This is a genomic window from Opitutus sp. ER46 (assembly GCF_003054705.1).
Lineage (GTDB): Bacteria > Verrucomicrobiota > Verrucomicrobiia > Opitutales > Opitutaceae > ER46.
On record NZ_QAYX01000024.1, the window covers coordinates 403700 to 634385 of the forward strand.

The 230686-nt window shown below is 67.6% G+C and carries 195 protein-coding genes, 3 tRNA genes and 1 other RNA gene (2 of these 199 cut by a window edge); 125 read left to right on the forward strand and 74 right to left on the reverse strand.

Annotated features, from left to right (window positions below; translation table 11 throughout):
• The 3 genes from DB354_RS16990 to DB354_RS22730 all read right to left on the reverse strand — a co-directional run.
• Positions 1 to 287, reverse strand: the 5' portion of a protein-coding gene (locus DB354_RS16990; protein ID WP_233256672.1) for an ASKHA domain-containing protein. The gene continues 1372 nt to the left of window position 1, outside the view; the window shows 287 of its 1659 coding nt (coding positions 1-287); its start codon is at positions 285 to 287; its stop codon lies off the left edge, out of view.
• A 57-nt stretch (positions 288 to 344) separates the two neighbouring features.
• Positions 345 to 1415 carry a mannonate dehydratase gene (locus DB354_RS16995; RefSeq protein WP_107836830.1) on the reverse strand — a complete coding sequence of 357 codons (1071 nt, stop codon included), beginning with the start codon at positions 1413 to 1415 and terminating at the stop codon, positions 345 to 347.
• Positions 1416 to 1505: 90 nt separating this feature from the next.
• Positions 1506 to 1721, reverse strand: coding sequence for a hypothetical protein (locus tag DB354_RS22730; protein ID WP_233256673.1), 216 nt, complete (start codon positions 1719 to 1721; stop codon positions 1506 to 1508).
• Between the two features lie 103 nt (positions 1722 to 1824).
• Here DB354_RS22730 and DB354_RS17005 point away from each other — a divergent pair, with 103 nt between their 5' ends.
• Both DB354_RS17005 and DB354_RS17010 read left to right on the forward strand, forming a co-directional pair.
• Positions 1825 to 4731: a TIM-barrel domain-containing protein gene (locus DB354_RS17005; protein ID WP_107836831.1), complete on the forward strand. Its 2907-nt coding sequence runs from the start codon at positions 1825 to 1827 to the stop codon at positions 4729 to 4731.
• Between the two features lie 66 nt (positions 4732 to 4797).
• Entirely contained in the window at positions 4798 to 5397 is a 600-nt protein-coding gene (locus tag DB354_RS17010) for a class I SAM-dependent methyltransferase (protein WP_107836832.1), read from the forward strand.
• Between the two features lie 49 nt (positions 5398 to 5446).
• Here the strand turns inward: DB354_RS17010 and DB354_RS17015 are convergent, their stop codons facing one another.
• Together DB354_RS17015 and DB354_RS17020 are read right to left on the reverse strand one after the other, a co-directional pair.
• The gene (locus DB354_RS17015) at positions 5447 to 8521 is read right to left on the reverse strand and encodes a glycosyl hydrolase 115 family protein (RefSeq protein ID WP_107836833.1); all 3075 of its coding nucleotides are present in this window, start codon (positions 8519 to 8521) and stop codon (positions 5447 to 5449) included.
• A gap of 305 nt (positions 8522 to 8826) precedes the next feature.
• Positions 8827 to 10968, reverse strand: coding sequence for a glycoside hydrolase family 3 N-terminal domain-containing protein (locus tag DB354_RS17020; RefSeq protein WP_107836834.1), 2142 nt, complete (start codon positions 10966 to 10968; stop codon positions 8827 to 8829).
• Between the two features lie 356 nt (positions 10969 to 11324).
• On the opposite strand from DB354_RS17020, the gene DB354_RS17025 reads away from it, so the two are divergent.
• The 4 genes from DB354_RS17025 to DB354_RS17040 all read left to right on the forward strand — a co-directional run bounded on the left by DB354_RS17025 (position 11325) and on the right by DB354_RS17040 (position 18275).
• Entirely contained in the window at positions 11325 to 12503 is a 1179-nt protein-coding gene (locus DB354_RS17025; RefSeq protein ID WP_233256674.1) for a type II secretion system F family protein, read from the forward strand.
• A 67-nt stretch (positions 12504 to 12570) separates the two neighbouring features.
• Positions 12571 to 13827 carry a response regulator gene (locus DB354_RS17030; protein ID WP_107836836.1) on the forward strand — a complete coding sequence of 419 codons (1257 nt, stop codon included), beginning with the start codon at positions 12571 to 12573 and terminating at the stop codon, positions 13825 to 13827.
• Between the two features lie 151 nt (positions 13828 to 13978).
• Positions 13979 to 17221, forward strand: coding sequence for a carbamoyl-phosphate synthase large subunit (carB, locus tag DB354_RS17035; protein ID WP_107836837.1), 3243 nt, complete (start codon positions 13979 to 13981; stop codon positions 17219 to 17221).
• 85 nt (positions 17222 to 17306) lie between these two features.
• Positions 17307 to 18275, forward strand: a complete 969-nt coding sequence (locus DB354_RS17040; RefSeq protein WP_107836838.1) for a quinone oxidoreductase — start codon at positions 17307 to 17309, stop codon at positions 18273 to 18275.
• Between the two features lie 35 nt (positions 18276 to 18310).
• Here the strand turns inward: DB354_RS17040 and DB354_RS17045 are convergent, their stop codons facing one another.
• Positions 18311 to 18601 carry a YciI family protein gene (locus DB354_RS17045; protein WP_107836839.1) on the reverse strand — a complete coding sequence of 97 codons (291 nt, stop codon included), beginning with the start codon at positions 18599 to 18601 and terminating at the stop codon, positions 18311 to 18313.
• A 121-nt stretch (positions 18602 to 18722) separates the two neighbouring features.
• Here DB354_RS17045 and purU point away from each other — a divergent pair, with 121 nt between their 5' ends.
• Positions 18723 to 19586 carry a formyltetrahydrofolate deformylase gene (gene purU / locus DB354_RS17050; protein ID WP_107836840.1) on the forward strand — a complete coding sequence of 288 codons (864 nt, stop codon included), beginning with the start codon at positions 18723 to 18725 and terminating at the stop codon, positions 19584 to 19586.
• 118 nt (positions 19587 to 19704) lie between these two features.
• Here the strand turns inward: purU and DB354_RS22385 are convergent, their stop codons facing one another.
• Positions 19705 to 19845, reverse strand: a complete 141-nt coding sequence (locus DB354_RS22385; RefSeq protein WP_158277583.1) for a hypothetical protein — start codon at positions 19843 to 19845, stop codon at positions 19705 to 19707.
• 139 nt (positions 19846 to 19984) lie between these two features.
• On the opposite strand from DB354_RS22385, the gene DB354_RS17055 reads away from it, so the two are divergent.
• Entirely contained in the window at positions 19985 to 20722 is a 738-nt protein-coding gene (locus DB354_RS17055) for a tetratricopeptide repeat protein (RefSeq protein ID WP_107836841.1), read from the forward strand.
• A 106-nt stretch (positions 20723 to 20828) separates the two neighbouring features.
• Here DB354_RS17055 and DB354_RS17060 read toward each other — a convergent pair.
• Positions 20829 to 20905: transfer RNA gene (locus DB354_RS17060), tRNA-Pro, on the reverse strand.
• 291 nt (positions 20906 to 21196) lie between these two features.
• On the opposite strand from DB354_RS17060, the gene DB354_RS17065 reads away from it, so the two are divergent.
• The 6 genes from DB354_RS17065 to DB354_RS17090 all read left to right on the forward strand — a co-directional run bounded on the left by DB354_RS17065 (position 21197) and on the right by DB354_RS17090 (position 26595).
• Complete coding sequence (locus tag DB354_RS17065; protein ID WP_107836842.1) at positions 21197 to 21712, forward strand: LysM peptidoglycan-binding domain-containing protein; 516 nt, start codon at positions 21197 to 21199, stop codon at positions 21710 to 21712.
• A 63-nt stretch (positions 21713 to 21775) separates the two neighbouring features.
• Positions 21776 to 22357 (forward strand): NUDIX hydrolase, encoded by a 582-nt coding sequence (locus DB354_RS17070; RefSeq protein WP_107836843.1) that lies wholly within the window; start codon positions 21776 to 21778, stop codon positions 22355 to 22357.
• A gap of 380 nt (positions 22358 to 22737) precedes the next feature.
• Complete coding sequence (locus DB354_RS17075; protein ID WP_107836844.1) at positions 22738 to 23508, forward strand: succinate dehydrogenase cytochrome b subunit; 771 nt, start codon at positions 22738 to 22740, stop codon at positions 23506 to 23508.
• A gap of 30 nt (positions 23509 to 23538) precedes the next feature.
• Positions 23539 to 25461: a fumarate reductase/succinate dehydrogenase flavoprotein subunit gene (locus DB354_RS17080; protein ID WP_107836845.1), complete on the forward strand. Its 1923-nt coding sequence runs from the start codon at positions 23539 to 23541 to the stop codon at positions 25459 to 25461.
• A gap of 45 nt (positions 25462 to 25506) precedes the next feature.
• The gene (locus DB354_RS17085) at positions 25507 to 26292 is read left to right on the forward strand and encodes a succinate dehydrogenase/fumarate reductase iron-sulfur subunit (RefSeq protein WP_343205588.1); all 786 of its coding nucleotides are present in this window, start codon (positions 25507 to 25509) and stop codon (positions 26290 to 26292) included.
• 102 nt (positions 26293 to 26394) lie between these two features.
• Positions 26395 to 26595, forward strand: a complete 201-nt coding sequence (locus DB354_RS17090) for a hypothetical protein (protein ID WP_107836847.1) — start codon at positions 26395 to 26397, stop codon at positions 26593 to 26595.
• A gap of 139 nt (positions 26596 to 26734) precedes the next feature.
• Here the strand turns inward: DB354_RS17090 and DB354_RS22390 are convergent, their stop codons facing one another.
• Entirely contained in the window at positions 26735 to 26887 is a 153-nt protein-coding gene (locus tag DB354_RS22390) for a hypothetical protein (RefSeq protein ID WP_158277584.1), read from the reverse strand.
• A 187-nt stretch (positions 26888 to 27074) separates the two neighbouring features.
• Between DB354_RS22390 and lysA the strand changes: the two genes are divergently transcribed.
• The 6 genes from lysA (at position 27075) to DB354_RS17125 (ending at position 36424) form a co-directional block, all read left to right on the forward strand.
• On the forward strand, positions 27075 to 28379 hold the full coding sequence (lysA, locus tag DB354_RS17100; RefSeq protein WP_107836849.1) for a diaminopimelate decarboxylase: 1305 nt from the start codon (positions 27075 to 27077) through the stop codon (positions 28377 to 28379).
• Between the two features lie 43 nt (positions 28380 to 28422).
• Positions 28423 to 29433 (forward strand): NAD(P)H-dependent glycerol-3-phosphate dehydrogenase, encoded by a 1011-nt coding sequence (locus DB354_RS17105; RefSeq protein WP_107836850.1) that lies wholly within the window; start codon positions 28423 to 28425, stop codon positions 29431 to 29433.
• A gap of 533 nt (positions 29434 to 29966) precedes the next feature.
• Entirely contained in the window at positions 29967 to 30659 is a 693-nt protein-coding gene (locus DB354_RS17110; RefSeq protein ID WP_158277585.1) for a cytochrome c3 family protein, read from the forward strand.
• 18 nt (positions 30660 to 30677) lie between these two features.
• Entirely contained in the window at positions 30678 to 32900 is a 2223-nt protein-coding gene (locus DB354_RS17115) for a hypothetical protein (protein WP_107836852.1), read from the forward strand.
• 263 nt (positions 32901 to 33163) lie between these two features.
• Positions 33164 to 35404 carry a cytochrome c3 family protein gene (locus DB354_RS17120; RefSeq protein ID WP_107836853.1) on the forward strand — a complete coding sequence of 747 codons (2241 nt, stop codon included), beginning with the start codon at positions 33164 to 33166 and terminating at the stop codon, positions 35402 to 35404.
• A gap of 198 nt (positions 35405 to 35602) precedes the next feature.
• Positions 35603 to 36424 (forward strand): histidinol-phosphatase, encoded by an 822-nt coding sequence (locus DB354_RS17125; protein ID WP_107836854.1) that lies wholly within the window; start codon positions 35603 to 35605, stop codon positions 36422 to 36424.
• 296 nt (positions 36425 to 36720) lie between these two features.
• Here the strand turns inward: DB354_RS17125 and DB354_RS17130 are convergent, their stop codons facing one another.
• From DB354_RS17130 to DB354_RS17140, 3 genes are all read right to left on the reverse strand, one after another.
• Complete coding sequence (locus DB354_RS17130) at positions 36721 to 38217, reverse strand: NapC/NirT family cytochrome c (protein WP_107836855.1); 1497 nt, start codon at positions 38215 to 38217, stop codon at positions 36721 to 36723.
• An 89-nt stretch (positions 38218 to 38306) separates the two neighbouring features.
• Positions 38307 to 38642, reverse strand: coding sequence for a cytochrome c (locus DB354_RS17135; protein WP_107836856.1), 336 nt, complete (start codon positions 38640 to 38642; stop codon positions 38307 to 38309).
• Between the two features lie 211 nt (positions 38643 to 38853).
• Positions 38854 to 39444 (reverse strand): HupE/UreJ family protein, encoded by a 591-nt coding sequence (locus DB354_RS17140; protein WP_158277586.1) that lies wholly within the window; start codon positions 39442 to 39444, stop codon positions 38854 to 38856.
• A gap of 150 nt (positions 39445 to 39594) precedes the next feature.
• Here DB354_RS17140 and DB354_RS22395 point away from each other — a divergent pair, with 150 nt between their 5' ends.
• The 5 genes from DB354_RS22395 (at position 39595) to DB354_RS17165 (ending at position 44714) form a co-directional block, all read left to right on the forward strand.
• Positions 39595 to 39987, forward strand: coding sequence for an acylphosphatase (locus tag DB354_RS22395; RefSeq protein ID WP_158277587.1), 393 nt, complete (start codon positions 39595 to 39597; stop codon positions 39985 to 39987).
• A gap of 276 nt (positions 39988 to 40263) precedes the next feature.
• The gene (locus tag DB354_RS17150; protein WP_233256675.1) at positions 40264 to 40953 is read left to right on the forward strand and encodes a hypothetical protein; all 690 of its coding nucleotides are present in this window, start codon (positions 40264 to 40266) and stop codon (positions 40951 to 40953) included.
• Entirely contained in the window at positions 40950 to 42113 is a 1164-nt protein-coding gene (locus tag DB354_RS17155; protein ID WP_107836859.1) for a cytochrome c biogenesis protein ResB, read from the forward strand. The genes DB354_RS17150 and DB354_RS17155 overlap by 4 nt, the downstream gene beginning before the upstream one ends.
• A gap of 11 nt (positions 42114 to 42124) precedes the next feature.
• Positions 42125 to 43975 carry a cytochrome c biogenesis protein CcsA gene (gene ccsA, locus DB354_RS22930; protein ID WP_107836860.1) on the forward strand — a complete coding sequence of 617 codons (1851 nt, stop codon included), beginning with the start codon at positions 42125 to 42127 and terminating at the stop codon, positions 43973 to 43975.
• 100 nt (positions 43976 to 44075) lie between these two features.
• Positions 44076 to 44714: a sigma-70 family RNA polymerase sigma factor gene (locus DB354_RS17165; protein WP_146180301.1), complete on the forward strand. Its 639-nt coding sequence runs from the start codon at positions 44076 to 44078 to the stop codon at positions 44712 to 44714.
• A gap of 266 nt (positions 44715 to 44980) precedes the next feature.
• On the opposite strand, the gene DB354_RS22085 is transcribed toward DB354_RS17165, so the two are convergent.
• From DB354_RS22085 to DB354_RS17180, 4 genes are all read right to left on the reverse strand, one after another.
• The gene (locus DB354_RS22085) at positions 44981 to 45250 is read right to left on the reverse strand and encodes a hypothetical protein (RefSeq protein WP_146180302.1); all 270 of its coding nucleotides are present in this window, start codon (positions 45248 to 45250) and stop codon (positions 44981 to 44983) included.
• Positions 45251 to 45387: 137 nt separating this feature from the next.
• A complete protein-coding gene (locus tag DB354_RS17170; protein ID WP_107836862.1) occupies positions 45388 to 45762 on the reverse strand; it encodes a hypothetical protein in 375 nt (124 codons plus the stop codon).
• 13 nt (positions 45763 to 45775) lie between these two features.
• Positions 45776 to 46360, reverse strand: coding sequence for an RNA polymerase sigma factor (locus DB354_RS17175; protein ID WP_107836863.1), 585 nt, complete (start codon positions 46358 to 46360; stop codon positions 45776 to 45778).
• Positions 46361 to 46770: 410 nt separating this feature from the next.
• Positions 46771 to 48291, reverse strand: a complete 1521-nt coding sequence (locus DB354_RS17180) for a catalase (RefSeq protein ID WP_107836864.1) — start codon at positions 48289 to 48291, stop codon at positions 46771 to 46773.
• Between the two features lie 117 nt (positions 48292 to 48408).
• On the opposite strand from DB354_RS17180, the gene DB354_RS17185 reads away from it, so the two are divergent.
• Positions 48409 to 49359, forward strand: a complete 951-nt coding sequence (locus tag DB354_RS17185; RefSeq protein WP_107836865.1) for a LysR substrate-binding domain-containing protein — start codon at positions 48409 to 48411, stop codon at positions 49357 to 49359.
• Positions 49360 to 49467: 108 nt separating this feature from the next.
• Positions 49468 to 50946, forward strand: a complete 1479-nt coding sequence (locus DB354_RS17190) for a metallophosphoesterase (protein WP_107836866.1) — start codon at positions 49468 to 49470, stop codon at positions 50944 to 50946.
• A 137-nt stretch (positions 50947 to 51083) separates the two neighbouring features.
• On the opposite strand, the gene DB354_RS17195 is transcribed toward DB354_RS17190, so the two are convergent.
• The 6 genes from DB354_RS17195 to DB354_RS17220 form a co-directional block, all read right to left on the reverse strand.
• Positions 51084 to 51845, reverse strand: a complete 762-nt coding sequence (locus tag DB354_RS17195) for a LytTR family DNA-binding domain-containing protein (protein ID WP_107836867.1) — start codon at positions 51843 to 51845, stop codon at positions 51084 to 51086.
• Between the two features lie 30 nt (positions 51846 to 51875).
• The gene (locus tag DB354_RS17200; protein WP_146180303.1) at positions 51876 to 53345 is read right to left on the reverse strand and encodes a histidine kinase; all 1470 of its coding nucleotides are present in this window, start codon (positions 53343 to 53345) and stop codon (positions 51876 to 51878) included.
• Between the two features lie 562 nt (positions 53346 to 53907).
• On the reverse strand, positions 53908 to 55716 hold the full coding sequence (locus DB354_RS17205) for a PLP-dependent transferase (protein WP_107836869.1): 1809 nt from the start codon (positions 55714 to 55716) through the stop codon (positions 53908 to 53910).
• Between the two features lie 122 nt (positions 55717 to 55838).
• On the reverse strand, positions 55839 to 56276 hold the full coding sequence (locus DB354_RS17210; protein ID WP_107836870.1) for a hypothetical protein: 438 nt from the start codon (positions 56274 to 56276) through the stop codon (positions 55839 to 55841).
• Between the two features lie 89 nt (positions 56277 to 56365).
• On the reverse strand, positions 56366 to 57340 hold the full coding sequence (locus DB354_RS17215; RefSeq protein WP_107836871.1) for an EamA family transporter: 975 nt from the start codon (positions 57338 to 57340) through the stop codon (positions 56366 to 56368).
• Between the two features lie 119 nt (positions 57341 to 57459).
• A complete protein-coding gene (locus DB354_RS17220; RefSeq protein WP_199226880.1) occupies positions 57460 to 58929 on the reverse strand; it encodes a PLP-dependent aminotransferase family protein in 1470 nt (489 codons plus the stop codon).
• Positions 58930 to 59535: 606 nt separating this feature from the next.
• Here DB354_RS17220 and DB354_RS17225 point away from each other — a divergent pair.
• Positions 59536 to 60192 (forward strand): response regulator transcription factor, encoded by a 657-nt coding sequence (locus DB354_RS17225; RefSeq protein WP_107836872.1) that lies wholly within the window; start codon positions 59536 to 59538, stop codon positions 60190 to 60192.
• A gap of 39 nt (positions 60193 to 60231) precedes the next feature.
• Here DB354_RS17225 and DB354_RS17230 read toward each other — a convergent pair whose 3' ends face one another.
• Together DB354_RS17230 and DB354_RS17235 are read right to left on the reverse strand one after the other, a co-directional pair.
• Complete coding sequence (locus DB354_RS17230) at positions 60232 to 60600, reverse strand: Hpt domain-containing protein (RefSeq protein WP_107836873.1); 369 nt, start codon at positions 60598 to 60600, stop codon at positions 60232 to 60234.
• 116 nt (positions 60601 to 60716) lie between these two features.
• Positions 60717 to 61544, reverse strand: coding sequence for a PhzF family phenazine biosynthesis protein (locus DB354_RS17235; protein ID WP_107837093.1), 828 nt, complete (start codon positions 61542 to 61544; stop codon positions 60717 to 60719).
• 155 nt (positions 61545 to 61699) lie between these two features.
• Here DB354_RS17235 and DB354_RS17240 point away from each other — a divergent pair, with 155 nt between their 5' ends.
• The 12 genes from DB354_RS17240 (at position 61700) to DB354_RS17295 (ending at position 74452) form a co-directional block, all read left to right on the forward strand.
• Positions 61700 to 62098 carry a DUF3568 family protein gene (locus tag DB354_RS17240; RefSeq protein WP_107836874.1) on the forward strand — a complete coding sequence of 133 codons (399 nt, stop codon included), beginning with the start codon at positions 61700 to 61702 and terminating at the stop codon, positions 62096 to 62098.
• 618 nt (positions 62099 to 62716) lie between these two features.
• Entirely contained in the window at positions 62717 to 63958 is a 1242-nt protein-coding gene (locus DB354_RS17245; protein ID WP_233256676.1) for a DEAD/DEAH box helicase, read from the forward strand.
• Between the two features lie 60 nt (positions 63959 to 64018).
• On the forward strand, positions 64019 to 64819 hold the full coding sequence (locus DB354_RS17250) for an arsenite methyltransferase (RefSeq protein ID WP_107836876.1): 801 nt from the start codon (positions 64019 to 64021) through the stop codon (positions 64817 to 64819).
• A 76-nt stretch (positions 64820 to 64895) separates the two neighbouring features.
• A complete protein-coding gene (gene sigZ / locus DB354_RS17255; protein WP_158277588.1) occupies positions 64896 to 65924 on the forward strand; it encodes an RNA polymerase sigma factor SigZ in 1029 nt (342 codons plus the stop codon).
• 26 nt (positions 65925 to 65950) lie between these two features.
• Positions 65951 to 66448, forward strand: a complete 498-nt coding sequence (locus DB354_RS17260) for an arsenate reductase ArsC (RefSeq protein ID WP_107836878.1) — start codon at positions 65951 to 65953, stop codon at positions 66446 to 66448.
• Complete coding sequence (gene arsB / locus DB354_RS17265) at positions 66445 to 67536, forward strand: ACR3 family arsenite efflux transporter (protein WP_107836879.1); 1092 nt, start codon at positions 66445 to 66447, stop codon at positions 67534 to 67536. Before DB354_RS17260 ends, arsB begins: the two co-directional genes overlap by 4 nt.
• Positions 67537 to 67636: 100 nt before the next feature.
• Positions 67637 to 68155 (forward strand): GNAT family N-acetyltransferase, encoded by a 519-nt coding sequence (locus DB354_RS17270; RefSeq protein ID WP_107836880.1) that lies wholly within the window; start codon positions 67637 to 67639, stop codon positions 68153 to 68155.
• Positions 68156 to 68197: 42 nt separating this feature from the next.
• Complete coding sequence (locus DB354_RS17275; protein WP_107836881.1) at positions 68198 to 68812, forward strand: HAD family phosphatase; 615 nt, start codon at positions 68198 to 68200, stop codon at positions 68810 to 68812.
• Between the two features lie 209 nt (positions 68813 to 69021).
• A complete protein-coding gene (gene hisC, locus DB354_RS17280; protein WP_107836882.1) occupies positions 69022 to 70113 on the forward strand; it encodes a histidinol-phosphate transaminase in 1092 nt (363 codons plus the stop codon).
• 275 nt (positions 70114 to 70388) lie between these two features.
• Positions 70389 to 71513 (forward strand): outer membrane beta-barrel protein, encoded by a 1125-nt coding sequence (locus DB354_RS17285; protein WP_107836883.1) that lies wholly within the window; start codon positions 70389 to 70391, stop codon positions 71511 to 71513.
• A gap of 69 nt (positions 71514 to 71582) precedes the next feature.
• Positions 71583 to 72206, forward strand: coding sequence for a polysaccharide biosynthesis/export family protein (locus DB354_RS17290; protein WP_107836884.1), 624 nt, complete (start codon positions 71583 to 71585; stop codon positions 72204 to 72206).
• A gap of 17 nt (positions 72207 to 72223) precedes the next feature.
• Positions 72224 to 74452, forward strand: a complete 2229-nt coding sequence (locus tag DB354_RS17295) for a polysaccharide biosynthesis tyrosine autokinase (protein ID WP_107836885.1) — start codon at positions 72224 to 72226, stop codon at positions 74450 to 74452.
• 181 nt (positions 74453 to 74633) lie between these two features.
• On the opposite strand, the gene DB354_RS17300 is transcribed toward DB354_RS17295, so the two are convergent.
• Positions 74634 to 75635, reverse strand: coding sequence for an L-threonylcarbamoyladenylate synthase (locus DB354_RS17300; protein ID WP_107836886.1), 1002 nt, complete (start codon positions 75633 to 75635; stop codon positions 74634 to 74636).
• 57 nt (positions 75636 to 75692) lie between these two features.
• The gene (gene rpsR, locus DB354_RS17305) at positions 75693 to 75887 is read right to left on the reverse strand and encodes a 30S ribosomal protein S18 (protein ID WP_107836887.1); all 195 of its coding nucleotides are present in this window, start codon (positions 75885 to 75887) and stop codon (positions 75693 to 75695) included.
• Between the two features lie 608 nt (positions 75888 to 76495).
• Between rpsR and DB354_RS17310 the strand changes: the two genes are divergently transcribed.
• Both DB354_RS17310 and DB354_RS17315 read left to right on the forward strand, forming a co-directional pair.
• Positions 76496 to 78940, forward strand: a complete 2445-nt coding sequence (locus DB354_RS17310; RefSeq protein ID WP_107836888.1) for an ABC transporter permease — start codon at positions 76496 to 76498, stop codon at positions 78938 to 78940.
• Between the two features lie 27 nt (positions 78941 to 78967).
• Complete coding sequence (locus DB354_RS17315; RefSeq protein WP_107836889.1) at positions 78968 to 80923, forward strand: hypothetical protein; 1956 nt, start codon at positions 78968 to 78970, stop codon at positions 80921 to 80923.
• 715 nt (positions 80924 to 81638) lie between these two features.
• Here the strand turns inward: DB354_RS17315 and DB354_RS17320 are convergent.
• Positions 81639 to 82085, reverse strand: coding sequence for a carboxypeptidase-like regulatory domain-containing protein (locus DB354_RS17320; RefSeq protein ID WP_107836890.1), 447 nt, complete (start codon positions 82083 to 82085; stop codon positions 81639 to 81641).
• Between the two features lie 405 nt (positions 82086 to 82490).
• Here DB354_RS17320 and DB354_RS17325 point away from each other — a divergent pair, with 405 nt between their 5' ends.
• Positions 82491 to 82910: a UPF0158 family protein gene (locus DB354_RS17325; RefSeq protein ID WP_107836891.1), complete on the forward strand. Its 420-nt coding sequence runs from the start codon at positions 82491 to 82493 to the stop codon at positions 82908 to 82910.
• Entirely contained in the window at positions 82907 to 83071 is a 165-nt protein-coding gene (locus DB354_RS22400) for a hypothetical protein (RefSeq protein ID WP_158277589.1), read from the forward strand. Before DB354_RS17325 ends, DB354_RS22400 begins: the two co-directional genes overlap by 4 nt.
• Before the next feature lie 22 nt (positions 83072 to 83093).
• Here the strand turns inward: DB354_RS22400 and DB354_RS17330 are convergent, their stop codons facing one another.
• The 5 genes from DB354_RS17330 to DB354_RS22840 form a co-directional block, all read right to left on the reverse strand.
• Entirely contained in the window at positions 83094 to 84020 is a 927-nt protein-coding gene (locus DB354_RS17330; protein WP_107836892.1) for a HipA domain-containing protein, read from the reverse strand.
• Positions 84017 to 84325 (reverse strand): HipA N-terminal domain-containing protein, encoded by a 309-nt coding sequence (locus DB354_RS17335; protein ID WP_107836893.1) that lies wholly within the window; start codon positions 84323 to 84325, stop codon positions 84017 to 84019. The genes DB354_RS17330 and DB354_RS17335 overlap by 4 nt, the downstream gene beginning before the upstream one ends.
• Positions 84322 to 84654 (reverse strand): helix-turn-helix domain-containing protein, encoded by a 333-nt coding sequence (locus DB354_RS22090; protein WP_146180304.1) that lies wholly within the window; start codon positions 84652 to 84654, stop codon positions 84322 to 84324. Before DB354_RS22090 ends, DB354_RS17335 begins: the two co-directional genes overlap by 4 nt.
• Before the next feature lie 132 nt (positions 84655 to 84786).
• Positions 84787 to 85242, reverse strand: a complete 456-nt coding sequence (locus DB354_RS17345) for a hypothetical protein (protein WP_107836894.1) — start codon at positions 85240 to 85242, stop codon at positions 84787 to 84789.
• A 37-nt stretch (positions 85243 to 85279) separates the two neighbouring features.
• Positions 85280 to 85411 (reverse strand): hypothetical protein, encoded by a 132-nt coding sequence (locus tag DB354_RS22840; protein ID WP_255420821.1) that lies wholly within the window; start codon positions 85409 to 85411, stop codon positions 85280 to 85282.
• A gap of 282 nt (positions 85412 to 85693) precedes the next feature.
• Between DB354_RS22840 and DB354_RS17350 the strand changes: the two genes are divergently transcribed.
• The 14 genes from DB354_RS17350 to DB354_RS17415 all read left to right on the forward strand — a co-directional run bounded on the left by DB354_RS17350 (position 85694) and on the right by DB354_RS17415 (position 98715).
• Positions 85694 to 85769: transfer RNA gene (locus DB354_RS17350), tRNA-Arg, on the forward strand.
• Positions 85770 to 86063: 294 nt separating this feature from the next.
• The gene (locus DB354_RS22095) at positions 86064 to 87140 is read left to right on the forward strand and encodes a hypothetical protein (RefSeq protein WP_146180305.1); all 1077 of its coding nucleotides are present in this window, start codon (positions 86064 to 86066) and stop codon (positions 87138 to 87140) included.
• Positions 87141 to 87586: 446 nt separating this feature from the next.
• Positions 87587 to 87799 carry a hypothetical protein gene (locus tag DB354_RS17355; RefSeq protein WP_107836895.1) on the forward strand — a complete coding sequence of 71 codons (213 nt, stop codon included), beginning with the start codon at positions 87587 to 87589 and terminating at the stop codon, positions 87797 to 87799.
• 3 nt (positions 87800 to 87802) lie between these two features.
• Positions 87803 to 88222 (forward strand): PIN domain-containing protein, encoded by a 420-nt coding sequence (locus DB354_RS17360; RefSeq protein WP_107836896.1) that lies wholly within the window; start codon positions 87803 to 87805, stop codon positions 88220 to 88222.
• 207 nt (positions 88223 to 88429) lie between these two features.
• A complete protein-coding gene (locus tag DB354_RS17365; protein ID WP_107836897.1) occupies positions 88430 to 88723 on the forward strand; it encodes a hypothetical protein in 294 nt (97 codons plus the stop codon).
• Between the two features lie 506 nt (positions 88724 to 89229).
• Positions 89230 to 90456, forward strand: coding sequence for a pyrophosphate--fructose-6-phosphate 1-phosphotransferase (locus DB354_RS17370; protein ID WP_107836898.1), 1227 nt, complete (start codon positions 89230 to 89232; stop codon positions 90454 to 90456).
• Positions 90457 to 90814: 358 nt separating this feature from the next.
• Positions 90815 to 91267 (forward strand): type II secretion system major pseudopilin GspG, encoded by a 453-nt coding sequence (gene gspG / locus DB354_RS17375; RefSeq protein ID WP_107836899.1) that lies wholly within the window; start codon positions 90815 to 90817, stop codon positions 91265 to 91267.
• 162 nt (positions 91268 to 91429) lie between these two features.
• On the forward strand, positions 91430 to 92026 hold the full coding sequence (locus DB354_RS17380; protein WP_107836900.1) for a prepilin-type N-terminal cleavage/methylation domain-containing protein: 597 nt from the start codon (positions 91430 to 91432) through the stop codon (positions 92024 to 92026).
• A gap of 17 nt (positions 92027 to 92043) precedes the next feature.
• Positions 92044 to 92550, forward strand: coding sequence for a prepilin-type N-terminal cleavage/methylation domain-containing protein (locus tag DB354_RS17385; protein ID WP_107836901.1), 507 nt, complete (start codon positions 92044 to 92046; stop codon positions 92548 to 92550).
• Positions 92547 to 93221: a prepilin-type N-terminal cleavage/methylation domain-containing protein gene (locus DB354_RS17390; RefSeq protein ID WP_107836902.1), complete on the forward strand. Its 675-nt coding sequence runs from the start codon at positions 92547 to 92549 to the stop codon at positions 93219 to 93221. The genes DB354_RS17385 and DB354_RS17390 overlap by 4 nt, the downstream gene beginning before the upstream one ends.
• A gap of 482 nt (positions 93222 to 93703) precedes the next feature.
• The gene (locus tag DB354_RS17400) at positions 93704 to 94840 is read left to right on the forward strand and encodes a type II secretion system protein GspK (RefSeq protein WP_107836903.1); all 1137 of its coding nucleotides are present in this window, start codon (positions 93704 to 93706) and stop codon (positions 94838 to 94840) included.
• A gap of 24 nt (positions 94841 to 94864) precedes the next feature.
• A complete protein-coding gene (locus tag DB354_RS17405) occupies positions 94865 to 96031 on the forward strand; it encodes a hypothetical protein (RefSeq protein ID WP_146180307.1) in 1167 nt (388 codons plus the stop codon).
• Positions 96028 to 96561: a hypothetical protein gene (locus tag DB354_RS17410; RefSeq protein WP_107836905.1), complete on the forward strand. Its 534-nt coding sequence runs from the start codon at positions 96028 to 96030 to the stop codon at positions 96559 to 96561. Before DB354_RS17405 ends, DB354_RS17410 begins: the two co-directional genes overlap by 4 nt.
• A gap of 144 nt (positions 96562 to 96705) precedes the next feature.
• Positions 96706 to 98715 (forward strand): peptidylprolyl isomerase, encoded by a 2010-nt coding sequence (locus DB354_RS17415; RefSeq protein WP_107836906.1) that lies wholly within the window; start codon positions 96706 to 96708, stop codon positions 98713 to 98715.
• 84 nt (positions 98716 to 98799) lie between these two features.
• On the opposite strand, the gene DB354_RS17420 is transcribed toward DB354_RS17415, so the two are convergent.
• The 3 genes from DB354_RS17420 to DB354_RS17430 are packed head-to-tail and all read right to left on the reverse strand — an operon-like array spanning position 98800 to position 103988.
• A complete protein-coding gene (locus DB354_RS17420; protein ID WP_107836907.1) occupies positions 98800 to 100059 on the reverse strand; it encodes a type II secretion system F family protein in 1260 nt (419 codons plus the stop codon).
• Positions 100060 to 100106: 47 nt separating this feature from the next.
• A complete protein-coding gene (locus DB354_RS17425; RefSeq protein WP_107836908.1) occupies positions 100107 to 101852 on the reverse strand; it encodes a GspE/PulE family protein in 1746 nt (581 codons plus the stop codon).
• Between the two features lie 18 nt (positions 101853 to 101870).
• Complete coding sequence (locus tag DB354_RS17430) at positions 101871 to 103988, reverse strand: secretin N-terminal domain-containing protein (RefSeq protein WP_107836909.1); 2118 nt, start codon at positions 103986 to 103988, stop codon at positions 101871 to 101873.
• Positions 103989 to 104158: 170 nt separating this feature from the next.
• Here DB354_RS17430 and aroC point away from each other — a divergent pair, with 170 nt between their 5' ends.
• From aroC to DB354_RS17455, 5 genes are all read left to right on the forward strand, one after another.
• Complete coding sequence (aroC, locus tag DB354_RS17435) at positions 104159 to 105274, forward strand: chorismate synthase (protein WP_107836910.1); 1116 nt, start codon at positions 104159 to 104161, stop codon at positions 105272 to 105274.
• 89 nt (positions 105275 to 105363) lie between these two features.
• The gene (locus DB354_RS17440; RefSeq protein ID WP_107836911.1) at positions 105364 to 106125 is read left to right on the forward strand and encodes a hypothetical protein; all 762 of its coding nucleotides are present in this window, start codon (positions 105364 to 105366) and stop codon (positions 106123 to 106125) included.
• 58 nt (positions 106126 to 106183) lie between these two features.
• Positions 106184 to 107098: a hypothetical protein gene (locus DB354_RS17445; protein ID WP_146180308.1), complete on the forward strand. Its 915-nt coding sequence runs from the start codon at positions 106184 to 106186 to the stop codon at positions 107096 to 107098.
• Complete coding sequence (locus DB354_RS17450; RefSeq protein WP_107836913.1) at positions 107095 to 107778, forward strand: LicD family protein; 684 nt, start codon at positions 107095 to 107097, stop codon at positions 107776 to 107778. Before DB354_RS17445 ends, DB354_RS17450 begins: the two co-directional genes overlap by 4 nt.
• Position 107779: 1 nt before the next feature.
• Positions 107780 to 108688, forward strand: coding sequence for a glycosyltransferase (locus DB354_RS17455; RefSeq protein WP_107836914.1), 909 nt, complete (start codon positions 107780 to 107782; stop codon positions 108686 to 108688).
• Here the strand turns inward: DB354_RS17455 and DB354_RS17460 are convergent.
• A complete protein-coding gene (locus DB354_RS17460) occupies positions 108673 to 109710 on the reverse strand; it encodes a hypothetical protein (RefSeq protein WP_107836915.1) in 1038 nt (345 codons plus the stop codon). The two genes, DB354_RS17455 and DB354_RS17460, sit on opposite strands and share 16 nt — an antisense overlap.
• 203 nt (positions 109711 to 109913) lie before the next feature.
• On the opposite strand from DB354_RS17460, the gene DB354_RS17465 reads away from it, so the two are divergent.
• Together DB354_RS17465 and DB354_RS17470 are read left to right on the forward strand one after the other, a co-directional pair.
• Positions 109914 to 109998 (forward strand) — tRNA-Leu (locus tag DB354_RS17465).
• 278 nt (positions 109999 to 110276) lie between these two features.
• Entirely contained in the window at positions 110277 to 113519 is a 3243-nt protein-coding gene (locus DB354_RS17470; RefSeq protein ID WP_233256678.1) for a family 78 glycoside hydrolase catalytic domain, read from the forward strand.
• Positions 113520 to 113540: 21 nt separating this feature from the next.
• Here DB354_RS17470 and DB354_RS17475 read toward each other — a convergent pair whose 3' ends face one another.
• Complete coding sequence (locus DB354_RS17475) at positions 113541 to 113810, reverse strand: DNA-directed RNA polymerase subunit omega (protein ID WP_107836917.1); 270 nt, start codon at positions 113808 to 113810, stop codon at positions 113541 to 113543.
• A gap of 321 nt (positions 113811 to 114131) precedes the next feature.
• Here DB354_RS17475 and DB354_RS17480 point away from each other — a divergent pair, with 321 nt between their 5' ends.
• Positions 114132 to 115691, forward strand: coding sequence for a hemolysin III family protein (locus tag DB354_RS17480; protein WP_107836918.1), 1560 nt, complete (start codon positions 114132 to 114134; stop codon positions 115689 to 115691).
• Between the two features lie 276 nt (positions 115692 to 115967).
• Positions 115968 to 116252 (forward strand): RNA-binding protein, encoded by a 285-nt coding sequence (locus DB354_RS17485; protein WP_107836919.1) that lies wholly within the window; start codon positions 115968 to 115970, stop codon positions 116250 to 116252.
• Positions 116253 to 116392: 140 nt separating this feature from the next.
• Here DB354_RS17485 and infA read toward each other — a convergent pair whose 3' ends face one another.
• Both infA and DB354_RS17495 read right to left on the reverse strand, forming a co-directional pair.
• Complete coding sequence (gene infA / locus DB354_RS17490; RefSeq protein ID WP_304595632.1) at positions 116393 to 116695, reverse strand: translation initiation factor IF-1; 303 nt, start codon at positions 116693 to 116695, stop codon at positions 116393 to 116395.
• Positions 116696 to 116888: 193 nt separating this feature from the next.
• Positions 116889 to 119204 (reverse strand): glycoside hydrolase family 30 beta sandwich domain-containing protein, encoded by a 2316-nt coding sequence (locus DB354_RS17495; protein ID WP_107836920.1) that lies wholly within the window; start codon positions 119202 to 119204, stop codon positions 116889 to 116891.
• A 296-nt stretch (positions 119205 to 119500) separates the two neighbouring features.
• Between DB354_RS17495 and DB354_RS17500 the strand changes: the two genes are divergently transcribed.
• On the forward strand, positions 119501 to 123256 hold the full coding sequence (locus DB354_RS17500; RefSeq protein WP_107836921.1) for a TonB-dependent receptor plug domain-containing protein: 3756 nt from the start codon (positions 119501 to 119503) through the stop codon (positions 123254 to 123256).
• Positions 123257 to 123439: 183 nt separating this feature from the next.
• Here the strand turns inward: DB354_RS17500 and DB354_RS17505 are convergent, their stop codons facing one another.
• Positions 123440 to 124078: a response regulator transcription factor gene (locus DB354_RS17505; protein WP_107836922.1), complete on the reverse strand. Its 639-nt coding sequence runs from the start codon at positions 124076 to 124078 to the stop codon at positions 123440 to 123442.
• Positions 124056 to 127196: an ATP-binding protein gene (locus DB354_RS17510; protein ID WP_107836923.1), complete on the reverse strand. Its 3141-nt coding sequence runs from the start codon at positions 127194 to 127196 to the stop codon at positions 124056 to 124058. Before DB354_RS17510 ends, DB354_RS17505 begins: the two co-directional genes overlap by 23 nt.
• A gap of 211 nt (positions 127197 to 127407) precedes the next feature.
• On the opposite strand from DB354_RS17510, the gene DB354_RS17515 reads away from it, so the two are divergent.
• The 3 genes from DB354_RS17515 to DB354_RS17525 all read left to right on the forward strand — a co-directional run bounded on the left by DB354_RS17515 (position 127408) and on the right by DB354_RS17525 (position 131142).
• On the forward strand, positions 127408 to 129054 hold the full coding sequence (locus tag DB354_RS17515) for a DUF5597 domain-containing protein (RefSeq protein ID WP_107836924.1): 1647 nt from the start codon (positions 127408 to 127410) through the stop codon (positions 129052 to 129054).
• A gap of 98 nt (positions 129055 to 129152) precedes the next feature.
• Positions 129153 to 130292: a LacI family DNA-binding transcriptional regulator gene (locus DB354_RS17520; protein WP_107836925.1), complete on the forward strand. Its 1140-nt coding sequence runs from the start codon at positions 129153 to 129155 to the stop codon at positions 130290 to 130292.
• Positions 130293 to 130317: 25 nt separating this feature from the next.
• Complete coding sequence (locus tag DB354_RS17525; protein WP_146180309.1) at positions 130318 to 131142, forward strand: GDSL-type esterase/lipase family protein; 825 nt, start codon at positions 130318 to 130320, stop codon at positions 131140 to 131142.
• A 27-nt stretch (positions 131143 to 131169) separates the two neighbouring features.
• Here the strand turns inward: DB354_RS17525 and DB354_RS17530 are convergent, their stop codons facing one another.
• From DB354_RS17530 to DB354_RS17540, 3 genes are all read right to left on the reverse strand, one after another.
• A complete protein-coding gene (locus DB354_RS17530; RefSeq protein WP_107836927.1) occupies positions 131170 to 132651 on the reverse strand; it encodes a polysaccharide lyase in 1482 nt (493 codons plus the stop codon).
• A 134-nt stretch (positions 132652 to 132785) separates the two neighbouring features.
• Complete coding sequence (locus tag DB354_RS17535; protein ID WP_107836928.1) at positions 132786 to 133589, reverse strand: polyprenol monophosphomannose synthase; 804 nt, start codon at positions 133587 to 133589, stop codon at positions 132786 to 132788.
• Between the two features lie 64 nt (positions 133590 to 133653).
• Positions 133654 to 135312 (reverse strand): cyclic peptide export ABC transporter, encoded by a 1659-nt coding sequence (locus DB354_RS17540; protein ID WP_158277590.1) that lies wholly within the window; start codon positions 135310 to 135312, stop codon positions 133654 to 133656.
• Positions 135313 to 135491: 179 nt separating this feature from the next.
• On the opposite strand from DB354_RS17540, the gene DB354_RS17545 reads away from it, so the two are divergent.
• The 10 genes from DB354_RS17545 to DB354_RS22405 all read left to right on the forward strand — a co-directional run bounded on the left by DB354_RS17545 (position 135492) and on the right by DB354_RS22405 (position 146992).
• Positions 135492 to 136814 carry a thioester reductase domain-containing protein gene (locus tag DB354_RS17545; RefSeq protein ID WP_107836930.1) on the forward strand — a complete coding sequence of 441 codons (1323 nt, stop codon included), beginning with the start codon at positions 135492 to 135494 and terminating at the stop codon, positions 136812 to 136814.
• 97 nt (positions 136815 to 136911) lie between these two features.
• Positions 136912 to 137823, forward strand: coding sequence for a 1-acyl-sn-glycerol-3-phosphate acyltransferase (locus tag DB354_RS17550; protein WP_107836931.1), 912 nt, complete (start codon positions 136912 to 136914; stop codon positions 137821 to 137823).
• Positions 137820 to 138443 (forward strand): HAD-IB family hydrolase, encoded by a 624-nt coding sequence (locus DB354_RS17555; protein WP_107836932.1) that lies wholly within the window; start codon positions 137820 to 137822, stop codon positions 138441 to 138443. The genes DB354_RS17550 and DB354_RS17555 overlap by 4 nt, the downstream gene beginning before the upstream one ends.
• A 13-nt stretch (positions 138444 to 138456) precedes the next feature.
• The gene (locus DB354_RS17560; protein ID WP_158277592.1) at positions 138457 to 140169 is read left to right on the forward strand and encodes an FAD-binding oxidoreductase; all 1713 of its coding nucleotides are present in this window, start codon (positions 138457 to 138459) and stop codon (positions 140167 to 140169) included.
• A gap of 15 nt (positions 140170 to 140184) precedes the next feature.
• Positions 140185 to 140904 carry a polysaccharide deacetylase family protein gene (locus tag DB354_RS17565; RefSeq protein ID WP_107836934.1) on the forward strand — a complete coding sequence of 240 codons (720 nt, stop codon included), beginning with the start codon at positions 140185 to 140187 and terminating at the stop codon, positions 140902 to 140904.
• Positions 140905 to 141056: 152 nt separating this feature from the next.
• Positions 141057 to 142628: a TolC family protein gene (locus DB354_RS17570; protein ID WP_107836935.1), complete on the forward strand. Its 1572-nt coding sequence runs from the start codon at positions 141057 to 141059 to the stop codon at positions 142626 to 142628.
• 13 nt (positions 142629 to 142641) lie between these two features.
• A complete protein-coding gene (locus DB354_RS17575) occupies positions 142642 to 143523 on the forward strand; it encodes an efflux RND transporter periplasmic adaptor subunit (RefSeq protein WP_107836936.1) in 882 nt (293 codons plus the stop codon).
• 24 nt (positions 143524 to 143547) lie between these two features.
• Positions 143548 to 144675 (forward strand): FtsX-like permease family protein, encoded by a 1128-nt coding sequence (locus tag DB354_RS17580; RefSeq protein ID WP_107836937.1) that lies wholly within the window; start codon positions 143548 to 143550, stop codon positions 144673 to 144675.
• 2 nt (positions 144676 to 144677) lie between these two features.
• A complete protein-coding gene (locus DB354_RS17585; protein ID WP_107836938.1) occupies positions 144678 to 145814 on the forward strand; it encodes an FtsX-like permease family protein in 1137 nt (378 codons plus the stop codon).
• A 26-nt stretch (positions 145815 to 145840) separates the two neighbouring features.
• Positions 145841 to 146992, forward strand: a complete 1152-nt coding sequence (locus DB354_RS22405; protein WP_158277593.1) for an ATP-binding cassette domain-containing protein — start codon at positions 145841 to 145843, stop codon at positions 146990 to 146992.
• Positions 146993 to 147012: 20 nt separating this feature from the next.
• On the opposite strand, the gene DB354_RS17595 is transcribed toward DB354_RS22405, so the two are convergent.
• Genes DB354_RS17595 through DB354_RS17605 form a run of 3 tightly spaced genes read right to left on the reverse strand, consistent with a single transcriptional unit; the run spans position 147013 to position 151656 of the window.
• On the reverse strand, positions 147013 to 148143 hold the full coding sequence (locus DB354_RS17595; RefSeq protein ID WP_107836939.1) for a glycosyltransferase family 4 protein: 1131 nt from the start codon (positions 148141 to 148143) through the stop codon (positions 147013 to 147015).
• The gene (locus DB354_RS17600; protein WP_107836940.1) at positions 148140 to 150224 is read right to left on the reverse strand and encodes a sulfatase-like hydrolase/transferase; all 2085 of its coding nucleotides are present in this window, start codon (positions 150222 to 150224) and stop codon (positions 148140 to 148142) included. Before DB354_RS17600 ends, DB354_RS17595 begins: the two co-directional genes overlap by 4 nt.
• On the reverse strand, positions 150211 to 151656 hold the full coding sequence (locus tag DB354_RS17605; RefSeq protein ID WP_107836941.1) for a glycosyltransferase 87 family protein: 1446 nt from the start codon (positions 151654 to 151656) through the stop codon (positions 150211 to 150213). The genes DB354_RS17600 and DB354_RS17605 overlap by 14 nt, the downstream gene beginning before the upstream one ends.
• A gap of 172 nt (positions 151657 to 151828) precedes the next feature.
• Between DB354_RS17605 and DB354_RS17610 the strand changes: the two genes are divergently transcribed.
• The 3 genes from DB354_RS17610 (at position 151829) to DB354_RS17620 (ending at position 155379) form a co-directional block, all read left to right on the forward strand.
• Positions 151829 to 153109: a DUF2264 domain-containing protein gene (locus DB354_RS17610; RefSeq protein ID WP_233256679.1), complete on the forward strand. Its 1281-nt coding sequence runs from the start codon at positions 151829 to 151831 to the stop codon at positions 153107 to 153109.
• Between the two features lie 129 nt (positions 153110 to 153238).
• The gene (locus DB354_RS17615) at positions 153239 to 154699 is read left to right on the forward strand and encodes an alkaline phosphatase (protein WP_107836942.1); all 1461 of its coding nucleotides are present in this window, start codon (positions 153239 to 153241) and stop codon (positions 154697 to 154699) included.
• A 125-nt stretch (positions 154700 to 154824) separates the two neighbouring features.
• Positions 154825 to 155379, forward strand: coding sequence for an NUDIX hydrolase (locus tag DB354_RS17620; protein WP_107836943.1), 555 nt, complete (start codon positions 154825 to 154827; stop codon positions 155377 to 155379).
• 176 nt (positions 155380 to 155555) lie between these two features.
• Here DB354_RS17620 and DB354_RS17625 read toward each other — a convergent pair whose 3' ends face one another.
• The 7 genes from DB354_RS17625 to DB354_RS17655 all read right to left on the reverse strand — a co-directional run bounded on the left by DB354_RS17625 (position 155556) and on the right by DB354_RS17655 (position 165042).
• Positions 155556 to 156743 (reverse strand): ATP-binding protein, encoded by a 1188-nt coding sequence (locus tag DB354_RS17625; RefSeq protein ID WP_158277594.1) that lies wholly within the window; start codon positions 156741 to 156743, stop codon positions 155556 to 155558.
• Positions 156744 to 157185: 442 nt separating this feature from the next.
• Positions 157186 to 157530 (reverse strand): protein-tyrosine-phosphatase, encoded by a 345-nt coding sequence (locus tag DB354_RS17630; protein WP_107837096.1) that lies wholly within the window; start codon positions 157528 to 157530, stop codon positions 157186 to 157188.
• Positions 157527 to 160025, reverse strand: a complete 2499-nt coding sequence (locus DB354_RS17635; RefSeq protein WP_158277595.1) for a BatD family protein — start codon at positions 160023 to 160025, stop codon at positions 157527 to 157529. The genes DB354_RS17630 and DB354_RS17635 overlap by 4 nt, the downstream gene beginning before the upstream one ends.
• Positions 160026 to 160030: 5 nt before the next feature.
• On the reverse strand, positions 160031 to 161947 hold the full coding sequence (locus DB354_RS17640; protein ID WP_107836946.1) for a VWA domain-containing protein: 1917 nt from the start codon (positions 161945 to 161947) through the stop codon (positions 160031 to 160033).
• Between the two features lie 89 nt (positions 161948 to 162036).
• Positions 162037 to 163077: a VWA domain-containing protein gene (locus tag DB354_RS17645; protein WP_107836947.1), complete on the reverse strand. Its 1041-nt coding sequence runs from the start codon at positions 163075 to 163077 to the stop codon at positions 162037 to 162039.
• 23 nt (positions 163078 to 163100) lie between these two features.
• Positions 163101 to 164000, reverse strand: a complete 900-nt coding sequence (locus DB354_RS17650; RefSeq protein WP_107836948.1) for a DUF58 domain-containing protein — start codon at positions 163998 to 164000, stop codon at positions 163101 to 163103.
• Between the two features lie 70 nt (positions 164001 to 164070).
• Positions 164071 to 165042: a MoxR family ATPase gene (locus DB354_RS17655; protein ID WP_107836949.1), complete on the reverse strand. Its 972-nt coding sequence runs from the start codon at positions 165040 to 165042 to the stop codon at positions 164071 to 164073.
• A gap of 255 nt (positions 165043 to 165297) precedes the next feature.
• On the opposite strand from DB354_RS17655, the gene DB354_RS17660 reads away from it, so the two are divergent.
• The 3 genes from DB354_RS17660 to DB354_RS17670 all read left to right on the forward strand — a co-directional run bounded on the left by DB354_RS17660 (position 165298) and on the right by DB354_RS17670 (position 169521).
• Positions 165298 to 165687 (forward strand): peptide chain release factor-like protein, encoded by a 390-nt coding sequence (locus DB354_RS17660; RefSeq protein WP_107836950.1) that lies wholly within the window; start codon positions 165298 to 165300, stop codon positions 165685 to 165687.
• Positions 165688 to 165744: 57 nt separating this feature from the next.
• Positions 165745 to 166296 (forward strand): hypothetical protein, encoded by a 552-nt coding sequence (locus DB354_RS17665; RefSeq protein ID WP_107836951.1) that lies wholly within the window; start codon positions 165745 to 165747, stop codon positions 166294 to 166296.
• Between the two features lie 84 nt (positions 166297 to 166380).
• A complete protein-coding gene (locus tag DB354_RS17670; RefSeq protein WP_107836952.1) occupies positions 166381 to 169521 on the forward strand; it encodes a DUF748 domain-containing protein in 3141 nt (1046 codons plus the stop codon).
• Positions 169522 to 169543: 22 nt separating this feature from the next.
• Here DB354_RS17670 and DB354_RS17675 read toward each other — a convergent pair whose 3' ends face one another.
• From DB354_RS17675 to DB354_RS17685, 3 genes are all read right to left on the reverse strand, one after another.
• Positions 169544 to 170365, reverse strand: coding sequence for an MOSC N-terminal beta barrel domain-containing protein (locus tag DB354_RS17675; RefSeq protein WP_107836953.1), 822 nt, complete (start codon positions 170363 to 170365; stop codon positions 169544 to 169546).
• A 204-nt stretch (positions 170366 to 170569) separates the two neighbouring features.
• Positions 170570 to 171388, reverse strand: a complete 819-nt coding sequence (locus DB354_RS17680) for a LuxR C-terminal-related transcriptional regulator (RefSeq protein ID WP_107836954.1) — start codon at positions 171386 to 171388, stop codon at positions 170570 to 170572.
• A gap of 193 nt (positions 171389 to 171581) precedes the next feature.
• Positions 171582 to 172034 (reverse strand): hypothetical protein, encoded by a 453-nt coding sequence (locus tag DB354_RS17685; protein WP_107836955.1) that lies wholly within the window; start codon positions 172032 to 172034, stop codon positions 171582 to 171584.
• Positions 172035 to 172251: 217 nt separating this feature from the next.
• Between DB354_RS17685 and DB354_RS17690 the strand changes: the two genes are divergently transcribed.
• The 10 genes from DB354_RS17690 (at position 172252) to DB354_RS17735 (ending at position 182404) form a co-directional block, all read left to right on the forward strand.
• On the forward strand, positions 172252 to 172878 hold the full coding sequence (locus DB354_RS17690) for a sigma-70 family RNA polymerase sigma factor (protein WP_158277596.1): 627 nt from the start codon (positions 172252 to 172254) through the stop codon (positions 172876 to 172878).
• Between the two features lie 2 nt (positions 172879 to 172880).
• Positions 172881 to 173174, forward strand: a complete 294-nt coding sequence (locus DB354_RS17695; protein WP_107836957.1) for a hypothetical protein — start codon at positions 172881 to 172883, stop codon at positions 173172 to 173174.
• Positions 173171 to 173650, forward strand: a complete 480-nt coding sequence (locus tag DB354_RS17700; RefSeq protein ID WP_107836958.1) for a hypothetical protein — start codon at positions 173171 to 173173, stop codon at positions 173648 to 173650. Before DB354_RS17695 ends, DB354_RS17700 begins: the two co-directional genes overlap by 4 nt.
• Positions 173651 to 173747: 97 nt before the next feature.
• Positions 173748 to 174626, forward strand: coding sequence for an IclR family transcriptional regulator C-terminal domain-containing protein (locus DB354_RS17705; RefSeq protein WP_107836959.1), 879 nt, complete (start codon positions 173748 to 173750; stop codon positions 174624 to 174626).
• Between the two features lie 107 nt (positions 174627 to 174733).
• Positions 174734 to 177025, forward strand: coding sequence for a TonB-dependent receptor plug domain-containing protein (locus DB354_RS17710; RefSeq protein ID WP_158277597.1), 2292 nt, complete (start codon positions 174734 to 174736; stop codon positions 177023 to 177025).
• Positions 177026 to 177116: 91 nt separating this feature from the next.
• Complete coding sequence (locus tag DB354_RS17715; protein WP_107836961.1) at positions 177117 to 178373, forward strand: MFS transporter; 1257 nt, start codon at positions 177117 to 177119, stop codon at positions 178371 to 178373.
• Positions 178374 to 178375: 2 nt separating this feature from the next.
• Positions 178376 to 179752 (forward strand): ectonucleotide pyrophosphatase/phosphodiesterase, encoded by a 1377-nt coding sequence (locus DB354_RS17720; RefSeq protein WP_158277598.1) that lies wholly within the window; start codon positions 178376 to 178378, stop codon positions 179750 to 179752.
• A 5-nt stretch (positions 179753 to 179757) separates the two neighbouring features.
• Positions 179758 to 181140, forward strand: coding sequence for an FAD-dependent oxidoreductase (locus DB354_RS17725; protein ID WP_107837097.1), 1383 nt, complete (start codon positions 179758 to 179760; stop codon positions 181138 to 181140).
• Positions 181141 to 181326: 186 nt separating this feature from the next.
• Positions 181327 to 182082, forward strand: a complete 756-nt coding sequence (locus DB354_RS17730) for a phosphatase PAP2 family protein (protein ID WP_107836963.1) — start codon at positions 181327 to 181329, stop codon at positions 182080 to 182082.
• A gap of 19 nt (positions 182083 to 182101) precedes the next feature.
• Positions 182102 to 182404, forward strand: coding sequence for a hypothetical protein (locus DB354_RS17735; protein WP_146180311.1), 303 nt, complete (start codon positions 182102 to 182104; stop codon positions 182402 to 182404).
• 13 nt (positions 182405 to 182417) lie between these two features.
• On the opposite strand, the gene DB354_RS17740 is transcribed toward DB354_RS17735, so the two are convergent.
• Positions 182418 to 183059: a sulfite oxidase-like oxidoreductase gene (locus DB354_RS17740; RefSeq protein WP_107836965.1), complete on the reverse strand. Its 642-nt coding sequence runs from the start codon at positions 183057 to 183059 to the stop codon at positions 182418 to 182420.
• A gap of 446 nt (positions 183060 to 183505) precedes the next feature.
• Here DB354_RS17740 and DB354_RS17745 point away from each other — a divergent pair, with 446 nt between their 5' ends.
• The 3 genes from DB354_RS17745 (at position 183506) to DB354_RS17755 (ending at position 185395) form a co-directional block, all read left to right on the forward strand.
• Positions 183506 to 184291: a threonine/serine exporter family protein gene (locus DB354_RS17745; protein ID WP_107836966.1), complete on the forward strand. Its 786-nt coding sequence runs from the start codon at positions 183506 to 183508 to the stop codon at positions 184289 to 184291.
• Complete coding sequence (locus tag DB354_RS17750; protein WP_107837098.1) at positions 184288 to 184749, forward strand: threonine/serine exporter family protein; 462 nt, start codon at positions 184288 to 184290, stop codon at positions 184747 to 184749. Before DB354_RS17745 ends, DB354_RS17750 begins: the two co-directional genes overlap by 4 nt.
• A 76-nt stretch (positions 184750 to 184825) precedes the next feature.
• A complete protein-coding gene (locus DB354_RS17755; protein WP_199226881.1) occupies positions 184826 to 185395 on the forward strand; it encodes a superoxide dismutase family protein in 570 nt (189 codons plus the stop codon).
• A gap of 12 nt (positions 185396 to 185407) precedes the next feature.
• Here DB354_RS17755 and DB354_RS17760 read toward each other — a convergent pair whose 3' ends face one another.
• The 3 genes from DB354_RS17760 to DB354_RS17770 form a co-directional block, all read right to left on the reverse strand.
• Entirely contained in the window at positions 185408 to 186727 is a 1320-nt protein-coding gene (locus DB354_RS17760) for a dicarboxylate/amino acid:cation symporter (protein ID WP_107836967.1), read from the reverse strand.
• A gap of 90 nt (positions 186728 to 186817) precedes the next feature.
• Positions 186818 to 188077 (reverse strand): Gfo/Idh/MocA family oxidoreductase, encoded by a 1260-nt coding sequence (locus DB354_RS17765; RefSeq protein ID WP_233256680.1) that lies wholly within the window; start codon positions 188075 to 188077, stop codon positions 186818 to 186820.
• Positions 188074 to 189063 carry a KpsF/GutQ family sugar-phosphate isomerase gene (locus DB354_RS17770; protein ID WP_107836968.1) on the reverse strand — a complete coding sequence of 330 codons (990 nt, stop codon included), beginning with the start codon at positions 189061 to 189063 and terminating at the stop codon, positions 188074 to 188076. The genes DB354_RS17765 and DB354_RS17770 overlap by 4 nt, the downstream gene beginning before the upstream one ends.
• A gap of 75 nt (positions 189064 to 189138) precedes the next feature.
• Between DB354_RS17770 and DB354_RS17775 the strand changes: the two genes are divergently transcribed.
• The 3 genes from DB354_RS17775 (at position 189139) to DB354_RS17785 (ending at position 190646) form a co-directional block, all read left to right on the forward strand.
• Positions 189139 to 190107: a LysM peptidoglycan-binding domain-containing protein gene (locus DB354_RS17775; RefSeq protein WP_107836969.1), complete on the forward strand. Its 969-nt coding sequence runs from the start codon at positions 189139 to 189141 to the stop codon at positions 190105 to 190107.
• Between the two features lie 146 nt (positions 190108 to 190253).
• Positions 190254 to 190466 carry a DUF3185 family protein gene (locus DB354_RS17780; RefSeq protein ID WP_107836970.1) on the forward strand — a complete coding sequence of 71 codons (213 nt, stop codon included), beginning with the start codon at positions 190254 to 190256 and terminating at the stop codon, positions 190464 to 190466.
• Between the two features lie 12 nt (positions 190467 to 190478).
• Positions 190479 to 190646 (forward strand): DUF1328 family protein, encoded by a 168-nt coding sequence (locus DB354_RS17785; protein WP_107836971.1) that lies wholly within the window; start codon positions 190479 to 190481, stop codon positions 190644 to 190646.
• A 64-nt stretch (positions 190647 to 190710) separates the two neighbouring features.
• On the opposite strand, the gene DB354_RS17790 is transcribed toward DB354_RS17785, so the two are convergent.
• The gene (locus DB354_RS17790) at positions 190711 to 192054 is read right to left on the reverse strand and encodes an aminotransferase class III-fold pyridoxal phosphate-dependent enzyme (protein WP_107836972.1); all 1344 of its coding nucleotides are present in this window, start codon (positions 192052 to 192054) and stop codon (positions 190711 to 190713) included.
• A gap of 249 nt (positions 192055 to 192303) precedes the next feature.
• Here DB354_RS17790 and DB354_RS17795 point away from each other — a divergent pair, with 249 nt between their 5' ends.
• Positions 192304 to 192567, forward strand: a complete 264-nt coding sequence (locus DB354_RS17795; protein WP_146180312.1) for a hypothetical protein — start codon at positions 192304 to 192306, stop codon at positions 192565 to 192567.
• 230 nt (positions 192568 to 192797) lie between these two features.
• Here the strand turns inward: DB354_RS17795 and corA are convergent, their stop codons facing one another.
• Both corA and DB354_RS17805 read right to left on the reverse strand, forming a co-directional pair.
• A complete protein-coding gene (corA, locus tag DB354_RS17800; protein WP_107836974.1) occupies positions 192798 to 193772 on the reverse strand; it encodes a magnesium/cobalt transporter CorA in 975 nt (324 codons plus the stop codon).
• Positions 193773 to 193860: 88 nt separating this feature from the next.
• Complete coding sequence (locus DB354_RS17805) at positions 193861 to 194331, reverse strand: PTS sugar transporter subunit IIA (RefSeq protein ID WP_107836975.1); 471 nt, start codon at positions 194329 to 194331, stop codon at positions 193861 to 193863.
• A 110-nt stretch (positions 194332 to 194441) separates the two neighbouring features.
• Here DB354_RS17805 and DB354_RS17810 point away from each other — a divergent pair, with 110 nt between their 5' ends.
• The 3 genes from DB354_RS17810 to DB354_RS17820 all read left to right on the forward strand — a co-directional run bounded on the left by DB354_RS17810 (position 194442) and on the right by DB354_RS17820 (position 195637).
• The gene (locus DB354_RS17810) at positions 194442 to 195056 is read left to right on the forward strand and encodes a hypothetical protein (protein ID WP_107836976.1); all 615 of its coding nucleotides are present in this window, start codon (positions 194442 to 194444) and stop codon (positions 195054 to 195056) included.
• A gap of 87 nt (positions 195057 to 195143) precedes the next feature.
• Positions 195144 to 195350, forward strand: coding sequence for a hypothetical protein (locus tag DB354_RS17815; RefSeq protein WP_107836977.1), 207 nt, complete (start codon positions 195144 to 195146; stop codon positions 195348 to 195350).
• Entirely contained in the window at positions 195347 to 195637 is a 291-nt protein-coding gene (locus DB354_RS17820) for a hypothetical protein (RefSeq protein WP_107836978.1), read from the forward strand. Before DB354_RS17815 ends, DB354_RS17820 begins: the two co-directional genes overlap by 4 nt.
• A gap of 168 nt (positions 195638 to 195805) precedes the next feature.
• Here DB354_RS17820 and gyrA read toward each other — a convergent pair whose 3' ends face one another.
• Both gyrA and gyrB read right to left on the reverse strand, forming a co-directional pair.
• Positions 195806 to 198307 carry a DNA gyrase subunit A gene (gyrA, locus tag DB354_RS17825; RefSeq protein WP_107836979.1) on the reverse strand — a complete coding sequence of 834 codons (2502 nt, stop codon included), beginning with the start codon at positions 198305 to 198307 and terminating at the stop codon, positions 195806 to 195808.
• A 116-nt stretch (positions 198308 to 198423) separates the two neighbouring features.
• On the reverse strand, positions 198424 to 200961 hold the full coding sequence (gene gyrB / locus DB354_RS17830; protein WP_107836980.1) for a DNA topoisomerase (ATP-hydrolyzing) subunit B: 2538 nt from the start codon (positions 200959 to 200961) through the stop codon (positions 198424 to 198426).
• Positions 200962 to 201097: 136 nt separating this feature from the next.
• On the opposite strand from gyrB, the gene DB354_RS17835 reads away from it, so the two are divergent.
• Positions 201098 to 201859: a C4-type zinc ribbon domain-containing protein gene (locus DB354_RS17835; RefSeq protein ID WP_233256681.1), complete on the forward strand. Its 762-nt coding sequence runs from the start codon at positions 201098 to 201100 to the stop codon at positions 201857 to 201859.
• A gap of 39 nt (positions 201860 to 201898) precedes the next feature.
• Here the strand turns inward: DB354_RS17835 and DB354_RS17840 are convergent, their stop codons facing one another.
• Genes DB354_RS17840 through DB354_RS17850 form a run of 3 tightly spaced genes read right to left on the reverse strand, consistent with a single transcriptional unit; the run spans position 201899 to position 204007 of the window.
• On the reverse strand, positions 201899 to 202381 hold the full coding sequence (locus DB354_RS17840; protein WP_107836981.1) for a MauE/DoxX family redox-associated membrane protein: 483 nt from the start codon (positions 202379 to 202381) through the stop codon (positions 201899 to 201901).
• Positions 202378 to 202965 (reverse strand): rhodanese-like domain-containing protein, encoded by a 588-nt coding sequence (locus DB354_RS17845; protein WP_107836982.1) that lies wholly within the window; start codon positions 202963 to 202965, stop codon positions 202378 to 202380. Before DB354_RS17845 ends, DB354_RS17840 begins: the two co-directional genes overlap by 4 nt.
• A gap of 13 nt (positions 202966 to 202978) precedes the next feature.
• Positions 202979 to 204007, reverse strand: a complete 1029-nt coding sequence (locus DB354_RS17850; protein ID WP_107836983.1) for a DUF1573 domain-containing protein — start codon at positions 204005 to 204007, stop codon at positions 202979 to 202981.
• 191 nt (positions 204008 to 204198) lie between these two features.
• On the opposite strand from DB354_RS17850, the gene rnpB reads away from it, so the two are divergent.
• Positions 204199 to 204691: RNase P RNA component class A (gene rnpB, locus DB354_RS17855), an RNA gene on the forward strand.
• 185 nt (positions 204692 to 204876) lie between these two features.
• Here rnpB and DB354_RS17860 read toward each other — a convergent pair.
• From DB354_RS17860 to DB354_RS17870, 3 genes are read right to left on the reverse strand one after another with little or no spacing between them, the layout of a single operon-like run.
• Complete coding sequence (locus DB354_RS17860) at positions 204877 to 206370, reverse strand: hypothetical protein (RefSeq protein ID WP_146180313.1); 1494 nt, start codon at positions 206368 to 206370, stop codon at positions 204877 to 204879.
• A gap of 5 nt (positions 206371 to 206375) precedes the next feature.
• On the reverse strand, positions 206376 to 207008 hold the full coding sequence (locus DB354_RS22935) for a prepilin-type N-terminal cleavage/methylation domain-containing protein (RefSeq protein WP_158277599.1): 633 nt from the start codon (positions 207006 to 207008) through the stop codon (positions 206376 to 206378).
• On the reverse strand, positions 206974 to 207468 hold the full coding sequence (locus DB354_RS17870) for a hypothetical protein (RefSeq protein ID WP_107836986.1): 495 nt from the start codon (positions 207466 to 207468) through the stop codon (positions 206974 to 206976). The genes DB354_RS22935 and DB354_RS17870 overlap by 35 nt, the downstream gene beginning before the upstream one ends.
• A gap of 203 nt (positions 207469 to 207671) precedes the next feature.
• On the opposite strand from DB354_RS17870, the gene rpsT reads away from it, so the two are divergent.
• From rpsT to DB354_RS17945, 15 genes are all read left to right on the forward strand, one after another.
• Positions 207672 to 207932 carry a 30S ribosomal protein S20 gene (gene rpsT, locus DB354_RS17875; protein ID WP_107836987.1) on the forward strand — a complete coding sequence of 87 codons (261 nt, stop codon included), beginning with the start codon at positions 207672 to 207674 and terminating at the stop codon, positions 207930 to 207932.
• A gap of 370 nt (positions 207933 to 208302) precedes the next feature.
• Positions 208303 to 211125 (forward strand): PD-(D/E)XK nuclease family protein, encoded by a 2823-nt coding sequence (locus tag DB354_RS17880; RefSeq protein ID WP_107836988.1) that lies wholly within the window; start codon positions 208303 to 208305, stop codon positions 211123 to 211125.
• Complete coding sequence (locus tag DB354_RS17885; protein WP_107836989.1) at positions 211122 to 214409, forward strand: UvrD-helicase domain-containing protein; 3288 nt, start codon at positions 211122 to 211124, stop codon at positions 214407 to 214409. Before DB354_RS17880 ends, DB354_RS17885 begins: the two co-directional genes overlap by 4 nt.
• Positions 214410 to 214503: 94 nt before the next feature.
• The gene (locus DB354_RS17890) at positions 214504 to 214605 is read left to right on the forward strand and encodes an AURKAIP1/COX24 domain-containing protein (RefSeq protein ID WP_107836990.1); all 102 of its coding nucleotides are present in this window, start codon (positions 214504 to 214506) and stop codon (positions 214603 to 214605) included.
• A 336-nt stretch (positions 214606 to 214941) separates the two neighbouring features.
• On the forward strand, positions 214942 to 215994 hold the full coding sequence (locus tag DB354_RS17895) for a hypothetical protein (RefSeq protein ID WP_107836991.1): 1053 nt from the start codon (positions 214942 to 214944) through the stop codon (positions 215992 to 215994).
• A complete protein-coding gene (locus DB354_RS17900) occupies positions 215966 to 216601 on the forward strand; it encodes a hypothetical protein (protein WP_146180314.1) in 636 nt (211 codons plus the stop codon). The genes DB354_RS17895 and DB354_RS17900 overlap by 29 nt, the downstream gene beginning before the upstream one ends.
• A complete protein-coding gene (locus DB354_RS17905) occupies positions 216598 to 217137 on the forward strand; it encodes a hypothetical protein (protein WP_107836993.1) in 540 nt (179 codons plus the stop codon). The genes DB354_RS17900 and DB354_RS17905 overlap by 4 nt, the downstream gene beginning before the upstream one ends.
• Positions 217134 to 217685 (forward strand): hypothetical protein, encoded by a 552-nt coding sequence (locus tag DB354_RS17910; RefSeq protein WP_107836994.1) that lies wholly within the window; start codon positions 217134 to 217136, stop codon positions 217683 to 217685. Before DB354_RS17905 ends, DB354_RS17910 begins: the two co-directional genes overlap by 4 nt.
• Positions 217682 to 219427 (forward strand): secretin N-terminal domain-containing protein, encoded by a 1746-nt coding sequence (locus tag DB354_RS17915; protein ID WP_107836995.1) that lies wholly within the window; start codon positions 217682 to 217684, stop codon positions 219425 to 219427. The genes DB354_RS17910 and DB354_RS17915 overlap by 4 nt, the downstream gene beginning before the upstream one ends.
• A 24-nt stretch (positions 219428 to 219451) precedes the next feature.
• On the forward strand, positions 219452 to 222892 hold the full coding sequence (locus tag DB354_RS17920; protein WP_146180315.1) for an Ig-like domain-containing protein: 3441 nt from the start codon (positions 219452 to 219454) through the stop codon (positions 222890 to 222892).
• Positions 222893 to 222982: 90 nt separating this feature from the next.
• Positions 222983 to 224053 carry a polyprenyl synthetase family protein gene (locus DB354_RS17925; RefSeq protein WP_107836997.1) on the forward strand — a complete coding sequence of 357 codons (1071 nt, stop codon included), beginning with the start codon at positions 222983 to 222985 and terminating at the stop codon, positions 224051 to 224053.
• 116 nt (positions 224054 to 224169) lie between these two features.
• Positions 224170 to 224805: a sigma-70 family RNA polymerase sigma factor gene (locus tag DB354_RS17930; RefSeq protein WP_107836998.1), complete on the forward strand. Its 636-nt coding sequence runs from the start codon at positions 224170 to 224172 to the stop codon at positions 224803 to 224805.
• Positions 224802 to 225620, forward strand: a complete 819-nt coding sequence (locus DB354_RS17935) for a hypothetical protein (protein WP_146180316.1) — start codon at positions 224802 to 224804, stop codon at positions 225618 to 225620. The genes DB354_RS17930 and DB354_RS17935 overlap by 4 nt, the downstream gene beginning before the upstream one ends.
• 87 nt (positions 225621 to 225707) lie before the next feature.
• Positions 225708 to 227111 (forward strand): class II fumarate hydratase, encoded by a 1404-nt coding sequence (locus tag DB354_RS17940; protein WP_107837000.1) that lies wholly within the window; start codon positions 225708 to 225710, stop codon positions 227109 to 227111.
• A gap of 149 nt (positions 227112 to 227260) precedes the next feature.
• Positions 227261 to 227680: a secondary thiamine-phosphate synthase enzyme YjbQ gene (locus DB354_RS17945; RefSeq protein WP_107837102.1), complete on the forward strand. Its 420-nt coding sequence runs from the start codon at positions 227261 to 227263 to the stop codon at positions 227678 to 227680.
• 59 nt (positions 227681 to 227739) lie between these two features.
• Here DB354_RS17945 and DB354_RS17950 read toward each other — a convergent pair whose 3' ends face one another.
• Positions 227740 to 229383, reverse strand: a complete 1644-nt coding sequence (locus DB354_RS17950) for a fumarate hydratase (RefSeq protein ID WP_107837001.1) — start codon at positions 229381 to 229383, stop codon at positions 227740 to 227742.
• A gap of 313 nt (positions 229384 to 229696) precedes the next feature.
• The gene (locus DB354_RS17955) at positions 229697 to 230209 is read right to left on the reverse strand and encodes a hypothetical protein (RefSeq protein ID WP_146180317.1); all 513 of its coding nucleotides are present in this window, start codon (positions 230207 to 230209) and stop codon (positions 229697 to 229699) included.
• Between the two features lie 208 nt (positions 230210 to 230417).
• Between DB354_RS17955 and DB354_RS17960 the strand changes: the two genes are divergently transcribed.
• A protein-coding gene (locus DB354_RS17960; RefSeq protein ID WP_107837003.1) for a DUF3418 domain-containing protein crosses the window boundary here: on the forward strand, positions 230418 to 230686 show its 5' portion. The gene runs 4387 nt beyond the window's last position; 269 of the gene's 4656 nt are visible here — the first part of the coding sequence; the start codon lies at positions 230418 to 230420; its stop codon lies beyond the right edge, outside the window.

A 230686-nucleotide genomic window follows, 5' to 3' on the forward strand; every position in this document is an offset into this window, starting at 1 on the left:
ATCGTGTGGCAGTGGATCTCGCCTTCCTCGGCCGCGACGCGCGCGCAGCACGCGAGCCGGTAGGACTCGGCGAGATGGGCCTCGTCCGCGGTGGGCGGCGTGAGTCGCTCCATGCCCGCGGTGACTTCGACGACGCACTCCTTGCAGCGGCCCTGGCGGGCGCAGGAACTCGGCACGTGGACGCCGGCGCCCTCGGCGAGTTCGAACAGCGAGCGGCCGACCGGGGCGGGGCAGGACCGGTGGTCGATGTGCAGTTGGGCGCTCATGCGGGCCGCCGACACTGGCATGGCGGCGGGGTGGGTGTCCCGCGGATACTGCGCCGCGGGGCGCCGTTATCAGGCGGATTAATCCGCGCCCGTGAACTTCATCGCGGCCTTCATGTAGCCCATCGCGTAAGCCATGCCGGCGTGCCAGGGGGCGCCGCAGGACATCTGCGGGGTATGGTCGGGGATGAGGACGCCCTCGAAGCCGTTGCGCTTCAGGATGTGGAGCACGCGCAGCATATCGACGTCACCGTCGTCGATGAACGTCTCCTTGTAGGTGGGGACCTTGCCGCGGACGTTGCGGAAGTGGACGTAGCCGAGCCGGTGCTGGCGGCTGTACTGGTCGACGGCCTCGTAGACGTCGCCCTCGGTCATCTCGGCGAGGGAGCCGATGCAGAACTCGAGCTGGTTCGCGGGGCTGGGGTTGAGGTCGATGAGCTTTTGGTAATACCGCGGCTGGTACACGAGCCGCGGTTGCTGGCGGATGGTCGGCAGCGGCGGGTCGTCGGGGTGGGCGGCGAGTCGGACGCCGGCGGCTTCGGCGACGGGAAGGACCTCGTCGAGGAAACGCTGGAGCCGGTCCCAGAGCTGCTCGGGCGTGGCGGACGGGACGTTGCCGGCGGGGGCGTTGGGATCGACGACCATGTTCCACGCCATGCCGTTGGGCATGGGGGCGTCGTAGGGCCCCTCCATGCCGACGGAGGGCGCCTCGCCACGCGCGTAGTTGCCGCGGGTGCGGCCAGCGACGCCAGCGACGCTGAAATTGTAGCCCATGATCGGGATGCCGGCCTCGCCGAGCCGGCGGACGAGGGTCTTTACATTCTCGATGTGCTGCGGACGGCGGGGGCCGTCGAGGAGCACGTCGTGCCAGTGGGCGGGGTCGAAGTTCTCGATAGCCTCGAGCTTGAGCCCGGCGGCCTCGACCTCGCGGCGGAGGGCGAGGAGTTCGGCGGTGGTCCAGAGCTGGTGGGGGTCGCCGGCGAGGCCCCAGCCGAAGTCGGTGCCGGTGGGCTGGTCGTCGCGGGAGGCGTGGGCGCCGCCGCGGAAGTAGTCGACGAGGTGGGCAACGATGTGGGTCGCGCCGGCCTGCCGCGCGAAGAGGAAGTTCTCGCGCGTGAGCATGTGCCGGTAGAGGCCGAGTCCGAGTTTCATGGGCGGTGGAAAAGCCCCGGACGCTAGCCGCCCCCGCCCCTCCGCGCCACGCCTTTTCCCGCGCGAAGATTAGACCTCCTCGGCCCTGCACTACGCGGTGGCTGTGGCCAGCGGAGGGTGTTTCGACACTGTGTCGGGTTCCTGCGCTTGGGCGGAGGGCCGCGCGTGCGCGTCGGAGGGACGGGGCAGCAAGATGCGGATCCGGGTGCCAACGCCGCATTCCGAGGCGATGAAGAACCGGCCGCCAAACTGCTTCGTGATGTAGAACGCCTTCGTGAGGCCGAAGCCGCCGCCCATCGTGCGCACGGCGGCGACGTTGCTGGACGTCCAAGTGCTTCGGGCTGGCTGGGAGGACGGACTAACCTAAGTTGGGCGCGATTTCGCGCGGTGTGCTTCTGCGCTCAACCCCATGCAGACCTCATTCACCAAGGTGTTCCTGTTGCTGTCCGTCGGCCTCGCCCCGTTGGGCCTGCCTGGAGCGAGGGCGGCGGCGAGCGGACTCGACCCCGCCGGCCAGCCTGAGGCGGTGGTGCGCCCGGCGGCCGGCGCCTTTGCGTTCGTGCCGCTCGAGCACGGCGTGCAGTTCGCCGTCGGCGGGGTCGTGAAGAACGTCCTCTTCTATACGGATGGCGTGGTGCGCGTGACGGCGAACCTCGGCGCGACGTACACGACGCAGCCGAGCCTGGCGGTGATGGCGCGGCCGGAGCGGGTGGCGCTGACGGTGGAAGAAGCGCCGGCGGAGCTCTCGGTCCGGTCGTCCCGGCTGCGGGTGGTCGCGGACAAGACGACGGGCGCGCTCTCGTTTTTCGACGCGCGCGGGCAGCTGTTTACGCGTGAGCACCAGCGGCGGCCCGCGGCGATCAAACCCGTCACGATCTCTGGCGCGCCGACGTACGAGGTCAGCACGACGTTCACGCTGGCCCCGGACGAATCGCTGTATGGCCTCGGCCAGTACAACCAGTCCTACATGGACTACCGCGGAAAGGAGGTCCTGCTGGTCCAGACGAACATCGGTAGCGTGGTGCCGTTCCTGACCTCGACCCGCCGCTACGGCATCCTGTGGGACATCTACTCGAAGATGACCTTTCGCGACGAGGCGGCGGGCGCGACGCTCTGGGCCGAGAGCGCGCCGGCGGGCGTCGATTACTACTTTGTGTCCGGGGCGACGATGGACGACGTGATCGCCGGTTACCGGCGGCTCACGGGCGCGGCGCCGATGTTCCCGCGCCAGGCGTACGGGTTGTTCATGAGCAAGGAACGCTACAAGACGCAGGCGCGGCTGCTGGAGGTGGTGCGGAGCTTTCGGCAGGACCGCTTCCCGTTGGATTTCATCGTGCAGGACTGGCAATACTGGGGCGGGGACAAGGACGGGACCTGGAGCGGGATGATCTGGGACCACGAGCGGTTTCCGGATCCGGCGGGCTTGACGAAGACGCTGCACGAAGAGCTGCACGTCAAACTCATGAACTCGATCTGGCCCTCGGTGGGAAACGACACTGCCCTTGCCCGGGAACTCGATCAGCACGGGCTGCGGTTCGCGCCGCTGCACTGGATCTCCCAGCGGGCGAGAATCTACGACGCGTTCAGCGCCGAGGGGCGGGCCATTTACTTCAAGCACATCAAGCAAGGGCTGCTCGATGTCGGCGTGGACGCGCTGTGGATGGATGGCACGGAGGTGGAAGTCGGCGGCGCGTGCCACGATCCCGCGGAGGTGGAACGCGACATCAAGGGTCTGGGCGTCAACGCCCTCGGGGACTTCACGCGCTACCTCAACCCGTACACGCTGGTGACGACGCAGGGCACCTACGAGGGGCAGCGGGCGAGCGGTGACCGGCGCGTGTTCACGCTGACGCGTTCCGCCTGGGCCGGGCAGCAGCGCTATGCGGCGGTGCCGTGGTCGGGCGACACGACTGCGAGTTGGGAAACGTTGCGTGCCCAGATCGCGGGCGGGGTGAACGTCGCGATGGCCGGGCTGCCGTACTGGAGCCAGGACACGGGCGGGTTCTTCGTGAACTACCCGGGCAAGGAAAAGAACCCCGAGTACCAGGAGCTGTACGCGCGGTGGAACCAGTTCGGCGCGTTCAATCCCATCTACCGGATCCACGGCACCAGCATCGAGCGCGAGCCCTACCTGTTCAGGGAATCGGCTCCCGAGCTTTACGCCTCGCTCCGCCGGGCGGCTGAGCTGCGGTATGCGTTGCTCCCCTACATCTACTCCCTCGCGTGGCAGACGACCGCGCGGGGCTACACCCTGATGCGGGGCCTGCCGATGGATTTCCCGGATGACCCGGCCGTGCGGCACCGCGACGACGCCTTCATGTTCGGCCCGGCGCTGCTGGTGCATCCCGTGACGCGGGCGATGTACCACCGGGGCGACCCGTTGCCGCCGACGATCCCAAACGAGGCCCTGAAGACCCCGGAGGGCGAAGCGGGACTCGCGGTGCAGTACTACGCCGACATCAACCTGCAGACGCCCGCTGGGAAGACGATCGATGCCACGGTGGAGCACGCGTGGCCCGGCCCGCCGCTGGCGAATCCCCCGCCCGGGTTGGACCGGTTCGACCATTTCTCGGCGCGGTGGTCCGGGTTTTTGACCGCGCCGGAGGACGGGACATACGAGATCGGCGCGGAATACGACGACGGGGCGAGGCTCTACCTCGATGGGAAATTGATCGTGGACGACTGGTCGTCGGGTCCGAAGCGCTACCGCGGTGCCCAGGTCGCCTTGAAGAAAGGCCAGCCCGTGGCGCTCCGAGCGGAGTATTACCAAGGCACGTACGGCCGGTACTTCCGGTTGACGTGGCGTTCGCCCGAGGAGCTGCGCGCCCTCGCCAGCCGATCCAAGGACGTGGACAACACGATGGAGACGTATCTTCCGGCGGGAACCGACTGGTACGACTTCTGGACCGGCAAACGATTCAAGGGCGGGGCCACCGTGACGAAGAAGTGTCCGCTGGACACCTTCCCCCTGTACGCGCGGGCGGGCTCGATCGTGCCGATGGGGCCGGTGGTGCAATACGCCACCGAGCGTCTGGATGCCCCTTACGAGGTGCGGGTTTACGCGGGCGCGGACGCGAGGTTCACCCTCTACGAGGACGACAACGAGACGTACGCCTATGAACGCGGGGAACGCGCGACGTTCGATCTCGTGTGGCACGACGCGGACAGGACGCTCGTGGTCGAAGCGCGCCAAGGGGCCTTCCCGGGGCTGGTGCGGCAGCGTGAACTCAAGGTGGTTCTCATCGCGGGCCCGGAATCCTTGGCCAAGAGCCTTCTCTACACCGGGGCGCGCACGGAGGTGCGCTTCGCGCGCTGATGCGACGGACCCGGGCGTGCGGCCGCCGGCTGGCAATTTCGACGGACCGGTGTCGATTTGCCGGCGATGAATGCTCCTGACCGCGCCAACGGCTACGAAACCAGCGCGGCGGCGTTCATGGGCGCGCGTTCGAACCGGGGTGAAGCCGTGGTGCGGACCTGGGCGCGCCGGCTGCCGTCGGGCGCCAGTGTGCTCGATGTCGGCTGCGGGCATGGCGTGCCCGTTTCGCAGGTGCTCGTTGACGAGCGGTTGGTGGTCTACGGCCTTGATGCCTCGCCGACGCTGCTGGCGGACTTTCGCCGGCGGTTTCCGCACGCCGTCACGGCGTGCAGCACCATCGAGGAATCCGACTTCTTTGCGCGCACGTTTGCTGGCGTGGTCGCGTGGGGAGTGGTGTTCCTGCTCCCGCCCGACGTCCAGGCTCTCCTGATCCACAAGGCGGCCCGCGCCCTCGCGCCGGGAGGCCTGCTGCTGTTTACCGCGCCGCACCAAGCCTGTGAATGGACGGATGCGCTGACCGGCGGCAGCTCCGTGTCACTCGGTGCCGCCGGCTACACGCGCCTCCTGGCGGCGGAAGGGATGAGCGTCATCGCGCAAGGGCGCGACGATGGCGACAACCACTACTACATCGCGGCGAAGGACAATTCCGGCGGAAGTGGGCGATAGCTCGGCGAGCCGCGAGCCGGAGTGGGGGATGAGGCCGGCGCCAGCGGCGCTAAGGCGCGCGGAGACTTTCGACGGGGCCGAGGTAGGTGGGCGGCAGGGGCGTGCGATGCAGGACGACCCGCTGCAGGACGAGGCCGGGATCGACCATCCAGATTCGGATCGTGTGCTCGCCGGGAGCGGCGAGCGTGTGCCGGGTGGTCGAGCGGCGGGCGTTGTCGGCCACCACCTTTTCCCATTCCCGGTTGTGGTGCTCGGCGCGGAAGTTGGCGGCCACGAGCGTGACGATCTGCGGCTTCGCGTCGTCGATCGCGACCGCGTAGCGCATCGGGCGGTCGGGCATGAAATTCAGCGTGGGGCTCCACGTCAGCGTGAGCTCCGCGGGGCCGCCAGCGAAGACGTGCGCACGGTATTCAAGCAGTGCTGCGTCCTGGCCGGGCGTGGCCGGCGGCTGGTTGGCCGGCGCCTCGGCGCGCAGCCCGGAAAGCGTGTGACCGTAGTCGGCGATGCGCGTCCAACGGCCGTTGGCCGCCGGCCGGTGGCGCGCGGCGTGTTCCGCCTCGATCGCGACCACGCCGTTGTTCTCGACGAACGCGCCGGCGACGGGCGTCGTGGCGGGCCGGAACGCGCTGACGCCGACCGTGAGGCGGACGGCGCCGCAGCGGAATTCGATGCTGCCCTCGGGGGCGCCCGGCGGGACGGACGGCCAGTCGAGCGAGACCCACAGACGCTGGTCGCCGGTGACCCGGCCTTCGCGGGCGCTGAGCCGGATCCACGGCGCGCTGGGCGTGGCAGTGAAGGTGAACGGCGCGGCGCCGCGGTTGAACAATTCGATGTAGTAGCGCTGCCGGTTGACGGCGTCGAACGTCGGCAGCCGGGGCGCGGTGAGAACGGGCGTGGCGGTGGTGGCGGCGAGCTGCGGCCAGGCGTCCTCGGAGCCCTCGACGGCGAGCGCGGGCGCGGCGGCGGCGGGGACCGGGTGGGTGACGAGCGGGACGGCGTCGAGCGAGTTGCGCGGCGGATCGCGCCACGTGGTGTAGCCGAGGTGCGCCTGGTCCATGAAATGGGCCCAGCGGCCGCCGGCGTACTCGCCGTTGTAATACGCCATCAGATCGAGGTCGGCCTGGAAGAGGCGGCGCGTCTCGGCGGCAAAGTCGTTGGCGCTGGCGCGGCCCTGGCGGGCGTAGAGGGCGTTGCGGCCGGCGGCGACGTAGAGCTCGTTGACGAGGGCGGACGCCTCGGTGGGGAACTGCACGAGCTGGTAGAACGCGTCGCGCTTGGCGGCCGGCAGCGTGGCGGCGAGCGCGCGGGCGCGGGCGGCGAGGGCGTTGAAGTCGGCGACGACGCGCTCGGCCTCGCGCGCGTGCACGAGGCTGTAGGTCGAGGGGGCGAGGAGCTCGGGCTTTCGCCGGCCGTTGAACTTGGCGTAGCCCGCGACGAGGGCGGCGGCTTCCGGGGCGGCGGCGGGGCCGAACTCGCGGGTGGCCCAGGCGCGGAGGAACTCATCGAGGTTGCCGCCGTGCCAGCGGGCGGGGTTCCAGGCGAGGTCGATGAAGAACTCGACCGGCACCTCGTAGCCCTTGAAGTGGCCGGCGTTGACGATCCAGATCCGGTCGGCGCCGTACTGGTGGGCGAGCGCCATCTGGTCCCAGATCTTCGGCAGCGGGTTGGTGTTGAGCCACTGGTAGCTGCGCGGGCCGCCGTGGTAGTCGAAATGGTAATACACGCCCGCGCCGCCCGGGCGCTCGCGCTCCGCCGCGGTGGGCAGCCGCCGCACGTTGCCCCAGTTGTCCTCGGCCCAGAGCAGCGTGACGTCGTCGGGTACGCGCATCCCCGCCTCGTAGTAGTCCTGCACCTCCTTGTAGAGGCACCACAGCTGCGGGACGCGGGCGACGTCGGGCGTGAGTTCCTGGCGGAGGATGTCGCGCTGGCGGGCGACGATATGCTCGAGCAGGTCGCGGTGGGCGTCGGGGCCGCCGGCGGCCATCTCGGTGTCGTTGGCGCCGCGCAGGCCCATGGTGATGATGCTTTCGAATGCGCGGTTGCGGCGGATGCCCTCGCGCCAGAAATCCTCGAGCAGCGCGGGGTGCTGGGCGTAGTTCCAGTGGCCGATCGTGGCCTTGTGGCGGCGGTCCCACTCCATTTGCGAGCGGAGCATTGGCTCCTGGTGCGAGGTGCCCATCACGATGCCGTACTCGTCGGCGAGGGCGGCGTTGGCGGAATCGTCCTCGTTGAACGCGTTGTCCCACATCGCCGGCCAGAGATAGTTGCCGCGCAGGCGGAGCAGGACCTCGAAGATCGTGGCGTAGAACTCGCGGCCGTAGTTGGCGATGCCCGGCGGGACGGGCGGCTTGTCGCGCACGGGCGCGTCGCCGTATTTCGCGCGGACCCAGTTGGTGAGCGCCGGCGCCTCGTCGTTGAGGAAGATGCCGCGGTAGCGAACGGCCGGCGGCCCCTGCACAAAACGCGGCGGCGCCACGTACAACGCATCGTGGCGGTCGGGCGTGACGTCCGCCCACCAGTACCACGGGGAGACGCCGATCTGGGCGGACAAGTCGTAGGTGCCGTAGATCGCGCCCCGCTTGTCGCTGCCGACGATGACGAGCGCGCGGGCGACGCCGGGGAACGGCTGCTCGATCACCTGGCGGACCCAGGATTCCCAGCGCCCGCGGATGGGAGAAACGTCCAGCTTCCCGGCGCGCACGAGCTCGTCGATCCAGGCGGCGCGTCCGAGTGTGCCCACGAGCACGACGTCGCCGGAGGCGCTGGTGGGGGCGCCGACGGTCAGCGTGGGCGTGCGGGTGGTGACGCGGCGGATATCGGCCTGGAGATCGCGGGCGACCCGGATTACGCCCGGCCAGTCCTCGGCGGCGACGACGATCCCGGCCGTGGCGTCGGTGGTGGCCAGGGCGAAGGCGCCTTCGGCCGGGGCAAAGCTGACGTACGCCGGCTCGCCGACCACGGCCCGCAGCGGCGCCGCGATCACGAGCGTTGCCAGCAGGACGCCGGCGAGTTGCAGGCCCGCGGTCCACCGACGCGAAAAGGCGGCTCGCGGTGTGCGCAGCGGGCGGGCAACGATGGCCGCGCGGCGGCAGGCAGCGAGAAAGCGACGGGTGATGCGGGACATCGGGATTCTGGGCTGACCGCGCGAACACGGGCCGGCCGGGTGGACACGATGAAACCCGTGGGAGGGAAGGCGAAGCCCGCGCTCCTCAGACTTCTGAGCGGTTTTCGCTCACGCGAAAACCGAAGGAGCAGGAGGGGACGATGGGTGCAATTATTACTATATAATGGGCAATTGGTTAGGTGATAATGTCCAGATACTCGGATAATGTCCGGATACTCGCGGGAATAATGTCCAGATACTCCGGACGCAGCGGAGGCGGTCAGGGGCCGGGCTGAAGAGGGGGCGGTCGCCCTTGCGACGCCTGGTTAGCGGAGAGTGAGGGTGGCTTCGACCGGAGCGGCGGCGCCCAGGGCCTGGGCGCGGGGACCGGGAGAGGCGGAGCCGACGACGACGCGGTACGCGCCGGGAGCCCAGACGCGTTCGCCGGCGGCATTGACCTGCTGGAAGGCGTCGGCGGGCAGGGTGAACTCGACGGCGGTGCAGCCGCGGGCGGAGACGAGGACCTTGCGGAAGGCGACGAGCGTGGCGCGGGGGGCGTCGGGCCAGCCGGCGGGCGGCAGCACATAGCACTGCACGGTCTCAAGCGCGTCGCGGTCGCTCTCGTTGGCGACGGCCGTGCGGATCGTCAGCGCCTCGCCGGCGCGGAGCTCGCGGGTGCTGGTCGTGAGCGGGTCGTAGCGGAAAGATGCATACGTGAGGCCGAAGCCGAACGGGTAGAGCGGCTCGACGGTGGCGAAGCGGTACGTGCGCCCCTGCATGCGGTAATCGTTGAAGGCCGGGAGGTCGGCGGTGCGCTTGGGCACGGTGACCGGCATCTTGCCGCTGGGCGCGGCGGCGCCGAAGAGGACGTCGGCCACGGCGCGGCCGCCCTCGCAGCCGGGGTACCAGACTTGGATGACGGCGTCGCAGAGCTCGTGCTCCTCGGGAATGGCGATGGCGCTGCCGCCGGTGAGCACGAGGACGAGCTTCTTGGAGTGCCGGCGCAGTTCGCGGAGGAAGGCGCGCTGGATCTCGGGGAGCTCGATGACGGCGCGGTCGCCGCCGGAGAGGGAGCCGACGGCGTCGCCCTCCTCTCCCTCGAGGGTCGGGTCGAGGCCGAGGACGGCGATGGTGACCTCGGCGACGTCGGCGACGCCGAACGTGTAGTTGAGGCCGGGCGCGGGCTGGTGGACCATCGGGCAGCCGGCGCGGTACTCGAGGATGGTGCTGTCGTCCACGGCGGCGGCGATGCCCTCGATGATGGTGATGAGCTGGCCGCTGATGCCGGCGTAGTTGCCGATGAGGGCGTCGACGTTGGACGCGGCGGGGCCGGCGACGAGGAGCGTGGCGGGGTTGCGCCGCAGCGGGAGGAGGCCGCCGGTGTTCTTGAGGAGAACGATGGACTCGGTGGCGGCGCGGCGGGCGAGGGCGCGGTGCTCCGGCGAATCGACGATGCGGGTGGAGGTGCGCGCGTAGGGGACGAGCTCGGGCGGATCGAAGAGGCCGAGCTTGAACTTGGTTGCGAGCAGGCGGCGCAGGGAGGTGTTGATCTCCTCCTCGGTGATCAGGCCCTCGCGGACGGCGAGGACGAGGTCGTTGTAGGTGCAGCCGCAGTTGAGGTCGCAGCCATTGCGCACCGCGAGCGCGGCCGACTCCATGGCGTTGCGCGTGATGTGATGATGGTGGTGGAAGTCGTCGATGGCGCCGCAGTCGCTGACCACGTGGCCCTGGAAGCCCCAGCGCCGGCGGAGGATTTCGCCGAGCAGGAATTTGCTGGCGCAGGCCGGCTCGCCGAGGACGCGGTTGTAGGCGCCCATGACGGTCTCGACGCCGCCGCGCACGAGACGCTCGAAGGCGGGGAGGTAGGTTTCGGCGAGGTCCTTGGGCGTGGGCTGGGCATCGAACTCGTGGCGCTCGCTTTCCGGGCCGCTGTGCACGGCGAAGTGCTTGGCGCAGGCGGCGACCTTGAGGTAGCGCGGGTCCTTGCCCTGGAGCCCGTGCACCACGGCGAGGCCGAGTTCGCTGGTGAGGAACGGATCCTCGCCGAACGTCTCCTGGCCGCGGCCCCAGCGCGGATCGCGGAAGATGTTAATGTTGGGCGTCCAGAACGTGAGCCCCTGGTACTGGCCGTGGCGATTGGCGGCGAGGGCGGCGTGATGCTTGGCGCGGGCCTCGTCGGAAATGGCGGTGGCGACCTGCTCGACGAGGTCGCGATTCCAAGTGGCGCCCAGGCCGATGACCTGCGGGAACACGGTGGCGCGGCCGTTGCGGCCGACGCCGTGGCAGGCCTCGTTCCACCAATTGTACGCGGGGATGCCGAGCCGTTCGACGGCGTTGTTCTCGTGGACGAGCTGGTTGATCTTCTCCGGCAGATTCAGCCGGGCAACGAGGTCGTCGATCCGCGTGGCGATCGGCTGTTGCGGGTCGCGGAACGCGGGCAAAGCGGTGGAGGACGAGGCGGCAGTCATAGAAGTTTATGCAAGGGAGGAGCCGGAGCGGCCCGGCTCGGCGGTATCCGTCGGAAGGGGGAGAATCGCGGTGAACGCGGGCGGCAAACAGGGGCGGTCAGGAGCGGATCTCCGGGCGGGGCGGATCGGCCGGGTGTCGAGCGCCATTGCTGCGGAACGACTCCGGGCGTCGCAAAGCGTTGCTCCGTCTAACAGTAGTTCCTCGGGGGCGGGCAGGCGTGCGAGCGCGCCGGGCGGACGGGCGCGGGGCCGGCTTCGGGAGCGGCTTTGTCCTCCGGGTTTCTCACCCTTTTTTGACGGAGGCGTCGCCGTGAATGGGGTTGCGACGCTGGAAGGGCTCCGCTTGTGTGCCCGCCATGGCACTGCTCACTTCCGCCCCTTCCGGTCCGGCGCAGACTTCGCCAGCCGCCGCGGCGAAAAAGACGGGCAGTGTGCGGGCCGCGCAGGCGCTCGCGAAGCAGAAGGCGATCGAGCGCAAGGCGAAGACCTACAAGCTTCCGCTCGGCGAACTGGCGATGTTCACGCAGCAGCTGGCCTCGCTGCTCACCGCCGGTCTTCCCCTCGTGCAGTGCCTCGAGGCGCTGCAGGACCAGACGGAGGATCCCTACTTCCGGATCGTGATCCGCGACGTGCGGCTCGATATCTCGCAGGGCAATTCCTTCTCCTCGGCGGTGAAGAAGTTTCCCAACTCGTTCAATACGCTGTTCGTCTCGATGGTCGAGGCGGGCGAGGCGAGCGGCGGGCTCGCGGAGATTCTCGGCAAGGTCGCGAGCTACTTCGAGTCGACGGTCAAGCTGACGAAGAAGGTGAAGTCGGCGATGACGTACCCGATCGCCGTTATCGGCCTCGCGATCGGCCTGGTGAACGTGCTGCTGATCTTCGTCATCCCGGTGTTCGCCGCGATGTTTGCCGACTTCGGCGCGAAACTCCCGGCGCCGACCCAGTTCCTGATCGACCTGAGCAACTTCCTGAAGTCGTGGTGGTGGGCGATTGGCCTCACGTGCTATGCGGTTTACTGGGTGGGCAACAAGTTCGTGAAGACGCCGAACGGCCGCCGCATCAAGGACAACTTCCTCGTGAAGGCGCCCATCTTCGGCAACCTCGTCCACAAGATCGCGCTCTCCCGTTTCTGCCGCACGTACGCGACGCTCATCCGCTCCGGCGTGCCCATCCTGCGCACGCTCGAGATCGTCTCCGCCGCGAGCGGCAAGGTGCAGATCGAGGACGCCTGCGAGCAGATCGCCAAGCATGTCAGCCAGGGTGGCCAGGTCTCCGAGGTGCTCGCCGCCAATCCCTTCTTCCCGCCGATGATGAAGCACATGGTCAAGGCGGGTGAGTCCACGGGCAACGTGGACGGCATGATGAACAAGATCGCGGACTTCTACGACGTGGAGTGCGAGGCGACGGTGGCGGCGCTCACGTCGCTGATCGAGCCGATGCTCATCGTTTTCCTCGGCGTGGTCGTCGGCGGCATCGTCATGGCGATGTTCCTGCCGATCTTCCAACTGGGCGCGGTCGCCGGCGGCGTGAAATAACGTGCGTCGCCCTCGTTGACATCACGCTCCGAGTTCCGGAACGTTCGCGCTCTTCGTCCTCTGCTTCATGCCTTCCGTTCTCATCGTCGACGACCTCGTCTCGATTCACGAGATGCTGGAAGCCGTCATCCAACCCACGGGCTTCGCCACCTCCTTCGCCACGGATGGCGAGAAGGCGCTCGTGCGCTACAAGGCGGAGAAGCACGACCTGGTGCTGGCGGACATCGACATGAAGCCGATGGACGGGATCACGCTGCTGAAGCAGTTGAAGATCTACGATCCGAGCGCCGTGGTGATCATCATGACGGCCTACGCGTCGACGGAGAGCGCGATCCAGGCGCTGAAGTTCGGCGCGTTCGACTACCTGCAGAAACCGTTCCGGGTGGACGAGTTGATTGCCACGCTGCGGCGGGGGCTCGAGTTCCGAAAATTCCAGGCCGAGCGCGCGACGCTCGGCGCGGCGCAGGGCGTGAAGACCGCGGACGTCGAGTCGCGCCTGATCGGGAAGAGCACGAAGCTCACGAAGCTCATCGCACAGGTGAAGAAGCTCGCGACCGTCCGTACGCCGGTGCTCCTGGTGGGCGAGAACGGGACGGGCAAGGCCGCGGTGGCCGAGATCCTGCACGCCGCGAGCGGCGCGCCGGAGACGGCGTTCCTCCGCGTCGATTGTTCGCTGAGCTCGGAATCCCATTTTCGCGAGGGACTGCTCGGGCAGAACGGCGAGGGCGGCACGTGGGTGAAGCAGGCGAAGGGCGGAACGCTCTTCCTCCAGCACCTCCAGTGTCTCACGCCGCCGGTGCAGAAGGAACTGGTCAGCGTGCTGCGCAACACCGCGCACGGTTTCCGGCTGATCGGCACCACGACCGAGGACCTCGAGAAGCTGGTCGACGAGGGCAAGTTCCACGACGAGTTGTTCTACCGCGTCGCCTCGCTGCCGGTGCAAATGCCGGCGCTGCGCGATCGGCCGGAGGATATCCCGCTGCTGGTGAAGCACTACACGGCGCAGTCGGCCAATCCGCTCTTCGAGGCCAACGTCATCGAGTTTACCGACGACGCCATGGCGGTGCTCACGGCTTACCACTGGCCCGGCAATCTGACCGAGCTGCACCAGGTCATCACCAAGATGACCGGCACGACGGAGTCCCGTGTCATAACCTCGCAGCAGCTGCCGTTGCGGCTGCGGGAACTGAAGCACTGGCCGGCGTTGAACGAGTACCTGGCGGGTCAGCAGAAGCAGTACATCGCGATGGTGCTGCATGCCAGCCACGGCGATAAAGACGCAGCTGCCAAGGTGTTGGGTATTGACCCTTCGAAGCTCGGTTGAGCGTGGTGTCCGAGTGCGGGCGCGAGCCGAAACGCAGTTGATGCGAGCCAGTTGAGCGGGTGGGGCGCCGGGCGTTTCCCGGCGGGTTGGTGGGCGCTTTCCCGCTTGCCGAGTGTTGGTGCCGCCGCAACCCTCGCCGAAATCTACGCTCATGCCCAAACGCTCCGACCTGAAGACCATCTTGATCATCGGTGCTGGCCCCATCGTCATCGGCCAGGCTTGCGAATTCGACTACTCAGGCACCCAGGCCTGCAAGGCGCTGCGGGAGGAGGGCTATCGCGTGGTGTTGGTGAACTCGAATCCGGCGACGATCATGACGGATCCGGAGTTCGCGGATGTAACTTATATTGAGCCGCTTACGGTTGCGTTTCTGGAGCGGATCATCGCGGCGGAGCGCCCCGACGCGCTGCTGCCGACGTTGGGTGGCCAGACCGCGCTCAACCTGTCGATGGAACTGCACAAGCAGGGTATCCTCGAGAAGTACGGCGTGGAGATGATCGGCGCGAAGCCGGCGGCGATCGCGAAGGGCGAGGACCGGGAGCTGTTCAAGCAGGCGATGCTGAAGATCGGCTTGGATGTGGCACGTTCGCGGACGGTGAAGTCGATGGCCGAGGCGCTGGCCGCGGCCGATGAACTGGCGATGTTCCCGCTGATCATCCGCCCGTCCTTCACGCTCGGCGGTTCGGGCGGCGGCATCGCGTACAACAAGGAGGAGTTCGACCAGATCGTGGCGAATGGCCTCGAGCTTTCACCGGTGCACGAGGTGCTCGTGGAAGAGTGCCTGCTGGGGTGGAAGGAGTACGAGATGGAGGTGATGCGCGACCACAAGGACCAGTGCGTCGTGATCTGCTCGATCGAGAATTTTGACCCGATGGGCGTCCACACCGGCGACTCGATCACGGTGGCGCCGGCGATGACCCTGACGGACAAGGAGTATCAGATCATGCGCGACGCGTCCTTCGCGGTGATCCGCGAGATCGGCGTCGAGACCGGCGGTTCGAACATCCAGTTTTCCGTCGACCCCGAGACCGGCCGCATGGTGGTGATCGAGATGAACCCGCGCGTGTCGCGGTCCTCGGCGCTGGCGTCGAAGGCCACCGGCTTCCCGATCGCGAAGATCGCGGCGAAGCTGGCGGTCGGTTACACGCTCGACGAGCTCCGCAACGACATCACCCGCCTGACGCCTGCGAGCTTCGAGCCGACGATTGACTACGTGGTGACGAAGATCCCGCGGTTCACCTTCGAGAAGTTCCCGGACGCCGACGCCACCTTGACCTCCGCGATGAAGTCGGTGGGCGAGGCGATGGCGATCGGCCGGACCTTCAAGGAGTCGCTGCAGAAGTGCCTGCGCTCGCTCGAGACCGGGGCGCGCGGATTTGGCGGCGGCCGCAACGGCGGGGACGAGCCGGTGGAGGAGAAGGTGATCAACGCGAAGCTCGGCACGCCGAACGCGGAGCGGATCTTCTACATCCGGCACGCGTTCCGGGCGGGCTACACGGTCGAGCACATCTTCGACCTGACGAAGATCGATCCCTGGTTCCTGCATCAGCTCCGCGAGATCTGGGAGATGGAGGAGGCGCTACGCCGCGAGACGCTGGCGACGATCACGCCCGAAGCGTTCCGGCGCGCGAAGCAATTCGGCTTCGCCGACGCCCAGCTGGCGCACCTGCTGAAGAGCGACCTCGCGACGGTGCGGGCGGAGCGCAAGGCGCGCGGCATCCATACCACGTACCGGCTGGTGGATACCTGCGCGGCGGAGTTCGAGGCGTTCACGCCGTATTACTATTCCAGTTACGGCGACGAGAACGAGATCATGCCGCCGAGCGGCAAGCAGAAGATCATGATCCTCGGCGGCGGCCCGAACCGGATCGGCCAGGGCATTGAGTTCGATTATTGCTGCGTGCACGCGAGCTTCGCGCTCCGCGAGCTCGGCTATGAGAGCGTGATGGTGAACTCGAACCCCGAGACCGTCTCGACCGACTACGACACCAGCGACCGCCTGTATTTCGAGCCGCTCACGCTCGAGGACGTGCTGGAAATCTACCAGCAGGAGAAGTGCGACGGCGTGATCGTGCAGTTCGGCGGGCAGACCCCGCTCAACCTCGCGACCGCGCTGAAGGCCAATGGCGTCAACATCATCGGCACCTCGCCGGAGAGCATCGAGATTGCGGAGGACCGGAAGCTGTTCGCGGCGATCCTGCAGAAGCTGAAGCTGAAGCAGCCCGACAACCGCACCGCCCTGAGCGAGGCCGAGGCGATCACGTCGGCGGGCGAGCTCGGCTACCCGGTGCTGGTCCGGCCCTCCTTCGTGCTGGGCGGGCGCGGCATGTTCATCCTCTACAGCGAGGAGGAGCTGCGCGCCGTCGTGCGCCAGGTGTTCGACGTCATGCCCGGCAAGCCGGTCCTGATCGACAAGTTCCTCGAGGATGCGATCGAGCTCGACGTCGACTGCATCAGCGACGGCGAGGCCGCCGTGATCGGCGGCATGCTCGAGCACATCGAGTACGCCGGCGTGCATTCCGGTGACGCCGCGATGGTGATGCCGCCGCACACGCTGCCGAAGACGATGCTGGCGACGGTGCGGAAGGCGACGTACGAGCTCGCGCGCGAGCTGAAGGTGATCGGCCTGATGAACGTGCAGTTCGCGATCAAGGCCAACGAACTCTACGTGCTGGAGGTGAACCCGCGCGCCTCGCGCACGGTGCCGTTCGTGGCGAAGGCCATCGGCGTGCCGCTGGCGAAGCTGGCCGCGAAGGTGATGACCGGGCGCAAGCTGAAGGACCTCGGCTTCACTCGGGAGAAGAGCCCAAAGCACTGGTGCGTGAAGGAGGCGGTGTTCCCCTTCGTGCGGTTCCCGGGGGCGACGATCGCGCTGGGGCCGGAGATGCGCTCGACCGGCGAGGTGATGGGCCTGGATGAGAACCTCGGCATCGCGTTCGCGAAGGCGCAGGCCGCGGCCAAGCCGGGTCTCCCGACCAAGGGCAACGTGTTCCTCTCGGTGAAGGACAGCGACAAGGCGCGCGGCGTGAAGCTGGCCAAGGCGCTCGAGCAACTCGGGTTCACCATCTATTCCACGAGCGGAACCGCGAAGACGCTGGCGGAGGCCGGCGTGGCGGTGAAGAAGCTCGCGAAGATTCAGGAAGGCCGGCCGAACGCGATCGACCTGATCAAGAACGGCCAGATCCAGATGATCATCAACACCCCGGGCGGCATGATCCCGCGCCGGGACGAGAACGCGATCCGCTCCGCAGCTTACGCCCACAACGTGTGCATCATGACCACGATCACGGGCGCCGCCGCGGCGGTGGAAGGCATTCGCGCGCTCAAGGAAGTCCAGGTCGGGGTGCGTCCGCTGCAGAAATACCACGGCACCGGCGTGAACGTGGTGGGTTGAGCGTCCCGCCTGGGACCGGGGCCCGGCTAGGCGGCCGGCGCCCCGCGGAGTTGCCAAAGCCGGTGGCGCGCGTACGCGTAGCGGCATGATTGCGATCCGCATCCATGAAACCGGCGGCATCGAACGGCTGCGCGTTGACGACATCCCCGTGACGGAGCCCGGGCCGGGCGAGATCCGCCTCCGCGTCGAGGCGGCCGGGGTGAACTTCATCGACACGTACCGGCGCAGCGGGCTGTACCCGGTGCCATTGCCGCACGTGCTCGGGCAGGAGGCGGCGGGCATCGTGACCTCGGTCGGCGCGGGCGTGACGACCTTCAAGGTGGGGGACCGCGTGGCGACGGCCGCGGCGCGCGGCGGCTATGCCGAGGAGACGATCGCGGCGGCGGCGCAGGTCGTGCTGGTGCCGGGGGCGATCCGGGCGGACGTCGCGGTGGCTGCGATGGTGCAGGGACTTACCGCGCATTACCTCGCCACCTCGACCTTCCCGTTGCAGGCGGGGCATGCCGCGCTCGTGCATGCGGGGGCGGGCGGCGTGGGGTTGCTGTTGATCCAGATCGCGCGGCGCCGCGGGGCGCGCGTGCTGGCGACGGTCGGCGCGGAGGAAAAGGCGGCGCTGGCGAAGCAGGCGGGCGCGGAGGCGGTGTGCGTTTACACGCGCGAGGATTTCACCGCGGCGGCGCGGGCCTTCACGGGCGGGCGCGGCGTGGACGTCGTCTACGATGGCGTTGGCCGGGCAACGTTCGAAGGCTCGCTCAACAGCCTGCGGCCGCGGGGCCTGATGGTCACGTACGGCAACGCGAGCGGCGCCGTCCCGGACTTCAAGCCGCTGCTGCTCTCGGAGAAGGGCTCGCTGTTCCTGACGCGGCCGAAACTGGCGGAGTATGTCGCCACGCCGGAGGAGTTGCGCGCGCGCAGCGCGGAGCTGTTTCGCTGGATCGAGGCGCGGGACCTGCAGGTGCGGATCGGCGCCTCATTTCCGCTGCGCGCGGCGGGCGAGGCGCACCGCGCGCTCGAGAGCCGGGCGACGACGGGCAAGGTCGTGCTGCGGCCGTAGCCGGCGATGGGCCGGCGCCGCGGAGGGCGGCTAGTCTAGAGCCACCACGCCAGGTCGGGCTGGTGCTTGACCGGGCTGAATTCGATGAAGCGATACGTGGCGACGCCGGCGACGCGGTATGGGTCGACGGCGCAGAAGGCCTCGAGTTCCTCGCGCGTGGAGGCGCGGGCGACGACAATCCCGCCCACGCGCGGCTCCTGCGGACCGGACATGAGGAGCAGTTTCCGGTCGTAGCCGGTCTGCAGGTGGGCGCGATGCTGCGCGAGGTGCTTCTCGATCTCGGCGATCGGCGCGGTGTAGGTGATCTCGATGATGTAGTGTTTCATCTGCGGCGGGTGACTCGGAGGCTGGCGGCGGTGGTGGCGGCGTCGATGCGTTTTTCCGGCGGCGGGCTGACGTACGCCGCGCGTGACAAGCCGGAGCGGACGGCTCTAGCCTGCCGACCTTATGTCCACGTCGTCCGCCACGCTCGTCGCTCTCCTGCACGGTCCGGATCAGCCCGGCCTGGTCGCCCGGGTTGCCGGTTGGATTTTCGCGCGCGGCGGCAACATCCTGCACGCCGACCAGCATCGGGACATGGAGGCGGGCGTGTTTTTCCAGCGCATCGAATGGGTGCCGACCGGGGCGCCGGGCGTGGAGCAGCGGGACACGGAGGACTTTTATGCGTTTGCCGAGTCGCTGGGCATGGAGGCGCAGGTGTCGGTCTCGACGCACCGGCCCCGCGTGGCGGTCTTCGTATCGAAGGCCGACCATTGTTTCCATGATCTGGTGCTGCGCTGGAAGGCGGGGGATTTCGCGTGCGACCTCGTCGCGGTCGTGAGCAACCACACCGACCTGGCGGCGGCGGCGCAGGGCTACGGCCTAACGTTTTACCACCTGCCGGTGACGGCGGCGAACAAGCCCGAGGGCGAGGCGCGGCAGTTGGCGCTGCTGAAGGAGCTGAAGGTCGACCTGGTGGTGCTGGCTCGGTACATGCAGGTGCTGTCGGCGGACTTTCTCGATCAGGTCGGTTGCCCCGTGATCAACATTCACCACTCGTTCCTGCCGGCGTTTGCGGGCGGCAAACCGTATCACCAGGCGCATGCGCGCGGGGTGAAGCTCATCGGGGCGACGGCCCACTACGCCACCCGCGACCTCGACGAAGGCCCGATCATTCATCAGGACGTCGCCCGCGTGACGCATCGTCACGGCGTGGAGGACCTGGTCCGCAAGGGTCGCGATCTCGAGCGTATCGTGCTCGCGCAGGCCGTGCGCTGGCACCTGGCCAGCCGCGTGCTCGTGTACGGCAACAAGACCGTGGTGTTCGATTGAGCGGCGCCGGACCGCGACCGTGACGTGTGTCGGTCAGCGGCCACGGCACGCTGGAGCGCAACCGCGAGCGCATCCAAGCGCGTGGCGGCACGGGCGACGCCGGGTTCAGGTTAGCCCCTCAAGGTCGGGGGCGCTCGGCGAGTTCGGCGGGTTCAGAGCGGACGACGGCTGCGACCACGAGCAGGCAGACGACAGCCACGAGGAAGCAGAGGCTGCGAACGAGAGCGAAGATGAGCCGGGCGGCGAGCACGACACTCATGACGTGCATCACCGGCTTCGGTTTCCGGCCAACCGGCCGGCGCGGGGATCGACAATAATTTCACAACGATTTCCTGCATGGACACGCAGGGGCGGTTTTGCTCTCGTCCTCGGTTCCAAAGCAAAATACCGCCACGCCCATGGCCGCAAATCTCCCTTCCGACTCGAAACCCACTGGCGCCCAGGAAAATCCGGCCAGCACCGTCCCCGCGCTCTCGTTCGAAGAGCAGATGAGCCGTTTCTGGCAGAAGAACCGGACGATGATCCTGGTGCTCTGCGCGGTGATTCTGGTCGCGATCGTCGGCCGTGACGTCTGGGGGTATGTGCAGCGGGCAGGGGAGCGCAAGGTCGAGGCCGCCTTTGTGGCGTCCAATACGCCCGAAAAGCAGCGCGCCTTTATCGCCGAGCATCCGAAGCACACCCTGGCGGCCGTCGCGGAGGTGCAGCTGGCGGACGAGGCCTACAAGGCCGGGAAGTCGGCCGATGCGGTTGCCGGCTATGACCGCGCGATTGCCATTCTCAAGCAGGATCCCCTCGCGGCCCGCGCCCAGCTTGGTCGCGCGCTGGCTCAGGTGCAGGGCGGCAAGGTAGTGGAAGCGATTGCGGGCCTCAAGGCGCTGGCGGACGACGCCGCGCAGTTGAAGGCGGTGCGCACCGAGGCGGCCTATAACCTCGCAAGTCTCGCCGCGGAAGCGGGCAATGCGGCGGACGTGCAGAAGTACATTGACCAGCTCAACCAGATTGACCCGGCGAGCGTGTGGGCCCGTCGGGCGATGCCGCTGCAAGCGGCCTTTGCCAAGCCCGTGGCCCCGGCCACGCCGGCGGCGCCGAAGGCTGATGCTCCGGCCGGCGTGCAGCTGAAGCTGCCGGGCAAGTGAGCTGACGCGAGTTGCTCGAACCCTTTGCGCCCGCCGTCGTGCGGGCGTTTTTTTTGGCGAGAACCGATTGGCGCACGTGGGCCGCGCGCCGACGGGTCCGCCAAAATGGTCGGGGCGGCGAGATTCGAACTCGCGACCTCCTGCTCCCAAAGCAGGCGCTCTACCAGGCTAAGCTACACCCCGAAGAATGCCCCCGAACCTCTGCGGATGGCGGCGGGTGTCAACGACCGTCTGTGGGCACGGGCCAGACGCGGGGTGACGGCGCGACCCGGGCGGGTTCCGCCGGGGGGAGGCGCATGCGCTCGGCGCCGTGCTGGGTAGCCTCCCCATCACAGGGTGGATACGGCGGACAGAGGGCGGCAAAACCTTCGTTTTTCAGGAGTGCGGCGGCGTGGATCCGGTTGATACAGGCGTACAATCTCTTCTTGCGTCCCCTGGGCGTTGGGCTTCTGCTGGGCGCCTTCCTTCCCTTCCATGGACACCATTTCTCGTGAAAACAACAGCATGCTCCCGGTAGGCAGCATTATTGTGGGCGTTGTCGCTCTGCTGCTCGGCGGTTTTGCTCTCGTGCAAGCCTCCAAGGCCAACAAGGCGTTGGCCGATCACCAGGTTAAGATCGATAAGATCGACGGCATCGAGCAGCAGGTTGCGAGCGCCGCGCAGGCCGCGGAGCAGAGCAAGCAGAACATCACGAAGCTGAATCAAGAGACGCAGACCGCGTTCAACACGGTCAGCACGATCATCGGCAATCTCCAGACGTCGGTGACGAAGCTCGAGGAAGCCGCCAAGAAGCCGGCGGTCGCGTCCAAGAAGGGTGGCAGCGGCGCCCCGGCGGTCGCGGGTGACGAGTACATCGTCAAGAGCGGCGACAGTGGCGCGAAGATCGCCCGCGCGCACGGCGTTGCGCTCGCTGATCTGATGTCGGTGAACCCCGGCGTCGAGTGGACCAAGCTGAAGCAGGGTCAGAAGGTCAAGCTGCCGAAGAAATAAGTCGGCCAGGCAAACTTTAAAAAAGCCTCTCGCCTCCGCGGCGGGGGGCTTTTTTGTGCCCGCATGAATCAACCGTCGCTTGGTCCAGCCCGTTGGGAGAAGCTCGGAGTGGAATCGCGGCTGAAAACCCGGGTGTTCGAGGTTACGGGCGTGCAGTACCGGCATGGCCCGCGCGGCACCACCCGCGAGTTCAGCGTTATCCAAGCCCCGGATTGGGTGAATGTGTTGGCGGTGACGCCGGAGGGCCGCTGCGTCCTCGTGCGGCAGTTCAGGTACGGCATCGACGAGTTTTCACTGGAGATCCCAGGTGGCATCATGGAGGCGGGGGAGGATCCGGTGGCGGCGGGGACGCGGGAACTGGTCGAAGAGACCGGGTATAGCGGCACGTCCGCACGATTGCTGGGTAGCGTGCATCCGAATCCGGCCCTGCAGGCGAATCGCTGCCATCTGGTTCTGGTCGAGGATGCGCGCCTGACGCATCCGCTCGGTTGGGACGAGGATGAGGAGATCGAGGTATCGACCATGCCGGTCGATGACGTGTTCGCGCTGGCCCGGCGGGGCGGAATCACGCACAGCATGGTGCTGGACGCCTTCTTCCTGTTTGCGCCCGAATGGGAGGCAATGCGTGTCCGATGTGGCCGCTGAAGCTCCCGCCACGGCTGCGCCGGTCGGTGCCGCCGCCGTTCCTCCACGCGAAACGGGCGGCGGATGTTGTGCACCACCATGCGGCCGGCCGGCCGCGTCTTGGTTGAGCGCTGGACGGGTGGGCCCCGGCTGAGTGCAGGCGGGGATGAGCGTGTGACCGCCAAAGACGCGGGCGAGGCAGGGTGGCAGGTGGACTTCCCCATCAACGGCCGAGCCGCAAAATGGAGTCGACAGGGCCGAGGGCGGACGAGGAGCCTTCTCTCGTGGGTTAGGCTCACTTATAAGCGTGCCATCCGCTCCGGGGGATGTACTTTACGGGCTTGCGTTAGGCTTTGCCCCGCGAGTTTTAACACCCCCTCACGATCACTCCCTCTTTCGCGATGAATTCTGGAGGCTCCTTTTTCTGTTCCTCAATTGGACGCAAGATCCTGATGGCCGTCAGCGGCCTGATGTTGATCGGCTTCGTCGTTGGCCACCTCGTGGGCAATCTTCAGGTCTTCCAAGGCCCGGAGCACCTGAATGGCTACGCCGAGTTCCTCCATACCATGGGGCCGATGCTTTGGGTGGCGCGCATTGGCGTCGTCGCAGCGGTCCTTGTGCACGTCTGGGCGGCCACCGTCCTGACGCTTGAGAATCGAGCGGCCCGCGGCCCTGAGGTCTACGGGTTCAAGCACACCATCCAGGCGACGCTGGCGTCCCGCTCGATGCGGATCACCGGCTACATCGTCGGCGCCTTCCTGCTCTACCATCTGGCGCACTTCACCTGGGGCCTCGCTCAGGTCGACACATTCAAGGACTCCCTGAAGGAGTACCCGCTCGCGACCGACTACCGCGTCGCTGGTTTCGTGGCGGTGAAAGCCGGCACGATCACGAAGGACGTCTACAACATGGTGGTCCTCGGCTTCCAGAACGTGTTTGTCTCCGGCTTCTACATCGTCGCCGTGGGGCTGCTCAGCTTCCACCTCGTGCACGGGTTCGACAGCATGTTCCAGACGTTCGGGCTTCGGTCCGGTCGCTGGGCCCGCGGCCTGCGCCTCGTGTCGATCCTCTTCTGCACGGTGTACTTCCTCGGCAATCTCGCGATGCCGGCTGCGGTGCTGCTCGGCAAGCTGCAGCCTCATACGCCGGCGGTGGCCGCGGCTCACAAGTAAACCTCTCGTCTCACCAGCCCTCTCTCAGTCATGGCCACGCTCGACTCCAAGATTCCTTCCGGCCCGCTCGCCGACAAGTGGACCAAGCACAAGGCGAACATCAAACTCGTCAATCCCGCCAACAAGCGGAAGTACGAGGTGATCGTGGTGGGCGCCGGCCTGGCCGGAGCCTCGGCCGCGGCGACCCTCGCCGAGCTCGGCTATCGCGTTAAGTGCATCGTCTTTCACGATAGCCCGCGGCGCGCGCACTCGATCGCGGCCCAGGGTGGCATTAACGCCGCCAAGAACTACCAGAACGACGGCGACAGCGTGTACCGGCTGTTCTACGACACGATCAAGGGCGGCGACTATCGCTCCCGCGAGGCCAACGTTCATCGCCTCGCTGAAGTCTCCGTCAATATCATCGACCAGTGTGTCGCGCAGGGCGTCCCGTTCGCCCGCGAATACGGCGGCCTCCTCGCGAATCGTTCCTTCGGTGGCGCGCAGGTCAGCCGCACGTTCTACGCCCGCGGCCAGACCGGCCAGCAGCTCCTCCTCGGCGCCTACTCGGCCCTCTCCAAGATGGTCGGCGCCGGCGGCGTTCAGCTTGTTACCCAGCATGAGATGGTCGACCTGGTCGTGGTCAATGGCCACGCCAAGGGCGTCATCACCCGCGATCTCATCACCGGCCAGATCGTCCGCCACTCGGCCGACGCGGTGATCCTGGCGACCGGCGGCTACGGCAACACCTTCAACCTGTCCACCTACGCGCGCGGCTCGAACGCCACCGCGATCTGGCGGGCCTACAAGCGCGGCGCCTGTTTCGCCAACCCGTGCTTCACGCAGATCCATCCGACCTGCATCCCGGTCAGCGGCGACTACCAGTCGAAGCTCACCCTCATGTCCGAGTCGCTCCGCAACGACGGCCGCATCTGGGTGCCGAAGAAGAAGGAAGACTGCGGCAAGGATCCGAACATCATCCCGGAAGCGGATCGCGACTATTATCTCGAGCGCATCTACCCGAGCTTCGGCAACCTGGCGCCTCGTGACGTCTCGTCCCGCGCGGCCAAGCGCATGTGCGATGAGGGCCGCGGCGTCGGCGAGACCGGTCTCGGGGTCTACCTCGACTTCTCGGATGCCATCAAGCGCCTCGGTGAGGACGCCGTGCGCGAGCGCTACGGCAACCTGTTCGACATCTATCACGAGATCACCAACGAGAACGCCTACAAGACGCCGATGCGGATCTATCCGGCGGTGCACTACACCATGGGCGGCCTCTGGGTTGACTATAACCTGATGTCCAATGTCCCCGGTCTGTTCGTGCTCGGCGAAGCCAACTTCTCCGATCACGGCGCGAACCGCCTCGGCGCCTCCGCGCTGATGCAGGGCCTCGCGGACGGCTACTTCGTCATTCCGTACACCGTCGGTGACTACCTCGCCTCCCAGAAGCCGAACTCCAAGCCGTCGACCGACAGCGCCGAGTTCAAGCAGGCCGAAGAGAACGTGGTCGGGATCACCAAGCGCCTCCTGTCCATCAAGGGCAAGGAGACCGTCAATCATTACCACAAACGCCTCGGCCAGATCATGTGGACCGGTTGCGGCATGGCCCGCACGAAGGAAGGCCTCGCCAAGGCCATCCAGGAGATTCCGAAGCTCCGCGAGGAATTCTGGGCCAACGTCAATGTCCCGGGTTCGGGCGACACCCTCAACCAGGCGCTCGAGCGCGCCGGTCGCGTGGCCGACTTCCTCGAGGTCGGCGAACTCATGTGCCGCGACGCGCTCACCCGCGAGGAGAGCTGCGGCGGTCACTTCCGCGAGGAGTACCAGTATCCGGACGGCGAGTGCAAACGTGACGACGAGAAGTTCTCGCATGTCGCCGCCTGGGAATACCAGGGCGAGGGCAAGGCGCCCGTCCGTAACGTGGAACCGCTCAACTACGAATTCGTGAAGATGAGCGTCCGCTCGTACAAATAAGCCCAACCTGCCTTTCCTCCGATGGTCGCCGAAAAAACGAAAAACATTTCCGTCACCCTGCGGGTCTGGCGTCAGGCCGGGCCGAGCGCTCCGGGCAAGTTCGTCGAGTATAAGGCCAGCGACCTTAACCCGAACATGTCGCTGCTTGAGATGCTCGACGTGGTGAATGATGAACTTGAGCGCAAGGGCGAGGATCCGATCGCATTTGCCCACGACTGCCGCGAAGGCATCTGCGGCACGTGCTCGCTCGTCATTGATGGCAAGCCGCATGGCCCGCACCGTGGCATCGCGAGCTGCCAGACGTACATGCGCAGCTTCGCCGACGGCGCGGTCATCACGATCGAGCCGTTCCGCGCCAAGCCCTTCCCGGTTGTCAAGGACCTGATCTCCGATCGCTCGGCCTTCGACAAAATCCAGCAGGCGGGCGGCTTCATCAGCGTGCGCACCGGATCGGCCTGCGATGCCAACGCCATTCCGATTCCGAAGGAAGCTGCGGACATGGCGATGGACGCCGCGTCCTGCATCGGTTGCGGCGCCTGCGTCGCGGCCTGCAAGAACGCCAGCGCGATGCTCTTCGTCTCCGCCAAGGTTTCCCAGCTGGGTCTCCTCCCGCAGGGTCAGGCCGAGCGTGATCGTCGCGTGCTGAACATGGTGGCGAAGATGGATGAGCTTGGCTTCGGTAACTGCACCAACTACTTCGAGTGCAGCGCCGCCTGCCCGAAGCTCATCTCGCACGACTTTATCGCCCGCATGAATCGCGATTACCTCGCGGCCAAGCTGCGCAGCACGTTCGCCCCGAAGCCGGCGGCGACGAGCGGCGGCGCGGCCTGAGGCAGGAAATCCAGTTTTGTAACTCTAAGGCGCAGCGCGAGCTGCGCCTTTTCTGTAACTTTCGGCGGCGGGGCGTGTTTTCCGGACAACACACTCCCACACATGAAAGCTCCCCTTTTCATTTCCGCCGCGTTCACCGCGTTTCTTGTTCTCCCCCTTGATATCACGAGCGCGGTCTCAGTCCTGCTCGTCGCCAGCCTGGCAACGCTGCTGGCTGCCGATTACCCCGCGCGTCGCAGCCTGATGCCGGCCCAGTCGGCGGGCGTCGGGCGAGCGAAACAGCCTTTGCAGTTGGCGGCATAGGTGCCGCCATCGTTCAACCGCGGCTCCCGCGCTCCGGCCTGGGAGCCGCGCAACGTTTATGGCGGGCGGCCCCTGTAGGGAACGTCAGCGCGCCCGCCTTAGTTGCTCGGCACCAGGCCGCGGCGCCTGCGGACCGTGACTAGAACACGGAAAGCGCCTTGGCGCTCTCCAGGAGAACCCAGGCACAGCCGCCGGCCAGCGCCAGCTTGAAGGCCCCGCGCATCAGGCGGCGGCCACGCAGCACGGCATCGTGCAGGTCCGTGTCGAGGGTCTTGCGGTTGCTCTGGTGCATGAAGCTCGCAAACCGCGGGTCGCGGAAGCGGCCACGCGTGTCCCGCCGCAGTCCGAAGCGGATCGCGGGGCGGTGACAAAGATTGAGCAGAAACCTGAGCACAGCCCTCTATCGGCACTTTGGGGTGGTTATTTCAAGATGAAAGCCACTACCGTTCGGCTTTTCACACTTTTTACCTGCCAGTCCCATGCATCACTTCCACTACGCCGGTCCTGATCTGCATTGCGAGTCGGTCGATCTGGCTGCCGTCGCGAAGCTTTATGGCACGCCGACTTACGTCTACAGTGCCACCACGATCGCGGACAACTACCGCCGGCTGCAGCAGGGGTTGGCCGGGCTCGATGTGCAGCTCTGCTATGCGGCGAAGGCCAACTCGAACCTGGCCGTGCTGAAGCACCTCTCGAACTTGGGCGCGGCGTTCGACCTGGTGAGTGGCGGTGAGCTCCGGCGGGTGCTGGCGGCGGGCGGCAACGTGCGGCAGAGCGTGTTCGCCGGCGTCGGCAAGACGGAGGCTGAGATCAAGCTCGCGCTCCAGAACGAGATCTTTGCCTTCCACGTCGAAAGCGAGCCCGAGATGGCCCGCATCAACCACGTCGCGGGCACTCTGGGCGTGAAGGCGCCCATCTCGATCCGCGTGAATCCGGACGTGGATGCGAAGACGCACGCGAAGGTCACCACGGGGAAGAGCGACAACAAGTTCGGCATTCCCCTCAAGTATGCCGCCGCTGCCTACGAGGCCGCCGCGAAATACCCGAATCTGGCGATCAAGGGCGTGCAGATGCACATCGGATCGCAGCTCACGTCGATCGAACCCTTCGTCGAAGCGGTGCAGAAGCTCGCGCCGCTCGCCGCCGACCTGAAGGCGCGCTTCGGCATCAGCTATTTTTCGATCGGTGGTGGCATGGGCATCATTTACCGCGACGCGCTCGCCTCCGGGCAGGCGGCATGGTGGGAGAGCCAACCGGCGGAGACGCGTCCACTGACGCCGGAGTCCTACGGCGCGGCGCTGAAGCCGCTCCTCCAGCCGCTTGGCCTGAAAATCCTCCTCGAGCACGGCCGTTTCCTGGTCGGCAACGCCGGCGTGCTCCTGGCGCGGGTCGAGCACCTGAAGCGCGGCGCCGGGAAGAACTTCCTGATCGTCGACGCGGCGATGAACGATCTGGTGCGCCCCGCGATGTACGACAGCTATCACGAGATTGTCCCGCTGCATCGTGACTCGTCGCGCCGCGCGCTTGTGGCGGATGTCGTGGGGCCGATCTGCGAGAGCGGCGACTGCTTTGCGAAGGACCGCCAGCTTCAGGAGGTGGGGGAGGGTGAACTGATCGCGTTCATGAGCGCGGGTGCCTACGGCCATGTGATGGCCAGCCGCTACAACAGCCGTCCGCTCGCGGCCGAGGTTCTCGTGCAGGGCAGTTCGTTCGAGCTGGTGAATACCCGCGAGACGTTCGAGCACATGATCGCCGGCGAACGTGTCCCGGCGTTTCTCAAGTGATCCGCATGCGCCCCGCGCCGACCGCGCTGCCGCCTTACTCGCGATGAACTTTGTTGTCCTTGGCGCCGGCGCTTGGGGAACCGGCTTTGCGCTGCATCTGCTTCGCGCCGGCCAGCGCGTCGTCCTGGTGCCGCGGCGACCCGAGCAGGCGGGCGTGATGACCGCGAGCCGGGAGAACGCGGATTACCTGCCCGGCATGCCGCTGCCGGATGAGATCGACATCACGGCGGATCTTGGTCGCGCCCTCCGTGACGCCGATGCCGTCCTGCTGGCCTGCCCGGCCCAGGCGCTGCGCGAAACCGCCCGGCGGGCGAGTGCGGCCGCGCCGGCCGACGCGCGAATCCAACTGGTTCTGAGTCTCGCCAAGGGCCTCGAGCTCGGCACCCACCGCCGGCCCTCCGAGGTCATCGCGGAGGCGTGGCCAGGGATCACGGTCGGATCACTGGCGGGCCCGACCAATGCGCTGGGCGTCGCCCGGGGCGACCCCTCTGCGATGGTGCTCGCCACCGCGCGATCGCACGCCGCCGTGGAGGCGGTGCAGGCGGCGATCAGCGGACCGACCTTGCGGGCGTACACGAGCGACGACTTGGCCGGCGTCGAGTTCGGCGGCTGCCTCAAGAACATCTATGCAATCGCCGCCGGCTGCTGTGATGGCCTGCGGCTCGGCGACAACACCAAGGCTGCGCTGCTCACCCGCGCACTCACGGAGATGGTGCGCGTGGGCGTGTCCCTCGGCGCCCGGGCGGAGACCTTTTACGGGCTGAGCGGTTTCGGTGACCTCGTGGCCACGTGCTATGGCAGCTGGAGCCGCAATCGCGAATTTGGCCAGCGGGTGGGGGAGGGCCACGCGGCGGCCGACTTGATCGCCCACCGCCGTACGGTCGTCGAAGGCTACAAGACGGCGGAGGCCTTCGGCGAGCTCTGCCTCGAGCGAGGAATCGATGCTCCGATTCTTCAACAGGTGCGCGCCGTGTTGACCGACGGACGCCGTCCGGCTGATGCGATCTCCGCATTGATGACGCGCGAGCTGAAGCCGGAGCACACCGCGCCGTAGCGCGGTGCCGGCGCCACGAAATCGTCGGGCCGCTTGCGCGCCGCCCGGCGCTGGGTTCATTGGCGCGTTCCCCCCAGCATTCGGCGATGTGATTCGCGCGGCACTGTTCATTCCTTGTCGTCTGATTCGCAAAGCCGGACGGATTCACGAAGGTGCATTCCGCCTTTTCGCGGCGGCGGGCGATGCTTGCCCTGAAACACGGGTTTTCGCGCCAAGGGGTACGTGATTGTCGGTATTGAGTTTCGTCGTACGCCGTCGGTAGATGCGCACATCTTGCGGCTCCCTATTAAACGGGCTAACGATGAATGGGTTGCGGCCGAGGGGGAGAATACCAAAGCTTGCACTGACCTCGGCAATGAATGCGCAGTCAGAGTGCAGCGGATGCGGCATAGTGCGTTGGCCTAGCCAAACCGTATCCGCATTCCCGCTTAACTTAACCCTCCCCGACCATGATCTCTCGGCCTCGATGGACCAAAACCACCCTTATGATTGGAGGCGCGGCAGCATGGGGGTTGCTGCTTGTCTCCTGCGTAATGGTGGATCGCACCGTGGTGGCTCCGCCTCAGATTGCGGGCGCCACATTTGTCGGCACCAAAGAATGTAGCCAATGCCACGAGGACGTGGCGGGCCACTTCGACACTGCCACCCATGCCAAGCTTGCTTTCGCCGACGCGAAGGTGGGCAGCACCGGCTGCGAAGCTTGCCACGGCCCGGGCAGCCTCCACGTGAAGTCCGGCGGCGGGCGGGGCACCATTATCAATCCCGAGAAGTCCCCGGAAACCTGCTTCCAATGTCACAACGACAAGCAGGGCGAGTTCTCGCTCCCGAACAGCCACGCCGTGATGCACGGCAAGATGAGCTGCTCGGACTGCCATGAGCCGCACAAGGGCAACGCCCTCAAGGGCCATGGCGCCACGCTCGAGGCCGAGACCGAGACCTGCACCAAGTGCCACACGTCCCAGAAGGGACCGTTCATCTTCAAGCACAACGCCATGAAGGAGGGCTGCACCTCTTGTCATAACCCGCACGGCTCCGTGAATCAGAAGATGCTCGTGTCGCCCGACGCGAATCTCTGCCTGCGCTGCCACGCCACGGTGTCCACGACGCATGCGATCAACGCCGGCGACCGCGACCATCGTGCGAACATCCAGAACGGCACGTGCTGGGGCCAGGGCTGCCACGAGGCGGTCCACGGCTCAAACTCCAGCGAGGCCCTGCGCTACTAACCCGCAACCAGTCACGCCATGAAAGCGATCTCATCTTTCCTTCCACGCGCCGCTGGCCTGGTTGCCGGTGCGCTCATCGCCGCCTCCGCCGCCTCGGCGGCCGAGGCGGATGCCTTCCCGGCCTTCACCAACAACTACGTCAAGTTCTCGGCGCTCGGCGCCTCCGTCAGCGGTAGCAAGGCCGCCTATCAGGCCCGCACTCAGAATACCAAGGCCGGCGCCGGTGGCATCGAGGACCTGCGTTTCGAGTACGACCTCGGCAAGGCCACGACGCTCCAGATGGATGCTCGTGCGCTCGCCGGCCAGGAGGATTACCTGCTCCAGTTCAAGGTCACCAAGGAGGAGGTCGGTTCCGTTGAAGCCGGGTACAAGACGTTCCGCACGTTCTACGACGGCGCGGGCGGCTTCTTCCCCATCAACAACGCCTGGCTGCCGATCTATCGCCGTCCGCTCTTCGTCGATCGTGGCAAGTTCTTCATCAACGCGACCATCGCGATGCCGAAGGCCCCGGTCTTCACGTTCAAGTACACGAACGAGACGCGCGACGGCCGCAAGGACACCACGATCTGGGGTGACACCGACCTGACCGGCATTCCGATCATGGCCGGCACCGGCGCCTCCAATCCCGTGAGCGCCGTCCGCAAGATCGTTCCCGCCTACATCGATCTCAACGAGCGCAACGAGACGTGGGAGGCCTCCATGCGCCACACGTTCGGCAACACCGAACTCGTGGTCACGTACGGCGGCCAGCGCATCAATAACCAGCAGGCCCGCTCGCTCTACCGTTTCCCCGGTGAACTCCGCACGTACCCATTCCCGACCTACACGGTGCCGACGCAGATCCCGAACAATATCAACAACAACCCGCAGTTCGGGATGTATGCGACGGGCTTCCGGGAGATGAACCATCACGTCGGCGCCGAGTTTGAAACGGCGTTCAACGACAAGGTCACCCTCTTCGGTGGCATCAAGTACCTCACGGCCGAGCATGACATCGACAAGTCGCGCCTGATCTACACCACGCTGTGGACCGCCACGGGCGTCGCCTCCTACTTGGGAGGCACCAACGCTGGCGGCCGTCCGCCGTACACCGTCACGGGCGCGGGCGAGATGAAACAGGACGTCCTGACTGCCAATGCCGGCGTGCGTCTCAAGCCCACCCCGAACCTGTTCGTCGAGGCTAGCCTGCGTGGCGAGCGCCTGAAGGACTCCGGGACCAATGCGGCCAACTTCATTGCCACCTCCGTCGTCCTCGCCACCGGCGTCGCGACCGAGATGACGCCCTCCGGCACGAGCGCGTTCCAGAACAAGGAGACGCCGATCACGCCGACGCTCGATGTCCGCTACACCGGGATCAAGAACCTTGCCCTCTACGGCTCGGCTGAGTTCCGGACCACCGACCAGAACGAGAAGAACACGTACGCCGGGCTGAACGTGAGCACGTCGGGCGGCAAGACCACCGTCAGCGTCTCGCCGACCTACATCGACAAGGATATCGAGGAGCAGCACCTCAACGCGACCGTCGGCGCCAACTGGACGCCCACCCGCCTCCTGAACGTGCGGGCTGAGCTCTTCACGAAGGATCACGAGAACACCTTCACCGGCACCGGCGTCAGCCTGGGCAGCCTCTACGTGCTCAATTACGATATCTACGGCACGAAGCTCACGGGCGTTGTGAAGCCGCTCAATACGCTGACGCTGACCTCCCGCTATATCCTCCAGCGCGGCAAGGCGGCCGTCCTCCATCAGGGCCTCGCCGAAGGCCGCAACGGCAGCGTCACCGGCAACGACTCCATGCGGCATCAGTTCACGGAGTCCGTCGCCTGGAATCCGCGGAAGTCGGTGTACGTGCAGGGCAACGTCAACGTGGTGTTCGACCAGATCAAGACGGTCTACCCGTGGGTCACCGGCCTCGCCCGTGACGTGATTCGCAACACGAACAACAACTATTGGAACAGCGACGTGGTGGTGGGCTTCGTGGTCGATCGCGACACCGACGCCCAGATCCAGGGTACGTACTACCGCGCCGACAACTACGAGCCTGCGATGGCCGCCACGGCTCTCCCGCTCGATGCCAGTACCGACGAGTACACGCTCACGGTTGGCTTCAAGCACAAGCTCAGTCCCAAGACCGTGGTGGGGGTCCGCGTGGGCTACTTCGAGAGCAACAACGATACGCGGGGCGGCTTCGCCAACTTCCGCGGCCCGGTCGGTTACGCGACCCTCGAGCACGCGTTCTAACCCAGGATTTGGTTACCCTCCAAAAATGCCGGCCGCGTGGCTTGTGGGGCCCGCGGCCGGTTCAATTTCCGGCGGTCCGCGGTCGCTTGATCGCGGGCCGCGCCCGTTTCCGCCGGGCGCAAGGTGAGCCGACCGCTGCTGAACCCTAAATCTCTTTCCTCGTCCGCGCCCCGCTCGCAAACGGCGCCCAGCTTTCGTCAACCCATGCGAAGACCAGGGTCGCCGGTCACGTTACGCTAGGTATAACCAAACCCATTACGCCCATGTCGCCTTTCGGGACGGTCTCAGCCGCCATGCGCGGGTCGATGCGCACGCCGCGGTGTGCTTTCGGTGCGTGGCTCCTGGCCAGCTTTCTTCTCGGTACCCTGTCCATCCGCGCGGCCGAGGGCCCCGCGTCCGCGCCGGCTCCCAGCTCCAGCGCGAGCTGCCTCGAGTGCCACAGCGACGAGACGCTTTCGTTCAAGCGCGGCGGCAAGAAGATCTCCCTGTTCGTGGATCAGAAGCAGGCGGCCAAATCGGTGCACGGATCGCTCGAGTGCGTCGATTGCCACGAGAAGTTCGACGGCGATGCGATCCCGCATCGTACGCCGATCGCGCCGGTCGACTGCACCTCCTGCCACGACGACCTCGGCAAAAAGCACGCGTTTCATCCGCGACTCGCCGCGAAGGACATACCCGCGGGCGAAGATACCTCCTGCGTTGCCTGCCACGGCAGCCACGGCATCGCCGCGGCGAAGGCCTCGCCGTTTCTCACGAGCGGCGCCGCCCAGCGCGACGCCTGCGGCAAGTGCCACACCGAGGCGCGCGACCACTTCGTCGCCTCCGCTCATGGGCGCGCCCTTGCCGCTCATGAAAAGAGCGCTCCCGATTGCCTGACCTGCCATCGCGCGCCCGTCGTTGCGGCCCGGGACGCCAAGCCGACGCTCGAACAGAAACTCGCCCAGACCCGCCAGTGCGAATCCTGCCACGTCGACAAACCCGACGTCGCCAGCCACGCGATCCGCGGCACCAAGTTTGTCAGCCTGTTCGAATCGAGCGTCCACGGCGCCGCCCTGCAGAAGGGTGACGCCAAGGCGGCCAACTGCGTGGACTGCCACGGCGCGCACGAAATGAACCGCGCGATGGCCGCCGACGCGCGCATCAACAAGCTCCGCGTCGCCGAGACCTGCGGCCAGTGCCATGAGAAGACCGCGCACGAATTCAAGGACAGCGTCCACGCCGCCGCGCTGAACAAGGGCAATCTCGACTCGGCCACGTGCACCGATTGCCACGGCGAGCACGATATCCTCGGCCGCAAGGACCCCAACTCGCCGGTCCACGCCGCCAATGTCGCCCAGCAGGTCTGTGCCAACTGCCACGCCTCCCTCAAGCTTACCAAGAAGTACGGCATCGCCTCACACACCTTCCAGACCTTCGCCGACAGCTACCACGGGCTTGCGGTGCGCGGCGGCTCGGTCGAGGTCGTGAACTGCGCCAGTTGCCACAGTTCGCACGCGATTCGTTCCCAGGACGATCCCGCCTCCTCCACCAACAAGGCCAATCTGGTGCAGACCTGCGGCCAGTGTCACCCCGGGGCCAATACCCGCTTCGCCGTCGGCAAGGTCCACGTCAGCCCCGAGGCGGCCAAGGGCAGTGATGGCAACGACCCGATTCTCTACATTGTCTCCACGCTCTACATCATCCTGATCGTGGTCGTGGTCGGTGGCATGTTCGTCCACAACCTGCTCGACTTCATCAAGAAGATCCGCCGCAAGCTCGCGATCCAGAAGGGCCTCATCGAGGAGGAGCACGTGGCCCATCGCCTGTACCTGCGCATGACGGCGCACGAGCGCGTCCAGCACGCGATCCTGGTCCTCAGTTTCGTCACCCTGGTGATCACCGGCTTCATGCTCCGCTACCCGGATGCGTGGTGGGTCGTCGCGATCCGCAACCTGAGCACCGAGGCGTTCGAACTGCGCACCTGGTCGCACCGCATCGCCGGCGTGGTCATGATCCTCGCGGGCATCTGGCACATCGGCTACCTGTTCTTCACCAAGCCGGGGCGCTCGCTCCTGCGCGACCTCCTGCCGAAGTGGCGCGACTGCACCGATCCCATCGGCGTGTTGAAGTACAACCTGGGGCTCTCCCCGACGAAGCCCGCCTTCGGCCGCTTCTCCTACATCGAGAAGGCCGAGTACTGGGCCCTCGTCTGGGGCACGATCCTGATGGGCATCACGGGCGCCATCCTCTGGTTCGAGAACACCTCGATGGGCCTCTTCACGAAGCTCGGCTTCGACATCTCGCGCACGGTCCACTTCTACGAGGCCATCCTCGCGACGCTCGCAATCATCGTGTGGCACTTCTACTTCGTCATCTTCAACCCTGACATCTACCCGATGAACCTCTCCTGGCTCACCGGCCGCATGTCGGAGAAGGAAATGCTCGAGGAACACCCGCTCGAGCTCGAGCGGCTGAAGCAGGCCGAAGCGCAGGACGAAAAACCGGAGACGAAGGACAAGCCCTGACCGGCGGCGGCATCGCCCGTCGCTGGTGGTAGCGCGCCTCGCGGCGGCCGGGGGCATCGGCTCGGCTCGTCACGGCGGTCCCTGGGACCGCCGTGCCCGGCCGCATCCTCGCCTGGGCGCAAGGACTGGGTCCAGGACGGCGGTCAACTCCGGGGTTTGCACTGCGCGCCAAACTTGAAAGCGTGGTGGACGCGAAAAATGGCCTCCACTCCTCTGCTCTACGAATCCCACTGCCACACGCCCCTCTGCAAACATGCGACGGGCCTGCCGGTGGAGTATGCGCGCAAGGCGGCTGCGCGCGGCCTCCGTGGCATCATCTTCACCGATCACTGTCCGCTGCCTGACGGGATTTCCGCCCGGGTGCGCATGGCCCCCGAACAATTCGACGAGTACGTCGCGCTCATCGCCCTCGCGCGCGAGGAGATGGCCGGCCAGGTCGACGTTCGGCTCGGGCTCGAGAGCGATTACTATCCCGGCGTCGAGCCCTGGCTCGAGCAACTGCACGAGCGCGTGCCGTTGCACTATGTGATCGGCTCCGTCCATCCGCAGGTGCCGGAGTACCGCGCCCGCTTCTTTCACGGCGACTGGTTCGAGTACCAGACGACGTATTTCCAGCACCTCGCGGAGTCGGCTGAGACCGGGCTGTACGACGCGCTGGCCCACCCGGATTTGGTGAAAAACGAGCAGCCTTCCGCCTGGTCGTACCGCCGGATCGAGCCGGCCATCGAGCGTGCCCTCGATCGCATCGCCCAGACTGGCGTGGCGATGGAACTCAACACCTCCGGCGTGAACAAGGCGCTGCCGGAGATGAACCCGAGCGTTGCCATGCTTACGCTCATGCAGGCGCGGGGCATCCCCGTCGTGCTCGGCGCTGATGCCCACCGACCCGAGCGCGTGGGCGACGGCTACGAGGTGGCGCTCCGCACACTCCGCTCCGTGGGCTACACGGAGGTTCGCTACTTCCTCGAACGCAGGCCGCAGATCGTCGCCATCGACGCGGCCCTCGCGTCGCTGGCTTAGTGGTAGGGCGAAGGCCGGAGGACGGAAGCCGGAGGCCGGACATCAGACGTCGGATGTCAGACGTCAGAGGCCAGAGGCCGGAAGCCAGAAGCCGGAGGCCAGAGGTCAGAAGCCGGAGGCCAGAAGCCAGAAGCCAGAGGCCAGAGGCCGGAAGCCGGACATCAGACGTCGGAAGTCAGATGTCAGACGTCAGAAACAAGCCCGATGCCCGAAACCTTAGGCCGGGCAGAGTGCGTGCGACTGGATGCCGGAGCCGCCCTGAGGAAGGGCGGCACTAGTGGCGTCACTCGCGGCGGCTATTTCTGGATACCGCCGTTGTGGCAGTCGGAGCAGGCGAGCTCGGGGTCGAGTTCGCCGCCGGGGTGCGCGAATTTCAGGCCCTTCGCCGAGAGTAGCTCGAGCGCGGCACCGCTGCCCTGCGCCAGGATGGTGTGGCAGGAGGTGCAATCGCTCGAGCGCACGGCCTGCCCTTGGGCGGTCTTGTGCTTGTCGTCGTGGCAGCGGAAGCAGCCGGGCCAGTCCTTGTGGCCGATGTTGTTCGGGTACACGCGCCAGTCGGCCTTCCGTTCCGGGAAGATCGTCGTCGCGTAGATGGCCTGCAGCTCCGTGATCGTGCTCGCGACCTCGGTCGCGACCTCACGGTCGGGGTATTTGCCGCGGACGAAATCGGCGATCTTCTGCGGCGCCTCGTCGGCGGTCGCGATCTTCGTCTCGGTCAACGCCTGCACCGCGACCTGCTTGATCTTGGGCAGCTTGGCGCTGAGGCGGCCGGCGAACAGTGAACGCTCCACGGCGTCGTTGGCGGTCGGGAAGACGTGGGCCGGCCGGTTGTGGCAATCCATGCAGTCCATGGTGCGGATCTGGTCCGCCGGCGGCTCGCCCTTGAAGTCTGCGGTGCGGAAGACACGCGAGGTGCCGTCCTTCGTGTCCACCACACGCATCCAGGGAATCTCCTGCCGCTTCTCGTCCTTGGCGTAGTATTCGACGCGAGTGCTGGGATTCACGTGCCAGTGGATGCCGCCGGCCGGCGCGCCGGGCTGGCTGGTGTTCACGTGCATCAGCATGCGCACGCTGAAGGGGGTGTTCTTCCGGTCGGAGAGGAAGTGCTCGTAGTTCACGTCGATGTTGCCGTGAAACTTCTCCGGCCAGTGGCACTTTTCGCAGATGTCCTGAGCCGGGCGCAGGTTCTTGATCGGCGTCTCGATCGGCCGCTTGTAGTTGTCCAGCGTGTACGCGATCAGCTGGTGGGTGCCGTTGATCTTCGCCTTCACGAACCACTGGGCGCCGGAGCCGACGTGGCACTCCACGCACTCGACGCGCGCATGCGAGCCGCGGCGGTAGGTCACGTATTCCGGGGCCATCGCCTTGTGGCAGACCTCGCCGCAGAACTGCGTCGACTCCGAGTAGTGATACGTCTGGTAGCTGCCGAAGGCGCTCAGCATGAGAAACGCCACGCCGCCGAACGCGAACGAGATGATCAGCCGCCGCTGCTTCCGATTGGAGAAATCAATCTGCCACCGGTCCGGGCGGTTGGCCGCGTGCTTGATCGCATAGCGGCGCTGCATCCATGCCCCGAGGAACGTCAGGCCGATGCCGCCGATCAGGAAGATCGGTGCGACCACATAGGTGAGAATGCCGAGGTACGGGTTCTTCTCGCCCTGCGAGAAGTCCATCCAGACCAGGAAGGCGAAGGAGAACAGCGCCCCCACGGCGAGCACACCGCCGATGGCGCTGATCCAGTTGTTGAAGACGGAGCGGGGCTTGGCGGGCTGGGCGGGGGCGGTCTCAGGCATGGGAGGGGGCGCAGGTGGTTAAGACAAAACGGCCGGCCCGCCGGTGCGCGGGCCGGGCAGGCTGGCCGAAACAGAAATGAGCGGAGACCTCAGGCCTTGAACTTGCGGACCAGCGCCACGAGCTCGTCGATCTCGGCGGCCGAGAGCTCGTCCTTGTAGGCTTTCATGCGCTCCTTGCCGTTCTCGCTCACGCCGGCGCTGATCGCCTTGACCATGTCGGCGTCCTTCATCTCGGCCTGCACCTTGGCGTCGGTGTAGTCCTTCAAATTGAGTTTTTTGCCGATCTTGGTCTGACCCTTGCCGTCGGCGCCGTGGCACCGGGCACAGAGGTTTTCCCAGTTCTCGGCGGCCGGAGCGGCCTGGCTGATCGCCGCCGCGGCGGCGAAGGTGAGGGACAAGGCGAGGATGCGGGTGGTGGATTTCATGCGGGATTTGGGATGGGTTCGAACGACTATGGCCGAAGGGCCGCGGGGGTACTGCGCATGATTTGTTCAGCTCGGTGCAGAGCTTGCGGACAGTGGCCGGTCACGCGCAGTTCGCCGGTCTCCGCCCGGGAAACCGGCGGCCGCCCAGACGCGGCAGAGGCCGATTCCGGCCTCCACCGTATCGCCTACCGTCACTACCGCAACCCCGCGTTTAGGCTCCAAGGTGCCAGCCATGCATGCGATCGATCCATGCCGGCCGGTGGTGTTCATGCCAGAACCGGAACCGGCGTATCCAGTCGGCCAGCCCGTATCCCGCCGCCATGACCACCAGGCTGCCGCCCAGGAAGCCCGCCACATAGGGTACGTCAGCGTAGGTTCGCGTGATCAGGTAGCCGTCCGAGAGCCCATGGAACAGCGCGAAGCCGCCCAGCAGGCTGGCGACCGTGGCGAGCACCAGGTGCACCTTGCCGAGCAGCAGGAGCGCGAAACACAGCACCGTCGTCAGGATGACGTCGGACATGGGGGCCACCGCGCCTTCCCGGCCAAAGACCAGGCCGCAGGTGGTCAGCCCGACAAACATCAGCGGCAGGCCCCAGGCCGAGCGCCCGCCCAGCAACGCCGCCGCGATCCCGAGGACCAGCAGCGCGCCCAGGTGAGGCATCTCCGCGAAGGGATGAACCAAGCCGCCGAGCCACGACGCCTCGGCCGCATCCAGCGTGGCTGGACGAGCGATCGTCGGAAACAGGAGCAGGCACGCGCCGGCCGAACCGGCGAGGTGCCCGGATCGGGATGTCGGTTTCATGGGCGCAACGTAGTGCCGCGGCGGGGTGGGGCGTGCGCGTTTGTTGGCCATTCATGCGCACAAATTGGCCTCGGGCGGCCGGTCGCTGGACGCCCTGCCGGACTGGGAGTATTTGAGGCGGTGCCGGCGTTGACCGGCCCCTTTTCCGCCATGAAAAAACTCCTCCAGCGCCCGGCCGCTGCGGCGGCTTCTGTCGATGCCGATATTGGCGACCTGCTGCTCCGCGTGACGGGGTTTGTGCCCGCGGCGGAGTATCATCCTTTCGTCGTGAGCGTGGCCCGCCGCCTGGGGCTCAAGGGCTGGATCCGCCATGATGCCGCGGGCGCGCTCATCCGCGCCGAGGGTTACGAACGCGAGCTGGCGCGCCTCGTGCGCGCGCTTCGGGACGACGCTCCGCCGGGTACTCGCGTGCGCAGCTTTGATCCGCAGGTGATCACCGCGGACATGCCGCCGGTGGGCGACTGGTTCGTGGCGCTCGTGGAGGAGCCCATCGCGTATCCGGCGTCCGCGACTCCGACCGTGGCGGTGGCCGACGTGGCCTGAGCGCGCTGGGGGGGCGTTACTTCACCTACCGTCGCGCGGGCGCGGCTGGAGCCGGTGCCCCGCGCGCGGCGCTGAGAATCTGCCGCGGCGGCGAAGTCGATTCTGCGGCCGCCGGTCCGTTCATCCCGTGGAACAGGCCGCCTCCCGGGCCGCCCACAATTTCCGCCCGCTTCCCCGCAAGAACTGCGGAGCGAGTGGGGTGGGCGTGTGGCAGATTAGCAAACGAGCTAATCCTCACCGCAAAAAATGCAGCCCACACCCACCCTGCCGCCCTGCGTGCCGTCCCCCCGCGCCCGGGTCTGGACCACTTCGCTTCACGCTTTCCTCTTCCTCGCCCTGCTGGGGCTGGCCGCGTGCCGGGACCCGAAGGTCACCGCCTATCGTGCGCCCAAGGACGCTCCCAGTCCCGCGGCCAAGTCGCCCCACGGCAACATGGCGGCTCCGGGGGGCGCGAGCGCTCCCGCCGGCATGGGCGGCACGGGCATGCCGGCCACCGGTGACCTCCAGGTTGCGACCGGTCACAGCCTCACTTGGACCGCCCCGGCGGGTTGGGAGTCCCGCCAGGGCAGCACGATGCGCAAGGCCACCTTTGCTGTCCTTGGGGCCGACGGTGCCTCGGCCGATCTCGCGATCACGGCCTTCCCGGGCGATGTGGGCGGCGATGCCGCGAACGTGAACCGGTGGCGCGGCCAGCTCGGGCTGGCGCCCGTGAGCGAGGCCGACGCGCTCGCCGCGATCGAGCGTTTCGAGGCCAACGGGCTCAAGGTCGGGGTCGTCGACCTCGTCGACCGCACCGCGCAGAACCCGGTGCACATGCTCGGCGGCATCGTGCCGTTCGAGGGCGCGACCTGGTTCTTCAAACTCACCGGGCCCGACGCCGTCGTCGCGCCCGCCAAGCCGGCGTTTCTCGCCTTCATGCGTTCCGTCAAACCCGCCGCCGCCGCGCCGGCTCCCGCCACGCCATGAAGTCGCTCCTGCTCTCCCTCCGCGACGTGCTCGTCTCGCTGAAGCTCACCGTCGTGCTGCTGGTCTTCAGCATGCTGCTGGTGTTCGTCGCCACGCTGGACCAGGTGAACCTCGGCATCTGGGCGGTGCAGGCGAAGTACTTTCGCTCCTTCATCGTGTATTCGCGGATCGGAGACCTCACGATCCCGATCTTCCCCGGCGGCTACCTCGTGGGCGGCCTCCTCCTGGCCAACCTCATCGCCGGGCACATCTACCGCTGGGGTTTCCAGCTGCGCAAAGCCGGCATCATCCTCACGCACTTCGGCCTGATCCTCCTGCTCGTCGGCGAACTGCTCAGCGGCCTCTGGCAGAAGGAGTACCACCTGCGGCTCAGCGAGGGTGAAACCCGCAGCTACGCCGAGAGCTTCCGCGAGAACGAACTCGTGATCATGGACATCACCGACCCCAAGTTCGACGACGTCGTGGCCCTTCCCGAGCCGCTTCTCGCCCGCAAGGCCGAGGTCCAGCACCCCCGCCTGCCGTTCCGCGTCGTGCCCAAGGCCTATTATCCCAACGCCGATCTGCTCCGGCGCACCGACGCTACGCGTCCCGCGGTCGCGACCACTGGTTTCGGCACCACCCTCGACGCGATTCCGCAGCCGGTCACGCATCGCGAGGACCAGCGCAACCTGCCGGCCGCGTTCGTCGAACTCGTCGCCCCGGACCAATCCCTCGGGACGTTCCTCGTCTCGCTCCAGCTCGTGATGCCGCAGGACTTTACCTACGGCGGCCGCACCTGGCGGATCATGCTGCGCACCGCCCGCGCGTACTACCCGTTCTCGCTCAAGCTCCTGAAGTTCACGCACGACCGCTATCCCGGCACCGAGATTCCCAAGAACTTCTCCAGCCGGCTGCGGCTGCAGACGCCGGATGGCCGCGATGACCGCGAGGTCCTCGTGTACATGAACAACCCGCTGCGCTACGCGGGCCTCACGTTCTACCAGGCGGGCTTTGAGAACAACGACACCACCACCGTCCTCCAGGTCGTGCGCAATCCGTCCTGGCTGATCCCGTACATCGCCTGCGCGCTCATGTCCCTCGGCCTGCTCGTCCAGTTCTCGATCCATCTCGTTGGCTTCGCGCGCCGCCGCCGCCGCGCGCCGCAACCCGCCGCCGCCTGACTCTGCCGCCCATGAAGAAGCTCTTTGCTCCCGCGCTCGTTTTCCTGGCCGTGCTGGTCGTCGGGTTCACGCTCCTCGCCCCGCGCAATCCCGACGAGTACGACGTCGTGGGCTTCAGTCGCCTGCCGACGCTCGTCAACGGTCGCGTCAAGCCGCTCGACACCGTCGCGCGCACCACGCTCCTCGTGCTCCAGGGGCGGCAGACCGTGCGCACCCTCGAGGGGCGGCGGCTTACGCCGGCGGAGTGGCTGCTCGATGTCCTGTACCGGCCGGAGCAGGCGAGCACGTATCCGGTGTTCGAGATCGTGAATCCCGACCTGCTCGCGCTGCTCGATCTCACGCCGGAGCAGGGCGTGCGCGGCAAGCGCTTCTCCGCCGCCCAGTTTTCGCCCCGGCTGGCCGAACTGGACCGGCAGGCGCGGCTGGCCGACGACGTGGCCGCGAACACGCGCACCGGCTTCCAGCAGGCCGTCGTGCAACTGCGCAGCGCGGTCATCCTCTACCAGCGGTTGCAGGCGAGCCTCATGCCGCCGGGCGACGCCCACTATTTCGAGCAGTTCGCCAAACTGCCCGCTGCGCTCAACGGTCCGCGCGCCCCGGGCATGAACCGGCCGCAGGATCCGGCGGCGGCGCAGCTCGTCCTCGAGCTCAATCGCGCGTTCACGGTGATGGATGCCGACGGCTACCTGCGCCCGATTCCGGGCGCCGGCGACATGGCGAACCTCGCCGCTTGGCAGACCGAGGGCGGCTCGCTTGCGGCGTCGGTCGCCAGCGGACAGTTCAATCCCGCGGCGCTCACGTACGCCGATCTGGGCCGCGCCTGGCGCGACCGCCAGCCCGAGGCCTTCAATCGCGCGGTGCGCGACTACCGCGGCCGGCTCGAGAGCGGTATTCCGGCGCTGCTGCGCAAGTGCGACGTCGAGTGGCGCTTCAATGGCGCCCAGCCGTTCTACTCCAGCATGCTGATCTACGTCGTGGCGTTTCTCGCCGCGGTGGTCTCGTGGCTCCGCTGGCCCGAGGCGCTCGGCCGCGTCGCGTTTGGCCTGGTCGCGCTCGCGTTTGTCGTATCCACCGTGGGGATTCTCACCCGCATGTGGCTCGAGGCGCGGCCGCCGGTGACCAACCTCTACTCGTCCGCGCTGTTCGTGGGCTGGGGGGCGGTGGCGCTCTGCCTGGTACTCGAGCGGATGCATCGGAACGCGATCGGCAGCGCCGCCGCCGGCTTGATCGGCTTCGCCTCGTTGCTCGTCGCGCACCATCTCGCGCTCGGCGGCGACACGCTCGAGATGATGCGCGCGGTCCTTGACTCCAACTTCTGGCTCGCGACCCACGTCGTCACCATCGCGGTTGGCTACTCAGCGACGTTCCTCGCCGGCTTCCTGGCCATCATCTACGTGCTGCGCGGCGTGCTCACGCGTTCGCTCGATCCGCGCACGGCCGACGCGCTGGCGCGCATGATCTACGGCATCGTCTGTTTCGCCACGCTGTTCAGCTTCATCGGTACCGTGCTCGGCGGCATCTGGGCTGACCAGTCCTGGGGCCGGTTCTGGGGGTGGGACCCGAAGGAAAATGGCGCGCTCATCCTGGTCCTCTGGAACGCCGTGATCCTGCACGCCCGCTGGGGTGGCCTGGTCCGCCAGCGCGGCCTCGCCGTCCTGGCGATCGCCGGCAACATCGTCACCGCCTGGAGCTGGTTTGGCGTGAACATGCTCGGCGTCGGCCTGCACAGCTACGGCTTCATGAACTCCGCCTTCTGGGCCCTCATTGGTTTTGTCGCCAGCCAGGTGGCGCTCATCGCGCTCGCCGGGGTGCCGCTGGCCCACTGGCGGAGCTTCCGCGCCGGCCCCGCCGCCCAGGGCTGAGACCGCCACCGCTGCCGGGGGCGCGCGGGTTCACACCGCGTTTGCCTGACTTCGTCCCAACTCCGTTGGCGATCCCCCGGGGCGCCGCTGGTATGCCAGCGTGCGCTCAACCTCTCTTTCCACCTACCAGCGGCCTGCGACCGACCCGCATTCTCCGGAGCTCATGGACCTCGTCGATCGCGCCCGCATCGGCGACCTGGACGCCCAGTCCGAGCTCGTGCGGCGGTACACGCCGCGGATCAGCGGGTTCGTCCGCCCCATCGTGGGCCAGCCGAGCGCCGTGGAGGATGTGGTCCAGATGGTCTTCATCAAGATGGTCCGGCGCTTCAAACTGCTCCGGAACTCGGCCGCCTTCGAGTCGTGGCTGTTCCGGTTGGCGCGCAACACCGCCCTCGACTCGATCCGGCGCCGGCGGTGCCGGCCGGTGACGGTGGACGACGAGATCGAGCTGGAGCGCGCCGCGGACACCAGCAGCGAGCGGGTGATCGGTGAAATCCAGGAGGCTTTTGAACTGGCGGTGCGGCGGCTGAACCCGATCGACCGGGAACTCGTCCGCATGATCGTCGAGGGTCACAGCTACAGCATCGCCGCCGAACGCTCGGGCCTGACCGTCGGCGCGGTCAAGGTGCGGCTCTGCCGGGTGCGGCCCTTCCTGCGCTGCAGTGTCGGCGGCGAAACCGGCGCGCGTCTCCCCGAAACCGCGGTTTACGCACCGCCGCGCCGCCGCGCGGCGGCGTGAGCGCCGGAGGCCGGAAGCCAGAGGTCGGAGGCCGGAAGCCGGAAGCCGACCCCAATGGAGATAACTAGCCAAATCTGGCTAGTTACGTCCGATAACTAGCCAGATTTGGCTAGTTATCTCCCGCCGTCCGACAGCGGACTTCTGATTTTTGTCTTCTGTCTTCCGGCCTCTGACTGCGTCCGGCCTGGATTCTGGTCTCAGGCTTCCGGCTTCCGCCTTCGGCTTCTGACATCTGACGTCTGACTTCTGACATCTGGCCTCAGGCCTCAGGCTTCAGGCTTCGATGCGGCCAGCGGGGAGAACGCCGCGAAGAAGTCGGCCAGTCCGCGTACGTAGATCGCACGCGATTCCGCTTCAGCGATGGGTTGGTCACGAGGCGCCGCAACGAGCCGCTCGGGCAAGGCGTGAGTCGCGTGTCCGCGCGGGGCATCGGCAGTCTGCAGCACATCCGTGTGCGGCGGCGCGGCCGTGCCGGCAGAAACACCTGTCGCGCGCGGCGCGGTCCTCAGGGAGGTGGAAGTGAGTGGTAGGGACATGCGGGCAGGGAGGCGCGATTCGCTCAATCGCCGGCGGAGGATCCGTCGATGGCGACGAGGAGCGTCAGCAGACAGATCAGGAGGACGGCGAAAAGCATCAGGGTCTGGGAGCACCGGGCGGGGAGCGGCAAAACCGCTCACGGCGTCGGAGACTTGGGCTCGTTGGTCGGGGTGTTTTCGGCGTCCGCCCACGGTGGGCGCGGCCAGTCGCCGAACCGATGGCGCATTTCCTCGCGCTGCTCGGGCGAAAGGCAGCTCCAGCGGCGGGCGAGCATGTGCTCCCGCCACGGCGGGCCGCCGAACTTGCCGCCGCGACACGGGAACCCGCCGAAGAGAATCTTGGCGAGGACGAGCAGGCCAAGCGCCTGCCAGTACGTGATGGTCTTCACGGGCAGGACGTCGGCCAGAACGCCGTTCCACAGCGCGTAGACGGCGAAGGTGAACAGCGCGAGGAAGCCGAGCACGGCGATCGGGATGAGGAAGCGATAGCGGCGGCAAGGGTGCGGATTCATGGTGAAAAAGGGTTCAGCGCGGCGGCGTGAGAAACTCGCGGCGCAGGGATTCGAGGCGGGTGCGCAGGTGCAGGACGGCGTAGCGCTTGCGCGAAAGGAGCGTGTTCACGTTCTCGCCGGTGAGCGCTGCGATGTCCTCGAACGACAGCGCCTCGAGCTCGTGCCAGACGAAGACCTGGCGCTGCTCGTCCGGCAGTTCGGCCAGCGCGGCGTGCAACTCCTCCCAGAAGCGGCGGCGCAGGTGCTCGGTGCGGGGCGTCTTGTCATCGCGCAACAACCACTCCGCCATGTCCAGCCCGTCGTCCTCGTCCTCCGCCAGGGCGTCGAGCGAGGTCGGGCTGGGTTTCCGGCGGCGGTCGATGATGCGGTTGCGGGCGACGGTGTAGAGCCACGCGCCCACCTGTTCGATGGGGCCGGAGTCGAGGGTCGTGATGAGCTGCTGCCAGACGTCCTGCAGGATGTCGTCCGCATCCGCCTGGGTCGCGACGCGCGCCCGGACGAAACGCATGAGCTGCCGCCCCACGCCGGCGACGGCCGCCGTGACGGTGGTTTTCTTGTCGGTGCTCATGTAGGTCGGAAGCTGCCGGGCGGCATCCATTTGCCCCAGCAGACGAAAGACCCGGCACAATATTGTAAGGTCGGTCTTTTTTCCTGAGGACCGGCGCATCCAGGTGTCACGCAATACGTGACAAATGCCAGAGGAGCTCTGGCTGTTGTGTGCGTTGTTAATTGCGACGCATTAATAACTAACGCGACATTCCAGGCGCGCGTCGAGGTCTGGCGCTGTCACGTATGGCGTGACACAAAAAAGGGCGGGACCTGTGGGAGGCCCCGCCCTTGTTGTGGGTTGTGGGAAGTGTGGGAGACCCGGGCTCGAGGCGCGCGGCAGGTGGAGTCGCGGGTGGGAGCGACTTGAGATAACACGCCAAATCTGGCGTATTATCTCAGATAACGCGCCAGATTTGGCGTGTTATCTCGGTTTGGCGGCGGGAGCGCCGGTGGAAGGGATCAGGCGTGCGGCGCGGCCGGGCCGGTCGCGGGAGGCTGGGCGCTTGAGGGGCGCCCGCCGGCGTGGGCAGCGGCGGCCTTCACGAACTCGGAGATGTCGAGCTCGAGCGCCTTCGCGACGCCGAGGCCGTACGCCGGGTCGGCGCGGAAGAAGTTACACACGGCGCGGAGCTGGATCTCCTGCGGCACGCCGGCCATGGAGCGGCCGATGTTGCCGAAGAGGCGCTGCTGCTGGTCGGGCGTCATCAGCCGGAACAGGTTTCCAGCCTGCGTGAAGTCGTCGTTGCCGAGGCGGTGATTGTGGCGGTCCGCTTCGCCCGTGAGCTTCAGCGGCGGCTCGGCCGCGGCGGGACACTCCTTCGGACCGTTGAAGGAATTCGGCTCGTAGTTCACGGAGCCGCCGCCGTTGCCGTCGAAGCGCATGGCGCCATCCCGCTGGTAGTGGAACACCGGGCAGCGCGGGGCGTTGACGGGCAGCGCGCCGAAATTGACGCCGATCCGGTAGCGGTGGGCGTCGCCGTAGGAGAAGATGCGCGCCTGGAGCATCTTGTCGGGCGAGTGGCCGATGCCCGGGACGACGTTCGCCGGCGTGAAGGCGGCCTGCTCGACCTCGGCAAAATAGTTCTGCGGGTTGCGGTTCAGCTCGAGGATGCCGACCTCGATCAGCGGGTAGTCGGCGTGCGGCCAGACCTTCGTGAGATCGAACGGGTTCACGTGATAGGTCTCGGCGTCCTTCTCCGGCATGAGCTGCACGCAGAAGCGCCAGCGCGGGAAGTTGCCCTTGGCGATCGCGTGGAACAGGTCGGCCTGGGCGGACTCGCGGTCGCGGCCGACGAGGTCGGCGGCCTCCTGGTCGGTGTAATACGTGACGCCCTGGAGCGACTTGAAGTGGAACTTTACCCAGTAGCGTTCGCCGATGGCGTTGATGAACGAGTAGGTGTGCGAGCCGAAGCCGTGCATCTCGCGGAAGTTCCGTGGCAGGCCGCGGTCGCTCATGAGGATTGTCACCTGGTGGAGCGTTTCCGGGGAGAGCGACCAGAAGTCCCAGGCGGCGGTGGCGCTGCGCAGGTTGGTCTGCGGGTCGCGCTTCTGGGTGTGGATGAAGTCGGGAAACTTGAGCGGGTCGCGGACGAAGAAGACGGGCGTGTTGTTGCCCACGATGTCCCAGTTGCCCTCCTCGGTGTAGATCTTGAGGGCGAAGCCGCGCACGTCGCGCTCGGCATCGGCCGCGCCGCGCTCGCCGGCGACGGTGGAGAACCGGAGGAACACCTCGGCCTGCTTGCCGACCTGGCTGAAGAGCCTGGCGCGCGAGTAGCGGGAAATGTCCTGCGTGATCGTGAGGGTGCCGTAGGCGCCGGAGCCCTTGGCGTGCACGACGCGCTCGGGGATGCGCTCGCGGTTGAAGTTGGCGAGCTTCTCGAGGAGGTGGAAGTCCTGCAGCAGCACCGGACCGCGCGGGCCGGCGGTGAGGGAATTCTGGTTGTCGGCGACGGGGGCGCCAGAGGTGGTGGTGAGGTGCATGAAAGGGAGTGGGGAGTGGGAACAGGCCCGGGCCAGTCGGCCGGAGCGGGGCGAGACTAACAGCTTGAGCGATAGGCGTGAAATATTACTTTCCACTCTCAGTAATAGGGACCGTCTATGGAGCTCCACCAACTGCGCTACTTCCTCGCCGTCACCCGCACGCACAATTTCTGCCGCGCGGCGGACCAGTGCCACGTGGCGCAGCCATCGCTCAGCCAGCAGATCATGAAGCTGGAGGACGAACTCGGGGAGCGGCTCTTTGAGCGCACCAAGCGGGAGGTGCGGCTGACCGCGGCCGGCGAGCTGCTGCGCGAGCATGCCGAGCGGGTGCTGGAGGAGGTGGAGCTGGCGCGCGACAAGGTGCGGGAGGTGAGGGGGCTGGTCCGGGGGCGGGTGGCGCTGGGCGCGCTGCCGACGGTGGCGCCGTATTTCCTGCCGCCGCGGTTGCGCGAGTTTTCGCGCCGGCATCCGGGCATCGAGATCGAGGTGCACGAGGACACGACGGCGCAGCTGGCGGCGGCGGTCCTGGCGAAGGAGATCGACGTCGCCGTGGTCAGCCTGCCGATCGAGCGCGCGGGCCTCGTCGCCGAGGAGCTCTTCACCGAGGACCTGCTGGTGGCGCTGCCGCGACGGCACGCGCTGGCGACGCGGCGGGAACTGCAGGTGGACGACCTGGAGAAGGAGACGTTTATCCTGCTGAAGGAGGGCCACTGTCTCGCGGGGCAGGCGCTGCAATTCTGCCGGCTGAGCGGCTTCTCGCCGCAGGTAAGCTTCCGTACCGCGCAGATCGAGACGATCCTGTGTTTCGTGGCGGCGGGCTGGGGCATCTCGATCGTCCCCCGCATGGCCTGCGCCGGCCGGGCGCGGGGCATCGTGTACCGGCCGGTGGCGGGGCTGACGCGGCCGATCGGGGTGATCCACCGCGAAGGCCGGCCGCTGACGCACGCGGCGCGGGCGCTGGTGGCGTTTTTCCGGGAGCGGCTGGAGGAGACTCCGGCCGGGCGGTCGACGCGGGCGATCGAGCCGCGGACGGCGGGGCGGCGGGAGCGCCCGGCGCGGGCCCGGTGACGTCGGGCCGGGGCGGCGGCCCCTGATTCGGCCCGGCGACCGCGTTCAGGGTGTACCAGCATAAAAATTACGCGTGCCACCCGGAGGCCGTTTCGCAGCGTGGTCGCCATGCTTTCCCGTTTCTCCCGCTTCGGCGCGGTCTTCGTTTGCATCTGCGCGCTGATCGCCCGGGCAGTCGCTGCCACGGCCACGGTCGTCGTGCTGCACACGAACGATCTGCACGACCACGTGCGGTCCGGCCAGGACCAGCAGGGCGGGCTGCCTTGGATCTCCGCCTATGTGAAGCAGCTCCGCGCGGAACGTTCCGACGTGATCCTTCTCGATGCCGGCGACGTATCCGAAAAGGGCGATATGGTCTCAGCCCGCACGGACAGCGTCATCATGTACGAGGCCATGCGGCGCATCGGCTACGACGCGGTGACGATCGGGAACCACGACTGCGACGTCGGCTTCGACCGCGCCCGCAAGTACCAGGAGGCGCTGGGCCAGGCCTTTCTGAACTGCAGCCTTTTCAATCCCGACGGCACCGCCGCGTTTGCGCCGACGCGCATCCTGACCGTGGGCCAGCTCAAGATCGGGATCATCGGCGCGATGACGCCGTGGAAACGCGATTCGCTGAACGAAGCGGAGATCGGCGCCGCCATACATCGGCACGCGCTCGAACTGCGGCCCAAGGTGCAATTGCTGATCGCGCTCTGTCATGAGGGCTCGAAGGTCTGCACCAAGTGGTCGCGGCAGGCGCCCGAGGTCGACGTTTTCGTGAGCGCCCACACGCACGAACTGCTCGAGCATCCGGTGATCGTGCCGGGCACCGGCGCGCGCATCGTGCAGGCCGGCCGCTATGGCCAGCACGTCGGCCGGCTCGACCTCACGGTCGACCTCGAGCAGCGGAAGATCGTCGCGGCGCGGGACGAGATCGTGCCGCTGCCGCATGCAACCTCTCCGGTTGACGCCGCCATGCTCGCCTGGGTGCGGGCGCGGGAGCAGAAGGTCTGCCCCGAGGCCGCGCGCATGCTGGTGGAGCACAATGCGGATCATCTGGCCGCCGCGAAGGTCGCGGCGCTCGGCGCCGAGGCGGTGCGGCGGGCGGCCAAGGCCGACCTCGGCTTTTGCGGCGCCGAACGCGGGGTGCGCAGCCCGATCTATCCCGGCCCGCTCGACGTGAACGCGGTGTTCTGCTCGGTCGGGATGGGGGGCGAACTCATGGCGGCCGAGCTGACCGGCGCGGAGATCACCGCGTATCTGACCTCGCTGCAGCAACGCGACCAGGAGCAGACCAATTGGGCGGGGTTCAAGGCCAAGCGCGGCAAGGGGGGCGCGTGGACGACCAACCTGGAGCCGGCGAAAAAGTACCGCGTCGCCTTCAGCAAGCTCGAATGGAACACCCGCTTCCTGCGCGCCGTGGATCGCGAACGCGCGGCGGACAGCCCCGCGACGCATCCGCTGCTCGCCCGCAAGTTCAAGGCCAAGGCGGGCAAGACCGACCTCACCCTCGCCCTCTCCGACTACATTGCGGGATTGAATTCCGCCCACACCAGCCTCGCACGACGTGCCGAGGAGCTGGTGGCCGCCGGGAAGCTGGACTGAGGACGTCGTCCAGTCTTTCTCGTACTCTTCCTCTTTCTCTTACTCTCGGGCGCCGGCGCCAACGGCGCGGGCGTCTGCGTGGGGAGAGTAAGAGAAAGAGGAAGAGTAAGAGAAAGAGGCCGTCGACTCTCCCCGCGTTAGCTGAACCGCAAGCGGTCCTGCAGTTCGCGCAGGCCGCGGGTGAGCGGGAGGCGGGTGCCATCGGTGAGGACGACGACGTGCTCGTTGTTGAAGGCGGGCTCGACCTGGCGGATGCGGTCGAGATTCACCATCGCGGAGCGGCTCAGCCGCAGGAACTCTTTGGGCGAAAGCTGCGACTCGAGCGCGGTGAGCGTCTCCCGCAGCACGTGGTTTTCGCGACCAGCGTGGATCACGATGTAGTTGCCGGAGGCCTCCAGCCAGTCGATCTCCGAGGTCTTCACGAAACGTACGCGGTCGCGGTCGCGCACGGCCAGGCGCGTCACGTGGGTCGCGGGCGCCTCGCTCCGCGTCTCGAGCAGGCTCAGCAACTGGCGCGTGATCGCCTCCGGCTGCCGGTGGGAGAGCTGTTCGCGCGCGCGGGCGACGGCCGCCTTGAAGCGCGCGGGCTTGAAGGGCTTCAGCAGGTAATCGAGCGCCTGAGCCTCGAAGGCACGCACCGCGTGCTCGTCGAAGGCGGTGGTGAAAATCACGAGCGGGAGCGGCGTACCCAGCGCGCGCAGGACCGCAAACCCGTCCATCTCCGGCATCTGCACGTCGAGAAACAGCAGGTCGGGCGCCTGGCGCCGGCAGGCCGCGACGGCCTCGGGGCCGTTGGCGCATTCCGCGAGCAGCGTGATGTCAGGCTCGGCCGCCAGCAGGGTGCGGACCCGTTCGCGGGCCAGGGGTTCGTCGTCAACGAGGATGGCGGTGAGGTTCATGCGGCGGGTGAGGGACGGGCGACGGGGGCGTCAGGTCTGGGCGGGCGGGACGTCGGCCGTCGGGGCGGGGGGCGTGGTGCTGAAGGGCAGCGTGATCTCCACCTCCACGCCGCCGCCGGCGGGCGTCGAGATGACGAGTTGGGCGGCGTCGCCGTGCAGGGCCTGCAGGCGGGCCTCGGTATTGCTGATGCCGATACCGCGGCGCGAGGCGGAGCCGGTCTGGCCGAGGCCGACGCCATCATCCCGGACCGAGAGGTGCAGGCGTTCACCCACGCGGCGGGCTTGGACCGTGATGGTACCGGGCGCGAGGCGCGGCTCGATCCCGTGGCGGATGGCGTTCTCGACGAGCGGCTGCAGGACGAAGGTCGGCACGAGTGCGGCGGCGGTATCGGGCGCGATCTCGCGGACGAGGCGCAGGCGGTCGCCGAGGCGCGTTTGTTCGATGGCGAGGTAGCGACCGAGCAGCTCGAGTTCGCGCGCGAGCGGCACCTGGTGGTCGGTGGTCTGCAGCGAAAGCCGGAGGAGGTCGCTCAGGTCGCCGATGAGGTTGTCGGCGGCGTCGGCGTCGCGATGCACCAGGGTGGAGATCGCGTTGAGCGTGTTGAAGAGGAAGTGCGGTTGGAGCTGGAGCCGGAGGGCGTCGAGCTTCGCCCGATTGAGCCCCGCGGCGAGGGCGGCGGCATGGCGGTCGCGTTCCTGGGCGCGGCGGTAGAAGGCGAGGGCGTGCGCGGCGGCGACGATGATGAGGTAGATCGCGGCGTCGACGTTGGCGCGGCGGCCACCGGGGCCGATGACGAGGCGCCAGAACGTGAGGCGCTGGCCAAAGCGCTCGGGCGGCATGCCGGGCCCGAAGAGGCGCAGGCCCTCGGGCGGTGGGCCCCCGGGACCGGCGTCGCCCTCCGGGCGAAACGGGGGCGCGGAGGGGGTGTCATCGCCCACGAGTGGACCGGCGGGGCGGGCGGCGTCGGCGCGATTCTCGGACGTGTCTGGGCGGGCGACGTCGGTCGCCTTGTTCGCAGACGTGATCGTCGCGTTGCCGGCGGGGGCCGGATTGCCGGGCACAGCGGGCGCCGGGGCGCGGCCGGAGATCACGAGCCCGCGCTCGCGGGGCCAGAACCGCTGGTCACCGAAGCGGCGCGGCGGGCGCTGCATGAAGGTGAACGTGGATGACATCCAGAGGATGAGGGAGACGCAGGCGATGGCGCCAAGCGCGTGGGCCGGGATGCTCCGGCGCAGGTGGCCGCGCTCGATCGGGAAGCGGTGCGAATACCAGACGACGATCGGGGTGAGGAGCGCCCAGGGCAGCCAGTTGGCCGCAGCGAACCGCAACGCTTCCGGCCACTCCTCAAACCCGCCGAACGTGACCTGGGCGGCGGACGCCACGGTGAGCGCGATCCAGACCAGGGCCTGGAGAACGAACGGGACCGCCAGCTTGAGCGGGCGTCTGGGCGTGGGCGACTCCACACGGGGTGATTTGGGTCGGGCGCGAAGTGAGTTCAATGGCGAACTCGAATCAGGCCCGGAAGCCGTCCCCGGGACAACAGGGGTGGGACGAACCGGCCGGAACGCGCCGCGGCCGGGCGGATGCCGGGGACCAAACGGAAACTGGCGCCGCCGGTTTGCCGGAGGGTGCCGTGAACGAGGCCGGAAGGGAGTAAGAGAAAGAGGAAGAGTAAGAGAAAGAGTGGGCGGGCCGGCCCCCAATCCCGCCGGGAAAACGGGCAGGACACAGAGGCCACCAAGAGCGGAGGAGGGACACGGAGCGGAGCTGGCCGGTTTGCCTCCGTGTCCTCCTCCGGCCTCGATGAGCGCTGTGACGAGAACGCCTTCGGAGTGAAAGTGAAAGTGAGAGTGAAGGTGAGCCGCTAAGTGGCACGGGCTTCAATCCCTCCAGGCGGAGCACGGAGGTCACCGAGATCGGATGAGGGCACGGAGCGAAACCTCAGGTTCTCCTCGGTGTCCTCCTCCGGCCTCGGTGAGCTCCGTGACGAGACAGAAAGAGAACGAGAACGAGAACGAGAACGAGAACGGTGGCGCCGGCTAGGAAAAGGGTGGCGCGGCCTCAATCCCTCAATCCCTCGCCAAACCGGTGCTGGGCGGCGGCGTGGCGGCGGTGGATGTCGATGTAGGTTTCGTCGACGAGTTGGTCGATGGCAGCGGCGGCCGGAAACGCGGCCGAGAAACCGGGCGCGTGCAGGTCGAGGGCGAGCCGGGCAACGGCGAGGAAGTCGCGGATGAGCTCGCGCGGGTCCTCGTCGCCGACGGCGATGCGAATCGTGGTGGGCGCGATGCCGGCGGCGTGGAGCGCCTCGGGCGAGAGTTCGCTGTGGGACGTGAGCGCGGGGCAGAGCACCACGGTGTTGCCCTGGCCGAGCGTCACCTGGTGGCCGAACATCGGCGAGAGGGAGTCGAAGAACCGCTCGAACGTGAGCCGGTCGAGGCCGGCGGATTCGAAGTCGATCGTGAAGAGCGGGGCGGGCAGCCCGAGGTAGCTGAGTTGCGCGCAGACCGGCGCGCTGGGGTCGCACGGGTTGGCGGGACCGTTGACGCGGATCTTGGGGTGGGCGGCGAGCCAGCGGGAAAGGACGAGGGTGTTGATGCACTTCTTCAGCATGCGCAGCTCGAGCGTCTTCATGCCGGTGAGCACCTCGTAGGCTTTGTCGGCGTCGAGGAAGGCACCCTTGATGTAGTATACATTCCAGAAGAGCGTGTGCTCCCAGCCGGGCTCGCCCTTGGGCAGGAACATGTCGGCGTTGCGGCCGATGACCACGCCGGCGGTGGTGTTGCCGCTGCCCGTGAGGTCCTTGGTGTAGCTGTGGATGACGAAGTCGGGGCGCTCAACGACGTCGGCGCGCTGGAGCGGGCGCACGAGGAAGGGCGTGCCGACCGTCGCGTCGAGCATGACCGTCAGTCCGGCGGCGTGGGCGTGCCGGCAGATGGCGGGAACATCGAGGAAGCGGCCGTGCGGGTTGCACGGGCTTTCGAGGAAGACATAGATCGCCCGCCCGGCGGCGAGCCGGCCGGCGTGGCGCGCCTGGGCGGCGGCGAGCGCGGCGCCGAAGTCGGCCGCGGTGGCGCCGTCAAAGAACTCGACGGCGACGTTGAGGTTGGAGGCCTTGGCGTACCAGTCATGGAGCAGTTGATACGTGCCGCCGTACACGTTGCGCGAGGTGAGGATGATGTCCTCGTAGCCGACGAGGTGGGACAGGATCGTGTCGATCGCGGCCATGCCGCTGTTGAAGTTCCACGCCAGGTACTCGGGCGCGAGCGGGCCGGCCTCGACGTCGACGATGTGATTGGCGAGCGAGATCGAGGTCGGATTCAGCAGCCGGGAGTAGATTTCATGGAGGAACTCGCGACCGTGAAATGCGTCGTCGATCCACTCGGTGCAGGCGAAGATGTAGGTGGCGGTGCGGGTGATGACCGGGTTGGCGGAGAAGAGCGCCGCGACGTTGTCGAAAGTCGGATACGGTCCCTTGGCGAGCGTGGTGGCGGTGGAGTGGCCAAGGGACTGGTGGACGGCGCGGGTCGGGTTCTGCAGCAGGTCGAGGAGCTTCGCCAACTGGAAGGCGACAAATTTCTTGGCGTTGAACAGCGCGAGCCGGTCCCCGCGCGGCAGGGTGGCGAGGGTGCGGGTGGTGGCCTGCCACAGCTCGTCGAGGTCGCCGTGCGCGGTGTAGAGCTTTTCCGCCAGCCGCTGCAGCGGGGCGCCGACGGGCGACGCCGGATCGAGGTGGAAGTGGGCAAGCTGCTCGGCCGCGAGCTCGGCCGGCGAGGTGGCGGTGGTGGTGCGCCGGCGCGGCGACAGCAGTTGGCCGACGGGGGCGGGCGACGCAGGGGCGGCAGGCGACAGTGGGGTGGGGTTGCGCATGGCCGGAGCCTGGCCAACCGGCGCGCGGACGGCAAACCCGCCCGTGCGGCCGCAGGCCGGATTACGCCAACCGAAGGAGTCGGCGCGCGCGACACCCTGGCCCACGCGGTGGCGCCCGGCGCTCAGCGCACGCGCTCGATGGACGTGAGGTGGTCGTCGGCGAACGTGAGGCGCAAGCGGTAGGGCACGAGGTGTGGGAACGCCTTCTCGTCGACCGGCTCGGTGATGATCTCGTTGCCGCGCTTCACCGGGTTGTAAACGACCCGCTGCCGGAACCCGCCGAAGACGCGCTCATTGGGGCCGACGAGCGGCGGACGGTCGTAGAACCACACCGGGTGGCCGGCGGCGTCGACGGTGGTCTCGGTCGCGCGGCCGAGCGCCATCGTCACCATGGCCGGCGTGTACCCCGGCTCCACCTCGCCCCGGCGGATGGCGGCCTGGGTGGCCGCCGGCAGGGCGGCAAATTCCGCGGCGTGTTCCCGGAGGCGGGCGGGCGTGGACTGGCAGCCGGGGAGCAGCGCGGCGGGGATAAAAACGGCGGCGAGGAGGAAGCGGCGCATGGGGCCAAGGAAACCCGGTTTGCGGTCCGGGGCAACGCGGCCGCCATCCGCCGCGCGCCGCCGGCGGGCGCGAACACCGGGCCGGCCGGTCACTTCCGCGCGTGGGCTTTCTGCGCGGTGATGATGGCGACGGCGGCGACGATGATGGCCGAGGCGACCAGCGTGCGGGAGGTGATTGGTTCGCCGAGCAGCAGCCAGCCGAGGAACACCGCGACGATCGGGTTCACGTACGCGTACGTGGCGACGCGCGCCGGCGGAGCGTGCTTCATCAGCCACACGAAGGTGGAGAACCCGATCAGCGAGCCCACGCCGATGAGGTAAAACAGTGCGAACCAGGCGCGAGGCTCGACGCGGGCGAAGGAGAACGCCGCGAAGTCGCCGTGCCACGCGGCGGTCAGCAGGAGCATCGCGCTGCCGCCCAGCATCTGGAGCGCGGAGGCCATCGCCGGCGTGGCGCCGTGCTTGGCGTGGCGCGAGTAGATCGAGCCGATGCCCCAGCACAGGCAGCCGACGAGGATCGCGAGCACGCCCCCGAGGTGCAGCGCGCCGTGCGCACTCGATTCCCAGGGCGCCGCGAGCCAGGCCACGCCCACAAAGCCGAGCAGCAGTGCTCCCATGGTGATCGCGGAGGGCCGGGAGCCGCCGGGCCAGGCCCACTCGGTGAGCACGATGAAGAGCGGGCCGATCCCGATCAGCAGGGCGGTGATGCCGGAAGGCACGAACTGCTCGGCCCACACGACCGTCCCGTTGCCGCCGAGCAGGAGGAACGTGCCGATGATCGTGTTCGCCCGCCATTGCGTCCGCGTGGGCCAGGCCGCGCCGCGCAGTTTCAGGTAGGTGAACAGGAGCGCGCCCGCGATGAGGAATCGGACGCCCGCCATCAGAAACGGCGGCAGGGTGGCGACGCCCACGCGAATCGCGAGGTAGGTGCTCCCCCAGATCAGGTAGATCGCGGTGAAGGCGAGAATCAGCGCCGAGCGGGCAGGCGCCGCGGGCGCAACCGGTTCGGCCGCGAGGGCGGCCGGGACGGCGGGCCCGGCGGAGGAGGATTCGGCGGAAGACATGACGACGAAATGGGATTAGGAACGAAAACGAAGGCAAAGCCGCGGCCGCAAAGCCGGGGCACAGCGGTGGAACGCCGGGGCGGGAACAGCGCGGCTCGGCCGGTGGCGCCGCGCGGGCATCAGCCCTGCAACTGGCGCTTGGCCAGCTCGCCGATGGTCTGCAGCGCGCGGTCGATCGTGTCGGTCCACGGCATGCCGCAGCTCATGCGCAGGCAGCTCCGGTAGCGGTCCTTGACGGAGAAGAGCGGGCCGGGCGCGGTGTTGATGCGGTGCTTCAGCGCCTCCTGTTGCAGGACGAGCGTGTCGATGCCGTGTGGGAGCTCGACCCACAGGATGAAGCCACCCTCGGGCCGGCTGAACCGCGTGCCCTCCGGGAAGTGGCGCAGCATCGCCTGGGAGAACAGGTGCACCTGGTGGTGATACGCGCGCCGGATCGAGCGCAGGTGGTGGTCATAGCCGCCGTTGCGCAGGAAATCGGACACCGTCTTCTGCAGCACGATCGGCGTGCCGAGCGTGTTGGTGAACTTGAGCCGCCGCACGCGCTCCAGGTATCGCCCCGGCGCGCACCAGCCGACGCGCAGCGAGGGCGCGAGCGTCTTGCCGAACGAGCTGCAGAGCAGCACGCGCCCGTCGGTGTCCCACGCCTTCAGCGGCTTGGGCCGGCGGTCGCCAAAGTGGAGGTCGCCGTAGATGTCATCCTCGATGGCCGGGACGTCGAACTCGGCGAGCAGTTGGTAGAGTTCCTCCTTCTTCGCGTCGGGCATGCAGGAGCCCAGCGGGTTCTGGTAGCTCGGCATCACGAGCAGCGCCTTCACGTCGTTCTGCGCGAGCGCGGCGCGCGTGGCGTCGAGGCAGAGGCCGGTGCGCGGATCGGTGGGAATCTCGAGGACGCGCAGGTTGAGGCTCTGGATCGTCTCGAGAAACCCGAAGTACGCGGGCGTCTCCACCGCCACGGTGTCGCCGGGCTTGGTGACGGCGCGGAGCGAAAGGTTGAGGGCTTCGGCGCAGCCGACGGTGACGACGAGTTCGTCGTGGCCGATGGGGCAGCCGCTCTGCAGGTAGCGCCGGGCAATTTCGCGGGCGAGCGGATCGAAGGCCCAGTTCATCGCGTAGCGGCCGAGCATGGCGGGATCGTTGCGGCCGACCGCGGCGAGGATGCGCGCGAGCTTCTTGGTGGGGAACAGGCTCGAATCCGGGCACGCCGAGCCGAGCGGGACGTAGTTCGGGTCGACGGAAAGCGCGATGAGCTCGGCGGTAAGGTCCTTCACACCGACATAGCTCGGCTTCGCCATCGGCCGCGCCATGCGTGGCTCCGGCGCGCTCGGCAGCCGCGGACGCACGTAGTAGCCGGACTGCGGGCGGGCCTCGATGCAGCCGCGGTTCTCCAGAAGCGTGTACGCCTGGAGCACGGTGGAGATGCTGACGTCGCGCTGCAGCGACATCCGCCGGACGGACGGGAGGCGGTGGCCGGGACGCAGGGTGCCCTGGCTGATGAGTTGTTCAATCGAGCGGGCGAGCTCCACGTAGAGTGGAGCGGGGGCGGGAGCGACGAGCGTTTCGATCATGGCGGCGGGAACACGGTTCAGCATAGGCGAAGGCGCGGCCCGGCGGGAGGATTAGCGCCAAGCGTTTGCCACCGGTACAGTTTTCGAATCGCGGCGTTGTGACCAGCACAAGAAGGCAAATGCGGAATGAAGAATGCAGAATGGCGGCCGGCCGGGTGCGTTGGTGCGTTCAGGACATCCTATCCTTCGGAGGTTCAGGACATCCTATTCTCGGGGGCATGAAAGGTAGGAGGACAGGACGTCCTGAACCTGCGCGGGCGAAACGTCCACGGGGCGCGGGCGGGGCAAGTTGGCCGGACAGTGGGAAGGCGAGCAGGGCGAGTCCATACGCTGGATACCGGCCGCGGCGGGCGCGATCGGGGCCGGCAGCTCCGGGCGCGGGCGCCGCAAGTCTCCTCTGGTGGACGGGTTTCGCGCGTTCGTGGGCGGTCGCGAGCGCGGGCGGGTGGAGCTCGCAAATGCCACGGACTCTCGCCGCCGACGAGGAGGCGCGAGAGGCAAAATCCCTGCGCGGGATGCGCAATGCGGGCTTGAGTTCCGCGAGGGGGATTGGCAGATGGTTTGCACGCAACCAGCCAAATTCCGCGGCACTCTCCGTAGTGTTGCGCGAGCAATAACGCTTACTTCCCCGTGCTAGATCCTCGCATCAAAATCCGCGCCGTCCTGATCGAAGACGAAACGATGTTTCGCCAGCTCATCTTGCTGACGCTGGGCAAAGTGAAGGACCTCCAGGTGGTGGGAGAATTTGGTGTCGGCCGCGCCGGCCTCGATTTCTGTCTCCGCGAGAAGCCCGACCTGCTGGTCGTCGATCTCATGTTGCCGGACATGAACGGCATCGAAGTGGCGCGCGAAGTGCGCCGCGCGTTGCCCGAAATCAAAATTCTCGTGATCACCGCGCACCCGAGCGACCGCCTGCCGGCGGACCTCATGGCGATCGGCGTGAACGGTTACGTGGATAAGACCGAGCCGATCGACTATGTGCTCAGCGCCGTCGACACGGTGCGCAACGGCGGGATGTTCTTTGCCAGCCGCGTGCGTGCGCGCGGCGGTGCCGGTGGCGCATTGCCAGCGGCTCGGCCTTCTATCCCGGTGCCGCTCACCGAGCGGGAGCAGGAAATTGCCCGCCTCGTGGCGGCGGGCCAGATGTCCAAGGAGATCGCCGCGAAGCTCAATCTCAGCGTCCGCACGGTGGAGAAGCACCGCGCGAACATCATGGAAAAGATTGGCGTGCGCGAAGTCGCGAGCCTCACCCGCTGGTGCATTCAGGCGGGTTTGCTCGATACCTGAGCGGGCGACGGTAAACGGGGTTCGCGGCTGGCCGCGGACTCAGGCGATGCGGCGCGCCGCCGTTGCGGTGTCGACGGCGCCGGCGGCGAACTCGCGCAGCGGATCCGCCGCGGCGTTGAACGCATCACCGATCCACTCGATGTCGTCGGGCCGCAGTATGTCATCGCCGGGGCCGAGCAGCCGTTCCTCGAACGCGGCCATGCGTTCCCACAAGGCCTGCTCCCCGATGATGTGGGCGTTGCTCTTCAGGCTGTGCACCATCCGGTGCTGGGTGCGCCGATCGCTGGTCGCCAGTTGCGCGAGCAACTCGGGGTACTCCTTGAGGAAGGTCCGCACGAGCTGACGCACATTCTGTTCGCCCAGGAGGGAAACAAGATTGGTGAGTTCGCGATTCAGCGGCCCGGGCATGGTGCCTACGGGATCAACAGGACTCGAAGGCGCCAATCGAAAACAACCGCCCAAGCATGGGTACTTTCCAGTGGGGCCTTGCTGCGGCGTAGGGGCATTTCCGAAGCGAGCGTAGGTCAGCCGGGCAGGTTGATCTCGCCCCGCAAATAGAGTCGGGTCGCGCCGGCGATGCGGACGCGATTCAGCTCAGGAGCGACTTCGCACCAGAGCTCGCCGCCGCGCGGGGAAAGTTGTCGCGCGTGCAAGCGGTTGCGCCCCAGTCGTTCGGCCCAGTACGGGGCGAGCGCACAGTGCGCCGAGCCGGTGACGGGATCCTCGGGAATGCCGGCCTGCGGCGCGAAGAAGCGCGACACAAAGTCGCACGTGCCGTCCCCCGGCGCGGTGACGATGAGACCGCGGCCACCAGCGGCGGCCACGGCCGCAAAGTCAGGCCGCAACGTCCGCACTGTCTCTGCAGTCGGCAGCACCGCAAAGCGGTCGAAGCAGGACCGGCCGAGCCAGGCGGGCGCGCCACCGAGGGCGCGCGCGACGGCGGCGGCGACTCCGGCATCGGTTTCAGGCGACACCGGGGTGATGGGAAAGCTGAGCTCGAGCTGTTCGCCGCGCCGCGTGACTTCGAGCACGCCGGATCGGGAATCGAACGCGACCGACTCCGCCTCCGGGCGAAGTTCGCGCAGGATCACGTGGCCGGTCGCGAGCGTGGCATGGCCGCACAAGTCGACTTCGACGGCTGGGGTGAACCAGCGGAGGTGAAAACGCGGCTGCCGGGCTGGCGCCGCCGTGGCGACGGGGACGATGAACGCGGTTTCGGCGAGACCATTTTCAAACGCGATCTGCTGCAGGGTGCGATCGGGCAGCCATTGCGTGAGGGGCACGACTGCGGCGGGGTTGCCGGTGAAGGGCGCGGACGCAAAGGCGTCGATCCAGTAGAGCGGCAGTTGCATGCCGCCATTCCACCCAACGCACAGCGCCGCGCCATCGAATCCGTGGTGCCGCGCCGTCACACCGCCGCACCTTTTTCGCCAGACCACGGCGAAATCTGACCGGGTATTTACGGAAACCCATCCGCCCGAGGCGGGTCTGAGCGCCACTGTCTCCCATGAAAAACTCCCATATTCGCACCCGGATTGTTGCCGCCCTCTTGCTTTTGACGCCTGTCGCCGTGACCACGGGCTGCCTAGCCGTCGCGGCCGGCGCCGCCGGGGCCGGGACGGTCGCTTACATCCGCGGGGAGCTCGACGCCTCGCTGGGGCACAATCTCGATACCGTGGACCGAGCCGCGAACCGGGCCGCCGAGCAGCTTCGTTTTGTGAAGATCAGCGAGAGTGCTGACGCGATCTCACGGGTGATCACCCTCCGTACCGCGGAGGACAAGAAGGTCGAGGTCCACCTGAACCGCACCTCCGACACGCTGACGCGGGTGCGCATCCGCGTCGGGGTTTTCGGCAACGAGAGCCTCTCGCGCCTGTTCCTCGAGCGGCTGCAGTCGAACCTGTAGCCCGCGCGCGAATCGCCGCCGCACGGCGCCCGCGTTCCCTGGCGGATCTGCGGTCTATAATCGCTTCATCATTAAGTTGATGTGCCTTCGGGGTGCGGCGGTTGCGGCGCGAACCGCCAGATGGGCGTTTCGGCCCGGGACGGGCGGGGTTTTGGCGATTGCAAAGAGAGCGGATTCGCAGAGGCTAGCGCGTTTTCGATTCTCATGCTGAAGAAATTGTTTGCGAAGCTGCGCCAAAAGATCGCTCCGGCACCGGAGGTACGGCCAGCCGCGTCCAAGGCGGGTAAGCCCGCCGCCAAGTCTCATAGTGGTGGCCAACAGCGTGGTTCTGGCTCCAGCCAAGGCCGTCCGGCAGGTGATGCCCCGGTGTGCCGGGAGCGGGCCGACCGGGCTCCTGAAGGTCGCCAGGAGGGCGAAGGTTACAGCCGCCGCGAGCGCGGTGGCCGTGGCAGCGGCCGGGGTTTTGGTGGCGGTGGTGGTGGCCGGGGCGATGAGCACGGCTCCCGTGGCGGTCGCGGGGGTGGATTTGGCTCGCGGGGCGGGCGGGGTGGCCGCAGTGGCGGCGGACCGCGCGCCGAACGGCAGCCTGACAACTTTGAACATCCGCGGCGCGAGCCGGTGAAGCCGGTCGTCCCGGTCGACGTGCCCAAGATGGACACGGCCTTCTCCAAGCTTGGCTTGAGCGACGCGCTCGCGTTTGCCGTGCAGGAGATGGGCTACCAGGAGCCCACGCCGATTCAGGCGCAGGCGATCCCGGTGGTGCTCCGCGGCGGTGACGTGATCGGTTCCGCGCAGACCGGCACCGGCAAGACCGCCGCCTTCGCGCTTCCGATCATCCAGCGCCTCGGCAGCCATGGCGCGCTGCGCTGCCTCATCCTCGAACCCACGCGCGAACTCGCGCTGCAGGTCGAGGAGGCGTTCCAGAAGTACGCCAAGTTCACCGATCTCCGCGTGACCATCGTGTACGGCGGTGTCGGTTACGGGAAGCAGGTCGAGGACCTGCGCAATGGCGTCGACATTCTCGCCGCCACTCCGGGCCGGCTCCTGGACCACATGGAACAGGGCAACTGCTCGCTCGATCACGTCGACATCCTGGTGCTCGACGAGGTCGACCGCATGCTCGACATGGGCTTCCTGCCGGATGTGAAACGCATCGTGCAGCGCTGCCCGAAGAGCCGCCAGACCCTCTTCTTCACCGCGACGCTCCCGCCGGAGATCGAGCAGCTCGCCAGCTGGGCGCTGCGCGACCCAGTGAAGGTCGAGATCGGCCGCGTGCGTTCGCCCGCCGAGACGGTCTCGCATGGGTTCTACCCGGTGGTCGCCTCGCAGAAGTTCGACCTGCTGCAACTGCTGCTCGACCGTACCGAGTTCAAGAGCGTGCTGATCTTCTGCCGCACCCGCATGGGCGCGGATCGCATCGCCTCCCGGCTCGAGACCAAGGGCCACACCGTGGGCGTCATGCACTCCGACCGCAGCCAGCGCGAACGCGTCGAGGCGCTCGATGGCTTCAAGAGCGGCCGGTTCGAGGTGCTCGTCGCGACCGACATCGCGGCCCGCGGCCTCGACATCGCCGGCGTCTCGCACGTCATCAACTACGACGTGCCGGAGAATCCCGAGGACTACGTGCACCGCATCGGCCGCACCGGCCGCGCCCACAACACGGGCGAGGCGTTCACGCTCGTCACGGAGGAGGATGTCCGCGACGCCCGCTCGATCGAGCGCTACATGGGCGTGTCGGTGGAACGCAAGAAGCTCGAGGGCTTCCCTTACATCTACTCCGCGCTGTTCGACGATAAGGCGCTCGCCGAGAGCGCCGCGCCGAAATCCACCAGCCGCCTCCATCGCGGCATGCGGCGCTAAAAAAAAGCTGCGTCCGCGCGCGGGGCTTCGCGTCAGCAGAGGTTGAACCTGCCTTTGCTGATGAAGACCTCGACTGACCTGAGCACCGAAAAGGTGCGCGAATTCGTGCGCGAGCGCTACGGCGCCATCGCGGAACAGAGCGATGCCGCCTGCGGCTGCGCTCCAAGCGGCTGCTGCGGCGGCGGCGCGACGGAGAATTACGGCGAGAAACTCGGCTACACCGCCGAGCAACTCGCCGCCGCGCCTGCCGGCTCCGACCTCGGCCTCGGCTGCGGCAACCCGCTCGCGATCGCGAGCATCCGTCCCGGCGAGGTCGTCGTCGACCTCGGGAGCGGCGCCGGCTTCGACTGTTTCCTGGCCGCGCGCCAACTCGTCGGCACCGGCCGCGTGATCGGCGTGGACATGACGCCCGCCATGGTCAGCAAGGCCCGCGCAAACGCGGCGAAGAGCGGCCTCACCAACGTCGAGTTCCGGCTCGGCGAGATCGAGGCGCTGCCCGTCGCGGACGGCGTGGTCGACCTCATCATCTCCAACTGCGTGATCAACCTGTCGCCCGAGAAGGCGCGCGTGTTCGCCGAGGCGTTTCGCGTGCTCAAGCCCGGCGGCCGGCTCGCGATCGCCGACGTGGTGGCGACCAAACCGCTGCCGGAGGCGATCCGCACGAAGCTCGGCGCCATCGGCGCCTGCGTGGGCGGCGCGACGCTCGTCGACGAACTGCGGGCGCTGCTGACCGCGGCCGGCTTTGGCCGGATCGACATCGCGCTGCGCGAGAGCTCGCGCGCGTACATCCGCGAGTGGACCGACGATGCGAGCGCGGGCGACTACGTCGTGAGCGCCTTGATCACCGCGTACAAACCCTGAGCCGCGGCCCGCTTCACCCCCGGCCCACCAACGCACTTGCGAGGATTCGTCCGCCATGTCCAATCCTGTCCCTGCCATGAAACCGGCGCCTGCGCTCTCGATTCGTCCCGCCCGGAAGGCTGACACCCGCGCGATCACTGCGCTGCTGCAGATTTCCGGACTGGGGCACGACGACCTGGCGGCGCACCTGCGTCACTTCCTCGTGGCGCAGGATGGCGAGGACGTGGTGGGCGTCATCGGCGCGGAAGTGCACGCCGGGGCGGCGCTGTTGCGGTCGCTCGCGGTTGCGCCGGCGCACCGCGGCACGGGCCTCGGTCGGGCGCTGGTACGGGCGGCCGACGAGGCGGGCGCCCGCTGGGGCGTGACGCAGTGGTGGCTGCTGACCACCTCGGCAGAGGCGTTTTTTGCGCGCGACGGGTTTCGAGTGGCCGAGCGCGGGGAGGCGCCGCCGGAGATCCAGCGGACGGGCCAGTTTACCGGCGGCGTGTGCCGCTCGGCCGTGTGCCTGACCCGCGCGCGCCGGGCGACGCCGGAGTTCGATGCGGCGCTGGCCGAGTTCACGACGAAGCTTCGCGCATTCATCCGGCGCCGGGTGCGCGATGATGCGACGGCGGACGACCTGACGCAGGAGACGCTGCTCAAGGTCTATCGCTCGCGCGCCTCACTGCGCGACGGCCAGCGGCTCGAGGCGTGGGTGTACCGGATCGCGCGCACGACGCTGATCGATCATTTCCGCCGGCAGCGGCCGAGCGACGAACTGCCGGAGAGCCTGGCGTCGGAACCGGCCGACGAGGTGGCGGCGATCCGCGGCGTGATCGTGCACGCGACGCGAATCTACCTCGAGGAGTTGCCCGACGCCTACCGCGAGCCGGTGCGCCTGGCCGAGTTCGAGGGCCTGCCGCTGGCGAAGATCGCGCTACGGCTCGGGCTGTCGCTGACGGCGGTGAAGTCGCGCGTGCAGCGCGGTCGGGCGATGCTGAAGAAGAAGCTGCAGGACTGCTGCCGTTTCGAATTCGACCGCGGCGGCAAACTCATCGGCTACGAGCGGCGGCGTGCGCCGGGCCCGGTCACGGAGGCCGCCGCGCGGCGCGGCTGCGTGTGCTGATCATTCGCCGCCGCCGACAATTTCCCATGACTGAATCCACTCCCACCCCGTTTCCCGTGACGTCGAAGAAACCGCTGGTGCTCGTGCTGTGCACGGGCAACTCGTGCCGCAGCCACCTGGCGGAAGGATTCCTGCGCGCGGCCGCGGGCGACCTGTTTGAGGTGGCCAGCGCCGGATCGAAGCCCGCGGGCTACGTGCATCCGCTGGCGGTGCGCGTGATGGCCGAGGCCGGGATCGATATCCGCGGCCACCGCTCCAAGCACCTCAGCGAGTTCACGCAGGCGGAGGTCGAGACGGTGATCACGGTGTGCGGTCACGCGGATCAGGCGTGCCCGATCTTTCCCGGGCAGGTAAACCGGCATCACTGGCCATTCGACGATCCGGCGCCTGCGACCGGCACGGAGGCGGAACAGCTGGCGGTGTTCCGGCGCGTGCGCGACGAGATCAAGCGGACGTTCCAGGCGTATGCGGACGGACGTCGCGACCAGGCGCGCGTGCGGCGCGGCGAGGAGGCGACCCGATGAACGCGGAGAAGCATCCCCTGCTGGGCCGGCTGTCGTTCATCGACCGGTATCTCACGCTCTGGATTTTCCTGGCGATGGTGGTCGGCGTGCTGGCGGGCCGGTACGTGCCGGCGCTGCCGCGACTGCTCACCTCGTGGAGCATTGGGACCACCTCGGTGCCGATCGCGATCGGGCTGATCCTGATGATGTACCCGCCGCTGGCGAAGGTGCGCTACGAGGAGCTCGGCGACGTGTTCCGCGACCGGAAGGTCCTCGCACTTTCCCTCGTGCAGAACTGGCTCGTGGGGCCGGTGCTGATGTTTGTTTTGGCGACGCTGTTCCTGCGGGATTATCCCGAGTACTTCGCCGGGCTGGTGCTCATCGGCCTGGCGCGCTGCATCGCGATGGTGATCGTGTGGAACGACCTGGCGGGCGGCAGCCGCGAATACTGCGCGGGGCTCGTGGCGTTCAACGCGCTGTTCCAGGTGTTCATGTTCGCCCCGATGGCGTGGCTCTTCCTGAAGGTGCTGCCCGGCTGGGTCGGCGTGAGCACGGGCGAGCTGGATCTCTCGAGCGTCACGATCGGCGCGGTGGCGAAGAGCGTGATGATTTACCTGGGCATCCCCTTTCTCGGCGGGCTGGTGTCGCGGCTCGGGCTGCGGCGCGGGGCGCGGGTGGAGTGGTACGACCGGGTGTTCCTGCCGTTCATCAGCCCGGTCACGCTGATCGCGTTGCTCTTCACCATCGTCGTGATGTTCAGCCTCAAGGGAGACACGGTGCTCTCAATCCCGCTCGACGTGCTGCGGGTGGCGCTGCCGCTCGTGGTGTACTTCGCGGTGATGTTCGTCGCGACCTTCTGGGCGAGTGTGTCGGCGGGGGCCGACTACGCGCGGGCGGCCACGCTCGCGTTCACCGCCTCGGGCAACAACTTCGAGCTGGCGATCGCCGTCGCGGTGGGCGTGTTCGGCATCGCGTCCGGTGCGGCGTTTGCCGCGGTGATCGGGCCGCTGGTGGAAGTGCCGGCGCTGATCGCGCTGGTATCGGTCGCACTGCGCTGGAAGCGCAGCGTCGACGCGCGCCAGGCGGGAGCAACGGCGGCGCGGCCTTAGCCGCAGGCGGGAGAAAAGAACGGGCGGCGGGGAAGGAGCGCGCCGGCGGCGGGCCCCGTCTTGTGTCCGCTCCGGCACCGGAAATGCTCGGGCGAGGGGTATGGACCTGAGGATTGAACCCATGACGGAGAAGGACTGGCCGGCGGTGGCGGCCATCTACGCCGAAGGCATCGCCACCGGGGATTCGACGTTTGCGACCGAGCCGCCGGCGACGTTTGCGGCGTTCATGGCGGGACGCCTGCAGGCGGGGGCGCTGGTGGCGCGGGGCGCCAACGGGGCGGTGCTGGGCTGGACCACGCTGTCTCCGTATTCGGCGCGCGCGGTGTACGCGGGCGTGGCCGACGTGGCGATCTACGTGGCGGCGGTGGCGCGCGGGCTGGGAGTCGGGTCGGCGTTGCTCGCACGGCTGGTGGCGGTCGCGGAGGCGGCGGGTTTCTGGACGCTGCAGGCGGGGGTGTTTCCGGAGAACCGGGGCAGCCTCGCCCTACACCAACGGCAGGGATTTCGGGTGGTCGGCGTGCGCGAACGCATCGGGCGGATGGCCCACGGGCACCGGGCCGGGCAATGGCGCGACACCGTGCTGCTGGAACGCCGGAGCCGGGTGACGGGAGTAAGTTGAAGGTTGAAAGTTCGTCCGGCGGTGCGAGCGTCGTCAGCTCGCATGAAACTGGAGATTCCGACCGGCGAATTCGCCGGCTACATTTTCGATCTGGACGGCACCCTCGTAGACACGATGCCGCTGCACTACCGCGCCTGGAACCAGGCGATGAAGGCAGTGGGGCTGACGAGCGAGCTGGACGAGGAACTCTTCTATTCGCTGGGCGGCGTGCCGACGCGGGACGTGGCCGAGCTGATCGCGAAGCACTACGGGCTGAAGATCGATGCGATGGCGGTGTTTCACCACAAGGAGTCGCTGTTCCGCTCGCTGCAGAAGGATGCCAAGCTGATCGAGCCGGTGGTGGAGTTTGCGCGGCGGGCGGCGCTGACGCACCCGGTGGCGATCGCGTCGGGCGGCCCGCGGGAGATCGTGCGGCGCTCGATCGAGATCGCGGGGCTGGTTTCGCTGTTCAGCATCGTGATCACGCCCGAGGACGTCGTGAACGGAAAGCCGGCGCCCGACATGTTCCTGCTGGCGGCGAAGCGGATGGGGGTGCCGCCGGAAAAGTGCCTCGTTTTTGAGGACGCGGAGCCCGGGATGCGGGCGGCGGAGGCGGCGGGCATGCGCTGGGTGCGGGTGCCGAGTCGCGCGCCGGCGAAGAAGAAGCCGGCCAATTGACGAGACCTGACCGCCGAGCCTTGCGCGACGGCGGCCGACGAAGCAGGCCTCAGAAATCGGCTCGCGGTGCGGGAGTTGAAAGTGACTGGCTGTTGAGCCTGGCGGCCAGGCGAAGGCATCGCGTTGCGATCGATTAGGGCGGATGCTGTGCGTGTTGGCTCGGGAATTTGGCTTCCGAGGGGAGGCGGAATGGTGTTCCTGTGAAGGCGATGACCTACGCGAAACTGGCGAAACCTTCGGTCCTGACGCAGCCGGTGTACGAGCCCGGCAAGCCGATTGAGTACGTGGCGCGCGAGCTTGGGCTCGATCCGGCCGGGATCATCAAGCTGGCCTCCAACGAGAATCCGTTCGGCCCCTCGCCGCTGGCGGTGGCGGCGGCGAAGCGCGCGCTGGACCAGGGCGAGCTCTATCCCGACGGCGGGTGCTTTGAGTTGCGCCAGAAGCTGGCGGCGAAGTGGGGTTTGGGCGCGGACCAATTCGTGATCGGCAACGGTTCCAACGAACTTATCGAGCTGCTGGCCCACGCCTTTGTCGGCCAGGGCGACGAAGTGGTGATGGGGGCGCCGGCGTTCGTGGTGTACAAGCTGGCGACGCTCCTATTCGGCGCGAAGCCGGTGGAGGTGCCGTTGCGGAACTGGGTGCATGACCTTCCGGCAATGGCGGCAGCGGTGACGCCCCGAACGAAGTTGGTTTACGTCTGCGCGCCGAACAACCCCACGGGCACGACGAATTCGCCGGCGGAGCTCATCGCTTTTGTCCGGGCGCTTCCCGCCCATGTGATTGCCGTGATCGATGAAGCCTACGCCGAGTACCTGGAGACGGCGCCGGACTTTCGTCCGCTGATCGCGGAAGGCCGCCTGGTGGTGTGCCTGAGGACCTTTTCGAAGATCTATGGCCTGGCGTCCCTGCGCGTCGGCTACGCTTACGGCAGCGCGGAGTTGTGCGGGCTGCTGAACCGCGTCCGCCAGCCCTTCAACGTCAACGCCATCGCGCAGGCAGCAGCCGTGGCTGCGCTCGACGACCATGCATTTGCCGCCAAGTGCGCGCGCGACAACCGGGCCGGACTTCGCCAACTGGAGGACGGGTGCCGCCGACTCGGTCTGGAGGTGGTCCCGAGTGTCGCTAATTTCCTGCTGGTTCGGGTCGGCCATGGGGCAAAGGTCTTCAATTATCTGCAAGCCCGTGGCGTCATCGTCCGTCCGGTTGCCTCCTATGGTTTGCCGGAGTGGATCCGGATCACCGTGGGCACCGCGGCGCAGAACGAGCGGCTGCTCGCCGAGTTGCCCGCAGCCCTCCGCTGACGTACCGGCTTTTCTGGTACGGACGCAGCCGGCTCCGGAAGCCTCCGGGGAGGGATTTTACGAGGGAGGAGAACCCCCGTGCCCGCCTGGGGATTATGACCTAAATTGGGGACTTAGTTTTCGGTTGCCATCCCCCCGGTAAATCCTTCTGCTCCCGCACGCTTATCGAGCTCCGCTACCACCTGATCGCCGCTTGACGACCAGAAAGGGGGGTTCGGCATGCGCCGAGAAGCCCATCTCCCACACACTAAGGGTTCACCACGCACCTGCACGCTATGAACAAACCGATTCGTTGTCTCATTCTTTCGGCCGCTGTCGCCTCAGTTGCGCAGGCCGCGCCCTTTATGGCTATCGGCGATAGCGCCGAGCTGTTTGTCACCGGTACGCTCGCGATGCGTGCGGACGACAACATCATCCTGGCCAAAGAGGCTACCAGTGACGTCATCACGGATGCCGGCGTTGGCGCCGAGCTCACTTTTGGCAAGAACTCACAGACGCAAGGTGCTATCACCCTGCGACATGTGTTTACCAACTACGCTGAGGAGAGTAAGTACAATACCAATCTCTTCAACGGCGACGTAGTGGCCAAGTTCGACGACGGCAAGATGAAGCTCGGCTTCAATGCCGGCTATCATGAGCTGAACCAGAACACGGTCGACGTGCGTGGTCTGATCCGCCGCGACGTCGCGAATGTGGGTGCCAACACCGAGGTCGGCGTTTCGCAGATCACTGCCGCCGCCGGTGCGGTCGCCTACAGCCGCGAAAATTATCATCCGCAGGGCTTCGTCGACTCCGAGACCGTCACGGTTCCGCTCAACTTCTATTACAAGTGGACCCCGAAGGTGGACCTGAGTCTCGGCTATCGCTACCGCGACTATAAGGTCAATAGCGGCAGCGCTTTGGATTCGGTCGACAATTTCTTCAGCGTGGGTGCCCGCGGCGAGTTCTCGCCGAAGCTCACCGGCACTTTCGCGGTCGGTTATACGCAGCGCCGCTATGCTGGCAACGCGGGCAACCGCGGCCTGCCGGGCGTCGACGCCAGTTTCGCCTACGAAGTCTCCCCGAAGACTTCCTTCCAGCTGTCCGCCTCGAACGACTTCGGCACCAGCGCCACCGGCCTCCAGCAGAAGAATCTCACCATCAATGGGTTGGTGACTACGAAGCTGAACGAGGAATGGTCCATCAATGGCGGTCTCAGCTACCGCGGCATCAAGTATGATTTCCAGAACACCGCCGGCCGGACCGACGATTTCTGGGAGGCCAACCTCGGCGCGACCTACGTTCTCAATGCGAACGTGAGCTTCGTCGGCGGCTATACCTATCGTACGTTCCAGTCACAGCTTTCCGAGACCGAGTTTGATAACAACGTGTTCAGCCTCGCGCTGAATGTCCGCTATTAATTGACAAACTCCGCCTGAGAAGCTTTTGGCGGAAGAAGATCTAGGGTCTTCTTCCGCCTTTTTGTTGCCATGAATTCACTGCTGCGGCTGCCCGCTCTTTCTCTGTTTTTTTGCCTGTTATGCACCGCCGTTGTCTCGGCGGAATCGGCTGCGAGCGCGCGGGCAGGGAAGGGTACGAAACTGGATTACATTCTTCAGCCTCAGGATGTTGTGAAGGTTCAGGTCTTCCAGGAAGACGACATCAACAAGCAGGGTGATGGCATCAGTATCTCGCAGAAACACACGATCTCGCTGCCTCTGATCGGCGAGATCAGCCTCCGCGGCAAGACGGTGCGCGAGGCCGAAGAGATCATCCGCGAGCTCTACGACAAGGACTACATCGTCAACCCGCAGGTTAGCGTGACGGTGTTGAAGTACGCGGAGCGGACCGTGAACGTCATCGGCTCCGTCACCAACCAGGGCCGCATCCAGTTCCCGCAGGAGCGCGGGCTGTCGATCGTGGACGCAATTTCGCTCGCCGGCGGCCAGACCCGTCTGGCGGACCTCAAACGCGTGAAGCTTTCCCGGAAGAATGACCGCGGTGACACCGAGGTCATGATCGTCGATGTCGACGCAATGATGAAGACCGGGGGCACGGACCAGGTCGTCCTCGAACCGGACGACGTCATCTTCGTGCCGGAACGTATTCTCTAACCCCACAAGGAAGAAACATGGCTGCTGAACAGGAGAAACATGCCCCCGGCGAGAGCGGGGGCGGGTATTCATATGGCACGGGGGGTAACTACGCTGGGTATTCGGCGGCCGGTTACGGTTATGGCGACGCGGGGGAATCGAGCACCATCCAGCGCACGTTCCAGGACTACCTGCTGATCGTCCGCGAGCGCATCTGGTACATCGTCGTGGTGTTCCTCGTCGTGTTCTCCAGCGCGCTGGTCTACACGCTCAGCAAGCCCAAGATCTACGAGTCGACCGCGACCGTGCAGATTTTCCGTCGCGATCCGACCATCATGCCCGGTCAGCAGGTCGTCGACACCGACATCCGCTCCACCGAGGACCTCAACACGCAGGTGAAGGTCATCGAGAGCGAGGCGATCATCGAATCCGTCGCCAGCCGGATCACCGGTCAGGAGCTGCGCGAGTTCCTTGCGCCCTACGACACCGGCGCCCCGGAAAAGCCCTCGGTCGCCCGCCTCCTGAAGCTGAACCGCCGCGTGATTCCGCAGCGCCTCACGCTCATGGTCTGGATCGCCTACAAGCATCCCAACCGCTTCGTTGCCGCCAAGGTCGCCAACCATTTCGCGCGCGCCTACATCGACTACAACACCCAGCTCCGCATTTCCGAGGGTGTGAAAGCCGTCGAGGACCTCAAGGGGCCCGTCGAAACCCAGCGCAAGCTCGTCGAGCGCCTCGCCAGCGAGCTCCAGCGTTACAAGGAGCAGCACAAAATGGTGTCGCTCGACCAGCGTAAGGACATCGTCAGCGAGTCGCTCAAGGCCATCAACCTCGAGGTCGCCCGCGCCAGCATCGCCCTCAACGCCGCCGAGAACCGCCGCAATCAGGTCGCCGAGCTCAAGGCGCGTGGCGGCAACCTCACCGAGCTGCCGTTCATCGCCACCCAGGCCACCATCGTCGAACTACTTAAGCAGCTCGCCGCCCAGAAGGTGCAGCTCGAGCAGCTCGGCGCCCGCTACCGCGCGAAGTTTCCGAAGATGATCGAGGCCCAGAACTCCTACGATCAGATCAAACGCGAACTCGACCGCGCCATCGCCTCCGCCTGCGCCCAGGTCGAGTCGGATTATCAGTCCGCCCTCAACACCTACCGTCAGAACCAGGAGGAGTTGAAACGGCGCACCCAGGACTCCCTCGCCGTCGACCACGCCGCGCTTGATTACGAGAACATGCAGCGCGAGCTCAAGATCCAGGAGGATATCCTCACCACGATCACCGCCCGCCGCACCGAGACGTCGATGTCGAGCAACATTGCCACGCAGAATGCCCGTATCATCGACCTCGCGCAGGAAAGCCCCGAGGGCCGGCCGATCTCGCCCAACGTGCCGCTCAATCTCGGGCTCGGCGTCATCGGCGGCCTCGGACTCGGTCTCGCGTTCGCCTTCTTCGTCGCGTTCATCGACGACCGCGTGAAGAGCTCCTTCGACATCGAGGGCGTTGTCGGCCTCCCGCTCATCGGCATCATCCCCGAGATCAAGAAACTCGAGCAGGTTGAAAAGGCGCAGATCGTTGCGACCAACACCGACCGCCTGGCCTCGGAAGCCTTCCTCACTCTCCACTCCAGCCTGCGGCTGAAGGACGAGAGCAAGAACGCGAAGTGCATCCTCACCACCAGCACGATCCCCGGTGAGGGCAAATCGCTCACCACCACCAATCTCGCGCTGACCTTCGCCGCTCATGGCGAAAAGGTTATCGTCGTCGATTGCGATCTCCGGAAGCCGAACATCCACAAATCATTCCGGATCGAGAATATCCGCGGCGTCATCGATGTCTGCTCCGGCAAGGCCACTCTCGACGAGGTGATCGTCCGCAACCAGCAGCCCAACCTCGACGTGCTGCCCACCGGTGGCCGCGCGAAGAACCCCACGCACATCCTCAACAGCAAGGCGTTCGAGACGATGATCGCCGACCTGCGCAAGCGCTACGACCGCGTGTTCATCGACACGCCGCCGCTGGCCGCCGTGAGCGACGCCCTCATCATCCTCCCGCTGGTCGACGGCTCGATCTTCACGATCTTCTTCAACAAGGTCCGCCGGAAGGCCGCGCAGTTTGCCGCCAAGCGCCTGCTCGACTCCAACGTGCCGAACTTCGGCGCCGTCCTCAACGGCCTCAACCTCGTCGTGTCGGGCTACTACTACGCCCAGTACTACGACAAGTCGTACAAGGACTACTACGTCGTCTCGAAGGGCGACACCGAGCAGGAGCGCTGAGCCGGTCGCTCACCTTTCCCGTCTTCACGCGCGGCCGATCCGGCCGCGCGTTTTTTTCGCCGCCGCGCGCCTCCGCCGGGTGCCGTGAGACTCGATCCGCTCCCGGTGCGCGGCATGGCCACGCGCATGCGGCGTCCACGTTGCCCCCGGCTTGCGCCGCGCCTGGGCGCCACCCGCCCGATCAGCGCTTCGCCGCCGCGCGCCGCAGCCGGTCGTTGATCGCGTCCGCGATTCCGTCGCCCGGCGCGAGTTCGACGTGGATGCGCGCAAAACTGCCTTCGTCCAGCCGGCGCAGCGCTGCGAACAGGCCGCGCGCCGCCCGCCGCAGGTCGCCCCGCGTATCGAGGCTGAAGACATTGCGCGGCCGCCGTCCCGCGGGCGCCTGCAGAAAGAGAAAGGCCTCGCGCGGCGCGTACGCGGCGTCGTCGACCGAGAGGGTTGCATGCAGCTCTACCGGCGTGCGCGGGCTGTAGTGGCGGGTCAGCATGCCAGGAGCGACCTGCGCGCGGTCGGACGCCACCGGGATGTGTCGCTTGACGACCTCGACCTTCCGGCCGAGCACCGCCTCGAGCTGCTCCCGTGTCACCGCGCCCGGCCGCAGCAGCCGCGGCGTCGCCTCGTCCCGCAGGTCCACGATTGTCGACTCGAGTCCGATCGGACACTCACCGCCGTCGAGGATGAAGCCGATGCGCTCACCGAGTCCCTGCCGCACATGCGCGGCGGAGGTCGGGCTCACGTAGCCAAAAGGATTCGCGCTCGGCGCGGCGAGCGGCAGGCCGGACAACTTCAGGAGCTGGCGAAACACACGGTGCGCCGGTACCCGCACCGCCACGCTGTCCTTGCCCGCCGTCACGATTGCCGGGATCGCGTCGGTCTTCGGCAGCACGAGTGTGAGCGGTCCCGGCCAGAACGCTGCGGCGAGCCGGCGCGCGGAGTCATTGGGCCGGCAGACCTCCGGCAACTGCTTCGCCGCGTACAGGTGCACGATCAGCGGATCGTTGGCCGGCCGGCGCTTCGCGCGGAAGATGCCGCGGCACGCCTTCGCATCGAGCGCGTTGGCGGCAAGGCCATACACCGTTTCGGTCGGCGCGGCGACGAGTTCGCCCGCGCGGAGCTTGCGGGCCAGCAGCGCGAGATTGCGCGGGGTCGGCCGGAGCGTGCGGGCGGAGACTGGCTTGGTCACGACATGAAAAAGGCCGGAGTGGTGACTCCGGCCTGAAAGAGAACGTGCGCCGGCGCGTTACTGCGCGAGCAGCATGTTGCGCGAGTGCTTGATCGTGCGGGTGACCGCGCGCTGGTGCTTCGCGGAAAGGCCCGTGTACTTGCGCGGCAGAATCTTGCCCGTGTCAGTGACGTACCGGCTCATCGCCTGCGGCTGGGTGAACGGGATTTCCGCGGGCGTGGGAGTCTGCTGCTTCTGTTCGGTCGTGCTCATGCTTGAAAAGGAAGGGAGAAGCTGGAGTCCGTGCCGGCAGTGTCAACCTGCATTTTTGCCGCTCCGAGCGCCAAACCGCACCTGCCGCGTAACTCGCTGTGCAATAGATTATAACCATCAAGTCGGCAGTCGTTCTCGCCCTGCGGGCCAGTGGTGGCTCCCCGGGGACTGACGGCTTCGCGTCCGCTCCGGGCTGCCCCCGTGGACCGTTTCGCGTTCTTGCCCATCTGCCCCTTCGTTTCCGTGTCCTCCGCCGGGCCCAGCGTTCTCCGCGGTTGCGGCCACGGCTTGGCCGGGCGGTTGTGCCGGCCGCGGTTCATCTGCCTCGTGCATCCACCATCCCAAATCGGGGACGCGAAATCCCACTCTCGGGACGTTCTCAGGTGCAAAACAGCTGAGGGCCGTAAGCGCTGCTGATTTCGCCCGTTCGGCCAATAGGAAGCAGCCTGCCATTCGTCGGTAATACGGCACCGTTCTCTTTCTGGAACATCGCGTGCTCGTCCACCGAACTCCCAGCGCGTCGTCGGCCCCCGGCTCCAATCCACCTCGTCCTGCGGTTCGCGGCGTCGCTTTTCTCCCCCGCTTCGTCGTTTCCAGCGCCTCCTTCCATGTCTGTCCTGTGCCTCGCCCGTCGTTTCCTCTGCAAAGACCGCGCGTTCTCCGCGCTCGCGATCTTTGTCCTCACCCTCGGCATCGGCGGCGTCGCCACGATGATCAGCGTGATCAATGGCCTGCTGCTGCGGCTCCCGGATTTTCCCGCCGCCGAGCAGCTCGTGAGCGTCAGCCTCTTTGACACGGTGCGCAACCGCAGCACCGGCGGAGCCGCCGCGGCGGACTACCTCGACTGGCAGGCGCACCAGCGCTCCTTCCAGGAACTCGCGCTCTTCGGCGCCCGCCTCAGCATCAACATCACGCACGACGACGTGCCGCGCCGCTACGGCGGTGTGTACGTGACGCACAACTTCTTCCGCACGCTAGGCGTGCAGCCGATGCTGGGCCGCGATTTCACGCCCGCCGATGACCAGCCGGGCGCGGCCAAGGTGATCATCATCAGCCACCGTGCGTGGCTGGATGAGTTTGGCGGGCAACCCTCGGTCGTGGGCGAGCACGTGCAGGTCAACGGCCGCGTGGGCACGATCATCGGCGTCATGCCGCCCGACTTCGGGTTCCCGTATCGCGAGCAGGTGTGGACTCCTCTCTTTGCCGAGTTCGCCGGCCGCGCGCGCACCGATCCGCAGGCATTCGGCGGCAACGTCCTCGGCCGGCTCCAGCCCGATGTCTCGCTCAACCAGGCCTCCGCCGAGCTCGGCACCTTCGCGCGCCGCCTCGCGGTCGAATTCCCGCAAACCAACCGCGCGCTCACCGCGGTCGAGCTCCTGCCCCTTACCCAGACCTTCCTCGGCCCGCAGATGCGCCAGTTGCTGCTGATCATGCTCGGGGCCGTCGTGGTGGTGCTCCTGATCGCCTGCGTGAACGTCATGAACATGCAGTTCGCCCGCGCCACCCGCCGCGCGCGCGATCTCGCCGTGTGCAGCGCCCTCGGCGCCGGCCGCTGGCAGCTCATGCGCCAGATGCTCGTCGAAAGCCTGACCCTCACCACCTGCGGCGCGGTCGCCGGCACGCTGCTCGCGGTCTGGACGACCGGCCTGATGCTGCAACACTCGCGCTCCCTGCCCGTGCCGCCTCCCGCGTGGGTTTCCTTCACCCCCGACTGGCGCGTCCTCGCCGCAATCATCGGCGTCACGGTCGTCGCCGCGCTCGCCTCCGGCCTCGTGCCCGCCTGGCTCGCCTCGCGGATCAGCCCGCTCACGCTCCTGCGCGAGGGCGGCCGCGGCAGCACCAACCGCCGCACGCACCGCATCGTCCGCGGGCTCGTGGTCGTCCAGATCGCCCTCACCACCGCGCTGCTCGTCGTATCCACGTTCATGATCCGCTCGATGGTGAATCAGCAGCGGATCAACTGGGGCTACGACACGTCCTCCGTCCTGGCCGCGCGCGTGACGCTGTTCCAGGCCGACTATCCGACGCCCGAGGCGCTCGCGCGCCACTACGACCGCATTCTCGACACGCTGCGCGGCGACCCGCACTTCACCCACGCGGCGCTCTCCACCCGGTTCCGCATGGCGATTTCCAACCGCGCGCCGTTCGAACTCGAGGGCGGCGACTACAGCGACAGCCGGCCGCGTCCGACCGCCGCGGTGGAGAACGTCACCGACGGCTACTTCGACGCGCTCGGCCTGAAGCTCGCCGCCGGGCGTGACTTTGCGCGGACCGACACGTTCGACGCGCCGCGCGTCATCATCGTCAACACGCAGTTCGCCCGCCGCCACTTCGGCACCGACAATCCGCTCGGCCGCCGCGTGCGCCTCGCGCCGCCGAATGCCCCGCCGGGGCCGTGGCTCACGATCGTCGGCGTCGCGCCCGATACGCACATGGAGGGCCCGACCGACGGGGTCGCCGATGGCTGCGGCATCTTTCAGCCGCTCTCCCAGGCACCCGCGCGCTGGATCACGCTCGTGGTTCGCGGGCGCGCCCCGGCGCTCACGCTGGCGGAGCCGCTGCGGCAGGCGATGGCGCGGCTCGATCGCAACCAACCGGTTTACCAGATCAACACGGTCGATCGCCTGATCGACGGTACCTACACCCAGAACCGGCAGCTCGCGTCGCTGTTCTCCATCTTCGGCGGCGTGGCCATGCTGCTGGCCGCCGTGGGGCTCTACGGCGTAATGTCGTTCGCCGTCAGCCAGCGCACCAACGAGTACGGCATCCGCATGGCGCTCGGCGCTGATGCCGGCACGATCCTGCGCATGATTCTGCGCGAGGGGGCGGTACAACTGGGTTACGGGCTGCTCTTCGGTCTCGCGCTCGCCCTGGCGCTCATGAGCCTCGGCACGTCGTTTCTGCAGAGCTTCCTCTTCGGCGTGAGCCGCGCGGATCCCTTCGTGTGGGGCACGACGATCGCGCTGCTCAGCGTCGCCGCGTTCGTGGCTTGTCTCGCCCCGGCGTTGCGCGCGACGCGCGTCGACCCCGTGGACGCGCTGCGGGCGGACTGAGTTCTTCCCACTTCATCCTCCTCCGCCATGCTCGTCCTTCTCCCTGCCGTCGCGTTCGTCCTTGTGCTGGTACTCGCCCGGCGCCGATTCGCGCCGGGTTCCTGGCGCGACGCGTTTCTCCTCGCCGCGATTGGCCTGGGCGCGGTGTCCGTGCTGGCGACGGAGGCGCTCAGTGCGGGTGGACTCATTGGCAGGCCGGGCGTCATCGCCTACTGGATCGCGGTGATCGCGGCCGCAGCCATTGGGCTCGCGCGTACTCCGCGCGCGGGCGGAACGGGTGGGGCAGCGGGAACCGAGCCGGCGCCGGCAGAGGCGGAGCGACTTACGCTGGGCGCGCGGCTGCTTCTAGCAGGCATCGTGGTGTACGTTGTTGGCACGGGAGTGATCGCGATCGTCGCGCCGCCGAACACCTGGGACGTGATGGAGTACCACCTGCCGAAGGTGATGCACTGGATCCAGAACGGCAGCATTGGCTTCTATCCGACTGCCATCCCGCGGCAGAACCACCTCGCGCCCGGCGCCGAGTTCGCGGTGCTGCACCTGCACCTGCTCGCCGGCTCCGATCGTTTCACGAACCTCGTCGCCTGGTTCAGCATGCTCGGCTGCGCAATCGGCGTGTCGCTCATTACGCGCCGGCTCGGCGCCAACCTCCTGGCGCAGGTGGTCGCGACCGCCTTCACCGTCACGCTGCCGATGGGTATCATGCAGGCGTCGAGCGCGCAGACGGACTACGTTGCGGCTTTCTGGTTCGTGAGCTTTGTCTATTTCCTGCTGCGGCTGCTCGCCGCGCCGGCGCTCTCGTGGCCACTGCTGCTGGCGATGTCCGCCGCGCTCGGGCTGGCGGTGTTCACGAAGGCGACGGCGTATCTCCTGGCGCCGCCTTTCCTGGTCTGGATGGCGGTCGTACTCGTGCGCCGGCTGCGGTGGCGCGTGCTCGCGCCGTTCGCCGCGATCACGGCGGTGTTTCTCGTGCTCAACGCGGGCCACTATGCGCGCAACACCCGCGTTTATGGACACCCGCTCGGCCCGCGCGAGGAGCCGACGCCGAACTCACGGTACGCCTTGGAGTCGCACGCGCCCGCGGCGCTGGTCTCAAGCCTGGCGAAGCACGTCGGCACGCACCTCAACAGTCCGTGGGTCGGATTCAACGCGGCGGTGCAACGGCAGTACGTCGCGCTGCATGAACACCTCGGCTGGAAATTCGACGACCCGCGCACGTCGTTTGGGCCGGCTTTTGCGCGGTTCCGGATCGGACGCACCGACTTTCAGGACGAAACCGCGGGCAATCCGCTGCACTTCTTCGTGGGGCTGCTCGGTTTTGCGCTCGTGCTGGCGGTGCCAACGCTGCGGCGTGATCGCGCGCTGCTCACCTACGCGCTCGCGATCGGCGTGAGCTTCCTGCTGTTCGCGGGCTATCTGAAATGGCACCCGTGGATGAGCCGGCTGCATCTCGGCGTGTTCGTGGGCGCGGCGCCGTTTGTCGCGATCGCGCTCACGCGCGTCGCGCGCGGGTGGCCGGCCCTGGCGCTCGCGGGACTGCTCCTGGTGCTGAGCCTGCCTTGGCTGCTGTTTTGCCAGGAGCGGCCGCTGATTGCGCGGGAGAATATCTTCAACACGCCGCGCGAGGGGCTGTATTTCAAGACGCCGCACCAGAAGTACGCGGCGGCGTACGTGGCTGCGTCTGAATTCTTCCGCGCGCATCCCGTCACGCGCGTCGGTTTGATCACCGGCAACTCGAGTTGGGAGTACATGGCCTGGCGGCTGTTTCCCGGTGAGGCGTCCGAAATGCGGTTTCAACACGTGATGGTGCAGGATCCATCCGGCGCGCTCGCCGCGCTGCCGCCGTTTGGTGATTTCGGGCCCGAGGCGATCGTGGCACTCGACCAGAGAAACCTGGGCGAGAGTGTGACGATCGATGGTCGGACGTTCACGCGCCGCTGGCGCGAAGGCGCGGTGGCGATCTTCCTGCCGCCGGCTCCGTAGGCATCCGCGGTCTCTGCGATGAATCCCGAATAAATTCGGGGCGAAGAAGCGCTGCGGAGGATGTGCGGTGCGGGGCAAGCCCGTCGCAGGTTTTCGCGCGGGTTCGCGTACGTCGCGGTTTAGATCGGCTCATCGACTTGGTTCCGATTCCGAGGCCGGACGGGAGCAATTCTGCCCGCGAGTATCCGGACATTATGCGGCGAGTATCCGGACATTATTCCGGAGTATCTGGACATTATCCCGTAAGTATCTGGCGGTAGGTCGGTAATAATTGTAGCCCTCGTCCCCTGGGCTCGTGGCTTTGGACCAAAACCGCACCGGGTTTTGAAAAACCCCATGCAGATCTGGGGCAATTCTTCGCGCCAGACTCCATCCAAAACCCCTCGAAACTCCGCGCCCATCGCCTCCGATTCCCGTTTCAGATTGAGTCAGATCTCACAGGAGATCGCTGAGCTCGCAGAGGACCCGATCAGGAGCCCCTCAGGATCGAACTCTGCGCCCTCCGCGTCCTCCTGTAAGATGGTTTGGGAGACACATCCGGGGTTCATCCAAGTGATCCGAGGTTCACTCCTGTTTGAAAATTGTCCGGCTGCGGAGCTCGGTTTTGCGCGTTCTGCGCGTTTTTGCGGCCACAAACTCGATCTGATCCGTTGCCGATTCTGCAGCCGGTTCGATTATTCCACTCTCACTCCTACTTTCACTCTCACTCCTGCCTTCACTCCGCTTTCGCCACGACCACGTCACCGACTTTGACGGTCGGGTCTTTCCAGTGACTGCCCTTCCAGTGGAGGTTGCCAGAGGCGCGGCGCAGCTGGGCGTAGTGATCCCTGAGCGCGACGACGGTGCGGCGGCAGCCCGGTTTCTCGACGACCAAGGCGCCGGGCAATCGACGCGGGGTGGGGTAGTCGTACACCGGGCACGGCGTGAACACCTTCACCAGCACGAGATCGTGGTGCTTGGGGACGACGAACGTGCCATCCGCCGCGGAGGCTGTGCCGCCATCGTCATCGCCTTCGAAATGCACGCGCGCACCCGCGATGGGTGTGCCATCGGTGGTGACGACGCGCCCGTGAATTTCGGGCGCGGTGACTTGGATCTGCGGGGCGGGCAGTGCAACGCAACCGGCGCACGCGAGGACGAGCACAAGGGGCAGCCATTTCATGGGGCAGAGGCGAATTTAGCCGGCGCCAACCGTGCCGGAACGCGTGCGATGGGTCCAGAATGATGATGATAGTCCTGTTCGCCTCTTCCGCCGCGGTGCCGGGAGCGTGCGCAATGTTTACTGCGCCGAAACGGTCCTCTGTGCCTTCCGCGCATCAACATCCGAGCGTTTGAGTCCCAAGGCAGTTGAACAGGAGGCAAGGGAGGAAACAGAGATCCGATCCCGGAGGTTTTGACTCATTCGAACCCTCCGTTGCCTCCCTTTACTCCTGTGAAATGGCTCGGGCTGTTTGGAGAAAATATCCGGCCTTTATCCGAGTGATCTGAGGTTCACTCCTCCGTCAGGACCAACCGAAGCGGAATTTTGGCGTGTGCGCTGGGGCGCTCCGGGGTAGAGGCAACGGGCATGGCAAAGCTACCGGTGGACATGATGATGCTGGAAGAGGCGTTCGACCACCACGGTGAAGGGGGGTGGTATTTGAACCTCGTGACGGGCGACGTGCTGATTCGATTCGATGACCCTGACGTGGAGAACGAGATCGAGGGGAATCCCGACAAGTACCTCCTGATCGAGCCGACCTTGCCGGACGAGGACCATCGCGTGATGCTGGACTTCGTGGCCGGGCTGCCCGACGGCAAGGCGCGGCGCGAACTCGCGCGGGCGTTGAACGGCCCGAGGTCCTTTGGCCACTTCCGGGATGAGCTGCGCCGATGGCCTGACGTCCGTGAACAGTGGTTTGCCTTTCGCGACGCGAGGGTGACGGAACACGCCCGGCGCTGGCTCGCCGACCACGACATCGAGCCCGTGCCACGTCCGCCGGCGTGATCGACGCGCGTGGTCGCGTGGTCTCGCCGCGGGCGGTCGACGTGGCGGCGCCCGACATCGCGGCGGCCGTGGTCACCGCGGCGGCGCAGCGGCTGTTCGGGCCGCCGACCAGCGGTGGCCGCCCCTGCGCGACGCCGACGCAGTTGCGCGTGGCGTTTTAGCGCTCGCGGCCGATTGGCCGGCTCACACGCCGAGGATTCGACGGCGGCTCTCGAGGAGCGTCAGGTAACGCGCTTTCATCTCGGCGGAGAGGAAGCTCGCCTCGATCCGATCTGGCCAGGTGGCACAGGCTTGGCGGAAGCGCGCTCGGGTTTGCTCGATGAGCGGAGCGCTGAGCCCGAGTCGCTCGGCCGCCAGGTACTGCCAAAAATCGCTCGTACGCAGATGGGATCTCTTGCCGTGGAGCGGCAGCGCCAGCTCCTCTCGGCTGCGCGGATTGGGAATGGTGGAGTTGAGCAGATCGTAGGCCGGCGATAGCTGCACTTTGTCCTCCCGCGTGATGAGCGACCAGTTCTTGAGGTGCATGTCCTCGTTGCCGGTGAGAAACGCGCAGAGCAATCGGTCGAGGAGCTTCATCCGCTCCAGCGCGGGAAAGGTGCAGAAGCGGTCGATGATCTCGATCAATCGCTCCGTGCTGGAATCGTATTTCGTGTCGCGGGTCGCACCGCTGAGCTGCGCAAAGTCCTCCACCGGACGGCGGGTCCAGCCCGTGCGATCGAAGCGTCGGACAAAGTAGGAACGGGTGTCGTCCTGGTTGAGCAGCAGCCCGTGGGGCGGGACCTCGATGTCGAGGCTGGCGGCGAGCGACATGGTGAGCGCCTCATTCTCCGGGAGCTCCGCATAGACAAGATGCGGGGGCTTGACGATGTACCGGCCGTTGAGGTCCACGATCTCCATGCGTCCCTCGGTCACGCGCAGGACGGCGCTGACCTTGGGTTGCATGCCCTGGATGGAGATCTTGGCCGCCCGCGCGGCGGCCTCCTCCAGCAACTGCTCGCGGGTGTAAGGCAGGGGGGCGATGGCGCGCAGCCGCCGGTCGAGTCGGCGCAGCCCTGCGGGCGAATAAGGCCCGGGGCCATCCCACGGCTCATTCGTGATCAGGCACCTCATGGGGCGGGCTCGATGCGCAGGGAGCCAACCACGTCGCGACCGACGGCCAGCAGTTGGCCGAAGAGATCGTCGCGATCGAGTTTGCGGAGCCGGAGGAGGGCCTCGAGTTGGACGCCCTCGGGGAGCAGGCCTTCGAGCGGCGCGGGAAAGCGGGGAAACTCCCACACGCGCTGGCGCGTGGGCATGGTGAGCGAGATCGGCTCGCCGCGAAAGGCGTCGTCGTAGGCGAACCGATACGTGCCGTCATCGCACGCCTCGAGGACACCGGCGAACTGGTCCTGCTGGAAGATGAAGGCGCGTCTCATGGCGAGCGGCTCGGCTTTCTTCTCCCCCTCGAACCCGACGGTGACGGCGACGGCGACGCGGGAGCCGGCGTGATGTGCGACGATGATGCCTGCGTCGACGAGGCCGCGGGGGAAGACGCCGCGGCGCGATCGAGCAACGGGCTATGCCACACGACGGAGATGTTGAGGACGCGGAAGAGCTTCTGGAGGGTGTCCCACTGGATCGACTCCTTGCCGTGCTCGACGTCCCAGACGACGGTCTTGCCGACGCCGGCGAGCTGCGCGAGTTCGGCTTGAGCGAGGCCGGCCTTCCGGCGGTGGTCTCGGATGAGTTGAGAGAGCGGAAACATTGCTGCTTTAGCGGTAAAATGGACCGATAAATGCCCAGTGCAAGCTCGAGTCCTTCGAAAGCAGAAGGAAATTACCGCGATAGCAGTAAAGAAAGGCGCAATGGAGAAGCCTGCCCCCGGCTGGGACGTGGATTATGATCCCTGTGGCTGAGAATCGCGCCCGGACGCGGCGGCTGGAGGCGGGAGCTTCTCAGCGAGTCGTTTTTCCAGCGCCCCTCCGACCTCTTCGCCGACCTGATAGTCGTGCGTCAGTCCGCTGCCGATGCAGACGCGCACCATCTTCCCATGGTGCACGCTGAAGGTGGCGAGGATCTTGCCCTCGCGGAGGAGGCGGACTTGGGGAGCGTTGCAGAGGCAGTCCGGCTGCCGGCGGTAATCTCCGTGGTTGAGGGTCTGCGCCAGCCGCTCCTGCCAGGCGGCATCGGTGACCCGAATGACCTGGATCTTGCGGCCGTCGAAATGATCGACCTCCACGACATCCGCTTTGCGGACGGCGTCGGCGAGCCGGCTCGCATCGAACCCAAACGACGACGTCGCCGCGACGGCGAAGACCAGGACGGTGAGGAAGGAGCGCAGCGAACGGACCATGGACAGATGCGACCGGCGAAGGCTTGGGTTGTTTCGGTCAGCGTCCGAGATCGCCGTGTCGCTGCTGAGCGCGGGCGATGTCCTCCAGCGCGCGCACGAACACCGGATTGCCGCGCACAATCGCGACCGAACCCAGCAACAAGGCCAGACCTCTCCACGGCACTTTCATTTCACGCCCCGGCTCAAATTCTGTGTGCGGTGGTATCCCTCAACTGGCCCCGAGGCGAGACGCTTCTGGCGCACCGTGCGCCCGCATCGCTGGGCGCGTCCCGTCGGGCGTCGCGGCGGTGCGTGCTCCAACGCACGTGCCGCGCGGGGACGCTGGTGTCCGGCGCGCGCCCTGTGCGGTGTTGAAACCTTCCCCCGCTGCGTCCTCACGCGCGTCCGGCGATTTCGCGAAGCGTCGGCTGGACGGAATCGCCCGACCCTGCTCAATGTGTGCCGACCTCACGTCCCCGTAGCTCAAGTGGATAGAGCCCGCGTTTCCTAAACGTGTTATCCGAGTTCGAGTCTCGGCGGGGGCACCAGTTCGCGTTCGTCTGACCGTAGGGTACCAGATCGCGCTGCAGACGGTCGTAGTCTTGTGGGTCTGTCATTTTGACCAGCCTCCGACAAGGCGGTGAACGTCGATGGCCGTGGAGTTCCGGTGACCGTAAGTGCGCTGAGCACGCGTTTAGACGAACGGATTGGGCAACTTTCGATCAAGAACAGCGAACCGATCATCTGATCCGAGGGAGCGATAGTTGATGGGCGAGAGGCCGCGCGTGAGCGCCCCGCCCTTTTCCTTGTTTACATGGTCAATTAGTGTCCAGAATTGTGTGATGAACAGATCGGACAACACGCCGAAAATTTCATTTGGGTATCGAAGAGAAACGAAATACGGCCCGCAATGGGCTTTGATCATCGACGGTCGAAGATTCGCAACAAGCTTGGGACATGTTTCAGCCCTTAGTGGCACGTACTTCGCTCATGTCTATAGTTCCGAGATTCGAGAAGCTCTAGGCGACAAAACTATAAAGTCATTGCTGGATCTGGCACAATATTGGAGGTTCGAAATAGAAACTGACTGGCGAGCTATGTCGCTTAACCTATGTCTAAATTCCGACATTCCCGTTGATCGTACACCGGATTTTCGTGCGGAGATTAGGACAGATCCTGAGTATTGGGATTATCCGTGGAGTGTCGCCGATTTTGGCACCTCTTTGAAGGAGACAATATCCGGTGGAAAGGCGGGAAAGTGCGAATTTGATGACGGCGAGAACGCGTGTACGGGGATTTATGTCACATTTCCTTTCCCTAGAACTAGCATTACTCTGTCCGCGTTGGTCCAGACTGCTTCTAATGAGATTCTCGAATCCGTAGAGACTGCCAAGCTCCGCCTCATCAAAGCCGTCAATGCAGACTCGCTAATTCGCTCTTTCAAGCTTCCCGATGAGCATCTTGTAGCATGTAAACAGTATCTCGTGTATTTTTCGGAATTTCTTGGACTCGTTGGTGTTTCCGCGAGAACGGAGATCACTGATCAAGTCGGATCAGTTCTGTTTGCAGTGACTCCCAAGGATGGCCAGGCAGCACTTTCCCGAGTTAACGCGGCCCTCGACCTCTTTCTCGCGCTTCCGAGTACTGGCGGTATTTCTTTCGGCAAGGGTGATGTGCGACTAAAGCGCCTTCTGGTGAACGTTGAGCACTTCAGAGAAATGATCGATCTTGAGGAAACTCCCGATTGTAGGGGGGAGATAGAGAGCCCCGCGGGCGGCTGCGTGCCGAAGAGAGCCACCTTCTTTTGGGGCGGCAAGCTGGCAGTGAAAAAATGGACGCGAGGCCCATTCGAACTAGATCTGCCAGCAATATTGGATGATTTGATCCGGCGCTTCCCAATAATTCGGAAGCTCCAGTAGAGCACCGAGGGAAACGGCTAGAATGTAATTCAAAAGCGTGACCGAGTGCCGGAACTTGGGCGGATTCGCGCGGACTCGCGAGTCATTCCGAGTCGTCTGGCTCACTTATCCGGAACTCCGGAGGGCTTGCGACGGCGGCGGCGTTTTCGACAGAACGCGTTCTCAAATCGGAAAACCGCTGCTCTATCCAGTTGAGCTACGGGGACGTGAGGCCCGGCGAACCGGGCGCGTGAGTCGCCTCAGAAATGCGAGTGTCACCCGGTAAGGCAACCCCGCGGTTTCAGGCGGCGGGATACATGGACGGAAACTAGGAAGGTCCGAGTCGGCGCAAGCATCGGGCCGGCTCTTGTACGTTCACGCGAGCGTCATCGCCCAAGCAAGCGCCGCATCTCGTGCCAACAAGCCCCTCGACTTGACGGCAACCGCCGTAGATACAATGTAGGCACATGAGCGGAATCACGGCAAAAGTCTTCCAGGCCGGAAACTCCAAAGCCCTGCGCCTGCCGCGCTCTCTCGCGGTCAAGGCCAAGATCTACGAGGTCACGCCCATGCCCGACGGTTTCATGGTCGTCGATCCCGCCGCCAAGGCGCGCCGGCTGAAAGCCCTGGGCAAACTTCGGGCACTACCACCGATCCAGGAGGACTGGGTCCGTCCGTGATCGATGGCTCTCTACCTGCTCGATACCAACGTCCTTTCGCGTCTCGCGCGGGGGATCGATAAGGACATCTCCGAGAATGTCGCCCGGCACATGGAGGACTGCGTCTTGTCCTCTGTGGCTTGGTACGAATTGGAATACGGCGCGGCCCGCAGTTCCGATCCCGTGAAGGCGTCCGAAAGGCTAACGTTGCTACGGTCGGCCTTTCCGTTCGTCCGGGCTTTCGGCGAAGAGGAAGCCGCTGAGGCTGCCTCGGTGCGGGCCTATCTCGAAACGCTCAAGCCCAACGCGCAACCCATCGGGCCGCATGACGTGCTCCTGGCTGGCCACGCGCTGGCGTTGGGTGCGGTCCTCGTGACCCACAACGTGCGCGAATTTGGCCGCGTGCCCCGCCTTGTCGTCGAGGATTGGCAAGCGACCGCGTGACGGTGCGGTCACGCGCGGTCATCAGACGCTCAGCCTAGACGCGCGCTAGCCGACGCCCGAGTCGGCGCAAGCATCAGGCTGGGCCGAAGGCTCGACGGCGCTGAGTGGGACCTTAGCGTGGTCCGCATGAAGGAGCCTGCGCAGGAAGCGGTCGCGTCGATGTAGGTCGAACTCGTCGGGGGGATTATCATCGCCCGGATTCGGGGCGTGCCGACGGAGGCGCTGCTGCGCGAGTGTCAGCGGCGTGTCGCCCAGCTCCATGCGGACACCGGTTGCCGGGCCATCATGTACGACGCGCTCGAACTCGAGCGGCCGCCCATTGGCGCCGTGCTCACGCAGCAAAAGCTCTCCGATGAACTCAAGGCGTCGTCCATGAAGGTCGCGATCGTCGTGCCCAACACCGGCATCGCCTACCTCGCCCGACTCGCGTTCGGCGAAGCCAATCACCGGGTCTTCTACAACGACGTCGCCAGCGCCGTACTGTGGCTGACGGCGCCTTAGGGCGCCGAGTTCAAGGTGGTAAGGGGTAAGGTGCCAAGGTTCGGAATCGGTTGGTGCACGATCGAGCCTCCGATCGATCTCTGTTTTCTCCCTTGGCTCCTGTGAGACCGCCTTGGTGCTTTGGTGACTCGGGGTTCTAGGCGCTGAGTCCCCGAGCCATTTTACAGGAAACGGAGGCACAGAGGGGTAATCTCAAATTGCTCTGATCAAGGCAGGATAGGGGTGCTGAATCCAAGGCAGGTATCACAGGAGGGCGCTGAGGGCGCAGAGTTCGACCCTGAGGGACTCTTGATCGAGCGCTCTGCGAGCTCAGCGATCTCCTGTGAGATGATCGGATCCTGATTGATCCGGAATTCACTCGAGGAATCTGAGGTTCGAACCGCGGCTGGCGATGATTACCAAAACGAGCGTGATTTCGGGGCTGGGCTCATAGTTTGGCCGGCCACGGCGCGGCTGCTGGTTGTGGCTTGCCCCGGGGTGCGAAGAACGGCTGTTTGTTGCCACTTATGCGGCCCAAGAAAGTTGCCATCCTCACCGCCGGCGGGCTTGCCCCGTGCCTCAGCGCCGCCATCGCGGACCTGATCGAGCGCTACAGCGTCGTCGCGCCGGATATCGAGCTGCTGTGCTATCGCGGCGGCTACAAGGGTCTCCTCCTCGGAGACAGCATCGCCGTCACCGCGGCCGACCGCTCCGCCGCCCATATCCTGCGGCGCCACGGCGGCTCTCCCATCGGCAACAGCCGCGTCAAGCTCACCAACGTCAAGGACTGCCTCAAGCGCGGTCTCGTGAAGGAGGGCCAGGATCCCCTCAAGGTCGCCGCCGAGCAGCTCGTCCGCGACCAGGTCGACGTCCTCCACACGATCGGGGGTGACGATACCAATACCACCGCCGCCGACCTCGCCGCCTATCTGGCGAAGAACAATTACCAGCTCACCGTCATCGGCCTGCCCAAGACGATCGACAACGACGTAGTGCCGATCCGCCAGAGCCTCGGCGCGTGGACCGCGGCCGAACAGGGCGCGGCGTTCTTCGAGCGCGTCGTCGCCGAGTTCAACGCCAACCCGCGCATGCTGATCGTGCACGAGGTCATGGGCCGCAACTGCGGCTGGCTCACCGCCGCCACCGCCGCCGAATACCTCAAGCGTCTCGACGGCACCCCGGTCGTCCCCGGCCTGGGCCTCACCCGCGACCGGCTCGCCGTCCACGGCGTGTACATTCCCGAGCTCGCGCTCGACGTCGCCGCCGAGGCCAAGCGCCTCCGCGAGGTCATGGAGCGCGTCGGCAACGTGAACATCTTTGTCTCCGAGGGCGCGGGCGTGGAGAGCATCGTCGCCGAGATGACCGCGCGCGGGCAGGAAGTGCCGCGCGACGCCTTCGGCCACGTGAAGCTCGACGCCGTCAACCCGGGCAAGTGGTTCGGCGAGCAGTTCGCGAAGATGATCGGTGCCGAGAAGGTCCTTGTGCAGAAGAGCGGTTACTTCGCCCGCTCGGCCCCCGCCAACGAGGCCGACCTCGACCTCATCCGCCAGTGCGCGCACCACTCGGTCGACTGCGCGCTGCGCCGGGAGAGCGGCGTCGTGGGCCAGGACGAGGAGCGCGGCGACGCGCTTCGCGCCATCGAGTTCCCGCGCATCAAGGGCGGCAAGCCGTTCGGCACGTCCGCGCCCTGGTTCCGCCAGGTGCTCGCCACAATCGGCCAGCCCGTCACCGCGACCGTCGCGACCAAGCACTGAGCGCCGCTGGCGGCGGCGCGTGGGCGAAGGCTGAAGGAGCGAATGCTGAAGGACTGAAACGATCCGGCTGATCTGACTGATCAGTCGGATCTGCCGGAGCCTTCCGCCTGCGGCGCAACACGCCCGTGCGCGAAAGGGGCCTCCGACTGCTGACCTCTGACGTCTGGCCTCTGACCTCTGACGTCTGACTTCTGACATCTGACTTCTGGCCTCTGGCTTCCGGCTTCCGACCCCCGGCCTCCGGCTTCCGGCCCCCGGCGTCGTTTGACGCCGGCAGGGGGCGGAGTAAGTAGACGCAACCTCCGGGGCTCCGGCGGCGTCTGGACAAGCTGGGGCTGCTCACCCAATCTCCAACATCATGCAATTTTCCAAAGCCAAGCGCACCAAGCGCAACCGCGGTTTCACCATGCTCGAAATCATGGTGGTGCTGGCGATCATCGGCCTGCTCACCGGTCTCGGCATCTCGCAGGTCAACAAGATGCTCGATAACGCCCGCGTGGACACCGCGACGCTGTTCGTGAACACGTCGGTCAAGGTGCCGCTGATGAGCTATCGCATGCACATGGGCGACTATCCCTCGACGCAGGAGGGTCTGCAGGCGCTCCTGACGCCTCCCTCCAGCCGCGCTGGCATGTGGCGCGGGCCCTACGTGGAGCGCATGTCTCTCGATCCCTGGGGCGAGCCGTACCAGTACGCGGCGCCCGGCACGCACAACAAGGACGGCTACGACGTGTGGTCGAAGGGTCCGGACAAACAGTCGGGGACCGAGGACGACATCGGCAACTGGGAGCGGAGCGCGCCCAAGCAGTGATTTTCGCCGCCGCCCGCGGCCCGGAGCGCCGGGCCGGCCCGGGCGGATGCCGCTGCGGTCGGGGGCGCGTGAAGAATTTGCGGACCCAATCGACCGCCCCGTGAGTCCCTGAGCGGTCTGCAGCCCAGGACCCACCACTCTCCCTTTTTCGAACCTGCTCGCATGGCGCCATCCGTTGCCCCCGTTTCCCGGCTCGTTCCGAGCCTGCGGCGGCGCCTTGCATCGGCCCGGAACGCGCGCAGCCGGCGGGCGGCGTTCACCATGATGGAGATCCTGCTGGTGCTGGCGCTGATCGGGCTCCTCGCGAGCATCCTGATCGGCGGCGCCGCGCAACTGCTCAACGACAAGCCGGCGACCGCCGAGGAGGTCTTCTGGGCGTCGGTGCAGGAGGCGCGCAAGATGGCGCTGAAGAACGAGCGGGAGGTGACGCTCAAGTTCCTCGACGAGAAGGAGCGCGGCAAAAGCTTCGTCCTCTCCGACGGCGTCGACACCAAGACCATGCCGGTGCCGGCGCCGGGCGACCTCGAGGTCGCGTTTCTATCCACCCAGAAGGGCACCAATCTCATGATGATCGGCGGCACCGCGGTGGAGACGCAGCCGATTCCCTCGGTGAGCTTCTTCCCGGACGGCACGTGCACCTCGTTTCGCGTGCAATTCCTTCGCGGCGGCAACGTGCGGCTCCTCGCGATCGATCCCTGGACCTGCGCGCCGATGCTGTCGGCGGCCGATGCGGCCAGCGCGAGCGGCACGAACCGGTGAACCCGCAACCTGCCGCCATGCCTCGCCGCCTTTTCCGCTCTTCCCGTGCCGCCGGCCCGCGCCGCGGGTTCACGCTACCGGAGGTGCTGGTGTCGATGGCGATCTTCACCATGGCCGCGATCGTGCTCGCGGCGGCGTACATCGGCATCCTCAACGGCTACGACGCCGCGGCCCGGATGGGGACCTCGGACGTCGACGTCGCCTTCGCTCGCGCGTTGGTGCTCGCCGAGCCGGACCGCGAGAAGCTGGAGCAGGGCGGGGATTTCGATGCGGCCGACGGACGGCGCGTCCATTGGAGCGTGGAGATTTCGCCGACGACGATGCCCGACCTCTACCAGATCGTCTTCACCTGCGCGTTCTCAGGTGGGAACCAGCCGGTGAAGGGCGAGCCGGAGCAGGTCGTTGAAACCTTCCGCGTGTTGCGCCCGACCTGGGCGGTCGAGGTGGCCGAGCGCGACAAGCTGCGCGAAGCCGTGAAGGCGCGCATCGCCGAGATCCAGGGCAAGGAGGCCGGCGCCCGATGAGCTTGCGCCCGCCGTTCCACCGCCGCGCCGCCGGAGCGCGGGGCTTCACGCTCATCGAGATGGTCGTCGCGCTCGCGCTCGTGTCGCTCGTGCTGATCGCGATGAACACGTTCGTGTTCTCGATGACGGAGCTCTGGGGCAAGAACACCGACGTGCGGCTGTTCGAGCGGCACGTCCGGGCCGTCACGCGTTTCCTCAACCACGAACTCCGCGCGGCCACGTTTCCGCCGGCGGCGGTGGCCAACTCGACGCCCGTGGGCGTGCAGGAGATCCGCCCGCAGAGCGGCATGACGGAGAAGCTTCTTACCTTTGAACTGCCGGCGGGCAGCCGCCTGCTCGTCTGGCCCGAGCGTCCTCTCCCTGAGGTCGTGTGCTCGCTGCAGGTCCGGCGCGGCGAGGGGCTGCTGCTGCTGTGGCACTCGCGGCTGGAGCGCGACTTTGAAACCGACTCCCCGCGTGAGACGTTGATCACGCCGCTCGTGAGTGAAATGACCTACGATTATTACGACGCCGACCTGAGCCGGTGGACGACTGAGACGGCGCTGAAGCTCGACAACCAGGGCGAGGCGATGGCGCCGCAGCGGTTGCGGCTGAAGTTCACGTACCAAGGGCTCACCCGTGAGACGGTCATCATGATCCCAACCCCGAGCGCGACCCTGCCTGTATTCTGATGACTACCGCGCGCCAATATTGCCAGAGGCCGGAAGCCGGAAGCCAGAGGCCAGAGGCCGGAAGCCAGAGGCCGGAAGCCAGAGGCCAGAGGCCGGAAGCCGGAGGGCAGAAGCCGGATGTCAGAGGTCAGACGTCAGACGTCAGAGGTCAGACGTCAGAAGTCGGAGGCCGAAGGACGGAAGCCGGAGGCCGGAAGCCGGAGGTCAGATGTCAGACGTCAGATGTCAGGGGGCAAAAGTCGGAATCCAGAGGCCAAAAGCCGGAAGCCGGAGGACAGTTGGCGGAAACCAGAATCCGGAGAACGCCGGCCGCCACCGGACTTAGCCTGAACTCGTCCTCCGATCGCCGGCTTCCGTCCTCAGGATTCCAGCGTCCGGCCTCCGGCATCCGGCTTCCGGCTTCTGGAGTCTGGCTTCCGGCCTCTGGCTTCGGGCTTCCGGCTTCTGGCCGCCGGCAGCCGCCGAGCGGCCGGCGCGGGTCGGTGCTGATCATTGTCCTGATCACGCTGGTGTTCGCTTCGCTCGCGCTGGTGACGTTCATGGACAAGGCCACGAACGACTTGCTGGTCGAGCATCGCGAGGTGCGCGGGCAGCGGCTGCGGATGGAGGCCTACTCCGCGCTCGAAACCACGCTCTCGGTGCTGGAGGAGTTTCGGCAGGTGAGCGGCGGGCTGCACAGCCCGGCGGAAGGCTGGGGCGATCCGCTCGGCTTTGCCGAATACACGCCCAGCGAGGGCCGGGTGGTCGAAGTCAGCTTCGAGGACGAAAGCGGCAAGCTCTCGCTGCCGCAGGCCAACATGCAGGTGATGAGCCGGCTCTTTCAGTTTTGGGAAGTGCCGCAAGCCGACGCCGATGTCCTCGCCGACAACCTCATGGGCTGGATGAAGCGCGATCACATCTACGCGACGACGGCCGAGCCCAGCTACGACCAGGGTGTGCTCCCGTACGTGGCGCCGCTGCGGCCGCTGCGGTCGTACACGGAACTCGCTGCCATCGATAAGGTCCGCGAGTTTTTCTATGACGCCGACGGGCACCCCAACGACAACTGGCGCCGCTTCGTCGCCAGCGTCTCGTTGTTCAATTTCAACAAGACCAACATCAATGGGGCCAAGCCCGAGGCGCTGGCGGCGCTGGGGCAGTACGACGAAGTCCAGCAGCAGAACCTCACCTCGTACATCGCGGGCACCGGCGCGTTTCAGGTCAACGGCCCCCAGGTCATCAAGGAAATCGGCGAGGCCCAGCTGCGCGCGGGTGGGCAGGGCGGCAACCTCGACGCGTTCACCACGACGATCAGCGCGTTGCGCATCGTGATCACCGTGCGCGAAGGCAAAACCGAGTTCCGGCTGGCGGCCGTGGTTACGTACGGCGGTGCGGCCAAGACCGTGCAGGATACTGCAACCACGAATCGGAAGGAGACGTCCTCCTCTGCCGCCCAGAAGGCCAGTGACAGCCAAACCACGCCCAACGCGCAGAAGACGAGCACCAGCCGGAGCACCGGGAAATCTACGCAAACCTCGGCCAATCAGAATCTGCGCTACCCATTTACACTCTTGGAAATTCGAGAAAATGATGAGATCCCTCCTCTCCCGTCGCCCCCGGCTCCTGAGGGGGCGCTGTGACGTTCCTGCCACCCGCCACTCCTGATGTCCGCCTCTCCCCTCAGTTTCCTCCGTGCCGGTCCGCCACCACCGAAGGCGGTGCTGTTGCCGGACGGGTTGTTTTTCAACCGGGCGGTGCCGATCAGCGCGGGGGCGACCCCGCAGGAGGCGGCCACGCAGGTGGAGCTGGCGCTCGAGAGCATCGCGCCCTTCCCGCTGAGCCAGATGTTCTACGGCTGGTACTGGGTGCCCGGCGCGGATCACGCCTTTGTTTACGCCGCGTACCGGCGCCGCTTCACGACCGACCAGACAGCATCCTGGGGCCAGGCTGAACTGGTGGCGCCGGCGTCGGCCGCGCTGTTCGGCGGCGCGGTCGGCCCTGCCACGACGCTCCTGCTCGCCGGTGCGGAAGGACTGACGGCAGTGCATTGGGAGACGCCGCAGGTGCCGAGCCAGGTGGTGTACCGGCCGTACGCGCCGGAGGCGACCGAGGAGGACCGTGCGGCGGTGCGCGAGGAGGTCCTGCGTTCGCTGGGGGGCAGCAAGACCGTCGTCGACCTGCTGGTGCCGCCGGTGGCGGATCCCTCCTACAGCGACAAGGAGATCACTTTCCGTTCCGGCGACTTCGTGTCGCGTCTGCCCAGCAGCGTCGCGAGCGCGCTCGACGTCCGGGACAAGGGGGAACTCGAGGCTCTCCGCGCCGCGCGCAAACGCGACGTTGCCTTCTGGCGCGTGGCGCTCGGCTGCGTGGCCGCGCTCTTCCTGCTGGGCGTGGGCGAGCTGGCCCTCATCGGCGGTCACGCCTGGCAGCAGGTGCGGGTGGCCGAGGTCAACGGCCGCGCCCCCGCGGTGCGCAAGATCGAGGAGGCGCAGGACCTGGCCGCGACGGTGCAGGGACTCGTCACCAAGCGCTTCCTGCCGCTGGAGATGATCACCGCCGTCCTCGGCGTGAATGCCGAGCGCAAGCCCTCCGATGTCGTCATCACGCGCATCCAGAGCAGCGCGGGTGACGCCGCCCGCGGCGCGTTCACGATCGTGCTGGAACTCGAGACGACGAATCCCGCGCAGGTGCCGGCCTACGGCAACGAGCTGAAGAAGCTCCCCGAGTGCGAAGACGTGCACGTCGAGGTGCAGCAATCCCAGGGCGGCCGCTCGCGGTTCCGCGTTCTCGTCACCTTCAAACCGGGCATCCTGAAGCCCAACTCCGCATGATCCGTTCCCTTCGGGCCTTTTTCCTCAGCCGGGAGCTGCGCGAGAAGCTCATGCTCATCGTGCTGCTCGGCGTCGCCGTGGCGATGTGGGCCACGGCCTACGCCTCCCGGGCCGGCCGGTTCATGCGGCAGGTCAACACGACCACCGCCACCCTCAAGACGCAGGACAGCTGGCTGAACCGCCGCGTGGAGATCGAGGCCGCCACGAAAGCGGCGACCGCGCAGATGGATCCGGCGAAGACCCTCGACGCGACGGCGCTCTCAGTCCTCGTCAACCAGCTGGCGAACGACTCCGGCGTGCGGCCGAACGCCTCGAGCCCCACCACGACGAGCATCGGGCAATTCTCGATGCACAAGCAGCAGCTCGTGTTCAACAACCTGGAGTGGCGCGCCTTCACCTCCTTCTACCTGAAGCTGCAGGAGCGCGCCCCGTACGTGACCATCACGTCGCTGAGCCTGAAAGGGATGGGCGGCAATTCGGCGCTGATCGGCGGCAGCCTCGAGGTCGCTTCGTTCGAGATGCGCCATTGAGCGATCGGGCCGCGGGTTAGCTCGGCGCGTGGCGCGGGTCGATGAACCTGCGCCGCGGGCGAAGCTCCCTACGGTGCGGCCCGACTGTCCCCCGGGGAACTTACCCCGCGGAGGGGCGTCCGTGGGGGCGTTCCCACCCCCGTCATGCGTTCCTTACTCAGAAGCGCCGTGGTCGCTGCGGCGTGCTCCGTTGCGGCCTTCGCGCAGACCTCGGTACCCACGTTCTCGCGCGCCGTTGGCGAACGCGTGCTCACGCCGAACGGCGCGGCGGTCACGATCAACCTGGCGGACTATTTTACCGTGCCCGGCGTCACCGGCGAGGTGGTGTTGTTCGACACCTCGTTCGGCAAGTTCGCGGTCGACCTGCGGCGCGATGTCGCGCCCCGGCACGTCGAGAACTTCCTCGGGTATGTGCAGCGCGGGGACTACACCAACTCCTTCTTCCACCGCTCGGCGGCGTTTGATGCCAGCGGCAACTCCATCATCCAGGGCGGCGGTTACACCATCAGCGCGGCCGGCGCGGCGCAGATTCCGGCGCAGGCGCCGGTGCCGCTCGAGTACCGGCTGGCCAACGAGCGCGGCACGCTGGCGGCGGCGCGCGCGCCGGGGGATGTCAACTCCGCGACGAGCCAGTGGTACTTCAACGTGCGCGACAACTCCGCGCTCCTCAACGAGGCCAACAACGGCGGCTACACCGTCTTCGGCCGCGTGATCGGCAATGGCATGAGCGTGGTCGACGCGATCGCGGCCCAGCCGCGCGTCGACGCGCCGCCGTTCAGCGAGCTGCCGGTGCGGGACTACGCCGGGGGCGACGTGCAGATCCCCAACCTCATCCTCGTGAACTTCGTCCAGCCTATTAACCTGTTTCCCGGCAGCGCCGGGCAGTCGCTGGTGACGTTCACCGCGCAAAGCTCCGCCACCACGATCGTCGCCGCTGCGCTGAATGGGTCGCAGCTGACGCTCACGCCGGGTCTCGCCGGCACCGCGTACGTGACGGTGCGGGCCAGCGACGTCAGCGGCAGCAGCGTCGAGGGACGTATTCGCGTCACGGTGACGCCGGACGCGCCGGGGTTCACGCGGCCGCCGACTTCGCACACGATCGCGCGCGGGGACACGCTGGTGTTGAACGCGGGCGTGCAGGGGGCCGCGAGCTACCAATGGCAACGCAACGGGGCCGACCTCGCGGGCCAGACGGGCGCATCGCTCGTGCTAAGGAACGTGGCCGCCGCCGATGCCGGCGATTACCGCCTCGTGGCGCGCAACCCGGTGGGGACGGTGACGAGCGCGCCGGCGACGGTGACGGTGCGCGATGCCGCGGTGGGCGAGGTCGGGCGGCTGGTGAATCTTTCGATCCGAGCGCAGGCGGGGGCGGGCAACGAGGTGCTGATCATCGGCTTTCTGCTGGGCGGCGAAGGGACCAGCGGCACCACGCCGCTGCTGCTGCGCGGCATGGGGCCGTCGCTCAGCCAGCTCAACGTTAGCGGCCCGGTGCCGGACCCGATGGCGACGCTTTATCGCGGCTCGACGGTGATGGCGACGAACGACAACTGGGGCGGGGATGCGACCATTGAGGCGCGGCGGCAGCAGGTGTCGGCGTTCCCGTTTCTCTCGGCCGGCAGTCTCGACGCGGCCTTCGCCCTGGCGCCGGAAAGCGGCGCCTACACGATGCACGTGGCGGCGAAAGGCGGGGCGACGGGCTTGGCGTTGGCGGAACTTTACGAGGCGCAGCCCGCGGGCGGCTATGCGGCGTCGAGCCCGCGGCTCGTGAACGTCTCGGCGCGCACGCACGTCGGCGTGGGCAACGACGTGCTGATCGCGGGGTTCTCGATCCAGGGCAACACGTCGCGCACCGTGCTGATCCGCGGCATCGGCCCGGGGCTCGCCGTCTTTGGGCTGGAGGGCCGGCTGGCGGACCCGCAGATCAGGCTCTACCGGCAGGGCGAGAGCACGCCGCTGGCGGAGAACAATGATTGGGGCGGCGACGCGCAGATCAGCACGGTCGGGGACGCGGTGTTCGCGTTTCCGCTCCTCAATGCCGGCAGCACGGACGCGGCGATGCTGGTGACGCTTCCACCGGGGAGTTACAGCGCGCTCGTGAGCGGCGCCGACGGCGGCCAGGGCATCGCGCTGGTGGAAGTGTACGAGGTCCGCTGACGACTCCGATTTTCGCCGGCGGCGAAAATCGGAGAAAGGACGGTGGAGCGCAGGCCCACTGCGGACGGCGAAAACCGCAGCAGGTCAGCGCGTCTTGATGCTGGCGCTGACCTGGAAGACGGCGCTGACGATCGCGAAGGCGATGAAGCCGACGAAGACGAAGACGCCGAGCAGGACGGCGCTGGCGAGCACGTTGGTGAACGCGTTCAACTGGCGGGAAATGGCCTTCTGGTACGTCTGCGCGACCTGCTTGAGGCTGGGCACCACGTTGCCGGTGTTCTCACCGACGGAGAGCCGGTCGAGCACGAGGTCGGGGAAGCAGTTGGTGCGGGTGAGCGCGCCGGAGAGCGACTCGCCCTCGAGCACGCGGGCGGTGGCGGTGGCGAAGGCCTCCCGGTGTACGCGATTCTTGATCTGGCGCTCGGTCATGCGCAGCGCCTCGGCGGCGGTGATACCGTTCTCGAGCAGCACCGAGAGCGTCTGACTGAAGGCGAGGACGGTCTGCGAGACGACGAACGGCCCGATGAGCGGCAGCTTGAGCATCCAGGCGTCGGTGGCGGAGCGGCCGGCGTCGGTCTTGCGCCAGCGCCAGAACGAGCCCGCGAAGAAGAGCGCGGCGATGATGATGATCAGGCCCCAGTTGAGGACGAAGTCCGCGAGGCCGATCAGCAGCGTGGTGGAGGTCGGCATCTTGCCGCCGAGCGAGCTCAGCAGCGACTGCAGACGGGGCAGGAGGAAGAACAGGAAGAACAGGATGACGCCGCTGGCGACCACCACCATGAAGATGGGGTAGGCGAGGGCGGAGAGCAGCTGGCGGCGCAGTTCGCGCTGCTCGGTGAGGTGCGCGATGATGCGCTGCACGGTGTCGTTGATCGAGCCCGTGGCCTCGCCGGCCTGGATGAGGTTCGTGATCGAGGGATCGAACACGTCGGGGTAGCTCGCCATCGCGCGCCACAGCGCGGCGCCCTCGCTGATCTGTTCCCAGAGCCCGGCGCAGAGTGCGCGCAGGCGCGGCTCCTTCACGCGGATGGAGAGCAGGCGAACGGCTTCACCGGCGGAGAGGCCGGAGGAGAGGAGGTCGTAGAGCGCCTCGAGAAACGGCAGGCACTCGCTGCGCCGCGGGGTGTTGCCGCGTTTGCTCGAGGTGAGCGTCTGGACGAAATCGGGTTGCTCGGCTTTCGCGGCGGCGGGTTTGGGGCTGGAGCCGCCCACCTCGGCGACCGATGCCACCTGCAGGCCCCGGGAGCCCAGCACGCGCAGGGCATCGCGGCGGGTGGGCGCCTCGATCACGGCGGCGACACTTTTGCCGGCACGATCGCGGGCGGTGTAGGTGAATTTGGGCATGGGCCGGGGACGGGAAGGCGGAAACCGAGCGACGCGACGGCGGCGCCTCAGGCGTCGGTGACGGTGATCACCCGCAGGACCTCATCGAACGTGGTGTAGCCGTCCTTGATCTTTTCCCAGCCGCTCTGGCCGAGGGTGCGCATGCCGTTGGCGCGCGCGTGGTCGGCGAGCTTGCGGGTGCTTTCGCGGTGGAGGACCAGCTCGTGGATCTCGTCGTTGAGGCGGAAGATTTCGAACAGGCCGATGCGGCCGCGGTAGCCGGTGCCGCGGCAACGGTCGCAGCCGACGGGCGCCTTGAGGGCCTCGATCAGGTCGGCCTCGGCGGGACTCACGCCGAGGATGGAGAGGTTCTCGCGCAGCTTGACCTTGTTCACCGGGGCCGGTCGCGCGCACTCGGTGCAGAGCCGGCGGACGAGGCGCTGGGCGATCACGAGCTCGATGGCGGAGGCGACGAGGAACGGCTCGATGCCCATGTCGACCAGGCGCGTGATGGCGCCGGGGGCGTCGTTGGTGTGCAGCGTGGAGAAAACCAGGTGGCCCGTGAGCGAGGCGCGGATCGCGATCTCGGCGGTGTCCTTGTCGCGGATCTCGCCGACCATGATCACGTCGGGGTCCTGGCGCAGGACATGGCGCAGGGCGTCGGCGAACGTGAGGCCGATCTCCGGGCGGACCTGCATCTGGTTCACGCCGGGGACCTCGTACTCGATCGGGTCCTCGATCGTGATGATGCGGAGGTCGGTCGAGTTGATCTTCCGGAGAAACGCGTTGAGCGAGGTGGACTTGCCGGAGCCGGTCGGGCCGGTGACGAGGATGATGCCGTGCGGGTAGTCGAGCACGCGCGTGATCTGCTCCTGCTCGTCGGGGCTCATGCCCAGGCGGTCCATCGTGTACGCCTCCTTCTTCTGGTTCAGGAGGCGGAGCGAGATGGACTCAGCGTAGATCGTCGGGACGGTGGAGACGCGGATGTCGAGGACGACGCCGTGCGCCTTGAAGTTGATGCGGCCGTCCTGCGGCAGGCGCTTTTCCGAGATGTTCATCCGCGCCATGATTTTCAGGCGGGAGATGATGGCGTCCTGGAAGCGGAGGAGATTCTCGGGGACCGGCACCGGGACGAGCAGGCCGTCGACGCGGTAGCGGATGCGGAGCTGACCCTCCTGCGGCTCGAAATGAATGTCGGTCGCCTGGTCCGCGATGGCCTGGGAGATGACGTCGGTGACGAAGCGGACGACCGCGGCGTCCTCGTCGACCACCTCCTCGGCCTCCTTCTGGGCTTCGGGGGCGATGTAGCTGTCGTCGCTATCCTCGAGTGAGCCGGAGCCGACGCCGAAGTTCTCGATGATGAGCTGGTGCACGCGCTCGGGCACGGCGAGGTGCCAGGCCAGCGGGCGCGAGGTGAAGGTGTGCATCCAGTCGGCCATGACCTGATCGGGCAGCCAGGACGTCGCGAGATGGAGCGGCTTGGTGGCGAGCGGCACCTCGGCCTCGGTTTCGCCGGCGTCGGGACGGACGGGCTTGGCAGCGCCGTTGTAGCGGATCGGGATCAGGTGAAACTCGTGGACGAGCCGGGCGGGCAGCAGGCCGCGGGCCTCGGGGTCGGTCTCGAGATTGGTGGCGACGTCCATGCCGGCGGCCTCGGCCACGCGCGTGAGCATCTCGGGCTCGGGCCGTCCGAGGAGGGTGGCGAGCGTCTCAAGTTTCTTTTCGCGGGGGGCCTCGTTCAGCGCCTGCTTCTGCTCGTCGTTGAGCAGGCTGGCGATGGTGGACGGCAGGGGGGCCTGTTCGAGCACGGTCATGGGAGGGTGCCGAACCGGTTAGCGCGGGAGAATGCGGTCGAGCATCGGCTTCTTTTCCGGCGGGACCTGGCCGGGGGTGAGCTGCCGGAGGATGTCGTCGCGCTGGGGCAGACCGTCCACGCGCTTGAGGGCCTCGACGTTGTCGGCCGGCGTGTTGGTGAGCACGTAGGGACGCAGGAAGAAGATGAGCTCGCTGCGCGTGTTGTCATTCGTGCGCGGGCCGAAGAGGTCGCCGATGATCGGGATCGGGCCGAGCCGGCTGCGGCTCTTGGAGTTGTACTTCCGCTGCAGGCCGCCGAGGACGATGATCTCGCCGTTCTTGACGCTGACGAAGGAGGAGGTGGTGCGGTTGAGGACGATCGGGACCTTGTTGCCGTCGATCTCGGTTTCACCGCCGACCTCGTCGACCGTCTGCTTGATGTCGAGCTGGACGGAGCCGTCGACGCCGATCAGCGGCGTCACCGTGAGGTCGATACCGATCTTCTGCATCGTGGTCGTCGAGGTGGAGCCGCCGCCGAGGCTGCTGCTGACGGTGCCGCTGACGATCGGGCGGCTTTCGCCGACGAAGATGTTGGCCTCCTTGGCGTGGGAGGTGGTGATCGTCGGGTGCGAGAGGATGATGGTGTTGGATTTCGTTGCGGACGTGCCGAGCGTCACGATGCCCGTGAGGTCGATGGAGCGGCCGAGGCTGCCCGGCCCGCCGAGGCGGCTGGTGCTGGCGTAGGTCGTGTTACCGATGCCGCTGAGGGCGATGCCGGCGCCGGAGCCGGCGAAGCCGACGAGCCGGTCGCCGTCGAGTTGGAGCCCGAGCGAGGAGACGCCGGTCTCGTTGTTGTTCGTCAGCGTGACCTCGGTGATCACGACCTCGATGCGCACCTGGGCGAGCACGATGTCGAGTTTGTCGATCAGCTGCTTGAGGAGGCTGATGTCGTCGGTGGTGCCGGAGACGACGATGGAGTTGCTGCGCTCGTCGGGGACGACGGTGACGTAAGCGGAGAACTCGGTGGAGCCGGCGCTGTCGCCCAGGAGGCTGGCGACGGTCGGGGTGGCGTTGGCGGCGTTCCCGCCGGCGGCCGGGAGCGGGCGCGGTGTGGCGTCGGGTTGGGTGCCCTGGCGAAGCCGGGTCGACTGCGAGCGCTCGCTGACCTGGTTCTGGCCCTTGACGATCGAGGTCAGGACGGTGGCCATGTCGGCGGCTTTGGCGTGCTTGAGGTAGATGACGTCGTTGCGGGTGTTGGGATCGGCCTTGACGTCGAGTCTGGCAATGAGGTCGTCGAAGAACTCCACCTGGCGCCGGTCGGTGATGAGGATGACCTGGTTGGCGCGGTCGTCGGCGCTGTAGCTGGTGCCGGTGCCGATCTGCTGCTGGATGGGCTGCAGCATGGTGCGGATCTTGTTCACGACATCGCTGGCCTTGGCGCCGTTGCGCAGCTGGTAGAACTTGGTGGCCATGCCGCCGGCGATGGGGCGGTCCATCTCCTTCAGGAGCGTCTCGATGCGCTGCAGGTTGGAGATGCTGTCGGTGATGAGAATGGCGTTCGCGTTGGGGAAGAGGACCTGGCCGCCGAGGTTGGGATTGCTCAGCGTGGCGAGCATCGTCTGGAACTCCTGGGCGCGGAGGAACTCGAGCTGGAAGAGCTTGGAGGCGAGGGCGCTGCTCGGCGGCAGGTTCAGGGTGCTGTCCCAGATCAGCTCGGGGGCCTCGACGCGGGCGGCGTTGAGCTGGACGATCTTGAGGGCGTCCTCACCCATCGGGATGACGGCGATGCCGTTCATGGCCAGCATCGTCTCAAGGTAGAGCACCGCCTGGGACTTGGTGATCGGCTTGGTGGTCTTGAGCGTGTAGCCGGTCGGCGCAGCCGGGAGCGCCGGCGGCAGGAGGATGACCTTGCCGGTGTAGAGCTGGATCATGTCCAGCACGCCATCGATATCGATGCCGGCGAAGTTCATCGAGACCGGCTCGTTGTCGGTGACTTCGGGCGTATTAACGACTTGCGCAGGGGCGGCGGCGGGGCCCACGGGCTGGGCGGCGGCGGGCGGGTTCTGGGGCAGGGGCGACGGCGACTGCGCGAACGCGCACGAGAGAACAGCCAGAGGCAGGCCCGCGGAGCACAGACGGACAAAGCGCGAAATCATGCGAAGGAGAGGGAATTGGGTAGCAGCGGCGCGAAAGGCAAATCACAGGCCAATGCCTTGCCGATGTAAACGGTGATTTGTGAGGGACTCTGACGGCATTCGGGCTGAAAAGTTGCCGACGCTTTTTTGCATCGCAAAACCTCGGCCAGGCCTTTGGTTGGCCAACGCCTATGCCGAACAGCTTCGGACATCTCTTTCGCATAACCACCTGGGGCGAAAGCCATGGCGCAGCGGTTGGCGTGGTGATTGACGGATGTCCGCCGCGGCTGCCACTGGAGCCGGCGGAGATCCAGGCCGAGCTGGACCGGCGGCGGCCGGGTCAGAGTGACATCGTGACGCCTCGCAAGGAGGAGGATCGCGTGGAGATCCTGTCCGGCTGGTTCGAAGGCAAGACGACGGGGACCCCGCTTTCACTACTGGTGCGCAACGCCGACCAGCGGCCGGGTGCGTACGACGAGATGCGCGACAAGTTCCGGCCCTCGCACGCGGATTTCGCCTATCAGGCCAAATTTGGCATTCGCGACCACCGTGGCGGCGGGCGGAGTTCGGCCCGCGAGACGATCGGCCGCGTGGCGGCCGGGGCCATTGCCAAGAAGCTGCTCGCGCGGCGCGGGCAGGCGGCGGGGGGATCGCCGGTCGAGATCCGGGCGTTTTTGACCCAGGTGCACGACATCGTGGTGCCGGTGGGCGCGCTGACGGCGTTTCCCTCGCTGGCGGAAGTCGAGGCCACGCCGGTGCGGTGTCCGCATCTCCCCACGGCCGAGCGGATGATCGAGCGGATCAAGGCGGTGCGCAGCGAAGGCGACTCGGTGGGCGGCATCATCGAGTGCCGGGTGCGGGGCGTGCCGGCCGGGCTGGGCGAGCCGGTGTTTGACCGATTGGAGGCTGACTTGGCGAAGGCGATGCTGTCGCTCCCGGCGACGAAGGGCTTCGAGATCGGGAGCGGCTTTGGCGGCGCGGCGATGCGCGGCAGCGAGCACAACGACGCGTTCGAGTCGCGCGGGGGCCGCGTGCGGACGGTGTCCAATCGCAGTGGCGGCGTGCAGGGCGGCATCAGCAACGGCGAGGAACTCGTGTTCCGCATCGCCTTCAAGCCGACCGCCACCATTTTGCAGGCGCAGCGCACCGTCGACGTGAAGGGCGCGCCGACCGAGCTCATGGGCCGCGGGCGCCACGATCCCTGCGTGGTGCCGCGCGCGGTGCCGATCGTCGAGGCGATGACGGCGCTGGTGCTGGTCGACCACTGGATGCGCCAGGACGCCCAGTGCGGCGCCTTCGCCGGCTGAGGCCGGGGGACGTGGAGTCGCCGGCGAGGGGCGGGCCGGGCCGTGCGGACGCTTGTCTTCCGCGCCGTCCGGGACTTGCTGGGGGGATTATGGCAGCGTCCGAAAAAACTCTCGTTTACCTCGTGCTGGGCGCGGCGGGCTCCGGCCGGCGCCAGATCCTAGCGGACCTGATCGATGCCGGACTGACCTCCGCGGATCGCGCGGCGGTGCTGATCGAGGCGGGTGAGGTGGCCGATGCGGCCGATGGCAAGTTGCCCAACCTGGGCCGTTGGACCTGGCGCGACGCCAGCATCGAGGCGCAGATGCCCGCGGGCATGACGCACGTCTTCCTCGTGGCGTCGGGCCGCGCCAGCCAAGTGGACCAGGTCGAGGCGTTCAAGGGCTGGCTGGAGCTGCAGGATGCGGAGCTCGGGCGGATCCTGGCGGTGGTGAACTGCCAGCTTGTGGCGGCCCATTCGCCGCTGCTGGCCTGGTATGAGGCCTGTGTGCACTTCGCGGACGTGGTGCTGCTGACGAAGCGCGAAGGCGTGGAGAACAAGTGGCTCAGCGACTTCCTCACGCACTTCAAGAAGCAGTACTATCCCTGCGTGTTTGAGACGGTGAAGGCCGGGCGCGTGAAGAATCCGGCGCTGGTGCTGGATCCCCAGGCGCGCCGGATGACGCACGTCTTCGACGAGGAGCAGGACTGGATCCTCACCAACGCGGAGGGCGAGGAGGTCGACGAGGAAGATGAGAACCTCGACGAGGATGAGGAACTGCAGGCGAAGCCCGAGGAAGACCCCTATTTCGTGCGCCGCAGCGAGGGTGGCCGGCGCCTCAAGGAGCTGCCAGATATCAATAAGTTCCTATAGTTGGCGTGGGTGAAAACCTGGCTCGCTTCGCGAGCCGGGTGACAATACCGACTTGCCCGTGTCCCAAGCGCAGTACGCCGGGCCGCTTCACCGCTGGCCCGGCGAAATTTCCCGCTTTTTCTGGCTGCACCTGCTGGCCCGCCGACGTTTCGCGCGCGGGGCCGGTGCGGCGCGGACTGCGGGGGACAATGCGGGGGCGGCGGGCGGCGAACTGACGCTGTCGTTGACGACGCTGCCGTCGCGGCTGCCGTGGATCTTTCCGACGCTGAACTCGCTGCTCGACCAGACGCAGGCGCCGCGCCGGATCGTCCTGGCGATTCCGCGCCGGGCGGAACGGGATCCGCGGCCCTATCGCGTGCCGGAGGGCCTGCGCCGGCACCCGCGCATCGAACTCCTGGAGGCCGACCGCGACTGGGGCCCGGCGACGAAGCTCCTGCCGCTGCTGCAGCGCCTGCCGGCGGACAGCCAGGCGCCGATCGTGATCGTGGATGACGACAACGTGTATCCGCGTGGTTTCGTGGCGACGCTGGCGGCGGCGGCGCGGGCGTGGCCGGACGCCGCGCTGGGGCTGCGCGGCTGGCCCGTGCCGACGAGCGGGCGCTGGGCCGACAGCCGCGAGTTCTTTGGCACCCGGATCGGCGCGCCGGTGGCGACCGACGTTTTGACCGGGTGTGGTGGCGTGCTGGTGCGGCCGGCGTTTTTCGACGCCGCGGTGTTCGACTATGCGGACGCGCCGGTCGGGGCGCGGTTTGCCGATGACCTCTGGTTCAGCGGGCACCTGGCGCGGCGTGGCGTGCGGCGGCTGGTGGTGCCGACGACGGAGCGGTACGTTTACCTGCCGACGCTGGCGACCTGGCGGGGTGTCGGACTGGATCGCTCCGAGAACCGTGACGGCGGGAACAACGATCGGCTGCTGGCGCATTTTGCGCGCGACTGGGACCGGGGCGCCGTGGTCGGCGGGGTGCACGCATGAAGGCGGGGCCGATCAATCCCGAGTCCGCCGCTGACGACGCCGTGGCGGTGGCTCCGCCGATCGATCCGGCCGTGGCGGGGCGGATCTACTGGCTCGTGCAGGGGTTCGCGGAGATCGCCGCGCGCGCCGGCATCCGTTTCTGGCTGAGCGAAGGCACGCTGCTCGGGGTGGTCCGGCATGGCGGGCTGATCCCGTGGGACGACGACGCGGACCTGCATTTCTTCGCCAAGGACGAGCGGGCACTGTGGGCGCGACGGGAGGAGTTCCGGGCGCGCGGCTGCGACCTCTGCCGCTGGTGGGGCGGCTACAAGGTGTACTGGCAGGGCGGCGAGCCGGTGCCGGGCCATCCGCACCGGTATCCCGCGATCGACCTCTTCCCGGCGAGGCGCAACTGGCGCGGACGCATCGTGTACGCGCGCCTGCGCGCCCGGCTCGTGTGGCCCCGCGTGTACCTGCGAGAGGACGAGCTGTTCCCGCTCGTCGAGCGGCCCTTCGGCCCGTTGCGGCTGCCGTGTCCGCGGGAGCATGACGCGTATTTCGTGCGCAACTACGGACCCGACTGGGCGACGGTGGCTTACCGCACGTTTGACCACCGGCTCGAGCGGCGCGTGGCGCGCCGCCGGGTGGTGCTGACTGATTTTCGCCCGGCCGGCTACGTGTGGCCGGCCGAGCCCTCCTGACATGATCCCGCGCATCATCCACCAGACCTGGAAGACCCGTGAGTTGACGGGCGAATTTGCCGCGTACCAGGCGTCGTGGCGCCGGCTGCATCCGGATTGGGAATACCGCTTCTACGACGATGCGGACTGCCGCCGGCTGGTGGCGGAGGGGTTTCCCGAGCTGCTGGCGCTGTATGAGGCGCTGCCGCGGGCGGTCCTGCGGGCCGACCTGTTCCGCTATCTCGCGGTCTGCCGCCATGGCGGCATCTATGCGGACATCGACATGGAGTGCCGGAAGCCGCACGGGCCGTTGCTGGACCGGGCGGACCTGGTGCTCGGCGTGGAGGAGACGGTGTCGCCGATCGAGGCGCGCCGCCTGCTGAACCCGTATCGGACGCGGATCGCGAACTGCATTTTTGCCGCGGCGCCGGGGCATCCGTACCTGCGCCTGGCGATCGACGAGATCCGGCAGGTGGCGGGGCGGATCGACGAACTGGCGGTGGTGGAGGCGACGGGCCCGGGGCTGCTCACGCGGCTGCTGCACGAACACGCGGCGGAGTTTCCGTATCGACTCGTGCCGCAGATCTGCTGGACGCCGCCGACGCGACCGCCGTACCCGGACCTGTATCCGTTCATGCGGCACGTCTGGGCCATCCACCATTTCGCGGGGACTTGGAAGCCGAACTACCGGCACATCGAGCCCGTTGGACGGGTGCTGCGCAACGCGGCCGCGGAGCTGCGGCAGAACGTGCGCGAGGCGCGGTCGGTGACCGAGGTCGTGCAGCATCTCGCGGTGAAGATCCCGCCCTCACCGGTATGGGCGGAGGATCTTGCCTTCTGGCGCCGGCGAGCGGGCGTGCGGACCGTGCCGCTGCTGGGCGCGGCGGCCGGCGCCGCCGGGCGGATCGGCGCGGCTCAAAACCAGCCGTAGCCGCAGTACGCTTCGAGCACGATGATGACGGCGGCCGCCGCGAGCAGGGTGAGCCGGCGCGCGCGGTTGCGGCTGAGCCCGTTGGGCAGCGGCGCGGCGGGCTTGAGATCGACGCAGGGGGGCGTCGCAAGGTCCGCCTCGTGCAGCGCGGGGGCGGCGGCGTAGGCGAGCGGCTCGTCGTTGAGGAGGATGCCGGCCCACTTGGGGTTGTTCTCCAGCTCGGTGAAGTTGACGCCGCCCTGCATGCCGATCGTGCGCGAGCGGGCGAGTGCGGGCTTGTAGCAGCGGAGGCCGAGCTGGCGCTGGGTTTCGTCGAGTTTGAGGTCCCAGTTGAGGAACGACCACGTGGCGCGGACGCGCAGCCATTGCCGGCGGGTGATGGCCCAGCCCCAGCCGGGGAAGGCATCCTGGCCATCGCGGGTGTTGCGGATGAGAGCGTACGGATGCGCGCGCGGATCGTAGCCGGTCGCGGGATCGGGCCGGGAGTGGAGATTGAAGGTGCTGACGCTGAGGACGCGGTCGTCGGCGAGCACGTGGGTGAGGCACCATTCGAAGAAGCGCAGGAAGTCGGGGGAGACCACGATGTCGTCCTCCACCACGATGGCGGCTGGCGCTTGCATGCCCTCGAGCGCGAACCGCAGGAGAAAATGAATGTGGGTGGAGACGGCGTGGGTGCCGTCCCAAATCTGGCAGAGCAGGCCGCAGAACGGGCGCGTGTGGCGCAGGGCGATGACCCGCGTGAATTTTACGTCGCGGATGAGGGCGGCGACCTCGGGGTTGGAGCCATCCTGGGAAAGGACGAGCACCGTCTGGTCGATGCCTTCGACCCGGGAGAGGGAGTCGAGGACGGCGCGCAGGTACTGCGGACGACCGAAGGCCGGCAGAAGGATGGGGAGGGCGGGGCGTTGATCGCCCTGGCGGAACAGACGCAGCCCGCGCTGGAATTCGCGGGCATTGCACAGCCGCGTCCAGATGCCGGTGACCAGCAGGAGTGCGGCGGCCAGGGCGAGAAGCGTGATCATGGGGCGGCGGAGCCCGGCTGGATTACAGCATCTTGGCTGAGAACAAGATGGCTTGGCGGGCGACCGGAAGAGATTTCCTGATCCGAGTGTCGGACGCAAGCAGCCAAACCCGCGGGAGGAAGCGACGGCGTGCCCGGAGGAAATCCCGAATCTATTTTCTTGCCCCGGTTCTTCGCGCCGTTTCTCTTGCCCGTCCTACTGCTGCCCAGGTGGTGGAATTGGTAGACACGCAGGTCTCAGAAGCCTGTGCTTAACCGCATGGGGGTTCGAGTCCCCCCTTGGGCACCAAACGAAAACGCTTCCTAAGACCGGAAGCGTTTTCGTTTTTGTGGAGAGCGGGGTGTGGCGGCGGTCCCGCCCTGAAAGACGGAGGGCGCGGAGGCTGAAAGCCGGGTGGACCCGCGATCGAGCAGCAATCGACAGGTTGACACGCCAGCGGGAGTGTCGATTTCTATAAGTATCGACATGCTGGATAATTATGCGGCGAGCAATCCCGTGCGCCGCGGCGTGCCAGCGGTCATAGCGCCCTCCCCCTGATGTACCTCGTTCCTCGTCTCCCCGCGCGTTTGAATCGATTGGTCCAGAAGACGGTATGCCTTGCCGCCCTTACCGTCGCTGGGTGGCTGCCTTCGGTCCAGGCGCAGGCTCCCACGGCCGGGCTCGAGGCCTACGACCTGCGGTGTGACGGCGCAGTGGACCCCCTTGGAGTCGACTCGGCGCCGCCGCGGCTGTCGTGGAAGCTGCGCAGCAGCGAGCGGGCGCAGGGGCAGACCGCCTGGCAGGTGCTCGTGGCCTCGTCGCTGGAACAGCTCCGGCACGATCGAGGGGACGTCTGGGACAGCGGCCGGCGCGAAGGCGACGATCAGCTGCATGTGCCGTATGCGGGGCGGCCGCTGCAATCGTCCCAGCAGGTTTTCTGGAAGGTGCGGTCGTGGAACCGAGCCGGGCGCGTCTCGAGTTGGAGCACGCCGGCAAGCTGGACGATGGGCGTGCTCGCGGCGAAGGAGTGGCACGCGCGCTGGATCACGGATGCCGCGCTGCTGCGGTGGGTGCGCGCGAAGATCGGCTATCACTCCGAGGAAACCCGCGACGCGGCGGCACCGAAATGGCTGCGTATCGACCTGCGCGAATCGCGGCCGATCGAGAACGTTGCCCTGTATCCCATCCGCCAGACCATGGAGGAGGCGAACGGCTTCCCGGTGCGCTTTCGGATCGAGGTGGCGGAAGATCCCGAGTTTGCGGTCGTCCAGACCGTCGCGGCGTTCACGGAGGAGGATTACCGGTACACCAGCACGGCGGCGAAGACGACGGTGCCCACGTTTGTGGCGCCGCCGGGCGTGCGCGGCCGGTACGTCCGCCTCGTCACCAGCCGGCTGCGGCGTGATGGCAACGCGCACTACCTGGCGCTCAGCCAGATCGAAATCACCTCCGGCGGGCGCAACGTCGCCCCGGGGGCGACGATCACGGCGAGTGACAGCATCGAGAGCGGCCGCTGGAGCGCCGCCGCGGTGATCGACGGCAAGGACGTCCGCGGGGCCAATGCGCGCGACAACGCCACGCTCCTGGCCCGGCGCGAGTTCGCCGCCAAGCCGGCGCTGCGGCGCGCGATCGTGCACGTGAGCGGGCTGGGGCAGTACGAACTCACCCTCAACGGACGTCGGGTGGGCGACGCGGTGCTGTCCCCGGGCTGGACCACCTACGAGAAGACCGCGCTCTACGACACCTTTGACGTGACGGCCCTGGTGCGGTCGGGCCGGAACGCCATGGGCCTAGTGCTGGCCGGCGGCATGTACAACGTGCGCGCCGAACGCTACGGCAAGTTCGAGAGCCTGTTCCGACCGCTGATGGCCATCGCCCAGCTCCGGCTCGAGTATGCCGACGGCACCGTCGAGCATGTCGGAACTGATGCGCAGTGGCGGCTGAGCGCGGCCGGGCCGACGACGTTTTCGAACATCTACGGCGGCGAGGATTTTGATGCGCGGCGGACGCTCGCGGGCTGGGATGAGCCTGGCTTTGACGATCATGCCTGGGCCGAGGCGGTGGTCCACGACGGTCCCGGGGGCGTGCTGCGGGGCGCCTCGCATGCGGCGCCGCCGCTGGGCACGCACGAAGTGCTGCGCCCGGTGGCCGTGAAGCCGCTGCGGCCCGGTGTGCTGGTGTACGATTTCGGGCAGAACACGGCGATGATGCCGCGCCTGCGCGTGCGCGGCGCGCAGGGGAGCGTGGTGAAGATGATTCCTGCCGAGCTCCTCAACCCGGATGGCTCGATCGACACGAGCTCCTTCATGCGCGGCCCGAATGGCTCGTGGTGGGCCTACACGTTGCGCGGGGGCGTCGCCGAGGACTGGTTTCCGAAGTTCTTCTATACCGGCGCGCGCTACCTGCAGGTCGAACTCTCGGCGCCGACGGGCGCGGAATTGCCGACGGTCGAGGCGCTCGAAAGCGTGGTCGTGCACACGACCTCGCCAGCCGCGGGCGAGTTCGCGTGCTCCAACGAGCTGTTCAACCGGATCCGCACGCTGGTCCGCTGGGCGCAGCGCAGCAACGCGGCGTCGGTCCTGACCGATTGCCCTCATCGCGAGAAACTCGGCTGGCTGGAGCAGTATTACCTGAACGGGCCGTCGCTGCGCTATGAGTTCGATCTCACGCGACTCTACGCGAAGACCTTCGGCGACATGGCCGACGCGCAACTGGCGAACGGTCTCGTGCCGGACATCGCGCCCGAGTTCGTGATCTTCTCCGGCGGCTTCCGCGATTCGCCGGAGTGGGGAAGCGCGATCATCCTCGCGGCCTGGCAGCACCTCGAGTGGACGGGCGACGACACACCCTTGCGGCGCTACTATCCGGCAATGTGCCGGTATGCTGACTATCTGGCCAGCCGGGCGCAGGGACACATCCTCAGCCACGGCCTCGGCGACTGGTACGACATCGGGCCGAAGCCGCCCGGGGTGTCGCAACTGACCCCGCTCGGGTTGACCGCCACGGCGACGTACTACGCGGACATCCGCACCCTCGCGGCGATCGCGGCGCGGCTCGGGCGCGCCGAGGACGCCGTCCGGTTTGATCGCCGGGCGGAGGAGATTCGGGCGGCCTTCACCCGGCGCTTCTTTGATGCCGCGAAGGGGATCTACGCCACCGGTTCGCAGTGCGCCAACGCGATGCCGCTCGTGCTGGGGTTGGTCGAGCCGGCGGATCGGGCCCGGGTGCTCGAGGCGCTCGTGCGCGATACCCAGGCGCAGGGACTGACGGCGGGGGACGTGGGCTATTTCTACCTGCTGCGGGCGCTGGCGGGTGGTGGCCGCTCGGACGTCATTCACGCGCTCAACAACCAGTCGGAGAAGCCTGGATACGGCTACCAACTGGCGCAGGGCGCCACCGCGCTCACAGAAGCGTGGAACGCCCGCCGCTCCTCCTCGCACAATCATTTCATGCTCGGCCAGATCACCGAGTGGTTTTACCGCGACCTGGCCGGTCTCGGCACCGATCCCGACGCGCCCGGCTTCAAGCGGGCGCTCTTCCGGCCTCAGCCGGTGGGCGATGTCACGTGGGTGCGCGCGACGCACGAGTCCCCGCGCGGCCGGATCGTGTCCGCGTGGAAACGCGCCGCGGGCCGCTTCGAGTATGAGGTCGAGATCCCGGCGAACACGACCGCGACGGTCGTGGTGCCGACCGTGGCCGCGGACAAGGTGATCGAGAGCGGCGTGCCGGCCGAGCGCAGTCCCGGGGTCCGGCGTTTGCGCGTCGAACCGGGCGCGGTGGTGTACGCGGTCGAGTCCGGCAGGTACGTCTTTGCTGCGCCGCTGGATTGATCGCGTGAGGGCAGAGGCCGCCTACACGGAGGGGAAGGCGGCCTTGTGCACCGGCTTGCCGCCGGGGCCACTGCTCCCGACCGCGATTTCCTCCTCGGTCGCCAGTTCGAACGTGATCTTCCCCTCGGCGATTTCGCGGAGGGCGAGGTCCTCGGCGGACAGTTTCTCGAGGGAGACGATCAGGGCCCGGTTGCCCCGCCGGAGCTGCTTCACGCGGCGGGAGACGACATTGATGAGGACCATCGGGTCATCGATCACCTGGAGAGCGTTTTGGAGATAGTCGTCGCGCATAGATGGGAAAGAGGCGCCGCCGGGGGGACGGGCTCGCGCAAAGTACTGCCGCGAAGGAAAAGTGGCGACCGTTATCCCACGACTCAGGCCTCGCGTGGGTCCCGGGTCGCCAAGCGGTTGATCGACCACGCGCTTGGGCGCGTTTTACTTCGACGGACGACGACGCGGTAACCGGCGATGTGGCGCCGCTCGGTGTTGGCAGGCACTTGTTCGCCAAGGGAGGCATGGGAATCTGGGCCTTGGGGTTGAAGGAACCCGCAACTGCGGCAGCTTCCGTCACCGTGCGTCGGGCGATCGTGCCGTCTCCCGGTTCCACCCTGCATGAACAAGACCCACGAACCGGACGGTGAGCATCATGACCATGGCCACGAGCATGAGGAATTCTCGCTGCCGCTTTTTGTCCTCACGGTGCTCGTGACGCTCGCCGGCCTGTTTGCCGCGGTCCGGTTGCTCGCTCCGGAGGTCTGGGATGCGCAGTTCATCGCGCCGCTCGGCCTGGGTGTGGTGGCCTTCCTCGTGGTCAGCCTGATGAATGCGTTCCTGGAATATTTCTTTCACCGCTACGTCCTCCACACGCCGGCGGTGCCGTTTCTGCGCCGGTTGTACAAGCAGCACACGCTGCATCACGCGCTGACCCGGATCGCGCGGCGGAAAGGCCGGGACGGGCGCGGCATTCTCTTCATCGAGAACAAATTTCCGATCGTGGAGCCGGAGCAGGGCGAGGCCTCGTTCTTCCCCTGGTATTCGCTGGCCGTGTTTGGGTTGGTGCTGACGCCCGTGCTGGCGCTGCTGCAGTGGCTGCTCCCCGCGTTCCCATGGTTCCTCAGCGGTTTCCTCGCGCTGGCCCTCTCGCTGACGCTCTACGAGGTGCTGCACGCGATCAATCACTGGCCTTTTGAGAAATGGGCGCCGCTCATCCAGCACCGCCAGTGGGGCTGGTTTTGGCGGCCGGTGTACGCGTTTCACCTGCGCCATCATGCCGTGACGGACTGCAATGAATCGATCTCGGGTTTCTTCGGGCTGCCGGTGGCCGATTGGGCGTTTGGCACGATCGTGATCCCGCAGACAATCTATGAGGACGGCGAGGAGTGGAAACCGGAGCATTTCCGCAGCCCGAGCCCCCGGCCGTTCATTCGCGCGCTCGATCGCTGGGCGGATCGCGTGGTGCAGCGGCGGCGCGCCCAGGTGGCCGCCGAGCCGTCGGCCGTTGTCACCGCAGCGTCCGCCCAAACGCCCGACCGCCGTCCCTACACGCGCGGGGAGGAGATCGCCAACTGGATCACCCATGGCATCGGCCTCGCCGCCAGCATCGTGGGGCTGACGCTCCTGATCGTGTGCTCGAGCCTCTACGGCACGGCGTGGCACGTCGTCAGTTTCACCGTGTTCGGGCTGACGCTGCTGCTGCTCTACACGGCCTCGACGCTTTATCACGGCTGGCGGGCCGGCCGGACCAAACTCGTGCTGCGGCGCCTCGATCACGCTGCGATCTTTCTGCTGATCGCTGGCACGTACACGCCGTTCTTGCTCACGCATCTGCGCGGCTCCTGGGGCTGGACGCTCTTCGCTGTGGTCTGGGGACTCTGTGGGGCGGGAGCGGTGTTTCAGCTGGTTTTCGGGGAACGCTATCGGCTCACCTCCATGCTGGCATACCTTTTCGTTGGCTGGCTGATCGTCGTCGCGGCGGAGCCGATGATCAGCGTCGTACCCCACGGTGGCCTCTGGCTGCTGCTGGCGGGCGGCCTGTGCTACACGGTTGGCGTCGTGTTCTACCAGTGGCACCGGCTGCGTTACCACCACGCCGTGTGGCACGGCTTCGTGCTGGGCGGTAGTGCGTGTCACTATCTGGCAGTCCTGCTTTTCCTGCTGCCTTCCGGTCAGTGACCGCACGGTCCGAAAGAACCGGAACCCCGTGGCTCGGGTGCAACGAGGTGCACCGCCTTCTGGGCCGCCATGCTCCGATGCGTGGCGACTGAATCGCTCAGATTGCCGAATGGGCCTTGCTTTGCCGGCCAGATCGCCGAGTCTGGCGGCTCGTAATTGCGTTAGATGACAGTGGCAGGTGGGTCTTCAAGTGAGCTTTCCAGTTCAGGTGAATGATTCGAAACCCGATTCCCGGGAACACGCTGACAGCAGACGAAAGCTACGAAACCCATCCCTATGAATTCCAAACTCTACGTTGGAAATCTCTCCTTCAAGACCACCGAAGCCGAACTGCGTGACGCGTTCGGTCAGTTCGGTTCCGTGACTGACGTGTATGTCGCCAACGACCGCGAAACCGGTCGCCCGCGTGGCTTCGCGTTCGTGACGATGGCGACCGATACGGAGGCGAAGCTCGCCGCCGAGAAGATGAATGGCGCCAATCTCGACGGCCGCCCGCTGAATGTCAGCGAAGCGCGCCCGAAGGAAGACCGCAGCACGGCCGGTGGTCGCGGTCGCTACTGAGCGACCCCACTCGGTTGATTTGTCGAACGACGCGTCTTGGCGCGTCGTTCTTTTTTTGCCTGCGTTCTCCCCAATGGAGAGACGAAGGGGGCAGGGGACATTGGCCGCATCTGCCCGGGTCGGACGAACCGCAACGCGGCTCAGTACCGCCGGCGCGCGGGCGGGCGATACGTGGAGGAGCTATCTTTGACCCGGAAGGTGATGCGCGCCTTCTCCAGGTCGTACGGGCTCATCTCCATCTTCACCGTGTCGCCGGCGGCGATCTTGATGAAGTGCTTCCGGAGCTTGCCGGAGATGTGGCCGAGCACGATATGGCCGTTGGCCAGCTGCACTCTGAACATCGTGCCGGGAAGCACGGCGACGATCTTGCCTTCGACTTCGATGACGTTGCCGGTGGTGGCGGTGGATTTCTGTGTTTCGGATTCGGTGGATGTTGATGAGATCAAGGCCGCCATCGTCGCGCCGGAGGCTCCGCACGGCAAGGGTTCCCTGCAGGTATCATGAAAATCATCGGCAAACAGCGCTGTGCCTGGGGCTAAGCGACCCCGGTGGCCGCGGCGGGCGAACCCGCCCTGATACCGGGCGCCGGGGTGTTCGCTGCTGCCCGAAGCGGTTCCCGCGCAGCCGATTGGCGATTCAGCGGGCGTTGTACACCTCGACGAGGGCGAGACCGGCGGCGCCGGACTCACCTCGCACGACGGCGGTGTAGCAGCCAGGATCAAGCGTGACCAGGAGGGCGGTATCCTCGCTCGCGTCGGACCACGCGAAAGCGCTGAGGCGCGCGAAATGAGCCGCCAGGGATGGATCCCAGTTGCGGGTAGTGACGAGGAAGCCCGTGTCGGCGGCACCGTGCAGCTCCATCACGGGGCGGGCGAGCGCGCCGGGCACGCGCAGGGATTTGCGGAGGGCCGGACCGGCTGCCCGCACGAGAACGGTCTTGGCCGCCGGCCCGTCGATGACGAACCCGGCGATCAACGGCCCCTCGGCGTCGCTGACGTAGGCGCGACTTGAGAGATTGAACAAGATGGCGCGCGGGTTCCGCTCCATCTCGTAGACTTCGACCAGAGCGGTGCCGATGCCTCCGTCGCGACCGCTGATGAGGACCGTGTTCAATTCCGTGGTCATCGTGCGGACCAGGGCGGCGTCGAGGCTGCCGGCGACCAGCGGGAACGCGCTCACCGCCTTCCATGCCGGTTCCAAGGCCGCTGGCCAGTTGTCGTTGGCCGCGAGCGGCGAACCGTCGCCGGCGCGCAGGTCGAGCAGCGGGTCGACGAGCGTTTGGGAAAGACCGAACGTGCTCGCGAGCCCCGGCCCCACGCCCCGCAGGAGCAGTCTGGCGCCCACACCGTCGACGACGAACCCCGCGATGAGGGTGCGATCACCCTGGCCGGCGTGCGCGCGGGTGGAGAGATTGACGAGCCGGCTCACCCCGCCGGCGGGGCCGACGGTGAGCGTCGCGGCCGCACTGCGCACGCTGCCGCCGTTGGTAGTGACGTTCACTTCATAGCTCCCGGCATCCGCCGCGCGGACATCGGGCAACTCCAGGGTGCGGTTCGTGGCGCCGGGGACCAGCGCGCCGTCATGATACCACTGGAAGGTCGGGAAGTCCGCGGCGACGACGACGTCCATGACCGCGAGCGTGTGTTCCGGCACGCGATGGCTGCGCGGCGCGGACGTGATCGTGGGGGCGGGGAAAGCGATGTCGCCGACGAAGGTCGTGACGCTTTCCCCCGGCAGCGTGGCGCTGAAGGCGCCGGCGTTGACCGACACGGCGGGCTCAGCGGCGCAGTCCAACGTGGCGGAGGTGACCCAGGGGGTGACGCGGGCGACGTTCGCGCCGTTGAGGGTGAACGCCTGCGTGACGGCGGACTTGGCCTGGTTGACGGCCACGATGACGAGTTTCTCCCGTTTGAAGGCCGAGACGCGGACGCCCGTCGTGGGCTCGTTGGTGGCGTCGACGCGTACGTAGCCGGGGCGGATGAAGCGGGCGTATTGCGCCATGACGTGTCCACGCTTCGTGACCACGCCGTCCTCGCCGAGCGGGCCGTAATAACGTGTCACATACCACCAGAGGTAGGCGCTGAAGCCGCCGGTGGTGAGGCAGTCATGGATCTCCCGGCCGGTGAGCAGGGCGCCGGCCCAGTCGGTGGTGAGCTCAAGATGCTCGGTCATCCAGACCTCCTTGCCGCAGCTCACCGCGAGGGGGTAGGGCGCCAGGCCGCCGCCGTAGATGTGGCCGCCGATGATGTCGACGTTCTCGGCCGCCGCCGGGTCGTTGAGCAGCGGATCGGACATGCCGTGCCGGAACTGGAACGACTCCGGGGCGATGATGCGCGCCGCGGTGATCGCGCGGGCGTGGTCGCGGCAGAACGTCCGGACCTGCTCGGCGGTCCAGTCGCACGACTCGTAGTCCACCGTGATGTCCGGTTCGTTCTGGATCGAGATCGCGTACAGGGGCGCGCCGTGGTCGGCCATGTAGCGGGCAAAGTCGTTGAGATAGGTCGCGTAGTCGGCGTAGGCCGAAGGTTTGAGCGAGCCACCGACCAGGGCGTTGTTGGTCTTCATCGCCGCCGGCGGAGACCAGGGGCTGGCGACAATCGCCGCTCCGCGGGCACGGGCACCCTGGGCGTTGGCGAGTTCGAGGGCCCGCCATTGGCTGTCGGGAGCCAGCCGGATCCGCAACAGGGTCAGGCCGATCTGCCCCGGAGCCTGACCATACAGCGTATCCAGGTCCGTCGCGGTCAGCGGGGTTTCAGGCCGGAAGGCGGTGGCGCCGCCGAAGCCGCGGATGGTTTGCTGAACGCCAGTGGCGTTGATGATCGCAGGCGCCGCTTTGGCGGACAACGAGATGCATACCGACAAAGCGCTGATTGCCAGCCAGCGGGCCAGCGGGCGGGCCGCGGCGGCGGGCGCGGGGACCCAAGGACGCGACGGGAGGGATAAGGGGGGCATCGCGGGTGAGATTTCGCGCCAAAGCCGGCGGGGAAGGAAGCGCGGCCGGGTTCAGATTAATGAGCATGATTTGAGGGGCGGGGAGCGCCGAAATCAGTGGCCCCTGTCGACTGGGTTTTGGGGTGGCCATATTCAGAAGTCTGAATGACTGCTCCGTTGCGAATCGGACCCCCGGGCAGTTTCAACGCCCCGCACCCTACCCCATCCGGCATGGGGGCGGTGGCAATTGCGTGCCGACTGCGCTTACCCCGTTCGACCGCGACTGCCACGCACGAAAACCCGGACACCAACCCAACATGAAGATCCATAGCAAACCCTTCGTACTCGCGCTCGTGGCGGCCGCCACGTGCCAGTGGGTACTTGCGCAGTCCGCACCGAAACCACCCGAGCCCGCGATGCAGGCGACGGGAGCGGATGTGACGCCGACGAATCCTGCCACGAAGGCGGCGGCGGACGACGAGATCATGACGCTCACTCCGTTCGAAGTGACCGCCGCCAAGGATACCGGTTACCAGGCGACTGAGACCCTCGCCGGCACGCGTATCCGCACCAACCTGCGCGACGTCGGTGCCGCCCTCTCTGTCATCACCAAAGAGTTTCTGCAGGACATCGGCGCGACCGACAGCACCACGCTGCTCCAATACACCACCAACGCCGAAGTCGCGGGCACGCGCGGCACGTATGCCGGCTTGGGCAACGGCACGAGCGTCGACGAGACCGGCAACCTGCGGTCTCCGGGCAGTGCGCAACGCGTTCGTGGCCTCGCCGCCGCCGACAACGCGCGTGACTTCTACATCACCGATATCCCGTGGGATTCGTTCAACGTGGACCGTATCGACATCCTGCGCGGCCCGAACTCGATCCTCTACGGCCTCGGCAGCCCGGCCGGTATCGTCAACGGCTCGACGCGCAACGCGGAGTTTCGCAATCGCGGCCAGGTCGACGCCCGCGTCGCCTCCTACGGCAGCGTCCGGACCAACATCGATATCAACCAGCAGTTGATCAAAAACGTCCTCGCCATCCGGCTCGACGGGCTGTGGGACCACGAGAAATTCCAGCAGAAGCCGGCCTTCGAAAACGACGAGCGCATCTACGGCGCGCTGCGTTTCGATCCGCAGCTCTTCAAGAACCGCTCGCTCCGCACTTCGATCAAGATGAAGTACGAGCACGGTGACATTGACGCGAACCGCCCGCGCATCATCCCGCCCAACGACAGCCTGACGCCGTGGTGGCGTCCGGTGGCCGTGACGGCCGACAATCCGTTCGGCGGCATGGCCAAGACGCTCGTCAACAATCCGTACGACGTGTGGCGGACCGACAACGTCGTGGCAGGTGACGGCCGCGGCCTCGTCCAGTCGAGCTCGGCGAACTATCTGCCCTGGCTGAGTGACTTCCCGAACCAGCAGCAGCCGTACTACCTGATCGACGGCGGAACCAACCAGCTCTACCGCGTCGACGGCGGCTACATCAACACGTTCGCCCGCAACAGCAGCGGCGGCTTCACCGGCGTTTCGAACGGCATTCCGAACAAGCGCCAGAACGGCATGTTCTACGGCCTGGGCAATCTCTCCAACGTCGCCAACGCCACGGGTCGCGTGCTGCCCGGCGCGCAGTACGGCCAGTACCGCAACCAGTCGCTGCTCGATCCGACCGTCTTCGATTTCTACAACAACCTGATCGACGGCCCGACCAAGTGGGAAATGGAGAAATGGGACGCCTACAACATCGACTTCAGTCAGACCGCGTTCGATGACCGTCTCGGCGTCCAGCTCAGCTACGACCGCCAGAAGTACTACCGCGCCGGTGAGGCGTTCCTCGGCGGCAGCCCGACGCTGACGATCGACATCCTGAAGAACTTCTCGGACTTCTACACCAAGGGTCTCAATGGCACGACCAGCGTGCAGAACCAGAACCTGGGTCGTCCGTATGTGACCGGCGCCAACAACAACGGCGGCAACAGCTACTCGAGCGACCGCAAGTACATGCGTGGTTCGGTGTTCGCCGAATTCCGCGCGGCGGACGTCCTCAGCAACAGCTTCCTCGTGAAGCTGCTCGGCAAGCATCGCTTCAACGGCGTCGCGTCCGATGAGAAATTCTTCAACGAGTCCCGTACTTGGCAGATGTACGCCAACAGTCAGGCCTGGGCCGGCTACTGGAACGGCAACGACGGCAGTACCTCCGATATCCGTGACCGCTCCCCGATGGCGTTCGTTTACCTCGGCGGCCCGATCCACACCCGTTCGTCGGCCTCCGGCGCGAATATTCCGCGCATCACCACCAATATCACGATGCCGGATACCGGCGTGTACGCGATGGATGCGACCTGGCAGAACTGGGCGGTCGGTTTCGCCGATCCCTGGAATGTCCCGGAGTCCCTCTACCGCGTGTATAACGGTCTCCCCAATGCGGAGAGCACCACGCAGCTGACGCAGGCGTCGAACCCCGCGAACATGGTGGGCTGGAACAGCAATTTCCAAAACAACCTCGTCCGCTACAATCGCGGCCAGGACCTGAGCCTCGTCACCGGCGCGCAGAAGTCGCTGCGGCAGACGACCTCCTATTCCGGTTCCTATCAGGGCTATTTCTGGAACAACGCCTTCGTCGCCACCCTCGGCTGGCGCTATGATCAGGTGAAGACGAAGGACGTCACGGCGCAGCAGATGCCCGGCAACCGCGGCATCCGCAACCTGTCGCCGGATGTGTACAAGCTTCCGGATGTGTATCCGGCCAACCAGATCCTCAAGGGCCACTCCACGAGCGGTGGCGCCGTGCTGCACCTGAACCAGGTGCTCCCGCGCGATCCGCTGCCCTTCAACGTCAGCCTCTCGTACAACGAGTCGAGCAACTTCCAGGTCACGAGCGTACGCCGCGATGTCTATGGCACTCCGATCGCGAACCCGTCGGGCAAGACCTATGAGTACGGCGTTCTGCTCTCCACCAAGGACAACAAATATTCCTTCCGCGGCGTGAAATACACGACCCGCGTCACCAATGCCAGCAGCGGGCTCAGCGACGCCTACGTGATCGGCCAGATCATCACGAACGGCCTCAATTGGCGCAATGTGTTCCTGTACCAGCTCGGTGGGTACGACTTCCCGTCGCGCGGCCAGGACTCGTACCGCAATCGCTGGACCAACGCGTATCCGGACCTCAGCGAGGCCGATGCGCTCAAGGAGATGAACGCCTCGATCACCGGCTGGAATAACATCCAGAAATGGCTGGCCGGCCGCGGCTTCTTCAAGGCGTGGAACTTCAACCCGCTCGGGCCTGATACTGCCCTCGTGGACCGCTCGACCTACCTCAGCAATCCGACGCAGTACGCGCCTGATCCGCTGACGGTCTACTCCTACGCGTCGACGCAGCCGCAGGGCTTCACGGTCACGGCTGACACCGAGTCGACCGGCTATGAGGCCGAGTTCACCGCGAATCCGCTGCCGAACTGGCGCGTGTCGTTCAACGCTTCGCAGACCGAGGCGACCCGCAATAACGTCGGCGGCGCCGCGCTGACCGAGTTCATCAACTACCTCGATACGCAGCTCTATTCTGCGCCGGGCGTGCTCAGCCCCGCCGGCAAAATTCCGCGGTGGGGTGGCGCCGGTGCGGCGGTCGGCCCCAACGTCTACGCCCCGTGGCGCTCGAAGTACGTGCTCATGAAGCTGCAGGAAGGCACCGCGGCGCCAGAAATCCGCGAGTACCGCTACAACTTCGTCACGAACTACTCGTTCCGCCGCGGCTTCCTGAAGGGCGTCGGCGTGGGTGGTGCCTATCGCTGGCAGGACAAGGTGGTCATCGGCTATCCCGTCAAGGAGGACGGCAACTTCGATCTCAGCAAGCCGTACTACGGTCCGTCGGAGGATGGCATCGACCTCTGGGCCAGCTACGAGCGCAAGCTCACCGACAAGGTCAACTGGAAGATCCAGCTGAACGTCCGCAACGCCTTCGCGAAGGACGGTCTCATCCCGATCTCCATCGAGCCGGACGGCAAGACCTGGGCTTCGGTCCGCGTCAAGCCGACGCAGGAATGGTTCCTGACCAATACGTTCTCGTTCTGACCTGACGAGTTCTGCCCCTTTGGGGAATGCCCGGCCTCCGGATAGGTTTGTGGTGGGAGGCCGGGCTCGCTTCTTCGCCCGGCGGCTGAGCGCCGCCGGGGCCAAACAGGCCGGCCGGCCGGGTGCGCACCCGACCGGCCGGTCTTTTTGCGGAGGGCGACGCGGAGCCGCCGCGCCGTTCGGCTAGTCGAGCTGGATGATGCCGCGTTTCACCGCGGCCAGGATTGCCTGCGTGCGGTCGGAAACGCCCAGCTTCGCGAGGATGCTTTTCACGTGGATCTTCACGGTGCCCTCCACGACCTGCAGCGCGGCGCCAATTTCCTTGTTGCTGAGTCCCTTCGCGACGAGCCGCAGTACTTCGAGTTCACGGGGCGAAAGCTGGGAGAGGACGCGCCCATTCATGCGCGTCGAGATTTCCGGCGGGATGTAGTGCTCGCCGTGATGGACGGCCCGGATTGCCTCCAGCAGGCGCTCCAGCGCCATCTCCTTTACCACGAAGCCGGAGGCGCCGGCGGACAGCGCCTGGAACACTTCGTCGCCGCTCGCGTAGTTGCTGAAGATCAGCACGCGCGCGTCGGGAAACTCGGCCCGCAGTGCCCGGATGGTCTCGAGGCCGTTCATGCGCGGCATGCGCAGGTCGAGCACCACCACGTCCGGCCGGTGCCGCCGGTACGCCTCCAGGGCGTGCACGCCATCGTCGGCTTCGCCGATCACCTCCATGTCGGGCTCGCCGCTGGTCGCGGTCACGAGACCCATGCGCATGACGATGTGGTCGTCGACGAGGAGGATCCGGATCTTCTCAGCTGGCTTCGCTGGTTGCATGAGCGGGTTGGTCGGTTGGAGCGGCGAACGGGAAGGCCACGACGACCGAGATGGTGGTGCCCTGACCGGGCTGGCTCTGGATGCGGATGTCGCCGCCGATCTTGCCGGAGCGGCCCTGGAGGCCGCGCAGGCCAAAATGCCCGAGCCCGTGGTGCAGAACCTCCTCGGGGTTGAAGCCGCGGCCGTTGTCCGCGATCACCAACTGCACGTGCCCCGGCTCGTAGCCGAGCCGCACCGTGATCGTGCTGGCGGCGGCGTGGCGCACGGCGTTGGTGATGGCCTCCTGGCCGATGCGCAGAAGGTGGTGCTTCGTCGCCGGCGTGAGAGGCACCGGTTCGCCGGTGACCCTGACCTCCACCTGGGCGGAGCCGGGATTGATGAGCTCCGTCAGCTTCCGCAGCGCCTGGCCCAGTTCGGTGCCCTCCAGCAGCGGTGACTCCATGTTCCACACCGCGTGCTGCACCTCGTGGCGGGTGAACGACACCATGTTGCGCGCCACGCTCAACCGGGAGCGGACGTCGGCCGTCAGGCCCGGGAGTTTCAGCGTGGCATCCAGCTGCAGCATCAAACCGCTGAGCCCCTGCTGCAGGCTGTCGTGGATCTCGCCGGCGAGCCGGCCGCGTTCGGCCAGGGTGGCGGCGTTGCGGGTCTCCTCGTTGAGCTTCTGCATGGCCGCGCGGAGTTCGTCAGTGCGGTGCTGGACCAGTCGCTCGAGGACGATGTTGCGGGCGTGCGTGCGCCGGATCGACCAGCGGACGAGCGCGAGCACGGCGATCGTCGCGCCGAGCGCGTAAAGCGCATAGGCGTACCAGGTCCGGTACCACGGCGGAAGGATCGTGAAATCGAAGGCAATCGGCGCGCCCATCGGCCCGTGGTTGTCGGTCAACCGCACGTCGAGGTGGTAGCGACCCTCCCGCAGCTCCGGGAAGTTGAGCACGGAGCCGTTGCTGAGCGGGGTCCAGTTGTCGTCGGCCTGGTTCAGGCGGTATTCGTACACCGGCGGCCGCCGGGAGGCGTACGAGCCGGCGAAGAAACGAAAGCTGAGGCTATTCTCGGCGTAGGGTAGGGAGCGCAGCCCCTGGAATGAGCCCGGTCCGCGGGCGAGTTCGCGGTGACTTCGGCCCCCGACCACGGTGGTCAGCACCGGCCGGAACGCGCGGCGGGTGTCGGGGCCGGTGCGGCGGTCGACGTGGTACAGCGACTGCCCGCTCGAAATCCAAACCTCACCTTCGGGCAGGAGCTGCACGAACGGGATGCGGTCGTTGACGATGTCGAACGAAGTCGTGTCAAAACGGTAGCGCTCGCCTTCGCGCGTGATGGTGAAGAGCCCGCGTTCGTGCGAGGCCCACAAGGTGCCGTTGTCGTCGGCTTGCAGGCGGGCGATCCAGTGCGGCGCCTGCTCGAGCAGCCGCTCGAGTTCCGGCGGGGCGTCGCAGATCGCCTCCGTGTCCTCGTTGAAATACACCCGCCCGATCGGCGGGGCGCTCAACACGACGATGCGGCCGACGACGCCGATATTGATCCACCGCGGGTCCGCCCAGGGGAACTGTTCGATCACCTGGGCGCGCGGCCGGCCGTCGTGCAGCGACAGGCGCGCGACGCGGTTCGGGCCGAGCTCGATCCAGATCGAAGTGCCGGCGCGGTGGACGACCGAGGGGTACCCGACGCCCGGCAGGCGGGGGCCCGATTCCGTCCAGCGCCCGTCCACCCGACGCAGCACGGCGATCTCAACCATGCCGATGGCATAGCAGAGGTCGGGCTCTACCATGACGAGCCTTGCGACCTCCATGGGGGTGATGATCGGGGTGAAGCGGCCGTCGCTCTCCACGGCGAACACGCCGCGGGCGTTGCCGATCAGCAGGTGCGGGCCCTGGGCCGCGATCGCCCACGCGCCGGCCGCCGGCTGGTTGCGCGTGGCCTGGAAGCGACTCGCGCCGCCCGGGGGGCCGGGGATCGCCTCGTAGAGCCGGCCGGAGGAGGCGACCATGACCCGGTCGTTCCATTGCACGACCTGCGGCCAGCTGATGGGCAGGCCGACGCGCTGGCCGAAGAGGCTGACGGCGGTGCCGTAGAGCAGCTTCTCCACGCCGCCCTCGCTCGCGATCCAGAGCACCCCGGCCTCATGCGTCGCCAGATCGGTGATACGATGATACTCGGGACTGGTCAGCGACGTGGTGATCTCGCCGTCGGGGGTGGTCAGGTAGAGCCCGCGCCCGTTGATCGCGATGGCCACGCCGCCGTCTTCGAGACGGCACAGGGCGGACACCCGCTCGCCGTCGCCGTTCACCAGCTGGGTCGCCCATGGCGTCATGGTCGTGCCGTCGAACACCGAGATCCGGCCGTCGAAGGTGGAGAACAGGACCCGCCCGTCATCGAATTCGACCGCGTGATCGATGCTCACGCCGTCGAGCCGCGTCCCGGGCACGCCCCGCGCGGTCTGCGTCGCGAGGTCGAGGTGCTGGATCTCGTGGTTCTGGGAGGAGACGTACACCTGCTCGCCGAGCGCGAACATCTTGGTGATGCCCGGGACCTCGATGAACGCGTGGACGCCAGTCGCGGGGTCGAGGTGGACGACGCCGTTCCAGCCGGCGAAGTACACGCCGCTGCGCGTCGAGACGATGTCGGAGAAGTTCGTGGCGAGCACCCAGCGGGGGTAGTGCGCCGGCACCAGCGGCCGCGGGCGGAGGGTCGCCCGGCGCGTCGGCTCCATCACGCCCCAGGAGCCGAGGGCGCCGTAGTACGAGCGCCCGTCGGGTCCCGTGACCACGTTCAGCATGGCGATGCCGGCGGGGGCGGGCTCCGCCAGGTCGACCCACGTCGCGTCATTCAACACCGCATACGTGCCCTGGTGGATCACCGCGAGGCGGCCGAAGCCGTCGAACCCCAGCTTGGCGCCGCGGGAGACGTTGCCGATTTCCTCGAACGGGTAGAAGCGGGTCAGCGGCAGGCCGCGAATCGGGGCCGGCGTGGGGGCGGCGGCCAGCGCCGACGCCACGAGCAGCGCCGCGGCCAAGGCGCGAAGCGGGGTGGATCGCCGGGACGAGGGGAGGGCGCGGCCGGCTTCCCGCCGGCGGCTGGACCAGTCGCGCGCGAACGCGTTGAGGTAACCCCGGGGCATGGTGAGGCCGGAAGGGTGCGCGCCGCCCCGGACGGCGTAAAGTCCGAACCCGGCTCCGGCGGTGCAGGGCGCGCATCCGGAGGCCTATTACCTAGGTGATAGGCCCGCCTGTACCAATGGGCGTTTGCATGGCGACCGTCGCGGCGCCGTCATTTACGGCGCCAACCCCGCCGCGGCCGCCCCTGCCGTCGGTTCCCCAATCCCCGGGCCCATGAAGAACCTGACCGTGCTCCTTTGTCTGCTCCTCGCTCCCGCATTGGCGGCGCGCGCGGACACCCCGCCGCCTCATTTGCGCGCCCAGGGGACGGCCACCCAGCTCATTGTTGACGGCCACCCATTCCTGATCCGCGGCGGCGAGATCAACAACTCCTCGGCCACGAATCCGGCGTTCCTGGCGCCCACTTGGTCCCGCTACGAGGCCATGAACCTCAACACGCTCCTCGTCCCCGTTTACTGGGACCTGATCGAACCCGAGGAGGGGCGCTTCGATTTCGCGACCGTCGACCAGGTGCTGGCGCAAGCGCGCGAGCACCGCATGCGGCTCGTGCTGCTGTGGTTCGGCTCGTGGAAGAACAGCATGTCCTGCTACGCCCCGGCCTGGGTCAAAAAGGACGTCAAACGCTTCCCGCGGGCCGAGGACCTGCGTGGCGACCGGCAGGAGATTCTCACGCCGTTCTCGGAGGAGAACCTGAAGGTCGATGCCCGGGCGTTCGCGCAGCTCATGCAGCATCTGCGCCAGGTGGACGGCACGCAGCACACGGTGATCATGATCCAGGTCGAGAATGAGATCGGGATGATCCCGACGGCGCGCGACCATTGCGCCGCGGCCAATGCGGCCTTCGCGCGGGCCGTGCCGACGGAGCTGATGGATTACCTCGCCGCCAATCTCGAGCACCTCGCGGCGCCGGTGAAGGCGGTCTGGCAGGGCGCGGGGGCGAAGCGCGCGGGCACCTGGACGGAAGTGTTTGGCGCCAGCGCCGCCGCCGAGGAAATCTTCATGGCCTGGCATTTCGCGCGTTTCACTGACGCCGTGGCGGTGGCCGGCAAGCAGGCCTACACGCTGCCGATGTTTGTGAACGCCGCGCTGATCCGTCCGGGACACCAGCCCGGGCAGTACCCCAGCGCCGGTCCGCTGCCGCACCTCTTCGACGTGTGGCGCGCCGCGGCCCCGAGCATCGATTTCCTTTCGCCCGACATCTACATGCAGGGCTTCATGGATTGGGCGCGCCGCTACAGGCAGGCCGGCAATCCGCTCTTCATCCCGGAGGCAATGCGCAGCCCGGAGGCTGCGGTGAACGCGCTCTACGCCTATGGCGCGCACGACGCCATGGGCTTCTCGCCTTTCGGCATCGATTCCGTCGGCCAGCCCGCGGCCGACACTCTCAAGGCGAGCTTCGGCCTCATCGCGCAGCTGGAACCCGTCATTCTCGCCTATCAGGGCAAGGGCGCCATGGCTGGGCTCCTGTCGGAGGGACCGGAGCAGCGGCAGCCGCAGGAGGTGACCTTCGGATCGTACGTCCTCAACGTCACCTTCGAGCGCGGCACGCCGCCGGCTCTGGCCGACGGTTTCATCGTGCCGACCGGCGGGCCGACGGGGCCGATCCCGCCCTCGGGCGGCCTCGTGATCGCCGTGGGGCCCGATGAGTTCATCTTCGCCGGTACCTCGATCATCGTGACGTTCGCGACGAAGGAACCCGGCATGACCGCCGGCATCCTGAGCGCGGAAGAGGGCCGCTACGTCGATGGCACGTGGCAGAATGTGCTCTGGCTCGGCGGCGACCAGACGCACCAGGGCCGGCATATCCGCCTCGAGCCAGGGCGGTTCTCGATCCAGCGCGTGAAACTGTACCGCTACTGACCCCTTCCCGCCGTGAGCAATCTACCCCTGGCGCCGACCACGAACCCTCGCTCGCCCGAAGCGCTGCTCCGCTTCGCTCCGAGCCATCCCCTTGCCCCATGAAGACGCGTGTTACCCAGACCGACATCGCGCGCGCCGCGGGGGTGCACAACACCACCGTGTCCCTGGCGCTGCGTAATTCTCCGGCGATCCCGGAGGCCACCCGCGCGCGCATCCAGGCGATCGCCGAAGAGATGGGCTATCATCCCGATCCTGCGCTGCAGGCGCTCGTCGCTTATCGCAACGGGCGCATGCCGGCCCGCTGTCATGGCACCATCGCCTATGTCACCAATGCGACATCCCGCTGGGGGTGGCAGAGCGCACCGGCCGACGCAAAGTTCTACGCTGGCGCCCAGCGCAAGGCGGAGCAAAGCGGCTTCCAGTTGGAACACTTCTGGTGTGGTGAGCCCGACGTGACGCCCCGGCGGCTGAGCAACATGCTCTTTCACCGCGGGATCACCGGCGTGATCCTGGCTTCGCACCGTCCGGAATGCGATGCGCTCGGGGAGATGGACTGGTCGCACTTCACCGCGATCAAGATTGGCTGTTTCCCGCATTCGCCGGGCCTCCACCGCGTCATGTACGACCGGAGCGGCGTGATCCGGCTGGCGATGAAGCAGGCGCTGGCGGCCGGCTACGAACGCATCGGGCTCGTGATGCCTACCCTGTGGGATGATGCCGCCGACCAGGCGTGGTCCGCCGGTTTCCTGGCGGAGCAATACCGGCTCCCGGAGGAGAGCCGCATTCCCATTCTCCTGTACGGCGAACGCGGCCGCATGCCGGACGAAACGCCCGACCGGACGGGCCCGGCGGTGGATATCGCGGCGCTCGCCGCGTGGTATAACCGGCATGAGCCGGAGGTCATCATCAGCATCGCGCCCTTCGTGCGTGAGCAACTGACGCGCCTCAAGCTGAACGTGCCGCGCGACGTCGGCTACGTCGACCTGTTCCTGGAGGGCACCGAGCATGGGGTCGCCGGCATCTGCGAAAACTGCGAGCGCGTCGGCGAGGTCGCCACCGAGCTCCTGGTGGCGCAGATGCATCAGAACCTGACCGGCCTGCCGCCGGTCCCGACCACCACGCTCGTCGAGGGGCGGTGGACGCCGGGCGCGACGCTGCCGATGCGGCGCCACGAGTTCGGCTGGGCCGGCGAAGTGGCCGCCACGAGCTTCAACGGGCCGATCCTGGCCAGCGCCTAACCTCCGAGTGACTCCGTTCTTCGCCATGCCGATCTTCCCGCCTCTCGCCCGGCGTGTCCGCTTCGGGATCCTGTTTGGCTGTGCGCTGGGGCTGCCGCTCCTCGCGGCCGCCGTGCCGGCGGATCAGCCGGCGCCTCGTCCCGGGGAAAAGTTCCGCCTCGCGCACGAGCAATTGCTCGCCAAAGCCCATGCCGGCCGGATCGACCTTTACTTCCTGGGTGACTCCATCACGCGGCGCTGGGGAGCGACCGACTACCCGGCGATGCTCGCCCACTGGCAGGCCAACTTCCATGGCTGGAATGCCGGCAACTTCGGCTGGGGCGGCGACTCGACCGAGAATATCCTCTGGCGCGTCGAGCACGGCGAACTCGACGGGGTCAACCCGCGGGTGATCGTGCTCCTCGCCGGGACCAACAACCTGGGCCTGCATCCGCCGCCCGGCGCCGTCGACGAGGTGCCCCGCGGCATCAAGGCGATCATCGATGTGTGCCGCCGCAAGGCGCCGCATGCCGTCATCATCCTCACCGCCATCTTCCCGCGTAACGACAGCGAGGCCGCCAATGCCGCCATTCGTGCCATCAATCCCAAGCTCGCCGCCTTCGCCGACGGTCGCACCATCCGCTTTCTCAATGTCAATGACCGGCTCGCCGACGAGCAGGGTCGGCTCTTCCCGGGCATGACGATGGATCAGCTCCATCCCACGGTGAAGGGATACGAGGTCTGGGCGGAAGGACTTCGCCCGCTGCTCACGGAGCTGCTCGGCCCCCGCGGCAAGGAGGACTGTGCTCCGCCGCCCACCGGCGAACCGATCGTGGATGCAAACGGCCGTGCGGTTTCCATGACGCCGTAGCGGTCGCGGCCGGGGCCGTGGCCGCGCTCAGCCGCTGATCCGATCGATGTTGTTGCCGAGGTTTCGGTAATCGACGGCCTCGCGCGGGCCGGTGCCGTTGAGAAACTCCTCAACGTTGGTGTAGCCGTCGCCATCGGCATCCGCCGCGCCGTCCGCCGCATCTGCCGGGTCGAGGCCATGCTGCTTTTCCCAGGCGTCCGGCATGCCGTCGGCGTCGCCATCAGTCGGGACATCGGCGGGAGAGAACGTGAGCGCTGGGAAGCCGCCGACTTCGTCCGGGTCGTTGATGATGCCCGAGCCATGCACCTTGCCGGTGCGCACGCTCGCGATGACGCGCGCATCCACCGCATCGCGGCGCGGTCGCGTGGCGCCGGCGCGGGCGAGGACGGAGTCGAGCGCCTGTTCGGCGGTTTCCTGCGGGAGCGGCCAGCCCACGAAGGGGGTGGCGACGCGCGCCGGTTCGACCGGACCGCGCATGCCGGCCCAGTTGTTGGCGGTGACCTCGGGGTGCCCGTCAAGGACGTTGCCCGCGACATACCATTTGCCCGGTCGCTTGGCGGTCTTCGGGTACCAATCGCCCGCGGCCCACGCGCTGCCGGGTGAATACATTCCCCGGGCTTCGATCCGGGCCAGCCGCGTCTCCACCTCGCCGCGACTCGCCGGGCCCGGACGATAGTAGTTGTTGATCAGGTTGACACAGGACGTCTCGTCCCCGCCGTCGATCGTGCGGTGACCCCAGTTGAACAGGACGTTGTTGCGAAAGTCGAAGGTGCCGGACATCCCGATCGACGGATTTCGCGCGGTGTTACAGGCGAAGAGATTGTGGTGAAACGTCGCGTGCTCGCCGCCCCAGGTGCCGCCGAAGGCGTGATGTCCGGCATTGAGCGCCTCGCTCGAGATGCACCATTGGATCGTGAGATTCTGAATCGGCATTTTGATCCGCGTGCCGTCGGGCATCGGCTTCATGTAGCGGTAGAGGGAAACGTTTTCGTCCATGCCCCAGCTGACGGAACAGTGGTCGAGGATGATCTGCCCCTCGGGGTTGCCGCCGATGTTGTCGGAACCCTGGCCGCCCTGGGGCCGGCCGCGGCGCACGCGCAGGTGGCGGAGGATGACGTTCCGCGTGTTGATGTTCAGCGACTGGTGCGCGAGGCAGATGCCGTCGCCCGGGGCGGACTGGCCCGCGATGGTGATGTCGGGATGATCGAGGTTCAGGTCCGACTTCAGTTCGATCGTGCCCGCGACGCGGAAGACGACGATCCGTGGTCCTTCCGCCTCGATCGCGGCGCGAAGACTGCCGGGACCGGCATCATTCAGGTTGGTTATGGCGATGACGCTCCCGCCGCGACCACCGGTGGTGAACATGCCGCCACCCCAGGCACCGGGGAAGGCCGGGATCGTCATGGGCATGCGCGGCGGATGCGGCGGCATCTCACCGGGCGACGAGGCGGTGGGCTGCGCCAACAACGAAGAGGCGAAGAGGAGGGCGATGGCGGCGGTCGGTTTCATGCTTGGGTGCGGCGGGACGTGGTGGCGGCGGCAACGTTGCCGGCGGAGTCACGTGACCGTTAGGGCCGAGCTGCAGAACGCGACGGACCTCGCGAACCTGTCGGCCCTCACGAACGGTTTCCTTGAGTAGGTCGTCAGGCCGGGATTCGAGTTCCCGGCGTGGATTTCGCATCGGCCGCCGCGGCGCGCGGGCGGGCGCGTCCGAACATCCGCTGCAGCCCGAGGCGGGGTACCAGACCGAGCGCCTCGAACGTGATCGCGAGCGAAAGCTTTGACCGGCCGTCTCGCCGCTCCGTGAAGACGATCGGCACCTCCCGCAAGGTGAGTCCCGCCCGCTGGGCCCGGAAGTGCAGCTCGATCTGGAACCCGTAACCTTCCGAATGCACACCCGCCGCCACGAGCACGCCGAGTGCCTCCCGCCGGATCGCCTTGAAACCGCTGGTCGGGTCCGAAAGCCGCAGGCCGGTGAAGAAGCGCGTGTAGACGCCCGCGCCGAGGCTCAACAGGAGGCGGCGCAGCGGCCAGTGCACGACGCTGATGCCTTGGAGATAGCGCGAGCCGATCGCCAGGTCCGCGCCGGCGTCGAGGGTCGCCAGCAGCCGCGGGACGTCATCGGGATCGTGCGAAAGATCGGCGTCCATCTCGAGCGCCGCGGTGTAGTCGCGGCGCAGCGCCCATTCGAAGCCATCGAGGTACGCGGAGCCGAGCCCCAGCTTGGCGTGGCGCGACAGCAGGAAGACCCGCTGCCCGAACTCCAGGTGCGTGCGCACCAGCGCCGCCGTGCCGTCGGGGGAGGCGTCGTCCACCACGAGCACATGCAGCCCGCCAGGGAGGGCCAGCACGCGGGCCAGGACGCCGGGCAGCGATTCGACCTCGTTGTAGGTCGGCATCACGAGCAGCGGACGGCTGGAGGGAAGCGAAGGGCAGGGGAGCGACATGGCCAAGGCGGCGCGGGCGGCGCGCGGGGCGAGCAGAATTGAGAGACTGCCGCGAGGCAACGGTTTACGCGGCTGGTGTCTCCTTTAGGTGACCGTCCTCGAGCTTGATGACGCGGTCGGCGACACCGTAGTACGCGTCGTCGTGCGAGATCACGAGGACGGTTTTGCCCTGCTCCTTCAGGTCCGGCAGAATTTCGTGGTAGAAGATGCGTTTGAACACCGGGTCCTGGTCCGCCGCCCATTCGTCGAACACGTAGAACGGACGGTCCTCGAGGAACGCGATGAGCAGCGCGATCCGCTTTCGCTGGCCCTGCGACAGGTCCGTGGTGGAAAGCCGGCTCTCCTGCACCGTCAGCTTCTTCTGCAGTTGCAGGCGCGCAATGTAGTGATCGACCCGCGCCTGGTATGGCGACACGTCCAAGCCGAACGCCTCGTCGAAGAGGTAGAAGTCCGAGAACACGACGGAGAACATCTGGCGGTACAGTCCGCGCTTCGGCTCGTCGATCAGCTCGCCGTTCCACCGCAGCTCGCCGCTCTCCGCCGGGTACAGCCCGCACAGGATCTTCATCAGCGTCGTCTTGCCGCTGCCGTTGCCCCCGGTGAGGAAGACGACGCTGTTGCGGGCAATCGTCAGCGAAATCGGGCCGACGGAGAAGGTCTCGTTCTCGTCGCGATTGTAGTAGGTGAACCGGATCTTCGAGAGCTCCAGCAGCGGCTGGTCCGAGGTGTGGACCAGCGGCGTGACGCCGGTGGGCGAGGGCGTCGGTGCGCGGTCGTAGGCGAAGCTGAATCCGATCGACTTCAGCTTGTTGATCGCGATCGCGATGTTCTGAAAGTCCGGGCCCCAATCGATCAGGAAGTGGAGCGGCAGGACCATGTACAGGAGGCCCCAGATGATGCTGGTGAGGTTCTTGTCCCGGAGTTCGAGATAGGGGGCGACGAGGAACAGCAGCGAACCGAGGCCGATGAAGTAGAGGCAGTCGCCCCAGTGATAGCAGAAGTTCTGGATCGCGCGGCCCTTGATCCGGTCGCTGCGGATGTTGTCGCACGTCTGCTTGATCCGATCGTTGAGGAAGGTCGTCCGCCGCTGGTCGTGCATCAGCAGTTCCTTCGCGCCGTGGGTCACGGCGTGGAATGACCGGCAGAGCGCATCCCAGCGTTCCCGCGCCCGGGCGACGTACTTTTCGGAGAGGCGGAACGGCAGGACGAACGCGCAATAGCAGATGGCGAGATACACCAGCGACACCGCCGCGACGGCGGGTGAAATCACCGCGATGTACACGCCGCAGCCGATCACCGTGGAGAGGTTCAGGATGAAGCTGGGAATCTTGAAGATGATCAGGATGATCCGGTCCAGGTCGCTGGTGAGGGAGGCAAAAAGGTTGCTGCTGCCAATCGTCTCCAGGTTCCGCAGGGGCAGGTCGAGAATCTGCTTGCTGAGCTGAAACCGCAGGTTCGCCAGCTCATGCTCCGCGATCTGGATGTGCAGGTACTCCGCGAGGAAACTGGTCACAAGGTACACCACGACCAGCGCCGCAAACAGGAGCGGCACGGCCACATCGAGGAAGGAATCCACGCCCTTCAGCCGGAGATTGATCAACGCCAGAACGCCCGAGGAACAGAGGCCGGCGGTGATGCTCGCAATCACCGACAGCACGACCTGCAGCCGGTACTTCCGGAGGAGGATGTTCAGGACGCTGCAAACGAGCAGGATACGTTTCATCAGGCCGGTGCAGCGTAGGGGTGTCACGCGGGTCCGTCCATCCCTTCGTCCGTCAGGTCGGGCTTCGAAGCGTAAGAGGACCATGAAGTTCGCCCTTCTCGCGAGGGCGGCCAGGGCGGTGTTGGCTTCGCTCTTGCGCCCGGGGAAGGCGGGTCCGATAAGACGCCTAAATTTCTCGTATGGACTCCGTTAAGCTCGGATCGGCCACCGAAAGTCCGGACCCGGCAGAGGCATTGATGGCCGCTGACCGGCAGCTGGACCCCGTCCTGACGCCGCCGGCGGGAATGCCCGTGCCGCTTGATGCCGCGAAGGTGGTCCTCCTGACCGGCGCCACCGGGTTCGTGGGAGCGCACCTGTTGCAGGAGCTGCTCCGGCAGACCCGCGCGAGGATTCTTTGCGTGGCGCGCGCGCAGAACCCGGATGAGGCGCGGTCGCGTCTTCAGGACAACCTGGCGCGGCTTGAGGTCGCATTGGCGCCGGATGACTGGGCCCGGATCGAGTCAGTCCCCGGCGACCTGACCAAACCGCGGCTCGGTTGGGACGCCGCCGCTTACTCGCTGTGGACGGAGGAGGTCGACGTGGTTTTCCATGGGGCGGCGGTGATGAACTTTTACCAGAGCTATGCCCAGCTCAGCCCCACCAACGTCGCGGGCCTGCACGAGATCCTCGGGTTCGCGATGCATGGTCGGGCGAAGGCGCTGCACTTCGTCTCGAGCAGCGGGGTTTTCGACTCCGATGCCTCCTGGGGCCAGGTGGTGCGCGAGTCGGATGTGCCCGCGCACTGCGCCGGCAGCGTTACCGGTTACACGCAGACCAAATGGGTTTGCGAGCAACTGGTCCTGCAGGCGCGCCGCCGCGGCCTGCCCGTGACGATGTATCGGCCGCCGTTCATCATGGGGCACTCGCAGTCCGGCGTCGTGGCCGACGACAACCTGGTCGTGAAGATGGTGCTCGGATCGATCCAGGGCGGCTGGTGGCCGATCGGTGACTCCGAGATCGAAATGGTGCCGGTCGATGCGCTCTGCCGCGCGATCGTGCACCTCGCCCGCCAGCCGGCCGCCGCGAACCGCACGTTCCACCTCAAGAGCCCGGAGCCGATGCGATGGAGCGACATCGGGGCCGCGCTGCGGGCCGCGGGTTACCCGGTCGGGTTCATTCCCTATCTGGAGTGGAAGCGCCGGCTGCCGGATTTTGGCCGCCGGCCCGGCAACGCGATGCGACCGCTGGTGCGCTTCTACACGAAGGCGCCGCCGCGCTTTTCGCGGCCCGTGCCCGAGATCTTCATCCGCCCGGGCCGGCCGGTTTTCGATTCGACGGAGACGCAGGCTTGGCTGGCGCCGGCGGGGCTTGTGCCGCCGCGGATGACCGCAGCGCTTTTCGCCCTATACCTGCGCTACTTTGTGCGGCGCGGGTGGCTGCCTCGCCCGGAGGAGTTCACCGCGCCCGAGCGCCATGGCACGGGCTCACGTCCGCCGTTGCCGACCGGAGGGATCCCGGCTTGAGGCCGGCTTCCGCGCCACCGCCGCCGCGGGTCCGCCGGTGCGTCGTCTCGACGTCCGGTCGCGCCTCTGGCATATCGCGGGCCGACCCTTCTCGCTCATGACCAGCCCCGCGCCAACGCTCGCCAGGCTTCAGAACGTGCTCGCGGCGTCGCGGGCAGGGCGGGTGGTTGCGACGGGCGATCCGGCGGCTTTTGCCCGGCTCGATTCGATCAGCAAGCTCGAGCTCCTGCTCGAGGTGGAATCCACCTTCGGCGTGGAGTTGCCGGAGGGCAGGGTGGCGGGGTTGCGCGGCGTGACCGAGCTGGCGGCGCTGATCGACGAGCAGCGGGCCGCGTCGCCCGCGGTGCCGGCCGATCCACTCCAAAGCTGGCTGCGCGAGCCGCTCCCGGTCGTGCGGCGGCCCGACTGGCGGGCCTGGCCGATGGCGCTGCTGGTGACCGCGGTGCGGTGGCGCTATCGCGTGCGCGTCCAGGGGCGCGAGCATCTCAACCTGCGTGCGCCGTGCCTGGTTTGCGCCAATCACTCGAGCCACCTCGACGGACTGGCCCTGCTGGCCGCCGCGCGGCCGGACGGCAACCGCATGGTTTTCGCGGTGGCCAAGGACTATTTCTACCGCCGCGCCGGTTGGTGTGTCGGAGCGGTGTCGGTCGTCTGGTGGGCGCGCGGCGGCGACGTGGCGGCGGCCCGGGAGAACCTGCGGCAGGTCGCGGCCTGTCGGGCGACGGGGCGGCCGGTGGTGTTTTTCCCCGAGGGCACGCGCTCGCCCACCGGGGAGTTGCAGCCGTTCCGCGAGGGGCTCGAGTTTCTCGCGAGCCGGCTCGATCTCCCGGTCGTGCCGTGCTGGATCGAGGGCGCGTACGCGGCGCTGCCCAAGGGCGCCACTTGGCCGCGCGGCGGCCGGATCAGCGTCAGTTTCGGCCCGGCGCTGCGCGCGCGGGCTGGGGAGGAGGGGTTCGCCGCCCGCGTGCGCGCGGCGATGCTCTCGCTCCGCAGCGGCCCTCGCGCATGAAGCCCGTCGTCGCGGCATTCGACTTCGACGGCACGCTTTGCCGCGGGGTGAGCGGACTGCGGTTCTTCCAGCACGTGCTCGGGCCCGGGGCGTACGCGTGGTTCGTGGCGCGGCGCTGGCCGCAGATGGCCGCGTACGGCTGCCGGCTGCAGCCCGAGCGCAGTCTCGCCTGCATCAACCGGACGGTTTTCACGGGCCGGGAGGCCGCGGCGGTGGCGGCGGCCGCGGAGGTGTTCTGGCGCACGACCTTTCCGCGCGACCTTTTCCCGGCGGCGGTCGCCCGCCTGCGGGCCCATCTCGACCGCGGAGACCGCTGTGTCATCGTGAGCTCGGCGTACGAACTGTATCTTCGCCCCTGGGCCGCGAGCCTGGGCATCCAGGATGTGCTGGCGACGCGCCTCGCGGTCGACGCCGCCGGCCGGCTCACGGGCGAGATGCTCGAGCCCAGCTGTGATGCGGAGCACAAGCGCGACCGGCTCCTGCAGTTGCTCGGCCCGCGGGCCGCGTATGAGCTCCATGCGTACGGCGACCGGCCGACGGATTTTGCGTTGCTGAGCGCCGCCGACCAGCCGTTCATCCGGCAGGGCGGCTCCTTCCAGCACTGGCAGCCGCGCCGTTGATACCATGCAAATGATGACCTTCACCGGTTGGGGCGTCCCCGAGAAGGCGACCGACACGTCGCGGCTGCCCAAGCTCTGGCCGTTTGCCCACCGCGTGATCGGGCTCACGCCCGAGATGGCGCGCCCGTGCGTCGATCCCGCCACGATCCGGTTGCCGGAGTCGCGGCTTTCCGCGGCGTCGATCCGCGAGCTCGGAGCCTGCGTCGGCGTCGATCACGTGGCCGTCGATCACGGCACGCGCCTGCTGCACTGCTACGGGAAGAGTTACCGCGATCTCCTGCGCGCGCGGCTTGGCCAGGTGGAGCGCGCGCCCGATGCGGTGGTGTTCCCGGGCACTCACGCCGAGGTCGAGCGGCTTCTGGCCTGGGCGGGGGCGCAGGGCGTGCGCGTCATTCCTTTCGGCGGCGGCACCAACATCGTCGGCGGCGTCGAGGCGAGCCCGACCATCGCCGAGCCGATCGTCACCGTCAGCCTCCGGCGGTTGAACCAGATGCTCGCGCTGGATGAAGCTTCGGGCGTCGCGACGCTCGGCGCCGGGATGCTCGGGCCGGAGCTCGAGGATGCGCTGAACCGGCGCGGTTTCACGCTCGGCCACTTCCCCGACTCGTTTGAGTTCTCCACGCTCGGCGGCTGGATCGCGACCCGCTCGGCGGGCATGCAGTCCGACGCCCGCGGCAAGATCGAGGACATGGTGGTGGGCCTGACGGTTGCCACGCCCTCGGGCACGCTCGTGACACGGGCCGTGCCGCGGGCGGCCGCCGGTCCCGATCTCAAGCAGCTCATCGTTGGTTCCGAGGGCGCGCTTGGCATCATCACCTCGGCGACGATGCGCGTGGCGCGCCTGCGGCCGCGCGAGTACCGCGGTTTTCTTTTCCCCACGTTCGAGGCGGGCGTCGGCTACGCGCGCCGGATTTGGGAACTCGGACTCGCGCCCACGACCATGCGACTCTCGAACGCGCAGGAGACGCAGTTCGGCATGGTGTTGAAGCCACCGTCAAAGGGGCTCAGCCACCTGGCCACCCGGGCCGCCATGGCCTACCTGCGGCGCGTGCGCGGCTACGATCTCGACCAGACCTGCGTCATGATCCTGGGCTGGGAACTCCCGGCGGACGAACTGGCGCGCAAGCGTCGGGCCGCGCTCCGGCTGTTGCGCGAGTTCAACGGTTTCGACGGCGGGGCGGGCGCGGGCAACGCGTGGTATGCCCGCAAGTACGATTACCCGTACCTGCGCGACCTCGTCATGGGCCACGGTGGCATGTGCGACGTCACCGAGACGGCCGTGCTCTGGAAGGATGTGCTGCCCACGTACGACCGGATTCATCGCGGGCTGCGTGAGGAGGTGCAGGCGCCGGACTGCGCAGGTTACGTGGGGTGTCACCTGTCGCACATGTACGCCGAGGGTGTGTGTCTCTATTTCACGTTCGGCGCGCGGCAGGACGAACGCGACCCGCTCGGGCAGTACCTGCGCGTGAAAGGGCGCGCGATGGACCTGGTGCTCTCCTCGGGCGCCGCGCTCTCCCACCATCACTCCATCGGCTACGAGCACCTCCCCTGGCTCGGGCAGCATGTCGGCCCGCTCGGCCTGAAGGCGTTCCGCGACCTCAAGCGCACCTTCGACCCCGCCGGCGTCTGCAACCCCGGCCGACTCGTGCCCGAACCCGATTCGCTCATGACCCGACGTTGGCCGGGCCGCGCGGCGGGCACCGACTCCGTTCCGCAGCCCTAGGCGAGGGACTGGCGCATGCACTTTCCCGCGGCCTTCAGTGTCGACGTCGAGCAGGACTGCCCGCCGTACCTCGACACCTGTCGGGGCATGGAGACGGGGATGCCGCGTCTGCTGGACCTGCTCGGCGAACTGGAGCTCAAGGCGACGTTCTTCACCACCGGCGAGATGGCGCGGCGTTTTCCCCGCGTGATCGAGCGGCTGGTCGCGGAAGGGCACGAACTCGGCTGCCACGGCGACCAGCATCGCGACTTCACCACGCTGGACCAGGCGGCCGCCGAGGCGGAGTTGGGCGCCGCGCTGGCGACGCTCCGGGCTTTCGGGCCGGTGGAGAGTTTTCGCGCGCCGTACCTCCGCTTCCCCGTCACCTTCCTGCCGCTGCTGGTGTGCCACGGGCTGCGGCTTGATTCGTCGCTCGCCCGCTACAAGTCGGGGGCCAATCACCGCGCCGGGCCGGTGCCCGCCGGCCTCGTGCGGGTGCCGGCGTCGATGACTTCGTCCGTGCTGCGCCTGCCGCGTTGGATCCGGGCGCCGTGGCTCGCGCGGCTGCGGCCCCCCGTCGTGCTGTTCGTTCATCCCTGGGAGGCGGTCGATTTCCGCCGTTCCTCGCTGCGTTGGGACTGTCGTTTTCGCACGGGCGTTCCGGCGCTGGCGTGCTGGCGTTCGGCGTTGCTGGACCTGCGGGCCGCGGGCGCCGACTTCGCGCCGTTGCGCCAGTTTTTGAGTTTTCGCGGGTAGTGATCCGGGTGACGACCATGGTCGCCATCGCGTGGCGATTACTGGTCGCGGCCGGATTTGCTAATACTTGGAGGAAAGCCTGTTGACCCTCGGACTCGCCGGCGATTGTCTCTCGGCTCCAGCAGCGATCCAGCCTCGCTCAACTCTGACGCATGAAAAACGCCTGCACTCCGGCACAGGGAGGATTGGTCGGTCGTATCGTGACGATACTGGTGGCGGGACTCCTCGCGATGACGGCCCCCGCCGCGGAACCCGTCGCCCCCGCGGGCGGCGGACTCTCGCTGAGCGAAGCGCTTGCCGCGACGCTCTCGAAACAACTCGGCGTGGAGGTGAGCCGCCAACAGGTCACGCGCCAGCGGGGCGTGCTGCAATCGGCGTCCGGTCAATTTGACTGGGTGTTCGGCAGCAGCTTCTCGAAGGAAATCGCGCGCACACCGACGGGCACGCCGCCGCCGTATCTCGCGGTGAAGCGCGAGGACACCAATACCTATACGGTTGGGCTCGCGAAGCAGTTTCGCGCCGGCCTGACGGTGACGCCGCATCTGGCGGTCGTCGACGCCAGCGACAACGTTTCGACCCTCGCTCCCGTCAGCTACTCCCAGCTCGCGCTGAAATTTGCGTTGCCGCTGCTGCGTGGGTTCGGCCATCGCGCCACGACGGCGCAGGAGCGCGCGGCGCGGTCCGCCCTCGGCGCGCAGGAGCAGTACGCGCGCTATCAGGTCGAGCAGTTGGTTTACCAGACGACGGCGAGCTATTGGAACTGTCTCGCGGCGCGGCGCGACCTCGAGATCCTGCGCGACGGCACCAAGCGCGCGGAGCAGATCTTCGCGACCGTCGAGCTTTACGCCCAGGGTGGAGAGATTGATTCCGGCACGCTCGACCAGGCGCGCGCGCTGGTCGCCAGCAAGCGGGCCGATGAGCAGCAGGGTGAGCTCACCTACTTCGAGGCGCGGCAATCGCTGGCCCTCGCCATCGGTTTTGGCCGCACGCAGCTGTCGACTCCGCCCGAAGTCGCCGGGGAGTTCCCGGCCGTCATCGACGTGACGTCGATTCCGCCGGCGCTGGGCGAGAAATACGTGGCCGAGGCGCTGGAGCGTCGCGGCGACTACCGTGCCGCCGGCCTCAATCTCGCTGCGGAACAGGCGCTGCTCGAGCAGGCGCGCAGCAACGTGAAGCCGCGCTTCGACCTGGAGCTGACGCTCGGCTACACCGGCTACGACCGCCGCACCGATCGGTTCCGTCCCGCCTACGCGGTCTCCAATGATCTCACCGGCGTGAACGTGCTGAGTGCGGTCACACTCGAATGGCCGCTGCCCAACAACGTCGCCCGCGGCGCCCTCCTCAGTCAGCGCGCGAAGGTCGAGCAGATCCGGTTGGAAAGTGAACAGTCCGCCAACGGCATCGCCGCCAACGTGCTCGTCGCCCTGGAAACCCTGCGCACCTCGATTGCCCAGAACGCCATGAGCACCGCCGCGGTGGACACCTACCGCAGCGCGCTCGCGCAGACCGGCGAGAAGATGCGGGCGGGCGAGTCGTCCCTCACCGACGTCATCGACATGGAGGATCGCTACGCCAGCGCGCGGCGCGCGCGCAACGAGACCCAGCGCAAGTATGCGGTGACGCTCGCGCAGCTCCGACTGCTCACCGGCACCCTTTCGAACACCACCCAACGCGACGCCGTGATCGAGGTTCAGAATCTCACCCAGGTCCCCTTCACCCGCTGATTCCATTCCCGCCATGAATGTCCTCTCGCTGACCCGCCGGTTCGCCGGCTCGCTGCTCGTCCTGCTTTCGCTGACCAGTGCGCTCGAGGCGAAGATCGGTGCGCTCGGCCGGATCATGCCGGCCGGCGACATCCTGAACCTCCCCGGCACCGGTGACGCGGTGGCCACGGTCCACGTCAAGGAGGGTGAACAGGTCGCCGCCGGCGCGCTCCTCGTGACGTTCCGGAGCCACGATACCGCCACGAACGAGGTCGCGATGGCGCAGCTCGCGTTGCGCGAGGCCGAGGAGCTCGGGCAGATGGCCCTGGAAGCCCAGGAGCTGCGCCTCGAGGTCGGCCGCCGCGATTACGAGTACGCCCGCGCGCGGTATGAGCGCTTCGTCCAGCTCGGCGGCGAAAAGAGCTCGCCCCAGCAGGTCGCCGAACGGGCGCACCAGATGCGCAACGCCGAGTTGAGCTACCTGGCCGCCCAGAAGGAGTACGCCCGCGCCAAGATCGACCGGGACATGAAGATCGAGCGCGCCCGCAACCAGCTCGCGATCGCGCGCGACAAGCTCGACCGCTCCACCTTGTGCGCTCCGGCCGCCCTGACCGTCGTGAAGCTCGGCGTCGTGCCCGGCACCGTGCCGAGCGGGGTCGCGGTCTGCCTGGCCAATCTCACCGAGATGCAGGTCAGCGCCGAGGTGTTCGCCGGTGACCTGCCGAAGCTCAAGCTCGGCCAGCCCGCCACGATCACCAGCACCTCCCTTCCCGCCCCGATCAAGGGCAAGGTGATTTCCATCGGCCGCGTCATTTCCGGCCGCGCCAAGGTCGCCGAGGTCCTCATCAAGCTCGATGAGACCGAGGTCGCCAGCCGGCTGCTGAACCTCGAGGTCAACGTCTCGATCGACGAATAGGACCCGAGCCGTCCGTTCCCGCCCATGAGGATCTGCCTCGCCTGGCACAACACGCTGCAGAACCGGAAGCGTTCCCTCGCGGCCCTCGCCGGGATTACTTTCGCCGTGCTGCTCGTGTTCATGCAGCTCGGCTTCCTCCAGACGGCGAAGACGAGCTCGACCGTCGTCTACAACTACTTCCAGTTCGACCTGATCATCACCTCCGCGCGGTTCGAGTCGCTCGAGTCCGCGAACGCCTTCGACAGCGCGCGGCTGCTCCAGGCCCGCGTCGTGCCCGGCGTCGCCGATGTTGCCACCCTCAACTACCGGCGCGCCCGCTGGCGCGACCCGGAGAACGACAACCGCGGCATCGGCTGCATGCTGATGGCCTACGATCTCAACCCCGCGTTTGTCGCGCCCAGCGAGCGCGCCGCGCTCCTGCCGCTGGCCACCCGCGACGTGGTGTCGCTCGGCCGTAACTCGCACCCGGACTACGGCTCCAAGCGCCTCGGCAAGGCCGCCTCCCTCCAGCGCTGGCCGGTGACGATCGGTTCGCTGTTCGACATGGGCGTCGGTTTCCAGGCGGAGGGCGCCGCGCTCGTGAGCCTCGACACGGGCCAATCCATCTGGCGCGGCTCCAGCCGCGACACGACGTACGGCCTCGTGCAGGTGACGCCCGGCGCGGACCCGCTGGTCGTGCGGCGGGCCCTGGTCGAGGCGCTCCCGCGCGACGTCCTCGTGTTCACCAAGCAGGAGCTCGTGACCCGTGAGCGCGACTACTACGTCAACGTGAAGCCGATCGGGATCATGTTCCGCACCGGCGCCTTCGTGGCGTTCTGCGTCGGCGGCGTGATTCTCTATCAGGTTCTCGCGAGCGAGATCTCCAACCGCCTCCGTGAGCTCGCGACGCTGAAGGCCGTCGGCTTCTCCGTGTGGTACGTGTATGGCGTCGGCATCCAGCAGGCCGTCATCTTCGCGGCGCTCAGCTACGTGCCCGCGTTCCTGTTCAGCCTGGTGACCTTCCGCCTGGTCGAGTGGGCGAGTCACATCCCGATGTACATGACCTGGCAGCTCGGGTTGTTCGTGCTCGGGCTGTCGGTGGCCATGACCTCGATCTCCAGCGTGCTCGCCCTGCAAAAGGTGAAGCGGGCCGATCCGGCCGACCTCTTCTGACCATGCAGCTGCGCCACCGCATTCCCGTCGCCTGGTACCTGCTGGTCCACCGCAAGGGCCGCTTCGTCCTCTCTCTCCTGGGCATCGCGTTCTCCGTGGTGATCATGTTCATGGAGGTCGGGTTCTATAACGGCATCAATGACAGCCAGGCGCGGCTGGCCACCTACCTCGATGGCGACGTGGCCCTCATCGAGCGCGGCCGGTACAGCCTGCTCGAGATGAACCAGCTGAACCGGATTCGGATGCAGCAGGCGCTGGGGCTCCCGGAGGTGGTATCCGCGACCCCGCTTTACGAGGGCACCGAGCTGATCGTGAATCCGCAGACCGGCCTCGTGCAGGCCGCCTCCGTCCTCGCGTTTCCCGCCGGCACGCACCCGCTGAAGTTGCCGGAGCTCGACACCTACGCCGCCCAGCTGGCGATCCGCGGCAACGTGCTGTTCGACCGCCGCGCCCGCGACCTCTTCGGCCCGATCGGGCCCGGGACGCAGCTGCAGGTCCCCGACGGCGTCCAGAATGTCGTCGGCATGGTGTCGATGGGACCGAGCATCCGCACCGACGGCTGGGTCCTGATGGCCGAGCATTCCTGGATCAATTCCAAGGAGGAGGCAGACTTGGTGACGATGGCGCTCCTCAAGGTTCGGCCGGGCACGGATATTCCGGCGTTGAAGCAGAAGCTCCTGAAGCTCGTCGGCGAGGAAGTCCTCGTCATGACGCCCGAGGAGCTGCGCGTGCGCGAGGTGGAGTTCACCGCCGACGCCACCCCGGCGGGCGGGGTCTTCGCCATCGGCCTCGCGATCGGGTTCCTGATCGGGATGATCATCTGCTACCAGATCCTGTTTAACGAGATCAGCGACAATATGCCCCAGTACGCGACGGTGAAGGCAGTCGGCTTCTCCCGCACCTACCTCGTCGCCCTGGTCCTGCAGCAGGCGCTCCTGCTTTCGCTCTTTGGCTTCCTCCCGGGCCTGCTGGGCGGCGGCCTGCTCTACACCGTCATCGAGCACTCCACGGGCATTCTCATGTTCCTCAGCTGGCCGCGCTCGCTGCTCGTCTTCGCTCTCACCGTCTTCATGTGCATCGGCTCCGGCCTGCTCGCCGTCCAGAAGGTCCTGCGCGCCGATCCCGCCGAGGTGTTCTGAAACCCGTCTCTCGTCATCCTTTCGTCATGAATCCGCCCGACTCCTCCGCTCCGAACGCCACCGCCGCGCCGTTCTTGGTGGACCATGCGGCCGAGGAGCCTGTCGTCCAGGCGTCCGGCCTGTGCCACACCTACGGCGAGGGCGAGGGCGCCAAGCAGGTGCTCTTCGACAACGACCTGACCATCTATCCCGGCGAGATCGTCATCATGACCGGCCCCTCCGGCTCGGGCAAAACCACGCTCCTGACGCTCATCGGCGCCTTGCGCTCCGTCCAGAAGGGCAGCCTGCATGTGCTCGGCCGCGAGCTCCACGGGCTCAGCACCGCGGAACAGGTCCGCGTTCGCCGCGACATCGGTTTCATTTTCCAGGCGCACAATCTCTTCGACTCGCTCACCGCCTACCAGAACGTCCGCCTCACGACCGAACTCCACGAGTACACGCCGGAACAGCGCCACCAGCTGCCGGTGAACATGCTGGCGCAGCTCGGGCTCGCCGAGCGCATGCACTACCGGCCCGCCAACCTCTCGGGTGGCCAGCGGCAGCGCGTCGCGATCGGCCGCGCCCTCGTGAACCAGCCGAAACTGGTGCTCGCCGACGAGCCCACCGCGGCGCTCGACAAGGACACCGGCCGCCAGGTCGTCACGCTCCTGCAGAAAATGGCCAAGGAGCAGCGCTCGGCCATCATGATCGTGACCCACGACAACCGCATCCTCGATGTCGCGGACCGGATCGTGAACATGGTCGACGGCTACATCGTTTCGAACGTCGAGGTCGCCGAGAATATCGCCATCTGCAAATTCCTCCAGCGCTGCTCCGTGTTCGAGGGCGCCTCGCCGAACCTGCTCGCGGAGATCGCGGGCAAGATGAAGCGCGAGACTCATCCCGCGGGCAAAACGATCATCCGGCAGGGCGACCCCGGCGATAAGTTCTACATCGTGCGCCGCGGGCGCGTGGAGGTGAGCAAGCAGATCGGTGATCGCAGCGAGTCGCTCGTGCACCTCGGCGCCGGCGCCTTCTTCGGCGAACTCGCGCTGCTGCGCGACGAGCCGCGCGCCGCCACGGTGGCGTCCACCGAGCCGGTCGAGCTGCTCACGCTCTCCAAGAGCGAGTTTCTCGACGTGCGCCGCAACCTCGGTTCCTTCGAGGAGCAGTTGCGCAAGGCCAACTTCGGCCGCTGAGCGCGCGCCGCGGCCTGTCCTCAAACGGCCCGGGCAACAGGCCGCGGCGGGCAGAGCGCCCGCGCGCGGGCGTACGCCGCCAGGTTCGCCTCCAGCGCCCGGGCCCACGTGTGCGTGATCGGCGTCGTCCGGTTGTGTCGCGTGATCGTGGCTCGCAACGCGGCGTCGGTGCTCAGTCGGTGGAGATGAGCCGCCAGGTCCGCATCATCTGCGGCCAGCAGACCTTCGACCCCGTGGCGTACAAATTCCGTCACGCCGCTGGTGCGCATCGCCACCACCGGCAGCCCGACGGCCCGCGCCTCCAGCGCGGCCAGCCCGAAGGATTCCAGCTCCGTCGGCAGCACGAACACGTGCGACTGGGCCAGCAGCTGCCGCACCGTCGCGCTCGTGACGGCGCCATGGAACCGGACGGCGTCGCCCACGCCGAGGGTCGTCGCGAGCCGCTCCAGGTTGCGCCGCTGGGAACCGTCGCCGGCAATATGTAGCACCAACTTCGTCGTGGCCGGAGTCCGCGCGCGCGCCGCCGCGAAAGCCCGGAGCGTCGCCTCGCCGCGCTTGCGCAGCGCCAGCCGCGTGACGGTGACGATGTGAATTGCGTCCGTCGCGGGCCGGTGCGGCACGCGCCATTCCTCCGGATCGATGCCGTTCGGAATGCGCGCGATCTCCACGCCCGGCAGCAGCGGCTGGATGTCCGCGACCGCCCGCTCACTGACGGCCGAGAACAGCATCGGGTACCTGCTCCAGCCCCACAGGAAATCGAGCAGCGCATACCAGCGGCGCCAGTTGCCCCACACGGAGTGCACCGTGTACACCAGCGGCAACCCGGCGCGCGCCGCCATGTAGGTCGTCCCCCAGCCGAACGGCGACGCGATGCTCCCGTGCACATGCACGACGTCGAACCGGCCGGCCCGCAGGTGCGCGTCCAGGTCGTGCGCCGTGAACGAGGACAAGGTCAGGCCGATGACGGGCATGCGCCAGGCGTCCAGCGCCACCACCCGCACCGCCGGATCCGCCGTGCAGGCGCCGCGGGTCGGACTGAACACTGTCACCTCGTGGCCGGCCGCCGCCAGCCGGGATGCGAGCCCGCTGAGCTGCCGTTCGATCCCACCCAGTCGCGGCAGGTACCAGTCGCACGCCAGGGCAATCCTCATCGCGTGCCTCCTTGCAGCTCGGCGCTGGTCGCATGGCTTTGTCCGTCACGCGGCCATACCCGGTCCTGCTCGATCAGCCACGACCAGGCATGGACTGCGGCATACAACGCCTGCGCGTCGCCGGGCAGAAAGGGTCCGCTCCCTTCCGACGCCCGCGTGCGGGGCAGGTCGGAGAACGAGCGGTGAATGAAGGTGTTCGTTGGATCCGTGGCATCGACGAACAGCGACCAGCCGGTGCGATCGAGCCGGAAACCGGTCTCGCGAATCGCCACGGCGATCCGTTCGTGCGCCGGAATCGGAGCCAGCAGGCTCACGCCCATTGCCGCCGTGGGCGCGGTGTCGCCCACGAGGCCCAACAGGGTCGGCATCACGTCCACCTGGCTCGCCGGAAAGGCCTCCACCCGGGGCGGGCCCACCAGATCGCCCGGGCCATAGAGGAGCGCTGCCGTCCACACCGTGCTATCCAGCGGAAACGCCGCGATGTCGTCCGCGACCGGTTCGGCAATCGACACGCTGTGGTCGCCGCAGATCAGGATCACCGTCCGGTTGGCCCGCGGGCGCGTCGCGAAGAACGCCCGCAGTCGTCCAATCTGCCGGTCAAGCAGCCCGAGCATCGCGTCGAAGTTCTCCGCGCGGTCTCCCTGGTGCTGACCCGCGTAGGGTGCGGCCTCCTGCTGGTCCGCCGGATCCGAGAAATACGCGCCGGCCGTGGTGAACGGACCGTGGGTGCCCGCGTTGGCCACAAAATAAAACTGCGGCGTGCCCGGCCGGAGCCGGTCGCCGTCCGCCATGTGCTCCCGGAGTACGCGAAACGTCTCCGCATCCCCGCGAATCGGGGCGAGACCCAGGCGGTTCGCGGGCAGCAACACATCCACGTCGTCGTACCAGCGCCGCGCCCAGGCCTCCTCGTTGCCGAAGCCCGCGTCGCAGCCCCAGATCGCCGTCGTGTGGTAACCCCGCATCCGGAGCCGCGCGGGAAGCGAATCGAAGCTGACGCCGGTGAACTCGGCGCAGACCTCCCGGCTGCGGTGCGGCAGCGTGCCCGTGTGGAGGGAAAAGAAGCCCGGGGCGCTCGGGTACCCGTTCGCGATGAACTGGGGGAAGACCACGCTCTCACGCGCCAGCGCGTCCAGGTTTGGCGTCGGTGAGGGCTCCTGGTGTCGGATGAAGCCGAGGTGGCGGCCGTGGAGCGATTCGACGGCGATGACGATGATGTCCGGGAGATCGGTGCCCGCGCCCGCCGGCACCGGCCCGGGGCGGTGCAGGAGCGGATGGGCGTCCGACACAAAATCGCCAACCGCGGGCGACAGGAGGCGATGGCGCACCCGCTCGGCCGCCTCGGCGAGGTGGATGGGAGTGGCCTCGTGTTCGCCCGGACCGAGATCCCGCAGGAAGGTGATCTCGACCGGCTGCATGAGGGTGCGGCGGGGTGCGGCCCGCCCCATCGGCGCCACATACAGGCTGCCGGCAATGACGATGCCGGCGCCGTACCAGGCCCAACTCCAGGGCGGCGCCGTGCGGGCGTGCCGGGCGCGCCAGGTCACCAGCGCCAGCAGGCTCCAGCCGGTGCCCAAGAGGCCGAGCGAATACAGGGTGTGCCCCGCATCATGCCAGAGCGACAGCGCTGTGGTCGGTGACGCCAGCGCGGGCACGCCGTACGCGGTCAGGACGCTTGGCGAGAAGCGGCGGGCCACGAACCGCACCAGGGAGAAGTCGACCTGGTCCATCAGCATCAGCAGCCCCGCGACGACCGCGGTCAGGACCACGAGCGCGATGCGGAGCCGCGAACACAGCCGCCAGAGCAGCAGGAGCCCAAGCCCCAGCGTGAGCGGCACCGCGAGTTGGTAGGAGAGCGCGGTGCCATACAGGCTGATCGGCGATGAAACTTGGGGCCGACCGTCGAGCCCGTTGCCGAAGTAATGCCACGTCACCGCGACCGCGCGCACCGCGAGCAGGATGAGGACGGAGAGCAGCAGCGGATGTCCGAGCGGCCGCAGGAAATTCCAGGCTCCGGTGGGACGTGACGGTCTGGCCGCGGCGCGGTTGGGCTCGGCCGCCTTCGGCAGATCAGCGCTCGGCATGGGAGGGCTTCCCTTCCCGGGCCGGTGGCAGGTGCCAGAACCACCAGCCGGCGATGACGAGGAGCAGGAGGTTGCGCGCGTTCAGCAGCGCCACCATCGCGGGATGAAATGAGGTCAGGAAGTCGTAGAGGTAGGGGAAGAGCACCTGCGTGCAGATCGTCGGGATGAGCAACGCGGCGGCGACAAAACCAAGCCGGGGGCGCGCCCCGGCGGCCACCGCCGCGAGCGGAGTCACCCAGAGCAGGTACTGCGGCGAGAACACCTTGTTGGTGAGCATGAATACCAGCAGAAGCACGATCGTGAGCAGCAGGATGCTGAGGTCACGATCGGTGGCATCGCGCCGGCGATTGCGCCAGGCGTACGCGAGGGCGAGCAGCGCGGCGGCGGCGAGGAAGATGAAGGGCGCCAGCCGGGCGCACGCGGCGGCGGCCGGATGCTGCAGTTCGATGGCCCCGAACCGCAGCGCATGGGCGAGCGGCTCGCCCGCAGCCGGCAGCGCCATCAACACGCCGGCGTACGTGCTCTCGATCTGCAGTGCCCGCTGCACGTGGTAGGTGTAGCTCGCCAGGTAGCCGTCGCCGAACCAGGCTTGGAAGCCCAGGTGGAGGATGACCAACGTCGCCCCGCAGCCGAACGCCAGTAGGACCGCCGCGCGCCAGTGCTGGCGGCCGCCCACCGTGACGAGCCACAGCAGTGCGGCGGCGAGAAGCAGCCCGGGCACGATCTTGGTCATCACCCCGAGCGCCACCACGGCGCCGCTGGCCACCAGCCATCCGGCGGCGCCCCCGCGCAGTCCGCGCTGCAGGAGCGCCAGCGCCGTGACGATCGTCAGCGGCACGACGACATCGAAGCGCGATGCGGCGATGCTGCCGAAGGCGAGGACGAACAGGAGCGACCAGATCAGGGTGCGCGTGGCGAGGGCGGGGGAGATGCGCTCGCTGCCGGCCAGCACCCCCATGCCCAGCAGCGCGGTCGCGAGGTAGAGACCGCCCGCCCAAGCGGTGTAAGCGGTGGTATAGTCGTTCTCACTGCGGGCGATGAGCGCCGGCACCGCCATCACCAGGATGGCGCCCGGCTGGTACTCGGGCCGGACCTCGCGGTAGATGCGAAACGTGCCCTGGCCCGGAGCATCGGCCGGCAGCTTGGGGTCGACGCCATGGACCGCCACGGACGCATACCGGTGGTAGAGCCTGACCTCGCCGTGGGTGTCGAAAAACCAGACCGCGAGCCCGGCGAAGCCGTGGGTGTCGACCAGCGCGTGATACCACTGCGCGACCGTCGGCTGGGCCGGAAGCTGTTGTTCCAGCCGCTGCCACGCCGTGCGATCGAACCGTAGTTGGTAGGCGCCGAGGAAGAGCCCGGCGTGCAGCAACAGGAGCAGGAGCGGACCGGGACTGCGCCACCAGGGACGCGAAGCAGGCGAAGACACCATGACGGAAGGAAGCGGAAGCGGGGCAGGGTGGGGCTGCGCCGGTCGTACGATCAAGGGGACGCGGCGCGGGCAAGGCAATCCCCGGCTCCCGGGGGACGGCGGCAATCCAACCGTGCCGGTCCGGCGGAAAAGAGGCTGCGCTCCGGCCCGAGCTTCGGGCAGACTCGTGGGAGTGAATACCCGACGCGACTTTGTGAAGCTGGCCGGCACGGCCAGCCTGCTGGCGATGGTGAGTGCCCGCGCGTCTGAGCCCGGCTTGGCCGGGCATGCGGCGGGATCGACGCCGGGCGCGGCGGCCACGTCGGAGGAGGAGCGCGCGGCGTGGTGCCGACTGGCGATCCGGCTGGCCGAGCCGATGCTCCCGGCGCTCGCGGCGCGACGGCTGAAGGCGGTGATGCCAGTGGAGGCGCATCCCAAGGCGAAAGACCGGCCCGAGTACTCGCACCTCGAGGCGCTGGGCCGGCTGTTGATGGGACTCGCTCCCTGGCTGGAACTCGGGGCGGCGGCGACGCCGGAAGGAAGGGTGCGCGAGCGGCTCGGCGCCCTGGCGCGCGCCGGCATCGACGCAGCCACCGACCCGGCATCGCCCGACTACATGAATTTCGCGCGCGGCGGGCAGCCCCTCGTCGACGCCGCATTCCTCGCGCAGGCACTGTTACGCGCGCCGCAGGCCTTGTGGGGCCGGCTCGATGAACGCGTGCGCCGCAACGTGGTGATCGCGCTGCGCGCCACGCGGGTGATCCGGCCGGGCGAGAGCAACTGGAAGCTCTTCGCCACCATGGTCGAAGTCTTCCTTCACCGGGTGGGTGAGCCGCGGGACGACGTGCGGCTCTTCGAGGGGCTCACGCGGCATCGCGACTGGTATGTCGGCGATGGCGTCTACGGCGATGGCCCGGAGTTTCACTGGGACTACTACAACTCCTTTGTCATCCAGCCGATGTTCGTCGAGGCGCTCGACGTCGTGGGCGACGAGGCCGAATCGTGGGCCGGGCTGCGCGGCAAGGCGCGCGAACGGCTCACGCGGTGGGCGGCGATCCAGGAGCGGCTGATCGCGTCGGACGGCTCCTATCCGGTGTTGGGGCGTTCGATTGCGTACCGGTGCGGGGCTTTCCAAGGGCTCGCGCTGGCGGCGTGGCGGCGGATGTTGCCGCCCGAGATGAAGCCCGCGCAGGCGCGCGTGGCGCTCGGCCGCGTGATCCGCCGCACGCTGGAGGCACCGGGGACGTACGACGCGGCCGGCTGGCTCCAGATCGGGCTCGCCGGGCATCAGCCTGGACTGGGCGAAACGTACATCTCGACGGGCAGCCTCTACCTGTGCAGCGCCGCCTTCCTGCCGCTCGGTCTGCCACCGGCGGACCCGTTCTGGAGCGACCCCGCCGTGCCGACGACCTGGGAGCGTGCGTGGTCCGGTGAGAACCTGGGCGTGGACAAGGCGCTGAAGAGTCCGAAGTAACGCCGCGGCGGCCCGGACGGCGTGGGGCGCGGGCGCAGCAACGGCGGCCGACGCGCCGGCGGGTGAAATTCTGGTGACGCGGCAATTTACCGTTTCCTCGGGGGATCGCCCCGGCACACTCCGGCACGAATGTCCCCGTTTTCTCGCCGCGACTTTCTGCGCGCCGGCCTCACTGGCAGCGCGTTGCTTCTCCCGGTCTCCCTGCGCGCCACCCCCGCGGTGGCACCGGCCGCTCCCCGCCGGGAACCGGGTCGGGCCCGCAACCTCATCTTCCTCGTCGCCGATGGCATGAGCCTCGGCACGCTCACCCTCGCCGAGCGCTATCGGCGCCGGCAGGAGGGGCGCGGCATGCACTGGTTGAGCGTGTACGACCGGCCCGACCTGCGCCGCGCGCTGATGGACACGAGCTCGGCGAGTTCACTGGTGACCGATTCCGCGGCGGCGTCCTCGGCCTGGGGCTGCGGCCACAAGGTGAAGAATGGCGCGATCAACATGAGCCCCGACGGGCAGTCGCATCGGCCGATCCTGCCGCTGGCGCGGGACGCCGGGAAGGCGACGGGCGTCGTGACGACGGCGACGGTGACGCACGCGACGCCGGCGGGCTTCACCGCGCAAGCCGCGGCGCGCGTCGATGAACTCGAGATCGCCACCCAATACCTGGGCGTCGGGCTCGATGTGTACCTCGGCGGCGGCGCGAAGTTCTTCGCGGCCGGGGCGCGGAGCGACAAACGCGACCTCTTCGGCGACTTCGCCCGGGCGGGCTACGCCGTGGTGCGGGACGCCGCGGGGTTGCGGCAGGCGGCCGGCGCGCCGCGTCTGCTCGGCATCTTTGCGGACGGGCACCTGCCGTACGAACTCGACCGCCGCGCGGATCCGGCCCTGGCGGGCAGTGTACCCACGCTGGCGGAGATGGCGCGGCTCGCGCTCGGGCGGCTCGCGCAGCACCCGGAGGGGTTCGTCGTGCAGATCGAGGGCGCGCGCGTCGACCACGCCGCGCACGCGAACGATGTCGGCGGCATCATCCACGACATGCTGGCCTTCGACGACGCGATCGGCGTGGCGCTCGAGTTTGCCGCGGGTCGCGATGACACGCTGGTCATCCTCACGAGCGACCACGGCAACTCCAACCCTGGGCTGCTCGGCGTGGGAGGCAGCTTCGACAGCCGCCGGGGCAGCTACGGCGACACGATGGTTTGCTTCGATCGGATCGCGCAGTTTCGGCAGACCAACGTGTGGGCACTCGAGGAACTCGGGCCGAAGAGCACCGCGGCGCAGGTGCGCGACCGCGTGCACGCCGCCACCGCGCTCGCGCTCGAGGACGACGAGGTGGAGCTGTTGCGCCGGGCGCTCCGCAAGGAGCACCGCGAAGGCTATCGCGTGCGCAACGCGCCGCTGATCGCGCTCGGGCAGATCCTCGCGAACTACACCGCCGTGGGTTGGGCGGGCATCGCGCATACGACGGACTACGTGGAACTCGCGGCCTTCGGTCCCGGCAGCGAAAGCATCCAGGGCCTCGTGCAGAACAACGCGCTGTTCGGCGTGATGACGCGGGCGCTGGGGCTGAAGGTCGCGCGCGAGGCGGCGGCATGAGCTGAAGCCGGGCGCAGGGCTGCGCGACATTAGCCGAGATTGTGTAATGCCCAAGCCGCCGCCGGCTTCGGCCCGCGAAGCTTGGGCTTGTTTTGGCCGCGCCGATCGGAATTCTCCGCTCTCCCATGCCCCCCGATCTCGCTCCCGTGCTCCAACTGCTTCGTGCCCACGCGGCGCAGCCACTTGATGCCCACGAGGCGGCGATGACCGCGGAGGTAATCCGGTTTGCCGAGGCGCATCCCGATTGTCTGTGGCGGACCTGCGTGCCGGGGCATCTCACGGGGTCGGCATGGATCGTGAGCCCGGACCGGAAGCGGACGCTCCTCACGCATCACCACAAGCTGGACAAGTGGCTCCAGTTGGGCGGTCACGCGGACGGTGACGGCGACCTCCTCGCGGTGGCGCTGCGCGAGGCGCGCGAGGAGAGCGGCCTCACCCGGCTGCGCGTCGTGAGCCCGGCGGTTTTCGATGTGGACCGGCACTGGATCCCGCCGCGCAAGACCGAGCCCGGCCACTATCACCACGACCTGCGGTTCATGATCGAGGCCGACCCGGCGGAGCCGCTGGTGATTTCGAACGAGTCCAAGGACCTCGCCTGGGTGGATGTCGCGTCGGTGACGTCGCTCAACCCGGAGGAATCCATGGCGCGGATGGTCCGGAAGACGCTCGCGGCCGCTTAAACGGCCGGTTGAACGTGGCAGGTTAGAAAGTTGCAGGTTGCCGGCCGACGGAGCCGCGGGGGGGCGGCGTGGCGGGAAGCGGGGATCAATTCGGGGTACGCCGGTCGCGTATCAGAGCCGTATCGTGGCGCGCCGCCCCGGGGCATCCATTGAGATAACTAGCCAAATCTGGCTAGTTACGGCCACCCGGTTGGGAGGCCGCGGCCGCTTGTCCCGACGATCACGTCGAAGCGGAAGACCGAGCCGCCGCCGGGCTCGCTCTCCACCGTGATGCGTCCGCGCATCAGTTCGACGAAGCGCTTGGTGATGGCCAGACCTAGTCCGGTGCCGCCGAACCGGCGCGTGGTCGACGAATCCGCCTGCGAGAAGGGTTGGAACAACCGGGGAAGCGCAGCCTCCGCGATGCCCACTCCCGTGTCGTGGATGGCGAAGTGCAGCCGGGCTTCGCGGTCAGTGCAGGCCGTGGCGCTGACGTGAAACCGGACGTGGCCGGCGGACGTGAATTTCACGGCGTTGCCCAGAAGGTTCATCAGGATCTGCCGGAGTCGAACGGCATCGCCGCGCACCACGACCGGAACCTCAGCGCCGATCTCGCTGACCAGGAGGAGACCTTTGCGTTCTGCGATGGGACGGAGCACTGCCAGGACCCCGTGGACGCAGGGCACGAGCGGAAACTCGATCTCCTCGAGCTCGATCCGGCCCGCTTCGGCCTTCGCCATGTCGAGAATGTCATCGATCACACGCAGCAGCGCGTCTCCGCAGTCGCAGATCGTCCGGAGGTAGTCGCGTTGCTCGGCACTGAGCGGGGTGTTTTCCAGGAGTGAAGCCATGCCGATCACGCCGTTCATCGGCGTGCGCAGTTCGTGGCTGACGACGGCGAGGAACTGGGATTTCGCCGCGTTCGCGGCCTCGGCGGCGTTCTTGGCCTCGTGCAGCGCGGCTTCGGCGTGTTTGCGCCGGGTGATGTCCTGGATGAAGCCTTCGTAGTACAGAACGTCGCCTTGGGCGTTGCGGACGGCGCGGGCGTGTTCGGACACCCAGATGACGGAGCCGTCTTTGCGGCGGACTTCGTATTCCAGACCGTGCACCTCGCTTCGCTCCGCCATGAGGCGCTGGTATTCACGGCGCGCCGCAGGATCGACGTAGACGTGCACCGAGATGTCGCGCACGCATTGCAGCAACTCGGCGGTGGAGGTGTAGCCGTACATCTTTGCCAAGGCGGGATTGACGAGGAGATAGCGGCCTTCGGGGGTGGACTGGAAAATGCCTTCGACTGCGTTCTGAACGATGCTGTGAAAACGCTCGAGAGACGAGGGGAGGGGTGGAACCGACTCGGCCATTTCCCAGGTTTCAGGTGCCAGCATCTGCATTCCGGATACTCCGCACGCGACGTGCCATGATCGGCCGGCGCTTCGGTAGGACGGGGGTATTAGGCCGCCTGACGGGCGAGGCCAGTGCCGCTGCCGCCGCAGTCACGAGTATCTGGACATTATCGCGGCGAGTATCCGGACATTATTCCGAGTTTCTGGACATTATCCTGTTAGTCATTGCTGTTAAGCAGTTAATAATTGCAGCCATCGGTGCCCTCTTGTCCTGTGTGGGTGCCCTTCGGGGCATCGCGGGCCTGCGATCTGGGACGACGGCGGCCTTGAAGTCGGCGGGTTCAAAGACCGTGCTTCTGCAAAATCCTGGCCGCGAGCCGCAGGACTCGGCGCGGAGCGGCGTGTATCTGTTCGAAGACTCTCCCCATGAATCGATCGATCCTCCTCGTCCTCGTTTCCAGCGTGAACCGGCTCGCGGTATCGATCACCCGAGCAGGGCAGCCAGCTCGGGCTCGATGGTCGCGCGGAGCAGCTCCTGGAGCTCTGGTTGCATGAACTCGTAGTGGTCGGGAATATCGAGGACCGCGACGGGCGGGAGCGCGGCGTCGGGAAACTGCTCGCGGAGTCGGCGGAGGTGTTCGCGCTCCATCACCATGACGGCGTCGGCCCAGTCCAGGTCCGCCGCGGTGAGTCGGCGGCGGGAGCCTTCGCGCAGGCCGGCGGAGCGGACCTCGAGTCGCGCATCCTGGCGGTAAAGCTGTTCGGCCGTCGCGCTGCGCCGACGGTTCAGCGCGCAGATGAAAAGGACGCGCAGCCGGGGCGCACTCACCACAGCGGGACGAGTTCCTCCTGGCGGACCCAGCCGGTCTGGCCGTTGGAGAATACCAGGCGCTTCCAACCGACGAACTCGCGATCCACGCGGGCGACGCTGCCGGCGGGAAGCGCGGAAGTTTTCTGGGTGGTGTCGGCTTCGGTTGGAATGGAACGCAGGGTGGTGGTCTCCCAGGTGATGACCGCGTCGGCGTGGGCGGTCTCGCCGTAGACGCGGAGGCCGAAGAGGGCGACGAGCGCGAGGACGATAGCTGCCGCGCCGGCGCCGCTGGCGGTCCAGAACAGCGCCCGGCGTCGTGGTCCGTACGCGTTGACGAGCATGAGGCCGAGCGCGAGCGCGTCGATGCCGGCGGCGACGATGAGCCAGCGCTGCCAGCCGGCGGGGCCGGCGAGGGTGGCGATGGCGTGCGTGGGGCCGTCCTTGAGCAGCGGCATCAGCGGGTCGGGCGCGAAGCCGGCCTTGCCTGCAGTGTAGGCAAAATTCCACCGCACCGCGGGATCGTTGGGATGCTGGACCAGCGCGGCGACCGCATGGGCGGCGGCGGGGCCGGCCTTGTCCTGCTGCGTGAGGGCCAGCGAGAGGTTGTGGTGCGCGATCCAGTCGGTGGAGTTCTGCGCCAGGGCGGCGCGCCAGCCCTCCTCGGCGGCGGCAAAGTTGCCGGCGCGGTAGCTGGCCTCGGGCGCCAGCGCCGGAACGGCGAAGGCCGTCAACGGGAGCAGCGCGGCGACGGCCAGCGCGGCCGCGAAGGGCAGCAGGTTCCGCGGCAGGAACAGGCGGTGCGGCTGGAAGCTCGGGATGCGTTTCGCCTCCAGGGCCGCCTCGGCGCGGGCTACCCAGTCAGCCGGAAGTTCCGGCCGCGGGCCGTAGAGCGCGCGATCCGCCTCGCGCCAGAGTGTCGCCCACGCGGCACCATCGGTTGGCGAATTGGACCCACCCCGGGCGTCGTTCGTGGCGGCGGCGAGCACCCAGGTGGCAGGCGCGGCGTGCGCCACGCCCCAGAGCGTCGCGGAGTCGCGCTGCCATGCGCGCAGCTGTTCCGGCGCGGGCGTGCCGGCCGACGCCTGCATCTGCGTGAGCAGGCCCGTCAGGCGGGCATGGGCCTCACGGCGCGGGCGAATCGGATCCGTGCGCAGCGCGCGCCGCCAGGCAAGGGCCAGCCACAGCAGCAGCACGCCGCCGAACGGGGCAATCAGCCAGGCGAGGAGCGGGCGGAGGGCGAGCGGGCGCGGGGCGTCGCCGCGGCCGGCGAGCGCGTCGCGCGGAATGCTCCCGGGCAGGCCCGGGGCGCGTGGGGCCGGAGCAGCGGGCGCGGCGCTTACGCCGGCCGTGGCGTTCGGGCTGCCGACGGTAGCGCCAACCATGGATACGGTCATGGGCGGCTTGATCGTGATCGTGGTGCGCTCGGTCTGGATCGTCTCGTAGCGGCCGGCTTTCGGGTCGAAGTAGGCAAACGTCACCGGGCCCAGCGTGTAGCGGCCGGCCTTGGTCGGCACGAGGACGACGTCCTCGGTGAGCGTGGCTTCGAAGAGCTTGCCCTCGGCGGTGGTGCGCTTGGCCTTCGGCTGGACGACCTCGAAGTCCTTGGCCACCTCGCGGGAGGGGAGCGCGTTGATCTCGGGCCAGTTGCCGGTGCCGGTGAGCTCGAGCGTCCAGGTGACGGGTTCGCCGACGCTCGCGTCGGCGGGGACCACCTTCGACGTGAGCTTGAATTGGCCGACCGCGCCAGTGAAGCCGGGCGGCGCCGCGGGCAGGGGGCGAACCTCGAGGACGGGCTGGTCGGACGTGATGGAGACCGGCTCCATACGGGCTTGGGAGAAGAGGCCAAAACCGACGGCGCCGGTCTGCACCTGCACGACCTGGTGCACGGCGTCGAGGGTTACGGACGGGGTCGACTTCGCGTACGCGCGCGTGCTCGTGGTGGCGACGATGTGGCGCTGGCCGTCGATGACGGTTTCGGCGCCGGTGGGATTGGACCAGGCCTCGGCCACGAGGGGCGCGGCGTTCCAGTCGAAGGTGAAGCGGCCAAACTGCGGGTTGTTGCGACTGGCGGCGGTGAGCCGGTACGTCAGCCCGAAGACCTCGCCGGCCCAGACGGTGGTGCGCTCGGGAATCAGTTTCGAGGTCGCGACGGAGTCGGCGCTGACCGTCGGGGCGGCGCCATTGAACGCGGCGACGCGGAGCGCGCCCTTGTTGGTCTTCACCGTGAAGGCGGGAATCTGCAGCGGGCCGGCGCGGCGGGCCTGGACCAGGTAGCCGAGGATCACCGAGCGGGTGACGCTCATGTTCACCATGTTCACGGTCGTGGAGCGGTCGTTGAGCGTGAGCGTCGCATTGGGGATGGCGGGCAGGACGGGGTCGCCGTCCGGCTCGCAGTCCTCGAACACGAGCAACACCGCGCTGCCGTCGCCGTTTTCCCAGCGCACGCTCTGCGCGCGGAGGAGGGTGGCGGCGGCCAGGGTGAGGAAGACGAAGGCGAAACGAACGAGACGCATGGGCATTACCAGTCTTTCTTGGGCTTCTTCTGATCGCGGCGCTCAGGCGCCTGCATCAGTTGGAAGAGCTCGGCGGGGGAGTCCTGATTCTTGAGCTGTTCGAGTTTCTCCAGGGGCACGGCCATGTTCGGATCCTGCTGCTCGGGCGTGGGCCGCTTCTCCGGTGCGCCGCCGACTTTCTGGGTGTCCTTGGACGGCGGCGGAGGAGGAGGTGGCTGCTTCATGTCGCCGAAAGCGGGCGGCTGATCCTTGGGCGGCGTGTCGGGCTTGGAATTCTGCGGCGAGGGGGAGCTGTCGTTCTTTTGTTCGTCGGGCTTCTGCTCCGGTGGCTGCTTTTGCTCCTGGTTTTGCTGCTGGGGGTCCTGCTTGGGCGGCTGGTCCTGCTGGGAAGGATTCTGCTTCGACTGATCCTGGTTCTGTTGCTGCTGCTTTTGCTGTTGTTGCTTCTGCTGCTCCGGCGGCGGCTTCTGGTCCGGGCGCTGGAGCAGCGCCTCGAGTTGCTCGCGGAGCTTGTCCCAGTCCGTGACCTTCGGGTCGAGCGCGCGACCGAGTTCGACGGCCCGCAGCGCGTCATTGACCGGCCCGGCGGGAACCTGGCCCTGGCTGGATTGAAGCTGGGTGCCCCAGGAAACCGTCGCGCCGGCCATGTCGGCCCAATCCCGCGCACTCTGGCGGTCGGCCGTGGCGAGTCGGCCCACGATTTTCGCGAGGGCGGGCGGCTCGGCGGAACCTTTGCCGGCCGGCGACGCAGGCGGGGGCGGCGGCGCAATTTTCACCTGGGCGGTCACACGCGATGCGGTGCCGAGGGCCAGCCCGAGTCCGAGCAGCAGGAGCGCGGCGCCGGCGGCCGGGCCGGGCGCAGCACGCTTGCGGGCGGCGTCGCCGTCGGGCGGCGTGCCGCGCAGGCTGATCTCGCGCGGCCGGGGGCGGACAGGAAACTCGTAGTAGAAGCTCACGAGGAAGCACCACAGCGCGAAGGCGAGGGGCCACTGGAAGCGGTCGACGAGCCGCACGGTCTTCATCTCGGTGAACGCGCCCTTGCGGCCGGCGTTCACGGTCTCCTCCACGAGATTGGCCAGGTCGACCCACGCGCTCGCGTCGCGGTACTGGCCGCCGGTCGCCTGCGCGAGTTGCTGGAGCGTGTCGCTCTCGAGCCGGGAGAGGACGACCGCCCCACGATCATCCTTCACGAAGCCGCCGGAGCCGTCGGGGATCATCGAGCCGCCGGGCGTACCCACCCCGAGGCCGATGACGCGCACACCCTTCTTCTTGAGCGTCTCGACGCGCGCCTGCCACGCGGAGTCCAGGGCCTCGCCATCGCTTAGAATGATCAGGAATCGGTCCGCGGCGCCGCTGCCGCCGAAGGCGTCCAGGGTCGTGTCGATGAGCGCCGTGTAGTTGGTGCCGCCCTCGGGGAGAAACTCGGGTTTCAGCGCGGGCAGAAACTCCCGCAGGATCTCGTAGTCGGCGCTCAGCGGGCTTTGCAGGAAGGCGGTGCCGGAGAAGACCACCAGCCCGACGCGCTCGCCCTTGAGTTTCTCGAGGAGGGCCTGAATGAGCAGCTTGCTGCGCTCGAGGCGGGACGGCTTCACGTCGGGCGCGAGCATCGAGCGCGACAGGTCGAGCGCCAGGATGATCTCGCGCGACTGGTCGAGCATGGGCTCCTCGATGCGGCCCCATTGCGGGCGGGCGATCGCGACGATGGCGAACGCGAGGCCGAGCAGGAGCCAGGGCCGCAACCGCTGCCGGCTGGCTACGCCGGGATCGGAGACCAGATCCAGCGCGTGCGTGCCGACCTCCGCGCGCAGGATTTTCGGGTGCAGCGCCGCAGCCGTGAGCCGGCGACGACGGCCGAGCTCCCAGGCGAGCATCGCGACCGGGAGCAGCAGGAGCCAAAGCAACTGAGGCCAGGCAAAACTCATGGCGACACGGGGCGCGGGGCGGACCGGGGCGGCGTTGCGGTGATGGAGAAGGAGCAGGGCACGGTGTCCTTGAAAAACGGTTACGCGGGTTACGCCAGCGCCTCCCGGCGCCAGCCGGGCCACGTCGCGAGGGCGGCGGCGAGCAGGGCCGCGAGGCCGGGAATGGCCAGCCACCAGAAGAGTTCGGTGGTGACGAGGTAGCTCTTGGACTGAAACTCGATCTTCTTGGCGCGATCGATCGCGGCGAACGCCTTCTCGACCGTGTCCTTGTCCTCCGCGCGGAAGAAGTGCCCGCCGGTGTCTTCCGCGATCTGCTTGAGCAGTGTCGGATCGACCTCGCGGGAGAAGCGCTGCGTGTAGCGCGTGGTGCCGCGGATATCGACTGGCACCCAGACGTATCCGTCGCGACCGACTGCGATCGTGTAGATCGGGATGTTCTTGCTGGCCGCGATCCGGGCCGCCTCGCGCGGCGGCAACGTGCTCAAGGGCGTTCCCGTCTCGGGATCGGTGCTCTCGGCGCCGTCGGTGAGCAGCACGATGAACGCGCCCATGCGGTGGCCGCCGGAGATGCGCTGCTCCTGTTCCATGCGGTTGAGCGTGGTGCCGAGGCCGTCGCCGATGACGGTGCCCTCGGCGTCGACCATGCCGACCTTCACACGGGCGAGCTGGCGGGAGATCCACTCGTGGTCGAACGTGAGCGGGGCGACGGTGTAGGCGCGCCGGCCAAAGAGCACGAGGCCGATGCGGTCATGCGGCCGGCGGTCAATGAAGCCCTGGATGATGGGCTTAATCACCTGCAGCCGATTGGGATACTCGCCGGGTCGCGGGCCTTCCTCCCACAGCATCGAGCCGGAGACGTCGACGCAGAGCATGATGTCGTAGCCTTCGGAGCGCGTTTCGCGCTTGTCCTCGACGCGCTGCGGCCGGGCGAGCGCGCCGATCAGCAGGACGAGCCCGGTGAAGCCCAGCGCCATGGGCCAGCGCGCCGGCGCGGTGAGGGATTTCCGGTGCCACGCGGCGGCGAACGGCACCAGCAGCACCGGCAGGTGGCGGCGGCCGCGCAGCCATGCCAGCAGCGGCAGGGCGAGCAGGGCGAGGAGCCAAAGCGGATCGTGAAAGACGAGCGTCATCGGGTGGCTTGCGTCGGGCGCGCTTAGTGGCGGGCCGCGACCATGCGCGCGTGGAAGAACCGCACGAGCGCGTCGAGGCGGTTCTGGTCGGTGCCGACGACGAGCCGGCCGAGCGGGTCGGGGAACAGCGCGTGCCAGTGTTCGTCGCGTTGCGCGCGCCAGGCGGCGTGCGCGGCGCGCTCCGCGGCGCTGCCCTCGAGTGTGACGAGCCGGCGGGCGGTCGGATCGTAGGCGGCGAAGGCCTGGCCGGGCGGCAGCCCGCGATCCCAGGGATCGTCCACGCGGAACCCCATGGTCTGATAACGGCGTTGCAGCAGGAGCCAGCCGTCGGGCTTGGGCCGCGGCGGGAAGTCGCCGAGCCAGATCAGAATGCTGTGCTTCGGCGCGGCGCGCGCGAGGAAGCGCCACGGCAGCTCGAGCGGCGCATCGGTGAGGGGCGGCTCGGGTCGCGCCAGCAGCGTGGCCGCCGCGTGCAGGATCTGGCCGCGGCCGCGGACGGGTTCGCGATAGACGTGGCCGCCGGGCGTGGCATGGACGAAGCCGACGCGGTCGCGGTTGACGGCGCCGAGGAGCATGACGAGCCCCGCGAGTTCCAGCAGGGCCTCGCGCTTCGATTGCGCGCCTGAACCGAAACGCAGGGAGGGCGAGTCCTCGAACACGATCAGGACGGTCACCTCGCGCTCCTCGACGAACTTCTTGCGGTACGGCTCGCCGAGCCGTGCGGTGACGTTCCAGTCGATGTCGCGAACGTCGTCGCCGAACTCGTACTTCACGACCTGATCGAACTCCATGCCGCGGCCGCGGAACGCCGAGCGGTACTCGCCGCTGAGCACGTTCTCGACCGCATGCCGCACGCGCCACTCCAGCTGGCGCAGGAGCGCCAGCGGGTTCTCAAGCTTGGGATCGCGAGGAGGGGTGGGCATGGCAGAAAACCGGCAACTCAAGCCGGCACGGCGCGCGGAGCGCGGAGGCGGGAGTCGCGGGCGAAGCGCGTCAGGCTTTGCCTCCCGCCGGGACCGGGGTGCGTTCGAGCACCTGGGCGACGATCTGGTCGGTCGCGATGTCCTCCGCCTCGGCCTCGTAGCTGAGGCCAATGCGGTGCCGCAGCACGTCGGGCGCGAGCTCCTGGACGAGGTCGGGAGAGACGAATTCCTGCCCGCGCAGCCAGGCGAGGGCGCGGCCGGCCTGGTAGAGCGCGAGGGAGGCGCGCGGCGAGGCGCCGAAGTTGAGGTAACGTTTCGCCTGGCCCTCCTTCTCGGCGAGGGTGCGCGTGCCGCGGACCAGGGCCAGGATATAGCCCTGGACGGCGGGGGCGACGTGGATGCGGTCGACGTCGGCGCGCAGCGAGAGCAGTTCGGCGCCGCTGGAGACGGCGCTCAGTTGCGGTTGCTGGGTAACCTGGCCCCAGCGCTGCATCATCGAGGCCTCTTCCTCGGCGGTCGGGTAGTCGACGATCAGCTTGAAAAGAAAACGATCGGTCTGCGCTTCCGGCAGCGGGTAGGTGCCCTCCTGCTCCACCGGGTTCTGCGTGGCCATGACGAAGAACGGTTGCGGAAGCGGCTGGGTCTGCCCGCCGATCGTGACCTGGCGTTCCTGCATGGCCTCGAGCAGCGCGCTCTGGACCTTGGCCGGGGCGCGGTTGATTTCGTCGGCCAGCAGCAGGTTGGCGAAGATCGGGCCCCGGTGGGCGGTGAATTCGCCGGACTTGGGCTGGAAGATCATGGTGCCCACGACGTCGCTCGGCAGCAGGTCGGGGGTGAACTGGATGCGCTCGAACTGGACCCCGAGGGCGGTGCCGAGGGACTTGATCAGCAGCGTCTTGGCGAGGCCGGGCATGCCCTCGAGCAGGACGTGGCCGTTGGCCAGCAGCGCGACCATGAGCCGCTCGACCACGGGATCCTGGCCGATCACGGCCTTGGCAATTTCAGCGCGTATCTTTTGGGACCAAGCTGGACCAGAGATCATGGGTGGCGATTAAGGGAAGGAAGTTGAAGAGGATGGGCAAGCCCTTCGACAAGCTCAGGGCAGGCCCTTCGACAAGCTCAGGGCAGGTCCTTCGACCGGACGCCGCGTGAGACTTCCGGCGCCGGGAGAGGCGACGGGAGACGATGAGCGCGAGGCGTTTGGCATATCGTTGGCCCAGCGCGGCTGGGGGCGGAGGGAACGCGGTTTGACTCGGGGGAGTCGGATAAGTTTCGCTCGCAGGACTCCCGGGTACCCATGGCACTCTCCCCTCAGCTCCTTGCCCAACTCGCCGCCGCCGGCATCGACTTGGCGGACGTGGACGAGCGCTTCGTGCGCGGGGCGGGGCCGGGAGGGCAGAAGATCAACAAGACGAGCTCGACCGTGTGGCTGCGGCACCGCCCGACCGGCGTGGAGGTGCGCTGCCAGCGGGAGCGTTCGCAGGCGGCCAATCGTGAGCTGGCGTGGCAGGAACTGGCCGAAAAACTGGAGGCGCGCCGCCGCGCGGCGGCGGGGGCGGTGCAGGACGCGCGCGAGACGGAACGCCGGCGCTCGCGCCAGAAGAGCCGGGGCCAGAAGCGGCGCATGGTGGAGAGCAAGCGCCGCCGCTCGCAGGTGAAGGCGAATCGTCGCGCGAACCTGGACTAGGTTGGCCGGTCGCATTCGCGCCGGCGCGCGTCTGGGACCCGGCTTGGGAATCGGCCCTTGTCGCAGGCGGGTGCCTGCGGCAGCATCGGTGCCATCGAAGCGATCGTGCACGCCCGCCACCCCAAGACCTCGAAGACCGCGCGCCAACGGGCGGACGCCTGCCGTCACCAGATTCTGGGTGCGGCGGGGTTGGCGGTGTTCATCGGTGTCGCGACGATGGCGGAGCCCATCCTTCGGGTGACGCAGAACTCGGGGCTCACGCCGGGCCTGCTCCTGCCGGAGGTTGTCTTCGGCTCTTACTTTCGGATGGCCGGCGCGATGGGGCACGTGCTCGCGGCGGCGGCCTGCGGCGCATTGCTGGTCCTGCTGGGCATCCTCACGGGTCTGGGCCGCAAGCGGGCGGTGATGGTTGCCGCGCTGGTTGTGGTCTGCGACTGGCCGCTTGCGCTGCTGGCCGGCAACGCGAGCAACTTCCCGCAGATCATCACGAGCGTCCTGCGTTTCCTGTACTTGTTCTATCTGGTCCGCGGCTACCGGGCGATCGGCCTGCGCGAGGCACTGCAGGCTGAAAGTCGGGAGGCGGCGGAGGTGCCCGCGTCCCGGCCCTGAACCCGCGCCGCGCGCGCGGCGGGAGCGGGCGCGAGCGGGAATGCGGCGTTGCGGGCGTGGTTCGCGGCCGTCAGACTTGCAGGCATGAACCTCAGCCGAACCCTGCGTCGCCGGGTGCTTGTTGCCGCCAGCTTGCTGGCCGTGTTTTCGCTCGTGGGTTTCGTGATCCTGCCGCCGATCGTGAAGTCGCAGCTCGAGCAGCGCGCGTCGGCGGCGCTCGGGCGCCGCGTATCGGTGGAAAAGGTACGCCTGAATCCCTACGCCCTGTCGCTCACCCTGGAGAATTTCGCGATCCAGGAGGCGGACGGCAAGACGCGGTTCCTGGGGTGGCGGCGGCTGTACGTGAATTTCGACGCGCTGTCGTCGCTCTGGGGCGAGTGGGTCCTCAGCGAAGTCGCGCTGGATGGTTTCTACGCGCGCGGCGTGCTCAACGCCGACCGTTCGCTCAACGTCTCGGACCTGCTGGCCCGGCTGGCTTCGCCGAGCGCCGCCCCGGCCAAGCCGGCCGAGCCCGGCCGCCCCCTGCGCGTCGGCCACCTGCAGGTGACGGATGCGCGCGTCGATGCCAGCGACCTGACACACGCGCAGCCCTTCACCACGACCGTCGGGCCGCTGACCTTCGACCTCACGGGGTTCCGCACCGTTGGCCAGCGCGGCGCGCCGTACCGTTTCGAGGCGGTGACCGAGGCGGGTGAGAAGCTGGCTTGGTCCGGCACGCTGCGGGCGGAGCCGTTCCAGTCACTCGGCGAGCTCAAGGTCGAGAACCTCGTGCTGGCGAAATATGCGCCCTACTACGCGGACTTCGTGCGGGCGGAGATTCCTCAGGGCCGGCTTTCTGTCCGCGGCAAGTACGAGCTCGATTTCACGCCTGGCAAGGAGGCAATGCAGCTCCACGCCGGCGTCGTCCAACTGCGAGACCTTGTCGTCCGTGAGGCGGGCAACGAGGTGAAGGTGATCGAGCTGCCCGCGGTCGACGTTACCGGGATCGAGGCGGACGCACGGGCGCTGAAGGCGACCGTGGCCTCGGTCGCGGTGAACGGCGGCCACCTGCGCGTGCGGCGCGCAAAGGACGGTGCCCTGAACGTGCTGGCGATGCTGCAGCCGACGGCGGCCACTCCGGCCAAGCCGGCGAACCCGGTGGCGGTGGCGCCCGCGCCGGCGGCGACCACGGCGATGCCGGCCAAGTTGCCGGACGTGACGGTCGCCGACGTGCTCGTGAAGGAGATGCAGGTGGAGGTGGAGGATCTCGCGGCGGCGCGCCCGGCGCATCTGGCCGTGAATGGGCTGCAAGTCGCCTTGCAGAACGTCAGCCTCGCACCCGAAAAGCGGATACCTCTCCAGGTTTCCTTCGGCTGGGCACCGGCCGGAGCGGTGCGGCTCGCGGGTACGGTGGGGCTGTTGCCGACGGTGAGCGCCGACCTGACGCTCGACGTCGATCAGTTCGCGCTGCTGCCCCTGAGCCCGTATCTCGAGCCCTTCGCGAACGTGCATCTCGCGTCGGGCAACCTGAGCGCGAAGCTGGCCGTCGCGGCGAGCCTGCCGGCCAACGCCGCGCCGGTGGCGAATGTCACGGGTGACATCCAGGTCGAAAAACTCGGGTTGGTCGACGGCGAGCGGGACCAGGAGCTGGCCGGGTTTGCGGGGTTCACGTTGCGCGGGCTGAAGGCGGCGACGGCGCCCACGCTCAGCGTGGCGCTGGAGGAGATCGCGATCGATGCGCCCTATGCGCGCGCGGTGGTCGCGGAAGACGGCGCGGTGAACCTCGTCGCCGCGGCGAAGGTCGCGCCCGCGGCGGCTCCGACGGGGGCGTCCGCGAAACCCGCGGCGGCGGTCGCCACCTCGGCAGCGACGCCGGCGACGGCGCCGACGATCGAGATCGGGCGGATCGTGATCCGGGACGGTGATTTCAGCTTTGCGGATCACTCGGTGCATCCCGGCGTGGCCATGGCGGTGCAGAAGTTCGGCGGCACGATCAACGGCCTGTCCTCCACCACGCCCACGAAGGGCGACGTGGATCTGAAAGCCGTGGTGGATGGGGTGGGGCCGGTGGCGATCGCGGGCCGGCTCGACCCGCTGGGGGCCAAGCCGAGCGTCGATTTGAAGATCGACGTGAAGAACGTGGATCTGCAGCCGCTGAGTCCGTATAGCGGCAAGTTCGCCGGCTATGAGCTGGCGCGCGGCAAGTTGCAGGTCGACGTGAAGCTGCTCGTCGACGGCAAGAAGGTGGATGCGAAGAATGTGATCACGCTGAACCAGTTCACCTTTGGCGCGCCGGTCGCGAGTCCCGACGCCACGAAGCTGCCGGTGCGGCTGGCGATCGCGCTGCTCAAGGACCTCGACGGCAAGATCGTGATCGATGTGCCGGTGCAGGGCAGCACGGACGACCCCAGTTTTCGCGTTGGCAAGGTGGTGCTCCGCGTGGTGGTGAACCTGCTGACGAAGGCGGCGGTGTCGCCGTTCTCGCTGCTCGGCGCCGCCTTTGGCGGCGGCGGGGACGAACTGGCGTTCCAGGAGTTTGCGCCCGGTGCGGCGGAACTGCAGCCGGCGGAGATCAAGAAACTCGAGACGATGACGAAGGCGCTGACGAACCGGCCCGGGCTGAGCCTCGATCTGGAGGGCAGCTTCGACGCCGCGGCGGACGCCTATGCGTTGAAGCGGCTGAAGCTGGCCGACCGCGTGCGGCGCGCGGTGTGGGAGCAAAAGCGGCAGACCGACCCGAACATTGCGCCGCCCGACCAACTGGTTGTGACGCCAGACGAGCAGGCGGCGGCGATCAAGCGGCTCTTCGATGCGGCGTTTCCGCCCGGCACGCAGTTCGGCACGCCGTTGCCCGCGGCTCCGGCGGTGGTGGCGCCGCCTCCGCCTCCCCCGGCGGGATGGTTCAAGCGTTTCGTGAACACGGTCACCTTTGCCCAGCGTCGCGCCGAGCGGAAGGCGGCTGCGGAGAGTGCGCACCGCGCCGCCGAGCACCAGGAGGCCGTTGCCGCGGCGGTGGCCAAAGGCTTGCCCACGGATGAGATGGCGGGACGCCTGGCCGAGGCCACGCCGATTACGGACGACGAACTGCGCGCGCTGGCGCAGGCGCGGGCCCAGAAGGTACGCACGTACTTCATCGAGGTTGGGAAGATCGCTCCCGATCGGCTCTTCCTCGCCAAGGCGAAGACCGGCTCCGCGGCCGCCGGCGCGGCGGGCAAGGGGCCGAGAGTCTTCCTGCACCTGCAGTAGCCGGCGCGGCGGACCCGCGCGGTCAGGCCGGCACCACCGGGTCTCCCACCCGGAGGGTGCCGGCCCTGGTCTCGTGGATGAAATTCTGCCCGAAATTGATGCGGGTGGAATCAGCGGAATCACGGCGATAGGTCGCCAGCAGTCGCAGCGGCTCCTTGCCCCGCTTCGCGGTGTTCTGATCGGTCGTGACGACGACGCAGCGGGCGCACGGGCCCGCCGCCCGCAGCATGATGCCGCCGACCCGGACGTGCGGCCACTGATCTTCCGCGTAGGCGGTGGCGTCGGCGACGACGAGGTTTGGCCGAAACCGGTCCATCGGGACCATCGCCTGGCCCTCGTCGAGCAGACGGTGGTTGAGATCGATCAACGACGCCTCGCTGATCACGAGGAACGGCACCGCGTCCGCGAAGGCGAACACGTCGCCGGGCTTCCCGGCGGCTTTCAGCACGGGGCGGTGAAAGCGTTTCCCGATGCGGACCAGCCGGCACGCGGTGCCGAGCGCCCCGGTCAGCCACGTCGCGACGCCTTCGCCGCAGTCCTCGGCCTCGAGCCCCTGATGCTTCCAGATGGTGACCGGGCGGGTCGGGCCGTTGTCGTCCGCGGCGCGGAGCGGGATGGACGTGGGTCCATGCCCGGGAAAATCGAGCGTGAGATGGGTATTGCTCAGCGCTGTGCTGATGAGCGCCATCCGCGGGAGCGTGCGTTGGGTGAGGAACTGGCCGTCGGCGTCGACGACGAGGAATCGCCGGTCGCCCACCAGGCCCAGGGCGTCGACGGTGGCGGAAGAGACGGCAATGCCGCGGAGGGATTTTACGGGGTAGATGAACAGGCCGGAGACGTGCATGGGCGGGGGAGCGGAAGCGAAGCGGCGCGGGTGAAAGTGGCAAGTTCGGTGGTAGCCGGTGCGCCCCGGCGGCGAAACCCGGCCTCCACGCACCAGCGCCCGTGCGGGCCACCGACGACGGCGCTGCACGCAGCGAAGCCGCGACTCAGGATGCTCCGACGTGTAACTTGAAAATCTGATCTCCCGGCCGCGCCGGGGGCCGGCTCAGGCCGACTTCAGCGGCAGAGCCGCCGGGCGGAGCAGATGTTGCTCCGGCGTGTTCTCCAGCATGAAGGCGGTGACGGCTGCCTCGGCGGCGGCGCGGCGCTTGCGTTTCCGGGCCAGGCACTCCGCCGCGAGCATGGCGAAGCCGGGGCGGACGACGCCGGACGGTGTGAAGCGCACGAAGCCATTGATGGCGGCAACGCGCATGAGCTCGCCGCGGTGCTGCACGCGCAGCTTGCGGTGTAACTTGCGGCGGAAGGTGGAAATGGTGGCCGGGCTGACGCCGAGCGCCTGTGCTGCGGTCGAGTCATCGCTGCCGTCGCCGAGCACGGAGAGTACGAGTTGCTCGGTGTTGCTCAGGTGCTGGCAAATGGATTGGGCGGCGGTCAACTCCCGGTCGACGCGGTCCTGGACGGCCTTGCTCCAGTAGCGCTGCCCGCAGATCACGGCGCGCAAGGCGGAGTGAAACGCCTCGGGGCCTTCCGTGCTGGCATCGAATACCCCGCGGATGGGAAGCGACTGCAGGACGACCAGCGTCCGGTACTCAAGCTGGGTGCCGACGACGAAAACCGGCAGCCCATTCATGTGGTCCGCAATTAATTGCAGTGCATCGCCTTCGAGACTCGCATCCAGGCCCGTCACGATCAGATCGAAACGACTGCGGGCGAGAGCATCGTAGGCCTGACGGACCGTGTGGGTCGTCACAACCTGGACGCCCGGCGCCAGCTTGTGGAGCGCCAGGCGCAGGGTTTCAGAGGCGAGGCGGTCCGCCTTGAGGATGAGCGCGGAACGCAGAACGGGGGTTGACGTTGTTTCCATAGGCCTTGCCGCAACGTTGCCGGAAGACAGCTCCGTTGTCGCAAGCCAGCGTCTTGACCCCCGCTGGGTGTTCCAAGGCAGGCGGTGTAATTTTTCCGTAACGCGCTAAACAGTCACAAATGTTACATCCCGGCGGCGGCGGGCTCCGCCTGACGATAGTCAATGAATTTTCGAGGTATGCCGGGACCCCGGGTTACGACCCGGGCGCAGGGGGAGTGGTGCTGCTGGTGCCGGCCGCGGCGGAGCGACTTGCCTCCCACTGGACCGTAATGTCTTTTCCGCGACGCGCCTTGGCCTCGAGTGAGCCCTTGAGCTGGTCGCCCTCGAGTCGAGCCGTGTAGTGCACGGTCAATTCGCGACGGCGGATTTTGCGCACGACGTTGAACGAGAGCTCATCGTTGGCGAAACGCACGTCGCGGATCGGGACCTTGCCGGCGCGGTTCTCAATCGTGCCCGTGAGTTTGTCGGGGGCGCCCTGGAGCGTCAGGGTGGCGGAGTGTTCCGCGCCGTCGCGGCCCGTGCCTTTGAGCGTCCAGGTGCCCGTGGGATCGCCGGCGAAGGCGGCTGTGAGGCCGAAGCCGAGGACGGCGGCGAACAGCGCGAGGCGGCGGAGCGGGCGGAGGGATGGGAGGGAGGTTGTATTCATGGCGCCCTCCTGAACGCCGGCGGGTCGCGCCGGTTTCGCCGCCCGGGAATCTTTTTTTCTGAAACCACGAGCCGGGGTCGGGCGTTGAGGGCGGGAGACATTCCATGGTCCCATGCTCCCGTTTTCTTATCCTGCTGTGCTCCCGCGGTGGCTGCCCCTCTCGGCGCCGCCCGGGCGAAGTTGCGGACTTGCGGAGTGGGGGCACCGTTCGTCGCCCTTGAATCCGGAGCCCTCAGATCCGCCGCCGCTGGTGCCCGCCGACGCCGAAGCCGACGCCGTCGCGCCGGCGCAGGACCTGGCCGACGCGAGGCGCGCGCAGGCGGGCGATCGGGAGGCGATGGCGCTGCTGGTGCGGCGGCACCAGGCCGCGGTCGCACGGTTGCTGTGGCGGTTTGCGCGCACGCCAGCGGACCAGGATGACCTCGTGCAGGAGACCTTTCTGCGCATGGTGCGCGGGTTGAATTCGTGGCGGGCCGAACAGCCCTTCGCGCACTGGCTCCTGCGCATCGCGACGAATGTCGGGCGGGACTATTTCCGGCGGCACGCGGTGCGGAGTCGATGGATCTCCACCGTGCCGGAGGGGACCGCCACCGGCGGGGAGGGCGGGGCGGTTGAAGCGATTGATCCCGCGCTGGATCCGGCGGCGCGCGCGGCGGCGGACGAGGTGAAAGAGACGCTCGCGGAGCTGCCGCCCGACGATCGGGCGCTGCTGACGCTGTTTCACCTCGAAGGCTGGGCGCTCACGGAGATCGCGGCCCAATTCGGCTGGACCGTCGCCGCGACGAAACTGCGGGCGTGGCGCGCCCGCCGCCGGCTCCGGACCATTATCGAAAGAAGATCCTGACCATGAAGACGAACCCCGATGAATGGTGGCGGCAACGCGTCGCGATGGCGCGGCAGGATGTGCCGCCGCCGGTGAATCTGCCGGCGTTGCTCCGCGTGGTACACGCATCGACGCCCCTGGTACGCTCCGGCTGGGCGGACGAGATGGCCGCGCTCCTGGCCGGTCGTCATGTCCTCGCCGGCTGCCTCGCCGGCGCGACCGGCTGCCTGCTGCTCACCGTCTGGCAGGCGTGGTCCTGCTGGGAACTGCTGCCCTGGATCGAGCTCCTGGCCAACGCGACGGGAGGTGTGCCATGACCCCGCTGCGTTGGCGCGGCTGGCTCGTGCTCACGGCGGTGCTGCTGGCGGGCATCGGGGTGGGCGTCACCGGGACGCTGGTCGTCGGCACCCGCCTGGTCCGACAGGCGCTGTTCGCGCCGGCGGGCGGGCGCGGCCAGGGCGATCGCGCCGTCGAGCGCATCGCGCGCGAACTGGACGAGCGCCTGCACCTGACGCCGGAGGAGTCGCGACGGGTCCGGGGGCTCCTCGAGGAGTCCGCGGTCGAGTTGAAGGGGATCCGGATGCGGGCGGCGCGCGAGGCCGGCCTGGAGTTGCGGCGGGCGAACCAGCGCATTCTCGCCGAACTGCCGCCGGAGAAGCGCGCCGAGTACCAGCAGCTTATCCGCCGCCGCTACGAGCGCCTCGGGCTCGGGTCGGGGAACGAACCTGCAGCTCCGCCAGCCGGCGCCCCGTCGGCCGATCCCGCGGGCGCGCCGGCACGCGGGGGCCGGTGACGCGGACGAGCGGCGGAAACGTTTCGGTGACGCGGAAGCCCGCCGGTTGACAACGGGACGCGGCGTCTCAACCTCCGAATCGCGATTCGGAATAAAGATGCACGCTGCCCTGAACTCCGCCCTGCCGCCCCCGTCCGATTCCGGTCCGACTCCGGGGCGTCCCTCCGGCCCGGCGGAGGCGCGGGGGCCGGACGCGACGCGGCACCACAGCTCGATGTTTCGCGGCATCGAGGCGCTGACGACGCTGCTCAAGGCGCGGCACTCGCTGGGCATCACGCAACTGGCGAGGGAACTGAATCTTTCGAAGTCCACGGCGCACGACCTGGTGGCGGCGCTGAGCGCGCTGGGCTTCGTGGACCAGGATCGCATGACGCGCCGCTACAGCGTGAGCCCGGCGATCTTCAGCTTTTTGCACCTGTTTTCGACGGAGTACGGCCCGAACTCCGCGATCCGGCCGCTGCTGCGCGCGCGCGCGCGGCGGCTCAAGGCCACGCTCGTGGTGTCGGCATTGTGCCGACGCTCGACCTACGCGCTCTGCGGCAGCGGGTCGGATGCCGACACGTTCCTGCTCGGCGACAGCGGTCCCGCGTACAACTCCGCCTGCGGCAAGATTCTCGTGGCCCAGCAGGATCCTGGCGAGTGGGCCGGGTTCGCGCCGAGCGCGGGCGATACTGGGAGTTCGCCGTACCTGCGCCCGGATCCGGAGCGTTTCCTGGCGGAGTTGAAGGTGGCGCGCGCCACGGGCGTGGCGTGGAGCCTGCGGGAGCGCGATCCGGCCCTGTGTTCCGTCGCGGCGCCGGTGCGCATCGGGGAGGAACCCTGGAGCTGCGCCGTGGGCATCGCGCTGCCGTACTCGGAGTGGGTGGCGCGCGATCGCGAGGAGCTGGCCGGCGAGGTGCGGAGCGTGGCCGCCGAGCTCTACGATTGCTGGGCGGGCGGCGTGAGGCGGCCGGCTGCGGGAGTTCCGACGGCGTGAAGAGGCGCGTGTTCGCCATGGCGAACCAAAGTGTGGTCCGGGCGCGGCGCGCGGTTGTCAGGTCCCGGCGTGGTTTGCGGAGTGACGGGCAGTCACCTCAAACCGACATGCGCTTACCCCGAATCGCTCCTGGCCTGGCCGCGCGCTCCTTGCGCGGCGCGCTCGCGACCGCCCTCCTGGGCGCCGCCACGTTCACCGTCCGCGCCCAATCCACCGGCGCGGCCGCGACTCCGACCGCCGCTCCCGAAGCGGAGGAGGTGGTCACGCTCGCGGAGTTTCAGGTGGTCGAGTCCAACCAGCGCGATGCGTGGTTCGCCTCGCAGGCGATGAGCGGCAGCCGCGCCGCCGCCTCCGTGCTCGAGCTGCCTTACCAGGTACAGGTGCTCACCCAGGAGTTCCTGCGTGACTTCCAGCTCACCTCGCTGGCGGAGCAGCTCTCCTTCTTTCCCGCGTACGCGAGCTCCTCGGACCAGGCCGACATGGTCAGCGGCAGCTTCGCCGGCGGCCGCACCTTGCGCGGCTTTGACCAGACGATCACCCGCGACGGCTTCCGCAGCACGCCGCCGCCCACGATGGCGAACACGGCGCAGGTCGAGGTGATCAAGGGCCCGATGTCCACGCTGTACGGCGACGCCTCGCCCGGCGGCCTCATCAACTACATCTCGAAACGCCCCACGGTGCGGCCGCGCGCCAGCGTGAGCCTCACCGCCGGCTCGTACGGCTATTTCCGCAGCGAGGTAAACGCGAGCGGCCCCCTCTATCGCGACAAGCTCTTCTACCTCGTGACGATGGAGCACTACTACCGGCGGGGCAGCATGGACTACACGTACGCCCGCAACGCGGACTACGTGGCGAGCCTGCTGTATCGTCCGACCAAGGACACGAGTCTCACGGTCTCCTACGAACTCGTGCGGCTGATCGGCTCCCGCGGCGCCTCGGTGCCGAGCCTCGTGCTCAATCCGACGCCCACGAGCACCCGCCCGGGGCTGTCCTGGTCGGGCGGCGTGGTGGCGGGCCTGGACTGGGAGCTCGCGCGGGCGCGGTACAGCCGCATGGGGCCGAATGAGCACTACGACCGCAATTACGACGGCCTCAACGTGGTGCTGGAGCACGCGTTCAGCCGCAACTGGAAGCAGCGCGTCGCCTATCAGGGCCAGTGGAAGAGCTTCAACCAGAACTACCGCACCAGCTCCAACGTCTCGTCGGTGACGCGCCGCATGAACGACGTACGACCGAACCGGCGCATCCAGGATATCGACAGCCCGAAGGCGTTTCAGTCGGACCTCCGCGGCCAGTTCAACACCGGCCCCATCCCGCACGTCCTGCTCATCACCGCCGATTATGCACGCGTGGAGCAGATGGACCGCCAGATGCGGCTCAGCAACCAGCAGGTGCGCGACTTGCTGCCGGATTCGTACCGCTATCCCAACCCGTACGACCAGGACTGGTCCACGGTGATCGACTACGACGTGCTCGGCACGGTGGGCTCGAAGGACGACGAGGTTGTGACTTCGCGCGGCGCCTCGGTGAGCGACCGCGTGGCGCTGGCCGATGGCAAGGTGCTGCTGATGGCAAACGCGCGGCGCGACGAGGAAAGCTTCGCGATCGACACCAGCACGAGCACCACGCCCAATTTCATCCACGGCAAGGACGCGGCGAACACCTACAGCTACGGCGGCAACTGGAAGATCCTGGATGACCGCCTGATCGCCTTTGCCAACCGGAGCACGTCGTTCAACACCAACGTCACCATCGACCGGAACACCGGCACCACGATTCCCAACGAGCGCGGGCGCGGCTGGGAGTTCGGCTTCAAGTCGCTGGCCTTCGAGCGGCGGCTGGGGTTCACGATCTCGGGCTTCGAGATCGAGAAGACGAACATTGGCCAGAAGAACCCGGATTTCGTGCTCGGCGAGACCATGCCGGAGTTCCTGGGGACCGGCCGCGAGCGCGTGCGCGGGGTCGATGGCGACGTGACTTGGAAGATCCGTGACGGGTGGACGCTGATGGCGGGCGGCGCGTACATGGATGCCCGCGTGGTGGACTCCACGACCGCGGCGCTGACGGGCACGCGCAAGACCCTGATTCCGCGGCACACGGCGACGCTGGCGACGAAGTACAAGCCCGCCGGCAAGTGGAAGGGCCTCAGCATGGGCGCGTCCTTCCGGTATCTCGGCAGCTTTGTGCGCGCGAACGCGACCAGCACCCGGCTCTACGAGGAAGGCGACGCCCGCCACACCTATGGCGTGTTCCTTGGCTACACCTGGCAGAAGCTGCGGCTGCGCCCGGCGCTCCAGGTGAACTGCAACAACCTGTTCGACGAGTTCTACGTGGGGCCGGACAACACCGTCGGCATGGGCCGCCAGATCAACGTGACCTTCAGCCTGTCGCCACGATGAGCGGTCCCGCCGCCGAGTTCTCCCGGTTTCCGCAGGGTGGCGTTGCCCGCCGCGCGGCGGCGCCACGCCGGCCGGGGAAAGGAGGCGCGTGATGCAACCTTCACGGCGGCGGTGGCTGATCCTCGGACTGATCCTGGGCGCGATCGTCCTCAACTACATCGACCGGCAGATTCTCTCGATCCTGAAGCCGACGCTGAAGGCGGAGTTCGGCTTCGATGATCGCGGGTACGCGATGCTGGCAAACGTGTTCACGGTCGGCTACGCGCTGATGTATCCCGTCGCGGGCTGGCTGGTGGATCGCTTCGGTGCGCGGAGCGTGATGCTGCTCGGCATCGTGAGCTGGTCGACGGCGTGCCTCGGCGCGGGCCTCACGCGCTCGCTCGGGGCGTTCACCTTTTTCCGCGGCATGCTCGGGCTGAGCGAACCCACGGCCTTCCCGGCGCAGTTGCGGGTGGTGACAATGTGGTTTCCCGGCGCGCTGCGGGCGACGGCCAACAGCCTGTGCGTGGCGGGTGGCTCGTTGGGCGCCCTGATCGCGCCGCCGCTGGTGGCGGGGCTCGCGCTCAGCTGGGGCTGGCATGCGGCGTTCATTGTCCCAGCCACGCTCGGCCTGGTGATCGCGGTGCTTTGGTCGTTCGTTTACCGCGATCCGCCGGCGGACCAGGTGATCGAGGGCCAGACGCTGGCGCAGCGGATTCAGGGCCCGGCGTTCACCTGGCCGCAGCTCTGGCGCACGCGCACGCTGTGGGGCATCCTGCTCATCCGGTTCATCAGCGATCCCGTGTGGTATTTCTGCCTGTTCTGGCTGCCGGGCTACCTGCAGGAGAACTCGGGCCTGACGCTCGCGCAGATCGGCATGGTGGGATGGATTCCGTTTCTCGTCGCCGACCTCGGCGGCATCGGTACGGCGATGTGGTCCGACCGCATGGTACGCAATGGCGCGGCGCCGTTGCGCGCCCGCAAGGTCATGCTCGTCACCACGGCCTGCTTCGCGCCGATCTGCGGTCTCACGCCGCTGCTGCCGCACGTCGCGGTCACCCTCGTCATCTTCAGCATCGTGGGCGCGGTGTGCCTGAGCTGGCTCTTCAGCCTCAGCGTCGTGATCGCCGAGGCGTTCCCGACACGGAACGTCGCGAGCGTGCTGGGCATCGCGGGCGGCTGCGGTGCCGCCGGCGCGGTGGTGTTCAATACCTTCGTCGGCGACATGATGGTGCGCTTCGGCCCGGGCCGCGTGTTCGCGGTGATGGCGGTGCTGCATCCCATCGCCGCGGTGCTCCTGTGGACGATGACACGCCCGGAGAAGCCGCCGGCGGCCAGCCTTTCACCCCAAGCTGTATGCGCTTCCTGAATATGAATCTTTTCCGACCCCTGGCCGGGCTCATGGCGCTGGCCGCATTGACCGGGACGCTCGCGGCGGCGACTCCGCCGCGAGCCGTCCTCCTGATCTCCCTCGATGGCCTGCGGCCGGATTACATCCTCCAGGCGGACCAGCACGGGCTGAAAATCCCGCACCTGCGGGCGCTGGCGCGGACCGGGACCTACGCGACCGGCGTGAGGGGCGTGCTGCCAACCTCCACCTACCCGAGCCACGCCAGCCTGATCACGGGCACGGCGCCGGCGACGCACGGCATCGTGAACAACCACCCCTTCGGCCGCGAGGTCCCGGGGCTGGACCTCTGGTACTACTATGCGTGGGACCTGAAGGTGCCGACGCTCTGGGACGTCGCGGCGGCGGCGGGCTACCGCGTGGCCAACGTGAGCTGGCCGGTGACGGTTGGCGCCACGGCGATTCACGCCAATATTCCCGAGTTCGCCCTCTCGCGCAGCGACGAGGACCTGAACCTCACGCGCGGCGCGGCGACGCCGGGCCTGGTCGCGGAGCTCGCGGGCAAGGCGGGCCCGTACATCACCGACAACCATGACGCGGTGCCGCGGGATTGGGCGCGGACGCGCTACGGCGTGGAGCTGATCCGGCAGAAGCAGGCGCGTTTCCTGGGCGTGCACCTCGCGGCGACCGACCACTTCCAGCACCGCAACGGGCCGTTCGCGCCGGTGGTCTGCGCCGCGCTCGAGGAGATCGACACCATGGTCGGGCAACTGGTGGCGGCGATGCGGGAAATCGATCCGCGGGCGGTGGTGTGCGTCGTCTCAGACCACGGCTTCGCGCCGGTGGACAATCAACTGTTTCTCGACGCCGCCTTCGTGAAGGCCGGTTTCGTCACGCTGAAGGCGCCGGCCAAGACGATCGAGGACGGCCAGGTGAAGGAGTGGATCGCGCGCCCGTGGACGAACAGCGGGTCGGCCGCGATTGTGCTGAAGGACCCGCGGGATGCCGCGGCCCGCGCGCGCGTGGCGGAGTTCCTGGCGCGACTGGCGGCGGATCCGGCGAATGGCATCGCCGCCATTCTCGATGAGGCGACGCTGCGCCGGATGGGCGGGGCGCCGAACGCCCAGTTTTGGGTCGACCTGAAGCCCGGCTACGGCCTCAGCGCCGTGCTGGGCGACAAGACCGTGGCGCCGGTCAGCCGACGGGGGACGCACGGCCACGCGCCGCTGCACCCGGAGCTCTATTCGACCTTCGTGATCGCCGGCGACGGCATCACCGCGGGGCGCGACCTCGGGATCATCGACATCCGCAGCATTGCGCCCACGCTGGCGCGGCTGATGGGCACGACGATGCCGACGGCGGAAGCGCCGGCGATCGACCTTTCCCTCTCAACCCGATGACTTCGATGTCCGCTCCGGAAATCACCTCCATTCACGAACCGGCCCGCACCGTGCCGGTTCGCGCGCATTACGACGTGCTGGTCGTCGGCGGCGGTCCCGCCGGGCTGACCGCCGCGCTCGCGGCCGCGGAGGATGGCTTGAACGTGGGGCTCGTGGAGAGCCGCAGTTTCGTCGGCGGAAACATGACGATCGGCCTGCCGATCCTCGGCTTCCTCGGCCAGAAGAAGAACCAGATCATCCAGGGCCTGCCCCAGAAGTTCATCGACCGCCTGCGTGCGGTGAACGGCGCGAGCGAGCACCGTTGGTGCCCGCTGCACATGGGCATCACGCTGGTCGAGCCCGAGGCCGTGAAGACGGTCGCGCTGCAGATGCTCGTCGAGGCGAAGGTCGACGTGACGTTCTACGCCATGTGCGTCGGCGTGGTGAAGGACGGGGATCGGATCGGCGGGATCATCGTCGAGAGCAAGAGCGGCCGTGAGGCCCTGCTCGGCCGGGTGGTCATTGACTGCACCGGCGACGCCGATGTGGCCTATCGCGCGGGCGTGCCGTGCGAGAAGGGCAACGCCAAGGGGGGCATGCAGCCGCCCACGCTGATGTTCAGCCTCTCCGGGGTGGACACGGAGGAGCTGCGGCATGCGATCGCCGAGCAGCCTCGGACCTATCTCACCGATTTCATCCCCGCGGACTATTTCGGGCAGAACCACCAGTTCATCGTGGTGGGGCTGCGCGAACTGATGGCGAAGGCGCGCGCCGAGCGCGGCTTCAAGATTCCGAACGAGCGCACCATCATCATCACCGGCCTGCGCCCGGGCGAGGCATGGATCAACATGACCCGCGTCGCTGGCGTCGATGGCACGGACGCGCGGAGTCTCACCAACGGTGAAATCGAGGCGCGGGCCCAGATCGCCGACATCGTGCAGTATCTCAAGGAGTATGTTCCCGGCTTTGCCCGTTCGAGCTTCACGCGCTCGGCGCCATTTCTCGGCATTCGGGAAACGCGTCGCATCGTCGGCGCGTACGTCATGACGCAGGAGGACATCCTGAGCTGCCGCCGCTTCGATGATGCCATCGCCGTGGCGAGCTACCCGGTGGACATTCATCGACCGGGCGACGAGGGTTGCACGCTGCAGTGGAGCGGTGACTGTTACGACGTGCCCTACCGCTCGCTTGTGCCGCAGCGCGTGCAGAACCTGCTGGTCGCCGGTCGCTCGATCTCGACCACGCACGAGGCGATGGCGGCGATCCGGGTGATGTCGACTTGCATGGCAATGGGTGAAGCGGCCGGGCGGGCGGCGAAGCTGGCCATCCGGGGAGGGGTGACTCCGGCGCAGGTCGATGTGGCGCGACTCCGCCAGGAACTCCGCGACCGCGGCGCGTATCTCCGCTGAGGCAGTTTTGGCCGCGTCCTTCGCCCTGGTCGGGTGGAAGGTGCGCGGCGACGGCACGGTTTGAATAGGCCGCTCCGGCCAGTTGGTTGCTTGAAACCTTTGCGCCCTTCCGTTCGTCGGGAAGCCGGTCGCGTTCTCCGACCGGCGCCGGTGCCGGGGAAGGCGGCTCCATTTTCCCATCCATTCATGTCGAAGTCGTACCTCGGATCCTGGGTCCTCGTTGTCCTGCTGCTCGTCGGTTACGTCGCGCCGCTCGCCGCCAAGCCGGCGTCGTTCCTGCCGCCGGAAGCGGCGCGGGTGCTCGATCAGATCCCGGCGCCGCCGGCGGATGACTCGATCGCGGGCCGCGCGGATCTCGAGACCCTGCTGCAGGTGCAGAAGGACCGGACGCCGGCGCAGGTGGCGCGGGCGGACAAGGTGGCCGAACATTCGCCGATGGAGATGGGGCTCGACGTGTTCGGCGCCTGGTTCACGGAGGAGAACCTGCCGCAGACGGCCGCGATCCTGAAGCAGGTGCGCAAGGAGTGTCATCCGCTGCTGACCGCGGCGAAGGAGCGCTGGCTGCGGGTTCGGCCTTTCAACCGCGATGCGCGGATCAAGCCCTGTGTGAAGCTGCCGAGCGGCACGTCGTACCCGAGCGGCCATTCGTCTTCGGCGGCGATCTGGTCGGTCGTTTTCAGCGCGGCCTTTCCGGAGCGGGCGGCGGAGTTCGATGCGGCGACGCGCGAAACCATGTGGTGCCGCGTGCTGGGCGGGGTGCATTACCCGAGCGATACGCAGGCGGGCTATGTGCTTGGGACCGAGATCGGGCGCCAGTTGCTCACCACGCCTGCTATGCAGCGCGCGATCGCCACGATGCGCGCGGAGGTGCAGGCCTTCGCGGCGAAGCATCCGCAGGGGGCGTCGGGCGCCGCCGTGGAAACCCCTTTGACAAGCCACTGAGGCCCGAGAAAGTGCCGGGATGGCTCAGCATGACCCTTCCCAGACAGCCCATCTCCGCGTCCAGTTGACGCTAGCCGGCGGGCGGCGCGGCGCCACGAGCCGGCATGGAAGCTTCCAGGGCAACCTCCGGGTGGGCATCAACCAGTTCCTGGCCGAGATTCATCCGGAAGAGCCGCTGATGCCCGGTGGCCACGCGGTGCACTGCGCCGTGTACTTCGCGGATCCGGCCGCGGCGATGACCCACTTCCCGGCTGGCGCGAACTTCGAGATCTGGGACGGTGGGCGCGTGGGCTACGGGATGGTCCTGGCCGTGCAGCGCTGAGGCGCCGGTTGGTTCAGGCGTAGCGATCCTCGGTCCAGGGGTCCGCGGTGTTGGAGTAGCCGCGCACTTCCCAGAAGCCGAGTTTGTCCTCCGCGAGGAAAGTGATGCCGTTGACGAACTTGGCGCCCTTCCAGGCATAGAGCTTGGGAATGATCACGCGCGCCGGCCCGCCGTGTTCGCGGGTGATGGGCTGGCCCTCGAAGGAGGTGGCGACGAGCACGTCGTCATCGAGGCACTGCTCGAGCGCGACGTTGGTCGAGTAGCCATCGTAGGAAGTGAAGTACACGAACCGGGCCTCGGGCTTCGGCCGCACGAGTTCGTAGAGCGTGGTGAATGCGACGCCGCCCCAGCGGCAGTCGTACTTGCTCCAGGTGGTCACGCAGTGGAAGTCGCTGATGTCCTCCACCTGGGGCAGCGCATGGAACTGCGCCCAGGAGAGATCGGTGGGCGCATCGACGAGCCCGTCGAGCTTCAGCCTCCATTGGTCGAGCGCGATGTCCGGCTGCACCCCGAGATCGAGCACGGGAAAGCCAGTCGTGAGTTTCTGGCCGGGCGGGAGCCGCTCGGCGGAGGCGACAGCGTGGGCACGAACACCGCGGGCCTTCTGCTTCTCGGCCCACTTCTGCTTCGCTTCGATGTAGCGCTCTTTCGACATGGGTCGGGGAAGCTACGAGCAACCGCCGAAGGCACAAGTGGCAATCCGCCACGGCTCACCGGGCTCCCTCTGCGGGAGGTTCTGGACGCGGTCGCGGCGCGGCCGGCCCAAAAAAAGGCACCGGCGCAGCCCCACAAGCTGCGCCGGTGCTACTACTAACTTACTGTTCCCACACGCGGTCACTCTAGCGGATTTTTTGCCGGCGCTCCTGTTCCCGATTGCCAAAACGTGCGCGCTTTTTGCCCTTTTTGGCCATCACCAGCGTTTTGTTGGCCCCCGCCGGGGCGAACGTATCCACGTCACGGAGGGGCAGTTCAGTGGCGGTTGGGGCCGTTTTGCCCTGCCGCTAGGGGGTTTGGGCTGTGAGACTTGAGGTAAATGCCGGCCCCGCCGCGGCCCGGGAAAGTCGCTCGCCAGCGACGCGTGACTTCACTCAGTCTCCCGGCGTGAGCGACGAACGTCCACCGGATCCACAGCCGATCGATCTCGCGCCCCTCTGCGCGGAGACCGCGCTGCGGCTGCTGCAGCACGGCGCGGAGAGTGCGTTGGTCGAGTCGCTGAGCCGGCGCGTGGGCGAAGCGCTCGGGGCCGAACGCGTGGAGATCGCGCTGATGGCGAACGCGGCGACGGTGACCGTGCGCATTCGGGGGCGCAGCAAGACCACGGTCCGCCGGAATCTGGACCGCGGTATCAACATGCAGATGGTGATGGACGTCCAACGACTCGTCCTCGACGTCGAGGCGGGGAAGCTCGACCGCGCGACGTACCGCACGCGGTTGCTGGCGCTGGCGCCGCGGCATCATCCGCGCTGGCTCGTGGCGCTCATGGTCGGACTCTCGTGCGCGTGCTTCGCGCGGTTGAACCACGCCGACTGGATGGCGTGTGGGCTTGTCGCCGTGGCGGGCTCGGTCGCCATGGGCGTGCGCCAGCTGCTGGCCCACCTGCATTTCAACCCGGTGATTGTGTTTGCCGTCACGGCGTTCGTGGCCACCTCGCTGACGGTCGTCGGTTTCCGTTACGATCTCAGCGCGACACCCCGCGCGGCCATGGCCGCGAGCGTGCTCCTGCTCGTGCCCGGGTATCCGCTGATCAACTCCGTGTCGGACATGCTGAAGGGCTACATGAACACCGGCATCTCGCGGGGCATGTATGCGTTGCTGCTGTCGGCGGCGACCTGCACGGGAATCCTGTCCGCCATGACTGTATGGCGGGTGTGGGGGTGGCTGCCATGAGCTGGATCGAAGTCGTGCAGGACATGCTGCTCGCGGCGGTGCCCGCGCTCGGGTTTGCGCTCATGTTCAACGTGCCGACGGGCGTGCTGGTGAACTGCGCGCTGCTGGGCGCCGGCGGCCACGCCCTGCAGCAGTTGCTCGTGCACCACGGCGTGCCCATCGAGGTCGCGACGCTGATTGCCGCCTCGCTGATCAGCTTTGTCGGCGTGTGGCGGGCGCAGCGGCTGCGGGCTCATCCCAAGGTTTTCACGGTGGCGGCGGTGATCCCGATGATTCCCGGCGTCCCCCTCTTCACGGCGCTGATCACGCTCCAGCAGATCTACCAGAAGGGGGCGACGCCCGAGTTGGTGGCGCAGACGCTGAACTCCGGGCTGCGGGCGTTCGTGATCGTGGCCGCGCTGGCCGTGGGGCTGGCGATGCCGGGGCTGGTCTACTTCCGCCGCCGCCCCGTGGTGTGAGCGCGGCCCGCGGGGTCGTTTGCGAATGCCGCGGATCTCAGTAGAGGTGCGCGGCAAAATCCAACCCGCACCCACCATGATCCTCTCCCCCCGTATCCGCCTCGGCTTCGCCGCCGCCGTCCTGACCGCGCTCTCGCCCTTGGCGCTGGCCCAGCATGATCACATGCATGGTGCCAAACCGCCGGTGCCCGCGGGCGCGAGCGCCATCGCGGTGCTCGTCCCCGGCAGCGGGAGCCAGGTGACCGGCACCGTCAAGTTCACCCAGGTGGCAGACGGCGTGCGCGTCGAAGCGGACGTGCAGGGACTGACGCCCGGTGCCCACGGCTTTCACGTGCATGAGAAGGGCGACCTGTCGAAACCCGACCTGACCTCCGCGGGCGGCCACTTCAATCCCGAGGGCCACCCGCACGCCGCGCGGACTGCGACCGAGCGCCATGCCGGCGATCTCGGCAACCTCGAGGCGGGGCCGGACGGCCACGCGCTCGTCGACTTTGTCGACCCCAAGCTGCAGCTGACCGGGCCGCATGCGATCATCGGCCGCGCGGTGATCATTCACGCCAAGGCGGACGACCTGAAATCGCAGCCGACGGGCGACGCGGGTGGCCGCGTGGCCGGGGGCGTGATCGGGCTGGTCAGCGAGAAGTAGGCGCGCGGTCCACTAGGCCGCCGCGTCCGGCTCCGCCGGCGTCTGGGCATCAACGACCAGGGCGGTGACCATGTCGGAGCCGACGTTGGTCATTGTCCGAGTCATGTCCAGGATCCGGTCGGCGCCGAGGACGATGCCGATGCCCTCCGGCGGGATGCCGAAAGTGGCGAGGAGTCCGGCGATCAGCGGCAGCGAGCCGCCGGGAATCCCGGCGACGGCGACGGCGCTCAGGACGGAGAGCAGCAGCAGCGTGACCTGCTGGAAGAAGGAGAGATCGACGCCGAAGACCTGGGCGACGAAGAGCACGACGCAGCCCTCGTAAAGGGCAGTGCCGCTCATGTTCATCGTCGTGCCCAGCGGCAGGACAAAACCGGCGACGCTTGGCTTGAGCTTGAGGGTGTCGCGCGCGCATTCGAGGGCGGCGGGCAGGGTGGCGTTGCTGGAACTGGTGGAGAAGGCGGTCACCAGGATCGTGCGGATGTCGGAGAAGAACTGGCGGGGCGAACGCCGCGCCCAGAGCCGGATCCACAGCGACATCGTGCCGAAAAGGTGGAGCAGCATCACGGCGACGCAGCCGAGCACGAAGGTCCCCAGGGCGAAGAGGATGTCGACGCCGATCTTCACGATCACGCTGTAGATCATCGCCGGCACGGCGTAGGGGGCGAGGCGGAGCGCGAAGTCGACAATGCCGGTCATCAGTTCCGACACCAGTTCCAGCCCCTCCTGCAGTCGCCGCCGCTTTTCCCGCGCGAGCTTGGTGCCGGCGGCGCCGACGAGGATGGCAAACAGGATAAGCGGCAGGACGTCCCCGATGGTGGCCTTCGACTGCCCGACCACGGCGCCGAGCAGGTTCCGTGGCATGAACATCTCCACCAGCGTGGCGAACGAGAGCGAGGGGTTGCTGCTGCCGGTGGCGATGTGCTTCTGCGCGGCGCCGCCGAATTCGTGCAGTAGGCGTTCCTTCGCGGCGGGCTCGAGGTAGTCGCCGGGCTGGACGAGATTCATCATCAGCAGCCCGAGCCCCACGCCGATGGCCATGTTGAGGAAGAAGAGGAGGAACGTGCGGCCGGCGAGCGGGCCGAGCCGATCGAGGCGGCCGAGCTGGACGACGCCGGTCGCGAGCGACGCGAACACCAGCGGGATCACCACGAAGAAGAGCAGGCGCAGGAACACCTGGCCGAGCGGGTCGAGCACGGTGGTCGAGAACGTGCGCGCGTGCAGCAGCAGGGGGGGCGCGAAGCGGCCGGCGATCAGGGTGGCGATTCCGGCGGCGACGCCGATCGCGAGCCCGAGAAGGATGCGGTTGGCGAGGGGGCGGTTGGACTCAGCCATGGGCGCGCAAGGTGGCGGGCGGGTCGCGCCTTGTCGAGGATCGGCGGGACGGGGTGGTGCGCCGCATGCCGGCCCGGACGGGCCGCGGCGCTATTTTGCCACGGCCGAGACCATTTCCCGAATGGTGGCCGGCAGGCGGGGCAGGTCGGCGGGCGTGGCCACTTCGGCCGGGCTCCGGGCCCAACCAGCGGCGCTCGGCCACACGCCGCGGACGAGGAAATTCTCCTGGACGGCCGCCATGCCGCTGATCTGGAGATAGTCCTTCTGCTCCTTCTCGTCGCGTTTCCAGCTGAGCTGGTCCGCGGGCAGCGGGGTGATGCGGCCGCTGGAAAGGTAGGCGAGGGCATTGAGGGTGACGAACGGACGGGCGTCGGCGAGCTTGGTGGCGGGCCGGGGCGACTCGCCGTTGAGGTAGCGGAAGTACGCGAGATGGTTCTCGGTCAGCGGGTCGAACGGCTCCGGCTGCATGCGTTCGGTGCGGCCATCGTTCCAGCGAATCTCGACCTGGCCGCCGACCGAGTAGCGGAGGGTGGCCTTGTCGCAGACGATGAGCTCGGTCTGCCCGCTCGGCCCGGAGCAGGCGTGAGAGGTGGCGAACCGGAGCGTGATGCCGTCGACGGTGTCGGCCTCGACGAAGAACGTGTCGGCGCCCTCGATCGCATGGCCGCGGTAAAGTTCGGCGCGCACCGCGGCGATCTGCGCCCAGCTGTAGAGGTCGCCGGTGCCGGTCCAGAACAGCAGATTGTGCACGAACGCGGCCATGCCGTTGCCAAAGCAGGAATCCAGGACGAGCCGGTCGCCGAGCATCAGCCGGCCGGCCCAGGCATTGCGGGCGAAGTAGCCGGCGGGGCGGGGCCAGAGGGCGCAGAGGGTGGCGCCGCGGATGGCGCCGAATTCGCCGGCGAGCAGCCGGGTTTTCAGCGCCAGCCGCGATTGCTCGATGATGAAGTTGAAGCCGACGAGGGAGGACTTTCGCGCGCGGGCATCCGCGGCGACCATGCGTTCGAACTCGGCGTGATCGAGGGTCGGCGGCTTTTCGACGTAGGCGGGCAGGCCGTACGCGACGGCGGCGAGATGCATCTCCGCGTGCAGCTGGATCGGCGTCGGGATCACGACCTCGTCGAGCCGGTGCTGGCAGGCGTGCAGCATGGCGCGGTAGTCGTTGTACACCTCGACGCCGCGGGCGGCGAAGCGCCAGTTCTGCTGCTCGGCGGCGAAGGCGGCGGGATTCGGGTCGCAGGTGCAGATCAGCTTGGCGAGCCCGCGTTCCTCCAGACGGGCGATGGCCTGGTGATGCGAGCCGGCGAAGCCGCCCATGCCGATGATGCCGATGCGAATCGGGGTCTTCACATCATCTTCAGCTTCGGCAAATCCTGGCTGTCGACCAGCCCCACGGGCTGGCCCCGCCCGTTGATCGCGATCAGGTCGTCGATCTTGTACGCCTCGAAGACCCGGAGGGCCTCGACCGCCAGCGCAGTCTCGGCGATCACCTTCGGGTTGCGCGTCATGAATGTGGCCACGGGCTGGCGGAGAAAATCGGGACCGGTCAGCGCGCTGCGACGGAAGTCGCCGTCGGTGAGGATGCCGGTGAGTTTGCCGGTGCGCGGCGCCACGAGCGCGATGCTCCCGCTCTTGGCCTTCGTCATCGCCAGGATCGCGTCTTGGGTGCTCACCGTCTCGAGGGCGACCGGCAGACGCTCGCCGGTGCGCATGATGTCCTTCACGCGCAACAGGAGGACGCGGCCGAGGTTGCCAGCCGGGTGGTAGCGGGCGAAGTCGTCGCGGGTGAAGCCGCGCGCCTCGAGTAGCACCATCGCGAGCGCGTCGCCGAGCGCGAGCGCCGCCGTGGTGCTGGCGGTGGGCGCGAGCTTGAGCGGGCAGGCCTCGCGTGGCACGCGGAAGATGAGTTGCAGATCGGCGCCGCGGGCGAGCTCGGAATCGGCCACGCTCGTGAAGGCGACGACGCGGATCCCGAAGCGCTTCAGGATCGGCAGCAGCCGGAGGACCTCCTCCGAGGTGCCGCTGTTGCTCAGCAGGAACGCGAGATCGCCCTCCGCCACGAGGCCAAGGTCGCCATGCAGCGCCTGGGTTGCGTCGAGAAAGCAGGAGGAGATGCCGGTGCTGTTGAACGTGGCGGCAATCTTCTGCGCGATGGGCGCGTTCTTGCCGACGCCGCTGAAGATCAGTTTGCCGCCCTGCGCGCGGGTCTCCTCGACGGCGCGGGCCGTGGCGGCGAATCCCTCACCGAGGCCCCGCGCCGTCGCGTTGAGCGCGGCGGTCTCGATGCGAATGCAGGCGCGCGCGCGAGCGATGGCGGTTTTCGTGGAAAGGGCCATTTAGGGTTTGAGTCGTCGGCTGGGAGGTTGCGGAATTTAGGCCGAACGAGGGTTCATTCAATCCCTTTCCTGTTGATGTCGCTTCGACGCAATTTTCTCGGGTTGGCCGCCGCCGCGGCGCTGCTCCTGGCCTCGGGCTGCGGGCGCAGCGGGAGCGTGGCCATGCCGGACGAACGTTCGGAGCCGCTGTATCAGCAGGCGCAGAGTTTCAAGAACCAGGGCCGCAACGGCGAGGCGCTGAACGCGTTCCTCAAGGTGGTCGACCGGCGCGGCGAAAACGGCGCGCCACTTTCCCACCTCTCCGCCGGCGAGCTGTACCTCAACTGGGCGCAGGACCCGGTCGAGGCTTATCATCACTTCGGCAAGTTCCTCCAGCTCGAGCCCAACGGCGCGCGGGCGGACGTCGTGCGCGGCCAGCGCGATGCGGCGATGCGCGCGATCGCGCGGCTGGTCCTGCGCGCGCAGGGCGGCGACCAGCCGGTGCAGTTGCAGGGCAGCGAGGACGTCGAGCGTCTGCGGCGCAAGGTGCAGGAGCTCGAGGCCGAGCTGCAGACGCTGCGCGGTGCCTCCAGCGTGCCGATGCTGCGGCCGCCGCCCCTGATTGCCGTGGGCGAGAACGCCGAGGTGCCAACGACCGAGGTCGAACCGCCGGTCGTGACCGCCGCGCCGGCCGCAGCCGACGAATCGCCTTTCACCCGCGGGTTGACGGCGCCGGTTCCGGTCGTGACGCCGGCGAATCCGCCGGCCACCGGCCGCCCGGCGGCGACGACCGCGCGGACGCCGACGCCGACCGCGCCGTCGCGCACGTACACCGAGCGTACGGCCACGACGCCCACCCGGCCCGGCGCGCCGACGCGCCCGGGAGCGACGGGCGGCCGCGCCCATACCGTGGGCGGGGGAGACAAGTCACTTTGGAGCATCGCCCGGCAGTACTACGGTTCGCGCGTCACCGCCGCCCAGGTGCGCGGCATCTATGATGCGAATCGCGACGTGATGCGCAGCGAGAGCGATCTGCGGGCCGGAATGGTCCTCCGGATTCCGTAGCCCGGGACCGGCGCCAGCGCCGCGCCGTCCTGCGGTTGCGCCCGACGGACCCCCGGAGAATCACGGGCGGGTCGATCCGGGGAATTCAACGCGGACGGCGTCCACTTCGGCGGAAACATCCGCCGCGCCCAGCGCACAGTGGGGGCATGAACCGAACCCTCTCGATTGCCCTGCTCGTCATCGGCTGCGCGCTGATCATCTACGGCGTCAGCGCTTCGACGTCGTTTAGTTCCGACGTCTCCCGTTTCTTCACCGGCAATCCCACCGACCGCTCGATCTGGCTGCTCATTGGCGGCGTCGTGGCGGCGATCGTCGGGATCGGCGGCATGATTCGCGGCGGCACCCCGCACAACCACTAAACCGCGTTCCCTATGCTCTCCTACGCACTGCTTTTCCTCATCGTCGCCATCATCGCCGGCGTGCTCGGCTTCGGGTTCATCGCGGGCACGGCCGCGATGGTCGCGAAGGTCCTGTTTGTCGTATTCCTCGTCCTCTTCCTGTTCTCGCTGCTCGGCGGCGGCCGGAGTCGAAAACTGTAGGGCGGGCGCTGATACCTGCGCCGCAGTACGCGCGGCCGGTCCGGCGGCCCACCCGTCCCGGCCGTCAACCCACGCGGGCCAGGCAGGCGTCGAGGACGCTCACGATGAAGTCGGCGTCATCGGCTGTGAGGCACAACGGCGGCGTGATGCGCAGCGTATTGCTCCGCAGCCCGGCCTTGCCCAGCAGGAGCCCGTGCTCGCGGGCGAGCTCGAACACCTCGAGACAGGCCTCGGGCGCCGGCTCCTTCGTGGCGCGATCCTTCACCAGCTCGATCCCGAGCAGGAGGCCGAGCCCGCGGACGTCACCGACGCGCGGGTATTTCGCGGCCAGGCCGACCAGGCCGGCCTTGAGCCGGGCACCGACGCGCAGCGCGTTTTCCTGCAGCCGCTCGCGCGCGATGACCTCGAGCACGGCGCGCCCCGCGGCGCACGCGACGGGATTGCCGCCGAACGTGTTGAAATGGTGCCGCTGCGTGAGCGCCTGCGCGATCTGCGGCGTGGTGACGACCGCCCCGAGCGTCACGCCATTGCCGATGCCCTTGGCCAGCGTGACGATGTCGGGGATGACGCCCTGCGTCTCGAAGCCCCAGAAATGCGTGCCCGTGCGGCCGAAGCCGGCCTGGACCTCGTCCGCGATGCAGAGCCCGCCGGCGGCGCGCACGTGCGCGTAGGCATGGCGGAGGTAGCCCTCGGGAAACACGACGGCACCGCCGACACCCTGGATGGACTCCGCGATGAAGCCGGCGACGCGACCGGAGGTGGCGTACTGCAGCAGGTCGGCGACATCGGCGGCGTACTTTCGGCCCGCCTCGGGATCGTCCTTGCCGTAAGGGCCGCGGTAGAGGTCGGGCAGCTGCGCGTGCTGGGCGCCGAAGGAGTGCGGCACGTTGAACTTCCACGTCTGGTGGGACGTGAGGCTCATGGTCGACTGGCTCCCGCCGTGGTAGCCATTGCGCAGCGCGATCATGTCGTAGTTGCCCGTGTAGGCGCGGGCCATCAGCACGGCGAGGTCGTTGGCCTCGGAGCCCGAGTTGACGAAGTACACCACCTTGAGATCGCCGGGGAAGCGCGCCGCGAGGTCCCGGGCGTAGAGCGCGACGTTCGGATGCAGGTAGATCGTGGTCGTGTGCTGGAGCCGCTCGTTCTGGGCGTTCACGGCGGCGACGACGTGCGGATGACAGTGGCCCACGCTGATGGAGACGATGCCGCCCAGGGCATCGAGGTAACGCCGGCCGGTTTCGTCGAACAGCCACTGCCCATGGCCCTCCACGATCATCAGCGGACGACGGTAGTAATGAAACAGCGCCGGGCTGAGGTGACGCTGCCGCACCTCCAGCACCTCGGCCGCGCCGGGGCCCGTGTAGGGCTGTGGCTGGTACGGGCAGGGCGGGAGCGGAATCGGCTTCATGGCGCCCGTTGTAGCGCGCGGGCGGGCGCGGGCACAGCGAAATCCCGGCGGCGCCGCTGGCCGCGGAGATGCGTACTGTACCCGTTTTTTGGTGCAGCCGGGTTGGGCGTTGCCCGACGCCGGTTCTTGGATACCAAGGAGCGACTCAGTTCGGATCATGATTTTCCCTAACCGGCGCCCGCTTTCCCCTGCCTCAATCGGTCGGCCGACGTGGAGAGTGTCGTCCACGCCGGCCGCGAAGGGTCGCGCATGAACGCGGTCCGCTGGATGAGCCCCGTGCTGGGGCAGATCTTGCGCGACGAATGGAAATTCGCCGCGGGCGTCGTGTTGCTCCTTACTGGCGCCTACCTGCAGATCCGCCTCGGAGATCGGATCATGCGCGCGGAGGAGGAAGTGAAGGACCGGCGGCTGACGGAGGATGTCGCCAAGGCTCGCCTGCGCTGGCGGAAGCTCGCCGGCCCGGTCGTGATGCTGCTCGGCGCGGTGGACTTCGCGCTGCTGTTTTGGGACTGAGTGCCTCCGGGCGGGGAGAATGGGCGGGCCCGCAGGGAGGTGTTTACCTACCGGCGCGGCGCTTGCCAACGGTGGCGGCGGCGCGAGCGATGCTGTTGCTACCGAGTTTGCAGGAGCGGGGTGCCACAGGATCATCTGATCCCACAAAAGTGGGCACTGCGGCCCTGCTCTTTTTCCAAAATGGCGTAGCCATTTTGCTCAGCAGCCTGCGGACGAGGTCCGCAGGCTGCTTAGAACCACTTCTTCTTCTTCAGGTACATGACCATCAGGATCGTCGCGATCAGGGTGAAGGCGACGGCGCCGATATAGCCGTACGGCGAGTGCAGCTCGGGCATGTGCTCGAAGTTCATGCCGTACCAGCCGCCGACAATCGTCACCGGCAGCGAGATGGCGGTGAGGGCGGTCAGGAACTTGATGCCGGCGTTCGACTCGAACGCGGCCTTGTTGAGGTAGATGTCGAACGCCATCAACAGGCGTTCGTGGTAGCTGGCGGAGGTTTCCTCGAGCCGGACGAGGTTGTCGCGCAGGTCGCGGAAGTACGGGAGCAGCTTCGGCCGGATGAGTTTGCTGTCCCCGCGCGCGAGGCGGTCGATGACGTCGCGTTGCGGCCGGACGATGGCGCGCAGGCGGTTGAAGTCGCCGCGCACGTGGAGCAGTTCGCCGACGAGGGCCTCATGGGCGGATTCGCGGGCGAGGACGTGTTCCTCGATCTCCTCGAGTTCGCCGCGCAGCTCGTCGAGCACCGGGCCGTAGTTGTCGATGATGAGATCCATCAACGCATGGGCGATGCGGTCGGGGCCACGCGGGCCCGGCCCGACGGCCTTGAGCGTGCGGTCGGCGAGGGTGGAAACGGAGCGCAGCGGCTGGACGTGGTAGGTGACGAGAAATTCGCGGCCGAGGAAGACATCGAGCTCGGTGGTGTTAAACTTCTCGGTCCGGGTGAAATCGACCGCGTGGGTGACGATGAAAAGGTAATCCTCGTAGTCCTCGACCTTGGGCAGCGAATCGGGCGCGACGCAGTCCTCGATGGCCAGCGGGTGAAACTGGAAGACGCCGTCGAGGATGGACTTCGTCTCCTCGGGCGTGGGGTTTTCGAGATCCACCCACAGGACGAGGCCCCGGTCGGCGCGCACCAGGCGCAGCGCCTCGAGTTCCAGGTCCTGGCCGACGAGCTTGCCGTCGCTGAAGATGAACGAGCGGATCATCGCTGAATGGGTAACCGGGCAGAAGCTGCCGTGAACGGGCCGGTCGCGCCAAGCTCCAAATCGGCGCGGACGGGGCGGGCGCGCGGGCTTACAGCCCGAGGCGCGTTTCGATCGCGCTGACCGCGTCGATGAACTCCTGCGGCGTGGCGGCGTTCAGGAGGGCCTGGCGATCGGCGGGATCGCGCAGCAGCTTGCAGAGCGCGCTGACCACCGCGAGGTAATCGCCGGGCTTGGTCTTCGGCGTGCCGAGCATGAAAAAGAGCCGGACGGTCTCGCCGTTGGCCTCGAAAGGAATCCCGGATTCGCTCCGTCCCACGGCCATGACGATCTTCTTCACGTGCTCGGTGCGGGCGTGCGGGAGGGCGACGCCGTTGCCGAGGCTCGTGGTGTCGAGCCGGTCGCGCGCGAGCAGCTCGTCGTAGAACCCGCGGTGGTTGGCCACATCGGGATGTCCCTCGAGGACACTCGCGATCTCGTGCAGCGCGGCCGTGCGCTTCGTGCTCTCAAGTCGGAGCAGGATTCGGGCGGGATCGAGGAGAGTGGTGATCTTGCCGGCCATGAGAACGTCGAGAGCAGAACGTTGAACGAATCCCGGCGAAAGCAAAAAAGCGCGCGGCGCGGCGCGGAATTCGCATTGCCGGCGTCCGGCGTCCCCGCTGAGTTGCAGGCATGAAACCAGGCTTTCGGCTGATCGTGCTGTTCCTCGTGGCGACGGTGGCGGGCTACGCGGCGGAGGACAGTTTCTCCCACTTGCTCCCGGCGGAGAGCTTCGCGGCGGCGGGGCTGGGCAAACTCTCCGCGGCCGAGCTCGCGCGGCTGGACGCGCTGGTGCAGCAGTACAAATCGGGTGCGCTGGCGGCCGCGCAGCGGGAACTCGAGGCGGCGCAAGCCCGGGCGGCCGAGGCGCGCCAGGCCCAGGCCGACGCCGAGGCGCGGGCGGCGGCGGCGCAGGCCCAGGCTCAAGCCCAGGCCGCCCAGAAGGCCGAGGGGGAGAAGAAGCCCGGCCTGATCGAGCGCGCCAAGGTGCTGTTGCGGCCCGGCACGCAGATCGAGTACACGACGCTGGAGAGCCGGCTCGCGACGGAGTTCCTCGGCTGGCGGCGGAACACGATCTTCACGCTGGAAAACGGCCAGCGCTGGCGGGTGACCGGCGATACGACCTACGTGACCCCGCCGATGCCGGCGCCGAACGTGAAGATTGTCCCGGGGGCGCTGGGCACGTTCTGGATCGTGATCGAAGGCGTGCGGCAGCGCGCGCGCGTCGAGCCGGTCGACGCCAAGTGAGCCCGTCCGTCCGGTGCCGGAGCCGCTGACGCAAGCCGGCTGGCGTTCGGGCGCAATTGGCCCACGGTGCCGGCAACGCGTTCCGCCATGAAACTGCTCCTGACCTTTCTGCTCTGGGCGCTCCTGCTGGTGCTGTGCTGGCCGCTGGCGCTCCTGGTCCTGATCGCGTGGCCCTTCCTGTGGTTGCTTTCGATTCCCTTCCGCATCGTGGCGACCGTGATGGAGGCGCTGCTTGCGCTGGTGAAGGCGCTGCTCTTCCTGCCCGCGCGGCTCCTCGGAGGCGGACCGCGATGACCCTCGCGTTGGCCGGAGTGATTGCGCTGACCGTCGGGGGACTCGCGCTGATTGGGGTGAACGGCCGCAAGCTTCTCAGCGACTGGCCGCGTCCCAAGCCGGTGCACAACGTCGATCTGGCCTGGATCCAGGTTTACCTCGGCCTCGCGCTGCTGGTCGTCGCGTATCTGGTGGTGACCGATCCCGCGCGGGTGCTGTTCGAGCCCACGCCCACTCCGGTGGCGGCCGAGGCGATGGACAACCCAGCGGCATCCTCCGGCCGACCGTCGCCCAAGGGCGGGCGCTGAGCCCGGCAGTTTCTCTCTTACTCGTTCTCTTACTCTTACTCTTACTCTTACTCTTACTCTCAATCCGTGGCTCCGGGCCGCCGTGACGCCAGCGATCGCGGCGTTCCGGCGAGAGTAAGAGTAAGAGAAAGAGTAAGAGGAAGAGATGGGCGGGGGGGCCGCCGCCCTTTACGCGGTGGGCTCGGCGGGCTGGGACGAGGCGGTGGCGGCCTGCTCCTCGTCGGTCTCCACGATCCGGGCGACGCTCAGGAGCTTGTCGCCGGGCTCGAGGGTGACGAGGCGGACGCCCTTGGCGCCGCGGTTGGTCTCGCGGATGTCCTTCACCGGGCAACGGATGCTCTGGCCCTTGGCGGTGAGGAGCATGATCTCGTCGCTCTCGCTCACGGAGAGCGCGCCAGCGAGACGGATGGAGCCGTCCTCCGGCAGATCGATGGCCCAGACGCCGCTGCCGCCGCGGTTGATGAGGCGGTAGTCCTCGAAGCGGGTGCGGACGCCGAGACCGGCTTCGCTGGCGACGAGGAACTTGGCCTGATGATCAACGACCTCGATGGACTGGAGGAAGTCGCTCTTGAGCTTGAAGCGCATGCCGGTGACGCCGGCGGTGGCGCGGCCCGTGGCGCGGAAGAGAATCTCGCCGGACTCGGGGTCCTGCTCGCGGAAGCGGACCGCCAGGCCCTGGTTCGAAACGAGGATGAGCTCGTTCTCGCCGGTGGTGAGGACGGTGCCGATGACCGTGTCCTTCTCATCGAGGTTGATGCCGATGAGGCCGCCCTCGCGGGTGGCGTTGGCGTAGTCGGAGAGGGCGCTCTTCTTGATGATACCGGCCTTGGTGGCGGTGACGAGGAAGCGGTCCTCGGCGAAGTCCTTCACGCACAGCATCGAGGCGATGCTTTCGCCGTCGTTGAGGCGCAGGAAGGACGAGACCGACTTGCCCTTCGAGGCGCGGGTGCCCTCCGGCACGTCGTAGACCTTCTTGGCGAGGCACTGGCCCTTGTTCGTGAAGAACAGGATGAAGTCGTGCGTGCTCGCGGTGAAGAGGTGCTCGACGAAGTCCTCCTCATACGTTTCGGCGCCGATCACACCCTTGCCGCCGCGCCGCTGCGAACGGTAGTCGGCGACCGGGGTGCGCTTGATGAAGCCGTGATGGGAAACGGTGATGACGCAGCCCTCGTTGGGGATGACGTCCTCCATCCGGAACTCGCCGGCAGCGGCCTCGATCTCGGTCAGGCGGGGCGAAGGATACTTCGCCTTCATGTCGAGGAGCTCCTTCTTGATCAGCGCGAGCAGCTTTTCCTCGGACTCGAGGATGCCCTTCAGCTCCTCGATGAGCTTCATGAGCTCGAGGTACTCCTTCTCGATGCGGTCGCGCTCGAGGCCGGTGAGCTGGTAGAGGCGCAGCTCGAGGATGGCGTCGGTCTGGCGCTCGGAGAGCGGGTACTTGGCCATCAACCGCTGCTTGGCGTCCTCGCGATTGGTGGAGGCGCGGATGATCTTTACGAAGTCGTCGAGGTTATCGAGGGCGATGATGTAGCCCTCGAGCACGTGGGCGCGGTCCTCGGCCTGGCGCAGGCGGAACTTCGTGCGGCGGGTGATGACCTCGCGGCGGTGCTCGATGTAGCAGTCGAGCAGCTCGCGGATGTTCATCTGCTTCGGCCGCTTCTTGTCGATGGCCAGCAGGGTGACGCCGAAGGAGTTCTCGAGCTGGGTCTTCTTGAAGAGCTGGTTGATGACGACCTTCGCCTGCTCGCCGCGCTTCAGCTCGATGACGATGCGGGTGTTCTCGTCGGACTCGTCGCGCAGGTCGCGGATGCCGTCGATCTCCTTGTCGGAGACCAGGTCGGCGATGCGGGTGACGAGCGTGGCGCGGTTCACGTTATACGGGATTTCCGTGATAACGATCTGCTCCATGCCGCCCTTGGTTTCCTCGGTGTGGGCCTTGCCGCGCACACGGAGGAGACCGCGGCCGGTCTTGAGATAACTGAGGATGCCCTCGCGGCCGGAGATGACGCCGCCGGTGGGGAAGTCGGGGCCGCGGATCACCGAGCAGAGCTCATCGAGCGAGATGCTGGGCCGGTCGATGATCGCCGTCGCGGCGTCGATGATCTCGTGCAGGTTGTGCGGCGGGATGTTGGTCGCCATGCCGACCGCGATGCCGGTCGAGCCGTTCATCAGCAGGTTGGGCAGGGCGGCGGGCAGGATCGTCGGCTCGGTGGTCGACTCCTTGTAGTTTGCGACGAAGTCGACGGTGTCCTCCTCGATGTCGCGGAGGAGTTCCTCGGCGAGTTCGTTGAGGCGGCACTCGGTGTAACGGTAGGCGGCCGGCGGATCGCCGTCGATGGAGCCGAAGTTGCCCTGCGGATCGATCAGCGGGTAGCGCATGACCCACGTCTGGGCGAGACGCGCGAGCGTGTCGTAGACGGAGGCGTCACCGTGCGGGTGGTAATTCTTGAGGACTTCGCCGACGACGCCGGCGCACTTGTCGTACGGCCGGTTGTGGACGAGGCCTTCGCGCAGCATCGCGTAGAGAATGCGGCGTTGCACCGGCTTGAGGCCGTCGCGGGCATCCGGCAGCGCACGCGAGATGATGACCGACATCGAGTAATCGATGTAGGCCGTCTGCATGATGTCCGTGATGTTGGCGGAGGAGAGTTTTTCGCTCGCGGTGTACATTCTGGAAAGGGAGGGAGGGAGCCGGGATGGCGGGAGGGCGAGGGGAGGAGCGGGCGGGGACCAGGGAAGCGGCGCGGGCCGCGGCCTGGTCGCGAGCGCTCCTCCATGCTACCGACTCACACGTCGAGGTATTGGACGTTGAGGGCGTTGTCTTCGATAAACTGTCGGCGCGGCGGCACCTCGTCGCCCATGAGCAGGGTGAAGAGTTGGTCGGCCTTGGCGGCGTCGTTGATCGAAACGCGGAGGAGCCGGCGCTTCTCCGGGTCCATCGTGGTCTCGAAGAGCTGTTCGGGATTCATTTCGCCGAGACCCTTGTACCGTTGGATCGACAGGCCCTTGCGCCCGTTGGCGCGGATGTGGCTGACGATCTCGAGCGGCGAATGCAGCTCGGTGCGGGTCTCGCTCTTCTGGCCGACGTTCTCGGTGATGATGTAGCGGGCCTGCTCGGTGCGGGTGAAGTGGTTCACGTCGAGGCCGATCTTCACGTTCGCGCGCAGGAGCTTCGACATCTCGGTGCTCTCGAAGATCTCGTGGAGCGTGATGCGGCGATGGCCGTGCGGGGAAATCGGGGGACGCGAGCCGCCGCCGGGAGCGGTGGGATCGGCATCCTCGGCCTCGCCGGCGTCGATGGCATTGCGCTCGAAGAACTCGGCCTTGGCCTTGTCGTCGAAGAGGAACTCGTGGCTCTCCTTGTTGCCCTCGCGGATGCGGGCGACGTAGCGCGGCAGTTCGTGCGTCTCGGTCTGGTGAAAATCCAGGTACTCGGAGAGCGACGCGCCGTGGCGGGTCACGCCGGCGCCGAGCTTTTCGAGGGTGGCGAGGTTCTCGACGATCTTGTCGATCTGCGTCGAGTCGAAGGTGTGGTTGTCGCGGAGGCGGGTCAGCACGACGTCCTCGGAGCCGAGCTCCAGGAGGATGCGGTTCAGCTGCTCGTCGTTGTCGATATACTGCTCCCGCTTCTTGCGCTTGATTTTATAGAGCGGCGGCTGGGCGATGTAGACGAAGCCCTTGTCGAACAGCCCGCGCATCTGGCGGTAGAGGAAGGTCAGCAGGAGGGTGCGGATGTGGGAGCCGTCGACGTCGGCATCGGTCATGATGACGATCTTGTGGTAGCGGGCCTTCTCGGGGTTGAAGGAGGCGTCCTCCTCGCCGGTGCCAATGCCGGTGCCGATGGCGGTGATGAGCGTCCGGATTTCCTCGTTGTTGAGGACCTTGTCGAGCTGGGCCTTCTCGGAATTGATGACCTTGCCGCGGAGCGGGAGAATCGCCTGGTAGCGGCGGTCGCGGCCCTGCTTGGCGGAGCCGCCGGCGGAGTTGCCCTCGACGATGAACAGTTCGCAGAGCGAAGGGTCGCGTTCGGAGCAATCGGCCAGCTTGCCGGGCAGGCCGCCGCCAGAGAGCGCACCCTTGCGGATGGTCTCGCGGGCCTTGCGGGCGGCCTCGCGGGCGCGGGCGGCCATGAGCGACTTGCTGATGATGCGCTTGCCGACGGCGGTGTTGGCCTCGAGGAAGAACTTTAGTTTCTCGCCTACGACCTTCTGGACGATGCCGTCGACCTCGCCGTTGGAGAGCTTGGTCTTGGTCTGGCCCTCGAAGCGGGGCTCGGGGACCTTGACGCTGACGACGGCCACGAGTCCCTCGCGTACGTCGTCGCCGGTGATGGCCGGATCCTTCTCTTTGATGAGCTCCTGGCCCTTGGCGAAATTGTTGATGACGCGGGTGAGGGCAGTGCGGAAGCCGCTCAGGTGGGTGCCGCCCTCGAGATTGTAGATGGAGTTCGCGTAGGCGAAGACCTGGTCGGCGAAGCTGTCGTTGTACTGCAGGGCGACGTCGACGGTGATGGGGGCCTTGGTCGAGTCCTGCTCGTCGTACACGGTGTCGCTGAAGGTGATCGGCTTGTCGTGCAGGACTGTCTTGTTCTGATTCAGGAACTTAACGAATTCCGTGATGCCTTCCTTAAAGTAGAACAGCTCGTTCTTCTGGGCGCGGTCGTCGACGAGCTCGATGCGGATGCCGGGATTGAGGAAGGCGAGTTCGCGGAGGCGCCGGGCGAGGATCTCGTATTGGAATTCGCGCGTGGTCTGGAAGATCTCGGGGTCGGGCTTGAAGGTGATTTTCGTACCGGTCTTCTTCGTGTCGCCGATCACGGTCATCTTCTGGGTGGTCTTACCCTGCGCGAACCGCATCTGGTAGACCTTGCCGGCCCGGCGGACCTCGGCCTCGAACCATTCGGAGACGGCGTTGACGCACTTGGCGCCGACGCCGTGGAGACCGCCCGACACCTGGTAGGCGCCTTTGCCGAACTTACCGCCGGCATGGAGGTTCGTGAGCACGAGCTCCAAGGCCGGAATCTTGTAAGTCGGATGCATGTCGACCGGGATGCCGCGGCCGTTGTCCTCGATGGAGCAGGAGCCATCGAGGTGGATGCTCACTGTGATCTGGGATGCGAACCCGGCGAGGGCTTCGTCGATCGAGTTGTCGACCACCTCGAAGACGCAGTGATGCAGACCGCGTTCGTTGGTGTCGCCAATGTACATGTCGGGCCGCTTGCGGACGCCTTCCAGGCCCTCGAGCTTTTGGATCTTTGAGGCGTCGTACGCCTCCGTTCCGGCTTTGAATTTCGCGTCGTTGTGAGTGTCAGGAGCGTCAGCCATGAAAGAGGGATTTGAGACCGGTATGTGGTAGGAAAATGAAAGGAAAAATGTCTCGGGAGATCGGTCCGGAGGCGAGGGTTTTTTTTGGTGAAAATGGCCCCTGAAGCGCCCTTCTTTTCCCTTTAAAACGAGAGTTGTGTTTGACCGCACCGGGGGTACCGGCAAGCTCGCCGCCACCATGGCGAGCCCGGCGATTGAAGCTCTTCTCATTCTGCAGGATCGCGATCTGCGCAGGCATGGGATCGCAGCCCAACTGAAGGCCCTCCCCGGCGAGGTTGCCGCCGTCGAGGCCAAGATCGCGGCCGAAAAGGCGGCGATCGAGAACGCCAAATCCGAACTTAAAGATTTGGAGGTGAAGAAGAAGGCCGTCGAGACCGACATTGCCTCCAGCGAACAGAAGGCGGCGCTTTACCGCACTCAGCAGCTTTCGATTCGCAAGAACGACGAATATCAGGCCATGGGCTTGCAGATTGAGTCTATCCAGCGATCCATTAGTGAGTTGGAAGGCAAGGAGCTGGAGGTCATGTACGCCATCGATGAGGCTCGGAAGCGGTTCGCCGCGGCGGAAGCCGAACTGAAGGCCAATATTTCGGGCCACGAGGCCAAGCTCAGGACCTTCCGCGAACGGGCGGAAAGTCTGACGGCCGAGCTCAAGACGGCAGAGGCCGAGGTTGCCGCCGCGCGCGGGCCGGTGCCGGAGCCGCGGTTGCGGGTTTACGATCGGATCGCCGCGCGGAATCTCCCGGCGATCGTCGCGGTGCATGCCGGCAAGTGCGGTGGCTGCCACCTCAAGGTTTCCAGCGAGGTCGAGTCCGCCGCCCGCGGCAAGGGCGCCGACCCGCTGACCGCGCTGCCGACCTGCGATCAGTGCGGTCGGATCGTGTATTGGGAAGCCTGAGTCGCGTCTGGCCGCTCGGCGCCCGACCGGCCGCCGCCGTTACACCACCGGTGGCGGCAATTCTGCCGGCGCGGAATGAAACCGGCCCGGGGCCCATGCCACCACGGCGGCGAGGATCATTAGCAGGGAATTCTCGAGCAGTTTCATCCCGGCGAGCATCTGCCCGGTGCCGCAGCCACAGTCGAAGCTCACCTCCATGAAGGCCGCGCCGGTGGCGCGGTGCAGCGCCCACGCTCGCGCGAAGACCAGCCCCGTGAACCCCGCCAGCAGGGCGAGCTGGAGGGCGGCGGTCGCGCGGGCTTTCCAGCCGGCGAGCAGCAGTGCGCCACTCCAGATTTCGAACCACGGCAGCAGGATCACGATGGCGTTCAGCGCGGGCGGCTGCTCCACCACGCCGAAGTCGCGCACGTGCTTCAGAAAATCGACCGGATCGATGACCTTGATGACACCGAGGTAGACAAACAGGGCGCCCAGGATCAGGCGCGCGGCGGCCACGATGGAGGCGGTGCGATGCGCGCTCATGGCTGTCCTCCTGGCGTCGGGCCGGTGGCGATCGGCATTCCCTGGCGCTGCCATTCGGCGAAGCCACCCGCGTAGACAACGATGTGGTCGGCGGGCACGCCGAGCTGGGTCAGGTCCGTGGCAACGAGGTCGCTGTCCTCGCAGTCTCCGCCGTGGCAATACACGACGATCCGTTCGGCCGCCAGGGCGGCACCCGCCAGCGCCGTCGCACCCGCGTCGGGCCGGTAGTGGTCGAATGAATGCGCCCCCGGGATGTGGCCGGCGGCGTAACGTTCACCCGTGCGGGCATCGACGAACAGGATGGCTCCGCCCATTCGGCGCGCATCGCGATGCAGCCCGACCACCTGGGCGTGGCTCACCTTGGCGAACCCCCGACGGGTCCGTGGCCCTTGATCATTCACGGCCAAGGCGCGACCGGCCGGCACCGCCCCGACGCTCCCGTCCGGACGCGCGGACGCGGCGAAGTAATCCCGCGTCAGTGACAGGCCGCGCGGAGAGAACACGTTCGCCACCACACCGAACGCGATGCCGCCCGCCGCGACGAGCAGCAGGTCCCGGGCAAACGAGGGCAGGCGTGCGGTCATGGTGGGGCGAAACTCAATCGGCCCGGTACACGATCGGGATCGAAAAGGTCGGATGGGCAGGGTGATTCGTGCGCCCGCGCAGGACAAATCCGCCTTCGGGCGGAAGGGCGAACCCCGCCGGAAACGTGAGAACGAGGGTGACCTGCCGGCCGTCCGGCTTGGCGGTCGTGGCGAAGGTCACCCCGGGCGCATCGGTGCTGACGTCGCTCACCTCAATCTTCGCGCCGCGGTGGCTGAGGATGACTGCGAAGCGCTTCTCTTCCGCCGCGAGCCGCGGGCTGGAAAACGCCATCTCGGTCGGCGCCACCTGGACCGCCGGCAGGACGATTGCGACCACCGGGACCTGCAGCGTCGGCAACTCGGCGAGGCCGGTCTCCAGCGTGATCCGGCCGGTGTGCGTGCCCTCGGCCAACGGCGGCACGAGCGTGACTGTGAGCTCGTACTCCTTGCCTGGAGAGATCTCTCGCGCCGCCGCGGCAAATCGCGGGTTGCTCGATTGCAGCTTCGTGACGGCAAGCGTCCCCTCGACCTCCCGCCGCAGCGTGATGCTGCGGGTCATGGTGGCGTCCGGGCTGGAGAGTGCCGGAAACAGGAGCGTCGGCTGGGAGAGACTGAGGGGAGTCCAGATGTCTGCCTTGAGCTCGAGTCCGATCCGCGGCTGCCGCGGATCGTCGGTTACGACGGTGATCGTCTTGGTGATCGGACCGGCGAACTGAGTCGTGTCCAGCGCCACGCTGATGACGCCCGACGCGCCTGGCGCCAGCTCACGTGGCCAGTCCGGCGTGGTCGTGCAGCCACAGGAGGACAGCAGGTCGATCACGCGCAGGGTGCGGCCGCCCTCGTTGCGAAGTGTGAATCCGTGCCGCAGGACCGTTCCCTGCGGGACGCGACCAAAATCGTGCGCCCTCTCGGGCAGCATCACTGCTGGAACCGCGGTGGACTCCGGCTTGGCGCCCGGCGCCGCCCCTGCCGCCCCGGCCAGCAGCACCAAGGCAAGGACCGCCCCGAGGGCGGGGCGGCGAACGTGGAGGGCGGGATGCATGGCGCGGCGCGGCGTAGGCGGCGATGTTGGCCTCAGCGCGCCAAACGAGCCAAGCCCGGAGTGACGCGCCCCGCGGGCGGAAGGGCCGGCGCAACCCTGCTAACTCCGGCGCTGGCGCTGGAGTTGCATCAGAAGTCGTCACGCGCCTTGCCTCGCCCGGTGGGCCATGCCCTGATGGCCGCCTTAGCTTCGGGGCCTGGTCGTCGCTCCGTGTTCTTTGATCCCAAGGCGCGGGTAACGCCGCGTCCGCACAAGAACGTCGCGGGCGCGAACCTCACGGTTCGCCGCTCGCACGGAGAGGAAAGTCCGGACACCGCAGGGCAGGATGCCGCGCAAGCTTCACCGCAAGCGCGGGCGACGCGCGTCAAGGCGCGTCGACGGACAGTGTCACAGAAAACAGACCGCTGCGTCGCAAGGCGCAGTAAGGGTGAAAAGGTGGGGCAAGAGCCCACCGCGCCGACGGTGACGTCGGCGGCACGAAAAACCCCGTCCGGTGCAAGGCAAAATAGGTGGCTGGGCGGCCCGTCCCATAGCCACGGGTATGCCGCACCTCGCCTCTGTCCCGGCGCGCAAGCGTCGGGCGGAAGGCGGGGCAGGATCGCCGCAAGGCGGTGCTGAGAGAAATGACGATCCGTCCCGCGCAAGCGGGAGTGACAAAATCCGGCTTACCGGCCCCGAAGCTAAGGCCTTTCAGAAGTGAAAGTGAGAGTGAGAGTGAAAGTGGAATGTCCGACCTCGGGATCTCAGCTGCCCGTCAGGCCTCCGTCCTTCGGCTTCCGGCCTCTGGCCTCCGGCTTCAGGCTTCCGTCCTCCGGCTTCTGACGTCCGACATCTGACATCTGGCATCTGACCCCGGCCGCGGCTTCCGCTCAGAACGCCAGGGCGGCGGCGTAGGTGGCGCGCTCGGCGGGGGTGGAGAGCTCCCGCCACTTCTGCAGTTTCCAGAGGCCGGAACCGAGGTTGTCGGCCAGCGACTCGTCGAAATGGAAGGCCGCGTTGCCGTTCATCACCACGGTCTGGCCGACAATCGAGCCGAGGACCGCGCCGTTGCCGCTGATCGTGACGTCTCCATTCGGCGCATACACGACGCTGGAGAGGTGGCCGTTGCCCTTGATGTCGAATTTCTGGGTGCCGCTGACCCCGGCCGTGGCCGAGCTGCGCGTGCCGTAGATCTGGCAGTTGATCGGCTGGTTGGCGGTCGCGACCGTGCCGGCGGCGCCGCCGTTGAGGATGCCGTTGCCGGTGATCGCGACGTCGCCCGCGGTGTAGATTTTCAGGCTCGCGGCGGCGTCGACCACGATGCCGGAGTGGTTTCCCGTGGCCTTCACCGTCGTGCCGGTCGGGTTCGTCGTGGTGAGGATGACGTTGCCGCCCTGGATGGTCATGGTGTCGGTGTTACCCGACAGATCGATCGCGGAGACCTTGTAGTAGTAGTTGCCGTCCGAGCCGGGGGTGTCGGTGAGGTTGCCGCTGGCGTCGCGGCGCGGGAGCGTCGTCGCGGCCGACGTGAGCGTGTACACCGTCGTGCCGGCGGGCGGGGTGGGGTTGGAGACGTCGGGAAAGTCGGCGGTGAAATCGTAGGTGGCGTGGCCCTCCTGGACGCCGGTGTTGGCATTGATCCACGCGAAGTCGCCGACCGCGCCTTGCGAGCCGAGCGTGATGCCGCCGCCGGTCTCGGAGGAGCCGACGAAGACCGACCCGGCGACATCGCCCTGCCCGCCGCTGAGGGCGCTGGCGATCAGCGCGGTGGCGCCGACCTTGCCGTTGTCGCGCGCGACGCTCGTCGTGTACGGCACGGCGGGGGTGGACGGGTTGTTGTCACCGTCGGAGATCCAGCTGTCGACCGTGACCTGGCCCTTGAAGGTGATCGTGTCGCCCACCATGCCCTGCTCGAAGTACGAGCGCTCCTTCATGAACGCTTCGGATTGCTTCTCGATCCGGGAGCCGTCGGCGAGGGTGATGGTCGCGAGCGCGACCGCGTGGGGCACGCGCGGGTTGGTGAGATCGACCCAGACCTTCACCTGGCCGCGGGCGCCGGCGGAAAACGGGAAAGAGTCGGAGGCCGAGGGAAACGTGCCCTGGTACTGGTCGGTGGCGCCGCTGCGGAGCGCAAAATTGGCGGCGGTCCAGTTGCCGCCGTTGTTCATGGCCCAGAGCGCGTGCTCGAGCCCGACGTCGGCGAGGTTCTGCGCGCCGTCCATGTAGAACGAGCGGTTGGCCATCTTGCCCGAGTGGGTGGTGAGCTGGAGGTAGCTCGTGAGCGAGATCGCCAGGACGGCGGCGAGAATGAGCGCGACCATGAGCACCGAGCCGCGGTTGCGGGCGGCGGGGGCGGGCCAGGCGGAGGCAGGAGTCGGATGCATGGCGTTCACTTGTTGCGCAGGATGAACCGGGCCGAGAGCACCTTGTCGGTGGCGGTCGCGACGGTGCGGGCGGAGCGCTGGGCGACGAAGGTGAGTTCCACCTGCTTGATCTCGGCGTTGTTGGTGGCGGCGTTGGTGGTGAAGCCGGTCTGGTAGCCGGAGCCCACGTAGCGGAAGTAGCGGATGTATTCGGTCGTGCCCACCTGGTGGACGTTTTTCACCAGCACCGTGGTGGCGCTGGCTCCGCTGGGCGCGGTGATCGGCGGGCCGGTGCGCGTGAACGTCTGGGCGTTGGTGTCGAACGTGTAGGTCACGCTGTACGCGCCGGCGCCGGTGCCCGTGCGGGAGGCGCTCGTATCCGGAATCTGGAGCGTGACGCTCGTCGCCGAGTAGGCGCTGACGCCCCGCGCCATGCGGGCCTCGCGGGAGAAGAGCTCCAGCGCCTTGCGGGCCTCGACCTCCAGCTCGGTGTAGTTCTGCGCGAGCGCGCCGGTGCGGCCCATCATGACGAAGGTCGTCATCACGCCCGTGAGGATGATCGCGGCCAGGCCGGCGCTGATGATGATCTCGGTCAGCGTGAAGCCGCGGTGGTCGCGCCGGCGGTCAGCGCGTCGTGTAGAAGAAGTCGGAGATGCCATTGCGGCCATAGCGGGTGAAGTAAGTGAGGGAGCGGCTGCGCCCATCGGACCCCTTCCAGGTCGCGGTGAGGGTGATATCCAGCATGCTCGTGTTGAAAGGAGCGGGGGAGGCGGTGATGACCTGCGAGCAGGTAAAGTTCGCGAGCTGCCCGGAGGCGGAGGCGGTCAGGTCGGGGGTGAAGGTGCCGTTGGTTGGCGGTCCACCTGCGCTGGGGGAGGCGGTCAACTGGGCCCAGGTCAGGAGCCGCAGCTTCTCCATCTGGCTCTGCAGGATCTGTCCGGCCAGCGTGGTGTACCGGGCGTTGTCGATCGCGACGAACCCGCGCTGGAGCGCAATCAGGGAGGAGGAGATGCAAAGGACCAGCACGAGGGCGGCGACCCCAACCTCGACGATGGTGAAGCCGGCCTGCCGATCGCGGCGGCGTCGGTGGCCGGCAGGGCCTCGGGTGGAACTGAACATTCCCCATGATATCGGCTCGGAGCGCCCGGCACTAGGGCCATTCGGTCCCGATTTTGGCCCTACTTCCGGCGTTGCCGTGGCCACCGCCCGGGCCGATCTTTTCGGGCCGAACCCCGTCGGCGCTGGGACGCCGTCCTGGAGAAAACCCTTGACTCACTTCCCCCGCTTTGAGTTTTTGGCCGGCTCCGACCCGCCAAACCATCATGGCAAACACCAAATCCGCCATCAAAGCCGCGCGCAAAGCGCAGCGCCTCACGACCCGTAACCGGACCGTCAAGACGAACCTCAAGACGCTCCGCAAGAAGTTCGCCGAGGCTGTGAAGGCGAATGACAAGGCCGCCGCCAAGCTCACCGGCGCCGCCTTCATCTCTGCCATGGACAAGGCCACCAAGTCCGGCGTCGTGCACAAGAACGCCGTCGCGCGGGCCAAGGCCAGCGTCGCGAAGTACGTCCTGGCGAAGTAACACCAGCCGAGTCTCCCTTTCCCAGCCCCGCGTGCCTTGTGCGCGCGGGGCTTTTTTCGTTTCCCGGCGGCGTCTGCCGGCGTCCGCCCAATGCACGCCTTGCCCTCTCCCTCCGGCCCCCCCACACCACGTGATGCCTGGCGCTCGACGCGGTGCCTCGATCACGAGGGTACGAGGGGTGCAATTATAATTATCTATAAATCAATTAATAACGGGATAGTGTCCAGATACTCGTACGCCGTGGTGGAATAATGTCCAGATACTCCCCGGGCTGCATTGCCGCTCTTCGGCACCCACGGGTGCGCGGTACTCGCCGCGGGCGGATCTGGGGTTGCGCGGGCCCCGCAATCCGCGTTCAGCTTTGCCTCTCGTGCTGAAACCGCTCCGCCATTTTCTGCCCTGGGACCGGCCGTTGCTGCCGCAGGCGGTGGCGTTCCTGGCGGCGGATTGGCGCGGGCCCGAGCCGCTGGATCTCGGCCGCGTGCTGGTGCTGGTGCCCACCCGACAGTCGGGCCGCCGTTTGCGCGAGGCCTTGGCGGAACGCGCCGCCAGCCGCGGTTCGGCGGTCTTCCCGCCGCGCGTCCTCACGCCGGAGGCGCTGGTGGCCTCGATCGGTGAGGAGGAGGCGCCGTCCCGCCTGGAGTCGATCGCCGCCTGGTGCGAGGTCCTCCGCGCCATCGACCTCGCCGATTTTCGCGCCGTGTTTCCGGTCGATCCGCCCAGCCGGGCCTTTGCCTGGGAAATGCGGCTTGCCGACCAGTTCACCCGGCTGCAGGACACACTGGGCGAAAACGACCTCGGGCTGGCCGACGTTGCCCAACGCATCGCCGCCGATTTTCCGGAAACCGAACGCTGGGCGCAGCTTGCCGAACTCGAACGTCGTCAGGCCGATCGCCTCCGGGCCGCCGGCCGGCATCCCCGCGCGCGGGGCGGCGTGGCGCGTGACGCCGAAGCGGCGCTCGCGGGCATCGAACGCGTCGTCCTGCTCGCGACCGTCGACCCGCTGCCCTCGGCGCTGGCGCTGCTCGAGTCCGCCGCCGCCACGGACCGGGCCGTCGAGGTCGTGGTGTATGCGCCCTCGACGCTGGCCGAGCGTTTCGACCCCTGGGGGCGTCCCGTGTCGGACGTCTGGAGCGAACAACCCCTGCTGCTGCCCGACTTCGAGGCGCGCGTGCATCTGTGTGCCGACGCCGCCGAGCAGGCGGCGCGCCTGGCCACTTGGGCGCGACAGTATCGCGAACGCGCGCCCGATCGCGGTCCTGAGGGCTGGCTCGCGCTCGGGTTCGCCGATCCCGAGGTGTTGCCCTTGCTCGAGGCGGAGGCGACGCGCGCCGGCGTGGCGGTTTTCAATCCCGAGGGCCGGCTTCGCCAGCACGGCGCGCTCTACCATCTGCTGGCCGCGCTCGCGGCCTGCCGGCGGGGCGCGGGTTTCGAGGCGGTCGAGCAGCTCGTCCGCTGCCCCGATTTCCTGGCGTACGTGGCGGCGCGCGGCGGCGAGGCGTTCTCGGGGGCGGAGTTTCTCAAGGGACTCGACGACCTGCGGCGCCGCCACCTGCCGGCGGATCTGCCTGCCGCTCGTGCCCATGCGGCGGGCGTCGTCGCCGCCGGGCTCGAGATCGTCGCCGACGTGCTGGCGCGCCTCGCGCAGGGCGCGTTCCCCGCAAACGTCGCCGGCGTCCTTGGCGACCTTTTCGGCGGCCGCAAGTTGGACTCGGCGATCACCGCCGACGCTCACCTGCAGGACGCCGCGACGGAGTGGACCGCGGTGATGCGCGCCAGCGCGGACGCAGCGCGGCGGTTTCGCCGGCTGCGGTCCGACGAGTGGTGGGAGCTCGCGCTGCGGCAGTTTGGCGAGAGCCGGCGTGCGGCGGACAAGCCCGCGGGCGCGCTGGAGCTGCAGGGCTGGCTCGAGTTGCTTTTCGAGGACGCGCCGCACCTGGTCGTGGCGGGCTGCAACGACGGCCTCGTGCCGGAATCGGTCTCCGAGGACGCGTTCCTGCCGGAGTCGCTGCGCGTGCGGCTCGGGCTCAAGACGAACGCTGCGCGGTTCGCGCGCGACGCGTACCTGCTGCAGGCGCTCGTGGCCGGCCGGGAGCGGGGCGGTCGCGTGGACCTGCTGCTGGGCAAGGTGTCGGCGTCCGGCGACCCGCTGCGTCCGTCCCGGCTGCTCCTGCGCTGTCCGGACGCCGAGCTGCCGCAGCGGATCGCGTTCCTGTTTCGTAATCCCGAGGCCGCGGAGTCGCACCGGCCGTGGCAGCGCGCGTGGCGGCTGCAGCCGCGGCGGACCGCGCCGCCGGCGACGGTGGCGGTCACGGCGCTGCGCCGCTGGCTGGTCTGCCCGTATCGGTTCTACCTGAAGTATGTGCTCCGGATGGAGGCGGTGGAGGCGGGCAAGAGCGAGATGGACGCCTTCGATTTCGGCACGCTGTGCCATGCCGCGCTGGAGGCGATGGGCCGCGATCCGGGGATGCGCGAGACGACCGACGTCGGTCGGCTGCGCGAGTTTCTGCTGGACCAGTTGACGCGCCACGCGCGGGCGAAGTTCGGCGCGGACCTGCCGCTGCCGCTGGTGATCCAGGTCGAGTCCGCGCGCCAGCGCCTCGCGCGCTTCGCGGAGGTGCAGGCGGCGGAGACCGCCGCGGGCTGGGTGATCACCGCGGTGGAGCAGCCGTTCGAGGTGGAGATCGCCGGGCTGCGCGTGCGCGGGAAGATCGACCGGATCGACCGGCACTGCGAGACCGGCGCGGTGCGGGTGCTGGACTACAAGACTTCGGATACGGCGGTCGCGCCGATGGCCGCGCACCTGCGGGCATGGCGGCGCGAGGAGGTGCGGCCGGACTGGGCGGTGGTGGACCTGGACGGGAAAGCCCGCGCGTGGGCCGACCTCCAGTTGCCGCTCTATCGCCACGCGCTCGGGCCGCAGTTCGGTTCCGACATCGGCGCGGGGTATGTGAATCTGCCGAAGGCCGTGAGCCAGACGGGCGTGGCGGTGTGGGAGGACAATTCGCCTGGTCTCCAGGCCGCCGCGGTGCGCTGCGCCGAAGGCGTGTGCGCGGCGATTCGCGCCGGCGAGTTCTGGCCGCCGAATGAGGACCTGCGGGCGGACAACGATGAGTTTGCGGCGCTGTTCCACCATGGCGTGGCGGAGAGCGTTGCGTGGGTCGGGCCGGCGCCGACGGGAGGTGTCACATGACCCCGGCGTCGGCGGAGTCGCTGCGGCACGTGATGATCCTGGCCTCGGCGGGATCCGGGAAAACCTACGCCCTGACGAACCGGTTCGTGGAGCTGCTGGCGGCGGGGGCGGCGCCCGATCGCATCGTGGCGCTGACCTTCACGCGCAAGGCGGCCGGCGAGTTCTTCGACGAGATCCTGCGCAAGCTGGCGCGCGCGGCGAGCGACCCGGCGGAGGCGCGCCGCATGGGCGGTGACATCGGTCGCGCGGGCATGACGCCGGCCGATTTTCTCCGGCTGCTGCGGCAGATGATCGACGCGATGCACCGGATGAAACTGGGCACGCTGGACAGCTTCTTTGCGCGGATCGCGCGGACCTTCCCGATGGAGCTGGGGCTCGCCGGCGAGTTCGAGATCCTGCAGGAGCACGCGGCGCGGCTGGAGCGGCAGCGCGTGCTGCGGCAGATGTTCGCACGGGCGGCGGGCACGCTGGACGCGGCGCAGAATGAGTTCATCGAGGCGTTCAAGCGTGCGACCTTCGGCGCGGAGGAGAAGCAGTTCGGGGCCCGGCTGGATGCCTTCATCGATGCGCATCAGGAAAACTACCTCGCCGCGCCGGACCGCGCGTGCTGGGGCGATCCGGCGCGCATCTGGCCGGACGGCGCGCCCTGGTTCGCCCCGGAGCTGAAGCTGGCGGACGCCATACGCGATCTGCGGGCGGCGCTCGGCGAGTTGACCGACGGGCAGCGCGGGCGCTGGGAGGGATTCTTCGCGGCGCTGGCCGAGTGGGCGCCCGGGGCGCCGCTGCCGAAGCCGCTCGAATACGTTTTCGCCAAGGCGGTCGAGGCGTGGGACGACCTCTGCGGCGGCAGTGTCACGCTGACGATCGACCGCCGAAAACTGACCCTGGCGCCGGGGGCGTGCCGCGCCCTGCATCAGATTGTCCAATACGTCATTGGCCAGGAACTGCGCCGCCGGCTCGAGACGACGCGCGGCATTTACGCGGTGCTGCGCGGCTACGAGGCGACGTACCACGCGCAGGTGCGGCGGGCGGGGCGGCTGACGTTTGCCGACGTGCAGCGCCTGCTGCAGCCGGTGACGCTCACGCGCGAGCCGGTGCCGCGGACGCTCGCGGAGCCGGCGGGCGGAGAGAGTGGTGAGGACGCGGACGCGCAGTTGGACCTGTTCGCGCCGGCGCCGGGGGAGGCGGAGGCCGAGGAGCGGCTGTTCCTGGATTACCGCCTCGATGCGGAGATCGATCACTGGCTGCTCGACGAGTTTCAGGACACGAGCTTCGGGCAATGGTCCGTCCTGCGAAACCTGATTGACGAGGTGGTGCAGGACCCCTCGGGGCGCCGCAGCTTCTTCTGCGTCGGCGACGTGAAGCAGGCGATCTACTCGTGGCGCGAGGGCGATCCCCGGCTGTTTCGGGAGATCTTCAACCACTACAACGCGGCCGCGCCGGGCGCGATTGCCGAACGGCATCTCGTGGCGTCGTGGCGCTCGGGCCCGCCGCTGATCGAGATGGTGAACACGGTCTTCGGTGCGGCGGAGACGCTCGAGGAGCTTTTCCCGGGCGAGGCGAGTCGCACGTGGAACCGGGAATGGCGCGCCCATGAATCGGCGGTGCCGCAGCGCGCCGGTCAGGCGGCGCTGCTCGTCGCGGCGGACGAGACGGAGCGGTGGGCGGCGACGCGGCGCCTGTTGGAGGAGATCCAACCCTTCGCGCGCGGGCTGACCTGCGCGATCCTCGTGCAGCGCAATGCCACCGCGGCGGCGCTGGCGGACGAGCTGCGGCGGGCCGGCATCGCGGCGCTGGCGGAGTCCGACCTGCAGATCGCGACCGACAATCCACTCGGCGCCGCGTTGCTGGCGCTGGTCCAGGCCGCCGCGCATCCGGGCGACACGCTGGCGTGGGAGCATGTCGCCATGACGCCGCTCGCGGCGGTGCTCGCGGCGCATGGACTCACGACGCGCGAGACGCTGACGCGGCATGTCCTGGCGCAGATCCAGGAGGACGGTTTCGAGCCGGCGCTGGCGTGGTGGATCGCGCAGCTCGAGCCGGGGCTGGCGGCAGACGACGGCTTTTCGCGGGCCCGCGCGCGGGAGTTGGCGGCGGCGGCGGCCGAGTTCGATGCGACCGGCAGCCGGGACATCGGCGAGTTCATCGCGTTCATGGAACGGCACACCGTGCGGCCGCCGGAGAGCGCCGCCGTGGTGCGCGTCATGACGATTCATAAATCCAAGGGCCTGGGCTTCGACGTGGTGATCCTGCCCGACCTCGAAGGCACCCGGATCGACCAGCGCCGGGACGGCCTGGCGGTGCAGAAGGCGCCCGACCGGTCTGTCGCCTGGGTGCTCGATCTCCCGCCGCGGCTCTTTTGCGAACGCGATGCGGTGCTGTCGGCCCATGTGCGCGAGGCGGAGGCGGAGGCGTGTTACGAAAGCCTTTCGCTCGTGTATGTGGCGCTGACGCGGGCGAAGCGGGCGATGTACGTCATCACCGAGACCGTGGGCAGATCGACCTCGCGCAACGTTCCGATGCTGCTGGCGAAGACGCTGGGCGCGGAGCCTGAAGCCGTGCGGGTGGGCGGCGCGACGTTCACCGGCGGGTGGAGCAGCGGTGATCCCGACTGGCACCTGGCGCTGCCCACGGCGGGCGCCGGACCGGCCGCGTCCGCGGAGGCGCAGCGCCTGCCGCAACTCGGGGACGACGCGGTGCCGGGCACGCCGCGGTTCGTGAGCCGCCGGCCATCGGGCGGTGGCGCGGGCGCGTTGCCGGCCGGTCTGCTTTTCGAACTTGAGGCGGCGGACGCACGCGAGTTTGGGACGGCGTTGCACGCCTGCCTGGCGGAGGTCGAGTGGGCGGATGCCGCCGGGGTGGGGCGATGGGCGGCGGCCTGGCAGGCGCGCGGTGAACCGGAGGAGCTGATTGCGGCGGCGACGGCGGCCTTGCGGGCGCCGGAGTTGGCGCCGGTGTGGCAGTGCCCCGACGGGCTGGCCGAACTCTGGCGCGAGCGAAGCTTCGAGATCGTGCTTGATCGGGCCTGGGTGACCGGCGTGTTCGACCGCGTGGTGGTGCGGCGCGATCGCGACGGCCGCGCGACCTCGGCGGTGGTGTACGACTTCAAGACCGACCGGGTGGGGGAGGGCGGCAGGGACGTCGCGAGCGCGGTCCGCCGTTACCGTGAGCAACTCGGACTTTACCGGCGGGTGGCGGCGGTGCTCACTGCGTTGCCGGTGGAGTGCGTGCGTTGCGAGCTCGTGTTTACGGCGGCAGGGCAACGGGTCACCGTCACAGAGTGAAAGGGGGAGCCGGCCAGCCCTCTGGGGGCCTCGCGAAAATCGGCTGGACAGGGGGAACCCGGCCCCGCAGGTTGACCGTTCGCCAACTCTCACCATGGGCAATCTGAAAAAGAAACGTCGTCTGAAGATGAACAAGCACAAGCGCCGTAAGCGCTTGAAGTCTAACCGCCACAAGAAGCGTACGTGGCAGAAGTAAGCGCGCGTTTCCGCGTGCTTCACTGCCTGTTTTCGCCACCGGTTTTCCGAACCCGCCGCGGTTGCGGCGGGTTTTGTTTTGTCCCGATCGTCACCACTGGCTGGTGACGCCTGCTTCCGCGCGTCTGGAAAACGCGTCCTGGTTTGGGAAATGCTGGGTAAAAACCCTGCGCCTGAAGAAAGCGTAAATGCCAGATTGCATAGGGGAAACCCCGACGTTTGGTCTTGTCACTCTGGCGTCGCTTTGGGAGCTTCGGCACCGATCCGCCACGGCCGTGAGCGGCCTTTTTGCCCGCGCGATCGCGTTCCCCTAAGCCCTTCACTTCCTGCATTTCGCATGATGTTTTCCCCCGCAACGAAAGGGTATTTCGTCGAGCTCAGTGAGCACGCCATCCTGTTGGCGCGCACCTCTGCTCCGGTGCCCCCTTTCACCGTTGAGGAAGTGCGGGAGTGCGAGCCCGGCGATACGGCGGCGTTGGCTGCCGCCATCGCACAGCTGCAGCCGAAGAAGACGCCGAGCGGCTATCTGCATGCGACGATCGGCGTCTATCCGTCGAAGCGCGTCGTGCGGCGGCACTCGCTGGATCTCAAACGGCTCAAGGAACCCGGCTACCTTGCGGAGGTGTGCAGCCAGCAATTTCGAATTGAGGCGGAGAAGCACAAGATTGCGGTCCTCAACTCGGCTGACGGCAGCGATTACGATCTGGCCAAGGGCACGCAGAAGGAAGTGCTCTTCTGCGGGCTGCCCACCGAGGATATCGAGACCACGCAACGCGATCTCCTCGGGCTCGGGCTCTATCCCGAGCGGCTGGAGCTCTCGACGGTTGCGGTGCTCGGCTCCGTCGTGAGTTACCTCGAGTTCACGAAGTCCAAGATGCCGACGCTCGTGTTGGAGATCGGCGGCGACACCACGCACTCCTTCATCGTCACCGCGAACGGTCTGGAGACGTCGCGGCCGATCCCGCAGGGGCTCGAGTCGATGGTGCCGATCGTGCAGAAGGAACTCGGGCTCAAGGACGAGGAGTCGGCCAAAAAATTGTTTTATTCGAATACGTTCGATTTTACCGGAATGGGTCCGCTCCTGACGAAGCGCCTGTTGAAGGAGCTGCAGTCGTCCATCGGCTTCTACGAAGTGCAGACCGGCCAGTCGGTTGGCCAGGTACTCACGACGCAACTCGCGCCGAAGCTCGGCTGGCTCGACGCCGCCTTTGCCCAGGCGCTGGGCATCACCTCTTTGAAAATTGATGCCGGCGCCTGGCTGAAGGCGCGAAACGTGACCCTGCCTGAGAACCTGGCGCGGCTCGCTCAGGAAGTGAAATGGTTCGGCTTGTTCGCCCTGATGAGCCGCTACGACTCCGTCCATGTTGCCCCTGCTGAAGAGAAAAAGTAACGCGCCGGCGGGGCCGGTTGTGCCCGCCTGGCACCCGAATTTCCGGGAATTCCAGAAGCTGCCCGACGTCAAAGTCGTGCGCACCGCCTTCTTTGTGAACGGTGCGGCGATCGCGGTGCTGCTGGCGCTGGCGCTGTATTTCGGCATTCACGAGTGGCAGTTGTACGTGCTGAACGGCCAGGTGGCGGAGGCGGAGCGCCAGATTGCCCGCGACAAGAAGCCGAGCGAGCAGGCGAAGGTCCTGTACAAGCGTTTCCAGGCTGAGGAGGCGAAGATCAACGAGCTCAACGCCTTCATGGCCGCCCGCCCGGTTCTCTCCGAGATCCTGATCCACCTCAGCGTCACCCGTCCGGAGAACATCGCGATCGACGGCTTTGAGTTCCTGCCCAACGGCGTCGGCCTGCGGCTCACCGTGCGCGGCTCGCCCGAGGCCGCTGCGGGTTATGCCACCGCCTACCTCGAGCAGTTGCGCAACGATACCGAGCTGACCGCGTTCGACCGCGCCAAGTTCGAGTTCACCAACCAGGCGCGCAACACCGCCACCGGCCGGCTCTCGGTGGAGTTCTTCCTGAAGTTCAACGCGCAGTACGCCGACAAGCGCCTATGACCTCCGAGGATCTCGTCAGCACGTTCAAGAAGCACCCGGTCACGCTGATCTGCGGCGTCCTGAGCCTGGGGCTGGCGATCGGCATCTATGTGCGCGCGGGGGACATCCCGGCGGCGAACCAGCGCTTGGACGAAAAGACCGCCGAGGCCCGGCGCTGCGCGCTCAACATCACCAACGGCGCCCAGCTCAAGGAGCAGCTCGACGCGATGATCGCGGCCAACCAGGCCGTCGAGGCGCGCCTCATCCGGGCCTCGGACCTCGGCATCAACCAGCAGTTCTTCTACAAGCTGGAGAGCGAGAGTGGCGTGAAGCTCACGGACCTCCGCCAGGGGCGTCTCGGCGCGGTCAAGGGCAGCTACGGGCCGGTGACGTTCACCGTTTCGCTCGATGGCAGCTACCCGCAGGTGCTCGCGTTCGTGCAGGCCCTTGAAAGCCGGGCGCACTACTGCCGGATTCTCACGGCCTCCCTGGTCGGCTCCCGCGCCGGCGCCGGCGTCTCGCTGTCCTTGAACCTGGAACTTCTCGGCCGCCCATGAACCGTCGCCTTTCTTCTGTCCTGGCGGTGCTGGCGGGCGCTCTGACCGTGGCGCCGGTTGCGTTCGCGGCCAAGCCGCCGGCTGACATCCCCTCGGTCGAGCAGCGTCGTGCGATCGTGCAGCGGGCCGAGAAGCTCGCCCGCGCGCTGCCGCCCGCGCCGCTGCCGCCGGAACTGGTTTCGCCTTTCAGTCCGCCCGGGTTCGACCGGCCCGAGGCGTCGGAAGTCTCCCGGCCTGACGGTCGTGCGGCCGCGGCACCTGATGCCTCCGCGGGCGCTCAGCCCGCCGCTCCCGCGTTGCCTCAGACCGACCGCGACCTCCTCGCGGCGGTGGCGGCCAAGATTCCCACCACCGGCACCATCATCATGGGCGGCCGGCCTCTCCTCATCAGTGGCACGAACCGCATCGAGGTCGGCTCCCTTTTCACCGTCGTCTACAGCGGCCAGGAGTACGAGCTCGAGCTCGTCGCGGTCGATCGGACGACGTTCACCGTGCGCTACAAGGGCGAGGAGTTCACCCGCCCGATCAAATTAGGAAAGTCCCCATGAGAACACGTCACCTCCCGTTCGCGCTGGTTGCCTTGACCGCCTGGCTCGCCGCGCCCGTGCTGCGCGCCCAGACCGCTCCGGCGGCGACCCCTCCGCCGCCCGCCCCGACGGCCGCGGTGACTGACGCCGCCCCAACGGCGACTCCCGCTCCCGCCGCCGCGACCAAGTCGAAGGACGCCGCCGGCCGGGACACGCTCTCCGTCGACTTCCCGGACGAGGATGTGCGCAACATCCTGCGTAACGTCGCGGATCTCTTTGAGCTGAACATCATCATGCCCGAGACGCTCCAGGGCAAAACCACGATCAAGCTCCGGGACGTCACGTGGCGGCAGATCTTCCAGAGCGTGCTCGACCCGGTCGGCTACACGTACGTGGAGGACGGCAACATCATCAAGATCGTCACCAAGGAGAGCCTCAACGAGGAGCCGGTGACCACGGACGTCTTCATCATCAACTACGCGCGCGCCGCCGACATCCTCCCCACCGTCAGCTCGCTCGTGGACACGACGAAGGGGAAAATCGTCGTCGATGCCCGCAGCAACAGCCTCGTCATCACCGAGCGGCCCACCCGCCTCGCGCGCATCCGCCCGATCATCGAGCAGCTCGATAAGGCGACCGATCAGGTGATGATCGAGTCCAAGTTCGTCGAGGTCACCAACACCGACATCAAGAACATCGGCGTCAATTGGTCCTCCCTCCAGAACTACTCCGTCGGCGTCGGCAACATCAGCAGCACATTCAACCGCACCCGCGGCCAGACGAGCTCCGGTGGCGTCAACAACAGCAACAACTCCACCAACAACAGCCAGAACGGCACGACCAATAGCGCCACGACGACGACGGCCAATTCCCAAACCTCCGGCTCGAACACGTCGAACACCATCAACTCGACGAATGGCGCGCTGACCTCGACCTCGATCACCGGCACCACCGGCTCGCTCTCGAACACGACCAACGTCGCCGGCAGCAACGGCACGACCAGCAGCACCGCCGTGGGCAGCACCGAGGCGTTGTCCTTCCTTAACAATGTCGCCAACTCCGGCGGCACCGCCCGCGAAATCACCGCGCTCTTCTCCGCCGACGACTTCCGCGTCGTGCTCAGCGCGCTGCAGACGCTGAACGACGTGAAGATCGTCTCCAACCCGACGATCGTCACCCTCAACAACACCGAGGCCACCATCAACGTCGGCGACTCGCAGCCGATCCCGAACTACGCCTTCAACCAGCAGACCGGCTCGTTCGAGGTGAACGGGTTCACCTACAAGGACATTGGCATCATCCTGCGCGTCACCCCGCAGGTGAACGCCCGCGGCTTCATCAAGCTCACGCTCACGCCCGAGGTCAGCCAGCAGAACGGCACCCGCAAATTCGGCGACGCCGAGCTGCCGATCATCGCCACCCGCAAGGCCGTCACCCAGGTGTCATTGAAAGACGGCTACACCATGGGCATCGGCGGCCTGCTCAGCACCCAGACGACCAAGGGCTCCACCAAGGTGCCGGTGCTCGGTTCGATCCCCGTGATGGGCCGGCTCTTCCGCTCCGATACGAAGAACGAGTCCTTCACCAATCTCATCATCTTCATCACCGCCAAGACGGTCGCCGCCGACGGCGCCCCCGTGGAACAGGTCTTTGAGTCCGGCCGCGTCCGGCAGCTCGGCCTGCGCCGCGAGGATATGCCCGGCTACCGCGACGGCTCGTCGCCGTACGTCGAGCCGCCCGCGCCCAAAGCCAAGTCCAAGTAAAACTTCGGGACCCTCCCCGTGAACATGCCTTCCCTTCTTCGCGGTTCCATCGGAACCCTGTTGTGGCCGCTGGCTCGGGCGGCCGCGCTCAGCCTCGCCTTCGCCTCCCTGCTGCCCGCGCAGCAGGAGCCGATCATTGGCGTCGAGATCAACACGATCCGCGTGGCCTCCGGCAGCGGTGCGATCATCGGCGCCTCTGTGACCAGCGGTGGTGCGGGCTACACGACCGCTCCTGCCGTCACCGTCACCGGCGGCACCGGCACGGGTGCGGTGATCACCGCCAACCTGACCGGCGGCGTGGTGACCTCGCTCACCGTCGACAATCCAGGCAGTGGGTACACGAGTCCGACGATCACCATCGCTCCGCCCTCGGCGACGACGGCCACGGCCACGGCGACGACAGCGGCTGGCGCGGTGACCAGCATTACGGTTACGAGCGGCGGCGCCGGCTACACGAGCGCGCCCACGGTGACGATCGGCGGGCCAGGGACCGGCGCGGCAGCCACGGCGACCATCGTCGACGGCAAGGTCACGGCAATCACCGTTACCGCCGGTGGCACGGGCTACACCTCGGCGACGGTCACGATTTCCGCTCCTCCGACCGGCACCCCGGCGACCGGCACCGTCACGGCGGGCACGATTTTCACCACGCCGTTCCAGAACGAGTCCTACGGGCCCTACGGTACGCGCATCCTCATCACCGCGCTCGCCCACGGCACCAATCCCGCCGACGGCTATTCGTACGAGTTCTATGTCAACGGCGTCGCGCTCGCGCAGCCGTTCCCGAACCCAGTCGCGTCCGGCGTCCCGGCGACCGTCAGTTGGGCTCCGCCTCAACCCGGCGCCTATCAGCTCACCGTCAAGGCGAGCGATGGCGGCCACACCGTCACGTCGCTGGCCGTCCGGTATTTTGCCACCGGCACCGCCATCATCGGCCCGGTCGACAACACCGTCGTGCCGAATGGCTCCTCCGTGGTGATCCAGGCCACCGCGGTGCCGGCGCCGGTCGGGTCCACGGCGTTCGTCCAGAGGATGGAGTTCCTGATCGATGGCACGCTCCGCGGCACCGATTACACCTACCCGTACTCCTTCATCTACAAGCCCGAGACCACGCCGACGGCTCACACGATCGAGGCGCGCGCCTACGACAACAACGGGGTCCTGGTTTCCGCCGTCGGCAGCGCCACGCGCTCGCTGCGCATGGTGACTCCGGTCGGCACTCCCCCCACCGTCACCTTCGTCAATCCGCTGAACAATGCGAAGGTCAGCGCCGGCTCGACGATCAACCTCATCGTCGACGCCGTCTCCACCAGCGGGTTCGTCCGCAACGTGGACTTCTACGTCAACGGCGTCCTCCACGGCTCGTCCCAGTCGTTCCCGTTCTCCACCACCTGGAGCTCCAGCACGCCGGGCAAGTACGAGTTCGTGGCCATCGCGTCCGACGACAAGAGCAACGCGGTCGCCTCCGCGCCGATCACCATCAACGTCGCGGGCGGATTCCCGACGGTGTCCATCGCGACGCCCGAGCCGACCGGTGCCACCGTGATCCAGGGCACGACCCTCTCGGTGCGCGTGAACGCCGCCGGTCCGGACGGCGGCATCTCGTCCCTGAGCTCCATCGAGCTTCTCGTCGACGGCACGGTGAGCGATGCGCTGCCGAAGAATCCGCAGAACGTCACGCCGCCGCCGCCGCTCAGCGAACCTTTCGATTTCACCTGGCGCAGCAGCGTCGCGCTCGGCGCGCACACGCTCGCGGCCCGCGTCACTTCCACCTCCGGCCTCATCGTCAGTTCGGTCGAGGTGCCGATCACCGTCATCGCGAACCAACTGCCCTCGATCGACATCAAGGCGCCGGCCAGCGGTGCCTCCGGTCCGGTCGGCACCGCCGTGACGCTGATCGCCAATCCGAGCGACCCCGATGGCGCCGTTGCTTCCGTCGACTTCTACATCAATGGCTCGCTGATCGGTGACTCGGTGACGACGTCGCCGTACCAGACGACGTGGACGCCGACCGCCGCCGGCTCCTACACGATCACCGCGAAGGTGACCGACAATGCCGGTGCGAGCGTGATGTCGGACGACGTCGAATTCATCGCGGATCCAGAGTCCACCGGCGGCGCCACCGGCACCAACATCGTGTACCGCGGCGTGTACAGCTCCACGAGCGAGCAGGGGAGCTTCGTCTTCGCGATCAACAAGGCGGGCCGGGGCACGTTTGTCGGGTCCTCCACCAACCCGGTTGGCCGACTCTACTACTGGAACGATTTCGCGGTGAGCAATGACGGCAGCTTCAGCGTCGTCGACGCCAATAAGAATGTGCTGGTGTCCGGCCAGACGAGCGCCACGGGCGTGTCGGGAACCTTTGGCGACCGCACGTTCATCGGGCCGATCACGCTTGGGACGTACGCGCCTTTGTTCTACACGAGCACGCTGAGCGGCGGCACCGGCGGCACGGTTGTCGCCATGTTCGGCGCCGACGGCTCCATTTCGTTCTACGCCAACTCGGGTTCGCAAAGTGACGCGGCCAGCGGCAACATCCAGGCCTCCGGCGCCTTCACGATGACGTCGCCCAACGGGACCACGTTCACCGGCACGGTCGTCACCGCCTCGGGCGTCATCAGCGGCACCGTCAGCGGCAAGATCAGCGGCAGCTTCTTCCTCAGCCCGATCGCCAGCCGCCTCGTCAACATCTCCACCCGCACCACCATCGGCGGGGGCGAGAACGTCCTCATCGCGGGATTCACCGTGCGCGGCACCGGCAAGAAGCCGCTGTTGATCCGCGGGGTCGGACCGACGCTCGTCAATCTCGGTGTCACCGGCGTGATCGCCAATCCCGCGCTCGCGGTCTACTCGAGCGCCAGCGCCGTGGTGGCCAGCAACGACAACTGGAGTGGCGCCGACGTGGCTGCGAAGGCGAAGCAGCTCGGCGCGTTCGACCTGCCCACGGGCAGCGCCGACGCCGCGCTGCTGTTCACCGCCGATTCCGAGTCGACCTACACGACGATCATCTCCGGCAGCAACGGCACCTCGGGCAATGGCATGGTCGAGATCTACGACTGCGAGGCGGTGGGCACCGGGAGCTCGCGGCTTACGAATATCTCGTCGCGCGGTTATCTCCCCGCCGGCGACACCATGTTTGCCGGCTTTGTCATCAGCGGCGACGTCCGCAAAAAGCTCCTCATTCGCGCGGTGGGTCCGACGCTTTCTAAACTGGGCATCGCCAACCCGCTGCCGAATCCGAAGCTGTCGGTAATGTACGGCCAGACCGTGATCGCGAGTAACGACAACTGGAGCACGAGCGTTACGCCGACGACCAAGGCGCTGGTCTATCCGTTTGAACTCATGGCCGGCTCGAAGGACGCCGCCATCGTCGTGCAGCTCAATCCGGGCCTCTACACCGTGCTCGTCAGCGACGCCGATCGCGCCGCCGGCGTGGTGCTCGTCGAGATCTGGGATGCCGACTAATTAACCGCGTTATCCCGCCGCCGGATCCGCTTCGGCGGCGTGGATTTGGAGTTTGCGGCGCCCCTCGCGCGCTCTACTTGTTTCCGCCTGATGAGCAGCGCCCGACCCGAGTCCGCGAGCACCCAGCCTGTCGCCCCGGCCCCCGCCTCCGGCGGACCTGCCAAGGCCCATGCCTTCGCGCCGGTTTTCGGGCTCCTTGGCCCGCAGATGGCGGCCTTGGACAAGTTTCTGGCCGCCCAGCTTCCGGCGTTCGAGCCGGAGATCCAGGCGATGGTCGAGTACTGCATCGACACTTCCGGCAAACGCATCCGACCTGCGCTCGTCTTCCTCAGCGGCTGGCAGGGGCAGGGGGAGGTCTCGGATGACCTCGTCCGCGTCGCCGCCGTGGTGGAAATGGTCCACCTCGCGACGCTCGTGCACGACGACATCATGGACGACGCCGAGGTGAGGCGGAACCGGCGCACCGCGAGCCGGGAGTACGGCCCCACGCCGGCGGTGCTGCTCGGTGACGCGCTTTTCGCGCACGCACTGCATCTCACCACGCTTTTCCCGACGACCGACATCTGCGGCGCCGTGGCCAACTCGATGCGCCGGGTCTGCGCCGGCGAAATTGTTCAGACGCTCCGCCGGGGTTCGACCAATCTCAGCCGGGCCGACTACTACCGCATCGTGGACCTGAAGACGGCCGAGCTTTTCCGGGTCTCCTGCTTCCTGGGCTCACGCCTGGGTGGCTTTCCCGAAGGCTTCGCCGAGGCCGCCGGAAAGTTCGGACGCCACCTCGGCATCGCGTATCAGATCTACGATGACCTCGTGGACTTCTTCGGCAGCGAAGCCCGGATCGGCAAGACCCTCGGCACGGACCTCGCCAGCGGCAAGCTGACGCTCCCGCTCTTTGTCCTGATGGAGCGCCTGCCCGCCGCCGAGGCCCAGCAGCTCACGCTCGAAATCACCGGCAAACATGCGCCGCAGCTCGAACTGCGCCTCGCGCAGATGCAGCAGTACGGCGTGTTCGCCGCGGTCGCCGGCGAGGTTGAGGCTGAGATCGCGGCTGCCGCCAAAGCGTTGGAACCCTGGACGGGTGTGAGCCCCACATCGCTCTTGCTCGAGCTTTGCTCCGTTCTGCGGACCCAGGTTGCCGCCCTTGCGCCAAAAGGGCAGTAACCTGTTTGTAACCAACATGCTAATGTTGACGTCCCCGAAAGTGCTGACTCGCGGGAACGACCTACCTGACGCAAATTACGTTTGCCGCTACTCTCGCGGCTGATTCCTTTCGCCCCATGGATGCGACCAAAGCCCTCGGCAAGACGCTTGTAGCGTCACCCGAGCGTCGCCAGGAGGCTGATGCCGACCTGGAGGTGGTTCGTCGCGTCCAGGCCGGAGACGTCGCCGCCTTCGACCAGCTCATCCGGAAGTATCGCGAGCGGCTTTACGGGGTCGTGTACAACCTCACGTCCAATCGCGAGGATGCGGCAGATCTTACGCAAGATGCTTTTATCAAGGCATTTCAGTCGATCCAGCGCTTCAGCGGTCAGTCCTCATTCTTCACCTGGCTGTACCGGATTGCGGTCAATTCGACGATCAGCCACCTGCGCAAGAGCCGCCTGCGGTCGTTCTTCAGCCTCGAGACCGTGCATTCCGACGAACCCGTCGCCCGCGATATCATTGACGCGCTTACGGATAAATCGGGCGGGGACCGGGACACGTATGTGCGTGAGCTTCAGGAAAAATTGAACGCCGCGATGCAGAAACTGTCTATCAAGCATCGTACTGTGGTTACTCTCTTCGAAATCGACGGCCTGAGCCACCAGGAGATTGCAGATGTCATGGACTGTTCCGTGGGCACCGTGCGTTCGCGATTGCACTACGCGAAGCAACTTCTGCAGGCCGAACTTCAGCCCTATTTGCGCCGATGATGGATCCGAAAAGCAGGCAGTCGGTTTCGCTGGAGGATCTGATCCGGTTCAAGCGCGCAGAGCGGCCTTCGCCCGAGTTCTGGGCGCAGTTCGATCGCGAGCTCCGCGAGAAGCAGTTGGCGGCCTTGGTGCAGAAACAGCCGTGGTGGCGTGCGCTGCCTGCCCGCTTCGGAGGCTTCGCCCGTTTTCATCTTCCGCTCGGTGCCACCGCCGTCCTCGCCGTCACGCTCATTTCGATTCGCGACTACGAGCCCATTTCTCCCTCCGCCGGCCCCGTGGTGCCGACGCTGCAGGCCAGCCGTCATGGCGGCATCGTCATCAGTGACGCACGCGCGGAGACTGCCACCGTTGCAGCCAGCGAACAGGACGAGGCGCCCGATGCGGGCAACGACGGCGATCGCGCCACGGTTGCCGCGACGCGCAACACCCCCGCTTCGCACAGCACCTCCGGACTGACCAATATGGTGGCGCTGCTTTCCAGCGTGCCGGCGGAGTCGGGCCTTGTTGGCCTTCGTCCGTCCACGCGCTCGATTGAGGAGAACCGCATGGTGGCCGAGGCCCTGCTGGGCACGCGCACCGTGGGCTTCGAGGCCCGCGCGCTGCCGACCCGGACCGCGCCCCAGGAGCCGCTCGAGCAGTTGGCCAATCCTTCCGAGACTCGCCGCAGCCGTTTCGCCGTGGCGTTCGCCAATGCCAACGCGACCGTGGACCCCGCGCCCACCGCCCGCGTGGCGCGACGCCTCTCCGACGAGCAGCTGTACGACTCGATCCATCGCTTCGGCGCCCGCGGCAACAGCGTCTCGATCAAATTCTGATCGTCGCTGTCTTCCGCGTCTGACTTTCCGGCCCCGCCCTTTCGGCGGGGTTTTTTGCTTTCGCCCCGCCCGCCGCTAGCCTCCGGCATGCGTGCAGAACGTGATTCCATGGGCGAGCTGCCCGTCCCCGACGAGGCGCTCTACGGCGCCTCCACCCAGCGTGCCGTTCTCAACTTTCCCATCAGCGGCCACCCGCTGCCCGACGGCTTCCTCCGGGGCCTCGGCCTCGTGAAACTCGCCGCCGCGCGCGCCAACGAGGAACTGGGCCTGCTTCCGCCGGAAAAGAGCCGGCTCATCCAGCAGGCGGCCCGCGAGATCGCCGACGGCCGGCTCAGCGCCCACTTCCCGCTCGATGTATTCCAGACCGGCTCCGGCACCTCGACCAACATGAACGCCAACGAGGTGATCGCCAACCGCGCAAGCCAGCTCGCCGGCCAGCCCCTCGGCTCGAAGCGCCCCATTCACCCCAACGACGACGTCAACCTCGGCCAGTCCTCCAACGACGTCATCCCCACCGTCCTGCATGTCAGTGTCGCCGTCGCGCTCCACCTTCGGCTCGCCCCGGCGCTCGACACGCTCGCCGCCGCGCTTGAGGAACGCAGCCGCGCCTTCGCCGGCATCGTCAAGATTGGGCGCACGCACCTGATGGACGCCACCCCGCTCACGCTGGGGCAGGAATTCTCCGGCTACGCGGCCCAGGCCCGCAAGGCCGCCGCCCGCGCGCGCCGCGCCACGGAGACGCTTGCCGAGCTCGCCCTCGGCGGCACCGCTGTCGGTACCGGCCTCAACTGCCACCCCGAGTTCTCCGCCCGCGTCTGCCGTATCCTGAATGCCGAGACGGGGCTCGCGTTTCGCGAGGCCGCCAACCACTTCGAGGCGCAGGGCGGCCGCGACGACTGCGTCGAGGTCGCCGGTGCGCTCGCCGCCATTGCCACCGCGCTCGCCAAGATCGCCAACGATATCCGCCTCCTCGGTTCCGGTCCGCGCGCCGGCCTCGCCGAACTCCGCCTGCCCGCCACCCAGCCCGGCTCCTCCATCATGCCGGGCAAGGTCAACCCGGTCATGTGCGAGATGCTCGTCCAGGTCGGTCTCTACGTGCACGGGCTCACCCAGACGGCCGCGCTCTGCGGCCGCGACGGCCACCTCGAGCTCAACGTCACCCTGCCGCTGCTCGCCCACTGCCTCCACGAGTCGATCCACTGCCTCGCCAACGGCGCCAATGTCTTCGCCGCCCGCTGCGTCGCGGGACTCGAGGCCGATCCCGCCCGCTGCCGCGAGCTCGTCGACCGCTCTCTGATGCTGGTCACCGCGCTGAATCCCTTCATTGGGTACGACCAGGCTGCCGCCGTTGCCAAGGAGGCCTTCGCCACGGGCCGCACCCTGCGCGAGGTCGTCCTCGCCCGGAGGCTCATGGCCGCCGAGGACCTCGACCGCGCGCTCGACCCCGCCGCCATGACCCGGCCCTACGCGGGCCGCCCCGGCTCCGAGTGACGCTCCTGCCGGCCCCGAGCCACCACCCACCGCATGGGGCAGTCGCGCTTTCCGCCGCCCGCCACGTGCCGTCGATCGCCCGCCGCTGCGCCCGCGTCATCGTGCAAATCCCCGTTGCGCGAACGGGCGGCGTGCACACGTTGCGCGCCATGTCCCTTCATCAAGTTACCCTTACGGTTCGGACCAATGGCAAAGGCACCCACGAGATCACGCCGCTGATCGCGCACGAGGTGCAGAGCAGCGGGATCAAGCACGGGCTCGTCTCCGTGTTCTGCCGCCACACCAGCGCCTCGCTGGTGCTGATGGAGAACGCCGACCCGAGCGCGCGGCGTGACCTCGAGGCCTGGCTCGACCGCCATGTGCCCGAGAACGACCCGCACTTCGAGCACACGGTCGAGGGGCCCGACGACATGCCGAGCCACATCAAGATGGCGCTCACCCGCACCAGCGAAACGATCCCGATCGCCGACGGCCGGCTCATGCTCGGCACCTGGCAGGGCATCTTCTTCTGGGAACACCGCCGCGACACCCACGCGCGCAACGTGGTCGTGACCGTGATGGGCGAGTAAACAAAAAGCCCGAGGCGCTCGGCGCGTCGGGCTCGCAGATTCAGTCAGGCGTCAGGCGCTCAGTGCTTGTCCGGCAGGCACGCGCCGCAGCCGTTCACGAAGAAGTCGTTGCCCTTGTTGTCCACGAGGATGAACGCCGGGAAGTCCTGCACCTCGATCTTCCAGATGGCTTCCATCCCGAGCTCGGGGTACTCGAGCACTTCGACCTTCTTGATGTTCTCCTTGGCCAGGATCGCCGCCGGGCCGCCGATGCTGCCGAGGTAGAACCCGCCGTGCTTCTTGCAGGCGTTGGTGACCTGGGCGCTGCGGTTGCCCTTCGCGACCATGATCATCGAGCCGCCCTGCGACTGGAACAGGTCGACGTAGCTGTCCATACGCCCGGCCGTGGTCGGGCCAAACGAACCCGAGGCGTAGCCCTTCGGGGTCTTCGCCGGGCCGGCGTAGTACACGGGGTGATCCTTGAGGTACTGCGGCAGGCCCTGGCCGGCATCGATGCGCTCCTTGAGCTTCGCATGCGCGATGTCACGGGCGACGATCAACGGGCCGTTCAGCGAAACGCGGGTCGTCACCGGCAGCTTCGCGAGTTCGGCGAGGATGTCCTTCATCGGCCGGTTGAGGTCGATGCGGACGCTCTTGTCGTCCTTCCAGGTCCGGAGCGCCGCGGGGATGAACCGGCCGGGGTTACGCTCGAGCTTTTCGAGGAAGATGCCGTCCTTCGTGATCTTGCCCTTGATGTTGCGGTCCGCGCTGCAGGACACGCCCATCGCCACCGGGCAGCTGGCGCCGTGGCGGGGGAGGCGGATGACGCGCACGTCGACCGCGAAGTACTTGCCGCCGAACTGGGCGCCGATGCCGCTGGCGCGCGCGATGCCGAGGACTTTCTCCTCCATCGCGAGGTCGCGGAACGCCCGGCCGTGCTCGTTGCCGGTCGTGGGCAGTGCGTCGAGGTACTTGGCCGACGCCATCTTCAGGGTCTTCATGCAGGCCTCGGCGCTGGTGCCGCCGACGACGAACACGAGATGGTACGGCGGGCAGGCGGAGGTGCCGAGCAGCGGCAGCTTGTCCTGCACGAACTTCTCGAAGCTCTTCGGATTCAGGAGCGCCTTCGTCTCCTGGAACAGGAACATCTTGTTGGCCGAGCCGCCGCCCTTCGCGACGAAGAGGAACTCGTACTTCGAGCCTTCGGTCGCGAAGAGGTCGATCTGCGCCGGCAGGTTGGTGCCGGTGTTTACCTCTTTCCACATGTCCAGCGCGGCCGTCTGCGAGTAGCGCAGGTTCTCCTTCGTGTAGCACTCGTACACGCCCTTCGAGATCGCCTCGGCGTCGTTCGCGCCGGTCCAGACCTGCTGGCCTTTCTTGCCGATGATCGAAGCCGTGCCCGTGTCCTGACAGAAGGGCAGCACGCCCTGGGCGGAGACCTCGGCGTTGCGCAGCATCGTCAGGGCGACGTAGCGATCATTCTCGCTCGCCTCGGGGTCATCGAGAATCGCGGCCACCTGCTTCAGGTGCTTCTCGCGCAGGAAGAACGAAGCATCGTGAAACGCCTGCTCCGCGAGGTAGGTGAGCGCGCTCGGCTCAACCTTCAGGATCTCGCGGCCCTCGAAGGTCGTCGTGCTGACGCCCTCCTTCGAAAGCAGACGGTATTCGGTTTCATCAGCCCCGAGCGGGAGCGGGTCTTGATAGAAAAAAGCAGGCGTTGCCATGGGGGTCAGAGGTTGGAGGGTTTTCGAGTCGAGTAAAGAGACTGGAATGGCGGTTTACCCCCGTTTGTAGTTCGAGCCGGGGGGCGCATTAGCGGGGCACGAGTTCCAGGTTGGAACGTTGTAGGTTGGAAGGTTTTTGCCCCGGAAGCTTTTGCCTCTCCGGAAGTTCCAAACCTACAACGGGGAACCCTCTTCGATCTGATATCTCCCGCGAGGCAGCCGTGTGCCGATCGCCGGACGCCCTCACGTGGGAGGCGCCTGTCTGGCTGAATTTTTACCCGCAAAACACCGCTCCCGCGACGGGCCCGCGGGCCTATTCCGGGGCTTCTTCGAGCGCCTGCTCCACCGCCCGGCGGCGGCGGAGATAGTAGATCGTCATGCCGCCTTGGTACAGGACGGTCACGACGCCGATCGTCCACCACGTGATGCGGTAGGTCAGCATGAGGAACTCGTCGACTTTGTAGCCGAGCGACACGATCTGCGCCTTCTTCTCCTCGCTGAGCGCCGCCTGCAGCAGCGTCAGGTCCACGTTGCCCATGCGGAACACGCAGTACGCCAGGATCGAGCCCATCAGGAACAGTTGGCTGCCCACCAGCCAGCGCATGCCCCGGGTGTCGCCGTGCTGCAGCAGCATCACGCCGTGCAGCTCGATCGCGCCCGAGCCTGCGATCAACAGCCCGACGATCGCGCCCACGCGGTCTCCCCCCGACGCCGAAATCAGCGCGAACAGGCCGGCCACAAAGAGCACGCCCATCCCGTCAAAGCGGGCGACGCGCTGCACGCGCACGAACGCTTCTATCGGCAACAAGGGAGGGACGCGGCTCATTCGAAGCGCGCGAGTGTTGGCGTCCATGGCCACTGTGCAAGCCCTGCCTCCCGCGCCTTCTGGGACGCTCGCGCGGTAGCCGGCGGCTACTCCCGCCGCGTCGGCGCTCGGCGCCGCGCCCGTCTGTCGCCGCGTTGCTGCCCGAAATTCGGGGTGGCGGTTGGCGCGGCTTAGCGTTCATTCGCGGGTCCAAACCGTCGCGTCGTCCTTGGCCTCTTCCTCCCGCAAGTCCTTCCCGTTCCGGCTCGAGTTTCCCCCCGAGCTGCCGATCAGCGCGCGCGCCGAGGAGATCACCGCCGCCATCCAAGCCAGCCAGGTCGTCATCCTCGCCGGCGAAACCGGCTCCGGCAAAACCACCCAGATCCCCAAGATGTGCCTCGCCGCCGGCTGCGGGCAGCAGGGCCGGATCGCCTGCACCCAGCCGCGCCGCGTTGCCGCGTTGTCCATTTCCCGCCGCGTCGCCGAGGAACTCGCGGT

Coding starts and splice junctions, on each gene's coding strand:
- DB354_RS16995 (WP_107836830.1), bottom strand. CDS start 1,415: ATGAAACTCGGACTCGGCCTCTACCGGCACATGCTCACGCGCGAGAAC.
- DB354_RS17005 (WP_107836831.1), top strand. CDS start 1,825: ATGCAGACCTCATTCACCAAGGTGTTCCTGTTGCTGTCCGTCGGCCTC.
- DB354_RS17010 (WP_107836832.1), top strand. CDS start 4,798: ATGAATGCTCCTGACCGCGCCAACGGCTACGAAACCAGCGCGGCGGCG.
- DB354_RS17015 (WP_107836833.1), bottom strand. CDS start 8,521: ATGTCCCGCATCACCCGTCGCTTTCTCGCTGCCTGCCGCCGCGCGGCC.
- DB354_RS17020 (WP_107836834.1), bottom strand. CDS start 10,968: ATGACTGCCGCCTCGTCCTCCACCGCTTTGCCCGCGTTCCGCGACCCG.
- DB354_RS17025 (WP_233256674.1), top strand. CDS start 11,325: ATGGCACTGCTCACTTCCGCCCCTTCCGGTCCGGCGCAGACTTCGCCA.
- DB354_RS17030 (WP_107836836.1), top strand. CDS start 12,571: ATGCCTTCCGTTCTCATCGTCGACGACCTCGTCTCGATTCACGAGATG.
- carB (WP_107836837.1), top strand. CDS start 13,979: ATGCCCAAACGCTCCGACCTGAAGACCATCTTGATCATCGGTGCTGGC.
- DB354_RS17040 (WP_107836838.1), top strand. CDS start 17,307: ATGATTGCGATCCGCATCCATGAAACCGGCGGCATCGAACGGCTGCGC.
- DB354_RS17045 (WP_107836839.1), bottom strand. CDS start 18,601: ATGAAACACTACATCATCGAGATCACCTACACCGCGCCGATCGCCGAG.
- purU (WP_107836840.1), top strand. CDS start 18,723: ATGTCCACGTCGTCCGCCACGCTCGTCGCTCTCCTGCACGGTCCGGAT.
- DB354_RS22385 (WP_158277583.1), bottom strand. CDS start 19,845: ATGAGTGTCGTGCTCGCCGCCCGGCTCATCTTCGCTCTCGTTCGCAGC.
- DB354_RS17055 (WP_107836841.1), top strand. CDS start 19,985: ATGGCCGCAAATCTCCCTTCCGACTCGAAACCCACTGGCGCCCAGGAA.
- DB354_RS17065 (WP_107836842.1), top strand. CDS start 21,197: ATGGACACCATTTCTCGTGAAAACAACAGCATGCTCCCGGTAGGCAGC.
- DB354_RS17070 (WP_107836843.1), top strand. CDS start 21,776: ATGAATCAACCGTCGCTTGGTCCAGCCCGTTGGGAGAAGCTCGGAGTG.
- DB354_RS17075 (WP_107836844.1), top strand. CDS start 22,738: ATGAATTCTGGAGGCTCCTTTTTCTGTTCCTCAATTGGACGCAAGATC.
- DB354_RS17080 (WP_107836845.1), top strand. CDS start 23,539: ATGGCCACGCTCGACTCCAAGATTCCTTCCGGCCCGCTCGCCGACAAG.
- DB354_RS17090 (WP_107836847.1), top strand. CDS start 26,395: ATGAAAGCTCCCCTTTTCATTTCCGCCGCGTTCACCGCGTTTCTTGTT.
- DB354_RS22390 (WP_158277584.1), bottom strand. CDS start 26,887: ATGCACCAGAGCAACCGCAAGACCCTCGACACGGACCTGCACGATGCC.
- lysA (WP_107836849.1), top strand. CDS start 27,075: ATGCATCACTTCCACTACGCCGGTCCTGATCTGCATTGCGAGTCGGTC.
- DB354_RS17105 (WP_107836850.1), top strand. CDS start 28,423: ATGAACTTTGTTGTCCTTGGCGCCGGCGCTTGGGGAACCGGCTTTGCG.
- DB354_RS17110 (WP_158277585.1), top strand. CDS start 29,967: ATGGTGGATCGCACCGTGGTGGCTCCGCCTCAGATTGCGGGCGCCACA.
- DB354_RS17115 (WP_107836852.1), top strand. CDS start 30,678: ATGAAAGCGATCTCATCTTTCCTTCCACGCGCCGCTGGCCTGGTTGCC.
- DB354_RS17120 (WP_107836853.1), top strand. CDS start 33,164: ATGTCGCCTTTCGGGACGGTCTCAGCCGCCATGCGCGGGTCGATGCGC.
- DB354_RS17125 (WP_107836854.1), top strand. CDS start 35,603: ATGGCCTCCACTCCTCTGCTCTACGAATCCCACTGCCACACGCCCCTC.
- DB354_RS17130 (WP_107836855.1), bottom strand. CDS start 38,217: ATGCCTGAGACCGCCCCCGCCCAGCCCGCCAAGCCCCGCTCCGTCTTC.
- DB354_RS17135 (WP_107836856.1), bottom strand. CDS start 38,642: ATGAAATCCACCACCCGCATCCTCGCCTTGTCCCTCACCTTCGCCGCC.
- DB354_RS17140 (WP_158277586.1), bottom strand. CDS start 39,444: ATGAAACCGACATCCCGATCCGGGCACCTCGCCGGTTCGGCCGGCGCG.
- DB354_RS22395 (WP_158277587.1), top strand. CDS start 39,595: ATGAAAAAACTCCTCCAGCGCCCGGCCGCTGCGGCGGCTTCTGTCGAT.
- DB354_RS17155 (WP_107836859.1), top strand. CDS start 40,950: ATGAAGTCGCTCCTGCTCTCCCTCCGCGACGTGCTCGTCTCGCTGAAG.
- ccsA (WP_107836860.1), top strand. CDS start 42,125: ATGAAGAAGCTCTTTGCTCCCGCGCTCGTTTTCCTGGCCGTGCTGGTC.
- DB354_RS22085 (WP_146180302.1), bottom strand. CDS start 45,250: ATGTCCCTACCACTCACTTCCACCTCCCTGAGGACCGCGCCGCGCGCG.
- DB354_RS17170 (WP_107836862.1), bottom strand. CDS start 45,762: ATGAATCCGCACCCTTGCCGCCGCTATCGCTTCCTCATCCCGATCGCC.
- DB354_RS17175 (WP_107836863.1), bottom strand. CDS start 46,360: ATGGATGCCGCCCGGCAGCTTCCGACCTACATGAGCACCGACAAGAAA.
- DB354_RS17180 (WP_107836864.1), bottom strand. CDS start 48,291: ATGCACCTCACCACCACCTCTGGCGCCCCCGTCGCCGACAACCAGAAT.
- DB354_RS17185 (WP_107836865.1), top strand. CDS start 48,409: ATGGAGCTCCACCAACTGCGCTACTTCCTCGCCGTCACCCGCACGCAC.
- DB354_RS17190 (WP_107836866.1), top strand. CDS start 49,468: ATGCTTTCCCGTTTCTCCCGCTTCGGCGCGGTCTTCGTTTGCATCTGC.
- DB354_RS17195 (WP_107836867.1), bottom strand. CDS start 51,845: ATGAACCTCACCGCCATCCTCGTTGACGACGAACCCCTGGCCCGCGAA.
- DB354_RS17205 (WP_107836869.1), bottom strand. CDS start 55,716: ATGCGCAACCCCACCCCACTGTCGCCTGCCGCCCCTGCGTCGCCCGCC.
- DB354_RS17210 (WP_107836870.1), bottom strand. CDS start 56,276: ATGCGCCGCTTCCTCCTCGCCGCCGTTTTTATCCCCGCCGCGCTGCTC.
- DB354_RS17215 (WP_107836871.1), bottom strand. CDS start 57,340: ATGTCTTCCGCCGAATCCTCCTCCGCCGGGCCCGCCGTCCCGGCCGCC.
- DB354_RS17220 (WP_199226880.1), bottom strand. CDS start 58,929: ATGCTGAACCGTGTTCCCGCCGCCATGATCGAAACGCTCGTCGCTCCC.
- DB354_RS17230 (WP_107836873.1), bottom strand. CDS start 60,600: ATGCCCGGGCCGCTGAATCGCGAACTCACCAATCTTGTTTCCCTCCTG.
- DB354_RS17235 (WP_107837093.1), bottom strand. CDS start 61,544: ATGCAACTGCCGCTCTACTGGATCGACGCCTTTGCGTCCGCGCCCTTC.
- DB354_RS17240 (WP_107836874.1), top strand. CDS start 61,700: ATGAAAAACTCCCATATTCGCACCCGGATTGTTGCCGCCCTCTTGCTT.
- DB354_RS17250 (WP_107836876.1), top strand. CDS start 64,019: ATGAAGACCTCGACTGACCTGAGCACCGAAAAGGTGCGCGAATTCGTG.
- sigZ (WP_158277588.1), top strand. CDS start 64,896: ATGAAACCGGCGCCTGCGCTCTCGATTCGTCCCGCCCGGAAGGCTGAC.
- DB354_RS17260 (WP_107836878.1), top strand. CDS start 65,951: ATGACTGAATCCACTCCCACCCCGTTTCCCGTGACGTCGAAGAAACCG.
- arsB (WP_107836879.1), top strand. CDS start 66,445: ATGAACGCGGAGAAGCATCCCCTGCTGGGCCGGCTGTCGTTCATCGAC.
- DB354_RS17270 (WP_107836880.1), top strand. CDS start 67,637: ATGGACCTGAGGATTGAACCCATGACGGAGAAGGACTGGCCGGCGGTG.
- DB354_RS17275 (WP_107836881.1), top strand. CDS start 68,198: ATGAAACTGGAGATTCCGACCGGCGAATTCGCCGGCTACATTTTCGAT.
- hisC (WP_107836882.1), top strand. CDS start 69,022: ATGACCTACGCGAAACTGGCGAAACCTTCGGTCCTGACGCAGCCGGTG.
- DB354_RS17285 (WP_107836883.1), top strand. CDS start 70,389: ATGAACAAACCGATTCGTTGTCTCATTCTTTCGGCCGCTGTCGCCTCA.
- DB354_RS17290 (WP_107836884.1), top strand. CDS start 71,583: ATGAATTCACTGCTGCGGCTGCCCGCTCTTTCTCTGTTTTTTTGCCTG.
- DB354_RS17295 (WP_107836885.1), top strand. CDS start 72,224: ATGGCTGCTGAACAGGAGAAACATGCCCCCGGCGAGAGCGGGGGCGGG.
- rpsR (WP_107836887.1), bottom strand. CDS start 75,887: ATGAGCACGACCGAACAGAAGCAGCAGACTCCCACGCCCGCGGAAATC.
- DB354_RS17310 (WP_107836888.1), top strand. CDS start 76,496: ATGTCTGTCCTGTGCCTCGCCCGTCGTTTCCTCTGCAAAGACCGCGCG.
- DB354_RS17315 (WP_107836889.1), top strand. CDS start 78,968: ATGCTCGTCCTTCTCCCTGCCGTCGCGTTCGTCCTTGTGCTGGTACTC.
- DB354_RS17320 (WP_107836890.1), bottom strand. CDS start 82,085: ATGAAATGGCTGCCCCTTGTGCTCGTCCTCGCGTGCGCCGGTTGCGTT.
- DB354_RS17325 (WP_107836891.1), top strand. CDS start 82,491: ATGGCAAAGCTACCGGTGGACATGATGATGCTGGAAGAGGCGTTCGAC.
- DB354_RS17330 (WP_107836892.1), bottom strand. CDS start 84,020: ATGAGGTGCCTGATCACGAATGAGCCGTGGGATGGCCCCGGGCCTTAT.
- DB354_RS17335 (WP_107836893.1), bottom strand. CDS start 84,325: ATGAGACGCGCCTTCATCTTCCAGCAGGACCAGTTCGCCGGTGTCCTC.
- DB354_RS22090 (WP_146180304.1), bottom strand. CDS start 84,654: ATGTTTCCGCTCTCTCAACTCATCCGAGACCACCGCCGGAAGGCCGGC.
- DB354_RS17345 (WP_107836894.1), bottom strand. CDS start 85,242: ATGGTCCGTTCGCTGCGCTCCTTCCTCACCGTCCTGGTCTTCGCCGTC.
- DB354_RS22840 (WP_255420821.1), bottom strand. CDS start 85,411: ATGAAAGTGCCGTGGAGAGGTCTGGCCTTGTTGCTGGGTTCGGTCGCG.
- DB354_RS22095 (WP_146180305.1), top strand. CDS start 86,064: ATGAACAGATCGGACAACACGCCGAAAATTTCATTTGGGTATCGAAGA.
- DB354_RS17355 (WP_107836895.1), top strand. CDS start 87,587: ATGAGCGGAATCACGGCAAAAGTCTTCCAGGCCGGAAACTCCAAAGCC.
- DB354_RS17360 (WP_107836896.1), top strand. CDS start 87,803: ATGGCTCTCTACCTGCTCGATACCAACGTCCTTTCGCGTCTCGCGCGG.
- DB354_RS17370 (WP_107836898.1), top strand. CDS start 89,230: ATGCGGCCCAAGAAAGTTGCCATCCTCACCGCCGGCGGGCTTGCCCCG.
- gspG (WP_107836899.1), top strand. CDS start 90,815: ATGCAATTTTCCAAAGCCAAGCGCACCAAGCGCAACCGCGGTTTCACC.
- DB354_RS17380 (WP_107836900.1), top strand. CDS start 91,430: ATGGCGCCATCCGTTGCCCCCGTTTCCCGGCTCGTTCCGAGCCTGCGG.
- DB354_RS17385 (WP_107836901.1), top strand. CDS start 92,044: ATGCCTCGCCGCCTTTTCCGCTCTTCCCGTGCCGCCGGCCCGCGCCGC.
- DB354_RS17390 (WP_107836902.1), top strand. CDS start 92,547: ATGAGCTTGCGCCCGCCGTTCCACCGCCGCGCCGCCGGAGCGCGGGGC.
- DB354_RS17405 (WP_146180307.1), top strand. CDS start 94,865: ATGTCCGCCTCTCCCCTCAGTTTCCTCCGTGCCGGTCCGCCACCACCG.
- DB354_RS17410 (WP_107836905.1), top strand. CDS start 96,028: ATGATCCGTTCCCTTCGGGCCTTTTTCCTCAGCCGGGAGCTGCGCGAG.
- DB354_RS17415 (WP_107836906.1), top strand. CDS start 96,706: ATGCGTTCCTTACTCAGAAGCGCCGTGGTCGCTGCGGCGTGCTCCGTT.
- DB354_RS17420 (WP_107836907.1), bottom strand. CDS start 100,059: ATGCCCAAATTCACCTACACCGCCCGCGATCGTGCCGGCAAAAGTGTC.
- DB354_RS17425 (WP_107836908.1), bottom strand. CDS start 101,852: ATGACCGTGCTCGAACAGGCCCCCCTGCCGTCCACCATCGCCAGCCTG.
- DB354_RS17430 (WP_107836909.1), bottom strand. CDS start 103,988: ATGATTTCGCGCTTTGTCCGTCTGTGCTCCGCGGGCCTGCCTCTGGCT.
- aroC (WP_107836910.1), top strand. CDS start 104,159: ATGCCGAACAGCTTCGGACATCTCTTTCGCATAACCACCTGGGGCGAA.
- DB354_RS17440 (WP_107836911.1), top strand. CDS start 105,364: ATGGCAGCGTCCGAAAAAACTCTCGTTTACCTCGTGCTGGGCGCGGCG.
- DB354_RS17450 (WP_107836913.1), top strand. CDS start 107,095: ATGAAGGCGGGGCCGATCAATCCCGAGTCCGCCGCTGACGACGCCGTG.
- DB354_RS17455 (WP_107836914.1), top strand. CDS start 107,780: ATGATCCCGCGCATCATCCACCAGACCTGGAAGACCCGTGAGTTGACG.
- DB354_RS17460 (WP_107836915.1), bottom strand. CDS start 109,710: ATGATCACGCTTCTCGCCCTGGCCGCCGCACTCCTGCTGGTCACCGGC.
- DB354_RS17475 (WP_107836917.1), bottom strand. CDS start 113,810: ATGCGCGACGACTATCTCCAAAACGCTCTCCAGGTGATCGATGACCCG.
- DB354_RS17480 (WP_107836918.1), top strand. CDS start 114,132: ATGAACAAGACCCACGAACCGGACGGTGAGCATCATGACCATGGCCAC.
- DB354_RS17485 (WP_107836919.1), top strand. CDS start 115,968: ATGAATTCCAAACTCTACGTTGGAAATCTCTCCTTCAAGACCACCGAA.
- DB354_RS17495 (WP_107836920.1), bottom strand. CDS start 119,204: ATGCCCCCCTTATCCCTCCCGTCGCGTCCTTGGGTCCCCGCGCCCGCC.
- DB354_RS17500 (WP_107836921.1), top strand. CDS start 119,501: ATGAAGATCCATAGCAAACCCTTCGTACTCGCGCTCGTGGCGGCCGCC.
- DB354_RS17505 (WP_107836922.1), bottom strand. CDS start 124,078: ATGCAACCAGCGAAGCCAGCTGAGAAGATCCGGATCCTCCTCGTCGAC.
- DB354_RS17510 (WP_107836923.1), bottom strand. CDS start 127,196: ATGCCCCGGGGTTACCTCAACGCGTTCGCGCGCGACTGGTCCAGCCGC.
- DB354_RS17515 (WP_107836924.1), top strand. CDS start 127,408: ATGAAGAACCTGACCGTGCTCCTTTGTCTGCTCCTCGCTCCCGCATTG.
- DB354_RS17520 (WP_107836925.1), top strand. CDS start 129,153: ATGAAGACGCGTGTTACCCAGACCGACATCGCGCGCGCCGCGGGGGTG.
- DB354_RS17525 (WP_146180309.1), top strand. CDS start 130,318: ATGCCGATCTTCCCGCCTCTCGCCCGGCGTGTCCGCTTCGGGATCCTG.
- DB354_RS17530 (WP_107836927.1), bottom strand. CDS start 132,651: ATGAAACCGACCGCCGCCATCGCCCTCCTCTTCGCCTCTTCGTTGTTG.
- DB354_RS17535 (WP_107836928.1), bottom strand. CDS start 133,589: ATGTCGCTCCCCTGCCCTTCGCTTCCCTCCAGCCGTCCGCTGCTCGTG.
- DB354_RS17540 (WP_158277590.1), bottom strand. CDS start 135,312: ATGAAACGTATCCTGCTCGTTTGCAGCGTCCTGAACATCCTCCTCCGG.
- DB354_RS17545 (WP_107836930.1), top strand. CDS start 135,492: ATGGACTCCGTTAAGCTCGGATCGGCCACCGAAAGTCCGGACCCGGCA.
- DB354_RS17550 (WP_107836931.1), top strand. CDS start 136,912: ATGACCAGCCCCGCGCCAACGCTCGCCAGGCTTCAGAACGTGCTCGCG.
- DB354_RS17555 (WP_107836932.1), top strand. CDS start 137,820: ATGAAGCCCGTCGTCGCGGCATTCGACTTCGACGGCACGCTTTGCCGC.
- DB354_RS17560 (WP_158277592.1), top strand. CDS start 138,457: ATGACCTTCACCGGTTGGGGCGTCCCCGAGAAGGCGACCGACACGTCG.
- DB354_RS17565 (WP_107836934.1), top strand. CDS start 140,185: ATGCACTTTCCCGCGGCCTTCAGTGTCGACGTCGAGCAGGACTGCCCG.
- DB354_RS17570 (WP_107836935.1), top strand. CDS start 141,057: ATGAAAAACGCCTGCACTCCGGCACAGGGAGGATTGGTCGGTCGTATC.
- DB354_RS17575 (WP_107836936.1), top strand. CDS start 142,642: ATGAATGTCCTCTCGCTGACCCGCCGGTTCGCCGGCTCGCTGCTCGTC.
- DB354_RS17580 (WP_107836937.1), top strand. CDS start 143,548: ATGAGGATCTGCCTCGCCTGGCACAACACGCTGCAGAACCGGAAGCGT.
- DB354_RS17585 (WP_107836938.1), top strand. CDS start 144,678: ATGCAGCTGCGCCACCGCATTCCCGTCGCCTGGTACCTGCTGGTCCAC.
- DB354_RS22405 (WP_158277593.1), top strand. CDS start 145,841: ATGAATCCGCCCGACTCCTCCGCTCCGAACGCCACCGCCGCGCCGTTC.
- DB354_RS17595 (WP_107836939.1), bottom strand. CDS start 148,143: ATGAGGATTGCCCTGGCGTGCGACTGGTACCTGCCGCGACTGGGTGGG.
- DB354_RS17600 (WP_107836940.1), bottom strand. CDS start 150,224: ATGCCGAGCGCTGATCTGCCGAAGGCGGCCGAGCCCAACCGCGCCGCG.
- DB354_RS17605 (WP_107836941.1), bottom strand. CDS start 151,656: ATGGTGTCTTCGCCTGCTTCGCGTCCCTGGTGGCGCAGTCCCGGTCCG.
- DB354_RS17615 (WP_107836942.1), top strand. CDS start 153,239: ATGTCCCCGTTTTCTCGCCGCGACTTTCTGCGCGCCGGCCTCACTGGC.
- DB354_RS17620 (WP_107836943.1), top strand. CDS start 154,825: ATGCCCCCCGATCTCGCTCCCGTGCTCCAACTGCTTCGTGCCCACGCG.
- DB354_RS17625 (WP_158277594.1), bottom strand. CDS start 156,743: ATGCTGGCACCTGAAACCTGGGAAATGGCCGAGTCGGTTCCACCCCTC.
- DB354_RS17635 (WP_158277595.1), bottom strand. CDS start 160,025: ATGCGTCTCGTTCGTTTCGCCTTCGTCTTCCTCACCCTGGCCGCCGCC.
- DB354_RS17640 (WP_107836946.1), bottom strand. CDS start 161,947: ATGAGTTTTGCCTGGCCTCAGTTGCTTTGGCTCCTGCTGCTCCCGGTC.
- DB354_RS17645 (WP_107836947.1), bottom strand. CDS start 163,077: ATGACGCTCGTCTTTCACGATCCGCTTTGGCTCCTCGCCCTGCTCGCC.
- DB354_RS17650 (WP_107836948.1), bottom strand. CDS start 164,000: ATGCCCACCCCTCCTCGCGATCCCAAGCTTGAGAACCCGCTGGCGCTC.
- DB354_RS17655 (WP_107836949.1), bottom strand. CDS start 165,042: ATGATCTCTGGTCCAGCTTGGTCCCAAAAGATACGCGCTGAAATTGCC.
- DB354_RS17660 (WP_107836950.1), top strand. CDS start 165,298: ATGGCACTCTCCCCTCAGCTCCTTGCCCAACTCGCCGCCGCCGGCATC.
- DB354_RS17670 (WP_107836952.1), top strand. CDS start 166,381: ATGAACCTCAGCCGAACCCTGCGTCGCCGGGTGCTTGTTGCCGCCAGC.
- DB354_RS17675 (WP_107836953.1), bottom strand. CDS start 170,365: ATGCACGTCTCCGGCCTGTTCATCTACCCCGTAAAATCCCTCCGCGGC.
- DB354_RS17680 (WP_107836954.1), bottom strand. CDS start 171,388: ATGGAAACAACGTCAACCCCCGTTCTGCGTTCCGCGCTCATCCTCAAG.
- DB354_RS17685 (WP_107836955.1), bottom strand. CDS start 172,034: ATGAATACAACCTCCCTCCCATCCCTCCGCCCGCTCCGCCGCCTCGCG.
- DB354_RS17695 (WP_107836957.1), top strand. CDS start 172,881: ATGAAGACGAACCCCGATGAATGGTGGCGGCAACGCGTCGCGATGGCG.
- DB354_RS17700 (WP_107836958.1), top strand. CDS start 173,171: ATGACCCCGCTGCGTTGGCGCGGCTGGCTCGTGCTCACGGCGGTGCTG.
- DB354_RS17705 (WP_107836959.1), top strand. CDS start 173,748: ATGCACGCTGCCCTGAACTCCGCCCTGCCGCCCCCGTCCGATTCCGGT.
- DB354_RS17710 (WP_158277597.1), top strand. CDS start 174,734: ATGCGCTTACCCCGAATCGCTCCTGGCCTGGCCGCGCGCTCCTTGCGC.
- DB354_RS17715 (WP_107836961.1), top strand. CDS start 177,117: ATGCAACCTTCACGGCGGCGGTGGCTGATCCTCGGACTGATCCTGGGC.
- DB354_RS17720 (WP_158277598.1), top strand. CDS start 178,376: ATGAATCTTTTCCGACCCCTGGCCGGGCTCATGGCGCTGGCCGCATTG.
- DB354_RS17725 (WP_107837097.1), top strand. CDS start 179,758: ATGTCCGCTCCGGAAATCACCTCCATTCACGAACCGGCCCGCACCGTG.
- DB354_RS17730 (WP_107836963.1), top strand. CDS start 181,327: ATGTCGAAGTCGTACCTCGGATCCTGGGTCCTCGTTGTCCTGCTGCTC.
- DB354_RS17735 (WP_146180311.1), top strand. CDS start 182,102: ATGGCTCAGCATGACCCTTCCCAGACAGCCCATCTCCGCGTCCAGTTG.
- DB354_RS17740 (WP_107836965.1), bottom strand. CDS start 183,059: ATGTCGAAAGAGCGCTACATCGAAGCGAAGCAGAAGTGGGCCGAGAAG.
- DB354_RS17750 (WP_107837098.1), top strand. CDS start 184,288: ATGAGCTGGATCGAAGTCGTGCAGGACATGCTGCTCGCGGCGGTGCCC.
- DB354_RS17755 (WP_199226881.1), top strand. CDS start 184,826: ATGATCCTCTCCCCCCGTATCCGCCTCGGCTTCGCCGCCGCCGTCCTG.
- DB354_RS17760 (WP_107836967.1), bottom strand. CDS start 186,727: ATGGCTGAGTCCAACCGCCCCCTCGCCAACCGCATCCTTCTCGGGCTC.
- DB354_RS17770 (WP_107836968.1), bottom strand. CDS start 189,063: ATGGCCCTTTCCACGAAAACCGCCATCGCTCGCGCGCGCGCCTGCATT.
- DB354_RS17775 (WP_107836969.1), top strand. CDS start 189,139: ATGTCGCTTCGACGCAATTTTCTCGGGTTGGCCGCCGCCGCGGCGCTG.
- DB354_RS17780 (WP_107836970.1), top strand. CDS start 190,254: ATGAACCGAACCCTCTCGATTGCCCTGCTCGTCATCGGCTGCGCGCTG.
- DB354_RS17785 (WP_107836971.1), top strand. CDS start 190,479: ATGCTCTCCTACGCACTGCTTTTCCTCATCGTCGCCATCATCGCCGGC.
- DB354_RS17790 (WP_107836972.1), bottom strand. CDS start 192,054: ATGAAGCCGATTCCGCTCCCGCCCTGCCCGTACCAGCCACAGCCCTAC.
- DB354_RS17795 (WP_146180312.1), top strand. CDS start 192,304: ATGAACGCGGTCCGCTGGATGAGCCCCGTGCTGGGGCAGATCTTGCGC.
- corA (WP_107836974.1), bottom strand. CDS start 193,772: ATGATCCGCTCGTTCATCTTCAGCGACGGCAAGCTCGTCGGCCAGGAC.
- DB354_RS17805 (WP_107836975.1), bottom strand. CDS start 194,331: ATGGCCGGCAAGATCACCACTCTCCTCGATCCCGCCCGAATCCTGCTC.
- DB354_RS17810 (WP_107836976.1), top strand. CDS start 194,442: ATGAAACCAGGCTTTCGGCTGATCGTGCTGTTCCTCGTGGCGACGGTG.
- DB354_RS17815 (WP_107836977.1), top strand. CDS start 195,144: ATGAAACTGCTCCTGACCTTTCTGCTCTGGGCGCTCCTGCTGGTGCTG.
- DB354_RS17820 (WP_107836978.1), top strand. CDS start 195,347: ATGACCCTCGCGTTGGCCGGAGTGATTGCGCTGACCGTCGGGGGACTC.
- gyrA (WP_107836979.1), bottom strand. CDS start 198,307: ATGTACACCGCGAGCGAAAAACTCTCCTCCGCCAACATCACGGACATC.
- gyrB (WP_107836980.1), bottom strand. CDS start 200,961: ATGGCTGACGCTCCTGACACTCACAACGACGCGAAATTCAAAGCCGGA.
- DB354_RS17840 (WP_107836981.1), bottom strand. CDS start 202,381: ATGAGCGCGCATCGCACCGCCTCCATCGTGGCCGCCGCGCGCCTGATC.
- DB354_RS17845 (WP_107836982.1), bottom strand. CDS start 202,965: ATGACCGCACGCCTGCCCTCGTTTGCCCGGGACCTGCTGCTCGTCGCG.
- DB354_RS17850 (WP_107836983.1), bottom strand. CDS start 204,007: ATGCATCCCGCCCTCCACGTTCGCCGCCCCGCCCTCGGGGCGGTCCTT.
- DB354_RS17860 (WP_146180313.1), bottom strand. CDS start 206,370: ATGCATCCGACTCCTGCCTCCGCCTGGCCCGCCCCCGCCGCCCGCAAC.
- DB354_RS22935 (WP_158277599.1), bottom strand. CDS start 207,008: ATGGCATCTCCGACTTCTTCTACACGACGCGCTGACCGCCGGCGCGAC.
- DB354_RS17870 (WP_107836986.1), bottom strand. CDS start 207,468: ATGTTCAGTTCCACCCGAGGCCCTGCCGGCCACCGACGCCGCCGCGAT.
- rpsT (WP_107836987.1), top strand. CDS start 207,672: ATGGCAAACACCAAATCCGCCATCAAAGCCGCGCGCAAAGCGCAGCGC.
- DB354_RS17885 (WP_107836989.1), top strand. CDS start 211,122: ATGACCCCGGCGTCGGCGGAGTCGCTGCGGCACGTGATGATCCTGGCC.
- DB354_RS17890 (WP_107836990.1), top strand. CDS start 214,504: ATGGGCAATCTGAAAAAGAAACGTCGTCTGAAGATGAACAAGCACAAG.
- DB354_RS17895 (WP_107836991.1), top strand. CDS start 214,942: ATGATGTTTTCCCCCGCAACGAAAGGGTATTTCGTCGAGCTCAGTGAG.
- DB354_RS17900 (WP_146180314.1), top strand. CDS start 215,966: ATGTTGCCCCTGCTGAAGAGAAAAAGTAACGCGCCGGCGGGGCCGGTT.
- DB354_RS17905 (WP_107836993.1), top strand. CDS start 216,598: ATGACCTCCGAGGATCTCGTCAGCACGTTCAAGAAGCACCCGGTCACG.
- DB354_RS17910 (WP_107836994.1), top strand. CDS start 217,134: ATGAACCGTCGCCTTTCTTCTGTCCTGGCGGTGCTGGCGGGCGCTCTG.
- DB354_RS17915 (WP_107836995.1), top strand. CDS start 217,682: ATGAGAACACGTCACCTCCCGTTCGCGCTGGTTGCCTTGACCGCCTGG.
- DB354_RS17920 (WP_146180315.1), top strand. CDS start 219,452: ATGCCTTCCCTTCTTCGCGGTTCCATCGGAACCCTGTTGTGGCCGCTG.
- DB354_RS17925 (WP_107836997.1), top strand. CDS start 222,983: ATGAGCAGCGCCCGACCCGAGTCCGCGAGCACCCAGCCTGTCGCCCCG.
- DB354_RS17930 (WP_107836998.1), top strand. CDS start 224,170: ATGGATGCGACCAAAGCCCTCGGCAAGACGCTTGTAGCGTCACCCGAG.
- DB354_RS17935 (WP_146180316.1), top strand. CDS start 224,802: ATGATGGATCCGAAAAGCAGGCAGTCGGTTTCGCTGGAGGATCTGATC.
- DB354_RS17940 (WP_107837000.1), top strand. CDS start 225,708: ATGCGTGCAGAACGTGATTCCATGGGCGAGCTGCCCGTCCCCGACGAG.
- DB354_RS17945 (WP_107837102.1), top strand. CDS start 227,261: ATGTCCCTTCATCAAGTTACCCTTACGGTTCGGACCAATGGCAAAGGC.
- DB354_RS17950 (WP_107837001.1), bottom strand. CDS start 229,383: ATGGCAACGCCTGCTTTTTTCTATCAAGACCCGCTCCCGCTCGGGGCT.
- DB354_RS17955 (WP_146180317.1), bottom strand. CDS start 230,209: ATGAGCCGCGTCCCTCCCTTGTTGCCGATAGAAGCGTTCGTGCGCGTG.